The 230,686-nt window shown below is 53.0% G+C and carries 203 protein-coding genes, 2 pseudogenes and 1 riboswitch (2 of these 206 only partly in view); of the genes and pseudogenes, 110 read left to right on the top strand and 95 right to left on the bottom strand.

Annotation, left to right across the window (positions count from 1 at the left end; translation table 11 throughout):
- The 7 genes from ACX1CU_RS12065 to ACX1CU_RS12035 all read left to right on the top strand — a co-directional run.
- Positions 1-427, top strand: partial view of an arabinose ABC transporter substrate-binding protein gene (locus tag ACX1CU_RS12065; protein WP_459398560.1) — the end only. It extends 557 nt beyond the left edge of the window; 427 of the gene's 984 nt are visible here — the last part of the coding sequence; its start codon lies off the left edge, out of view; the stop codon is at positions 425-427.
- 58 nt (positions 428-485) lie between these two features.
- Positions 486-2,009, top strand: coding sequence for an L-arabinose ABC transporter ATP-binding protein AraG (gene araG, locus ACX1CU_RS12060; protein ID WP_459398559.1), 1,524 nt, complete (start codon positions 486-488; stop codon positions 2,007-2,009).
- 17 nt (positions 2,010-2,026) lie between these two features.
- Positions 2,027-3,010, top strand: coding sequence for an L-arabinose ABC transporter permease AraH (gene araH, locus ACX1CU_RS12055; protein ID WP_459398558.1), 984 nt, complete (start codon positions 2,027-2,029; stop codon positions 3,008-3,010).
- A gap of 161 nt (positions 3,011-3,171) precedes the next feature.
- Entirely contained in the window at positions 3,172-4,089 is a 918-nt protein-coding gene (gene araC, locus ACX1CU_RS12050; protein WP_459398557.1) for an arabinose operon transcriptional regulator AraC, read from the top strand.
- A gap of 79 nt (positions 4,090-4,168) precedes the next feature.
- Positions 4,169-5,209, top strand: a complete 1,041-nt coding sequence (locus ACX1CU_RS12045) for an oxidoreductase (protein WP_459398556.1) — start codon at positions 4,169-4,171, stop codon at positions 5,207-5,209.
- Between the two features lie 77 nt (positions 5,210-5,286).
- Positions 5,287-6,282 carry a bile acid:sodium symporter family protein gene (locus ACX1CU_RS12040; RefSeq protein ID WP_459398555.1) on the top strand — a complete coding sequence of 332 codons (996 nt, stop codon included), beginning with the start codon at positions 5,287-5,289 and terminating at the stop codon, positions 6,280-6,282.
- A gap of 16 nt (positions 6,283-6,298) precedes the next feature.
- Positions 6,299-6,607, top strand: a complete 309-nt coding sequence (locus ACX1CU_RS12035; RefSeq protein WP_459398554.1) for an NIPSNAP family protein — start codon at positions 6,299-6,301, stop codon at positions 6,605-6,607.
- Between the two features lie 20 nt (positions 6,608-6,627).
- Here the strand turns inward: ACX1CU_RS12035 and ACX1CU_RS12030 are convergent, their stop codons facing one another.
- Positions 6,628-7,368, bottom strand: a complete 741-nt coding sequence (locus ACX1CU_RS12030) for an SDR family oxidoreductase (protein WP_459398553.1) — start codon at positions 7,366-7,368, stop codon at positions 6,628-6,630.
- 110 nt (positions 7,369-7,478) lie between these two features.
- Here ACX1CU_RS12030 and ACX1CU_RS12025 point away from each other — a divergent pair, with 110 nt between their 5' ends.
- Positions 7,479-8,390 carry a LysR family transcriptional regulator gene (locus ACX1CU_RS12025; protein WP_459398552.1) on the top strand — a complete coding sequence of 304 codons (912 nt, stop codon included), beginning with the start codon at positions 7,479-7,481 and terminating at the stop codon, positions 8,388-8,390.
- A 41-nt stretch (positions 8,391-8,431) separates the two neighbouring features.
- On the opposite strand, the gene add is transcribed toward ACX1CU_RS12025, so the two are convergent.
- The 3 genes from add to malX all read right to left on the bottom strand — a co-directional run bounded on the left by add (position 8,432) and on the right by malX (position 12,412).
- Entirely contained in the window at positions 8,432-9,430 is a 999-nt protein-coding gene (gene add, locus ACX1CU_RS12020; protein WP_459398551.1) for an adenosine deaminase, read from the bottom strand.
- 170 nt (positions 9,431-9,600) lie between these two features.
- Positions 9,601-10,782 carry a MalY/PatB family protein gene (locus ACX1CU_RS12015; RefSeq protein WP_459398550.1) on the bottom strand — a complete coding sequence of 394 codons (1,182 nt, stop codon included), beginning with the start codon at positions 10,780-10,782 and terminating at the stop codon, positions 9,601-9,603.
- 46 nt (positions 10,783-10,828) lie between these two features.
- Positions 10,829-12,412 (bottom strand): maltose/glucose-specific PTS transporter subunit IIBC, encoded by a 1,584-nt coding sequence (malX, locus tag ACX1CU_RS12010; protein WP_459398549.1) that lies wholly within the window; start codon positions 12,410-12,412, stop codon positions 10,829-10,831.
- A 210-nt stretch (positions 12,413-12,622) separates the two neighbouring features.
- Between malX and ACX1CU_RS12005 the strand changes: the two genes are divergently transcribed.
- The 3 genes from ACX1CU_RS12005 (at position 12,623) to ACX1CU_RS11995 (ending at position 14,738) form a co-directional block, all read left to right on the top strand.
- Entirely contained in the window at positions 12,623-13,654 is a 1,032-nt protein-coding gene (locus tag ACX1CU_RS12005) for a Mal regulon transcriptional regulator MalI (protein WP_459398548.1), read from the top strand.
- Between the two features lie 161 nt (positions 13,655-13,815).
- Positions 13,816-14,094, top strand: coding sequence for an autorepressor SdpR family transcription factor (locus ACX1CU_RS12000; protein ID WP_459398547.1), 279 nt, complete (start codon positions 13,816-13,818; stop codon positions 14,092-14,094).
- Positions 14,091-14,738 carry an SdpI family protein gene (locus ACX1CU_RS11995; protein ID WP_459398546.1) on the top strand — a complete coding sequence of 216 codons (648 nt, stop codon included), beginning with the start codon at positions 14,091-14,093 and terminating at the stop codon, positions 14,736-14,738. Before ACX1CU_RS12000 ends, ACX1CU_RS11995 begins: the two co-directional genes overlap by 4 nt.
- Positions 14,739-14,779: 41 nt before the next feature.
- Here the strand turns inward: ACX1CU_RS11995 and ACX1CU_RS11990 are convergent, their stop codons facing one another.
- Positions 14,780-15,697 carry a LysR family transcriptional regulator gene (locus ACX1CU_RS11990; RefSeq protein WP_459398545.1) on the bottom strand — a complete coding sequence of 306 codons (918 nt, stop codon included), beginning with the start codon at positions 15,695-15,697 and terminating at the stop codon, positions 14,780-14,782.
- A 100-nt stretch (positions 15,698-15,797) separates the two neighbouring features.
- On the opposite strand from ACX1CU_RS11990, the gene ACX1CU_RS11985 reads away from it, so the two are divergent.
- A complete protein-coding gene (locus ACX1CU_RS11985) occupies positions 15,798-16,946 on the top strand; it encodes a serine hydrolase domain-containing protein (protein ID WP_459398544.1) in 1,149 nt (382 codons plus the stop codon).
- A gap of 43 nt (positions 16,947-16,989) precedes the next feature.
- Here ACX1CU_RS11985 and ACX1CU_RS11980 read toward each other — a convergent pair whose 3' ends face one another.
- Both ACX1CU_RS11980 and manA read right to left on the bottom strand, forming a co-directional pair.
- Entirely contained in the window at positions 16,990-18,525 is a 1,536-nt protein-coding gene (locus ACX1CU_RS11980) for a YdgA family protein (protein ID WP_459398543.1), read from the bottom strand.
- Between the two features lie 141 nt (positions 18,526-18,666).
- Entirely contained in the window at positions 18,667-19,845 is a 1,179-nt protein-coding gene (gene manA, locus ACX1CU_RS11975) for a mannose-6-phosphate isomerase (RefSeq protein WP_459402798.1), read from the bottom strand.
- 172 nt (positions 19,846-20,017) lie between these two features.
- Between manA and fumC the strand changes: the two genes are divergently transcribed.
- The 5 genes and pseudogenes from fumC (at position 20,018) to ACX1CU_RS11950 (ending at position 26,501) form a co-directional block, all read left to right on the top strand.
- Complete coding sequence (gene fumC, locus ACX1CU_RS11970; protein ID WP_459398542.1) at positions 20,018-21,415, top strand: class II fumarate hydratase; 1,398 nt, start codon at positions 20,018-20,020, stop codon at positions 21,413-21,415.
- A gap of 133 nt (positions 21,416-21,548) precedes the next feature.
- Positions 21,549-21,677 (top strand): annotated as a pseudogene (locus ACX1CU_RS11965) (LysR family transcriptional regulator); the annotation flags it as partial.
- 278 nt (positions 21,678-21,955) lie between these two features.
- Positions 21,956-25,255, top strand: a complete 3,300-nt coding sequence (locus ACX1CU_RS11960; protein ID WP_459398541.1) for a sialate O-acetylesterase — start codon at positions 21,956-21,958, stop codon at positions 25,253-25,255.
- Positions 25,256-25,355: 100 nt separating this feature from the next.
- A complete protein-coding gene (locus tag ACX1CU_RS11955; RefSeq protein WP_459398540.1) occupies positions 25,356-26,045 on the top strand; it encodes a helix-turn-helix transcriptional regulator in 690 nt (229 codons plus the stop codon).
- Positions 26,046-26,132: 87 nt separating this feature from the next.
- Positions 26,133-26,501 carry a VOC family protein gene (locus tag ACX1CU_RS11950; RefSeq protein WP_459398539.1) on the top strand — a complete coding sequence of 123 codons (369 nt, stop codon included), beginning with the start codon at positions 26,133-26,135 and terminating at the stop codon, positions 26,499-26,501.
- Here the strand turns inward: ACX1CU_RS11950 and tus are convergent.
- On the bottom strand, positions 26,498-27,433 hold the full coding sequence (tus, locus tag ACX1CU_RS11945) for a DNA replication terminus site-binding protein (RefSeq protein WP_459402797.1): 936 nt from the start codon (positions 27,431-27,433) through the stop codon (positions 26,498-26,500). The two genes, ACX1CU_RS11950 and tus, sit on opposite strands and share 4 nt — an antisense overlap.
- Positions 27,434-27,558: 125 nt before the next feature.
- A complete protein-coding gene (locus tag ACX1CU_RS11940; RefSeq protein ID WP_459398538.1) occupies positions 27,559-28,842 on the bottom strand; it encodes an MFS transporter in 1,284 nt (427 codons plus the stop codon).
- Positions 28,843-28,956: 114 nt separating this feature from the next.
- Here ACX1CU_RS11940 and ACX1CU_RS11935 point away from each other — a divergent pair, with 114 nt between their 5' ends.
- The 3 genes from ACX1CU_RS11935 to bioD all read left to right on the top strand — a co-directional run bounded on the left by ACX1CU_RS11935 (position 28,957) and on the right by bioD (position 32,057).
- Complete coding sequence (locus ACX1CU_RS11935) at positions 28,957-29,856, top strand: LysR family transcriptional regulator (protein WP_459398537.1); 900 nt, start codon at positions 28,957-28,959, stop codon at positions 29,854-29,856.
- 139 nt (positions 29,857-29,995) lie between these two features.
- Positions 29,996-31,213 (top strand): sugar metabolism global transcriptional regulator Mlc, encoded by a 1,218-nt coding sequence (gene mlc, locus ACX1CU_RS11930; RefSeq protein WP_459398536.1) that lies wholly within the window; start codon positions 29,996-29,998, stop codon positions 31,211-31,213.
- Positions 31,214-31,376: 163 nt separating this feature from the next.
- On the top strand, positions 31,377-32,057 hold the full coding sequence (bioD, locus tag ACX1CU_RS11925) for a dethiobiotin synthase (protein WP_459398535.1): 681 nt from the start codon (positions 31,377-31,379) through the stop codon (positions 32,055-32,057).
- On the opposite strand, the gene clcB is transcribed toward bioD, so the two are convergent.
- Complete coding sequence (gene clcB, locus ACX1CU_RS11920) at positions 32,045-33,325, bottom strand: voltage-gated ClC-type chloride channel ClcB (RefSeq protein WP_459398534.1); 1,281 nt, start codon at positions 33,323-33,325, stop codon at positions 32,045-32,047. The two genes, bioD and clcB, sit on opposite strands and share 13 nt — an antisense overlap.
- 109 nt (positions 33,326-33,434) lie before the next feature.
- Positions 33,435-34,805 carry a cytochrome c peroxidase gene (locus ACX1CU_RS11915; protein ID WP_459402796.1) on the bottom strand — a complete coding sequence of 457 codons (1,371 nt, stop codon included), beginning with the start codon at positions 34,803-34,805 and terminating at the stop codon, positions 33,435-33,437.
- A 468-nt stretch (positions 34,806-35,273) separates the two neighbouring features.
- Between ACX1CU_RS11915 and ACX1CU_RS11910 the strand changes: the two genes are divergently transcribed.
- Genes ACX1CU_RS11910 through ACX1CU_RS11895 form a run of 4 tightly spaced genes read left to right on the top strand, consistent with a single transcriptional unit; the run spans position 35,274 to position 43,600 of the window.
- Complete coding sequence (locus ACX1CU_RS11910) at positions 35,274-37,577, top strand: type VI secretion system Vgr family protein (protein ID WP_459398533.1); 2,304 nt, start codon at positions 35,274-35,276, stop codon at positions 37,575-37,577.
- A gap of 13 nt (positions 37,578-37,590) precedes the next feature.
- On the top strand, positions 37,591-38,880 hold the full coding sequence (locus ACX1CU_RS11905; protein WP_459398532.1) for a tetratricopeptide repeat protein: 1,290 nt from the start codon (positions 37,591-37,593) through the stop codon (positions 38,878-38,880).
- A 42-nt stretch (positions 38,881-38,922) separates the two neighbouring features.
- Positions 38,923-43,344: an RHS repeat-associated core domain-containing protein gene (locus tag ACX1CU_RS11900; RefSeq protein WP_459398531.1), complete on the top strand. Its 4,422-nt coding sequence runs from the start codon at positions 38,923-38,925 to the stop codon at positions 43,342-43,344.
- Between the two features lies 1 nt (position 43,345).
- Positions 43,346-43,600 carry a hypothetical protein gene (locus ACX1CU_RS11895; RefSeq protein WP_459398530.1) on the top strand — a complete coding sequence of 85 codons (255 nt, stop codon included), beginning with the start codon at positions 43,346-43,348 and terminating at the stop codon, positions 43,598-43,600.
- Between the two features lie 307 nt (positions 43,601-43,907).
- Here ACX1CU_RS11895 and ACX1CU_RS11890 read toward each other — a convergent pair whose 3' ends face one another.
- Together ACX1CU_RS11890 and ACX1CU_RS11885 are read right to left on the bottom strand one after the other, a co-directional pair.
- Positions 43,908-44,213 carry a DUF1161 domain-containing protein gene (locus ACX1CU_RS11890; RefSeq protein WP_459402795.1) on the bottom strand — a complete coding sequence of 102 codons (306 nt, stop codon included), beginning with the start codon at positions 44,211-44,213 and terminating at the stop codon, positions 43,908-43,910.
- A gap of 79 nt (positions 44,214-44,292) precedes the next feature.
- Positions 44,293-44,655 (bottom strand): DUF1283 family protein, encoded by a 363-nt coding sequence (locus ACX1CU_RS11885; protein WP_459398529.1) that lies wholly within the window; start codon positions 44,653-44,655, stop codon positions 44,293-44,295.
- Between the two features lie 136 nt (positions 44,656-44,791).
- On the opposite strand from ACX1CU_RS11885, the gene ACX1CU_RS11880 reads away from it, so the two are divergent.
- Positions 44,792-45,118 (top strand): YnfA family protein, encoded by a 327-nt coding sequence (locus ACX1CU_RS11880; protein ID WP_459402794.1) that lies wholly within the window; start codon positions 44,792-44,794, stop codon positions 45,116-45,118.
- Positions 45,119-45,157: 39 nt separating this feature from the next.
- Here the strand turns inward: ACX1CU_RS11880 and ydfG are convergent, their stop codons facing one another.
- From ydfG to ACX1CU_RS11860, 4 genes are all read right to left on the bottom strand, one after another.
- Positions 45,158-45,907 carry a bifunctional NADP-dependent 3-hydroxy acid dehydrogenase/3-hydroxypropionate dehydrogenase YdfG gene (ydfG, locus tag ACX1CU_RS11875; RefSeq protein ID WP_459398528.1) on the bottom strand — a complete coding sequence of 250 codons (750 nt, stop codon included), beginning with the start codon at positions 45,905-45,907 and terminating at the stop codon, positions 45,158-45,160.
- Positions 45,908-45,972: 65 nt separating this feature from the next.
- Positions 45,973-46,497, bottom strand: a complete 525-nt coding sequence (locus ACX1CU_RS11870) for a GNAT family N-acetyltransferase (RefSeq protein WP_459398527.1) — start codon at positions 46,495-46,497, stop codon at positions 45,973-45,975.
- A 98-nt stretch (positions 46,498-46,595) separates the two neighbouring features.
- A complete protein-coding gene (locus ACX1CU_RS11865) occupies positions 46,596-47,654 on the bottom strand; it encodes an aldo/keto reductase (RefSeq protein WP_459398526.1) in 1,059 nt (352 codons plus the stop codon).
- 3 nt (positions 47,655-47,657) lie between these two features.
- Positions 47,658-49,103, bottom strand: coding sequence for an MFS transporter (locus tag ACX1CU_RS11860; RefSeq protein ID WP_459398525.1), 1,446 nt, complete (start codon positions 49,101-49,103; stop codon positions 47,658-47,660).
- A gap of 269 nt (positions 49,104-49,372) precedes the next feature.
- Here ACX1CU_RS11860 and dcp point away from each other — a divergent pair, with 269 nt between their 5' ends.
- Positions 49,373-51,550, top strand: coding sequence for a peptidyl-dipeptidase Dcp (dcp, locus tag ACX1CU_RS11855; RefSeq protein ID WP_459398524.1), 2,178 nt, complete (start codon positions 49,373-49,375; stop codon positions 51,548-51,550).
- Positions 51,551-51,622: 72 nt separating this feature from the next.
- Here dcp and nudI read toward each other — a convergent pair whose 3' ends face one another.
- The 3 genes from nudI to ACX1CU_RS11840 form a co-directional block, all read right to left on the bottom strand.
- Positions 51,623-52,051, bottom strand: a complete 429-nt coding sequence (gene nudI, locus ACX1CU_RS11850) for a nucleoside triphosphatase NudI (protein ID WP_459402793.1) — start codon at positions 52,049-52,051, stop codon at positions 51,623-51,625.
- Positions 52,052-52,125: 74 nt separating this feature from the next.
- A complete protein-coding gene (locus tag ACX1CU_RS11845; protein WP_459398523.1) occupies positions 52,126-52,659 on the bottom strand; it encodes an SRPBCC family protein in 534 nt (177 codons plus the stop codon).
- A gap of 3 nt (positions 52,660-52,662) precedes the next feature.
- Positions 52,663-53,010 (bottom strand): ArsR/SmtB family transcription factor, encoded by a 348-nt coding sequence (locus ACX1CU_RS11840; protein ID WP_459398522.1) that lies wholly within the window; start codon positions 53,008-53,010, stop codon positions 52,663-52,665.
- Positions 53,011-53,213: 203 nt separating this feature from the next.
- Here ACX1CU_RS11840 and ACX1CU_RS11835 point away from each other — a divergent pair, with 203 nt between their 5' ends.
- The gene (locus tag ACX1CU_RS11835) at positions 53,214-54,179 is read left to right on the top strand and encodes a DMT family transporter (RefSeq protein ID WP_459398521.1); all 966 of its coding nucleotides are present in this window, start codon (positions 53,214-53,216) and stop codon (positions 54,177-54,179) included.
- Between the two features lie 30 nt (positions 54,180-54,209).
- On the opposite strand, the gene fusA is transcribed toward ACX1CU_RS11835, so the two are convergent.
- Positions 54,210-56,315, bottom strand: coding sequence for an elongation factor G (gene fusA, locus ACX1CU_RS11830; protein WP_459398520.1), 2,106 nt, complete (start codon positions 56,313-56,315; stop codon positions 54,210-54,212).
- 189 nt (positions 56,316-56,504) lie between these two features.
- On the opposite strand from fusA, the gene ACX1CU_RS11825 reads away from it, so the two are divergent.
- Positions 56,505-56,630: an alpha/beta hydrolase gene (locus ACX1CU_RS11825; RefSeq protein ID WP_459402792.1), complete on the top strand. Its 126-nt coding sequence runs from the start codon at positions 56,505-56,507 to the stop codon at positions 56,628-56,630.
- A gap of 30 nt (positions 56,631-56,660) precedes the next feature.
- Here the strand turns inward: ACX1CU_RS11825 and ACX1CU_RS11820 are convergent, their stop codons facing one another.
- The 3 genes from ACX1CU_RS11820 to ACX1CU_RS11810 are packed head-to-tail and all read right to left on the bottom strand — an operon-like array spanning position 56,661 to position 60,323.
- A complete protein-coding gene (locus ACX1CU_RS11820) occupies positions 56,661-57,698 on the bottom strand; it encodes an ABC transporter ATP-binding protein (protein WP_459398519.1) in 1,038 nt (345 codons plus the stop codon).
- A complete protein-coding gene (locus ACX1CU_RS11815) occupies positions 57,695-59,281 on the bottom strand; it encodes an ABC transporter permease (protein WP_459398518.1) in 1,587 nt (528 codons plus the stop codon). Before ACX1CU_RS11815 ends, ACX1CU_RS11820 begins: the two co-directional genes overlap by 4 nt.
- Positions 59,282-59,315: 34 nt before the next feature.
- Positions 59,316-60,323: an iron ABC transporter substrate-binding protein gene (locus tag ACX1CU_RS11810; protein ID WP_459398517.1), complete on the bottom strand. Its 1,008-nt coding sequence runs from the start codon at positions 60,321-60,323 to the stop codon at positions 59,316-59,318.
- A gap of 774 nt (positions 60,324-61,097) precedes the next feature.
- Positions 61,098-61,271, top strand: a riboswitch (M-box (ykoK) riboswitch).
- Between the two features lie 72 nt (positions 61,272-61,343).
- On the opposite strand from ACX1CU_RS11810, the gene ACX1CU_RS11805 reads away from it, so the two are divergent.
- From ACX1CU_RS11805 to ACX1CU_RS11775, 7 genes are all read left to right on the top strand, one after another.
- Positions 61,344-62,369, top strand: coding sequence for a magnesium transporter (locus tag ACX1CU_RS11805; RefSeq protein WP_459398516.1), 1,026 nt, complete (start codon positions 61,344-61,346; stop codon positions 62,367-62,369).
- A gap of 128 nt (positions 62,370-62,497) precedes the next feature.
- The gene (mgtS, locus tag ACX1CU_RS11800) at positions 62,498-62,590 is read left to right on the top strand and encodes a protein MgtS (protein ID WP_459398515.1); all 93 of its coding nucleotides are present in this window, start codon (positions 62,498-62,500) and stop codon (positions 62,588-62,590) included.
- Between the two features lie 305 nt (positions 62,591-62,895).
- On the top strand, positions 62,896-64,260 hold the full coding sequence (locus ACX1CU_RS11795; protein ID WP_459398514.1) for a cation diffusion facilitator family transporter: 1,365 nt from the start codon (positions 62,896-62,898) through the stop codon (positions 64,258-64,260).
- 220 nt (positions 64,261-64,480) lie between these two features.
- Positions 64,481-66,904, top strand: a complete 2,424-nt coding sequence (locus tag ACX1CU_RS11790) for a DUF3772 domain-containing protein (RefSeq protein ID WP_459398513.1) — start codon at positions 64,481-64,483, stop codon at positions 66,902-66,904.
- 68 nt (positions 66,905-66,972) lie between these two features.
- Positions 66,973-67,326, top strand: a complete 354-nt coding sequence (locus ACX1CU_RS11785) for a cupin domain-containing protein (protein ID WP_459398512.1) — start codon at positions 66,973-66,975, stop codon at positions 67,324-67,326.
- A gap of 214 nt (positions 67,327-67,540) precedes the next feature.
- Positions 67,541-67,783: a type II toxin-antitoxin system ParD family antitoxin gene (locus tag ACX1CU_RS11780; protein WP_459402791.1), complete on the top strand. Its 243-nt coding sequence runs from the start codon at positions 67,541-67,543 to the stop codon at positions 67,781-67,783.
- On the top strand, positions 67,776-68,069 hold the full coding sequence (locus ACX1CU_RS11775) for a type II toxin-antitoxin system RelE/ParE family toxin (protein WP_459398511.1): 294 nt from the start codon (positions 67,776-67,778) through the stop codon (positions 68,067-68,069). Before ACX1CU_RS11780 ends, ACX1CU_RS11775 begins: the two co-directional genes overlap by 8 nt.
- A gap of 224 nt (positions 68,070-68,293) precedes the next feature.
- Here ACX1CU_RS11775 and ACX1CU_RS11770 read toward each other — a convergent pair whose 3' ends face one another.
- Positions 68,294-68,620, bottom strand: a complete 327-nt coding sequence (locus ACX1CU_RS11770) for a hypothetical protein (protein WP_459398510.1) — start codon at positions 68,618-68,620, stop codon at positions 68,294-68,296.
- Positions 68,621-69,078: 458 nt separating this feature from the next.
- Between ACX1CU_RS11770 and ACX1CU_RS11765 the strand changes: the two genes are divergently transcribed.
- A complete protein-coding gene (locus ACX1CU_RS11765) occupies positions 69,079-69,348 on the top strand; it encodes a hypothetical protein (protein WP_459398509.1) in 270 nt (89 codons plus the stop codon).
- Positions 69,349-69,481: 133 nt separating this feature from the next.
- On the opposite strand, the gene betA is transcribed toward ACX1CU_RS11765, so the two are convergent.
- From betA to betI, 3 genes are read right to left on the bottom strand one after another with little or no spacing between them, the layout of a single operon-like run.
- A complete protein-coding gene (gene betA, locus ACX1CU_RS11760; protein WP_459398508.1) occupies positions 69,482-71,152 on the bottom strand; it encodes a choline dehydrogenase in 1,671 nt (556 codons plus the stop codon).
- Positions 71,153-71,172: 20 nt separating this feature from the next.
- A complete protein-coding gene (betB, locus tag ACX1CU_RS11755) occupies positions 71,173-72,645 on the bottom strand; it encodes a betaine-aldehyde dehydrogenase (RefSeq protein WP_459398507.1) in 1,473 nt (490 codons plus the stop codon).
- Positions 72,646-72,672: 27 nt separating this feature from the next.
- Positions 72,673-73,260, bottom strand: a complete 588-nt coding sequence (gene betI, locus ACX1CU_RS11750) for a transcriptional regulator BetI (RefSeq protein WP_459398506.1) — start codon at positions 73,258-73,260, stop codon at positions 72,673-72,675.
- A 178-nt stretch (positions 73,261-73,438) separates the two neighbouring features.
- On the opposite strand from betI, the gene ACX1CU_RS11745 reads away from it, so the two are divergent.
- Positions 73,439-74,995, top strand: a complete 1,557-nt coding sequence (locus ACX1CU_RS11745; RefSeq protein WP_459398505.1) for a BCCT family transporter — start codon at positions 73,439-73,441, stop codon at positions 74,993-74,995.
- 51 nt (positions 74,996-75,046) lie between these two features.
- Here the strand turns inward: ACX1CU_RS11745 and pfkB are convergent, their stop codons facing one another.
- The 5 genes from pfkB to yghX form a co-directional block, all read right to left on the bottom strand.
- Positions 75,047-75,985, bottom strand: coding sequence for a 6-phosphofructokinase II (gene pfkB, locus ACX1CU_RS11740; protein WP_459398504.1), 939 nt, complete (start codon positions 75,983-75,985; stop codon positions 75,047-75,049).
- Positions 75,986-76,366: 381 nt separating this feature from the next.
- Positions 76,367-77,056, bottom strand: a complete 690-nt coding sequence (locus ACX1CU_RS11735; protein ID WP_459398503.1) for a VIT1/CCC1 transporter family protein — start codon at positions 77,054-77,056, stop codon at positions 76,367-76,369.
- Between the two features lie 19 nt (positions 77,057-77,075).
- Positions 77,076-77,657 (bottom strand): flavin reductase family protein, encoded by a 582-nt coding sequence (locus ACX1CU_RS11730; protein WP_459398502.1) that lies wholly within the window; start codon positions 77,655-77,657, stop codon positions 77,076-77,078.
- A gap of 71 nt (positions 77,658-77,728) precedes the next feature.
- Entirely contained in the window at positions 77,729-78,826 is a 1,098-nt protein-coding gene (locus ACX1CU_RS11725) for a nickel/cobalt efflux protein RcnA (protein WP_459398501.1), read from the bottom strand.
- A gap of 167 nt (positions 78,827-78,993) precedes the next feature.
- Positions 78,994-79,881 (bottom strand): YghX family hydrolase, encoded by an 888-nt coding sequence (gene yghX / locus ACX1CU_RS11720; RefSeq protein ID WP_459398500.1) that lies wholly within the window; start codon positions 79,879-79,881, stop codon positions 78,994-78,996.
- A gap of 179 nt (positions 79,882-80,060) precedes the next feature.
- On the opposite strand from yghX, the gene ACX1CU_RS11715 reads away from it, so the two are divergent.
- Together ACX1CU_RS11715 and ACX1CU_RS11710 are read left to right on the top strand one after the other, a co-directional pair.
- Positions 80,061-80,630, top strand: a complete 570-nt coding sequence (locus ACX1CU_RS11715) for a DJ-1/PfpI family protein (protein ID WP_459398499.1) — start codon at positions 80,061-80,063, stop codon at positions 80,628-80,630.
- A 203-nt stretch (positions 80,631-80,833) separates the two neighbouring features.
- Positions 80,834-82,348 carry a Na+/H+ antiporter NhaC family protein gene (locus ACX1CU_RS11710; protein WP_459398498.1) on the top strand — a complete coding sequence of 505 codons (1,515 nt, stop codon included), beginning with the start codon at positions 80,834-80,836 and terminating at the stop codon, positions 82,346-82,348.
- Here the strand turns inward: ACX1CU_RS11710 and ACX1CU_RS11705 are convergent.
- Positions 82,307-83,275: an acyltransferase family protein gene (locus ACX1CU_RS11705; RefSeq protein WP_459398497.1), complete on the bottom strand. Its 969-nt coding sequence runs from the start codon at positions 83,273-83,275 to the stop codon at positions 82,307-82,309. The two genes, ACX1CU_RS11710 and ACX1CU_RS11705, sit on opposite strands and share 42 nt — an antisense overlap.
- Before the next feature lie 579 nt (positions 83,276-83,854).
- Between ACX1CU_RS11705 and ACX1CU_RS11700 the strand changes: the two genes are divergently transcribed.
- Positions 83,855-85,366: an amino acid permease gene (locus tag ACX1CU_RS11700; protein ID WP_459398496.1), complete on the top strand. Its 1,512-nt coding sequence runs from the start codon at positions 83,855-83,857 to the stop codon at positions 85,364-85,366.
- Positions 85,367-85,381: 15 nt separating this feature from the next.
- The gene (arcA, locus tag ACX1CU_RS11695; protein WP_459398495.1) at positions 85,382-86,653 is read left to right on the top strand and encodes an arginine deiminase; all 1,272 of its coding nucleotides are present in this window, start codon (positions 85,382-85,384) and stop codon (positions 86,651-86,653) included.
- Between the two features lie 133 nt (positions 86,654-86,786).
- Here the strand turns inward: arcA and ACX1CU_RS11690 are convergent, their stop codons facing one another.
- The 8 genes from ACX1CU_RS11690 to ACX1CU_RS11655 form a co-directional block, all read right to left on the bottom strand.
- On the bottom strand, positions 86,787-87,890 hold the full coding sequence (locus ACX1CU_RS11690; protein WP_459398494.1) for a baeRF11 domain-containing protein: 1,104 nt from the start codon (positions 87,888-87,890) through the stop codon (positions 86,787-86,789).
- Between the two features lie 269 nt (positions 87,891-88,159).
- Entirely contained in the window at positions 88,160-88,765 is a 606-nt protein-coding gene (locus ACX1CU_RS11685; RefSeq protein ID WP_459398493.1) for a nitroreductase family protein, read from the bottom strand.
- A 139-nt stretch (positions 88,766-88,904) separates the two neighbouring features.
- Entirely contained in the window at positions 88,905-89,036 is a 132-nt protein-coding gene (locus ACX1CU_RS11680; RefSeq protein ID WP_459402790.1) for a hypothetical protein, read from the bottom strand.
- A 236-nt stretch (positions 89,037-89,272) separates the two neighbouring features.
- A complete protein-coding gene (locus ACX1CU_RS11675; RefSeq protein ID WP_459398492.1) occupies positions 89,273-90,433 on the bottom strand; it encodes an MFS transporter in 1,161 nt (386 codons plus the stop codon).
- A gap of 23 nt (positions 90,434-90,456) precedes the next feature.
- The gene (locus ACX1CU_RS11670; RefSeq protein WP_459398491.1) at positions 90,457-91,524 is read right to left on the bottom strand and encodes a Gfo/Idh/MocA family oxidoreductase; all 1,068 of its coding nucleotides are present in this window, start codon (positions 91,522-91,524) and stop codon (positions 90,457-90,459) included.
- Between the two features lie 62 nt (positions 91,525-91,586).
- Positions 91,587-92,093, bottom strand: a complete 507-nt coding sequence (locus tag ACX1CU_RS11665) for a GNAT family N-acetyltransferase (protein WP_459398490.1) — start codon at positions 92,091-92,093, stop codon at positions 91,587-91,589.
- Between the two features lie 2 nt (positions 92,094-92,095).
- A complete protein-coding gene (hemA, locus tag ACX1CU_RS11660) occupies positions 92,096-93,322 on the bottom strand; it encodes a 5-aminolevulinate synthase (RefSeq protein ID WP_459398489.1) in 1,227 nt (408 codons plus the stop codon).
- A 578-nt stretch (positions 93,323-93,900) separates the two neighbouring features.
- Entirely contained in the window at positions 93,901-94,770 is an 870-nt protein-coding gene (locus tag ACX1CU_RS11655; protein WP_459398488.1) for a helix-turn-helix domain-containing protein, read from the bottom strand.
- A 182-nt stretch (positions 94,771-94,952) separates the two neighbouring features.
- Here ACX1CU_RS11655 and ACX1CU_RS11650 point away from each other — a divergent pair, with 182 nt between their 5' ends.
- The 5 genes from ACX1CU_RS11650 to benD all read left to right on the top strand — a co-directional run bounded on the left by ACX1CU_RS11650 (position 94,953) and on the right by benD (position 100,043).
- Positions 94,953-95,855, top strand: coding sequence for a DMT family transporter (locus ACX1CU_RS11650; RefSeq protein WP_459398487.1), 903 nt, complete (start codon positions 94,953-94,955; stop codon positions 95,853-95,855).
- Between the two features lie 520 nt (positions 95,856-96,375).
- Positions 96,376-97,737, top strand: coding sequence for a Rieske 2Fe-2S domain-containing protein (locus ACX1CU_RS11645; RefSeq protein ID WP_459402789.1), 1,362 nt, complete (start codon positions 96,376-96,378; stop codon positions 97,735-97,737).
- Complete coding sequence (gene benB, locus ACX1CU_RS11640) at positions 97,734-98,222, top strand: benzoate 1,2-dioxygenase small subunit (RefSeq protein ID WP_459398486.1); 489 nt, start codon at positions 97,734-97,736, stop codon at positions 98,220-98,222. The genes ACX1CU_RS11645 and benB overlap by 4 nt, the downstream gene beginning before the upstream one ends.
- A gap of 12 nt (positions 98,223-98,234) precedes the next feature.
- Positions 98,235-99,251, top strand: a complete 1,017-nt coding sequence (gene benC / locus ACX1CU_RS11635; RefSeq protein WP_459398485.1) for a benzoate 1,2-dioxygenase electron transfer component BenC — start codon at positions 98,235-98,237, stop codon at positions 99,249-99,251.
- An 18-nt stretch (positions 99,252-99,269) separates the two neighbouring features.
- Entirely contained in the window at positions 99,270-100,043 is a 774-nt protein-coding gene (benD, locus tag ACX1CU_RS11630) for a benzoate diol dehydrogenase BenD (RefSeq protein ID WP_459402788.1), read from the top strand.
- A gap of 250 nt (positions 100,044-100,293) precedes the next feature.
- Here benD and flhA read toward each other — a convergent pair whose 3' ends face one another.
- The 6 genes from flhA to hypA form a co-directional block, all read right to left on the bottom strand.
- Positions 100,294-102,357, bottom strand: a complete 2,064-nt coding sequence (gene flhA / locus ACX1CU_RS11625) for a formate hydrogenlyase transcriptional activator FlhA (protein WP_459398484.1) — start codon at positions 102,355-102,357, stop codon at positions 100,294-100,296.
- Between the two features lie 73 nt (positions 102,358-102,430).
- Positions 102,431-103,444 (bottom strand): hydrogenase expression/formation protein HypE, encoded by a 1,014-nt coding sequence (hypE, locus tag ACX1CU_RS11620; protein ID WP_459398483.1) that lies wholly within the window; start codon positions 103,442-103,444, stop codon positions 102,431-102,433.
- Positions 103,441-104,568, bottom strand: a complete 1,128-nt coding sequence (hypD, locus tag ACX1CU_RS11615; RefSeq protein WP_459398482.1) for a hydrogenase formation protein HypD — start codon at positions 104,566-104,568, stop codon at positions 103,441-103,443. Before hypD ends, hypE begins: the two co-directional genes overlap by 4 nt.
- A complete protein-coding gene (locus ACX1CU_RS11610; RefSeq protein ID WP_459398481.1) occupies positions 104,555-104,848 on the bottom strand; it encodes a HypC/HybG/HupF family hydrogenase formation chaperone in 294 nt (97 codons plus the stop codon). Before ACX1CU_RS11610 ends, hypD begins: the two co-directional genes overlap by 14 nt.
- Complete coding sequence (gene hypB / locus ACX1CU_RS11605) at positions 104,839-105,633, bottom strand: hydrogenase nickel incorporation protein HypB (RefSeq protein WP_459398480.1); 795 nt, start codon at positions 105,631-105,633, stop codon at positions 104,839-104,841. Before hypB ends, ACX1CU_RS11610 begins: the two co-directional genes overlap by 10 nt.
- Positions 105,634-105,650: 17 nt before the next feature.
- Positions 105,651-105,995 carry a hydrogenase maturation nickel metallochaperone HypA gene (hypA, locus tag ACX1CU_RS11600; protein ID WP_459402787.1) on the bottom strand — a complete coding sequence of 115 codons (345 nt, stop codon included), beginning with the start codon at positions 105,993-105,995 and terminating at the stop codon, positions 105,651-105,653.
- Positions 105,996-106,240: 245 nt separating this feature from the next.
- On the opposite strand from hypA, the gene hycA reads away from it, so the two are divergent.
- The 11 genes from hycA to fdhF all read left to right on the top strand — a co-directional run bounded on the left by hycA (position 106,241) and on the right by fdhF (position 117,005).
- Complete coding sequence (hycA, locus tag ACX1CU_RS11595) at positions 106,241-106,708, top strand: formate hydrogenlyase regulator HycA (protein WP_459398479.1); 468 nt, start codon at positions 106,241-106,243, stop codon at positions 106,706-106,708.
- Between the two features lie 60 nt (positions 106,709-106,768).
- Complete coding sequence (locus tag ACX1CU_RS11590; protein WP_459398478.1) at positions 106,769-107,374, top strand: 4Fe-4S dicluster domain-containing protein; 606 nt, start codon at positions 106,769-106,771, stop codon at positions 107,372-107,374.
- The gene (locus ACX1CU_RS11585; protein ID WP_459402693.1) at positions 107,371-109,245 is read left to right on the top strand and encodes a proton-conducting transporter transmembrane domain-containing protein; all 1,875 of its coding nucleotides are present in this window, start codon (positions 107,371-107,373) and stop codon (positions 109,243-109,245) included. Before ACX1CU_RS11590 ends, ACX1CU_RS11585 begins: the two co-directional genes overlap by 4 nt.
- Before the next feature lie 10 nt (positions 109,246-109,255).
- A complete protein-coding gene (locus ACX1CU_RS11580) occupies positions 109,256-110,191 on the top strand; it encodes a respiratory chain complex I subunit 1 family protein (protein ID WP_459402692.1) in 936 nt (311 codons plus the stop codon).
- Positions 110,192-110,209: 18 nt separating this feature from the next.
- Positions 110,210-111,913, top strand: a complete 1,704-nt coding sequence (locus ACX1CU_RS11575) for a hydrogenase large subunit (RefSeq protein WP_459402691.1) — start codon at positions 110,210-110,212, stop codon at positions 111,911-111,913.
- 12 nt (positions 111,914-111,925) lie between these two features.
- Positions 111,926-112,468, top strand: a complete 543-nt coding sequence (locus tag ACX1CU_RS11570) for a formate hydrogenlyase complex iron-sulfur subunit (protein WP_459402690.1) — start codon at positions 111,926-111,928, stop codon at positions 112,466-112,468.
- Complete coding sequence (locus ACX1CU_RS11565; RefSeq protein ID WP_459402689.1) at positions 112,468-113,265, top strand: NADH-quinone oxidoreductase subunit B family protein; 798 nt, start codon at positions 112,468-112,470, stop codon at positions 113,263-113,265. Before ACX1CU_RS11570 ends, ACX1CU_RS11565 begins: the two co-directional genes overlap by 1 nt.
- The gene (locus ACX1CU_RS11560) at positions 113,262-113,678 is read left to right on the top strand and encodes a formate hydrogenlyase maturation HycH family protein (RefSeq protein ID WP_459402688.1); all 417 of its coding nucleotides are present in this window, start codon (positions 113,262-113,264) and stop codon (positions 113,676-113,678) included. Before ACX1CU_RS11565 ends, ACX1CU_RS11560 begins: the two co-directional genes overlap by 4 nt.
- Positions 113,671-114,141 carry a hydrogenase maturation peptidase HycI gene (hycI, locus tag ACX1CU_RS11555; protein ID WP_459402687.1) on the top strand — a complete coding sequence of 157 codons (471 nt, stop codon included), beginning with the start codon at positions 113,671-113,673 and terminating at the stop codon, positions 114,139-114,141. Before ACX1CU_RS11560 ends, hycI begins: the two co-directional genes overlap by 8 nt.
- A gap of 153 nt (positions 114,142-114,294) precedes the next feature.
- Complete coding sequence (hydN, locus tag ACX1CU_RS11550) at positions 114,295-114,837, top strand: electron transport protein HydN (protein WP_459402686.1); 543 nt, start codon at positions 114,295-114,297, stop codon at positions 114,835-114,837.
- Positions 114,838-114,848: 11 nt separating this feature from the next.
- Positions 114,849-117,005, top strand: a complete 2,157-nt coding sequence (gene fdhF, locus ACX1CU_RS11545; protein WP_459402685.1) for a formate dehydrogenase subunit alpha — start codon at positions 114,849-114,851, stop codon at positions 117,003-117,005.
- A 15-nt stretch (positions 117,006-117,020) separates the two neighbouring features.
- Here the strand turns inward: fdhF and ACX1CU_RS11540 are convergent, their stop codons facing one another.
- Entirely contained in the window at positions 117,021-117,542 is a 522-nt protein-coding gene (locus tag ACX1CU_RS11540) for a chromate transporter (RefSeq protein WP_459402684.1), read from the bottom strand.
- Positions 117,539-118,105, bottom strand: coding sequence for a chromate transporter (locus ACX1CU_RS11535; RefSeq protein WP_459402683.1), 567 nt, complete (start codon positions 118,103-118,105; stop codon positions 117,539-117,541). Before ACX1CU_RS11535 ends, ACX1CU_RS11540 begins: the two co-directional genes overlap by 4 nt.
- A 200-nt stretch (positions 118,106-118,305) precedes the next feature.
- On the opposite strand from ACX1CU_RS11535, the gene ACX1CU_RS11530 reads away from it, so the two are divergent.
- Entirely contained in the window at positions 118,306-119,286 is a 981-nt protein-coding gene (locus tag ACX1CU_RS11530) for an MBL fold metallo-hydrolase (RefSeq protein ID WP_459402682.1), read from the top strand.
- A 64-nt stretch (positions 119,287-119,350) separates the two neighbouring features.
- Here ACX1CU_RS11530 and ACX1CU_RS11525 read toward each other — a convergent pair whose 3' ends face one another.
- Entirely contained in the window at positions 119,351-120,133 is a 783-nt protein-coding gene (locus ACX1CU_RS11525; protein ID WP_459402681.1) for an N-formylglutamate amidohydrolase, read from the bottom strand.
- Between the two features lie 71 nt (positions 120,134-120,204).
- A complete protein-coding gene (locus tag ACX1CU_RS11520) occupies positions 120,205-120,405 on the bottom strand; it encodes a hypothetical protein (protein ID WP_459402908.1) in 201 nt (66 codons plus the stop codon).
- Between the two features lie 37 nt (positions 120,406-120,442).
- Here ACX1CU_RS11520 and ogt point away from each other — a divergent pair, with 37 nt between their 5' ends.
- The gene (ogt, locus tag ACX1CU_RS11515; RefSeq protein ID WP_459402680.1) at positions 120,443-120,967 is read left to right on the top strand and encodes a methylated-DNA--[protein]-cysteine S-methyltransferase; all 525 of its coding nucleotides are present in this window, start codon (positions 120,443-120,445) and stop codon (positions 120,965-120,967) included.
- Here ogt and ACX1CU_RS11510 read toward each other — a convergent pair.
- Entirely contained in the window at positions 120,964-121,911 is a 948-nt protein-coding gene (locus tag ACX1CU_RS11510) for a sugar-binding transcriptional regulator (RefSeq protein WP_459402679.1), read from the bottom strand. The two genes, ogt and ACX1CU_RS11510, sit on opposite strands and share 4 nt — an antisense overlap.
- A 189-nt stretch (positions 121,912-122,100) precedes the next feature.
- Between ACX1CU_RS11510 and dalD the strand changes: the two genes are divergently transcribed.
- The 5 genes from dalD (at position 122,101) to uspE (ending at position 128,559) form a co-directional block, all read left to right on the top strand.
- Positions 122,101-123,486 carry a D-arabinitol 4-dehydrogenase gene (gene dalD, locus ACX1CU_RS11505; protein WP_459402678.1) on the top strand — a complete coding sequence of 462 codons (1,386 nt, stop codon included), beginning with the start codon at positions 122,101-122,103 and terminating at the stop codon, positions 123,484-123,486.
- 12 nt (positions 123,487-123,498) lie between these two features.
- Positions 123,499-124,962, top strand: coding sequence for a xylulokinase (gene xylB, locus ACX1CU_RS11500; protein ID WP_459402677.1), 1,464 nt, complete (start codon positions 123,499-123,501; stop codon positions 124,960-124,962).
- Positions 124,963-125,019: 57 nt separating this feature from the next.
- Positions 125,020-126,312, top strand: coding sequence for an MFS transporter (locus ACX1CU_RS11495; protein WP_459402676.1), 1,293 nt, complete (start codon positions 125,020-125,022; stop codon positions 126,310-126,312).
- A gap of 385 nt (positions 126,313-126,697) precedes the next feature.
- Entirely contained in the window at positions 126,698-127,468 is a 771-nt protein-coding gene (gene fnr / locus ACX1CU_RS11490) for a fumarate/nitrate reduction transcriptional regulator Fnr (RefSeq protein ID WP_459402675.1), read from the top strand.
- 128 nt (positions 127,469-127,596) lie between these two features.
- Positions 127,597-128,559, top strand: coding sequence for a universal stress protein UspE (gene uspE, locus ACX1CU_RS11485; protein ID WP_459402674.1), 963 nt, complete (start codon positions 127,597-127,599; stop codon positions 128,557-128,559).
- A gap of 247 nt (positions 128,560-128,806) precedes the next feature.
- Here uspE and fabV read toward each other — a convergent pair whose 3' ends face one another.
- Positions 128,807-130,000, bottom strand: coding sequence for an enoyl-ACP reductase FabV (gene fabV, locus ACX1CU_RS11480; protein WP_459402673.1), 1,194 nt, complete (start codon positions 129,998-130,000; stop codon positions 128,807-128,809).
- Positions 130,001-130,178: 178 nt separating this feature from the next.
- Positions 130,179-131,405, bottom strand: a complete 1,227-nt coding sequence (locus tag ACX1CU_RS11475) for a LysR family transcriptional regulator (protein WP_459402672.1) — start codon at positions 131,403-131,405, stop codon at positions 130,179-130,181.
- A gap of 134 nt (positions 131,406-131,539) precedes the next feature.
- Between ACX1CU_RS11475 and ACX1CU_RS11470 the strand changes: the two genes are divergently transcribed.
- From ACX1CU_RS11470 to ACX1CU_RS11455, 4 genes are all read left to right on the top strand, one after another.
- A complete protein-coding gene (locus ACX1CU_RS11470) occupies positions 131,540-132,277 on the top strand; it encodes a PIG-L deacetylase family protein (protein ID WP_459402671.1) in 738 nt (245 codons plus the stop codon).
- Complete coding sequence (locus ACX1CU_RS11465; RefSeq protein ID WP_459402670.1) at positions 132,274-132,987, top strand: 4-carboxy-4-hydroxy-2-oxoadipate aldolase/oxaloacetate decarboxylase; 714 nt, start codon at positions 132,274-132,276, stop codon at positions 132,985-132,987. Before ACX1CU_RS11470 ends, ACX1CU_RS11465 begins: the two co-directional genes overlap by 4 nt.
- A gap of 167 nt (positions 132,988-133,154) precedes the next feature.
- Complete coding sequence (locus ACX1CU_RS11460; protein WP_459402669.1) at positions 133,155-134,582, top strand: anion permease; 1,428 nt, start codon at positions 133,155-133,157, stop codon at positions 134,580-134,582.
- Between the two features lie 99 nt (positions 134,583-134,681).
- A complete protein-coding gene (locus tag ACX1CU_RS11455) occupies positions 134,682-135,458 on the top strand; it encodes a substrate-binding domain-containing protein (protein ID WP_459402668.1) in 777 nt (258 codons plus the stop codon).
- A 58-nt stretch (positions 135,459-135,516) separates the two neighbouring features.
- Here the strand turns inward: ACX1CU_RS11455 and pntB are convergent, their stop codons facing one another.
- Both pntB and pntA read right to left on the bottom strand, forming a co-directional pair.
- On the bottom strand, positions 135,517-136,905 hold the full coding sequence (gene pntB / locus ACX1CU_RS11450; RefSeq protein ID WP_459402667.1) for a Re/Si-specific NAD(P)(+) transhydrogenase subunit beta: 1,389 nt from the start codon (positions 136,903-136,905) through the stop codon (positions 135,517-135,519).
- 11 nt (positions 136,906-136,916) lie between these two features.
- Complete coding sequence (pntA, locus tag ACX1CU_RS11445) at positions 136,917-138,443, bottom strand: Re/Si-specific NAD(P)(+) transhydrogenase subunit alpha (protein ID WP_459402666.1); 1,527 nt, start codon at positions 138,441-138,443, stop codon at positions 136,917-136,919.
- A 526-nt stretch (positions 138,444-138,969) separates the two neighbouring features.
- Between pntA and ydgH the strand changes: the two genes are divergently transcribed.
- Positions 138,970-139,920 carry a DUF1471 family protein YdgH gene (ydgH, locus tag ACX1CU_RS11440; RefSeq protein WP_459402665.1) on the top strand — a complete coding sequence of 317 codons (951 nt, stop codon included), beginning with the start codon at positions 138,970-138,972 and terminating at the stop codon, positions 139,918-139,920.
- Positions 139,921-140,163: 243 nt separating this feature from the next.
- The gene (locus ACX1CU_RS11435) at positions 140,164-141,555 is read left to right on the top strand and encodes an amino acid permease (protein ID WP_459402664.1); all 1,392 of its coding nucleotides are present in this window, start codon (positions 140,164-140,166) and stop codon (positions 141,553-141,555) included.
- Between the two features lie 21 nt (positions 141,556-141,576).
- Here the strand turns inward: ACX1CU_RS11435 and ACX1CU_RS11430 are convergent, their stop codons facing one another.
- Positions 141,577-141,978, bottom strand: coding sequence for a hypothetical protein (locus tag ACX1CU_RS11430; protein ID WP_459402663.1), 402 nt, complete (start codon positions 141,976-141,978; stop codon positions 141,577-141,579).
- Between the two features lie 134 nt (positions 141,979-142,112).
- On the opposite strand from ACX1CU_RS11430, the gene folM reads away from it, so the two are divergent.
- The 8 genes from folM (at position 142,113) to ACX1CU_RS11390 (ending at position 150,464) form a co-directional block, all read left to right on the top strand.
- Positions 142,113-142,835 carry a dihydromonapterin reductase gene (gene folM, locus ACX1CU_RS11425; RefSeq protein WP_459402662.1) on the top strand — a complete coding sequence of 241 codons (723 nt, stop codon included), beginning with the start codon at positions 142,113-142,115 and terminating at the stop codon, positions 142,833-142,835.
- A 68-nt stretch (positions 142,836-142,903) separates the two neighbouring features.
- Complete coding sequence (gene rstA / locus ACX1CU_RS11420) at positions 142,904-143,629, top strand: two-component system response regulator RstA (RefSeq protein ID WP_459402661.1); 726 nt, start codon at positions 142,904-142,906, stop codon at positions 143,627-143,629.
- Entirely contained in the window at positions 143,626-144,909 is a 1,284-nt protein-coding gene (gene rstB / locus ACX1CU_RS11415) for a two-component system sensor histidine kinase RstB (RefSeq protein WP_459402660.1), read from the top strand. Before rstA ends, rstB begins: the two co-directional genes overlap by 4 nt.
- A gap of 303 nt (positions 144,910-145,212) precedes the next feature.
- Positions 145,213-147,060, top strand: a complete 1,848-nt coding sequence (gene nagZ, locus ACX1CU_RS11410; protein WP_459402659.1) for a beta-N-acetylhexosaminidase — start codon at positions 145,213-145,215, stop codon at positions 147,058-147,060.
- A gap of 235 nt (positions 147,061-147,295) precedes the next feature.
- The gene (locus tag ACX1CU_RS11405; protein WP_459402658.1) at positions 147,296-148,792 is read left to right on the top strand and encodes a carboxypeptidase M32; all 1,497 of its coding nucleotides are present in this window, start codon (positions 147,296-147,298) and stop codon (positions 148,790-148,792) included.
- Positions 148,793-149,073: 281 nt separating this feature from the next.
- Positions 149,074-149,352, top strand: coding sequence for an acid resistance repetitive basic protein Asr (gene asr / locus ACX1CU_RS11400; protein ID WP_459402657.1), 279 nt, complete (start codon positions 149,074-149,076; stop codon positions 149,350-149,352).
- Positions 149,353-149,444: 92 nt separating this feature from the next.
- Positions 149,445-149,525 carry a small membrane protein YdgU gene (ydgU, locus tag ACX1CU_RS11395; protein WP_459402786.1) on the top strand — a complete coding sequence of 27 codons (81 nt, stop codon included), beginning with the start codon at positions 149,445-149,447 and terminating at the stop codon, positions 149,523-149,525.
- Between the two features lie 117 nt (positions 149,526-149,642).
- On the top strand, positions 149,643-150,464 hold the full coding sequence (locus tag ACX1CU_RS11390; RefSeq protein WP_459402656.1) for a trypsin-like serine peptidase: 822 nt from the start codon (positions 149,643-149,645) through the stop codon (positions 150,462-150,464).
- 57 nt (positions 150,465-150,521) lie between these two features.
- Here the strand turns inward: ACX1CU_RS11390 and hrpA are convergent, their stop codons facing one another.
- Positions 150,522-154,409, bottom strand: a complete 3,888-nt coding sequence (hrpA, locus tag ACX1CU_RS11385) for an ATP-dependent RNA helicase HrpA (RefSeq protein WP_459402655.1) — start codon at positions 154,407-154,409, stop codon at positions 150,522-150,524.
- A 268-nt stretch (positions 154,410-154,677) separates the two neighbouring features.
- Between hrpA and azoR the strand changes: the two genes are divergently transcribed.
- Positions 154,678-155,283, top strand: a complete 606-nt coding sequence (gene azoR / locus ACX1CU_RS11380) for an FMN-dependent NADH-azoreductase (protein ID WP_459402654.1) — start codon at positions 154,678-154,680, stop codon at positions 155,281-155,283.
- Between the two features lie 100 nt (positions 155,284-155,383).
- Here azoR and ACX1CU_RS11375 read toward each other — a convergent pair whose 3' ends face one another.
- The 3 genes from ACX1CU_RS11375 to ACX1CU_RS11365 are packed head-to-tail and all read right to left on the bottom strand — an operon-like array spanning position 155,384 to position 158,522.
- A complete protein-coding gene (locus ACX1CU_RS11375; RefSeq protein WP_459402653.1) occupies positions 155,384-155,707 on the bottom strand; it encodes a YdbL family probable chaperone protein in 324 nt (107 codons plus the stop codon).
- 8 nt (positions 155,708-155,715) lie between these two features.
- Positions 155,716-155,913, bottom strand: a complete 198-nt coding sequence (locus ACX1CU_RS11370; RefSeq protein ID WP_459402652.1) for a YnbE family lipoprotein — start codon at positions 155,911-155,913, stop codon at positions 155,716-155,718.
- Complete coding sequence (locus ACX1CU_RS11365) at positions 155,910-158,522, bottom strand: YdbH family protein (RefSeq protein WP_459402651.1); 2,613 nt, start codon at positions 158,520-158,522, stop codon at positions 155,910-155,912. The genes ACX1CU_RS11370 and ACX1CU_RS11365 overlap by 4 nt, the downstream gene beginning before the upstream one ends.
- Before the next feature lie 275 nt (positions 158,523-158,797).
- Here ACX1CU_RS11365 and ACX1CU_RS11360 point away from each other — a divergent pair, with 275 nt between their 5' ends.
- Positions 158,798-159,784 carry a 2-hydroxyacid dehydrogenase gene (locus ACX1CU_RS11360; protein WP_459402650.1) on the top strand — a complete coding sequence of 329 codons (987 nt, stop codon included), beginning with the start codon at positions 158,798-158,800 and terminating at the stop codon, positions 159,782-159,784.
- A 44-nt stretch (positions 159,785-159,828) separates the two neighbouring features.
- Here the strand turns inward: ACX1CU_RS11360 and ACX1CU_RS11355 are convergent, their stop codons facing one another.
- Positions 159,829-160,086 carry a putative hemolysin gene (locus ACX1CU_RS11355; protein ID WP_459402649.1) on the bottom strand — a complete coding sequence of 86 codons (258 nt, stop codon included), beginning with the start codon at positions 160,084-160,086 and terminating at the stop codon, positions 159,829-159,831.
- A gap of 210 nt (positions 160,087-160,296) precedes the next feature.
- Positions 160,297-160,629, bottom strand: a complete 333-nt coding sequence (locus ACX1CU_RS11350) for an SMR family transporter (protein WP_459402648.1) — start codon at positions 160,627-160,629, stop codon at positions 160,297-160,299.
- Between the two features lie 236 nt (positions 160,630-160,865).
- Between ACX1CU_RS11350 and nifJ the strand changes: the two genes are divergently transcribed.
- The 3 genes from nifJ (at position 160,866) to ACX1CU_RS11335 (ending at position 165,993) form a co-directional block, all read left to right on the top strand.
- Entirely contained in the window at positions 160,866-164,399 is a 3,534-nt protein-coding gene (nifJ, locus tag ACX1CU_RS11345) for a pyruvate:ferredoxin (flavodoxin) oxidoreductase (RefSeq protein WP_459402647.1), read from the top strand.
- 112 nt (positions 164,400-164,511) lie between these two features.
- Positions 164,512-165,453 carry a tRNA 2-thiocytidine(32) synthetase TtcA gene (gene ttcA, locus ACX1CU_RS11340; RefSeq protein WP_459402646.1) on the top strand — a complete coding sequence of 314 codons (942 nt, stop codon included), beginning with the start codon at positions 164,512-164,514 and terminating at the stop codon, positions 165,451-165,453.
- Between the two features lie 141 nt (positions 165,454-165,594).
- A complete protein-coding gene (locus tag ACX1CU_RS11335; RefSeq protein ID WP_459402645.1) occupies positions 165,595-165,993 on the top strand; it encodes a VOC family protein in 399 nt (132 codons plus the stop codon).
- Positions 165,994-166,284: 291 nt separating this feature from the next.
- Here the strand turns inward: ACX1CU_RS11335 and zntB are convergent, their stop codons facing one another.
- From zntB to ACX1CU_RS11320, 3 genes are all read right to left on the bottom strand, one after another.
- Positions 166,285-167,268, bottom strand: a complete 984-nt coding sequence (gene zntB / locus ACX1CU_RS11330) for a zinc transporter ZntB (protein WP_459402644.1) — start codon at positions 167,266-167,268, stop codon at positions 166,285-166,287.
- A 157-nt stretch (positions 167,269-167,425) separates the two neighbouring features.
- Positions 167,426-169,060: a peptide ABC transporter substrate-binding protein gene (locus tag ACX1CU_RS11325; protein ID WP_459402643.1), complete on the bottom strand. Its 1,635-nt coding sequence runs from the start codon at positions 169,058-169,060 to the stop codon at positions 167,426-167,428.
- 162 nt (positions 169,061-169,222) lie between these two features.
- Positions 169,223-169,573: a hypothetical protein gene (locus tag ACX1CU_RS11320; protein WP_459402642.1), complete on the bottom strand. Its 351-nt coding sequence runs from the start codon at positions 169,571-169,573 to the stop codon at positions 169,223-169,225.
- A 195-nt stretch (positions 169,574-169,768) separates the two neighbouring features.
- Here ACX1CU_RS11320 and mpaA point away from each other — a divergent pair, with 195 nt between their 5' ends.
- Positions 169,769-170,476 carry a murein tripeptide amidase MpaA gene (gene mpaA, locus ACX1CU_RS11315; RefSeq protein WP_459402641.1) on the top strand — a complete coding sequence of 236 codons (708 nt, stop codon included), beginning with the start codon at positions 169,769-169,771 and terminating at the stop codon, positions 170,474-170,476.
- 17 nt (positions 170,477-170,493) lie between these two features.
- On the opposite strand, the gene ycjG is transcribed toward mpaA, so the two are convergent.
- Positions 170,494-171,459 (bottom strand): L-Ala-D/L-Glu epimerase, encoded by a 966-nt coding sequence (ycjG, locus tag ACX1CU_RS11310; protein WP_459402640.1) that lies wholly within the window; start codon positions 171,457-171,459, stop codon positions 170,494-170,496.
- A 187-nt stretch (positions 171,460-171,646) separates the two neighbouring features.
- On the opposite strand from ycjG, the gene tpx reads away from it, so the two are divergent.
- Entirely contained in the window at positions 171,647-172,147 is a 501-nt protein-coding gene (tpx, locus tag ACX1CU_RS11305) for a thiol peroxidase (RefSeq protein WP_459402639.1), read from the top strand.
- Positions 172,148-172,207: 60 nt separating this feature from the next.
- Here the strand turns inward: tpx and tyrR are convergent, their stop codons facing one another.
- The 6 genes from tyrR to pspA form a co-directional block, all read right to left on the bottom strand.
- Positions 172,208-173,779: a transcriptional regulator TyrR gene (gene tyrR, locus ACX1CU_RS11300; protein ID WP_459402638.1), complete on the bottom strand. Its 1,572-nt coding sequence runs from the start codon at positions 173,777-173,779 to the stop codon at positions 172,208-172,210.
- 317 nt (positions 173,780-174,096) lie between these two features.
- A complete protein-coding gene (locus ACX1CU_RS11295; RefSeq protein WP_459402637.1) occupies positions 174,097-175,158 on the bottom strand; it encodes a TIGR01620 family protein in 1,062 nt (353 codons plus the stop codon).
- Positions 175,155-176,552: a YcjX family GTP-binding protein gene (locus ACX1CU_RS11290; RefSeq protein WP_459402636.1), complete on the bottom strand. Its 1,398-nt coding sequence runs from the start codon at positions 176,550-176,552 to the stop codon at positions 175,155-175,157. Before ACX1CU_RS11290 ends, ACX1CU_RS11295 begins: the two co-directional genes overlap by 4 nt.
- A gap of 34 nt (positions 176,553-176,586) precedes the next feature.
- A complete protein-coding gene (gene pspC, locus ACX1CU_RS11285; RefSeq protein WP_459402635.1) occupies positions 176,587-176,946 on the bottom strand; it encodes an envelope stress response membrane protein PspC in 360 nt (119 codons plus the stop codon).
- Positions 176,946-177,173, bottom strand: a complete 228-nt coding sequence (gene pspB, locus ACX1CU_RS11280; protein WP_459402634.1) for an envelope stress response membrane protein PspB — start codon at positions 177,171-177,173, stop codon at positions 176,946-176,948. The genes pspC and pspB overlap by 1 nt, the downstream gene beginning before the upstream one ends.
- A gap of 57 nt (positions 177,174-177,230) precedes the next feature.
- A complete protein-coding gene (gene pspA, locus ACX1CU_RS11275; protein ID WP_459402633.1) occupies positions 177,231-177,896 on the bottom strand; it encodes a phage shock protein PspA in 666 nt (221 codons plus the stop codon).
- Positions 177,897-178,082: 186 nt separating this feature from the next.
- Between pspA and pspF the strand changes: the two genes are divergently transcribed.
- Positions 178,083-179,087 carry a phage shock protein operon transcriptional activator gene (pspF, locus tag ACX1CU_RS11270; protein ID WP_459402632.1) on the top strand — a complete coding sequence of 335 codons (1,005 nt, stop codon included), beginning with the start codon at positions 178,083-178,085 and terminating at the stop codon, positions 179,085-179,087.
- A gap of 3 nt (positions 179,088-179,090) precedes the next feature.
- Here pspF and ACX1CU_RS11265 read toward each other — a convergent pair whose 3' ends face one another.
- Positions 179,091-179,984, bottom strand: coding sequence for a LysR family transcriptional regulator (locus ACX1CU_RS11265; RefSeq protein WP_459402631.1), 894 nt, complete (start codon positions 179,982-179,984; stop codon positions 179,091-179,093).
- Positions 179,985-180,075: 91 nt separating this feature from the next.
- Here ACX1CU_RS11265 and ACX1CU_RS11260 point away from each other — a divergent pair, with 91 nt between their 5' ends.
- The 8 genes from ACX1CU_RS11260 (at position 180,076) to fabI (ending at position 188,967) form a co-directional block, all read left to right on the top strand.
- Positions 180,076-180,852 carry an NAD(P)H-dependent oxidoreductase gene (locus ACX1CU_RS11260; RefSeq protein ID WP_459402630.1) on the top strand — a complete coding sequence of 259 codons (777 nt, stop codon included), beginning with the start codon at positions 180,076-180,078 and terminating at the stop codon, positions 180,850-180,852.
- A gap of 477 nt (positions 180,853-181,329) precedes the next feature.
- Positions 181,330-182,694 carry a pectate lyase family protein gene (locus ACX1CU_RS11255; protein WP_459402629.1) on the top strand — a complete coding sequence of 455 codons (1,365 nt, stop codon included), beginning with the start codon at positions 181,330-181,332 and terminating at the stop codon, positions 182,692-182,694.
- A gap of 162 nt (positions 182,695-182,856) precedes the next feature.
- Complete coding sequence (gene sapA / locus ACX1CU_RS11250; protein ID WP_459402628.1) at positions 182,857-184,509, top strand: ABC transporter substrate-binding protein SapA; 1,653 nt, start codon at positions 182,857-182,859, stop codon at positions 184,507-184,509.
- Positions 184,506-185,471 (top strand): putrescine export ABC transporter permease SapB, encoded by a 966-nt coding sequence (gene sapB / locus ACX1CU_RS11245; RefSeq protein ID WP_459402627.1) that lies wholly within the window; start codon positions 184,506-184,508, stop codon positions 185,469-185,471. Before sapA ends, sapB begins: the two co-directional genes overlap by 4 nt.
- Positions 185,458-186,348: a putrescine export ABC transporter permease SapC gene (sapC, locus tag ACX1CU_RS11240; RefSeq protein WP_459402626.1), complete on the top strand. Its 891-nt coding sequence runs from the start codon at positions 185,458-185,460 to the stop codon at positions 186,346-186,348. Before sapB ends, sapC begins: the two co-directional genes overlap by 14 nt.
- Positions 186,348-187,340 (top strand): putrescine export ABC transporter ATP-binding protein SapD, encoded by a 993-nt coding sequence (gene sapD, locus ACX1CU_RS11235; RefSeq protein ID WP_459402625.1) that lies wholly within the window; start codon positions 186,348-186,350, stop codon positions 187,338-187,340. The genes sapC and sapD overlap by 1 nt, the downstream gene beginning before the upstream one ends.
- 1 nt (position 187,341) lies before the next feature.
- Positions 187,342-188,154, top strand: coding sequence for a putrescine export ABC transporter ATP-binding protein SapF (gene sapF, locus ACX1CU_RS11230; protein ID WP_459402624.1), 813 nt, complete (start codon positions 187,342-187,344; stop codon positions 188,152-188,154).
- A 24-nt stretch (positions 188,155-188,178) separates the two neighbouring features.
- A complete protein-coding gene (gene fabI / locus ACX1CU_RS11225; protein WP_459402623.1) occupies positions 188,179-188,967 on the top strand; it encodes an enoyl-ACP reductase FabI in 789 nt (262 codons plus the stop codon).
- Positions 188,968-189,055: 88 nt separating this feature from the next.
- Here the strand turns inward: fabI and ACX1CU_RS11220 are convergent, their stop codons facing one another.
- A complete protein-coding gene (locus ACX1CU_RS11220; protein WP_459402622.1) occupies positions 189,056-189,952 on the bottom strand; it encodes a LysR family transcriptional regulator in 897 nt (298 codons plus the stop codon).
- Positions 189,953-190,138: 186 nt separating this feature from the next.
- Here ACX1CU_RS11220 and ACX1CU_RS11215 point away from each other — a divergent pair, with 186 nt between their 5' ends.
- From ACX1CU_RS11215 to ACX1CU_RS11205, 3 genes are all read left to right on the top strand, one after another.
- Positions 190,139-192,445, top strand: coding sequence for an FdhF/YdeP family oxidoreductase (locus ACX1CU_RS11215; RefSeq protein ID WP_459402621.1), 2,307 nt, complete (start codon positions 190,139-190,141; stop codon positions 192,443-192,445).
- A 179-nt stretch (positions 192,446-192,624) separates the two neighbouring features.
- Positions 192,625-194,559 carry an exoribonuclease II gene (locus tag ACX1CU_RS11210; RefSeq protein ID WP_459402620.1) on the top strand — a complete coding sequence of 645 codons (1,935 nt, stop codon included), beginning with the start codon at positions 192,625-192,627 and terminating at the stop codon, positions 194,557-194,559.
- A 219-nt stretch (positions 194,560-194,778) separates the two neighbouring features.
- Positions 194,779-196,845 (top strand): carbon starvation CstA family protein, encoded by a 2,067-nt coding sequence (locus ACX1CU_RS11205; RefSeq protein ID WP_459402619.1) that lies wholly within the window; start codon positions 194,779-194,781, stop codon positions 196,843-196,845.
- A gap of 50 nt (positions 196,846-196,895) precedes the next feature.
- On the opposite strand, the gene fsa is transcribed toward ACX1CU_RS11205, so the two are convergent.
- Positions 196,896-197,561 carry a fructose-6-phosphate aldolase gene (gene fsa, locus ACX1CU_RS11200; RefSeq protein WP_459402618.1) on the bottom strand — a complete coding sequence of 222 codons (666 nt, stop codon included), beginning with the start codon at positions 197,559-197,561 and terminating at the stop codon, positions 196,896-196,898.
- Between the two features lie 148 nt (positions 197,562-197,709).
- On the opposite strand from fsa, the gene ACX1CU_RS11195 reads away from it, so the two are divergent.
- From ACX1CU_RS11195 to ACX1CU_RS11185, 3 genes are read left to right on the top strand one after another with little or no spacing between them, the layout of a single operon-like run.
- The gene (locus ACX1CU_RS11195) at positions 197,710-198,609 is read left to right on the top strand and encodes a glycyl-radical enzyme activating protein (RefSeq protein ID WP_459402617.1); all 900 of its coding nucleotides are present in this window, start codon (positions 197,710-197,712) and stop codon (positions 198,607-198,609) included.
- A gap of 4 nt (positions 198,610-198,613) precedes the next feature.
- Positions 198,614-201,046: a formate C-acetyltransferase/glycerol dehydratase family glycyl radical enzyme gene (locus ACX1CU_RS11190; RefSeq protein ID WP_459402616.1), complete on the top strand. Its 2,433-nt coding sequence runs from the start codon at positions 198,614-198,616 to the stop codon at positions 201,044-201,046.
- Positions 201,047-201,094: 48 nt separating this feature from the next.
- Entirely contained in the window at positions 201,095-201,841 is a 747-nt protein-coding gene (locus ACX1CU_RS11185; RefSeq protein ID WP_459402615.1) for a DeoR family transcriptional regulator, read from the top strand.
- Positions 201,842-201,872: 31 nt separating this feature from the next.
- Here ACX1CU_RS11185 and araD read toward each other — a convergent pair whose 3' ends face one another.
- From araD to ACX1CU_RS11170, 3 genes are all read right to left on the bottom strand, one after another.
- The gene (gene araD, locus ACX1CU_RS11180; RefSeq protein ID WP_459402614.1) at positions 201,873-202,568 is read right to left on the bottom strand and encodes an L-ribulose-5-phosphate 4-epimerase; all 696 of its coding nucleotides are present in this window, start codon (positions 202,566-202,568) and stop codon (positions 201,873-201,875) included.
- Positions 202,569-203,086: 518 nt separating this feature from the next.
- Positions 203,087-203,437 (bottom strand): hypothetical protein, encoded by a 351-nt coding sequence (locus tag ACX1CU_RS11175; protein ID WP_459402613.1) that lies wholly within the window; start codon positions 203,435-203,437, stop codon positions 203,087-203,089.
- Positions 203,438-203,515: 78 nt separating this feature from the next.
- Positions 203,516-203,893, bottom strand: a complete 378-nt coding sequence (locus ACX1CU_RS11170; protein WP_459402612.1) for a DUF4354 family protein — start codon at positions 203,891-203,893, stop codon at positions 203,516-203,518.
- Positions 203,894-204,171: 278 nt separating this feature from the next.
- On the opposite strand from ACX1CU_RS11170, the gene ACX1CU_RS11165 reads away from it, so the two are divergent.
- Positions 204,172-204,888: a hypothetical protein gene (locus tag ACX1CU_RS11165; protein ID WP_459402611.1), complete on the top strand. Its 717-nt coding sequence runs from the start codon at positions 204,172-204,174 to the stop codon at positions 204,886-204,888.
- 436 nt (positions 204,889-205,324) lie between these two features.
- A complete protein-coding gene (gene osmB, locus ACX1CU_RS11160) occupies positions 205,325-205,540 on the top strand; it encodes an osmotically-inducible lipoprotein OsmB (protein ID WP_459402610.1) in 216 nt (71 codons plus the stop codon).
- 96 nt (positions 205,541-205,636) lie between these two features.
- On the opposite strand, the gene yciH is transcribed toward osmB, so the two are convergent.
- Positions 205,637-205,963: a stress response translation initiation inhibitor YciH gene (gene yciH, locus ACX1CU_RS11155; protein ID WP_459402609.1), complete on the bottom strand. Its 327-nt coding sequence runs from the start codon at positions 205,961-205,963 to the stop codon at positions 205,637-205,639.
- Between the two features lie 10 nt (positions 205,964-205,973).
- Positions 205,974-206,702, bottom strand: a complete 729-nt coding sequence (gene pyrF, locus ACX1CU_RS11150; RefSeq protein ID WP_459402608.1) for an orotidine-5'-phosphate decarboxylase — start codon at positions 206,700-206,702, stop codon at positions 205,974-205,976.
- Positions 206,703-207,033: 331 nt separating this feature from the next.
- On the opposite strand from pyrF, the gene bhsA reads away from it, so the two are divergent.
- Both bhsA and ACX1CU_RS11140 read left to right on the top strand, forming a co-directional pair.
- On the top strand, positions 207,034-207,294 hold the full coding sequence (bhsA, locus tag ACX1CU_RS11145) for a multiple stress resistance protein BhsA (RefSeq protein ID WP_459402607.1): 261 nt from the start codon (positions 207,034-207,036) through the stop codon (positions 207,292-207,294).
- 155 nt (positions 207,295-207,449) lie between these two features.
- Positions 207,450-207,740, top strand: coding sequence for an Arc family DNA-binding protein (locus ACX1CU_RS11140; protein WP_459402606.1), 291 nt, complete (start codon positions 207,450-207,452; stop codon positions 207,738-207,740).
- Positions 207,741-207,781: 41 nt separating this feature from the next.
- Here ACX1CU_RS11140 and lapB read toward each other — a convergent pair whose 3' ends face one another.
- The 4 genes from lapB to ACX1CU_RS11120 all read right to left on the bottom strand — a co-directional run bounded on the left by lapB (position 207,782) and on the right by ACX1CU_RS11120 (position 211,007).
- Entirely contained in the window at positions 207,782-208,954 is a 1,173-nt protein-coding gene (gene lapB / locus ACX1CU_RS11135) for a lipopolysaccharide assembly protein LapB (protein ID WP_459402605.1), read from the bottom strand.
- 6 nt (positions 208,955-208,960) lie between these two features.
- The gene (locus tag ACX1CU_RS11130) at positions 208,961-209,266 is read right to left on the bottom strand and encodes a LapA family protein (protein WP_459402604.1); all 306 of its coding nucleotides are present in this window, start codon (positions 209,264-209,266) and stop codon (positions 208,961-208,963) included.
- A 247-nt stretch (positions 209,267-209,513) separates the two neighbouring features.
- Positions 209,514-210,278, bottom strand: coding sequence for a phosphatidylglycerophosphatase B (gene pgpB, locus ACX1CU_RS11125; RefSeq protein ID WP_459402603.1), 765 nt, complete (start codon positions 210,276-210,278; stop codon positions 209,514-209,516).
- Positions 210,279-210,479: 201 nt separating this feature from the next.
- Positions 210,480-211,007, bottom strand: a complete 528-nt coding sequence (locus ACX1CU_RS11120; protein ID WP_459402602.1) for a hypothetical protein — start codon at positions 211,005-211,007, stop codon at positions 210,480-210,482.
- A gap of 641 nt (positions 211,008-211,648) precedes the next feature.
- Between ACX1CU_RS11120 and ACX1CU_RS11115 the strand changes: the two genes are divergently transcribed.
- Both ACX1CU_RS11115 and ACX1CU_RS11110 read left to right on the top strand, forming a co-directional pair.
- Complete coding sequence (locus ACX1CU_RS11115; protein ID WP_459402601.1) at positions 211,649-211,954, top strand: hypothetical protein; 306 nt, start codon at positions 211,649-211,651, stop codon at positions 211,952-211,954.
- A gap of 631 nt (positions 211,955-212,585) precedes the next feature.
- Positions 212,586-212,822, top strand: a complete 237-nt coding sequence (locus tag ACX1CU_RS11110) for a hypothetical protein (protein ID WP_459402600.1) — start codon at positions 212,586-212,588, stop codon at positions 212,820-212,822.
- 771 nt (positions 212,823-213,593) lie between these two features.
- Here the strand turns inward: ACX1CU_RS11110 and ACX1CU_RS11105 are convergent.
- The 5 genes and pseudogenes from ACX1CU_RS11105 to ACX1CU_RS11085 all read right to left on the bottom strand — a co-directional run bounded on the left by ACX1CU_RS11105 (position 213,594) and on the right by ACX1CU_RS11085 (position 219,620).
- Positions 213,594-213,938, bottom strand: a complete 345-nt coding sequence (locus tag ACX1CU_RS11105) for a type II toxin-antitoxin system HicB family antitoxin (RefSeq protein WP_459402599.1) — start codon at positions 213,936-213,938, stop codon at positions 213,594-213,596.
- A gap of 475 nt (positions 213,939-214,413) precedes the next feature.
- Positions 214,414-215,446: pseudogene (locus ACX1CU_RS11100) on the bottom strand (IS630 family transposase).
- Between the two features lie 391 nt (positions 215,447-215,837).
- The gene (locus ACX1CU_RS11095; protein WP_459402598.1) at positions 215,838-218,006 is read right to left on the bottom strand and encodes an AAA family ATPase; all 2,169 of its coding nucleotides are present in this window, start codon (positions 218,004-218,006) and stop codon (positions 215,838-215,840) included.
- A gap of 709 nt (positions 218,007-218,715) precedes the next feature.
- A complete protein-coding gene (locus ACX1CU_RS11090; protein ID WP_459402597.1) occupies positions 218,716-219,084 on the bottom strand; it encodes a hypothetical protein in 369 nt (122 codons plus the stop codon).
- Between the two features lie 77 nt (positions 219,085-219,161).
- On the bottom strand, positions 219,162-219,620 hold the full coding sequence (locus ACX1CU_RS11085; protein WP_459402596.1) for a hypothetical protein: 459 nt from the start codon (positions 219,618-219,620) through the stop codon (positions 219,162-219,164).
- A 122-nt stretch (positions 219,621-219,742) separates the two neighbouring features.
- Between ACX1CU_RS11085 and ribA the strand changes: the two genes are divergently transcribed.
- Entirely contained in the window at positions 219,743-220,333 is a 591-nt protein-coding gene (ribA, locus tag ACX1CU_RS11080) for a GTP cyclohydrolase II (protein WP_459402595.1), read from the top strand.
- 53 nt (positions 220,334-220,386) lie between these two features.
- On the opposite strand, the gene acnA is transcribed toward ribA, so the two are convergent.
- The 3 genes from acnA to topA form a co-directional block, all read right to left on the bottom strand.
- Positions 220,387-223,059 (bottom strand): aconitate hydratase AcnA, encoded by a 2,673-nt coding sequence (acnA, locus tag ACX1CU_RS11075; RefSeq protein WP_459402594.1) that lies wholly within the window; start codon positions 223,057-223,059, stop codon positions 220,387-220,389.
- A 194-nt stretch (positions 223,060-223,253) separates the two neighbouring features.
- The gene (gene cysB, locus ACX1CU_RS11070; RefSeq protein WP_459402593.1) at positions 223,254-224,228 is read right to left on the bottom strand and encodes an HTH-type transcriptional regulator CysB; all 975 of its coding nucleotides are present in this window, start codon (positions 224,226-224,228) and stop codon (positions 223,254-223,256) included.
- A 763-nt stretch (positions 224,229-224,991) separates the two neighbouring features.
- The gene (gene topA / locus ACX1CU_RS11065; protein WP_459402592.1) at positions 224,992-227,589 is read right to left on the bottom strand and encodes a type I DNA topoisomerase; all 2,598 of its coding nucleotides are present in this window, start codon (positions 227,587-227,589) and stop codon (positions 224,992-224,994) included.
- A gap of 429 nt (positions 227,590-228,018) precedes the next feature.
- Between topA and ACX1CU_RS11060 the strand changes: the two genes are divergently transcribed.
- A complete protein-coding gene (locus ACX1CU_RS11060; protein WP_459402591.1) occupies positions 228,019-228,276 on the top strand; it encodes a YciN family protein in 258 nt (85 codons plus the stop codon).
- A gap of 43 nt (positions 228,277-228,319) precedes the next feature.
- On the opposite strand, the gene sohB is transcribed toward ACX1CU_RS11060, so the two are convergent.
- A complete protein-coding gene (gene sohB, locus ACX1CU_RS11055) occupies positions 228,320-229,366 on the bottom strand; it encodes a protease SohB (protein ID WP_459402590.1) in 1,047 nt (348 codons plus the stop codon).
- Between the two features lie 273 nt (positions 229,367-229,639).
- Here sohB and ACX1CU_RS11050 point away from each other — a divergent pair, with 273 nt between their 5' ends.
- Both ACX1CU_RS11050 and cobO read left to right on the top strand, forming a co-directional pair.
- Complete coding sequence (locus tag ACX1CU_RS11050) at positions 229,640-230,401, top strand: YciK family oxidoreductase (protein ID WP_459402589.1); 762 nt, start codon at positions 229,640-229,642, stop codon at positions 230,399-230,401.
- 13 nt (positions 230,402-230,414) lie between these two features.
- A protein-coding gene (gene cobO, locus ACX1CU_RS11045) for a cob(I)yrinic acid a,c-diamide adenosyltransferase (protein WP_459402588.1) crosses the window boundary here: on the top strand, positions 230,415-230,686 show its 5' portion. 319 nt of this gene lie beyond the right edge of the window; 272 of the gene's 591 nt are visible here — the first part of the coding sequence; it begins with the start codon at positions 230,415-230,417; its stop codon lies off the right edge, out of view.

Raw genomic sequence — 230,686 nt, 5'->3', positions numbered from 1 at the left:
TTTCCCAGAAAAGCAGATCTATAAAGTGCCTACCAAATCCAACGATATTCCAGGGGCATTCGATGCCGCCAACTCAATGCTGGTACAGCACCCTGAAGTGAAAAACTGGCTGATCGTCGGCATGAATGACAACACCGTGCTGGGCGGCGTGCGCGCCACCGAAGGCCAGGGCTTTAAAGCACCGAACGTAATCGGCATTGGCATTAACGGCGTTGATGCGGTCAGCGAACTTTCGAAAGCACAGGCGACCGGTTTCTACGGCTCCCTGTTACCAAGCCCGGATATCCACGGTTACAAGAGCATCCAGATGCTGCATAACTGGGTAGAAAAGGGCGTGGAACCTCAGAAATTTACCGAAGTCACCGACGTGGTGCTGATCACCCGCGACAACTTTAAAACCGAACTGCAGAAAAAAGGCCTGATGTAATTGTTGTGCCGCCTGCAACGTGCAGGCGGCTCTGTGTCAACACCATGAGGAAAGCATTATGACCGCCGTAACGCCCTATTTGGCTTTCAAAGGCATCGGTAAAAGCTTCCCCGGCGTAAAAGCACTGGATGACATCAGCTTCAGCTGTCAGGCCGGGCAGATCCACGCGCTGATGGGGGAAAACGGCGCGGGCAAATCCACGCTGCTGAAGATCCTCAGCGGCAATTACGCCCCGAGCCAGGGTGAAATCATTCTCAACGGCCAGCCGGTTCAGTTCAGCAACACCACCGAAGCGTTGAACGCCGGTGTGGCGATTATTTATCAGGAATTACATCTGGTGCCGGAAATGACGGTGGCCGAGAACATCTATCTTGGCCAACTGCCTACCAAGTTCGGGCTAGTGGATCGCAAACTGTTGCGCTACGAAGCCGGGCTGCAACTAGAGCATCTCGGCCTGGATATTGACCCGGATACGCCGCTGAAGTACCTGTCTATCGGCCAGTGGCAAATGGTGGAGATCGCCAAGGCGCTGGCGCGCAATGCCAAAGTCATTGCCTTTGACGAACCCACCAGTTCGCTGTCTGCCCGTGAGATTGAACAACTGTTCCGGGTGATCCGCGAACTGCGCGCCGAAGGGCGGGTGATCCTGTACGTCTCGCACCGCATGGAGGAGATTTTTGCCCTCAGCGATACGATTACCGTGTTTAAAGATGGCCGCTATGTGCGCACGTTCAGCGATATGCAGCAGGTAAACAACGCTCAACTGGTGCAAGCGATGGTGGGCCGCGATCTCGGCGACGTTTATGGCTATCAGCCGCGCGAATTGGGCGCTGTACGCTTGCAGCTCGAAGGTTTCAAAGCCATGGGGGTGAAAACGCCAATCGATCTTAGCGTGCGTGCCGGGGAAATTGTCGGCCTGTTTGGCCTGGTGGGGGCCGGGCGCAGCGAACTGATGAAGGGGATTTTTGGTGCCACAGCGGCCAGCGCTGGCCGTTTGACGCTGGATGGGAGTGCGCTGACGATCCGCTCACCGATCGATGCCATCCGTGCCGGGATCATGCTGTGCCCGGAGGACCGCAAGGTCGACGGTATCATTCCGGTGCATTCGGTGCGTGACAATATCAACATCAGCGCGCGCCGCAAAAGCATCAAGGCCGGTTGCCTAATCAATAACGCCTGGGAAACCAGCAACGCCGATCACCACATCCGTGCGCTCAATATTAAAACGCCGAGTGCCGAACAGCTGATTATGAATCTTTCCGGTGGCAACCAGCAGAAGGCGATCCTTGGCCGCTGGCTGTCGGAAGAGATGAAGGTGATCCTGCTGGATGAACCAACGCGCGGTATTGACGTTGGGGCAAAACATGAGATTTACCATGTGATCTATCAGTTGGCGCAGCAGGGGATTGCCGTGCTGTTTGCTTCCAGCGATTTGCCGGAAGTGCTGGGGCTGGCGGATCGCATCATCGTGATGCGTGAAGGGGCCATTTCCGGTGAGTTAAGTCATGAAAATGCCACTGAGGAACAAGCCCTCAGCCTGGCGATGCTGAGTACCCCTAATATCGCTGCGGCGGTGGCCTGATTGTGAAGGAGAAAGAGATGTCGACCATGACGACCGAATCTGTAAAAAACCGCAGCGGCCAAGGGCTGGTGCGGATCTGGGACAGCTACGGCATGCTGGTGGTGTTTGCGGTGCTGTTTATTGCCTGCGTGGTGTTTGTGCCGAACTTCGGCAGCTTTATCAATATGAAAGGCTTAGGTCTTGCGATCTCCATGTCCGGTATGGTGGCCTGTGGCATGTTGTTCTGCCTGGCTTCTGGCGACTTTGATCTGTCGGTTGCCTCGGTGATCGCCTGCGCCGGTGTAACCGCCGCGGTGGTGATCAATATGACCGAAAGCCTGTGGATCGGCGTCACGGCGGGGCTATTACTGGGCGTGCTTTCCGGGCTGATCAACGGTTTTGTGATCGCCCGGCTGAAAATCAACGCCCTGATCACCACGCTGGCCACCATGCAGATCTTCCGTGGGTTGGCCTATATCATTTCCGACGGTAAAGCGGTGGGGATCGAGGACGAGCGCTTCTTTATGCTGGGCAACACCAACTGGCTGGGGCTGCCTGCGCCAATCTGGCTCACCGTGGTCTGCCTGATCCTGTTTGGCTTTCTGCTGAACAAAACCACCTTTGGCCGCAATACGCTAGCGATTGGCGGCAACGAGGAAGCGGCTCGCTTGGCTGGGGTGCCGGTGGTGCGTACCAAGATCATTATCTTTGTGCTTTCTGGGCTGGTATCTGCCGCTGCGGGCATTATTCTGGCTTCGCGCATGACCAGCGGCCAACCGATGACCTCCATCGGCTATGAACTGATCGTGATTTCTGCCTGCGTGCTGGGCGGGGTATCGCTCAAAGGCGGTATCGGCAAAATTTCCTATGTGATCGCCGGGGTGCTGATCCTGGGAACGGTGGAAAACGCCATGAACCTGCTGAATATCTCGCCGTTCTCGCAATATGTGGTACGCGGCGTGATCCTGCTGGCGGCGGTGATTTTTGACCGCTACAAACAGAAAGCCAAAAGCACAGTGTGAAGGACGGCGCAGTTCGGTTATCGATCTGAGCAGTATTCACTCTGGCTGGTAAACTAGCATGTGGTTTGGTGCAGGAGTTATTTTGTAGCACGCTAAGTTCCCTCTCCCTGTGGGAGAGGGTCAGGGTGAGGGGATATAGGCACGATACTTTCGGAGGCCAGATGTACCATCGCATAGTTCAGGAACCTCAACCGAATCCGCTATTGCCGGGTTACACCTTCAACGCCTATCTGGTTGCCGGGCTGACGCCGATCATGGCCGATGGGCCGCTGGACTTCTTTATCGATCGCCCTGGCGGAATGAAAGGCTATATCCTTAATCTGACCATCAAAGGCCAAGGTAAAGTCTTTGACGGCGAAGATACGTTGTACTGCAATCCGGGCGATTTGCTGCTGTTTCCGCCCAAGGCAGCGCACTATTATGGCCGCTCGCCAGAAAGCGACTGCTGGTATCACCGCTGGGTCTATTTCCGCCCGCGCGCCTATTGGGCCGACTGGCTGGAGTGGCACAGCAAAACCCATGAAGTAGGCCGCCTGACGTTGCCCAACAACAACCTGCTGCTGGAGTTTGACCGGCTGTTTGCCAATATTGAACAAACTCAGCGTTCTGGCCGCCGCTTTGCCGAAGAAATGGGTATGAACCTGCTCGAGCGCCTGCTGCTGCGGGCAATGGAGGAAGATCCTCTCAGCCCGCAGAAAATCATGGATCCAAGGGTGATCGAGGCCTGCCAGTTTATTACCAGTAACCTGGCCGGTGAGCTGCGTATTGATGAAGTGGCGCGCCATGTTTGCCTGTCGCCTTCGCGCCTGGCGCACCTGTTCCGTGAGCAGGTGGGGATCAATATCCTGCGCTGGCGCGAAGATCAGCGGGTGATCCGCGCTAAACTGTTGTTGCAGACCACGCAGGAATCGATCGCCACCATCGGCCGTGTGGTGGGGTATGACGATCAGCTCTATTTCTCGCGGGTATTCCGCAAGCGCGTCGGCGTCAGCCCAAGCGATTTCCGCCGCCGCAGCCTGGAAATCAATTATCCGGCGAACGGCTTTGGCGATCGCGCTTTAGCAGCGGCATCGCGTTAACGCTAAATTTACTGCTTGTGACCGCCTGCGCCATGGTGTCAAATCGACCTTATCGATGTGTACGTAAAAGAGGAACACCATGGCTGAAAAAATCCGCGTTGGGCTGGTCGGTTACGGCTACGCCAGTAAAACATTCCACGCACCGCTGATCGTGGGGACGCTGGGTATGGAACTGGCTGCCGTTTCCAGCAGCGATGCCGCTAAAGTGCATGCCGACTGGCCGTTGATGCAGGTGGTGAACGACCCGCAGGCACTGTTTAACGATCCGTCCATTGATCTGATTGTGATCCCAACCCCGAACGATACGCACTTCCCCTTGGCACAGCAGGCAATGGCCGCAGGCAAACATGTGGTGGTCGACAAACCCTTTACCGTGACGTTGTCACAAGCGCAGCAACTGCAACAGCAGGCGGAACAGAGCGGCCTGCTGCTGTCAGTCTTCCATAATCGCCGCTGGGACAGCGACTTTCTGACGCTAAAAGCGTTATTAAAAGAAGGCTCGCTCGGGGAGGTGGTGTACTTCGAATCCCACTTCGATCGCTTCCGCCCAGAAATACGCCAGCGCTGGCGTGAACAAGCTGGAGCGGGCAGCGGTATCTGGTACGACTTGGGGCCACATCTGATCGACCAGACGTTGCAACTGTTCGGCAAGCCGGAAACGCTGTTTGTCGATCTCGGCGAGTTGCGCCCAGGTTCACAGTCAGTAGATTACTTCCATGCGGTGCTGAATTACGGCAAGCGCCGCGTGGTGCTGCACAGCACGGTACTGGCACCTGCCGCCACTGCGCGTTATATCGTGCACGGTACGCAAGGCAGTTTCGTCAAGTTTGGTCTGGATCCGCAGGAAGACCGCCTGAAGGCCGGGGAACGTTTGCCGCAGGAGGATTGGGGTTACGATATGCGCGACGGCGTGGTGACGTTGTCACGTGATGGAGCGCTGATTGAAAAACCTTTATTGACCATTCCGGGCAACTATCCGGCCTATTACGCCGCAATCCGTGATGCGATCAACGGCGAAGGTACCAACCCAGTACCGGCCAGCGAGGCGATTAGCGTGATGGAAATGATCGAGCTGGGCCTCGAATCCGCCAAACAGCAAAAAGCGCTGCCGGTCGTTTAACACCAGACGATGGGCGCAGCAGACTGCGCCCTCAACAAACAATGTGCTCAGCCCTATCTGCAAGGAATTTTGCTTACATGTCCTGGTTGCAACGTTTACGTATCGACAAGTTTTTACTGGTATTGGTGCTGGTGGTGCTTGTCGCTTCGATTTTTCCCTGTGAAGGGATATGGAAAACCTTTTTTGCCCGCCTGACCACCGCCGCGATCGCGTTGTTGTTCTTTATGCACGGTGCCAAGCTTTCACGCGAGGCGATTATTGCCGGTATGAGCCACTGGAAACTGCATCTGCTGGTGTTCCTCAGCACCTTTGCCCTGTTCCCGTTGCTGGGTTTGGCAATGAACCTGCTGGTGCCGGGCGTGATGACGCCAACCGTCTATCTGGGTTTCCTCTATTTGTGTGCGTTACCGGCGACGGTGCAATCGGCGATCGCCTTCACCTCTGCCGCTGGCGGCAATGTGGCGGCGGCGATTTGTAGCGCTTCGGCCTCCAGCATTCTCGGCGTGTTTCTTTCGCCGTTGCTGGTGGGGGCGCTGATGCATACTCAGGGCGGCGATACCGATGTGCTGCATGCTATTGGGGCGATCGTTCTGCAACTGATGGTGCCGTTTATTGTTGGTCACTTGGCCCGGCCATTGATTGGTAAATGGGTCGATCGCCACCGCAAGCTGATTAATATTACCGACCGTTCATCAATATTGCTGGTGGTGTATACCGCGTTCAGCGCGGCAGTGGTCGAAGGCATCTGGCACACCATCGATGGCTGGTCGCTGTTGACGATCCTGGTGATGTCGCTGGTGCTGCTGGCGGTGGTGTTGGTTATCAATACTTACACCGCGCGCGGGCTGGGTTTCAATACCGCCGATGAGATCACCATTGTATTTTGCGGTTCAAAAAAGAGCCTGGCTAACGGCATACCGATGGCCAACGTGCTGTTCCCGGTTGCCGCCGTTGGGGCGATGGTGTTGCCGCTGATGATCTTCCATCAGGTGCAATTGATGGTGTGTGCGGTGCTGGCGCAGCGCTATGCGCGTAAAATCGCGAAAGAACAGGCTGCTGTAACGGCTAAATAAACTGATGGAACAAGTCATGACTCAGGTAGTTGAAATTTTGCAATACCGGCTGAAAGCAGGCTCAGGCGAACGCTTTCATACCATCATGAAAGATCATAGCGTGCCATTGCATAAGCAATCTGGCCTGGTGGTGCTGGAGTACGGCATTTCACTGCATGCGCCAGACGCCTATTATCTGATGCGGCTGTTTGACGGAGTCGATGAAATGGAGCAGGTGTTGCACCATTTTTATCACAGCAACGCCTGGCTTGAAGGCCCACGGGCCGAGATTATCGCGTTGATTGAAGAAAGCCACCGCGTGGTGCTGCCTTGGCCGTACCGATAAGGAACGGCCAAGTTTGGAAGTTATAAGGTGGTCAGGCCACCGTCCAACAACAGATCGCCGCCGGTCATGTAGGTTGCTGAGCCTGCCAAGTAGAGTACCGCTTGGGCGATTTCTTCCGGCGCGGCAAAGCGCCCCATGGGGATTTGGGTGCGAATGCCATCCTGAACCGTAGCCCGTTCCTGTTCGGACATGCCTGGCCAATCAAGAATTGGGGTTTGTGTTACGCCAGGGGAAATTGTGTTAACGCGAATATGGCGTGGTGCCAGTTCTGCAGCAAAACTGCGGGCCAGCGAACGAACCGCCGCTTTGGTGGCCGAATAGACGCTGCATCCTGGCCAACCCGCATCGTGCATCATCGAGCTGGTGAGCACTACCGAAGCGCCCTCACGTAAATGGGGCAGGCAATGCTGGACGGAAAAATAGGTGCCCTTAACGTTGATATTGAAGTGCCAGTCAAAGAGATCTTCGTTGACTTCCGGCAGAAGTTTGCTTTGAAATACACCCGCATTAGCGAAAAGTAAGTCGAACTTACCAAGACGTTCCGCCACGGTATCAAAGAAGGCTTTCAGTTCCTGCGGCTGGCTGACGTCTGTCTGTATTGCCATAACGCCTAACTCACTCGCTGCCTGATCCAGCGTGCTTTTATTACGCCCGGCGATCGCAACCTGTGCCCCTTGTTGCCGCAACAGACGTGCCGTTGCCAAGCCAATACCGCTGTTCCCACCGGTGATTACCGCAACCTTGCCATCGAACTGATTCATGCTTTTATTCCCGTAAATAATTCAGGTGCCAAGTATTAGCCAGGATTAATGCCATGATAAGCTGGCAGAAAAGCATAATATTTATTCTTAAATGGCATTAATGAGGCGAAATGGATCAACTTTCAGCAATGCGAGTATTGGTGCGAGTGATTGAAAGCGGGAGTTTTACCGCCGTAGCGCGTGAGATGGGGGCTTCGCAGCCAACCATCAGCAAACAAATACGTGGGTTGGAAAAACGGCTTGGTACGACACTGCTGGCACGCAGTACACGCCATGTTGCACCCACTACCCAAGGCTTGCTGTATTATCAGGAATGCCGGGCCATTCTACAGGCGCTGGATGATGTAGAATTACGCATCGGCGCTGCTGAGGGGCAGTTGTCTGGGGTATTGCGTGTTGGCGTGCCGTCGGCTTTTGGCCGCATGGAAGTTATCCCTTATCTGGCTGCCTTTTTAGAGATGTATCCGGGATTAAAAATCGAAATATTATTGAGTGATGATATCGCCGATCTGTTGCAGTCGGGGATCGATGTCGCTTTCCGTTGTGGGCATTCGCTGCCTGAAGGGGCGGTGGCACGTAAGTTGGGCGAGATCCCCAGCAACTTGTTTGCCTCGAAGGAATACCTGGCGCGTTACGGTATCCCGCAAACGCCTGAGCAACTGACAGCTCACCATTGCATCACATATCAGAATGCCACTCTGTTACAACGTTACTGGCAACTGAAATTGCACGGTGAGGTATTTACCATACCGGTCAATGGGCAATTGAGCTGTAACAGTTCAGATGGTTTACGGGCGGCGGTGCTGAGTAATTTGGGGATCAGTTATGCCCAGCCATGGCTGTTTAAAACCGAAATTGCTGAGGGGCAAGTGGTAACTCTGCTTCCCGATTACCATTTATCGCCAAGACCGCTGTATGCCATTTATCTGCCTGAGCGGCGAGGTAATCTGCGCATCGGGGCGTTGATGGCTTATCTGGAACAATGCTGGCGGCGTAATGGTACCTTGCCGTTGTGCGATTAAACCAATAAGAGGTGGAGATCCACCTCTTGCCAGATCGATCTTTATCCCTGAACTTTTTTACATAACGCTTGTTTTTCTGCTTCGCTAAGGAACGCCATTTTCAGGCCGTTCTCTTGTGCGGTGCGGATTTCTTGCGGCGTTAGCCCGGCCTGTGGTGCTGCCACGCGGTATTCATGTTCGATCTCGATACCCTGAACCGCCGGATCGTCGGTGTTGATGGAGGCCAATACGCCGTGGCGCAGGAAGGTTGCCAGGGGGTGCTGAGGCAGCGCAGGCACGGTGCTGGTCTGGATATTTGAGGTCAGGCAGGATTCAATGCCGATACCCTGTTCTGCCAGGAAATCCATCAGGGCCGGATCCTGCACTGCTTTAACACCGTGGCCGATACGTTCCGCACCTAATTCACGGATCGCCTGCCAGATGCTTTCCGGCCCGGCGGCTTCGCCCGCATGGACGGTAATGCGCAGGCCTGCGTCACGAGCGCGCTTGAAGTGGCTGAGGAATAGGTTACCCGGAAAACTCAATTCATCGCCAGCCAGATCTAATGCCGTGACCGCGTCACGCTGAGCCAATAGGCTTTCTAGCTCTTGCAGGCAGGCGTCTGTGCCAAAAGTGCGGCTCAGGATGCCAATCAGGCGTACATCAATATCATGATCGCGACAGCCGGAGCGGATACCCTCGATCACTGCCTCCACCACGCCAGCCACCGGCAGGCGGTGTTTCCGCGCCATGTAATAGGGGGAGAAACGCAACTCTGCATAGTGCAGCCCAGCATTGGCCGCATCCTCGACGTTTTCATACGCCACACGGCGGCAGGCATCCAGATCGCCCAGCACCGCCACGCCCCAATCCAGTTTTTGCAGGAAGCTCATCAGATCTGGTTCGGCATGGGTGATTTGCACATGCGGACGCAGCGCTGCCAACTCATTAGCGGGGAGAGCGAGATTAAACTGGCGGCCAAGATCGAGGATGGTTTGCGCTCTGATGTTGCCATCAAGGTGGCGGTGAATGTCGGTAAGCGGCAGGTTGGGATCAATCATGGCGGGCACTCGTTATGTTGTTATCGATAAAGTGCGTATCAGTATAAAAACAAAACAATGAAAATTGCCATCATGTTGCATAAAAAAGAGATATAAATCACAAAAATAGGCTGTTTGTACCTCTTATATGAGTAATAAAAGGCAGGCTCAAGGGCCTGCCGTCTCGCCAATTATTGGTTTTCCAACACAAACGTCAGCCCGGCGATCAGCTTATCCATCCCGGCTTCTACCTTGCTGCGCGGGCAACCCACGTTCAAACGCAGGAAACCACGGCCTTCTTCGCCATAGGTAAAGCCTGGCATGATGGCGACTTTTTCGCGCTCGATCAGCACCTGCTGCAACTGACGATCGTCAATGCCCAGCGGGCGCAAATCGATCCACGCCAGATAAGTGGCCTGCGGAGGTTGCCAGTTCAGTTGCGGGAAGGCCTGATTGAGCCGCTCGGCAACGTAGGTGAGGTTATCTTGCAGATAGTCGCGCAACGCATCCAACCAGGGCTCACCATGACGATAGGCGGCAATGTGGGCGGCGACCGCCAGCACGGCCGGTGAAGAGAGCCCGTCGCGGCTTTTCAGCGCCTGGGTATAACTTTCTCGCGAGCTATCATCGCTGATAAAGCCATAAGCGCCGGTCAGCGCCGGAATGTTGAAGGTTTTAGAACCAGAGGTCAGCAACGCCCATGGTGAAGTTGCCACCTGGCTCCATGGCGTGTGGCGCTGTGCGCCCCAGGTCATATCCATATGGATTTCGTCGCTGATCACCTTCACGTCGTGGCGTTCGCACAGTTCGGCCATCTGTTCCAGTTCCTGCTGGCTCCACACTTTACCGGTCGGGTTCTGCGGGCTGCACAGCAACAGGATCTTGGTCTGCGGGCGTGCCAGCAAGGCTTCCAGATGCGCCATATCGCACTGCCAGTCGTTATCCACTTTATGCAGCGGGCATGGCAACAACTGGCGCTGATTACCCAGGATCACTTTGTAAAACGCATCGTAGGCGGGGGTGTGGGTGACCACGAATTCGCCCGGTGCCGACCAGAGGCGAATCAACTGCGCCACCATGTAAATTACCGAGGGGCCATAAACCGCCATCGAGGTATCGATAGGCGCGTTAAAACGTTGCAGATACCAGTGCCGCACCGCACCGAGAAAATCCTCGTGCTGCCAACGGCTGTAGCCCAGAACGCCATGCTGTAAGCGCTGTTGCAGGGCGTCGAGAATGCAGGGGGCGGTGGCGAAATCCATATCGGAGATGGTGAAAGGCAGCAGATCGGCTGAACCAAACCGGTCAGCAATGTAATCCCACTGGGTACACCAGGTACCGTGACGATCGACCGGGGTGGAAAAATCAAACATGTGTAGCTCCGGATTGGGGCGCAGCAGGCTGCGCCCGGAGAGGGAATTAAGCTGTGGCTATCAGTGAGTCTAATTCATCTTTCACCGATTGTACCTGCGGGCCAATCACCACCTGCAGATTATGCTCATTGAGATGAACCACGCCGATGGCACGGTTGGCTTTCAGCGCGGCATCATCCACTTTGCTCATATCGTTGACCGACATACGCAGGCGGGTAATGCAGTTATCCAGTGACACGATATTCTCTTTGCCGCCTAGCGCAGCCAGGATCGCCGGAACGTTATAACCAGATTTGCCGACTGCGCCAACGGGTGCGCTTTGGGTAGCGGTGGTTTCAGTTTCACGCCCTGGCGTTTTGATATTAAAGCGCTGGATGGAGAAGCGGAAAATGGCGTAGTAGGTGACAAACCAGATACTGGCCACTACCGGTACCCAGTACCACTTGGTGGCGGTACCGTGCAGGATGCCAAACACCACGAAATCAATGATGTTACCGTCGGTATTACCGATGGTGACGCCCAGCACAGCCATCATGGTGAAGCCCAGGCCGGTGAGAACGGCGTGGATCAGGTACAGGAACGGGGCGACGAACAGGAACAGGAATTCGATCGGCTCAGTCGTGCCGCCTACCACACAGGCCACTACGCCGGAAATCAGCAGCCCTTTAATTTTATGGCGGTTTTCTGGTTTGGCACAGTGGTACATCGCCAACGCAGCACCCGGCAGGCCACCGAGGAAGGCGGGCATTTTACCCTGCGACAGGAAGCGGGTAGCGCTTTCAGCAAAGCCTTGGGTGGTTGGGCAAGAGAGCTGTGCCTGGAAGATGGTCAGCGCACCGCTGACTTCGCGGCCACAGACATCCAGCGTACCGCCCGCTTCGGTAAAGCGGATCAGTGCCACCAGAATGTGGTGCAAACCGAACGGCAGCAGCAGGCGTTCGCCAGAGCCAAAAATCATCGGCCCGAACACACCAGCCCCGTTGATCATCCGGCCCAAGCCGTTGATACCGGCGGCAAACCACGGCCAGATCAGCGGGATCACCAGGCCGCACAGGCCCAGCACCACGGTAGTGACGATCGGCACAAAGCGGGTACCGCCGAAGAACGCCAGCGCATCCGGCAGGCGGATGGTGTTGTAACGCTCGTGCAGCAGATAAACGATGATACCAACGATCACTGCGCCGAGGATCCCGGTGTCGATCGACTGGATCCCCAGGATGTTCTGGATGTTATTGGCTTTCAGCACCAGCGGATCGCTGGAAGGCAGGATGCCAACGGTCGTCAGGTAGAAGTTGGTAGCCAGATTCAGTACCGCAAAGCCGACAAAACCAGAGAACGCGGCCACGCCTTTGTTCTCGCGCGCCATGCCCAGCGGGATGGCAATGGCGAACATCACCGGCAGGAAGCTGAAGGCAAACGAACCGATCTTGCTCATCCAGGTGAAGATCAACTGGAAGATGGGATGGCCGATAAACGGCAGCAGGGTGATGACGTCACGGCTGCTTAATGAACTGCCGATCCCCAGCATGATGCCGCAGAAGGAAAGTAGCGCGACGGGCAGCATAAATGTCTTGCCCAGGCTTTGGAAAAACTCCCAAAGCGTAATTTTTTGTTTTTTGGACGCTGGCATAACCGACGACTCCTGGCGAAAAAGCATGCAATGTTGTGTGTACCCAGTTTAGGTAAAAATAAGATAAAACGTTTTACCTAGCAAAAATGCGCCGCTAATCACAATTATGCACCATGCTTTGCGGTGACAATGGCAAGACCAGTAAAACGTTTTACCGAAGAAAACCATTCGGTATACCCTTGGTTGCCAAATAACTGTTTTGCAGAGGCTATGACTATCAAAAAGATCACCATCACCGACGTTGCACAATTGGCCGGTGTATCCGTGACCACCGTCTCCTTGGTGCTGAGCGGCAAGGGGCGTATTTCATCTGCGACCATGATCCGTGTGAATCAGGCGATCGAGCAGCTCGGCTATGTCCGTAACCGCCAGGCGGCCACGTTGCGCGGTGGGGAATCGGGGGTGATTGGCTTGATCCTGCGTGATATCTGTGAGCCGTTTTATGCCGAAATGACCGCCGGGCTGAGTGAAGTGCTGGAGGCCAACGGCAAAGTGCTGTTCCTGACGCAAAGCGGGCGCGAAGGTAAAGGGCTGATGCGCTGTTTCGATACCCTACTGGCACAAGGCGTTGACGGGATGGTGTTGGCAGGCGGCGTGCGTTCAGCCAGCGGCCTGAAAGAGAAGGCCGAAGAGCAGGGCGTGCCGTTGGTCTGTGCGGCGCGCTCTAACGGTCTGGAAGGCGTTGACGTGGTGCGGCCGGACAATATGCAGGCGGCGAAGATGGCCACCGAATTCTTGATCAAACGCGGCCACAGCCAGATCGCCTATCTTGGCGGGCAAAGCGATTCCTTGATGCGCGCCGAACGCTTGGGCGGTTTCTGTGCCACGCTGGTGCAATACGGCCTGCCGTTCCGTTCTGAGTGGATCGTCGAGTGCGATTGCCATCAGCGTTCGGCGGCGGAAGCAGCAGAGAATCTGCTGCGCCAATACCCCAATATCAGCGCGCTGGTGTGCCATAAAGCGTCGGTGGCTCTGGGGGCCTACTTCGGCATTGTGCGCAGCGGCCGCAGCATTGGTTCGGAAGGGATGGACAGTTTCTATGGTCAACAGGTGGCGCTGATCGGTTTTGGCGATGTGCCGGAAGCCGAGCTGACCGAACCGCCGCTCACTTTTATCTCCAGTTCCGCCCGTGAGGTCGGGCGCAGCGCCGCTGCACGCTTGCTGCAACGTATTGGTGATGACGGATTACCGTCACAGAGCGTGATCCTGCAACCCACGCTGATCAAACGCGGATCGGCATGATCTGCTGCGGTAAAACCTTAAACTGATTCCATTGACAGTCTTCTGGCTGTGCTGAGCCGACATATCCCTATGCCTATTATTTTACCGCATTGTCTATTTTCTTTACATTTCGATAGGCATATAATTAGATACATATCGAAATAAGATGGGCTATAAAATTTATGAACGACGTCTTTAAGGCCATTGCGGATCCTACGCGCCGGGAGATCTTACACCTGCTGCGTCACCAGGAGTTAACGGCCGGTGAATTAGCCCATCACTTCAATATGACCAAGTCAACGATGTCCCATCACTTTTCTGTGTTGGTGAATGCGGATCTAATCACGCGGAGGCGTGACGGGCAGACTATCTGGTACGGCCTTAATACGACGGTAGTACAAGATATGGTTGCATGGGCGATGGATCTAACATGCCGAACCAAAGATAAAGGAAACATATGAAAAAAATACATATCCTTGTTTGCCTGCTACTGATCGTAGCAGCCGCAATTGCCACACTGATGTACTACCCTGACCTGCCTGCATCGATCCCTGTGCACTGGAATTTTAATGGCATGCCCGACAAATATGGTCCGCGCGCTATGTTATATCTACTGGGGCCGGGGCTCATGGGTATGATGTTAATTCTTGGACTGTGCCTGCCTTGGTTCTCGCCCAGACGCTTTGGACTCGCCTCCTTCAAGGCGACGTATTCCTACTTTATCGTGGTGCTCGTCGGTATATTTGGTCTTTTATACGCCGTAGTGCTGCATGCAATATTGACGGACACGTTGGAAATACAACGCACGATCTATGTCGGCGTATTCCTGCTGTTAATCCTGCTGGGTAACCCAATGGGTAAAGTTAAACGTAATTTCTATATAGGGATTAGAACTCCGTGGACTTTGGCCAGCGAGCGAGTCTGGTACGCCACCCACCGTCTTTCTGCACGGGTGATGGTGGCCAGCGGTTTGCTTGGCCTTATCGCGGTATTTATCGGTGCCAGTGCATGGATCCTTCTTGTCCTGGCCAGCAGTTGGGTTGTTATTGTTACCGTATTTTCTCTGGTTTATTACAAACGACTGGATGCGTTAGATCAGAGCTAAGCGATTACCACCACAAAGCGTGATCCTGCCACCCACGCTGATCAAACGCGGATTGGCGTGATTTGCTGTGCGCGTTTTTCGCGCATGAAGTCAATAAATACCCGTAGCTTGAGCGGCATATGTCGCCCAGTGGGAAAGTAAATAAAGAAGCCGGGGAGATCACTGATATAGTCTTGCAGGATCTCCACCAGTCGCCCAGTTTCCAGTTCGGGCTGCACAGCGTTACGGAAGCGTTGGGTAATGCCTAATCCTGCTACTGCGGCATCTTTAATGAGCCGATCCTCGTTAAAAATCAACTGACCGTTTACTTCCAGCGCCAGATGTTCCCCCGTATAGCGGAAATACCAAGGCTCAAGTTTGCCACTGCCAGGAAAACGGTAACGCAGGCAGTTATGCTGGCATAGATCCTGTGGTGTGTGCGGCTCACCGTAGCGCGTGAGATAGTCGGGGGAAGCAAGAGATATCCGCTGCAGGCCGTTATCGATAGGCACGGCAACCATATCCTTTTGCAACATTTGATACATACGAATGCCTGCGTCAAAACTGTCCAACACCAGATCAGAAAAACGATCGTCAGTAAACAATTCTAACTGCACCTCCGGGTATCGCGCCTGAAACTCTGCCAGATGCGGCATCACCAGCATGGATGCGGCCAACTGTGGCAGGGTGATGCGCAATAGGCCCGCAGGCTTGCCATGCAGGGAGCGTGCGTCTTCTGCTGCTATGTCAATCTGGCTCATGGCAGGCACCACTTTTTCATAAAACGCCCGGCCTTCATCACTCAGTTTGACAGAACGACTGGTACGGTTGAACAGGCGTATCCCCAAGCGAGCCTCCAATGCCTGAATATTCTGTGAAACGGCAGGAGGAGTAACACCTAGATGATTGGCCGCCTGGGTAAAACTCCCCAATCTGGCGACAGCTTCAAAAAATGGGAGCAATTGCAGTAACGAACTCATCTATCAGTAATTCCTGCTTAATAATTCATTAAATTTTAGCTTGTTTTATTTAACAATGAAAACCTTAGACTGATTTCATTACCTTAAAAGGAGAACGGGAATGGATCAGGCGTTAGCACAACGGATAGAAGCAGTGAACCAACAGGCGATCGCCGAAGGCCGCATCGTGGGCAGTGTGGTGCTGGTGGCGCACCGAGGAGCGGTGATTTACGCCGGAGCCAGTGGTTATGCCGATCGGGAACAGCAGCGCCCGATGCGGCGTAGCAGCCAGTTTCGGCTGTCTTCGGTTTCCAAGCCTTATATCACGCTGGTAGCGATGCGCATGGTGGAGCAGCAACGGCTCAATCTTGATGATGCGGTAAGCCGCTGGCTGCCTTGGTTCACCCCCGCGTTGCCCGATGGGCGGCAGCCGGAGATCCGCATCCGCCATTTATTGACCCACACTGCTGGCTTGGATTATCGCTTTAAGCAGCCTGCGGACGGGCCTTATCACCGTTTGGGCATTCAGGACGGTATGGAAATGTCTGCATTGACGTTGGAGCAAAACCTGCGTCGGTTGGCCGATGCTCCGCTACAGGCGGCACCGGGGAGCACATTCAATTACTCACTGGCCATCGATGTGTTGGGGGCGGTGCTGGAGAAAGTGGCAGGAATGCCGCTGCCAGCGCTGTTCGCGCAATCGGTCAGTGAACCTTTGGAGCTGCGCAATACCGGTTTCTATGCGGAGGATCCCAGTAACCTGGCTATTGCCTATTACAACGCAGAACCGCACCCGCTACCGATGCATAACGGTATTCTGCTCAGCTTATCCGAACAGGGCATTGTTGATCTGGAACTGGCACCTTCCCGTGCTTTTGACCGCTATGTTTATCCTTCCGCAGGCGCTGGCATGGTTGGGGATGCTGATGATGTATTACGGCTGGTAGAGGTGTTGCGTCATGGTCGCGAGGGGGTCTTGCAGCCAGAAACGGCCAAGCTAATGCGTATGCCGCACGTCGGGGCCGACGCAGAGACTCAAGGGCCGGGCTGGGGGTTCGGTTTCGGTGGGGCAATATTGGTGGATGCTGCGCTGGCGGCGACGCCACAGCATAACGGCACTATGCAGTGGGGCGGCGTGTATGGGCATAGCTGGTTTTATGATCCGGTCGCTCAACTGAGCGTGGTAGCGTTGACCAATACTGCATTTGAAGGGATGTGCGGTTTATATCCGGTACAGATTCGTGATGCGGTTTATGGGAGAGGTGCTTAATTGATACGCCAGGGGCCAATACGGTTGGCCCCTGGCATGAGTATTATTTCTCCTGAGTCGGTTGATCCGGCGCGGCATCCTGCGCTGGCGCGCTCTCTTCTTCAGCCGGGCTGCCCATCATGCCGAACAGGCCAACGAAATCCTGTAGCGACATTTTGTTACCGTTCAGTTCAACCTGATTATCGGCGTAGCGGAAGGTACTGCCGATCACATCATCTTTCAGCGTGGTGAGCTTGAACATCTGGCCCATGGCCGCCAGGCTCTGTATCTGTTGTTGTGCTGCCTTTTGTGCTTCTTCGACAGCATGGCCCTGTAGTGTGATCGCTTGCGTAACCGTTTCTGTTGCCATCGCCACCGGGATAGTCAGCGCAGCGTCCAGTTTTTTCACGGATTGTGCCAGCAACTGATCGGGGGACACGGCGGTGGAACCGGCCTGAGTGGGATCGGTCAGATCCAGATTCAGCGTAAAGGTACTTTCACCTTTGCTGTTTTTCCAGCTCAGCGGCGCGATGCTGATGGTTGGGTTGCCTTTCAGCAACAGCGGCAGATTCTTGATCAGCATTTCGGTGGTTTGTTGCTGATAGGCTTGGGGATCCAGCGCTTCGGACTGTTGTAACAGGGCCATGGCTTCTTGATTGTAGCGAGTGGCGAACTCTTTCAGCCATTTACCATCCAGATTATCGATCTTCAGCAACAGCTTGCCGGAGCCGAAATCGTTACCCTGAATTTTGACGGCATCCAGCGTGTAATCGAACTGGCCGTTCAGCTTGGTGTCTTTCTCATCGAATTGGCTGGCCAGGTTTAGGCCTTCCATCGCTACGACATCTTTACCGTCAACGGCGACTTTCAGCTGTTTCAGCCCCAGTTTCTGGTCACCCAGGCTCAGATCGAACTGGCCTTTGTGGGTATTGCTGTTCAGCGTCAGGCCTTGCAGCGTGACCTGCTCAATCAGGCCCGATTGGCCTGGGCCGCTGATCACGGTGCTGTCACTGTTACCATCCAGTACGATGGTTTTCAGGTCACGACCCACGTCAGCATTGATGGTGGCACCGCTGAATTTCAGCGTAGATGTGTCTTTTTGAAACTCTACCGGGATCACGTCGATCGCCGAAGAGGTATCACCGCTGTAGGCAATGCGCGAATCAGCGGTAAACAGGGATTTGCCTTTGGTGATCTCAAACAGCGGTTTGACTGGCGGTGTGTTTTCCAGTTCGGTATGGATCGACGCCAGGCTTGGGATCAGGTTGAATCTTTTCAACTGGGCAATCGGGAACGGGCCATGGTCAACGGTTTCAAGCAGTGCCAACTCTTCACCCGCTTTCAAGAGCCCACTGTCGGTCTTAATCGTGCCATCGGAACGCAGTACGTAGCGCACATGGCTGGTGAAAATCCCGCGCTGATAATTTTCATAGCTCAGTTTAACCCCAGCATTCGGCAGATAAGCTTTCAACTGGCTGTTGGCGTTATCCACCATTTCACCCATCCGTTGCTCGATCAGCTTACCGGTGTACCAGGAGGCTCCGGTCCATGCCGCGCCAAGAACCACAATGACGCTGACAGCGACTAACGATTTTTTCATAGTTCTATTCATCCTTTCTTTAGCCACCTATTTCGCATAGATGGATGGGCAAATTGGACCTGCAAAAAAACGCCCGCAGGCGTTTAATTGTGGAGGTAACGGACTCATCTTAGCAACTAATTTGCTTAATTTTACAGGTGATTAAGCCAAGATATTATAAACACGGGCTACACGGCCGGTTCCGCTGACCTGAACCGGTGACTCAAAAGCGGCGATAAAGCAGGATTCACCCGGCTGCAATACCACCTGTTGCCCCTGTTTTTCTAAGGTCGCTTCACCTGCCACGCAGAACACAATGGCTGCGCTGTTTTGCGCCAGCGGCTGCGCTGAGGCGGTAAGATCGTGCAAAGAGAAGGCAAAATCCTCGACCGGGATCGGGAAAAACAGCTCGCTACCGCGTTTTTCTGGCTGAGTCAGCAGGCCGGACGCCGGTTGTGGGCGAAATTGCAGGTTGGCCAGCAATTCGGGAATATCGATGAATTTAGGCGTCAGCCCCGCGCGCAGTACGTTGTCCGAATTGGCCATCACCTCCAGCGCTGCGCCGTTCAGGTAGGCATGTGGGGTTTCGGCGTACAGGAACATGGCTTCGCCCGGTGCCAGTTTGACCACGTTGAGCAGCAGCGGTGAGAACAGGCCGTTGTCCTCCGGATAAAAACCGGCGATAAAGCGCAGGGTATCCCAAGGCTCACCTTGTTGGTTATTCAGTGCCGCTTTCAATACGCCCAAGGCTAATGTTTTCTGTTTGCCACTCATACCAAGCAGACTGGCAAACAGAGTTGCAAGGTGAGCGGTATCCGGCTGCTGTAGAAAGGTGGCGATATCGTGATGCGCACCGGCGATCGGCTGCAACAGGGAAACAATATCGTCAAGCTCACGGAAACCGTTCATGGCCAGGAACGGCGTCAGTGCAAACACCAGCTCGGGCTTGTGGTTGGGATCTTTGTAGTTACGCTCTGCGGCATCGAGCGCGATACCGGCCGCATTCTCTTTGGCAAAACCGGCTTCTGCGGCGCTCTTGCTCGGGTGAACCTGAATAGACAGTGGCTGATCGGCACACAGCACTTTAAACAGGAACGGCAGTTCGCCAAAGCGCTGTGCCACTTTGGCTCCCAGTTGCCCTGGCTGGTCTTCATCAATCACATCACGCAATGAGCGCAGGGCACCGTTGGCAGCGGTGATCTGGGAACTGCTCTTCGGGTGAGCCCCCATCCACAGCTCTGCCATCGGTTTGCCACTTGGATTGGCAATACCGTAAAGCTGGGTTAACGCATCAACGCTACCCCATGCGTAATTCTGTACCGCATTGGTCATTTTTTGCATCATTACTACCTGCTTTCTAAAGGAAATTGCCTAAGTAAACAATGTGGCCAAGGTGCATGCAAGCAGAGATAGCTAAAAATGCCCTATGGCCAAGTGCTTAATGCGAATAATTATTATCTCGCTATACTGATGATACCCCTTAACCTTTAGGGATTGTGCTAAGGAGACCGTAATGTCAGGCATTCGCATTGAGAAAGACTCTATGGGCCCGATCGAAGTACCGGCCAATCAACTTTGGGGCGCGCAAACCCAGCGCTCGCTGGAGCATTTCCGCATATCCTCAGAGAAAATGCCGCCAGCACTGATTCACGCGCTGGCCATGACCAAACGTGCCGCTGCCAGCGTCAATATGGATCTGGGGCTGCTGCCTGCCGATCGGGGCAACGCCATTCTCCAGGCGGCTGATGAAGTGCTGGCCGATCAACACGCAAACGAGTTTCCGTTGTCTGTCTGGCAAACCGGTTCCGGTACCCAGACCAACATGAACATCAACGAAGTGCTGGCCAATCGTGCCAGCGAGCTATTGGGTGGAGAGCGTGGCGAGGGGCGTCGGGTACACCCTAACGATGATGTGAATAAAAGCCAGAGTTCGAACGACGTTTTCCCCACCGCGATGCACGTGGCCGCGGTGATCGCGCTGCGTGAACATCTGATCCCTGAACTGAAGCTGCTGCACCAAACGTTGAACAGCAAGGCCGTAGCTTTCCACGATATCGTCAAAATCGGCCGGACCCATCTACAAGACGCTACGCCGCTGACGCTGGGGCAGGAGATCTCCGGCTGGGTGGCGATGCTGGAGCACAACCTTAAGCATATCGAAGCCAGCATCCCGCATATTTGTGAACTGGCTCTGGGGGGCACGGCGGTGGGCACCGGGCTGAACACGCATCCTGAGTATGCGGTGCGAGTGGCGAAAGCGTTGGCAGAGTTAACTGGGCAACCTTTTGTTACTGCGCCCAACAAGTTTGAAGCCTTGGCCGGCTGCGACGCATTGGTGCATGGGCACGGCGCGTTAAAAGGGCTGGCGGCGTCGCTGATGAAGATCGCCAACGACGTGCGTTGGCTGGCTTCTGGCCCGCGCTGCGGGATTGGCGAGCTCTCCATCCCGGAAAATGAGCCGGGCAGCTCGATCATGCCGGGCAAGGTCAATCCAACGCAGTGTGAAGCCATGACCATGCTGTGCGCGCAGGTGTTGGGTAACGATGTGGCGGTGAATATCGGCGGTGCTTCCGGTAACTTTGAACTGAACGTCTTCCGCCCGCTGGTGATCCACAATTATCTGCAATCTGTCCGCCTGTTGGCAGACGGCATGAGCAGTTTCAACGAGCATTGCGCGGTGGGGATCGAACCGAATCGCGATCGTATCAGCCAGTTGCTGAATGAATCGCTGATGCTGGTGACCGCGCTGAATCCCCACATCGGCTACGACAAGGCGGCAGAAATCGCCAAAAATGCCCACAAACAGGGGCTGACGCTGAAAGCCTCTGCGTTAAAACTGGGGTATCTCACTGAGCAACAGTTTGATGAATGGGTACGGCCAGAAGATATGGTGGGGAGTATGAAGAAATAACCTGCCTTAATATTTCAGGCGCAGCCGGTGCTGCGCCTGTTGTCTGTTTTACCTCAACCGTTCCAACTCCGGCAGTAACTCCAGTGGATCCGCGCGCTGAGTGTAATCAGGGCTAACCTGCGCATAGACAATGCAACCGGCAGTATCAAAAGCTATTGCCCGGTTGGAGCAGCAATTGCAGTCACGCTTATTGTTACGTTCTACCCATGGCCTGCAACCTACAGAGGCCGGGCAACAGTTTTATTTGCGGGTGAAACGTATTTTTTGCTGACTTTGTTCAACAGTTGATGCAACAGGAGTAGTGGCGATCTTGCTCACCTGCATTGTGCTATACGCTTTTATTGCTGAAAATCTGCGTAATTCTAATCAGTAATCCGCCCTTAATTAAGAAACTACTTATTTACCTCTAAGGCGGTGAAAAAACGCTCATCATCCTCTATATTCGCCAGTCTTATTTTGTATTGGCAATGTTCCAGCGCTTTTTCGGCCTGATGAATAGGCTGACACAAGGATGATATTAGCTGCAACCTAGAGGGAATTATGTCGTTAAACGTGATCTATGTGAGTGCCAATGGCACTAAAAATGCGCTGGGAACCGAGAATAATCCCATGGATCTGGCTACCGCTGTTTATGCTGGTGGCGAAAATAGCATTATTGTTCTGTTGAATTCCGCTGGGGCTATTCAAACGTCTGGCGTGGCGCTGTTCAAAAACCAGTATATTTTAGGTGAAGGGGCCAGTGCAGTGGTGTATCACACGGATGGTGTCACCACTGAGAACTACACTGCCCCTGGATCGGGCGGCGCGCTGCTAAACGGCATATCAAAATATAACGCCGTGGTCGGCACCAATATGCATACCGAAGGCCCTGCCGTGGTAGGGGTAACCGCCAGCGGTGGTGTAAACAACGCGGGGATTATTGCAGAAACACGCTATAACTTTGTGTTGTCTGGCCAGTCGAACATGGCGGGTTGGGAAGACGTGGCTGATTTTGATCCTGAACTGCGCGGCGTACAGGAACAGGTAAAAATCTGGACCGGTAACCAGTTTGAAAGCCTGACGCCGAATAAAAATACCCATCCGCTGGAGTTTGGTGCTGGGTCAGCTAAAACGTGGGCGGGCTCTGAACTGTCCCTCGGTGCCAACCTGACACAGGCATTAGGCTCCGAAGTTTATTTCACCAAGGTCACGGCTGGTGGTACTTCTATCGACCGTTGGCTGAACGGTGACATGCTCACCCGCATTTTTACCAACACCCTCAAGGCCTCACAGGCGATTGCCGATCAAGGATACGCGCCCTTTATCGGTGGCGTTGGCTGGACTCAAGGGGAAAGTGATTACGGCCGCCACAGTGACTACGATCAGAAACTGCTCACCTTGCTCGCTCGTATGCAGAACGAATTTGCGATGGAAGACCTCAAATTGGTGGCGAGTGGCACCTCTCCTTACCACGGGGGGCCTCAGATAGAAGCCGAGCTACAGCAGGCGGCTAATGCCTCTGATCGTATTGAGTTTTTCAGTATGCAGCACTTCCAAAAATCGTCTAACGGACTGGTACACTTTGATGCGGAAGGATATTCCTATATGGGATATCAGTTTGCGGTCAACTTCCTGAAAGATCTGATGGGTAGCCCGGTCTCACAGGAAGATATTACCGGCTATATCCCGCTATGGCTGCGGCCAGTAGCCCCGGAGGCCAATGACGATCGCGTGACCGTGATCCCAGGCCTCACTGAAGATATCGGCAACGTAATGCTCAATGACCGTGACTTTAACCCGCAGGTGATCCAGGTTTCTGCCGTTGACAACCGCACAGATGCTGTTGGCGAATGGATTACCCTGGAGCAAGGTGGGCGCATCAAGATCTCCGCCGATGGGCAATATATCTTTGAACATCAAGGTGCCTATGCCGACTTGGCCTTTGGGGAGTCAGTACGGATTGCTATCGACTATCAGATCAGTGATGAAACCGCGTTAACCGACCATGCTCAACTGCAGCTGGTGATCTACGGGCAAGGCCCTGCCGGAGGACATACCACTATTTATGGCAATCAATACAATAACGTACTGAACGGCAGTGAACAGAATGACATTATCTATGGTTATGACGGTAATGATGTCATTTATGGCAACAAGGGTAGCGAGATTATCTTTGCCGGTGCGGGTAATGACATTGTTTATGCTGCCAAAAACGGCAATACGGACGATGCCGATGCTCGTCACATCATCTACGCTGGCGAGGGCAACGATACGGTCTATGGTGCTAAAGGAGACGACTTTATCGATTTGGGTGAAGGCAATAATGTCGTGCGCAGTTACGGTGGTAATGATGAGATTATTGCTGGGGCTGGCAACGATACCATTTATGCCGCTTCTTATAACCGCCAGCAGGACAAAGGCTTCACCAAGCAGATCAACAGCGGTGCGGGCAATGACTACATCGAAACTTCGGACAGCGACGATACCATCGTGGGTGGCGATGGGGACAAGCGTATTTATGCCTACGGCGGCACAGACAGTATCAAGGTGGGTAATGGCAATAATACCATTGCGGCTTATGCCACTAACCGTAACGACGATATCAATGTCACCAAAACCATCATCAGCGGTAATGGCCGTGATGTGATCGATGCTTCCTACGGTAATGACAAAATCATGGTAGGCAACGGTAACAAAGTTATCCGTACCTACGGCGGTAATGACAGCATTATTACCGGTAATGGTAATAACTATATCGATACGGCCAGAAACCGCACTGAAGGCAGCGGCAATACCGTGAAGGTTATCACCGGCAGCGGTAATGATGTGATCAACACCGGTGCCAGCAACGATCTGATTGATGCCGGGGCGGGGAATAATACGATTCGCAGCTACGGTGGTAATGACATGATTATCACTGGGCACGGCAATAACTACATCGATACGGCGGCTAACAGAACTGCCGGTGGCAACACCTTGACCTCTATCAGTATCGGCAATGGCAATAGCACTCTGCTTACAGGGGCCAGCCATGACACTATTACCGCAGGCAACGGTAATTTGCAGATTTATACCTACGGTGGCAACGATGTTATCCGCGTCGGCAATGGCGATCACAATATTTATGCCTATGCCAGCAACCGTATCGACGATCGGGGAGCCACTAAGCAGGTGGTCACCGGTAATGGTCGAGATTCGATTTATACATCTTACAGTAGCGATCTGGTGATTACCGGCGACGGTGACAAACGCATCTATACCTACGGTGGCGCTAATGATGTCGTCCAGACCGGGAATGGTAATAACTATATCGATACGGCGGTAGATCGCCGCGCGGGTAGTGGCGATCAAACCATGATCAAAACCGGCAATGGCAATAATGTGATCCACACCAGCAGAGCAGATGACCATATCGTGACCGGGAACGGGAATGACACCATTTATGCGTACGGTGGGAATAACATCATTGAGTCCGGCGGGGGCAATGACATTATTTATGCCTATGATCTCGACCGCAGTAATGACAACGATAAAGTGAACTATATCGACGCCGGTGCGGGTAATGATACGGTCTACGGCACACAGGGAATTGACACCATTATCGGTGGGCTCGGCAATGATACCTTGTATGGCTACGCGGGCAGCGATCTGTTTATCTTCAGCGAGAGCGCGGGTAAGGACATTATTGGTGACTTCAATGTTAAAGAAGACAAGATCATGTTCACCGATTCTGCTCTGAGCTTTGACGATCTGCACTTCAAGGCGGTGAATAACGACACGGTGGTGTCTTATCTGGACAGCCAGATTACCCTGCGCGGAGTTGCAATCAGCAAGATTGAAGAAAGCCTGTTTATTTTCTGATCCCTTCATCCAATGACAACAGGGGCCTTCGCCCTTGTTGTCTGGCTTATTTTTGTTACCCTTGGCCACACATTTCAAACCCTACTAATGGGGATAAAACATGTCCCGAACCCAACGTCTGCTCGATCTGATGCAGATCCTGCGTCGCCACCGCTATCCGCTGGCGGGGCACGCTCTGGCGCAAGAACTTGGAATCAGTATGCGCACGTTGTATCGCGATATCGCTACCTTGCAGCAGCAGGGTGCGGATATTGCCGGTGAAACGGGAGTCGGCTATGTATTACGGCCAGGATTTATGCTGCCGCCGCTGATGTTTTCGCAGCAAGAGACCGAAGCACTGGTGCTGGGGATGCGTTGGGTCGAGCGCAGAGGCGACAGCCAGTTGGCAAAGGCCGCGACCAATGCGCTGGCAAAGATTGGCGCAGTCTTACCTAATGAATTGCGGGAAGAACTCGACGCCAACACCTTGTTGATCGGCCCGGTGGAGGAGGTGAAGGTGGCCGATGAAACCCGGGTGTTGATCCGTGAAGTGATCCGCCTTGAACGCAAAATCAGCGTGGAATATCAGGATCAGGCGGGCAATATCAGCGAACGTACTTTGTGGCCGTTTGCCATGGGCTACTTTGAACAGGTGCAGGTGCTGATAGCCTGGTGCGAACTGCGTGCTTCTTTCCGTCATTTCCGTCTCGATCGCATCCGCACGCTAACGCCGTTATCGCAACGCTATCCGCGCGGCCGCCGGGCATTGATGAAAGCGTGGCGCGAAACCGAAGGGATTTGCTCATCGTAATGGGGCTACTGCCAGAAACTGACAGTCGGGCAGCTTAGGCTTTGGTTCTCGGGAACATTGAGGTTCCTTTCATTACCAGGAGAGAACATGATAACGCCAAGCATGACCATCATTTATGTGGATAGCCCGGAAAAAAGCGCCGACTTCTATCAGCAACTGTTGGGGGTTGCACCCGTTGAAAAGTCACCCACCTTTGCGATGTTTGTCTTTAGTAACGGCTTCAAGCTGGCGATGTGGTCGAAGCACACCGTGGAGCCCGCCGCGAAGGCCGTTGGCGGTGGCACGGAGATCAGTTTCCTGTGTGAACAAGCGGAACAGGTGGATGCGCTCTGTCAGCAATGGCAGGCCAAAGGATTGACGATCGCGCAGCACCCGGTAGAGATGGATTTCGGTTATACCTTTGTAGCTGAAGACCTTGATGGGCATCGTCTGCGTGTTTATAAGTTTTATGGTTAATCCGGCACGTTTGTGTACAAATGCAGGCGTTTTACCAATAATCGCAGCGGTTGAGCATCCGGCTTGTACTTATGCTTCACCGTTGCCGCATCGTAATTAAGTAACTCACCCATTTTTGGTACTTTAGCCCCGGCTTCCAACTGGCATAGGGCTATCAGCGGCAGCGGGCAGGGGTGTTGCACCTGTTTTTGCTGCTGCTGATACCACACTCGAGCGATCGGCTGTACCTTCACCGGCCGTTTGATTTTCAACACTGCATTTTGCGGCAGGCGACTGACATCATCAATTTCGCGGCTGACCAATTCGGCCCACTGCTCGCGATCAAAAGGCGGCACCGCCCGCCCGGCCTTCAGGCTTTTTTCCAACTGCGCCACAATATCATCCCGCTTCACGTTCTTGATGATGTGCTTGTTGGCCCAGCCGAAACGCACAGAATCAGGATTAGTCAGTAATGTCAGCGAGCGATAGGCGCTGAGGGTGATTAAGCCGTGCAGGCGGGTGTGCACAAAGTCGAAGCGTTGTTCTGGAGATAAACCGGATTCAACGGTGATGATCTGCTCCAGTTCGGCTTTCAGGCGGTTGATCAGCGCAATTTGCTGCTGTAGGGCGAGGTATTCGACGTTATCAACCGCCAGGCAGATCACGCCGGGCAGGCGTACCGCAGCCTTGCTGCTGACGTGCGGCAGATTATGGTGGATAAATAACCGTTGGTAATGTTCCAGTGCCAGATCGCGGGCCACCTGGCCAACATGCTGTTCTACGCTGATTTGCTCTACCGCTGCATGTTCTTTACCTTTCTCGATTTCTGGCAGGCTGAATACTCTCGCTGCGACTAAATGCAGCGGCAGGATCTGCTGGTGGAGTGCCGCCAATGCCTGTTCCAATTCAGCAAAGCACATATTCATTCTGCCAATAAGGCTATATTTATCCATCATACCTCCGATTTTAGTTACAACATACATAGCAAGTTTATACAAAGAAAGGGGCAACTTCAGCCCCTTTCTAATTTTCAACTCTGAGTTGTTCAAGCCTGACAGGGAAGGTATGGATACTTTCGCTAAATACGAGCGGCTTCCGGCAGTTTTCTCAGGCGGAGGGCGACCAATAGGGCCAAAAGCAACATAGCACTGATAAAGGTTACCACACCACCCCAACCAAAACTGTGCCAGAACACGCCACCCAGGGTTCCGGCCACGCTGGAACCGACATAATAACAGAACAGATACAGTGACGAAGCCTGGCCCTTAGCGCGGCGTGCGCGGCGGCCGATCCAACTGCTGGCAACCGAGTGGGCGGCAAAGAATCCGGCGGTAAACAGCATCATACCGATAAAAATCGCCGTGAGCGGTGCCAGCGTGGTGATCAGGACCCCGGTCAGCATAATCAGGATTGAAACCAGCAACACCGGCCCGCGCCCAAAGCGGGTCGTCAGGGAGCCGGCCTTCGGTGAGCTGTACGAACCGGTGAGATAAACCACCGACAGCAACCCAACGGCGGCCTGGCTGAGATGATAGGGATCGTTCAACAGCCGATAGCCAATGTAATTGAATAGGGTGATAAAACTGCCCATCAGCAGGAAACCTTCGGCGAACAGCAGCGGCAACCCTTTATCATGCCAGTGCAGCCTAAAGTTGATCAGCAGGGTATGTGGGCGCAGCGAGCTGGCACGAAAATGTTTCGATGCAGGCAGAATGCGCCAGAACATGAAAGCTGCGGCCAGCGCGAACAGCCCAATGACCGCCAACGCAATTCGCCATGAGAAGAAATCGGTCAGCACCCCGGTCACTAAACGCCCGCTCATCCCGCCAATGGAGTTACCACTGATGTACAGCCCCATTGAAAAGGCGACAAAGCTGGGGTGAATCTCCTCACTCAGATAGGTCATGCCAACTGCGGCTACGCCACTCAGTGAAAGGCCAATCAGGGCGCGCATGATTAGAATACTGTGCCAACTGGTCATGAACGCGCAAATTAGCGTACAGATCGCCGCCAGTAACAAGGCCACTACCATCACCGGTTTGCGGCCAACGGCATCGGACAGTGGGCCGGTGAACATCAGGCCGATAGCCAATAGTCCGGTCGAAAAGGAAAGCGAAAGGCTGCTTTCGGCGGGGGAGATGCCAAAGTCCTGCGAAAGTACCGGCAAGATCGGTTGCACACAGTACAACAAGGCAAAAGTGGCCAATCCGGCAGAAAACAGTGCCAAGGTGACGCGCGTAAATTGCGAGGTGCCACGTTCAATAAAGGGGTGTTTATTCAGCGTTGAGCGCCTGGCTTTGGGCACTTCATCGGGGGGCAGCGCTTGCGATGTGGTGGCCGCAGAACGCACAGGGGTTGTCACAGCATTTCCTTACCGGGTTCGGAAGAACAAAAACACGTCTTGATTCACAAAATGATAGGGAGAGGGCAGTTTTTTGTCTAATATATTAATCATTGTAATTGAGACTTTAAAAATATGAATATCGAACTCAGACACCTGCGCTATTTTGTCGCCGTTGCAGAGGAATTGCACTTTGGCCGCGCGGCGGAGCGGCTGCGCATGTCCCAGCCACCGCTGAGCCAGCAGATCCAGGCGCTGGAAGAGATGGTCGGCGCACGCTTGTTGGCGCGTAATAACCGCAACGTCGGGCTGACTCAGGCCGGAGAGATGTTTCTCAAGGAGGCCTATCAGGTACTCGATCAGGTTAATCGTGCGGCGGAAAGGGCAGCTCGGCTTGAGCGCGGTGAGATCGGCGAGTTGACGATCGGCTTTACCTCTTCAGCGCCGTTTATCAGCGTGGTGTCACGCAGCCTGCGGGCGTTCCGTCAGTTGTCGCCGAATGTGCATATCAAAATGCGTGAGATCAATACTAAACAGCAGCTTGAGCCTTTGTTGAACGGTGCGTTGGATCTGGGGGTGATGCGCAACACCCGTTTGCCGGATGCGCTTCAGCATCAGTTGCTGCTGCGCGAACCGTTGTTGGCGGTGGTGCCGAATGGTCATCCGCTCACTCATGTGGCGCCTGGCAAGTTGCGTTTCACCGATCTGGCGCAGGAACCGTTTGTCTTCTTTTCCCGTGAGGTCGGTACGGCGCTGTACGACGAAATTCTGGCGCTGTTGGCCAATGCCGGAGTTGCTCCTTACATTACTCAGGAAGTGGGCGAGGCAATGACGATTATCGGTCTGGTAGCCGCTGGGTTAGGGATTTCTATCCTGCCGACGTCATTTGGCCGGGTTAAAATTGATGGCGTCACCTATCTGCCGCTGGCTGAACCGGAGGCGATGACCGAAGTCTGGCTGGTACATCATCGTAACCGCCCAGTCACGGTTGCGGCCCAAACCTTGATGGAGCTAATGCTGAATCTGTACAAATAAGACGCGCTTCCAGGCTAAATGTCGGTGAATTTGTGCTGTTAATCACATAACGAATCAAATAGTTGACGCTGTATTCCAAAAGCCCCACCATAGCCCTTAGTCTTTATTTAGAAGCGCGAAAAATAGTAGGAGCAGGTTTGTGATTGCGGATGGGCAGCCTGGGCATATTGATCAAATCAAGCAAACTAATGCAGGGGCAGTTTACCGGCTGATTGATCGGCTGGGGCCTATTTCGCGCATCGAATTATCCAAACGCGCCCAGCTTGCGCCTGCCAGTATCACCAAGATTGTGCGTGAGCTGCTTGAAGCGCATTTGGTTAAAGAAACCGAATATCAGGAAATCGGCAGCCGTGGCCGCCCTGCGGTCGGGTTGGTGTTGGACACCGAAGCCTGGCATTACCTTTCTGCTCGTATCAGCCGTGGAACCATTACGCTGGCGCTGCGCGATCTCAGCAGCAAAATGGTGGTAGAAGAACTGCTGCCGCTCGATGCTGAACACCCCGACCCCTTACTGCAACGCATTGTGGGTGAAATAGACCGCTTTTTCATTCGCCATCAAAGCAAACTGGAACGTTTAACGGCGATCGCCATCACCTTGCCCGGCATGATCGATACCGCGTCTGGCGTTGTTCACCGCATGCCGTTCTACGATGTGCAAGAAATGGCGCTCGGCCCGGCGTTAGCAACGCTCACTGGGCTGCCGGTCTACCTGCAACACGATATCTGTGCCTGGACCATGGCCGAGGCGCTGTACGGTGCTTCGCGCGGTAGCATGAATGTGATTCAGGTGGTAATTGATCATAACGTCGGTGCTGGGGTGATCACCAATGGCCGTGTGCTGCATGCCGGTAGCCGCAGCGTAGTGGAAATTGGCCATACCCAGGTCGATCCTTACGGTAAACGCTGCTACTGCGGTAATCACGGTTGCCTGGAAACGGTAGCCAGTATTGAAAACATGCTGGAAATCGCCCAACAGCGCTTGGGGGGCTCAATGACGTCATTGCTGCATGGCGCGCCCCTGACCGTCGAATCCCTGTGCGATGCGGCTCTGGCTGGGGATCAATTAGCCAAAGATATCATTCTCGGCGTTGGGCATAGCGTCGGGCGCATTGTGGCGATCATGGTCAATCTGTTTAATCCAGAAAAAATCCTGGTGGGTTCGCCGCTAAATCGAGCCGCTGAGATCCTTCATCCGGCGATTGCTTCCTGTATCCGACAGCAATCTTTGCCAGCATACAGTGAGCATGTGCAGGTTGAATCCACACAGTTTTTCAATAAAGGCACCATGCCGGGTGCTGCGCTGGTGAAAGATGCGCTATACAACGGTTCGCTGCTGGTGAAACTGTTACAGGGCTAATGTAAATTCCTCCTATCAGAATTTCTTAATGTTTACCGCAAAAATATTGAGCTACCTCAAGCCCCTGTAAGTTCGCATCCCCTAGACTTTTCCCTGTCAGGCTACTCGCGCCGCGATCGGCGGCGATCCTTTTGTTAACGGAGCATTTCAGGGCAATCCATTCATGTTAAAGCGCTTATTTGTTACAGGCACGGATACCGACGTAGGTAAAACCGTGGTTTCCCGCGGATTGTTGCAGGCATTTGCTGCACAGGGCCGCTCAGCGGCGGGGTATAAGCCCATTGCGGCACGTTGTCAGGAAACCAGCGAAGGCATTCGGAATAAAGACGCTTTGGTGCTGCAGGCTTCGTCCACTATGCCTTTGTCTTATGATGAAATTAACCCGATAACCTGTCTGGATGAAGTCTTCCACGCCCATGCCACACAGGATATTGATTACAGCGTGATGAGCCGTGGGTTGCAGCACCTTGCCACCAAGGCCGATACCGTGGTGGTAGAGGGCAGCGGGGGATGGCGCGTATTGATGAACGATCTGCGCTCTTATTCTGAATGGGTGGTGCAGGAACAGTTGCCGGTGATCCTGGTGGTTGGCATTAAGCTGGGCTGTGTCAGCCATGCGCTGCTGACCGCACAATCGATCCTTAACGATGGCTTACCATTGTTGGGTTGGGTCGCCAACCGTATCAACCCCGGTTTAGCGCACTATGCTGAAACCATCGATGCGTTGCAGCAACGCATTCCCGCACCGCTGTTGGGTGAGATCCCCTATTTGCCACGTGCCGAACAGCGCGAACTGGCGCAGTATCTGGATATCTCCGGCCTGATGGATCGCTACGCGCTGTGATAGACCGACTGTGCGCGTAACCCGCGCGCGATGGTCGTGGCGATCACACAAGCCAATAGAATGCCGGGGAGCAGGGTATATTCCCCGGTCATTTCAAACACCATCAGTGCCGCCATGATCGGGGCATGAGTGGTCGCGGCCAGCAGCGTCGCCATACCGGTCAACGCCATCAGTATTGGCACCGCGCTTCCCAGCTCCGGCCACAAGGCACAGAGTTGCCCTAACAGCGATCCCAGCGCGGCACCCACGAATAATGTCGGGGTAAATACGCCACCAGGAGCACCAGAACCACTGCTGGCCAGCACCGCCAGCAGCTTGCAAATCAAAATCGCGCCCACCAGCAATATGCCCGGCGGTGCGCTGAGCAATGACTGCACTATGCTATAACCATTCCCCCACACTTCAGGGAACAGCAAGGAAAGAAGCCCGACGATCAACCCACCCAACGCCAGTTGTAATGGCGGGTTGAGATTCAGCGATCTAAATGCCTGACCGCTGGCGGACATTGCCCACAGGAACAGCGGGCCACATATTCCTGCCAAAACGCCCAACAGTGCCATCAGCAGATATTGGACCGGTGAGGGGGCAGCCAGAGGCTCCACAAGGTATAACGGGGCTTGGCCACCGTTAAGCAGGTTGGTGACCAGCAGGGCGCTGACGGCGGCAATCACCACCGGCCCGAGAGAGGCCAGCATCAGCGTGCCGAACAGGATCTCGGCAATAAACAGGCTGCCCGCCAAGGGTGCATGATAGGCGCTGGCCATCCCCGCTGCCGCAGCGCAGGCTACCCATAGCTTCCATTCCCGCGCATGGGTAAAGCGCTGGGCGAAGATCGATCCGACCAGCGCTGCCAGCAAGATCATTGCCCCTTCACGGCCAATTGCGCTACCGCTGGAAACCACCAGTAACGATGCAAGGCTTTTGACCAGGCTGGCGGCAACGTCCAATCGCCCATCACCGGTTTCTATTGCTTCCATATAATCGGTAGGGGCCGCAGGGTGCTGATGCCGATAGCGTTGATAAATCCACAGCAGTAAGCCCGCCACCAAGCCACCCAACGCCGGAGTCAGTGCCCGGCGCCAGCCGGGAAGTGCCGCAGCGGCGGCCACCAGACTACCGCTATCATGCCCCAGCAACAGCCATTCCAGCCCAAGCATGCTGCGGTGGAATAGCCAAACGACCAGGGCAGCAGAAATGCCAAGAAAGATAGCGATAAACAAGCGGCGCAGCAGGGCGCGATAGTGGTGCAGGTGGACCAATCGTTTCATGCTTCGGGAAATCGTGAGAAAAATGAAAGGGTCAGGTGGGCATTGTGCTTGTCTGCCCACCTGAAAACCAGTGAATCTTTACCGAGTCACTGGTGTGGTGCTGAAAGTGTTAACTGGCAGGTGGTGTTGCAGGCTGATATTTGCCGCTCATGCTTTCCAGCAGGGCCACCAAGTCGTTGACGTCGTTCTCAGGCAGATTAACGCCGACCTGATATTTCAACATATCTTTCACCGCCTGGTTAAGAGAGTTGACGCTGCCGTCATGGAAATAAGGCGCCGTTTGGGCGATATTGCGCAGCGTTGGCGTTTTAAAGCGATTACGGTCCGCTTCATTTTTCGTGACGTTGTAACGCCCAAGATCAACCTCGGTGGGTTTACCACGCACGGCAAAGTAATCCGCTTTGACGCCCATAAGTTCGTAAGACTGGCCGCCCAGGTTAACCCCGGTATGGCAGGTGCCGCATTTGTTCTGCTGGAACAACTGATAGCCGTGTTTCTGCTGGGCGGTCAGGGCACTTTCATCCCCTTTCAGATAGCGGTCAAACGGGCTGTTTGGCGTGATCAGCGTTTTTTCAAACTCGGCAATGGCATCGGTAATGTTATCGCCGGTGAAACCGTTGGCATAGATCCGTTGGAAGTCAGCCTTCAACTGCGCATCTTTTTCCAGTTTACCGATAATATCGTCCCAGGATCCTGAGGCCATTTCGATCGGGTTCATTGGCGGGCCACCCGCCTGTGCTTGCAGGTCTTTTGCTCTGCCATCCCAGAATTGCGCGATGTTGAACGCGGCATTGAACACCGTTGGCGCATTGATTGGGCCTGGTTGGTTATTCACCCCAAGCGAAGACACGCGGCCATCGACACCCCCGGCACCCAGTTGATGGCAGTGCGCACAGGAGATGCTGTTATCTTTCGACAGCCGTGGATCGTGGAACAACCGGAAGCCCAACGCCACTTTCTGAGGGTCGGTCGGCAGCGATTCTGGCAGCGGCTGCAGTGCCGCACCGCGCAATGCAGTTGGAGTGTCTGGGTGAGTATAATGTTGCTCACGTTGTTGACGGATCCAACCGAGCAATTCCTGCCGGTCACCATCGCTTATATTGCCAGACCAGTGCATCACTTTGTAAAGCGCTGGCGGCATTGTTTGATTTTTCAGCACAAATTCCAGCTTGGCCAGATCGGCTTCTGGTACGGCGGTATTTTGCTGCAGGGCAGTGCGCGTGGCATCAAGAGTAAACTGCCTGCTGCCAGTCCGAATATCAGATTCCATGAGCTGTTTAGCGATAGGCAGCTCGGCATAGAAGGGCAATTCCGCCGAAGCCGTGTGGCAATAGTCACATCCGTAGCGGGTTAACAGAGTGTCTATTTTGTTGTCAGCAACCGCAGGCGCACGCTGCTGATCGTAATGATAGATATAACCGACGAACCCCAGGTAGCCGACAACAGCCACGACGGCACATCCTAGAATGACTTTTTTAATCATGATCTCGCTCCAATGAGTTTAGCTTCCAAATTACCCGACATCCGATCATGCTGATGAAAAAACGGGCATCCGAGGTTGCCACATCGAAGAGCATTACAGCTTGACCGAAATCAAATACTTCAATATTTCTTAACTATCGTTCGAATAGGTTTTAACGATGGGCCAGGCGTGGCGCGGCTCGCAGCTTGCTTCTAAGAAATCACTTAGCATTCAATATGCTGTATATAAAATCGCAACATAATGGCTCGACAATGATTTGTGACGCTGTCACAAGGCGTTCAAGGCTACCTTATTGAGATTTAGGCATTTTGACCATTTAGCGACGGGCGCTCAATCGCATTTACAATCAGACTATTCTGGATGATTTTCAATCATCCGAGGTGCATTGTAAAAAGATAGATTGATAGGGCTAATGATCTTAATCGGTTGCGTTTGACCTGACGAGAATTGAAAAGGATTTCGTCTATGCTGAGCAGAACGACGGCACATACTCCACTTCCATCGGATGAACTACTGTTTTGGTCATTGCAAGGAGAGGAACGCCTTTCATCGCCATACGCTTTTTGCGTTGAACTGCTCAGCAAAAACCCTCGGATTGATCGACAAGCATTACTTGGAAAATCCGTCACCTTGGCCATCCCTTCCCAATACAGTGTGGCATCGCGCTTTTTGAACGGCAAAGTCACCTCCGTTGCCATTCATAGTGAAACGATTAATGACGATCAATATGCTGTTTATAAGCTGCGTCTGGAGCCTGATGTTTGGCCGATGCTGCGCGATCGTAACTGCCGTATCTTCCAGCAACAGACTGTTCCGCAAATCATTACGGCTTTGCTGCGTGAAAATCAGGTGTCGGTTGAGAACCTGCTGACCCGCGACTATCGCTTGTGGGAGTATTGCGTTCAATATCAGGAAAGTAGCTTTAACTTTATCAGCCGCCTGATGGAGCTGGAGGGGATCTACTACTTTTTCCGTCACGAGATGAACAAAAACACTCTGGTGTTGATCGATGCGCCACAGCGGCATCAGCCATTCAGCGGCTATGAGCAGATTGACTATCATGCCACTCCGTCCGGCGGTATTGCGCAGGAAGAGGGGATCAACCAATGGTTGATCAGTGACGCTGTCACTCCGGGGATTTACAGCATTGATGACTATGACTTCCGTAAGCCAAATGCCTGGCTGTTTCAAGCTCGCCAGAATCCAGTTTCTCCCCAGCCCGGCCAAATTGATGTCTTCGACTGGCCTGGGCACTTCGTCGAACATCAGCAAGGCGAAGCTTACGCGCGGGTTCGCCAGGAGGCCTGGCAGGCGGAGCATCAGCAGATTAGCGGTAGTGGCACCGCCCTGGGGATCGTCCCTGGCTGCACGTTCGTACTGAATAATGCCCCTTATTCTTCAGACGCGAGCAATTATCTGGTCACCCGTGCAACCTATTTTCTGCGGGATAACCCTTATGCCAGCGGCGAGACAAAGAGTGAGCAACATTTTGATTTTACTGTAATCCCCGCAAATGTTCCTTTCCGCCCACCGCAGCAGGCGCCATGGCCGAAAACCAGCGGGCCGCAGACCGCAAAAGTGGTTGGCCCGCAGGGGAAATCCATCTGGACCGATAAATATGGCCGGGTGAAAGTGAAGTTTCATTGGGACCGTTTGTCTGCGGGAGATGACACCAGCTCCTGTTGGGTGCGTGTCTCCAGCGCCTGGGCCGGGCAAGGATTCGGTGGTATTCAGATCCCACGGGCCGGGGATGAGGTGATCGTAGACTTTATCAACGGCGATCCGGATCGCCCGATTATTACCGGCCGGGTGTTTAACGAAGCGAGCATGCCGCCTTGGGAATTACCCGCAGCGGCGACTCAGATGGGGTTTATGAGCCGTTCCGAAGACGGCACACCGGAAAACTCGAACGCGCTGCGCTTTGAAGATAAAGCCGGTTCGGAACAGGTGTTGCTGCATGCTGAGCGCAACATGGACACCGATATCGAAAATGAAGAAACACACTCGGTAGGCAGTAACCGAACCAAAACCGTTTCTGGCAACGAAACCAGCCATATCAAGCAGGATCGCACCAAGTCGGTCGATGGTAACGAAACCTCCACGATTAAAGGCAATGAAACGCTCTCCGTCAGCGGTAATCGTGCGAAAACAGTAACAGGCGATGAAACCGCCAGCGTTCAGGGAGCGCGAACGCAAACTGTCGATCAAAATGAATCCCTGACGGTGAAGGCGGATCGCAGCCTGACGGTACAGGGAGCGGATAGCCGTTCTATTACCGGAAATCATACTCAGACCGTTGGTGGCGCAAAAACGGAACAGATTGATCAAGCCGCCTCTATGACCATAGGCCAAAGCCTGACGGAAAGCGTTGGTACGGATCTGAGCTTATCCGTTGGCGGAGCGCGCAGCGTTGCCGTCACTGGCAACCAGGTTTCCACCATCGGCGGTGAAAATCAGATCAGCGTCACCGGCGGGCATTCAATGGATGCGCAATTTCAACAGGTGGTTGTCAAAACCGATGCGCTGCTCAGTGCTGGCGGTAACTCAACGATCGATGCCACCGGCGTACTGCTTAGCGCGAAAAACACCATTACGTTGCAGTGTGGTGCAGCCAGCATCTCACTGACCAGCGACGGAAAAATCATTCTCTCTGGCGTGGATATTACGTCAGCGGCATCCGGCGATCATCTTACCTCTGGCAGCAAAATAACCTCATCGGCGGCCGGTGATCACGTTGTGGAAGGCGCATTGCTGAAACTGAATCCTTAAGCGGAGATGGATCATGAGTGAATGGAGTCCCTCGAATTCCGTTGAGCGCCGGTTTTTACAAGCGCATGAAGACTGGATGCGTTTTGCTGGCAAAAAAGAAGCCCGTCTTTTGTACTGGCAGGCCGATGACGACGATCAGCAAATGGTTGATCTCTATTTGCAGATGCGCCAAGAGGCTGACTGTGCCGTTATCCGCTTTATGCATCCGTTCACTGATGCGCCTTATCTGGCCCAGGCCGCCCAGGCTCTGATCGCTTATTACCAGGAACGCCAGGCGGCTTCCCTGCAACAGGGGATTGTGGCGGATTGGTCCCCACCTGCGTTAAGCGGGCGCAGCGATGCACGGGATTTGTTCTCCGTTGCGTCCAGCCTGATGCGCCACCATCCCGATATCTTTCCCGGCTTGGTGTTTATCTTGCAGCCCGCACAAATCGCACATGCCCAGCAGTTTGAGAAAACACTGGAACAACTGTTGGAGGATCCATTCTGGACCACGCCCGAAGGTGAACGCATCCGGGTTATTGTGCCGCAAAAGCCGCATCTTCCACCGCTGAACCCGCTGCAACAGCGTCACCCCAAGCGGATGTTTACCTTATTCGGGCGCTACCAGATGCGGCAACTGCCGGGGGAAGTAGTGGCAGAATCTGGGGAACGAGGCCCATCGGGGGAGTTCCGTCGGCTGTTCGTGATGCTCGGGGATACGTTACGCAATGATGATTTTGCCCGGCTGGTGACGATAAAACAGGAGATGCTGGCGATTACCCATGCCCAGCAATGGTTCGATCAGGCCACGGTGGTGTTTCTGACCACTGGTGTGGCGTACCTGAAAGGGGGGAAAACTAAGCAGGCGCTGGAAGAGTATCAACAGGCGGTGCGGATGGCGGGCCAGGCGGAACGCACCGGGCATCCGGCTGGCAGGAAACTGGTCGTCAATGCGTTGTTTGGCGAAGCGAGCGTTTGGCTGAGTAAAAAGGCGTGGCTAGAGGCTGCGGCGTGCTACCGGTTAGCGGGTGAACAGGCGCAGGCGGGTGGTGACGGCATTCTGGCGGTGGAAGGGTGGCGCATGCAGGCCTGGTGTCTGGATAAAGCCGGGCAATACCCCGAGGCACTGGATGCGGCCATGACGGGATTGGATGCAGGTATGTTGATTGAGCCGGAGATCCGTGCGCACTGCGGGTTGAGCCTGCTGGCGGATTGGTTGATTCGGCACCCTGGGTTGATTTCTCACCGCCTGTCGGGAAGCCAGTTGCAGCAGAAATTCTTTCAACTGTTTGGGGAGCGCTGGCATGAAGCGCAAAGTTAGCGGCAGAGTCCGTCGATTGAGGTGGACAGAGAGGCAGAAAATATGGCATTGCCGGCAACGAAACATATCGATCCCGTTATCGGAGTTGATGTCCACAAAGTAATTGTTCCACCGGCCACCGTAGCGACGCCAGTGCCGCACCCGCATGTGGGGATGATTTTTGACCCACGGGAATACGTTAACGCCGCCAAGGCAGTGATAGGCTGCATGGCGATGAGTTTTGTCACCGCTAGGGCCTGTGAGTTGGCGGAAGCCAATCCTGCATTGGCCGCTAAAGCGATGGCGGTTGCGGGCCAAGCCGGGGGCGTGATGGCCAACGCTATGGCTAATCCCTTGGTTGCCACGGCTCTGGCTGCCAGTGAAAAAAAAGATGCGCTAATGGGGGCCTTGGGTGCCAACATTGGCTCTGGCGGCGGTTCCGGCCGCCCGGTGATGATCAATGGCATGATGCGCGCGACCGTCGGCACCTATACCCATCATTTACCAGGGCTGCATTTCCCGCTGGGTGCTTCTTTCGGTGATACGGATATCAATCCGTCCCGGGATGCCGAGTCGTACATGGGCAGCAAAACGGTGATGGCAAACAGCGATCCGCTCTCTTTTGCCGCGCTGCCCGCCCTGAGTTGCTGGATGACCGGGTTGCAACCGAGCGATCACGACAAGGCCCATACGACACGCAGCTACACCTCGTTGCCGACCGCTACGATGCTGCCTATCCCGATGGGGCGGCCGGTGCTGGTTGGTGGTATGCCGGTGCTGAACCTGCTGGCGCTGACGAAATCGCTCTGGAAAGCCTTTCGGGGTTCGGCCTTGGCAAAGAAACTGGCGGATAAGCTGGGGCTGGAGTCGGGTTTTTTACGCTGCACGGTACTGGATGCCGAGCCGGTTCACTCCATTACCGGCGAAGTGGTCGTAGAACAGCAGGATTTTCATTTGCCAGGTCGGCTGCCGTTCAGTTGGGAACGCTATTACCGCGGGCATTATGTTGAGCGCAGTAGCCTGGGGCATGCCTGGCAAACGCTGGCGGACTGTCGGCTGGAGATTGTTCGCCACGGTCTGCTGATCGGCGTGGTGGCACGCTTCCCCGATCGGGCAACGGCGTTTGACTATTTCCCCGTGCTGGAAGGCGATGAAGGGCGGGTTGATGACGGGCATTACGGCGACAGCCTGTGGCGGCAGGGGGATACCTTGCTGCTGCAAACCAAACCGGGGGTTATTTATCATTTCCACCTGCCGCCCGGGTGGCCGCAGAAGCTGGAGAAATTGCCGGATTGTGATGAAGCCTTTTTGGCCGGTAACTGGCGGCCCTCCGTCCATGACTCGTTGACTCTGTACCTGCAACGGTTTAACGATCGAAATCAAAATGCCTGGCACTTCCGTTATGACGATCAGAACAGACTGCGCGCGTTTACCGAGTATTGCGGCGATGAAGCCACCGGGCGGGAAATCCGCCTGGAGTATGACGGCGAGTTTTCTTGGGCGATAGGCAGCCTGACGCTGTGGATTTCCGGCAAGGCCACACGGACGTTGGCCCGTTATCGTTATGACCAACGTGGCGATATGGTGGCGGTGGAAGATGCCGCTGGCGAGCCTTACTCGTTCGGCTATGAAGATGAGCACCGCATGGTGCGCCATACCAACCGCAACAGACTCTCTTTCTATTATGCCTGGCAACGTCATGACGATGGCGTGATACGCGTGGTACATGCCTGGGGTGATGGCGGGCTGTTCGACTACCGTTTTGACTGGCACCCAGAAGGTGGGGAAACGCTGATCACCGATTCGCTGGGGCATACCACTCGCTTGCAGTATAACGAACGCCAGTTTCCGCTCAGCCGAACTAATGCTTTGGGCGAAACCTTCAGCTATCGGTATGACAGCAGTGGCCGCACGTCGCAGCAAACGGATCCGCAGGGTAACGTCACGGCCTGGCAGTATGACGCGCAGGGGAATGAAATCAGTCAAACCCGGCCGGATCAAAGCAAAACGACGGTGGAGTATGACGCACAGAGTCACCCTATCTGCGTGACCGACCCGACCGGCGCTAAATGGCTGCAAGAGTTTGATGAGCGTGGCAACCTGACGCAGCAACAGACGCCGACGGGCGAAACCACCCGCTACGGGTACGACAACCGGGGGTTGCTGCTTAAGGTAGAGCGATCTGGCGGCGGCGTGACGCATCTGGGTTATGACCAATACGGCTTCCTGAACACCTTGACCGACCCGGCTGGCAATAGGGTCACTTTTGAACATGATTGTTACGGCAATCTGATTTGTCGTACCGATGCTGACGGAGCGGTGACGCATTATCGCTACGACATTTGTAACCACCTGATCCATGCCCAACTGCCGGGTGGGAAAACCTTGGATTGCAGCTATGACCCTGAAGGTAATCTGCTCCGCTACCACGACGATCACCGCCGGGTAACCCAATTCAGTTATTTCGGGCAAGGGCGGCTGAAAAAGCGCATTGAACCGGACGGCAGCACCGTACGTTACCGTTACGATACTGAAGAACAGCTGATTGGCGTAGAAAACCAGTTGGGCGAGCGTTGGGGGTTGAAGCGGGATGCGGCCGGGCGTTTAACCGAAGAGGTGGATTACCACGGGCGGGTGCGCCGCTACGATTACAATGCTGCGGGGCATCTGACCAAAACCTGTGATCCGCTGGGCCACATGTTGGCCATCACCTGCGATCGCATGGGGCGCATCGTTAGCAAAACGCTGTTGGGCGATAAGCAGGCGGCGAATGCCGAGCGTTTCCGCTACGATGCCGCTGGCCGGTTGACGGAAGCCGTTAACGCTGCTGCAACCGTGAAACGGCGTTACGGAGCGGATGGTTTGCTGGCAGAGGAACGGCAGAAACAGCAGGGCGTTGAGGCGTTGCTGGAGTATGACTATCGTGACGGCCTCCTGCATCATCAGCGCCAGCGAGTTTACCGCGAAAATGGGCGGGAGCTGTTATCGTCGCAGCACCAGACCTTCGGCTATGACGTTGCCGGGCGTGTATCAACGCTGGCCGTGGATGATAATCAACCGCTCAGTTTCAGCTACGACGAACAGCACCGTTTAAGCGAACTGACGCTGAGCTCCACCTTGAGCCAACACTTCAGCTATAACCAGCGTGGATTGCTGGTCCGTAATCAAGCTCTGGTGCGGGGTGAAACGGCGGGGCAGACTGAATATTTTTATGATGAACACGATAATCTGGTTCAGCGCCGCGACAGCCTGACGGGAACGGACAGTTACCGTTATGACCCCCTAGGGCAAATTATTGAGCACACCAATCCAGAGGGGGGGCTTAAGCGCTTTAGCTATGATTCGTTGGGGAATCGCTTCCGCGCCGTGCGGCAAAATGAACAGGAACAAGTGTGGCAGCATGATGGCGGTGTTGAATGGCGTCTGGATGGTGCCGGTCAGCTACGCGTGCGCCGCGAAGGGAATAATGAGCAGCGTTTGGGGTGGGATTGTCACGGCAGGCTGCGGGCGTTAGCCACCAAGGCGGGGCGATGGCGTTATGACTATGATGCGCTGGGGCGGCGGGTATGCAAGCGGCAATATGATGCTGCGGGTGCAACCGAGCAACGTACAACCTGGTTTGTCTGGGATGGCGATCGGTTGGTGCAAGAAGTCAGCCATTGGTGTACAGAACCGAAGGTAGACACACAACCGCGCACGGTATTGACCGCTGGGGAACCAAGCTGGACAGCGCAGAGCTATGTGTATCATCCCGGCACCTTCGAACCTTTGCTGATGCAAACCTATCAGGCAGAGGTTAATGCAATGCCTCTGCGTATGGCCGGTGAGCGGATTGTTGATGCCCACGAAGAGCAAAAAGCGCGGCTGAAGGCCGATAATCTCTGCTTCTATCAAAATGATCCGAATGGTATGCCGCTGCGGTTACGCACCGGTTCTGGCCAGGTCGTTTGGTCTGCGCACTATGAGGTATTCGGTAAAACCACCGTAAGCAGCGAGATGGGGATCTGGCAGCCGATTCGTTTTCAGGGGCAATACTTTGATGCTGAAAGTGGGTTGCATTATAACCGCTATCGCTACTATGATCCCTTGTGCGGGGTGTTTGTTAGTTGTGACCCGATAGGGCTGGCGGGGGGGCTGAATGTTTATGCTTATGGGACGAATACTCTCAGTTATATTGATCCATTGGGGCTTTATTCTTTATTTCGAGCTGTTTTTGAAGCTGAATATCAAGATGTTTTATCTTCTGGGGTTATTAAAAACATTCCTGGTCAATACGAAACTGGAAAATTATTTGCAACTACAGCGGAGGATGCGACTAGATTTGGTGATTTATTAAAAAGATGGGAGGTTAATCCAGATTTTAAAATATTAGAAGTTGAAGTGCCTGATGGGATAAAAGTAACGGAATTTCATGCTGATGGGATGAAGGCTGTATCTGTAGATAATGCTGATCTAGATAAGTTGAAAATTAAAGCGTGTGGTTGATATGATTAAAGCAAAGCTAACATTATATGATATTAGAAAAAAACCAATAAATTCAGGCTATAGGCCGTTGTTTTTTATTGACGATGAGTACTATTCAGGAGCTGTTTTTTTTGATGTGGGTGAAATACTTCCGCAAGAATCCTACGAGGTTTGTATCGATTTTGCCAGTTTTAAAGGAAAGTTACCGCATGGACGAATTATAAAAATATTAGAATCTCCTGGTAATGAAATTGGTGAGGTTTTAATTATAAAATGAAAACAATTAACACTGGAGAGATCTTTTCAGACGAGCCTGTACATAAATTTATGTAATTGCCTGATTTTGATATGTTCAAACCAACATCAAAAGCAGGTTACTTTATGGACGAAAAACAGTTACAGGCTCTGGCTAACGAATTGGCCAAAAATCTCAAAACTCCTGAAGATCTCAGCCAGTTCGATCGCCTGCGTTACACAGAATGGTGTGCAGGCTCCAGGAACACTCTATCTTTCCTGCTAGATCTATCTGTTGTTATGCCAGTTGTTACTTTACTGGGTATCAGACTAGACCTACGCCCTAAAAATCACTGCCCAGCTTTAGCATCCTGGCTGGTGCCAGCCTGTGCCGCGTCACTGCTTTCGTCGCCATTATGCAGGCGAGTGTAGACGATTTTTTGCGTATCGAACCCACAGTGGCCAACCACCAGCCCACCGGCCTGACTCACCTGATCGTTAGGCACAATCTCCAGTTTGAAACCGGATTCAGGTACGCCGTTGTTCACGATCTTCTGCGCGATATCCGCTTTTATGGTTTCGCATGAGTCGGCGGCAAGGGCGGCTAATGGCGCGCCAGCCAACAGTAACGTGCAGAGTACGAGTGCTTTTTTCATCATTCAATCCTTATGTGAGAATGAATTTCCTCTGACAGGATAACAGCATTCAGCAAGACGGCTTAACGCTATCGGCTGATTAAGGTCTAATCGGCCGACCGGTTTGGCGATCCAGGCACTTACGGGTGGTAGATTCCCAATAGGCATTGACGTTGTAACTGTTGTTGCAGCTATCTTCATCATCAATGGCGCGTTCGACCTTATCAAACTCTTTTTCGACGCGATTGTTCACCTTGCGGCGCAGGGAGCGGGTATCGTCCCACTGCTCTTTGCTTTCGCGAGCCTGTTCATTGCTCATGGTACTATCGCCGTTGACGGTGACGCAGGTACTGCCTTGGGTGCAGCTTGCCGCCAGAGCAGGAGCCTGCCAACTGCCAACCAGTATCAACATCGCGACTGGCAGCATCCCGCACATCAGCCGTTGAACAGAAAGTAATTTCATCGCTTAATCCTTATAAGTTAGTGTTGCGTCATTCGGCAGCACCCGGTGTAACATTTGGCTAAATATATCATCGTGTTCTTGCATTACACCAGCCTACCGCCGTATTCGTTTAATTTTTAGAGAGAATATGCCACTGATGTTAAAAACCACTTTATTGTTCTTCATGACTGCTCTGGCAGAAATCATCGGTTGCTTCCTGCCGTATCTGTGGTTGAAAAAAGGCGCTAGCGCCTGGCTGCTGCTACCTGCGGCTGCCAGCCTGATGCTATTTGTCTGGTTGCTGACCCTGCATCCGGCCGCCAGCGGGCGTGTATATGCGGCTTATGGCGGCGTCTATGTGGCAACTGCGCTGCTGTGGCTGCGGGTTGTGGATGGCGTAAAGCTGTCGGCAATGGATTGGCTGGGTGCGGGGGTAGCATTGGTTGGGATGTTGATCATCGTTGCCGGTTGGCGTGCGGCATGAACGAAAAATGGCAGGGTGCGTTTACCCTGCCACTTGGCATTACGCCTCGCGGTGGATGCTCAAACCCGCAAAGGACTGGCAGACCGGCATCATTTCCAGCGTGTTGATGTTGACGCGTTCAGGTAAGGTTGCCACCCAGAATACCGATTCGGCGATATCTTCCGGCGTTAAAGCATTGGCTCCGTCATAGGTTTTGTTTACCTTGCCGTCATCGCCCTTGAAGCGCACGTTAGAGAATTCGGTGCCGCCCACCATGCCCGGCTCAATATCCGTAACGCGGATATGGGTGCCGTGCAGATCGGCGCGCAGGCCCAGGCTGAACTGCCGCACAAACGCCTTGGTTGCGCCATACACGTTGCCACCCGCATAAGGCCAGTTGGCGGCGGTAGAGCCGATGTTGATCACATGCCCGATATTGCGCTCCACCATGGCGGGCAACAATGCGCGCGTCATGTTCACCAACCCTTTGGTATTGGTGTCGATCATGGTTTCCCAATCATCGGCATTGGCTTTGTGCGCGGGCTCCAGGCCCAACGCTAATCCGGCGTTATTGACCAGAACGTCGATCTGGCGCAGCGCGGCCGGTAATTCCTCGATCGCCTGCTGAATTGCGGCGCGATTGCGGACATCCAGGCGCACGATGTGCAGTGCTTCACCCAATTCAGTTTGCAGTTCTTCCAGGCGCTCCATGCGACGGCCAGCGGCAATCACCTGATGGCCTTCACGCACAAATTTGCGGGCAATGGCTGCGCCAAACCCGGATGTGGCACCCGTAACAAAAATGATCATCTCACTGTTCCTCAACTGTTTTTACCCGGCACCCACTCTAGCGCGGCGCTATCATCCCGGCAAATTTAACCGACGATCGTCGGCAGGTGATAGACCACACAGTCATATTTGATATTCTCGCGCCGCCCTTTGGCTACGCCACCCAGGGATTCGGCAATATGGCGGCTCGGGGTATTCTGCTCGGCAACCGGGTAGACAAAGTATTGTGGGTGATAACGCTCGCTGGCCCAGGCCGCGATGGCCAAGGTAATTTCGCGGCCATAGCCTTGGCCGTGCAGGTTTTCTTTCACCCAGATACCCAGTTCCGGGGTTGGAGTGTGCAGGCTGTGCACGCCGCCCATGCCGACGAATTGTTTGTTGTCGCGCAAACGGGCAACGAAGATGGCTTCTTCACCTTCGCGGATCAACGGCAGCCAACTTTCCCAGACGCGAGTAAAAGCCTCTGGGGATTCTTCGGGTTCAAAGTTCATAAAACGCGTCAGCGTCGGGGTTATCGCCTGGTAAACATCATCAGCATCTGCTGCGGTAAAAGGGGCAATCAACAACCGATCGGTGTTCACTCGGCACTGAGAAAGGTCACTGTGATTCATTATTATTACCTCGCTTTTCAGGCCAAAAACGGCAAAAATCCGCCCCCGAAAAAGCAGGGCGGATCATCGATAATACGTTGATTGGTGCCAGATGCGACTTATTTCTGTTGCAGGTAGGGGGCGAGCAACAACCGATCGGCGGCGGAGAGGCGATCCGGTGCGGTTTGGGCCTGATGCCAGTAAGGGTAAATCAACGGCGGTTGGCTCACCGCCTGCAACCGCTGTAACTCTTCTTCGTTCAAAATCAGGTTGGCGGCATGCAGGTTGTCTTTCAACTGCTCGCTGTTGCGTGCGCCGATCACTACCGAGGTTACCGTCGGGCGGGTTAGCAACCAGGCCAGTGCGATTTGTGCGGCAGACAGCCCGCGAGAATGTGCGATATCAACTAAAACCTCAACGATATCAAACAGCGCTTCCTGATCGCGCACTGGCGGCTCGCCCCAGTTGGCCAAATGGCGAGTGCCCGCAGGCGTTGGGTGATTGCGGCGATACTTGCCAGACAGCAGGCCACCGGCCAGCGGCCCCCAGACCAATACACCTAGCCCCCGATCCTGGGCGATCGGCAGCAGTTCATATTCCGCTTCGCGAGCCTGCAAGGTGTAATGGATCTGTTGGCTGACCGGGCGCACTAATCCCTGCCGTTCCGCGCTGCCGAGGTGCTTCATCAGGTGCCAACCGGAGAAATTGGACAGCCCGGTGTAGCGCACTTTGCCACTGCTCACCAAATGCTCTAACGCCCGCAGGGTTTCTTCCACCGGCGTGATGCCGTCCCACTCATGCAGTTGATAGAGATCGAGATAATCGGTGTTCAGGCGCTTCAGGCTGGCTTCGCAGGCACGGATCAGATGATGGCGCGATAGCCCGGCATTATTGGGCCCGCTGCCCATCGGAAAACGGGCTTTACTGGCGATCAGCACCTCATGGCGTTTGCTGCCCAATGCCTGACCGAGGATTTCTTCAGACTTACCGGCAGAATAAACATCGGCGGTATCGAACAGATTGATACCTGCATCGAGGCACATAGCAATCTGATTACGGGCTTCGTTAACATCGGTATCACCGGTTTTGGCGAACTTGCCTTGTCCTCCAAAGGTCATGGTGCCCAGACTTAGCACCGAAACTTTCAGGCCGGAATGGCCAAGCTGACGGTATTCCATCGTTTAACTCCTTACTTTGGTTGCCATTGATTTTTCAGAGATTGCCGGGTGGGATTTTTTCTGACGGATTGCATTGCCCGCTTCGCCACCCAACGTAAAGCTATCCAACACCGCCAGCAAGGCGATGGCACCGATAACCATAAAAGCCAGATGAAAGTCGGCGAGCGGTACGCCGCCGTTTGGGCGTGGCATCAGCATTTCCGCCAAACGCAGCGCCAGCGCGCCGATGGCGATCCCAAGGCCGCTCCCCATCTGCTGAGCCATATTGAACAGAGTATTGGCACCGCTCATGCGCGGCTGCGGCACTTCGGAAAATGCCAGCGTATTCAAGGCAGTAAACTGCATTGAACGCGTCAACCCGCTGACAAACAGCAGCGCCACAATCAGCCAGGTTGGCGTTTGCGGCGTCAGCCAGGCGCAGGCGAAAATGGTGGCGGCATTCAGCATGCCATTGACCACTAGCGTAGTGCGAAAGCGGAAGCGATAAAGAATGGCGGAAGTAAACGGCTTCATCATCAGGTTACCGGCAAACACCGCCAGCACCAGCAGCCCGGCATCAAAAGCGCTCAGTCCAAAGCCAATCTGGAACAGCAGTGGTAGCAGGAAAGGCACCGCACCGATGGCCATGCGGAACAGCGTGCCGCCACCGATAGTGACAGCGTAACTTTTTATCCGCATGGCCCACAGATCTACCAGCGGATAAGCGTAACGCTTGGCGTGACGTATCGCCAACGCCCCCAGCGCCAAACTGCCCGCTAGGCACAATGCCGGTACCAACCAGGAAAGCTGTGGGCTGTTGATCAGATCCAGCCCAAACATTAAACCGAAGCAGGCGACTCCGGTCAGCACAAAACCCAGTCCATCAAACGGCACTCCTTTTTTCGCCTCTTCATGCGGGATTAAGCGCCAGGCGAAGAACAGGGCAATGATACCCAAGGGCACGTTAAGGATAAAAATCCAGTGCCATGAGGCATAGGTGGTGATGAAGCCGCCGATCGGTGGCCCGAGGATCGGTGCTGCCAGCCCTGGCCAGGTAATGGTGGCGATAGCCTTAATCAGGTCAGCTTTGGCGGTATTGCGCAAAACTACCAGGCGGCCAACTGGCACCATCAACGCACCGGCAAAACCTTGCAGAATGCGGGCGGAGGTAAAAAATGGCAGGCTAGTGCTCAATGCGCACAGTACCGATGCCAGGGTGAACAGCACGATTGCCGCTGCGAAAATATTACGCGCGCCAAAACGGTTGGCGATCCAACCACTGGCGGGAATAAACACCGTCAGGGTCAGGATATAAGCTGAAACACCGATGCTCATGTCCACCGGTTGTACGCCGAATGACGCCGCCATCTGCGGCATGGCGGTAACGATCACCGTGCCATCGAGATTCTCCATAAAGAACGCCCCGGCCACCAACAACGGCAGCGCACTGGCGCGGAAAAAACCACTCATAGGCTACCCCTGGCGGAGCACAGCAACAGCGCAGACATAATAGAAATCCCGTTTCAGAAATCTTGGCCTCAGCCGAATTTTTGAGCATAGCGCATCAAGAGGAGGTTAAAAAGAGATTGGGTGAGTGATTATTAGCGGACACAGTAAATTCTGGCCGCTAAGGGCAGTTGGATAAACGGCAAGTAATCACTTGTTTTTGCTGAAACTGTTAACTGCGCCTAAGCTAGGCGTGAACCCTTGTTTCCTAGACATGGAGGAGTTTTAATTTGATGCGTTTAACAACCCTGGTACTTTCGATCGGTATGGCGCTGAGCGCGCAGGTTCAGGCAGAAGAGAGCAAGTTGCCGTCAGATAACACCGCCGTGCCAAGCGGCCAGATGAAAGAGACGAATATGACTGAAAAACAAGCCGAGAACCCGTTCTTCTCTGCCAGCATCCTACCTTTTGAGGCACCTCGTTTTGATGTGATCAACACGAGTGACTACGCGCCAGCCATTGCGGCAGGCATCCAGCAGAAGCTGGAAGAAATCGAGAAGATCGCCAACAACCCGGCAGCACCTACCTTCGACAACACCTTGGTGGCGCTGGAAAAAGCGGGAGCCTTGCTAGCGCGCACGATTAACGTATTTAGCGCCATGACTGCCGCCAACACCAGCGATGCGCTGCAAAAACTGGATGAAGAAACCTCGCCAAAGCTGGCAGCTCTGAACGATGCCATCATGCTGAACAGCAAGCTGTTTGCACGAATTCACACCATTTATGAGCAACGAGATGCGCTGAAGCTGGATGCGGAATCTCGTCGGCTGCTGGAGGTCACCCATCAAAATTACCTGCTGGCAGGGGCCAATCTTTCTGATGTGAATAAAAACCAGCTGAAGGCGTTGAATCAGGAAGCGGCGACGTTGAGCACCCAATTCACCAATAAACTGCTGGCCGCGGGCAAAAACGGAGCGTTGGCCGTCACTGACAAAGCCTGGCTGGCTGGGCTTAGCGAAGGTGAACTGGCCGCAGCAGCGCAAGCCGCCAGCGAACGCAAACTGGATAAACAGTGGCTGTTAGTGTTGCAAAACACCACGCAACAGCCCGCTTTGCAAAGCCTGCACGTGCGGGATGCTCGTAAAGCCTTGTTTGACGCCTCATGGCAGCGGGCAGAGCAAGATGATGCCAACGACACTCGCCAGACCATTGCCAGATTAGCGAAAGTGCGTGCCGATCAGGCTCGTTTGTTGGGGTTCCCGAACTATGCCGCTTGGAAACTGCAAAATCAGATGGCAAAAACCCCGGATGCCGCGCTGACGTTTATGCGTAATATTGTGCCAGCCGCAACGGCCCGTGCAGAACGTGAGGCGAAAGACATTCAGGCGGTGATCGATCAGCAAGAAGGGGGCTTTAAGGCCGAAGCCTGGGACTGGCAGTTCTACGCAGAACAGGTGCGTAAAGCGAAGTATGATCTGGATGAATCACAGATCAGACCTTACTTCGAATTGAACAATGTGCTGAATAATGGCGTATTTTACGCGGCAAACCTGCTGTACGGCATCAGTTTCAAAGAGCGTAAAGATATTCCGGTTTATCAGCCGGATGTCCGTGTGTATGAGGTGTTTGATAAAGACGGTCAACCGCTGGCCTTGTTCTATACCGACCTGTTTAAGCGAGATAATAAGGGCGGTGGTGCCTGGATGGGCAACTTCGTTGAGCAGTCGAAACTCAATGGTGCCAAGCCGGTCATTTATAACGTGACTAATTTCACCAAACCGGCTCCGGGTCAACCGGCGCTGCTGTCTTATGATGATGTTATCACTCTGTTCCATGAGTTTGGCCATGCCCTGCACGGTATGTTTGCCGATCAGCAGTACCCCAGCCTGTCCGGCACCAACACCGCACGCGATTTTGTCGAGTTCCCTTCGCAGTTCAACGAGCATTGGGTTAAAGATCCCAAGGTGTTTGCCCATTTTGCCAAGCATTATCAAACCGGTGAGGCCATGCCGCAGGCGCTAGTCAGCAAAATCGAGCAGGCCGATAAATTCAACAAAGGCTATGACATGACCGAGCTGTTGTCTGCGGCCTTGCTGGATATGCACTGGCATATGCTGGTCGCCGGTCAACCCCAGCAGGACGTGGATAACTTCGAGACGGCAGCGCTGCAAAAAGATCACATCGCTCTCAGCGCAGTACCGCCGCGCTATCGCTCCAGCTATTTCCAGCATATCTGGGGTAACGGTTATGCTGCCGGTTATTACGCCTATTTATGGACTCAAATGCTGGCGGATGATGCCTTCCAGTGGTTTACCGAACACGGCGGGCTGACGGCAGAGAATGGCCAGCGCTTCCGCGATCAGGTGTTATCACGGGGCAATAGCCAGGATCTGGAAAAACTGTATGTTGAGTGGCGCGGTAAGGAACCGATCATTGAACCAATGCTGCTTAATCGTGGTTTGAAAGATTAGTAACGAATTTAACGAGCTCATCTGAAGTAGAGTGAGCTCGTTTTTTATTACTGGATAGGCTCATCTCAGTGCTTAATCCAGCAATCCCCGCTGTTGCAGTGTATATTTTGTGGCTTCGTTCAGATCGTAACTGGCGAGACCCTCTTTCTTCACCCAGGCGTAATCGGCAAACTCATCGTTGATGGTGATCTCACGATTGGCAGCGTGGCAATCAAAAATCAGGTAAATCATGTAGATCTGCTCTTTGCTACCGTCTTCATAGGTTTTTATGCGTACATCGTCGCGGAAGGTCCAGGGCTGAATGCGATCCAACACCAAAGCCTCGCCCAGTTCTTCACGCACTTCGCGGCGCAACGCTTCCTCGATGGTTTCCCCCGGTTCCGTGCCGCCGCCAGAAAGTGCCCACTGGCCGGGGAATACGCCTTTATGCGCGGCCATTTTGCATAATAGATAAGCGTTGTCATTCTCAATTAGCGGGCAAACAATAATGCGTTGGCGCATAGCGGCTCCATTTTCAATTGCGGTCAAGTGGGTTTCCTGCAAAGTTGCCTCGTATTATACCCTTTCTTGATGAATTACAATTTTGCCCGGTACTCATCTTCCATCTGGGTAAAGGTGGCCCAGAACGGACGCGGAGGGCGCTTCTGCAAGCGATCGCGCAGAATATCCAGATGAGTATGCCAGCCGCCAGCGACGGTGAGCATAGTATCGCGATCGGGCAGGCGGCGGTGGATCACCGTCAGCAGCACGTTATCGCCTTGCTCGGCTAACTCAAAGGTGACTTCGGAAGGGCGGCCTTCGCCTTTTTCTGCCCAGGTAAAACTCAGCAGGCGCGGAGGGAAAATACAGGTAATATGGCCAACGTTAGCTACTTTGCCGCCATATTGCTTATATTTGGCCGGGGGTTTCTCATGTTCGCCAGCCAACTCTGAATTGCAGAACACCAATTCAACTTTAGCACCTTTCTGTAACGGCATTTCACCCGTAGCCAGCCAGGTGGCACGTTGGTCGGACTCGGTCAGGTAGGCCCAGACGCGATCGAGCGGGCCAGGCAGCAACCGCTGAATGCGCAGCGTTCCCGGTTCAATGATCATACCGTAATCGTTCATGGTTCACTCCGTTGGAGGATGAGAGTCGGCCTGCCGCAAAACGAGTTCCAGTGCGTCCAACCGCTCATTCCAGAAATGTTCATAAGTTTGCAGCCAATGCATGGCCTGCGCCATCGGCTCAGGAGCGAGCCGGCAAATATGGTTTCTTCCTTGCACAGTTCGCTGCACCAGTCCAGCTTGTTCGAGTGCTTTGATATGCTTGGACGCACCGGCAAACGACATCTCGAAAGGCGCCGCCAGTTCACCAATGCTATGTTCGCCTTCGGCTAGCGTATGCAGGATGGCGCGTCTTGTCGGATCGGCCAATGCATGGAAGATAGCGTCCAGTCGTGACGAGGATAATTTAACCATAAGGTTAAATATAGAACAGGGCGGATAATGCTCAACCACATTGTTGAATATTTTTTATGGGGCCGAAGGCCTAGCGCAGTAGAGGAATGATAAATCTGTTTTTGTTATACACTATTCTTTTTCTATGACTATCTGCCTAGCGATCAGGTGGTTGAAATCAGCCGCCGCGTACCGGCTTAAGCCGTTCTGATCATGGAGTGATTATGTTTTTTGGTGTGTTATTTGCCTTGGCCGCTGGGTTGATGTGGGGGCTGATTTTTGTCGGCCCGGTGTTGGTGCCGGATTATCCGGCGGCGTTGCAATCGACCGGGCGCTATCTGGCTTTTGGTTTGATCGCTTTGCCGCTGGCGTGGTTCGATCGCCGCCGTTTACGGCAGTTATCGCCCAAGGATTGGCTGGAGGCGTTAAAGCTCACGGCCATCGGCAATCTGCTTTATTACCTGTGCCTAGCCAATGCGATTCAGCGTACCGGCGCACCGGTCTCTACCATGATTATCGGCACCTTGCCGGTGGTGATTTCCGTGAGTGCTAATCTGCTTTACGGCCATCACGATGGCCAGCTTTCCTGGCGTAAATTGACGCCAGCGCTAGTGCTGATCGCCGGTGGGCTGGTGTTGGTCAATATTGCGGAACTGACGGGCAACAGTGTGCCAATGGATGTTTGGCGCTATACCAGCGGGCTGCTGTTGGCGTTACTGGCCGTAGCTTGCTGGACCTGGTTCCCGCTGCGTAATGCCCGCTGGTTGCGTGCAAACCCGCACAAACGCCCTATGACCTGGGCCACTGCGCAAGGCGTGGTGACATTGCCGCTGGCACTGCTGGGTTATCTGTTAGCGTGTGGGCAGTTGGCGTTAACGCAGCCACAGTTCGCGTTGCCGTTCGGCCCAAGGCCGGAAGTCTTCCTCCCGCTGATGCTCACCATTGGCATACTGTGTTCATGGATTGGTGCTTTGTGCTGGAATGAGGCGAGCCAACGTTTGCCAACGGTGCTGGTTGGGCCTTTGATCGTGTTCGAGATTTTGGCCGGGCTGGCCTATACCTTTATGCTGCGCCAAAGCTGGCCGCCATTGTTGACGTTGGGCGGCATTGCTTGCCTGATGATTGGGGTGATTCACGCTATGCGCATCAAGCCGGAACCGGTGGTGGTCGCGCTGGCGGTGAAAGAATAACGCCTGCCGTAACAACGGCAGGCGTGACGATCAGCGTTTACTGTGTTGAATAATCTCTTCGGCCACATTGCGCGGGGCTTCCGCGTAGTGGCTGAACTCCATGGTGTAGGTGGCGCGGCCTTGCGACATCGATCGCAACGTTGTGGAGTAGCCGAACATCTCCGACAGCGGCACTTTGGCGTGAATCTCTTTGCCACCCCCGCCCGGAATATCCTCCATACCTTGCACCATACCGCGCCGTGATGACAAATCGCCCATCACGTTACCGGCATACTCTTCCGGCGTTTCCACTTCAACCGACATAATCGGCTCCAGGATCGCCGGGCTGGCCTGGCGGCAAGCCTCTTTGAAGCCGAAGATCGCCGCCATGCGGAACGCCTGCTCCGAGGAGTCCACATCGTGGTAAGAACCAAAGGTCAGATGCACTTTAACATCGACCATCTGATACCCCGCCAGTACGCCGTTGCTCAGCGCTTCCAGGATGCCTTTTTTCACCGCCGGAATGTATTCACCGGGGATCACGCCGCCTTTGATCTCATCGAAGAACTCAAAGCCTTTACCGGCCTCATTAGGTTCAACCGTCAGCACCACGTGGCCATACTGGCCTTTACCGCCCGATTGACGCACGAATTTGCCTTCCACATCGGTAACTTTACGGCGGATAGTTTCGCGGTAAGACACCTGCGGTTTACCGGTGTTGGTCTCTACGCCAAATTCACGCCGCATACGGTCGACGATGATCTCCAGATGCAGTTCACCCATGCCGTAAATAATGGTCTGGCCGGAGTCTTCGTCGGTACGCACGCGGAACGACGGATCTTCGGAGGTCAAACGCTGTAGTGCAATGCCCATTCTTTCCTGATCGGCCTGGGTTTTCGGCTCAATGGCCTGTGCGATTACCGGTTCCGGGAACACCATACGTTCCAGGGTAATGATGGCGTTAGGGTCGCACAGGGTATCGCCAGTGGTCACGTCTTTCAGGCCGACACAGGCAGCGATATCCCCGGCGTGCAGTTCATCCACCTCTTTACGGTCGTTGGCGTGCATTTGCACGATGCGGCCAATACGCTCTTTCTTCCCTTTAACCGGGTTATATACGCTGTCACCTTTGGCCAAAATGCCGGAATAGACGCGCACAAAGGTCAATTGGCCGACAAACGGATCGGTCATCAGTTTGAATGCCAGCGCCGAGAACTTCTCGTTATCATCGGCCTTGCGGATAATGATGTTATCGCGCTCGTCATGGCCTTCCATCGGTGGCACATCCAACGGTGAAGGCATCAGTTCGATCACCGCGTCCAGCATGCGCTGGATGCCTTTGTTGCGAAATGCCGAGCCGCACAGCATCGGCTGGATTTCACCGGCAATGGTGCGAGTACGCAGGCCGTGGACGATTTCCTCATTGGTCAGTTCAACCTGATTGAGGTATTTGTCCATCAGTTCTTCAGAGGCCTCTGCGGCGGCTTCGATCATCTTGGCTCGCCATTCGTTAGCGGATTCCAGCATATCGGCCGGGATCGCCTCAAAGCTGAAGCTCATGCCTTGTGAGGCCTGATCCCAGCGGATCGCCTGCATGCGAACCAAATCCACCACGCCGGCGAAATGGTCTTCCGCCCCAATCGGGATCACGATAGGCACCGGATTGGCTTTCAAGCGCTCGATCATCATTTTACGCACGCGGAAAAAATCCGCGCCGGTGCGATCCATCTTGTTGACGAAGGCCAGACGCGGCACTTTGTATTTATTGGCCTGACGCCACACGGTTTCCGATTGCGGCTGCACGCCACCGACCGAGTCATACACCATGACGGCACCATCCAGAACGCGCATCGAACGTTCCACTTCGATGGTGAAATCCACGTGCCCTGGTGTGTCGATGATATTGATGCGGTGCTGAGGATAATTATGCTCCATGCCGTTCCAGAAGCAGGTGGTCGCCGCTGAGGTAATGGTGATCCCGCGTTCCTGTTCCTGCGCCATCCAATCCATGGTGGCGGCACCGTCGTGGACTTCGCCCAGCTTGTGACTGACCCCGGTATAAAACAGAATCCGCTCGGTCGTGGTGGTTTTTCCGGCATCAATGTGCGCCGAGATGCCGATATTGCGGTAGCGTTCGATGGGGGTAGTGCGTGCCATAATCAACCTTTCTTAGCCGTGTGGCATGAGGCTTAAACAGTTTAAACTACAATGATATCCCTCAATGGGTTATCAACCGGCCGTGTGCAAGACGTCTGCAACAGCATCAGACTAATCGTAGTTGATGGTAGTGGTTTTATTAAGCAATGGCTGTGATAGGTAAAAGATATATAACAAAAAACAGGCCCGCTGATTACCCGTGAAGGCGATGGCCATACGCTCGCGCTGACGGGAGCCGATAGCTGCGTGGATGAGGCGGTAGTGGATTATCTGCTGATGCCGAAGAAAATGCGGCACGACAAGAGCTGCCGTTAAGCAGGCCGGGCAGGGAGCCCGGCCATTGAGTCAATCGGCAAAGATATGCGCCTGGCCGAGAATGCTCAGGCTGACGTTTGATCCGATTCGAATGCCTTCACGGCTGATGGTTTTAATCTCCACGGTTTCACGGCTGTCGGTCATCAACAGACTGAGCGTGGAAACGAAACCGGCGAAGTCGATATGGGTGACCACCGCCTGCCGCTGAGCGGGCTGTGGCGAAAGGCCAATCTGGAGTTGCTCTGGGCGCAGCATGATGCGGGCGTGCCCACTGCGCAGGCGATCGTCCACCGCAATGCGGCCTAATACGCAGTCTGCCCAACCTTGATCCAAGTGAGCTGACAGGACCAGCGTTTCCCCTAGGAACGTGGCGGTGGGTTCATCCACCGGCCGCAGATAAAGCTCTTGTGGTTGCCCAACCTGAGCTAAGTGCCCATTACGCATCACGGCTACCTGATCGGCAAAAGAGAGGGCTTCTGCCTGATCGTGAGTGACCAGGATCGAAGCAACCTTGGCTTCTGCTAACAGTTCCGCCACTGCTTTGCGGGTTGCGGCACGCAGGCCGGTGTCCAGTGCGGAGAAGGGTTCGTCCAGCAGCATCAGCTTAGGCTGTTGCGACAGGGCTCTGGCCAGCGCTACCCGCTGCTGCTGCCCGCCGGATAATTCATGCGGCCATAAGTTTGCCAGGCGCCGATCCAGCGCAACCATATCCATCAGCCTATCAATATGATGCTGTTTTTCCCGCTTACTGCCGCTCAGCCCAAAACCGATATTGCCAGCCACGCTGAAGTGGGGAAACAGAGCACCGTCTTGCGGTACAAACCCGATACCGCGCTGATGTGCCGGAACCCATACTCCGTTGTCGGCCAGCGGTTTGCCTTGCAATCGCACCTGACCACGATCCGGTACTTCGAAACCGGCAATAATACGCAGTAACGTGGTTTTACCTGAACCAGAAGGGCCGACAATCGCGGTACGGCTACCGGCGGCCACCCGAAGATTAACGCCCTCAAGCACCGTCACACCGTTATAGGATTTACCAATATCATGTAGTTCAAGCGTGCTCATAATCCTGCCGTGCGTTTAGATTGAGAATAAAGAAGCCAGGTTAGCGGTAATGACAACAAAACCATGATTAAGGCATAGGGCGCGGCCGCCACGTAGTCAATTTCGCTGGTCAGCGCCCAAAATCCGGTGGCCAACGTGCGGGTGCCGTTAGGCGCAAGCAGCAGGGTGGCGGTAAGTTCATTGGTAATCGCCAGGAACACTAATGCTGCGCCCGCCGCAGCCCCCGGAGCGGCCAAACGTAACGTGGTGCTGCACAAGGCCTGCAACGGTGTGCGCCCAAGGCTGCGCGCCACATTTTCCAGCTCAACCGGTGCCTGAGCAATACCAGCACGCAGGTTAATCAGCGCTCTGGGCATAAACATCAGCAAGTAGGCCAGCAGCAGCGTGATTTCAGTCTGATAGATGGGCCGGAACGAATGGATGGTGATCGTCACCAGCGCCAGGGCCACCACGATGCCGGGTAGCGAACTGGTGACGTAGTTACAACCTTCCAGCACCCGATAGAGCCGTGCCGGATAGCGCACCGAAAGCCAGGCCATCGGGATGGCACACAGGGTGATAATGACTGCACCACTGGCAGCCAACGTCAGGGTTTGCCGAACGGCTGGCCACAGGTCGCTATTATCCCAGACGGCAAAACCGCCCAGATATAGCCAACGAGCCAGCGTAATGAAAGGAACCCCTAAGGCCAGGGCGGTGAGCGTAATCGGCAGCAGTTGGCACAGCAGGCCAATAGCCGGGCTGAGTGGATACGGATTCTGGCTACGCGCACTGCCAGAGCCAACGCGCGCATAGCGGGCCCGGCCACGGCTGGCTGCTTCAACCACCAACAGCCCCAAGCAGCACAAAACCAATACACCCGCCAGCATATTGGCCGCCGGGCCGTTAAAGGTGGATTGGAACTGATCGAAAATGGCGGTTGTAAAGGTATCGAAGCGAATCATGGCATACAGCCCATACTCGGCCAGCAGGTGCAGCGCAATCAGCAGTGAACCGCCCCAGATAGCCAGCTTGAGCTGTGGCAGGATCACCCGGAAGAAAACCGCCAGCGGCCGTTTGCCGAGTGAAGTGGCAACGTCTTCAATCCCCGGATCAAGGCGGCGCAAAACCGCCGAAACCGGCAGATAGATAAACGGGAAATAGGCAATGACCGAGATAAACACGCCCGCGCCTAGGCCATGCATGCCCGGCACCAGGCTGATCCAGGCATAGCTTTGAACAAAGGCGGGTACGGCCAACGGTGCAATGGCCAGAATAGACCAGATACGCCGCCCCGGCAGCCGGGTGCGCTCCGTCAACCAGGCCAGCGCCACACCGAGCAGCGCGCAGGTCGGCAGGGTGAAAATGACCAGTAACAGAGTATTGAGCAGCAGTTCTCCAACCCTAGGCCGGAAAACCAGTGTTTTAACCGTTTGCCAACCGGTGTCGATAGCGACACCAATGACAAATCCCAGCGGCAGCAGGGCCAACAACGAAAGCAGTACCGCAGAAACCACCATCCACAGCCCTGGCCGCTGCTGATAACGCCGCGCCACTGAACCACTCGGTAATACTGGCGCGGCATTGATAGAAATATTCGACATAACGGTTAAAACACTCTGTATCGATGGATCTGCCTTACAGCAGGCCTGCCTCGGTCATCAGTTCGACGACTTTCTTACTGTTCAGTTTGGACGGTTCCACTTTTGGCGCTTCCAGATCGTTCAGCGGCACCAGTTTAGAATTGGAAGCAGCACCCACGCCAACGGCGTATTCAAAGGCGTTGTGGGTGCGCAGGATCTCTTGGCCCTGCTTGCCAGTGATCCATTGCACGAATTCCTGTGCCTGTTGCGGATGCTTGCTTGAAGCCAGAACACCTGCGCCAGAGGTGCTGACGAAAGCACCGGGATCCTGATGTTTGAAATAGTGCAACTTGACGTTTTTGCTGTTTTCACCCGTTTTTGCACCATCAACAAACGGATAGTAATGATAGATAACACCGCTGTCGATCTGGCCTGCGTTAACGGCTTTCATCACGGTGCTGTTGCCTTTATAGGCGGTGAAGTTGGTTTTCATCGCTTTCAGCCATTCACGAGTGGCTTCTTCACCTTTCAACTCCAGCAGGGCACTGACGATGGCCTGGAAGTCTGCCCCTGATGGCGAAGCAGCCCAACGGCCTTTCCATTCTGGTTTAGCCAGATCCAGCAGGGACTTTGGCAACTGCGCTTCACTGAGCTTGGCCGGATTGTAAACGAATACCGTCGAGCGAGCGGCAATGCCGGTCCAGCGGCCATGTTCCGGGCGATACTGCGGTTCTACCTGCGCCAGCGTGCTGGCATTTAACGGAGCAAACAGCTTGGCGTTGTCTACCAAAACCATCGCTGGGGAGTTTTCAGTAAGAAAAACGTCCGCCGGGGAAGCGTTGCCTTCCTGTACCAGTTGGTTACCCAGTTCGCTGTCACCGCCGTTACGCAAAGTGACTTTAATGCCGGTGTCTTTGGTAAAACCATCAACCCAGGATTTCACCAGGTTTTCGTGTTGGGCATTATAAACCACGATCCCTTGATCGCTGGAGGCTGCGCTGGCTGAGAAGGCCAGCATCATGGATGAAGCCAGCAGGGCAATAGAGGTGAAACGCAACTTCATACGGTTATCCTTTTGATGAACGAGGAAGATAAGTTAAGCAACGCCGGGGAAGCGTGAGCTGCTCAATTGTATCCAAGAACATCAAGAATGATAGTGAAAACGATTCGTATTAGAATATTTTTAGTTTTTGCTCACTAATCATCTTTCCCTAAGGAAAAACTAAGCTTGAACTTTAGGAGGGGGGAGTTGCTTGTGCTGTGACCGGTGCAGGGAGGGAAGATACGTTCTCGGGCACAAGCAAAACTTGCTTGGCCCGATGGCTAAGATCGGTGAATAACGCGGGATCTAGCTTGCATTTCATACAGAATGCTTGGTTGGAATACAGATTTTTCCATTAATAATATGTGCATCACGACGTATCCAATCGTGAACTTTATAAACGCTGGTTTTGTGCAATTGCGCGAAGAATTTTATGTCCCCATCATATTTTCTATATATGAGGTCTTCAACTCTGGTGAATATGCGATTTTCCATTTGGTGTTATTTCCATTTTTTAACTTGATGTAAAGTATAGATTTTTTATTTATTATGTGGGTAAGCACAGACTAAAAGTGGTTATAGGGAATAGCGTAACATAAAGTGTTAAATACGGAAATCGTCTTTTCTATGCTAAGAATTTTCGCTGGGATATATCTCATTAGGCAATCTTAAGCGAGTTATCCAAATTAAAATCAAATTCAGACATACAGATATTTCTTAAATATAACCTCAACGAGAGGCGAGTTATCGAGCGCAATCAAGCCTAACAGGCCTATAATCGCCCTGTAGTTTAATGCAGTATCTCGTTTGGCGAGGCTCCTATACAAACACAGGTTACTGATCTGACGACATCGAGAGATGCCCAAGGTTAAGACAGGCTTTATCGGATTAAGGTTTAGCCCAAAGTAACTTCTGAAAATTTTTTCAGATACGTTGTATAGTGCTAAAACCTGGACGCGGAGATAGGCTGTCTGCACTCCCTCTTTGGTTAACGCCCCTATGCGATTCACTGTTGAAGTTTAAACAGAAATAGGGACTAACATGATTAAATCACTTCCATATTCTTCAGCAATGGTGACAGCCGCACCGGCAATAGTTCACAAAGAATCTTCTGTTGCCTGCTACATGAGCTCAGATTTCATCACCGTTTCTGGCACGATGACCGTGAATGAGGCAAAAGACTATTTTTTGTCGCAATTGCAAACCGATGAAATACCCACACAACTGTTCATTACCGCCGATGATTACCATTTGCGTGGCATGCTGTCAGTGAAGAAACTGCTGCAATGCCGTGAAGGCGAGCGAACGCTGGGTTCAATGATGAACCATACCTACTTCCATGTTTCGCCGGATGATGACAGGAATAATGTCGCTCATTTGCTGGGTAAGGGCGGGCTGGATGTCGTGCCGGTGGTGGTCAATAAGACGCTGGTTGGTGTCTTGGGTGAAAAAGAGATTGCTCGTCTGATTGAAGATGAAAATACCGAAGATGCGCAGCGTCAGGGCGCCAGTTTGCCGCTGGATAAACCTTATCTGGAAACCAGCCCCTGGTCGCTGTGGCGTAAGCGTTCTGCCTGGTTACTGCTGCTGTTTGTGGCAGAAGCCTATACCGGTAACGTGCTGAAGGCGTTCGAAGAGCAACTGGAAGCGGCCATCGCGCTGGCATTCTTTATTCCGTTGCTGATCGGAACCGGCGGTAACAGTGGCACCCAGATCACTTCAACCCTGGTACGGGCCATGGCGCTGGGGGAAGTCAGCCTGCGCAATTTGGGCGCCGTCATCAGCAAAGAGGTGAGCACTTCGTTGCTGATCGCCATCACCATCGGGGTGGCGGCCTGGATCCGTGCCTGGATCATGGGGGTCGGCATGGATGTGACGTTGGTGGTCAGTCTGTCTCTGGTGGCAATCACTGTCTGGAGCGCGATTGTTGCCTCTATTATTCCGATGCTGCTGAAAAAAGGGGGGATCGATCCTGCTGTGGTCTCTGCTCCGTTTATTGCCACCTTTATTGATGGCACCGGTCTGATTATTTATTTCAAAATTGCTCAGGTTGTTCTGGGGATTTAACACGATTTATCGGCTCCTGCCGATGCGGGAGCCATAACCATGGAGGTACATCAACGCAATGAGCACTTTTTCAAGTGTACTTTTAATCAACGAGGTCGTTATCGATTATATTTAAAGAGGATTAAGTTATGGGAAACATGATGATGTTTATGGGTTTTTTGGGTTTGGTCAGCGTACTGGGGCTGGCAGCAGCCTACATGAGCACGAGATGGGATGACTAATGAACGAAAAAGAACCGCCTAGAAGCATCCTTCCCGTAATTGCATCATGGATTATGGGGAGGATTTTATACTGACAATATAATCCGTGAGTGATAATGATGGTTATTCTTATTATGGGTCTGCTTTACGCTATTTTAATGATCTCTGTAGGTATTAATGAGATTTATTTCTATTCAACCGGTAAGTCTGAATTTATTTCCAGTTTGATGTTAACCTTTTCAGGGAGTATTCTGCTCATCGCTTTTGTCTGGCAATTTTCGGCAAAAACAAAAAATTAATTTCTTACTCCGAACATGAGTTGTGTTATGCAAAATGAAAAGCAAGCCGTTGCCAGAAACTCAATGATTGCCAGCGGTCTACTGGCATTGGGCAAATTTATTGCCGGTATTTTCACCGGCAGTATTGGCCTTATCTCCGAAGGTATTCATTCCTTCACCGATTTTATCGCTACCTCTATTACTTGGTGGGCGGTGCGTGTCAGTGATAAACCGGCCGACGACGAACACCACTTTGGCCATGGCAAGGTCGAAAACCTGGCGGCACTGTTCGAGGTGCTATTACTGTTGGCCGCAGCAGGTTGGATCATTTACGAAGCGGTGAACAGCTTGCTGGGTGAGGCGCATCAGATTGTTGCTGCGCCCTTTGTCATTGCGGTGCTGCTGGTATCGATCGTGGTCGACTATTTCCGCGTGAAAGCGCTGAATCGTGTGGCAAAAGCGACCGACAGTGCGGCACTGGAGGCCGATGCGCTGCATTTCTTCTCCGATATGCTGTCATCTGGTGTGGTGTTGTTGGGCATGGTCTTTGTGCTGTTCGGTTTTGCCCGTGCGGATGCGCTGGCGGCACTGGTGGTGGCTTGCTTCATCCTGTTTGCGGCATTGAAGCTGGGCAAGCGCTCGTTTGATTCCCTGATCGACACCGCGCCAGCCGGTAGCCGGGAAGATATCGCTGCATTGCTCAACGATTTCCCGGCGATCCTCTCTACGGAAAACATTCGTTTGCGCAGTGCCGGGGCAACGCTGTTTATTGAGGTGAGCGTCGGAGTATGCCGGACCCTGTCGCTGGAGCGGATCAACACGCTGAAAACCGAGATTGCCGCACAAATTACGCAACAATATACCAAGGCGGAGGTGAGGGTGATTGCCATCCCTCAGGCCAGAAGCGATGAAGATATGGCGACCCGTATCCGTATGCTGGCGGCCAATCACGGTGCCGTGGTGCAAAATCTCACGCTACAACAGTTGGCAGATCATATGTCGATCAGTATGGATTTGGCGGTACCGGCCAGTGCCAGCGTGGAGCAGGCGCATGATATCGCCTGTGAAGTGGAGCATGTTCTGCGCCAGGCGCTCGGGGAAAATACCGAGATAGAAACACATTTGGAACCGCAGACAGCGCATTGCCTGACCAGCCAGGATGTGGAACACGGTGAGTTGGCGCAGATCCAGCAAGCACTGGCGCTATCAGCTGAAAACGGCGGGCTGGTGAAGGATGTACATAATATCCGCGCCCGTAAAACGTCACAGGGTGTGATTGTGAATTTCCATTGCCGGGTTTTGCCTGCGCTGTCGATTAGCGCGGCGCACGATGCTGTCGACTTTATTGAAAGGCAACTGAGAATGCAGTTTCCGGCCGTATCGCGGGTTATCGGGCACGTCGAACCGCTGTGATTGACTAACGCCCCTTGCCATCAGGAAAGGGGCGTTTTACCGTTTAACCATTGTTGCCTTCCTGCACGCCAACCTAGCCTTGATTTACAACTTCTGATCTGATTCTCGGATGAATACGCTTTTGCGCGGAATAGGTTATTACTATAATCAGCTCCTATTATTCAGGCGAAATCGGTTCATCGCTTCGTCTGTCGCCAACTCATCCTGAGTATTCACGGTTATGATGAAGCCTTTACAGATATTCCTGTTCACCTGTTTGTTGTTTGGCCTGCAACTGGCCCCGTTGACACATGCCGCAGTTCCGGCGACCACTGCGGCAAGCAGCCAGCCAGATACCGCTACGGTACTGAAGAATTATCAAAAACAACTGGATGCGATTAAGCAGCAGGTCTCTAAAGCCCACACAGATAATCAGTTAAGCAAACTGTTTATTGCTACGCAGACCTTGGCGACAAGCTTAGAGAAATTGGTGACCGACCTGCAACCAGAGCAGGAAAAATTGCAGGCGCAGCTGGACGTACTTGGGCCAGAACCTGCGCCAGGTTCGATGGCAGAAACGGCCGCTGTTGCCAAGCAACGCAATATGCTCAACAGCAGTAAAGGGCAGTTGGATGATGCGGTAAAACGTTCTCAAGCGATTAGAGCCAATGCCATCGCGCTGGGGCAACAGATCAACGATCTGCGCCGCGTCGCATTCAAAACACAGCTAGCGTTAAACACTGGCAGTATTTTGACTTCTGACTTCTGGGGGGCAGAGGAACAGCCGCCCGAAGAAGACCTAAACCAGTTCAGCGATTTTAATCAGCAGATGCTGCAGATTTGGGATACCAGTTGGCAAGAGGAATGGCGTTACGGCACGTCGGGATTATTGGGATTGGTCGTTGTCATTTGGTCGTTGGGTCGTTATGCCGTTGAGCGTTTTTTGGCCTGGCTGAGTATTCGTTACTTACCGGATGGCAGGTTGCGCCGTAGCTTTATGGCGCTGGCGACGGCGATGATTACCCTGCTTGCAGCCACAGTTGCGCTAAATCTGATTGAGTTCACCTTTTCACGCATTCAAGAATTCAGCCCTGTAGTGCAAGACTTTGCTAATGGTTTCAAACAATTGGGGATTTTCTGTGCGTTGATCGCAGGGTTAGGGCGGGCTTATCTTTCACTTAACCGCCCATCCTGGCGTTTGGCGCACATGGAGGATGCTATTGCTTCCGGAATGCGCTATTTCCCACCATTGCTTGCCGCCTTGGCATTGGCTTTTGGTTCGATAGAACAGATTAACAACGTAACGGGTGCCAGCCTTAAAACAACGGTATTGGGCAACGGACTGGTCTCTACTTTGATGGCGTTGGTACTCTTGGCCATACCTTTACGCGCTCGCCATATTCGCCATCAATTGGTGCGTAATGGTGAACATGTTGAGAAACGCTCCACGCTTGATGGGATAGCTAATATCCTGATTTTGCTATCTTCCATAGTGATACTGTTATCACTGTTAATAGGCTACGTCGCCTTTGCTCGTTTTTTGGTCTACCAGCTAATCTGGATTGCGCTGGTTCTGATGGCGTTTTATTTCCTGGTGCTGTTCACCACCGATCTCTGTGCCGCTGTTTTCTCGCCGCAAACCACCAGTGGCCGTGCATTGAAGAAGTCACTTAACTTCAAAGATCGCCATCTTGAGCAATTGACGATTATTTTCACCGCTATCGGCAAATGTTCATTATTGCTCCTGATGCTTGTTGCATTACTTAATGGCTCATTCGGTACTACAACACCCAATTCGCTGATTGAGAAAATTATCGCCATTTTGAGCGGCGATGGACTGAAACGGCTGAATATCGTCCCGAGCAATCTGCTCAATGCGGTAATTATCCTGGTGATCGGTATCTATGTCCTGCGGGTGACCCAGCGCTGGTTAAGCCATGAGTTATTGCCAAAAACCATCAGCGATATTGGTATCCGGGCATCATTAGTGACGCTGTTCAGCAACGTTGGTTATGTGTTGATCATTTTGATCACCTTGGCCACGTTGGGTATTCAATGGAACAATCTGGCCTGGATTGTCAGTGCATTATCGGTCGGTATCGGTTTTGGCTTACAGGAGATTGTGAAGAACTTTATTTCCGGCCTGATCCTGCTCACCGAACGCCCGGTAAAAGTAGGGGACATGATTGGTATTGGCGGTGTAGAAGGTGATGTGCGTCGTATTAACGTACGCGCCACGGAAATCCAGCTGAGCGATCGTTCGACCATGATTGTGCCTAATTCCCAGCTTATTTCGCAGAACGTGCGTAATGCCACCATGGGCAATGCACAGGGTGTGGTGACGATTGCGCTGACGTTCCCCATTGATATCGATCCTGAACTGGTGCGCAATATTTTGCTGAGCGCATATCGGGAATATGAATCCATCCTTGAAACGCCTGCGCCTTATGTACGCTTTAGCCAACTTGGCCCAGATGGCATCATCCTCAGCGTGACGGGCTATGTTGCCAGCCCGCGCATGGTCGGCGCCACTAAGAGCGATCTGCTGTTTAATATCCTCAAGTTGTTGCGTGAACAGCGGGTAAATCTTTCCAATCCGAAAGAAATAGTATTTATGAAGCAAAACGCCAAAGAGCTTATCGACGAAGAAGAGCATTCATCCTGAGCATTCATTTATAATGGCTTACAAAAATCAGGGTGATTAAGTTTTGTTGATAATGGAGAAACGTGCAGATGATAACGAATATGCTGAAACATTTTCCTGACGCCGCGCTCAAGGCAGAAGCGGAAACTTTCGAGGAATTGATATCTCAGCCTGGAGTGTTAATTGAGCGCATCATTTCTACCGGGCAATCGAGCCCGCCGGGATTCTGGTATTGCCAACCCCAAAGTGAATGGGTCATGGTGTTACAGGGTTCCGCAGGCGTACGGTTCGAAAATGAAGCAGAAGTACGAGAGATGCACGTGGGTGACTTCATTAACATCCCGGCACAATGTCGACACCGGGTCGAATGGACAGATCCAGATGGCCCGACCGTGTGGTTAGCCGTTCATTACGGTTTAGAGGTGTCAGAAAAAAGTCTGTAGTTTGAACGCCGCCCGCGAAAATCAGTCCAGCTGGTGACTCACTACTGCAAAATTTTGCATGCGTTTTGGTGAAATCTGTAGGGCAATGTAGCGATTGTTTCTCAGATTTCGCGTAGCGCAACCATGACGGAAGGCATATTTGCCGATGCGCTGGCAGTCATTACAACACTTTGCTATTGTTGTATTACTGAGTAATACAACAATAGGAAAATTTATGGCACGAGTAACCAGCGTTACCCTCGGTGAGCATTTCAACGGATTCGTTGGCGATATGATCCAATCTGGTCGTTATGGCAATACATCCGAAGTTGTCCGCGACGCTTTACGCCTGATGGAAGCTCGCGAACAGCGTATGCAAAATGTCCGTGAAATGGTACTGGCAGGTCTGAATTCCCCAGCCAGCAAAAACAGTATGGATGACATTTTTGCAAGGGCTGCAAAGGACTTAAATGTATAAGCTTTCCGAGCTGGCTGATGAAGATATCTTTCAGATTGCCCGTTACACAATACAGCAGTTTGGTCAAAACCAGGCCCGGCGTTATCACGATGAACTGAAAAGAGCTTTTGAGCTACTGGCCACATCTCCTTGGATTGGCAGGGAATGTGATTGGGTATGCGCAGGGATGCGTCGCTTCGAATTCAAGAAACACTCCATCTATTACATGTTGCAGGATAACGACATCTTCATTTTACGCGTTATTCACCAATCTATGGACGTTGATATACTCGACTTTCCTGAATGAGTCTTTAGGTGTCAGAAAGAAGTCTGTAGATTTGAACGCCGCCCGCGAAAGTCAGTCCAGCAGGTGGCTCACTGCTGCAAAATTTTGCAGGCGTTTTGGTGAAATCTGTAAGGGCGATGTAGCTATTGTTTCTCAGATTTCGCGTAGCGCAACCAAGTAGTAGCCCATACACACCATAAGCCGCATGGGCTATTTAACTCCCGACGTCACTCAGTTAACACCAGTTACAAGAATTTGTGTTGTTTCAGCACGCCTTTGTCGTCAAAAGTAAATAAAATCGACTGTCCAAGGCCATTTTGGCATAGGATTCCATCAGTGTTGATATCGTCCGTAATCCCTTGGCAGGCCATATTGCTGACATAAGGACGAATTTGGCATTTCATCGTTTTGCCATCTTTAATGATCAGCTGGTTTGATTCGTCAATTTCATTTGCTGCTGGTGTCGGACAGGAGCCTTGCCCCCAACTAACGCCATGATGTTTATCAAATGCCGAACACCCCTGAAGCAGGAGTGCACTGGTAAGGATCGCCATGAGGTATTTCTTTTTCATTATCCAATACTCCTGAAGAGTTTGAAAAAGTATTACTGCAATAAAATCCAACCCTGAACGTTTTGATTCTGCGGTAGAAATGCTTGAGAATGTCATCAAGAAAGAAAGCCCGCATCATCATAATCAACAGCATTATATGATGGTGATCTACCTGAAAGCGGTGATGCATGTCAGTAATTTAGCAGCGTGAGCCACTGATCTATGACGATATCCAGATTCTACGCGCAGCATCATTGGTGCGCATAATGTATATTATGTTAAATTGCGTGCATGGGTTCATTAGTTCATGGCTGTCCTCTACATGACAACAAATCAAGCTGTTACCTTCTACACCCTCTTTTATGAGATTGACGCCGAACGCATATTCTTGGTGTAAATATGCCCTCAATTTGTCCACGCCACCGAGATGATGCTATACAAGACACTGAGTTACTGCTTGCGATATCTCAAGGGGAAAAATGTCTAATACAATGTCACAACGCGCGGCCAGAGAAGGTCTGGGTTCACCGGAGCTCTTTGAAGGTGGTGTGTATATTACGAAAAATGGTGTTGCTGAACTGTTCGTTCAAACTGCTGCTGAACGTGAAGCTGAAATTCGGGCACAGGAATTAGAGCGGCAGGCCAATGCCCTGCTTAAATTCGCCATGCTGGCAAAGCAAGACATCCATCATGGGCACGGACTGAGCGTTGAGGAGACCCGGCAGAAATTGCGAGAAGCTCGTAAATAGAAGGCTTACAGATGTTTAACGTCGTTAATGGCCAGTCAGGCAAAACCATCACTAACCCGTGCTTAGCCGATGGATTTACTTGCCTTCCTTATCAATTATGAAACCTGCCCTTTTCTACACCCTGCCCCAACCACTAGCGCCGAACAGGGTCACCATTGGCAACATAATAAGGCACCTCAATACGCGCCAACGGCTGGCGGCCACGGATTGCGTCGGCGATTTTCTCGGCAATCATAATGGTAGGTGCATTCAGGTTCCCGGTGGTGATCTGCGGCATAATTGAGGCATCAACAACGCGCAGCCGATCGATGCCGTGCACTTTGCCATCATTTCCAACTACCGCCATATTGTGGTAACCCATGGCGTTTGAGCAGGATGGATGGTAAGCCGTTTCTGCATGATTACGCACGAAGTCATCCAGCTCGGCATCGCTTTGCCTATTAATACCCGGCGAAATCTCTTTGCCGCGGAATGGCTCCAGAGCACGTTGCTGCATAATTTCACGCGTAATGCGGATCCCGGCGCGGAACTCCCGCCAGTCCTGCTCGTGTGCCATATAGTTGAACAGAATACTCGGATGCTCATTAGGATCTTTTGAACGAACCTGGATGCGCCCGCGGCTTGGCGAACGCATCGAGCCCACATGCGCCTGGAAGCTATGGACTTTTATCGGGTTAGACCCGTTATAGTTAACGGCGACCGGCAGGAAATGGTATTGAATGTTCGGCCATTCAAACTCTTCATGGCTGCGAATAAAGCCACCGGCCTCAAAGTGGTTACTGGCGCCAACGCCGCTTCCCATCAGCAACCATTCCGCCCCGATCGCTGGGCGATTGTGCAGTTTCATCGCCGGGGATAAAGAGACGGGCTGTTTACACTCATACTGCAGATACATCTCCAGGTGATCCTGCAGGTTGGCCCCTACCCCTGGCAGATCGAGAACGATCGGGATATCTAAGCCTTTCAGCAGTTCGCCTGGGCCGACGCCGGAGCGCTGCAGGATTTGTGGTGAAGCGATAGCACCGGCACAAAGCAGCACTTCACGCCGCGCGCGTGCATGGCGTTTTTCTCCTTTTTGCAGCCAGGCTACGCCGGTGGCGCACTGGTTATCAAAAAGAATGCGATCGGTGACCGCATGCACTTCAATAGTCAGATTCTGGCGTGGACGTGCCTGATCAAGGTAACCACGCGCGGTGCTGGAGCGGCGGCCGCGCGGTGTGACGGTTCTGTCCATCGGGCCAAAACCTTCCTGCTGATAACCATTAAGGTCGTCGGTGCGTGGATAACCGGCTTGCACCGCCGCTTCGACCATCGCGTGGAACAGCACGTTGTTATCCGGTTTTGGCGTTGTGACGCTGACGGGGCCGTTGTCACCATGATAGTCATTGCCGCCGATATCACGGCGTTCCGCGGCTTTAAAGTAAGGTAAACAATCCAGATAGCTCCAGTTTTCCAGCCCTTTCTCTTTCGCCCAGCTATCGTAATCCAGAGCGTTGCCACGGATATAACACATCCCATTAATCAGCGAGGATCCGCCTAAGCCCTTACCCCGCCCACACTCCATGCGGCGGTTATTCATAAAGGGTTCAGGATCGGTAAGATAAGCCCAGTTATAGCGGCGGCCCTGTAACGGGAAAGCCAATGCCGCGGGCATCTGGGTGCGGAAATCCTGGCGATAGTCCGGGCCCCCGGCTTCCAGAAGTAACACTGTCACATCAGCATCTTCGGTCAGGCGCGTTGCCAACACATTGCCTGCCGAGCCAGCACCGATAATGATGTAGTCATACTCCCTGATATTACTCATAAATACTCCAATAGATGCGGTTAAAATATCGAGCTGAAAGTACCGAGTTCAACCTGAACTGACTTGATGCGCGTGTAGTGCGCCAGTGAGCTGATGCCATTTTCACGCCCGACGCCGGACTGCTTATAGCCGCCAACCGGCATTTGTGCGGGCGACTCACCCCAGGCGTTGATCCAGCAAATACCGGCTTCCAGCTGATGAATGGTACGGTGCGCTTTCGCCAGATCGCGGGTCACCACGCCAGCCGCCAAACCAAATTGGGTGTTGTTTGCTCGGGCGATGGCTTCTTGTTCATCGTCGTAGGTCAGAATACTCATCACCGGGCCAAAGATTTCCTCTTTGACGATGGTGTGATGATCTTCACAGTCGGTAAAAATGGTCGGTTGTACATACGCCCCTTGTGCGAAAGCCCCCGAGGTTTCGCGAGCACCGCCGCAAAGCAGGCGTGCACCTTCAGCCTTGCCGCTTTCGATGTGGCTCAACACGTTTTCCATATGTTGGAAGCTGACTAGTGGGCCAAAGTTGGTGAGAGGATCCATCGGATCGCCAAGGCGAATACGCTTAACTCGCGTGATTAACGCCTGTTCCAACGCAGCCTGTTGTGAACGATGAACAAACACGCGGGTTCCGTTAGTACAAACCTGACCAGAACTATAGAAGTTGGCCATCATGGCGATATCTGCTGCCAGTTCGATATCGGCATCTGGCAGGATCAGGAGCGGTGATTTACCCCCCAGTTCCATGGTGACTTCTTTCAGTGAGGAAGCGGCGGCGCTGGCCATCACTTTCTTGCCGGTTTCAACGCCGCCGGTGAAGGAGATTTTTTCAATACGTGGATGCTCGCTCAGCAATTGGCCGACGTAACGCCCCGCGCCCTGGAGAACATTAAACACGCCATCGGGCAGACCGGCTTCGGTATAAATTTCCGCCAGCTTCAGCGCACTCAAAGGGGTCACTTCGCTTGGCTTAAAGATCATGGCATTACCGGCAGCCAGAGCAGGTGCCGATTTCCACAGCGCAATTTGAATCGGGTAATTCCAAGCCCCAATCCCGGCGGTTACGCCTAATGGTTCACGGCGTGTATAGAAGAAGCTGGTATCGCGTAACGGGTATTGCCCCCCTTCGAAGGCGTCGGCAAGGCCAGCATAATATTCCAGCACATCGGCACCGGTAACGATATCCACAACTGATGTTTCAGAGTAAGCCTTGCCGGTGTCTAACGTTTCAAGCTGCGCCAACTCATCGTTACGTTGACGCAGGATCTCAACGGCGCGTAGCAAAACGCGTGAACGTTCGGTCCCGGTCATGGCCGCCCAGATTTTTTGACCACGCTCGGCACTCACCACCGCACGTTCCACATCGGCTTCGGTAGCACGTTGTACCTCTGCGAGTATTTCGCCGTTCGCGGGGTTGATGGTGTGAAACGTTTCAGAACCGCTGGCATCGGTCAATTGACCATCAATATAAAGCCGTTGTACCGGAAATCTTGCCATTAACATGTTCCTTCTATTTAGAGGTGATTAAGTGCTTGAAGATAAAATGCTTTCAACATAGTCATAAGCAATTTCACTGGCCTTGCTGGCGTTGAAAGCCGCTCCTGTCAGGCTTCCGCGTAGCCACAAGCCATCAATCATTGCAGCGAGCCCACGAGCCGCCTTGCGTGCCTGTTCCTTTGGCATGACTTTTTGAAATTGATAGCAAATATTTGAAAACAGGCGCTGATCGTTAACGCGCTGCAAGCGGCTCAGCGCTGGCTGATGCATGCTCGCGGCCCAAAAGTTGAGCCAGATGCGCATTGACAGAGAATTGGTCTGGCTAGGGTGAAAGTTGCCGTCGATGATGGCAAAAAGTTGTGCTTTCACTGAGCTATCCGCATTTTTACGGCACTCAGCAATGGCGTCATGGAGATCGCGCAACATCTTACGCATCGTCGCGTTGAGAAAGGCCTCTTTATCGCCGAAGTAGTGGCTGACGAGCCCGCCGGACATCCCTGCCAAGCTGGCTACCTGGGAGATGGTCACCCCCGCCAAACCTACGTCTCCGATAACTTTACAAGCCGCGTTAATCAACTGCTCTTTTCTCTGATCTGGAATGTCTTTGCGGTACATCTGGCCTCCGAAAGTGATGTGGATTCACCCCATAGTACATAAAAAATTCATTGATTGAACGCTCAATCAACATACTATATGCTGCAAAAATGTAAAACAAACGGTTTCTTTTTGTTAAAAATCGCTTGCTATTTGCGGGCGACGCCGTTCAACAACCTTTGCATCATGGAACTGACAAATGACAGTGATGAATCCAAAACCCGTCGATGAAGAATCGATACGGCTTAATGCCCCCGTTTTTTTCACTTCAGCAACGGTTATTCTGCTGCTGGGTCTGTTGGTGGCATTCTTTCCTACCGGTAGTCAGAAATGGTTAAGTGAAGCGCAAATATGGATGTCGGACGTTTTTGGCTGGTACTACATGCTGCTGATGGTGGTTTGCATGATATTTGTGTTCTGGCTGGCACTGTCACGTTTTGGGCAGATCAAGTTAGGCAAAGAGGACGAAGCACCCGAGTTTAATTATCTCTCCTGGATCTCGATGTTATTCTCCGCCGGGATTGGCATCGCGTTGGTTTATTACGGTGCTTACGAACCTCTCGATCACTTCCTACAGCCACCGGAAGGAACAGGCGGAACGCCGCAGGCTGCCCGTGAAGCGATGGTGATCACCTTCCTCCATTGGGGGCTGCACGGTTGGGCGCTGTATGCGCTGATTGCTACCGCACTAGCCTATTTTGCCTATCGCCGTGGATTACCACTGGCGTTACGTTCGGCCTTGTACCCGATGTTTGGTGAGCGGATCCACGGTTGGATTGGTCATCTGGTAGACAGTTTTGGAATTCTGGTGACCGTTATTTCGATGGTCACTAATCTGGGGATTGCCGCATTGCTGCTAAATTCTGGCTTGAACTACCTGTTTGATATTCCCCAAGCCCCGTACGTGTTGCTGATGCTGATCGTCGTGATGATGATCGTGGCCACGCTTGCTGCGGTGACTGGCGTGGAGAAAGGCATTGCCATATTGTCGAATATCAATATCGGCTTTTTGAGTCTGCTGTTGCTGTTTGTCTTTCTGAATGGGCCAACGCTCAATCTGGTCAACGGGTTATTACAAAATACCGGGGATTATCTCTCTTCGCTGGTGGGTAAGAGTTTTGATGTTTATCTCTATGGTAAAGCCCGCCAATGGCAAGGAGCATGGACGCTGTTCTATTGGGCATGGTGGGTTGCCTGGGCTCCGTTTGTCGGGATGTTTATCGCCAGGATTTCTAAAGGCCGAACCATTCGTGAACTGATCCTTGGCGTAATGTTAATCCCTTTGGGTTTTACGCTGGCATGGCTGTCGATCTTCGGTAATACCGCTATCAGCTTAGTCTTGGAGCAAGGCAATGCTCTGCTCGGCAAAGTGGCAATCTCCGATCCGCCAATGGCGGTGTTTCAACTGCTTGAATATTTGCCCTATACGCAAATTACCACCGGTTTCACGATATTGATCAGCTTTGTCCTGTTCCTGACGCCGGTTGATTCAGGAACGCTGATGATTGCCAATCTCTCCAGTATCGGGGGAACCAGCAGTGATGATGCCCCCGCTTGGCTGCGGATTTTCTGGGCATCAGTCACCACGCTGGTGTGTGCTGGTTTACTGTATGCGGGGAGCTTCGGGGCAATGCAAACGGCGGTGGTGTTATGCGGGTTGCCATTCTCGATCGTCATCATGCTATATATGGTTAACCTGTACAAAGAGCTCCACCACGTTGAAAGCAGAATCACCCTACCGGCCCATAAGATTTAGTATCGGCTTGCTGGCTGCCCACATCGGCAGCCAGCCTAGTGACGGGATACGCTAATGCGAATTTTTGCAGATGTAGTGATACAGCCGCTGAGTATCCTCTAATGAACAAAGACGCGTGCCCAGATTAAGCGTAGCCGCACTGCCTGCTGCCACGCCAAAGCGCACGGTATCGATCAGATCGGCGCCGTGCGCCAGCTTCAATGTCATCGCACCTACCATGCTGTCACCTGCCCCGACGGTACTCATTTTCTTCACCGGCGGCGGCACTATCTGCACACAGTGATCCCGATCGATCGCCAATGCCCCCTGTGGCCCAAGCGACACCACCACCCGTTCGGCGGCACCGCACTGAACCAATTCCTGAGCGGCACTGCGCACATCATCAGGGTGTTCCAACGATCGGCCGATCAGCGCTGAGAGCTCATTCTGATTGGGTTTTACCAACGCAAGCCCGCCCAAATCCAGGCAAGCCTTTAACGCATCGCCAGAGCTATCAACGATACATTGCAAGCCCATTGCCTGTGCCTGTTGCACCAGATAAGTTAATTTTTCAATGGCGGTACCTGGCGGCAAACTGCCGCTGATCACCAGAATTGAACCGGAAGGAATGTTGTGTACGCGCTCCACAAGCTGATCAAACTCTGCCTCATTCAAGCGCGCACCCGGCATAACAAAACGAAACTGCTCGCCGCTATTGTCTGCATGAACGTGCAGGTTTTGCCGCGTCCAGTCCTGGGTTCTCAAGGTTTCCGTATGAATACCTTCCCGATCGAGCAGCTCTTTCAAGTGTTCGCCCGTCGGGCCACCGATAGGGAAAATCGCGGTAGCTTGCCCACCAAGATACACAACGGCGCGGGCTACGTTGATCCCTCCGCCGCCGGGTTCAAATATCGGCGTAGTACAGCGTAGCTTCCCTTCAGGGTAGATTTTGGCGGTGGTTGTTGCACTGTCTAGCGATGGGGACAATGTTAAAGTGAAAATCTGAGTCATGATAATACAACCTTCTTTTTTTGGGTTTTACTTCGTGACAAGACGGTGAGAAAGTTCAGAAATAAGTAACTCCCCTAAGTAAAGCACATAACGCCACGTTGATGAGATTGCATCGAGAGTGTGAAAATAAAGCCCTTAGCGGATATAACACCGGGCTGTCGATTGAGGCTGTGCAAGAGAGGTATGGCGTTCTGCGAGTTGCGAAACTTGGTAGCAATGAAAATCCATTGGGAGTTTCGCCAAAACTATTTACCTGTTTGGTATTCTTGGCTAAAGATGACTTTTTATGCGCGTTCCGATTTTCTTACGGACGTTTTTCACCCCTTAGGAATAAGGAACTCGCTGAGGCGGAAACATTGCCGCAGCGAGCCACTACCGTCGTCAACCTGCTACCAAACCAAATAATGCCCCGACGCCGGATGATACCCCCATGGCGAGCGCACTCCAGAATGTGATGCGGATAATGCCTGGGCCGATAGGGGCTCCCCCGGCTTTAGCCGCAATGCCGCCCAGGATCGCCAGCGACAACAAAGCCGATAGCGCGATGGCTGGGATCGCCCACTGCGCAGCCACAATCAGCGCGACACAAAGCGGCAGTATCGCGCCGACGGCAAAGCTCGTTGCCGAAGCCAGCGCCGCCTGCAATGGGCGCGCGGTAGTGATTTCTGAAATACCCAGTTCATCGCGGGCGTGAGCCCCCAGAGCATCATGCTGCATCAGCTTTTCTGCCACTTGCTTGGCTAACGCCAAATCCAGCCCGCGATGCACATAAATAGAGGTTAACTCGCGGTGTTCGCCTGGATAATCAGCGTGCAGTTCAGCCTGTTCTTCTGCCAGCGCGGCACTCTCCGTATCGGCCTGGGAGGAAACCGAGACATATTCCCCGGTCGCCATCGACATCGCCCCTGCTACCAAGCCTGCAATTCCCGTCAGCAAAATGCTGCTGTGGGTGGCGTTGGCTGAAGCAACGCCCAATAACAGGCTGGCGGTAGAAACAATGCCGTCATTGGCACCTAAAACGGCGGCTCGCAGCCAGCCGATCTTTTCTATGCTGTGGCGTTCTCTGTGCATCAGGGCTTTCCTTTTCTTATCACTTCTGTTTGCTGGCCGTCAGTGTCTCACCAATGGCATAGAATTGCCCGCCGGCAATGTAGTGCAAACTGCGCAGTGATGGATCTGCGGTTTCATAGTGCCAATGCCCCTGCTTGAACACGCGCGTATCTGCCCATGCACCGTTCACTTCGCCAATGAACAGGTCGTGGGTTTGCTGATTGTGCGGCTCCGGGATTAAGCGGCATGCGAGCCAGGCAGCACACCCGGTCACAAAAGGCAGATCGTAGCCGTCGATGCTAAACAGTGTCACCCCGCAACGCGCCAGTTTATCCGGCTCTGTGAACAGACTGCGGTTACCCACTTCATAGGTCAATTGCAGTTGCGCCACCGTAGGCACCTGTACCACAAAAGTGCCACTGCCTTCGATCAGTTCGCGAGTTTTAGTCGATTTATCCAGCACCACGCTTAACTTCGGCGGTGAGAAATCCAGCGCACAGGCCCAGGCGGCGGCCATCACATTATCAACCTGCTCATGGCGAGCAGAGACCAGGATCGTCGGGCCGTGGTTGATCAAGCGATAGGCTTTTTCGAGTGCAACGGGGGCAATGTATTTATCCATAAAATCTCTTAAAGTTGGTTGATGTTCAGCGAGTTAACCCTACTTCGCTCGGCACATTTGGGGGCATTGAATTATTTCATCAACCCCGCCCAACCATGGTATCCCATGTAGATACCGACAACGGCGATCAACACGCTTGAAAAATAAGGTGCTCTACGCGCCAGCGTGTTGAAACCGCTCCAACGCTGTGTCGCTCGCTGGACGCTATAGGCTGCGGCAACACCGACGGCCACCAAAGTGATTGCCAGCCCGATACTGAAGCACAACACCAGTGCGGCACCCAAGGTGAATGCTTTCACTTGGATGCACAACAAAAGTACCGTGATAGCGGCCGGGCATGGGATCAAGCCACCGGTCAGGCCAAAAAGGACGATTTGACCGGTGGTGACGTTACGATTGGCAAAACGCCGTTTGATATCGCTGGCATGTGCTTTTTCATGAGCATCCTGATATTCCTGAGAAGAGACATCCAGCCCTGTCAGTTCCGCGTGATCGTGCTCCTGGAACATGACCTCGTAATCATGTGAGTGCCCGCCATGTGTCAACGATAAACGCGCGGTGAAATGGTGAGGTTCAGGGATCGGGTGCACTGACTGTAAAAAGTCCCCGTGTTCTTCAAACTCAAAAAGCTGCGGAGCCTCGTTTTCCCTCAACGTGGTGACGGTAACCTTTTGGGCTCCCCAATGTTGTCCTGATAGATTTTTTAAACGCCAGTGAGGAGGCATGCCTTGTTCAAAAATCGATAACTCAACCTGCCCGTGCCCCGTATCAATCAGCTGTGATTCATCATGTTCATGCGGCTCATGCCCGGCCTTCCATTGCTGCTCTCCGCGCCAGGTACGCCAAAACATCCATAAGGCCGTGGCCAAAATAATCACCGCAGAGATAAGTTGGAAATAAGGTTCACTGGCTTCTGCGGTGAATTGGCGGCTCAGGTACATCCCGCCAAAGGCGATCAACCACACAACGGTCGTATGTGACAGCGTGGCAGCCAACCCCAACAGGACCGCCTGTTTTATGGTGCCCCGGACGGCAACGATAAACGCAGCCATCATCGTTTTGGAATGCCCGGGTTCCAGGCCGTGCAGTGCGCCAAGCAAAATGGCACTGGGGATAAATAGCCAGGCGTTGCCTATGCCTTGCTGTAATAAGGCGGAAAAGTCCGTCATAGATAAGTTCTCTAAAAAATTCTGTGGATTGCATACAATCCAGCAAGTTAGCCTGCTGGCTGGTCTGAAATACTATACCTCCAGAGTAAAATAAAGTATGAAAACCTGCGGTGCGCTCTGAGCCAATTTCATGGCGGCTAAAGCGAGTCTAGCCGCCAGCTTGGGCATCATGCCAAATAGTGTCGGAACCAGGCCAGGGTTCTGTCCCAGGCGAGTTTGGCGGCGGCTTCGTCATAACGTGGCGTAGAGTCGTTATGGAAGCCGTGATTTACGCCCGGATAGATATAGGCTTCATAGGTTTTGCCCGCCGCTTTGAGTGCGGCCTCGTAAGCTGGCCACCCTTCATTGATGCGGGTATCCAAGGCGGCATAGTGAAGCAGCAGCGGTGCTTTGATGCGTGACACATCTTCTGCTTTGGGCTGGCGGCCATAGAACGGCACTGCGGCACCCAGTTCTGGATAAGCGACGGCAGCCGCATTGGCCACACCGCCGCCATAGCAAAAACCGGTGATCCCTACTTTGCCGGTGGTCGCCTTGTGCTGGATCAGGAACTCGATGGCGGCGAAAAAGTCATTCATCAGCTTTTCAGGATTGACCAAGAGCTGCAACTCCCTGCCTTTGTCGTCGTTGCCGGGGTAACCGCCCACGGAACTCAACCCATCCGGCGCGAGCGCAACGAACCCGGCTTTCGCCAAGCGGCGCGCGACGTCTTCGATATACGGGTTCAGCCCGCGGTTCTCATGCACTACCACCACGCCGGGAACCGGCCCTTGTGCTTTGGCCGGGAGCACCAGATAGCCACGCACCTGACCGTGGCCGTTGGGGGATGGATAATTAATGTATTGCGGGATGATATCAGGGTCGGTGAACTCAACCTGCTGAGCGAGGGTATAGTTAGGAAGCAGTGAGCCGATAAGCGTGGCGGCGGCGATCCCGCCCACCGCAAAGCGGGCCGCGCGATCAAAAAACTCACGGCGGGAAATCAGTCCGTGGGCATAGTAGTCATAAAGTTCGAGCAGTTCTGGGGGAAAATCCTTTGCAGTAAGACGACTCATTTGTTCCTCCTGTCATTTATAGCATTACCCCAGCACCAAACAGCTTCAGGCGCTTGGCGTACTTTCATACAGCATGCCAAGCAGCGTTGCGGTGATCCAGGTTTTTATTATTACCTTCCCCATCTCTCTGCTGATGGACTATAACTAACAGTGTTTTTCCTCCACCTGAGATGCTCACAATGTCCAAGAAAAAGATACTGATGCTGGTTGGTGATTACGCCGAAGATTATGAAACCATGGTGCCTTTCCAGGCTTTGCAAATGCTAGGCTATACCGTTGATGCCGTGTGCCCGGACAAAAGCAAAGGCGACTACATTATGACCGCCATTCATGATTTTGATGGTGCGCAGACCTACAGTGAAAAACCGGGCCACCGGTTTGTGCTGAATGCTGATTTTGCCACAACACGCTCTGAAGATTATGACGCTTTGCTGATCCCCGGCGGCCGAGCACCCGAATATCTGCGCCTTAATCCGCGGGTGATTGAATTAGTGCAAGAGTTTGACGCCGCCCGCAAACCGATTGCCGCCGTTTGTCACGGCCCGCAGTTATTAGCTGCGGCTGGCGTGCTCAAAGGGCGTACCTGCAGCGCTTACCCTGCCTGCGCCCCAGAGGTGCGTTTGAGTGGCGGAGAATATGCTGATATCGGTATCGATCAGGCACATGTTGATGGCAATTTGGTTACCGCTCCGGCCTGGCCAGCACACCCGCAATGGTTAGCTAAATTTGTCGACGTATTGGAGAAGTAGACGCTTCTCGCATAGCGCTCTCCGATTTCAGCAAGAGAGCGCCATATTCATCAGCCAGCCAGACAAGCGACATAATTGTGCAAATAATCATTGCGATATATCGCTGCAAGCTATACTTAGCGCAGTAGTTACCCTGGTTATAGCAGTGCAACGATCTTAAAAACTTCCGCAATCCCATTGTCTTATTTGTCTTTGGAGCGCATATGGCTATTGATTCCAAAACCCCCCGCACGGTGAAAGCGCCAAGTTATCTTGATGCACTGATCCCGATATTTACCCTGATCGTTTTGGTGGGTTCTTCCGTTGCTCTGTTTGGCTTGGATGCAGTCAATGGCCCGTTACAGGTAGCGATCATTATTAGTACCATGCTCACCGCGGTGATCGTTTTAAAGAATGGTCACACTTGGGATGAAGTCTCTGAGTCTGGGCGTAAAGGCATCTCAACCGTTGTGGGTGCAATTTTTATCCTGTTTGCCGTAGGGGCGCTGATTGGCACCTGGAATATGTCTGGCACCATTCCGACTATGGTGTATTACGGCATCCAGATGATCACGCCAAACTGGTTCTTCCCCATCGCTTTCCTGGTTTGTGTTGCTGTGTCTATGAGTATCGGCAGTTCCTGGACGACGGCCGGTACGCTGGGCGTCGGGTTAGTGGGTCTGGCCAACATGCTGGGGCTATCGCCAGAGGTCACTGCCGGGGCGGTGATCTCCGGGGCTTACGTGGGTGACAAAATCTCACCGCTGTCAGAAAGTACCGTGCTGGCAGCGCAATTGAACGGCGTACCGTTGTACACACACATTCGTGCGCAACTGTGGACCACCCTTCCTGCGGGCGTTATTGCTCTGATCGCTTTTATCGCTTTGGGCATCAATAAAAGTGGTTTTGATGTGACGGTCACCAATAACGAACTCACTCGTTTTGGTGAGCTTTTCCACATCACTCCGTGGAACTTGCTGCCGCTGGTATTCCTGTTGGGATTATCGGTATGTAAGGTACCGGCCTCACTGGCCATTATGTGTTCGGCATTGTTGGCCGGTGTGATGGCCGCCTTTATGCAGCCGCAGGTTATCGTGCGGTTTATAGCAGAACCTGATTTAGCCGCGCCGTTGCAGGCGATTAAAGCCATTTGGTTGGCAATGGCCAACGGTTTTCAGGAAAACTCGGGGATAGCGCAGATCGATGCCCTGCTTTCTCGCGGCGGTATGGACAGCATGTTGCTGACCATTTGGTTGATCATCGGGGCGGTCACCTTCGGGATTATGGTGGATGACTTTGGTTTGCTCAATAAGCTGGTCACCCCACTGCTGCTGCGCGCCAAAGGCGTTGTCCGCCTGTTTGCCTCTGTGGTAGCAACCGCCATTGGGCTCAACATCGCCGCTGGCGATCAGTATATTGCCCTGCTGCTGCCAACCCGCCTGTTCCGTGGCGAATTCGCCAAACGTGGGCTGGCACCTGAGAACCTGTCGCGTATTGTGTCTGACGCCGGTATTGTTACTTCACCATTGGTGCCATGGAACTCATGCGGTGCTTATATGGCCGCCGTGTTAGGCGTTTCGACCATGGGATATATGCCGTTTGCCGTGTTTAATATTGTTGCACCGTTAATGACGTTAGCATTAGCCATTACTGGCATTAATATTCGCCGGATACCCATTGCCGCTTCGACGGAAGATTCAAAAGGAAATGATTCTGGCTGTGAACCTGTTCAGAAGTAGCAAACGGCAAATAATCACCGAGGCGATAAACACCAGCACCAACAGTGTGAACTTTAATGTAACATCGTCGAAATGATACAGCGTGGTAATGAAGTAAAACACGCTGTAGTGAACGATATACACTCCTACCATCGCCGGGCTGATAAACTCGACCACATTGGTTATCAGCCTGCTTTTGATATTGATATTATCGAACAGAATAAACAGTACCAGACTCATGGCCAACAGATGAATGTGTTCTAACACAAACCAGCCAGCAACGCTCGGTTGAATATGGGTTGATAAATAACGTTCATAAAAATACATTGAGATGCCAATGGGAATAAGCATTATTTTTGCCAGCCCAAGCACGCGCACTCTTTTGGTAAACAAACGCCCCTGTTCAGAACCAAGCATGTGGCCAAAAATGTAGTACCCACCCCAGACCCAGATAAATGAATAACTGGAAATAAACAGCGGATCATCTTGGGTATCCAGCGGGCTGAAGATATCAAGCAGTGCAATAACACCCACCAGACTGGCGAAGAAAAACGCTGTCACTCTCAGATGCTTAATGCCTTTAAGGATGATCGGGTAAATTAAATAGATGATACCCATATTCAGCAGTATGCCATTCTGTAAGAGATAGCCTTGCTGTATATATGTTGTCTTGATCAGTGATAAAACGATATTCCAAAACAACATAATCAAAATGATGGATTTTATTTTTACCGCAATATCTTTCTTGGTCAGATCCTCCACTTCATCCATATAGCCTATAATGATAAAAAACAAAGGCTTAGATATAATAGATAAAAAGTACAGTATGCTCATGGCATTAGCGTTGAGAAAACACTCATAGGCACACATTTGGCTTGTTGAGAAGAAAGTGACTGCGGCAAAACAGCTCAAGCTTTTTAAAGCGTGCTGGCTTACGTTTTTAATCATTATGCTACCACCAATTACTCAGTGCGATCAGATGCACCCTACTGTTTTTTATAAAAATAATTTTAGTACAATAACGTTATCTGCACAACGCATAATTGTCAGTGAACGTGGCGCACACAGCCTTATTCCCTGGTCAAATTAACCGCTATCGAAGGGTTAAGGTTTTACCAATTAACCCGCTTGATGATTTGCGCGCTTGAGTACCATCATCGTGTGACAACATCATGACAGAATAGCGTTATGTCAATTTTTAATTAAAAGATAAATAGGAATAACGTTATCTTTCTATGCGGTAATAACTCAGCCAGCTACCCACGTATCTCAAGGGTAAAAATAAAATAATATTTTTATTTTCACTTGCAGAAAGCACCATTAACCAATAAATAATTAATTTACAGCATTTTATTCTGATTAACAGAGCGGATCCCATTGATTAAGAGCAACTATGCTGCCAATGATTGTAAAGGATTTTCTCTTGGCAGGAAAAATTGGCGGTTATGGCTATGATTTAAATCGTGAGTACGTAACGTTAGCCTTTAATAACACATAACTTATGACTTGGTGTCAGTAAGGAAAACCATGACAAGTTCATCAACGAATAAACTGTCCCTATGGTCTCTCACCGCTTTGGTGGTGGGTTCCATGATAGGTGCCGGGATATTTTCTTTACCGGCGACCTTTGGGCGCGCAACGGGTGGGTTTGGTGCCATCATCGCTTGGTGTATTGCGGGCGGTGGTATGCTAATGCTGGCCTTTGTTTTCCAAACCTTGGCTCAACGTAAACCCGAACTTGATTCCGGCGTATTCATTTATGCCAAAGAAGGGTTCGGTGACTACCTTGGATTTGCAGCGGCACTTGGATTCTGGGCCGGTACCTGTATTGGTAACGTCTCCTACTTTGTGCTGATTAAATCAACCTTGGGGGCATTCTTCCCCATATTTGGTGACGGTAATACCATCCCTGCCGTAATAGTGGCTTCGGTCATTCTGTGGGGCTTTCATATTCTGTTACTCCGTGGGGTGAAAAGCGCGGCGGCTATCAATACCATTGCCACTATCGCCAAAATCCTGCCTATCATCTTGTTTGTTATTGTCCTGATCTTTGCTTTCAAAGGTGACATGTTTGCGCTCAACTTCTGGGGTGCACCGCAAGTTGCTGCAAACGTTGGCGATTTGTCTCACCTTAATGACTACGGTTATGTCGGTCATGCGGCGGCGGCGATTGTACCTACGGTTGAACCTGAATCCCTGTTCAGCCAGGTACGCAGCACCATGCTGGTCACGGTGTTTGTGTTCCTGGGCATTGAGGGTGCCAGCGTCTACTCCCGTTATGCCAAAGAGCGCAGCCATGTGGGCATCGCAACGGTGATGGGGTTTATCGGCGTACTGTGCCTGCTGGTGCTGATCACCATGCTGTCTTACGGTGTGATGTTGCGTCCTGATTTGGCTGCCTTACGTCAACCTTCCATGGCGGGTGTGCTGGAAGCCATCGTGGGGCGCTGGGGTGCCATCTTCATCAGCGTGGGCCTGATTGTTTCTGTGCTCGGTGCTTATCTCTCCTGGTCACTGCTGGCGGCAGAAGTGCTGTTCTCTGCTGCAAAAAGTCAGAGCATGCCAAAAGTATTTGCCACAGAAAACAGTAATGCGGTCCCGTCTTCCGCCGTCTGGTTAACCAACGTCACCATTCAGGTGTTCTTGATCCTGACCCTGTTCAGCCAATATGCATTCCAACTGGCGCTTGAACTGACCAGTTCACTGACCCTGATCCCTTACCTGCTGGTTGGAGCATATGGGTTGAAACTGGCCTGGACGGGTGAAACCTACGAAACTGATAAAAGAGACCACAAAAAAGACCTGATTATTGCGGTGGTCGCCACTTTCTACTCACTGTTAATGCTGTATGCCGGAGGTATGAAATATCTGCTGCTGTCAGCCATTATCTATGGCCCAGGCACACTGTTGTACATCATGGCCAAACGTGAACAGCATGCAAAACTGTTTACTCCGGCTGAAATGGTGCTCTTCGTTATCGTTATGGTCGCCGCAGTGGTTGCAATCTATAACATTGCAACGGGCGTTATTACTATCTGATTGAGGCAAGTCATTATGTCGACTAAAAAAAAGACACAGACAAAGTTTGGTGTGCATTCAGAAGTTGGTAAATTACATAAAGTGATGGTCTGTGCGCCTGGCAAGGCGCACAACCGGCTGACGCCAAGCAATTGTGATGAACTGCTGTTTGATGATGTGCTGTGGGTTGAACGCGCCAAGCGTGACCATTTTGACTTTATGACCAAAATGCGCGAACACGGCGTTGATGTGGTTGAGATGCACAACCTGCTGGCGGAAACGCTGGCGCTGCCGGAAGCCAGAAAGTGGATCCTGGATCAGCAGATTGTGCCGAATGAAGTGTCGCTGGGCATCCTCAATGAAACCCGCAGCTTCCTGGATGGCCTGGCACCACGTGCTCTGGCAGAAGTGCTGATTGGCGGCCTCTCCACCACCGAGCTGGCAAAAGAAGGCTATGCCGATCACGAAGAGCTGAAACTGATCCGCGAAGCGGTAGGTATTACTGAATACCTGCTGCCACCGCTGCCAAACACCTTATATACCCGCGATACCACCTGCTGGATCTATGGTGGGGTTACGTTGAACCCGCTGTACTGGCCTGCCCGCCACGAGGAAACCATCCTGACGACGGCCATCTACAAATTCCATCCAGATTTTGCAGGTAACGTTAATGTCTGGTGGGGGGATCCAACCGTGCATCACGGTACCGCAACCCTGGAAGGGGGCGACGTGATGCCGATCGGTAATAAAACCGTGCTGATCGGCATGAGCGAACGTACTTCGCATCAGGCGATCACCCAGTTGGCGGCCGCACTGTTCGCTAACAAGCACTCCGGTGTTGAACGGGTAATGATTGCTGCAATGCCGAAACTGCGTGCCGCTATGCACCTGGATACGGTATTCACCTTCTGTGATCGTGATGTGGTCACGCTCTACCCTGCGATCGTCGATCAGATCAAGACCTTCTCCTTGCGCCCAGATGACGGCCCAACCGGCATGAAACTGAGCCGTGATAAAGGCACCTTTGTTGAAGCGATCGCCGGGGCTCTGAACCTGAAGAAACTGCGCGTCGTAGAGACCGAAGGCAACGACTACGATACCGAACGCCAGCAATGGGACAGCGGTAACAACATGGTGGCTCTGTCTCCTGGCGTGGTGCTGGCTTATGACCGTAACACCAAAACCAATACCCAACTGCGTAAAGAAGGGATTGAGGTAATTGAGATTGTGGGCAGTGAACTGGGCCGTGGGCGCGGCGGCGGCCACTGTATGACCTGCCCGATTATCCGTGATGCCATTGACTATTAATCATCAGTAGCATTTCGTTGAACCAAAGCCGGATAGCCTGTCTATCCGGCTTTTCTTTTGCCTGTAGTCAGTGGAACAGCAGGTACAAAAAAGCCCCATATCGGGGCTTCGCTTTAGACTCGCGATTTTTGTTTTACAGCGGATAACGTAATATCGCGTTGAGATCGGCACCGGATGGCAGATCTTCGCTACGCACTGCCAGCACCCTGGCCCCGGTAGCAATCGCCCGTTTAGCAATCTCATCGATAATCCCGTAGCTGGCCTCATCATCGCTGCCGCTGAAAGAGATCAAGCCTTGGTCATCAATGGTTCCGCTCACACTGCTGTCGATATTAATCAGCAGCAGATCGATGGCACCAAAGGTGGCCGCACGGGCCGCGTCGGACAGATCCTGCGTCACCCGCCGCTCGCCGGAGCGGGCTTCAAAACGTGACTTCAGGGCATTTAACTGCGCCTGATAATAGTTTTCCAACACTGGGCGAACCTGTGTCACCAGCTCAGAGGCCCCCAAATGCTCGGCATTGGTGAAAAGCGTTTCATCGGTAAGGTTCGGTAACGAGTTGGTGGCACGATAAATAGAAGCCAAGGGTTCGGTAGTGACCAAAATAAGCGGGTAGTCATGGTTGGCAAATATTGGGCGCAAAGCTTGGTCTATTTTACGGGTGTATTGTGCCAGCCGTACTTTATGGTGAACCGCGCCATGATGATGATCGTTTAATGCAGCATCCCCCATTGCGTCACGCTTGTGAGATGGCATATTCGGCACCGCAACCTCCACCGGCGGCACATCGGCAAAAAACTCGATCAGGCGCGTCTGATTCTCGGACAAGGCCAGAACATAAGCTGAGTGCGGGAATGTTAGTGCCCGCAGCAAAGGTTTAAGGTAGAAACGCCCGCTCACTTCAAGCTGGTTGGGCAGTTCATTCGCCAAACGGTAAGTGGTAATGCTGTCCGGCGTAGCCAGAATGGCCAGGCTGCGCGCATGCAGATCCCAAAAATCCTCATCTTCCAGCACCGAATAAAGCTCTTCCTCCAACAGGGCTAAGCGGCGTTTATCCAAACCTTTTTCAGCAACCTGCTGCAATGCCTCTTTAATAAAGTTACCCAGTTGAATTTTGCTGGCTTCTAATTTTTGGCGCAGCGGAGAAGTTTCAAGGTAGATGGAAATGCAGGCATCAGAGCGGACATCGGATAAACGGGAGAACTCTTCACGGCTTGGAATATCAACGTATAGCATGGAGCACCTCGCGAACTTACAGTTTAGTTGGGTTGTGTGATGTTATTCAGTTCGTACCCATTGAACGACTATTAATCTTGTCGATTAGAACTCTGTCACACACACTGTGTGAGCTTTTAGTATAGTCGCTATTTCAACTGTCACCGGTAAATGGGCGTGATATTCCAGCTTTTAATCAGGCAATTACCCTGCCCTGAGTGGGTTTCGATACGGGGAAGTCAGGGCGTTCTCTTTCCCAACGGGGAAAGAGAACGGTGAAGCGAATGCAATTAAAAACGATCGAACTTCACAATTTCATCCAGCGGTAATTTACCAATGCGTGGATAAGGCTGGCCGATACCTTTACCAATCGCCACCATCAGGGCGATCTGGTAATGCTCTGGTTTGTTGATGATCTTGCCAACGGCGTCAAAATCAAAGCCGTCCATTGGGCAAGAATCATAACCCTGAGCTTTGGCGGCCAGCATCAGCGTCTGAGCGAAGATCCCGCTGCTGCGCATGATCTCGTCGCGCTGTACCTGCGCTCTGCCACGGTAATACTGATCGATAGCCGGGAACATAAACTGCTGAACGGGTTCGGCAGCGTCTCCCCAGATAGTTTTCACCTGTGATTCCCAACTCAGCAGATCGCCGCACAACACGACCAGCATTGAAGCGTCCGTCACCTGTGCCTGACCCCAGGCGGATTCACGGATTTTTTCACGCTGCGCACGATCTTCAATCAGCAACGGACGCCAGTGTTGCAGGTTAAACGCGCTGGGCGCATTTTGCAGCGCAATATTGAGCAGTGCTTTTTTCTCTTCCAGCGTCATCACATGCTGGGTATCGAACTGTTTGGTGGCACGGCGTTGTTGAATGGCGTCAAGAGTATGCATGGCTATCCTTATGTTAAGTAATGATGTTTCGTGACTATTGTCACGATCTCATCGCCACTGTCCAGACTAATTCGTGCGTTTGCGTTTTAGCTTTTCACCGTTGATACCACCTTCAATGGTTGAGCATCCGGCAGAATATTCATATGTTCGAGTACCTGCCTTCTAACCCCTGGTTATCCTGCCCGACAATACCGATCAACCCGGCCGCATCCTGACCCATCGGATAAAAGCGGCTGAAATCCTGCTCGGTGCTGACGCCGGTGAGGTGCAGTTTGTTGATATAATTGGCGTTGTCGTCTTCGACTTTGCGCGCCAGATAGACAAAATGCGGCCTGGATCAGGTGCTGAATATCGCTGAGCGGTATTTTCAGCACGTTGGCCAGGCTCTGCCAGCGCTCGTTGCTGATATCGGTTTCCAGTAGATTGCAGTTTGTAAGAAAGTAAAAACAAACGCGTTTCAATGGTGGGCGAATACCCCCTAAGCAAGGGGGCCCTATTATCGATTGATTATTCCGTGCCAATAACCCTCTTACGACGTGTGAGAACAAGAGCTAGTTGCCCTAACAATGCAACGATACCGATCACCCCCGCATAATATGGCAGGGCGTCAGGCTCTATCCCGACAGTGATCAGTAAACCACCTAATATCACGCCAACCGCCCCACCCATATAATTACTCGAACTATTCAGCGCGACGACGGCGGCACCATGCTGAGGCTGCAACTCCAGTAAAGTGTGTTGCTGTGGGGCGAGTGATGACCAACCGGTTGCACCCCAAATTAAAAACGGGATAAAGGCCAGCAATGCGCCAGAAGCAACGGCCGCAGGAATGCTAAACAACGCTATGGACATGATAAAGAGTATGGCTATCAGCAGCCAACCAGGACGCTGCGTCCAGTCAATTAAATGACCAATCGCAAAACTCCCGATCATACCGCCAATCCCCCAAGCCCAAAGATAGGGCACCACGTCGGTTACAGCAGCCATTTTTGCGAGCATGGGCGCTATAAAGGTGTACAGCCCCAAGCTTGCCAAAGCCGTTAAAAAGGTTATCCCCACGGTTGCCGCTACGCGTTTATTGGTCATTACAGACAGGCGGGCTTTTAGAGAAGGCGGTGTTGATACTGCAATATCAGGGAAACCTGCAAGTATACCGGCCAATCCAACCAGGCCTATGATGGTTACCAGCCAGAGGGTACTCTGCCAGCCGAAGTGGTTGGCGAGTAATAAGCCAAGGGGAACGCCAATAACGGTCCCTGTGCTCATACCGCCAAGGATAAGGCTTAACGCACGTCCTTTGCGCTCAGGAGCAACGAGAGCGACTGCCGCTGCCGCAGCAATCGGTGAAAAGAGGCCAGCTCCGATACCCGCAAATGCGCGGCTGATTAACAATATATTAAGGCTAGGGCTCAGGGCGCTTGCGATATTGGCCAGGGAGAACACCAAAAGCGCGACGATAAGCACTTTTTTGACCGGTTTTTTTACCAATAACGTGGCGAAAACCGGAGCCGCAATGGCATAACACAAGGTGAAAACAGTGACGGTTTGTGCATTTATTGCATCACTGGTCCCAAAGCTTTTACCGATTTCGGGTAGAATTCCCGCGATAACGTACGCGTCCAATCCTAAAGCGAACATCCCGATCGCTAAGAAAAATATTCTTTGCATGGGTTAACCTTATTAAATAATTTTCAGCCTAGTTTTTCCAGATTGCCATCTTCTGTAAAAAACTCCCTTTCATCACTAAGTTCATATTTGGCCGGGCCAACGCATTGCACTTTTAATTCAATATCATTAAGTAGATGTTGAAGCCTTATCGATGTCGCCAAATCAGCAAACGGATGTTCCGGTTCTATATTATTTTCAACAAAACACAGGACTTCGCTCACTAACCTTCTGAGTTTCTGTATGGTTGCCAACTCAGGGGAGTTTCGGGGAAATATTGTAGTGAATTGTTTAATAATGTGCTCACCAGCGCGATTTTGTTCCCATAACTTAAGATGGTCGATATCCCAATTTGGGGTGTCGAAGGTGATCTGCGCATATATCAACTTATTGTCAGGTGAGGCAAAGGTAAAATCTACCGTTCTCTGACGTACAATATTGACAAAACTGCTATACCCCGTGACAACTGAAGTACCTAGCGTTGCGGCGATCGCAACGCTATCCAAAACCTTATCGCCCGAGATAGAAAAATCAGAAACGCTTCCGATTGCCGAATGAAGATTCAAATGCAGTGACTCATTAGCTACCCATTCAATTAAATCCAGTGCGTGAATAATTTCACTAACGGCTCCACAGGTTGTCCGGTGGTCTTTTAAGCGGTTTTTTCCCCAAATAAAATGAGCCCGAATCAGACGTAATTGATGCTCAGCGACATAATTTTTGAGGTAATCCGTAGCCGCCGAATATCTTTCAACCATGTCCATGCAAAATCCAGAGATGTTACCCAATGCCTGGGACATTAAATAAAGGTCATCAGCAGCATTAACGAGTGGTTTTTCACAGATCACAAATCCGTCATACCCAACCAGTTGCTCAAGAATATTGGCATGTTCCCCATCCGAGACTGAAACTACAACAATTTTAGGTTTGAATGAGTCTAACGCTGTTTTTACATCGCTATAGTAGGCAATATTGTCTGTTTTCTGGCGCCGATTAACATAGGCAAATTGAAGATTTGACCGGTTTTCAAGGCTGCGAAATGAGTTCAAGAAGCGATGACCCGCATAACCTAACCCGATAATAAGTATATTCATTGAGCCATCCTGGCCGTGTTTCGCCATTGTGCGCGGGCAATACGTACAATGGCGGGACACGACTAATTGTCCAAGTGCTTTATAAGGGACTCTTCGCCAGTAGATTCAAAGCCAAGACGCTTGTAAATCGACTGTGCTACTGGTGTGGTTTGAAGAGAGATGGTTTTCACGTTTAGCGAACCAAACCAATGAAAAAGATGTTGCGTCAGTAATGTTGCAAAGCCTTTGCCACAGTGCTGTGGAGCAACCACGACTGATTGGATCCAGCCACTCAGCCCATTAAGCGCATCCACCATCGGAGCTCGTTGGTCAACAATACCGATGGCGCACCCGATTAGGCATTTTTCAGTATCGCGTATGACCGCGAGCCTAATATTTTTTGAACGAGCAGAAATACACTGGTTCAGCCATTCTCGGTAACTCTCCTGCCAGGCTAAATCCTCCGTTAAAGAGGATGCCGCATAGTGAGCGCTGCCGTTGCTGAGCAATATCTTTCTCAATGCCACAAGCCCTTCAATATCTTCAAGGATTGCTGGCGTACAGCTAATATTTAACGGAGTATCAATCATAATTAATGCTCAGCCGACGATAGCATATTTATCTCAAACTTATTGAACGTATCCAAAAGTCCATCGGCTAATGCGGCAATCTGTTGATCGGTATGCCCTGGTGTAACATTGACACGAAAACGCTCAGTGCCAATAGGTACGCTTGGCGAGTTAATGGGCTGTAAGTAAATTCCATGATGCTCCAAAAGATACGCTGCTGCCTTTTGAGTTTTTACTGCGTTGCCAATGAATACGGGCAAGACATGCGTCGTGCTGGCTGACATGACCGGGATTTTTTTTTGCTCAAGTAACTTACGTAATAAGGCCGTTTTGGCTTGTAGTTTCTCCCGCTCTACTTCGGAGCTTTTAAGGTGTTCAATACTGGCATGGCAAGCCGCCGCAATAGCCGGAGGAAGTGAGGTTGTGAAAATAAATCCTGAAGAAAAGGAGCGTATGGCATCAATGAGAATGGTGCTGGCGGTAATATATCCACCGATCACCCCAATTGCTTTTGCCATCGTGCCTTGAATGATATCGATCTGATCGGCGATACCGAGACCAGCAGCGAGCCCTGCCCCACGTGGCCCATACATGCCAATAGCATGAACTTCATCGATAAAAGTTAACGCATTGTATCTTTTTGCCACTTTAACGATATTCTCAATGGGAGCAACATCGCCATCCATTGAGTAAATAGATTCAAACACAATAACCTTAGGGCGATCCAGCGGCTGTTCTGCTAACAGTCTTTCAAGATCATTGACGTTATTATGCTTAAATACTTTACACTCTATTTTTGTACTGCGGACACCGTTAATGATGGATGCATGATTTTTTTCATCAGAAAAAACGATGCAATTATCAAACAGACGCAGTAAACACTGAAGAGTAGCGTCATTTGAACTATACCCCGTAGGGAATACAAGCGCAGCCTCTTTCCCATGCCAATCAGCAATGCTGTCTTCTAGCTTCTTGAAAAAAGAGTGACTGCCGCCAATATTCCGTGAACCACCAGAACCCGCACCATAATCATCGATCGCTTGGTGCATGGCAGAAATTACGCAAGGGTGCTGAGACATGTTAAGGTAATCATTGCTGCACCAGACTACCACCTTCTTTTCTTTCTTCTCATCGGTGTAAGCCTCAGGATATGCCCCTTTTATCCTATTAATTGTCTGAAATGTTCTGTATTGACCATTTTTTTTCAACGTGTCTAACTTTTCTTCGGCTAATTTATTGTAAATCATCATATTCCCTTCTTTTGGTATGTTCATAGAATTCATTTGCAGGAGTGTTGGCGACGTTTGATTGCCATCCCCTCTCGATATTAAGGACTTAAGGTATAGGCTAACCCTTGCTGAAATATATAACTGCTATCGGGTTAATAAGAAGTTAGCGTTATTAATAGCAGGCTTTTATAGTGAGTGTAACCGAATAGATGTGATTGGATATTAATAGCCCGCTTATTTTGTTAAAATAAATCCATCAACCACCTGTTTTTTATGCCAAATATATTTCTATGATTGTTTTCACGGAGTGGGTTTTATTTTCATTTTTTATGCTAAATTTAATTTTAAGGTGAAATAATCAAGTGACAAAGATGATCTGGCTTCTTTATTGATATAATTAATTAAGAGCATTCTCATGTGATAATATAAAAAAGCTTCTGACGATTGCAGTAAGCCGGATGGATCTATATGTCACCCTAATATTTCCACAGGCGGAAATTAAAATACTGGACTAGCTTGCGCCAGTGCTCTGTGTGATGGGGCCAAACCGGCCAGCAAGAGAACCGCTATATTGCAGAAAGATTTTCTCAATAAGAAATTCAACGTGCCTGCTGCCGCAGTTGCAGAGGGGCGCAGCCATAGGCCGCTTTGAATCGGTTGCTGAAATGGCTGGATGAACTGAAGCCGCACTCCAGCGCGATTTGCGTCAATGGAATCAACGTATGGCGCAGCAGTTTCTCCGCCTGCTGCAAGCGTATGCGCATCACGTACTGATGCGGTGCCTGGCCGGTACTGTGCTTAAACATGCGGGCAAAATGGAATTCGCTCAACCCGGCCTGGGCGGCCAAGTCTGCCAGCAGCAGTGGCCGATCGAGATGGCTTTCCACATATTCACGCACGCGTCTCAGCACCATTGGGGCCAAACCACCGCGCACCGCAGGCAAACGCCATTGCAACTGGGTGTAATGCTGCAACAGATGCGACATCAGCAAGGTGGAAACGCTGCTCAGCGCCAGTTGGTTGGCACTGTCCTGCCAATCACAATTCAGCAGAAATTGGCGATAAAGCAGCGTAATTTGTGCGTCTTCCCCAAACGCCCGCTGTTCCATATTGATCGACGCCGGGCTGCGATCCCACGTCTGCTCTAACAGATGGCGCAAATGCTGGTCGGTACAATAAAGATGCACAAAAGACAGATCGCTGCGGATATCCCAGGTGGATTCATACTGGCGCGGCATGATGCAGAAACGATCGGGCCCGCCGCCGTTCTGCCAGCCGCCCGGCACTTTTTGGTAGCACTCGTAACCGTCTGCCACATACAGGCTGAGAGTATGGTGATCGGCGCTTTCCTGCGTAATACGGTCGTTACGGTTGGACCAGGCCGCCAACTGCACGCCAGACCCCAATTGCACGCTATTGTGCAGCTGTGCCTTGTGCTGTTGCAGTGTTTCAAATGCCTGATAAACCATGATCGCTCCGTTCTAATAAGAAAACGGTTTCAGTGTAAAGAGTCACGCCCCCTCCTGCCAACCATCGGCCGATGCTTTTGCGAAAAAAAGCGCAAGAATATGCAACTGTGCGCAAAGCGCTGAAAGCACCAAAACTCTAAACGCTGAATACTCCGGCCCAGGATAATTAACCGGAGTTAACAATGAATACGCTGCTGTATCTTGCTGTGGTACTGATTTGGGGCACCACCTGGATTGCGATTACGATGCAACAGGAAGGATCGGTCGCCATTCCGGTCTCGATCGCTTACCGCTTTCTGCTTTCCGCTGCTGTCATGTTCCTGATCTTGCTGGCGCTGCGCCGCCTGCGCGCTATCAGCCCACGCGATCACCTGTTTTGCCTGCTGCAAGGCTGCTGCGTGTTTGGCTTCAACTTCTACTGTTTCTACCATGCGGCCGCCTATATCAGCAGCGGGCTGGAGTCGGTGATCTTCTCCATGGCCGTGCTGTTTAACGCAGTCAACAGCATGATCTTTTTCCGCCAGCGCCCCAGCCCAAACCTGCTGCCAGCGGCGCTGTTAGGCTTGATCGGCATTGTGGCGCTGTTCTGGCAGGATCTGGTGGCCACGCAGATGGCACCGGAGTTGCTTAAAGGGATTGGCCTGAGCGCGTTGGGCACCTACGGTTTTTCGCTGGGCAACATGCTCAGCGCACGGCATCAGCGCCGTGGGTTAGATATCCTCTCCACCAATACCTACGCCATGAGTTATGGCGCGCTGTTGATGATGGGGATTGCGCTGGCACAAGGGGCTTCGTTCCACATCGAATTCACCGCCCGCTACCTGGGTTCGCTGTTCTATCTGGCCATCTTTGGCTCAGTGATCGCCTTCGCGGCCTATTTCAGCCTGCTCGGGCGCATCGGTGCTGGCGCCGCTGCCTACAGCACCCTGTTGTTCCCGCTGGTCGCGCTGACTATTTCGACCCTTTACGAAGGTTACCAGTGGCATCTGAATGCGGTAATCGGCCTGTGCCTGATCCTGCTGGGTAATCTGGTGATGTTCTCTAAACCGGGCATGTTCACCCCGCGCTGGCGCCGCACGGTATAAACGCAAACACTGCATCATGGGGCAGTTATCCGTTCACCATGATGCAGTGCTGGGTACTACAAGACACCGCCACGCTTATTTTAAATTACTCGTTCGCTATTTTATCTCCATGCTTTTGCCCTTCTCACAGCTAAACAAGAATAATCCCCAACTCGTGCTAAATAACCAATTAGCTACCTGCATCACATAATTAACACAAAAATAACAAATGAACTGATAATCGCACAAACATCCTATATTCGCCCTTGTCGGTGAAATTTACATCCCCTAAGTTAAACAACAGGCCAACCAGCTTAATGCCGAAATCATCCACATACTCAGGAGAAGAAATGATCGATAAAAACAGCTAACCTGCCAACACAGTGTGACGGGTATAACGCCACGGCCAGCGGCCTTAAGCCTGTCCGTCCGTAACAGCATTAATTAATACGGTGACAATTGGAGTGATATTGCCTACTGCGGGCAATGGCTTGCTATTACCGCAGCCTTTTAACGGACCTATTTAAAACGAGGTTTCATGATGAACTCATCCTCCACTACGCTATTTTCCACACTGGAAGAAAAAATAAATAACGCCTTAGTAATAGATAAAGAAAAAGGCATCTATCGATGCAATCGCGCCATATTTACCGATGAATCTTTATTTGAACTGGAAATGAAAGCCATCTTTGAAGGTAATTGGATTTATTTGGCCCATGAAAGCCAAATTGCCGAGCCGGGCGATTATTACACGCTAACCATGGGCCGCCAGCCCATCATCATCACCCGTGACCAAAAAATGCAATTACATGGGATGATCAATAGCTGTTCACATCGTGGCGCCATGCTGGCCAGCCGCAAGTCCGGTAACAAAACCTCGTTCACCTGCCCCTTCCATGGTTGGACCTTCAACAACACCGGCAATTTGCTGAAAGCCAAAGACGAAAAGAGCGGTGCTTACCCCGCTTGTTTTAAACAGGCAGGTTCACACGATCTCAAGCATTTGCCCCATTTTGCCTCTTACCGCGGCTTCCTGTTTGGCAGCCTGAATGCCGATGTGCTGCCGCTGGAGGAGTACCTGGGCGACACCCGCCAGGTGATAGACCTGATCGTCGATCAGGCTCCGGACGGGCTGGAAGTGCTGAAAGGTGCCTCCACGTATACCTATGACGGCAACTGGAAGATGCAAATGGAGAACGGTGCCGATGGCTACCACGTCAGCGTCGTCCATTGGAACTATGCCTCCACCATGTCACGCCGCAACTATGAGGCCAACGGCACTCCTACCGTGGACGCCAATGGCTGGTCAAAAAGCACCGGCGGCGTCTATGGCTTTAAACATGGCCATATGCTGCTGTGGACCCGAGCGCTGAACCCGGAAGTTCGCCCGGTGTTCAAGCATTTTGAGCGTCTCAGTGAGCGCTTTGGCGCGACGCGCGCTGGTTTGATGGTCAACGAAACGCGCAATCTGTGCCTGTATCCCAACGTCTACCTGATGGATCAATTTTCGACGCAGATCCGCGTCGTTCGGCCGCTGGCGGTCGATAAAACCGAAGTCACTATCTTCTGCTTCGCCCCCAAAGGGGAAAACACCGAGGATCGTGCGCTACGTATTCGCCAATATGAGGATTTCTTCAACGTCAGCGGCATGGGGACGCCGGACGATCTGGAAGAGTTCCGCGCCTGCCAGCAAGGCTATAACGCCACTAACCTGCCCTGGAGCGATATGAGCCGGGGAGCGACCCGCTGGCTGGAAGGTGCCGATGAAAATGCACAGGCAATGGGCATCAACCCGCTGTTGAGTGCACCGCGTTCCGAAGATGAAGCGCTGTATATCAGCCACCACCACCACTGGCAACAGACTCTGCTGCGCAGCCTGAATAACCGCGAGATAACGCTATGAGCAACTTACAGCATGAGATCGAACAATTCCTGTATCGCGAAGCCCGCCTGCTGGATGAACGCAACTGGGATGAGTGGTTGGCTTGCTACAGCCCGGCGGTGGAGTACTGGATGCCCGCCTGGGGGGATGACGATCGCTTAACCCGCGATCCCCAGCAAGAGATTTCGCTGATCTACTATCCAAACCGTGAAGGGCTGGAAGATCGCATCTATCGCATCAAAACCGAACGCTCTGCGGCCAGCACGCCAGAGCCGCGCACCAGCCATCAGATCAGCAACGTTGAGCTGTTGGAAGCCACCGACCTGTACGTTGAGGTGCGTTACAACTGGGTGACGTTCAGCCATCGCTATCAAAAGACCGACCTGTTTTTCGGCAACACCCGTTGCCGTATTGCCCTCAACGGCGGGCAGCCGCTGATCGAGCGCAAAACGGTTCAGCTCAACAACGACTACATCAGTCAGGTCATAGATATTTATCATATTTAATGCGAGGTGATTATGGCCTTTACCATTGCGCTTAATTTTGAAGATGGCGTCAGCCGCTTTATTCAATGCAATCCCAACGAGAAAGTGCTGGATGCCGCTTACCGGCAAAAAATCAATCTACCGATGGACTGCTCCGACGGTGTCTGCGGCACCTGCAAATGCCACTGCGAACAGGGCGAGTACAGCCTGGGTGACGATTATCTGGCAGAAGCGCTGTCCGAACAGGAAGCGCAGCGGCGATTAGTGCTCACCTGCCAGATGGTGCCGGAATCAGACTGTGTGATCGACGTGCCGATGGCATCGACCCTGTGTAAAACCGGCTGTGAAGAGTTTTCCGCCAGCGTGGTGGCCGCAACGCCGCTGTCTGACAGCGCCATCGAATTCAGCCTGCAACTCGAAGGCCGTGATGGCATTGCCTTCCTGCCCGGTCAATACGTCAACATCGAGGTGCCCGGCAGCGATGCCAGCCGGGCTTACTCGTTCAGCTCTCTGCCTGGTAAACAACAGGTTTCGTTCCTGCTGCGTAATGTCCCTGGCGGGTTGATGAGCAGCTATCTGACCGGCAAAGCGCAGCCAGGGGATCAAGTACGGCTGCGTGGGCCACAGGGCAGTTTCTATCTGCGTGCGGTATCGCGCCCACTGCTGTTTCTGGCGGGGGGAACCGGGCTGGCACCGTTCCTTTCCATGCTCGAGCAGTTGGCGCAAAACGGCAGTTCACAACCGGTGCATTTGGTGTATGGCGTCACCCACGACCACGATCTGGTGAAACTGGAACAGCTGGAACAATACCGCGCACGCTTGCCCAACTTCAGCTATCTCACCTGCGTGGCCAGTGAAGCCTCACAGTCACCGCGCAAAGGCTATGTTACGCAGCATCTTGATGCCAGCGTATTGAACGATGGCGATCTGGACGTGTACCTGTGCGGCCCACCGCCAATGGTGGAAGCGGTATTGAACGATTTCCAGCGCCGCGCCTTTACCCCGGCCAGCTTCCATTATGAAAAATTCGCCGCCAGTCAACCGGCCTAAGGAATGACCATGCAGAGAATGCGATTTGAAAACAAGGTGATGGTGATCACCGGGGCCGCACAGGGCATCGGTAAAGCGGTTGCTGAACAAGCCGCTCGCGAAGGTGCAAGACTGGCGCTGATCGACCGAGCGCCTTACCTGAAAGAGCTGGCCGCCACGTTGAGCGAACGGGGGAGCGATGTGTTGGCCATCAGTGCCGATCTGGAACGCTGGGAAGAGACCGAGAGCGCCATGCTTCAGGCTCAGGGGTATTTTGGCCGGTTGGATATTCTGGTCAATAACGTCGGGGGGACTATCTGGGCGCGCCCCTTCGCCGATTATTCCCCGGAACAGATTTCCGCCGAGATCCAACGTTCGCTGTTCCCCACGCTCTGGGGCTGTCGTGCCGTGTTGCCATATATGCTGCAACAAGGGGCTGGGGTGATTGTCAACGTTTCGTCCGTGGCCACGCGCGGGATAAACCGCGTGCCCTATTCTGCGGCCAAAGGCGGTGTCAACGCCCTCACCCAATCACTGGCTTTTGAATATGCCCAAGCCGGTATTCGCATCAACGCCACCGCACCGGGGGGCACAGAAGCCCCGCCGCGCCTGACGCCACGCAATCAGGAAATACCCACGGCGCAGGAAAAAAGCTGGTACCAGCAAGTGGTCGATCAAACCCTCAATACCAGCTTGATGCACCGTTATGGCACCGTAAACGAGCAAGCCAATGCGATTTTATTCCTCGCCAGCGATGAAGCCAGTTACATCAACGGCACCGTCCTGCCGGTGGCGGGCGGGGATCCTGGCTGATCCCTCAACTGAAGCGAACTGACTCCCCTGGAGCAGATTGTCTTAGTGCTCCAGGGCCAACCTTGATCACCTCACCGAAATGCCTAATGCCGGTCAGTTAAGCGCAAAACTGCATAATCATGCGCAATGGCTAAAGGAGCGCCCCCTTTCCCTGTGGGAGAGGGCCGGGGTGAGGGGCTTGTAGTGCGGTGTTCGTCCCCTCACCAGTTCCCTCTCCCCAAGGGAACTGGTGAGCCTTAACTGACAAGCATTACACCGAAATGCCCCACTTTTTCATCCGCGAAAGTAGCGTGGTACGTTTTAGCCCCAAACGCTGCGCGGCTCCGCGCGGGCCCGCCACTACGCCGTTGGTCTCTTTCAGCACGCGGGTAATGCGCTGGTATTCATCCTCACCCAGTTGAGCGGGTTCAGTTATGGGCGCTGGGATCGGCAGCGCCATTGATGGCAGCGGATACTGCAACTCGGGCAATTGCAGGTTGAGCACCGTACCGCGCGTCAGCAACACCGCCCGCTCAATCACATTCTCCAGTTCGCGCACGTTGCCCGGCCAGGGCATCTGGCTCAGCAAGCGCAAGGTTTCTGCCGGAATGCTATCGATCGTGCGTTTCATGCGGCGGGCAATCTTGTAGGTGAGGAACTTCACCAGTTGCGGGATATCTTCCGGCCGTTCGCGCAGCGGCGGAATGACGATCGGGAACACGTTCAAGCGGTAAAACAGATCGCTACGGAATTCGCGATCGGCCACCATTTGCTGCAAGTCTCGGTTGGTGGCGGCAATTAGCCGCACATCGACCGAAATCAGCTTATTGCCCCCCACCCGCTCAAACTCGCGCTCCTGCAACACCCGCAGCAGTTTGGGCTGCAACTCGACGGGGATTTCACCCACTTCGTCAAGGAACAGCGAGCCTTTGTCTGCCAGTTCAAAACGCCCCATCCGCTGCGCCGTGGCGCCGGTGAAGGAGCCTTTTTCGTGGCCGAACAGATCGCTTTCCAGCAAACCGGCGGGCATCACCGCGCAGTTCATCTTCACCATGCGCTGATCGCGCCGTTCGCTCAGGTTGTGGATCGCCCTGGCAATCAGCTCTTTGCCGGTGCCAGTCTCGCCGAGGATCAGCACCGAGCAGTCACTTTTTGCTACCATCTCGACCTGTTTCAACACCGCAGACATCACCACGCTGCGCCCGACAATCTCACTGAAATCCGGGTTGTTGCCGTTGATCTGCTCGGTCAGATACAGGTTTTCATGCACCAGGCTCTCTTTCAGCCGGTTAATTTCCTGATAGGCCAACGCGTTGTCCACCGCAATGGCGATGCGCTCGGCGATCTGCTGCAACACCCGCAGATTGGCGGCATTGAAGTTGTCCGGCTGGCACTGTGCCAACTTCAGCACGCCGAGGGTTTTCTTGCCGAAAATCAGCGGTAGCACGCACAGCGTTTGGATCTGATCGTGCCAAAGATCGAACAGTTGGCGTTCATAGGCCGCCAGTTGATCGGAGTGTTTCAGGTTCAACAGCAGCATTTCGCCGCTTTGCATCACCTTTTCAGACAGGGTACCCGCCAGTGCGACGCTGTATTGCTGGCGCTCCGCAGCGTTGCCTTGCAGATAATGGGTGGAATAAATGGTGACCTGATCCTCACGGTTGCCGCACAGCACGATGCTGATCGCGTCGATCTTGAAAAAACGGTGGATCTCGGTAGAGATTTCCCCTATCAAATCATCCAGATCGAGCTTCGACAGCACCGCATTGGTCACATCCACCAGAACGCGATAATCATCCCGCTCGTGGCGCAACCGGCGCTGTTGCTTTTCTGCCTCTTCCCGCAGTGCGATCTGCTCGGCGGCCAGCGCCACCAGTTCCATCAGCGTTTGTAACTGCACCAGGCTGGCATCGCTGAACGGCTGCTGGCGGCTGCGTAACAGTTCACAGCCGCCCAGCAGGCGCCCGCCCGCATGCAGCGGCATCAGGCAATAGTGGTTAAACGGCGGATACAGCGCCAGCGCGCTGATTTGCGGGTAACGTTCGTGCAGTTCGTTGGCCTGCCAGCGCTGGGGCAACGGGCTGTGCCGCAGCCCGCGTACTGGCCCATTGGCCAACAGCGTTTCATCCTGATAGTTCACCGGTTGCTGCTGCGGATCCAGCCCGTGGAAGCTTACCCGCTCACCGAGCGGATCAAACAGCACCAGTGCGGCATTGTCCGCCAGTTGCCAGCGCTGTAGCACCTGGCGCAGTTGCAGCAACAAACCGTTAAAACTGTGCTGGCTGAGCAGCATGCGGGTGATTTCGAGCAGTTCCTGCTTTTCTAATTTCGACATGGTTAATCACTTGCCTGATTGAGCAATATCGCTAAAGTGTAACGCCGTGCGCTGCCAGCCTACCCCGACCGGATCAACAAATGCGTGGCAAAGGTTCAGCATGGGGCAAATCCAGCAACCGGCTGATGCCGTAAGCCCCCTGCAAACGCACCTGCTTGCCACCGTTAACGTGGCCAATCACTGCGGCGTCACGGCCCAGCGGATGGGCACGCAAGGCCGCCAGCACCGCCGCTTCAGCCTGTGGCGTAACCACGATCACCAGCTTGCCTTCATTAGCAAAATTAATGGCATCCAGCCCCAGCAGTTCGCAAATGCCGCGCACCGCCGGTTTTACCGGCAAACAGTTCTCTTCGACCTCAATACCTACCTTAGCCGCACGGGCAAACTCATGCAGAATGGCGTTCACCCCGCCGCGCGTGGCATCGCGCAGCGCCCGTACGCCAGTAATCGAACGTAATGGAGCGATCAGCGGCGCGAGCACCGCACAATCGCTGATCACGTCCATTGCCATGCCCAGATTTTCCCGCAGGTTGAGGATGGTTGCGCCATGATCGCCCAGCGTACCGCTGACGATCACCACGTCCCCGGCCTGAATATTCTGCGCCGCCCAGTTTAGCCGCGTTGGGATCGCGCCGATCCCGGCGGTATTGATAAACAGCTTATCGGCCGCCCCGCGCTGCACCACCTTGGTATCCCCAGTGACGATGCGGATCCCGGCCTGCTGCGCCGTGGCCGCCATTGAGGCAACCACCCGCTGCAAATCCGCCAGCGGTAACCCTTCTTCAAGGATAAAACCGCAGGAAAGATAGCGCGGTAGCGCACCGCTCACCGCCAGATCGTTAGCGGTGCCGCACACCGCCAGTTTGCCAATATCGCCACCGGGGAAGAAGATTGGGTCAATCACATAGCTGTCGGTAGTAAAGGCCAGCCGATCGCCCTGCTGCGCCAGCTCCTGTAGGCTCAGCCGCGCCTGATCCTCCCGCTGATCCAACTGCGGGTTGGCGAATGCCGGTAAGAACAGCTCGTCTAATAATTGCTGCATCGCAACGCCACCGCTGCCGTGTGCCATGGTAATCACGCTGTTCATATCAGGCTTTCCTCCGTTTCGCGCCGGTACTGATACCAGGCGGCGCAGGCCCCTTCTGAGGACACCATCAGCGCCCCAAATGCGTTTTGCGGCGTACAGCCCCGGCCAAACAGCGGGCAGTCGCGCGGTTTGCAGCGCCCGGTCAGCACCGCACCACAGCACGCCTGTGGATCGTCCGCCATCCGTTGCCGCTGCGGGCAGAAAATCCGTTCCGCATCAAATGCGGCATAGGCTTTGGTTAAAGTAATCGCCGAATCGGCAATGGTGCCCAACCCGCGCCATTCGCTGCCGCCGCCGAGGGTAAACACCTCGCGTATCGCCTGCTGCGCCAGTGGGTTACCCGCTTCCGGCACTACCCGCCGATACTGGTTCTGTGTCTGGCTTTGCTGCTGGCAAAACTGTTCAACCAGCATCATCACACCCTGCAAAATATCCAGCGGTTCAAAACCGGTCACCACCAGAGGTTTGTGATATTGCTGGCTGATAAAGTGATACGGCGTGGTGCCGATCACCATGCTGACATGGCCGGGGGCCAGAAAGCCGTCGATGCGCACATCCGGCTGCTGCAACAGGCTGCGCAAGGTGGGGATCAGGCTGATATGCTGGCAAAATACGCTGAAGTTTGCCGTACCTTCCAGCTTCGCCTGCTGTAGCGTCACCGCCGTGACCGGCGTGGTGGTCTCAAAACCCAGAGCGAAAAACACCACCTGCCGCTGCGGGTTTTGCCGCGCCAGTTGCAAGGCGTCCAGCGGTGAGTACACCACCCGCACATCGGCCCCGCGCTCTCTGGCCTGCAACAGCGAACCCTGCCTGCCCGGCACGCGCAGCGCGTCACCAAAGGTGCAGAAAATCACCTCAGGATGCGCGGCAATCTCGCAGCAGGCATCAATGCGCCCCATCGGCAACACGCACACCGGGCAGCCAGGGCCATGGATAAATTCAATCTGCGGCGGCAACAGCTTATCCAGCCCAAAGCGGAAAATGGCATGGGTATGCCCACCACAGACTTCCATGATCTGCAATGGCCGCTCGGCGGTCGCCGGTAGCTGCTCCGCGCGGCGGAAAATACGCTGCAACAGCAGTTTTACCAGGCGCGGATCGCGGAATTCATCAACGTAATCCATGGTTACCTTCCCCGGCCAGAAACAGCGCCACGTCCTGTTCCACTTCCCCCATCGCCTGCAAGGCCGCCAGCATCTCCTGAGCTTCTTGCTGGTCAAGGCGGCTCATGGCAAAGCCTACGTGGATCAACACCCAGCAGCCGATCAGCGCTTCGCGGGGTTCATCGGCCTGGCACACCAGGGCAATATTGACCTCGCGCTGTACTCCGCATACATCAGCCCAGGCGTGCTGCGGCTGGATCTTATCCAATGCTACGATCTGGCCGGGAATGCCTATGCACATAGCTGCGCCTCCAGCCAGGCCAGCCACTGATCCATGCCCTCACCGCTGCTGGCAGACAGAGCGATCACCTCGATCGCTGGGTTAACCAAGCGGGCATTGGCAATGCAGGCCGCCAGATCAAAGTCCAGATAGGGCAGCAGATCGATCTTGTTCAGCAGCATCAGGCTGGCGGCGGCAAACATATGTGGATATTTCAGCGGTTTGTCTTCCCCTTCGGTTACCGACAGCACCGCCACCTTGTGCCGCTCGCCGAGATCGAAACTGGCCGGGCACACCAGATTGCCCACGTTCTCGATAAACAGCAGGCTGTGCGGCTTCAGCGCCAGCCGCTGAGCGGCATCCTGCACCATCTGAGCATCCAGATGGCAGCCTTTGCCGGTATTAACCTGGATCGCCGCCACCCCGGTAGCGCGAATGCGTTCGGCATCGTTGGTGGTTTGCTGATCGCCTTCGACCACCGCGCACTCCTGCTTGCCGCGCAGCCGCAACAGGGTGTTGGTCAGCAGCGTGGTTTTACCCGAACCGGGGCTGGAAACCAGATTCAGCGCCAGAATATGCTGCGCGGCGAAATACTGCCGGTTGTGTTCCGCCAGCCGATCGTTTTTATCCAGCACGCGGGTTTCAATCTCCAGCATCCGGCGCTGGCTGATGCCCGGCGCATGGGTGCCTGCCACGCCAAAGCCGTAATGCAGATCGCCCTGCAGGCTCCGTTGCGGGCGGAATGGCACTTTTACTTCGCCTTCAATCGTTACTTCACCTTGGGCACAACCGCAGGTACTGCACATATTCATTCCCCTTTGCGTTATTCAATTTCCAGGCGCTTGATTTGCAGGCCATCGTCCGCCTGCACCCGCAGATTGCGCCCGGCACACTGCGGGCAGAGCAACACCTGCGGCATGAGCAGCCGAACATCCGCTTGGCAGTCATGGCACCAGCACTGCGCCTGCTGCTCGATCACATGCAGTTCGCACCCTTCTGCCAGCGTGCCGCGGCACACCATGTCGAAACAGAACCTCAGCGATTCCGCCTCTACACAGGAAAATGCCCCCACTTCAAACCACACCGCAGTAATGCGCCGCGCCTGATGTTGCCGGGCATGCTGCTGCATGATCTCCACCGCGTGCTGGCACAAGGTTATTTCGTGCATTGAACCTCCGTACACCGAGTCATGGATCTCTCTTTGCAAATACGGTGCCAAATCGCGAGTGACATATTTGTCGAACGACATGTCATCGACACCCTAATGAAGTTGAACGTTTACCCGGTAGTGAATGATTACCGATTGAATCTAAAGGGAATAGTGAGCGAATAGCGGTTTTGGCACGCTTTATGCCATAGCAAGCTGACCAACAACTATTTCGACAGTCGTGATTTCAATATTGGGTGACGAGCATGAGCACAATCAGTGAAGTAACCAGCCAGGCTGACTATATCGCCAGTAAAAACAACCGCTTGATGGCGCAGTGGCAAACCTATCACAGCACGCTGATCAAGGCGGTGACTACCACGAAAAAGAAGATTAATCATGAATTTACCTACAGCCAGGAAAATGACCTGCGCTTTATTTTATTCAATCACTTTCTTGTCCGCGTTCAGTTAACCGATGGTTTTTACAGCCGCGATATTTGCTACAGCATTAATCTGGCCAGCCCCCAGGAAGCAGAGCACTTTGCGCCCTTCGCCCACGCCACGCTGGGTGAAGACGGCAATATCGACGGCGTGGTGAATAACCGCGATATGCCAGCGGTCTTCGATCACTACCTGAATAAGATCGCCGTCATCTATCAATGCCTGTTTGATTCATTGCATGACGGCCATGCCATTCATGACGCGCTGATAAAAATTACCCAGCCTGCATAACTGTCGAAACGTCATTTTTTACTGTCGATTTCGTCAAAAATGACGAAACAAGGAGCGTGCATGAACCGCTTTATCATTGCGGACCCCAAACTCTGTATTGGCTGCAACACCTGCATGGCGAGTTGTTCTGAGGAACACCGGCTACAGGGGTTGCAGGCACTGCCTCGGTTACAGGTTAAACGCAGCGCTTACGACTCGGCACCGGTGATGTGCCACCAATGCGAAGACGCGCCCTGCGCGCAGGTGTGCCCGGTGAATGCCATTCGGCATCAGGATAGCGCCATCGTGCTGAACGAAAGCCTGTGCGTCAGTTGCAAGCTGTGCGGCATTGCCTGCCCGTTCGGTGCCATCGGTTTCGCTGGCAGCAGGCCGCTGGCTATCCCAGCCGATTGTAATACCCCATTGGCGCTGCCTGCCGAACGCGCACCGCGCCCAATCAGTGCCTTTCTCGATTGCCTGCCGGGCGTGCGCGCGGTGGCGGTGAAGTGCGATCTGTGTGCCTTCAGCCCCGCAGGCCCGGCCTGTATCCGCACCTGTCCTACCCAAGCCATCCGGCTAGTGACCGATAGCGACGTGCGCCACGCCAGCAAACAGAAGCGGCGCAACGCCATGCAGGCGCTCTGCGCCGATCTGCCGTTCGTCACCCGCAAGGAGCCACACTCATGATGAATGCCACACTACCCGATCCGCTGTTGCTACTTGCGCTGGCACTGGCGGGGCATCTGCTGTTCGCCCTGCTGAGTTGGCTGCTGGCATCCTGGCCGCGCCTGGGAGCTCTGTTCAGCGGCGGCGGCCTTATTCTCTGTGCGCTCACCGCCTTGCTGGCCGCGGGGAAAATGCTGTTCAGCCCGCTGCACAGCGCCGTTTTACCCTGGCTGCACTATGCCGTTGAGGTCAGTGGCCTGAATGCCCTGCTGCTGTTGGTGATTGCCCTGAGCGCTTTGTGCGCTGGGCTGTATCACGCCGGTTGGTTGCACACTCTTAGCGCCCAGCAACGCGGCCGCATCGGCGGGTTAACCCATCTGCTGCTGGCGGCCCTCAGTGCGGCGGTGATGGCCGATAACGCCATCGCGCTAGTGTTGCTGCTGGAGTTGGCGGCGCTGTGCGGTTACTTCCTGATCGGCAAGCCGCAGGATGGTAAAAGCCTGCGTGCCGGGCATAACCAGTTCCTGCTGGCGCGCCTTGGTACGCTGCTGCTGATCGTGGCTTTTGCGCTGGTTGCTACCCACAGCCACAGCCTGCAATTTAGCGCGATCCGCGCCACGCCGTTGCCCGATACGTTACGCAGCGGCGTGTTTCTGCTGGCGCTGGCGGGCTTCGGCATTTTTGCCGGGGTGATGCCGCTGCATGCCTGGGTGCCGCAATCTCACAGCAGCGCACCCGCCTCGGCGGCGATGCTGTTCTCTGCGGCACTGATGAAAGTTGGCCTGCTTGGCGTGCTGAAAATCGGCCTGGATCTACTGGGCACGCCGCCGCTGTGGTGGGGCCTGCTGGTATTGCTGCTGGCGGCCGGTACCGCATTCTTCGGTGGGCTGTACGCGCTGATGGAGCACGATCTGCGCCGCCTGCTGGCTTATCACACGCTGGAAAATATCGGCATCATCCTGCTGGGCATTGGTGGCGCGATGGTCGGTATGGCGCTGCAACTGCCGTTGCTGACGGCATTCTCTTTAGTGGGCGGGCTGTTTCACCTGCTCAATCACAGCCTGTTCAAGAGCGCGCTATTTTTGGCGGCAGGCACCATCGAACAGCAAACCGGCCTGAAAGACATGGAAAAAATGGGCGGACTGGCGCGCCTGATGCCCTGGACCGCCATCGCCATGCTGATTGGCCTGGTTTCCATGGCGGCACTGCCGCCGCTGAACGGCTTTGCCAGCGAATGGCTGATCTATCAGGGCCTGTTCCAGTTCAGCGCTGGCCCAGCCTTTATTGGCCGGTTGTTCGGCCCGCTGCTGGCGGTGGCGTTAGCCATTACCGGCGCGCTGGCGGTGATGTGCGTCAGTAAAGTGTTTGGCGTCGCCTGCCTAGGCGCACCACGCTGTGAGGCTGCGGCCAATGCACGCCCGGCTAACGGTTGGTTGACCTGTAGCCATCTGCTGCCTGCGTTACTGTGCCTGCTGTGCGGTATCGGCGCGCCTTGGCTGATCCCGCTGTTTGCCCAGTTGGCTTCTGGCTGGCTGCATCAGCCACCGCTCGCTACCACCACAATGGTTTCCCCACCGCTGATCGCCATTCTGCTGCTGGCTATGCCGCTGCTGCCGTTGCTGATCGCCGCCCGTTACCAGGCCCACCGCCCGCCAAACCGGCAACAGGGCAGCGCCTGGGCCTGTGGCTATGGGCATGAAGCAGAGATGGTGATCACAGCTACCGGCTTTGCCCAGCCGTTGCGGGTGATGTTCGCCCCAATGTATCGGCTGCGGCGCTGGCTGCTGCCCGTTCGTTTAAGTGAACAGTTACACCGTAACGGATTTGCCACTTTCTGCCGTGGCTTGGCCGCCGCTGAGTTGGCGGTGCTGTTGGTGGTGGTTTTTGCCTGAGGAGATGTAAATGACTTATTCCACGCTATTACTGGGCCTGTTGCAGGCGGCGATCTTGCTGGCCGTGGCCCCGCTGTTTGCCGGGGTCAGCCGGATGTTGCGCGCCCGTATTCACAGCCGCCGTGGCCCCGGCGTGTTACAGGAATACCGCGATATCGCCAAGCTGCTGAAGCGCCAGAGCCTAGCCCCGGCGGCTTCTGGCCTGGTATTCCGCGCGATGCCCTATTTGCTCACCGGTACGCTGTTGGCGATCGCCTGCGCCTTGCCGATGCTGAGTACCGCCTCGCCATTGCCCGCTATCGGCGATGTCATCACGCTGATCTACCTGTTTGCCGTGGTGCGCTTTCTGTTCGCCATTGCCGGGCTGGATACCGGCAGCACCTTTACCGCCATCGGTGCCAGCCGCGAAGCGGTGCTCGGCATTCTGGTTGAGCCAATCCTGCTGCTCGGCCTGTGGGTAGCGGCGCTGGTTGCCGGTTCTACCCAACTGAGCGCTATCGTTCAGCGCGTGCTCGAACTGCCCCATACCGCCGGGTTGCCGCTGCTGCTGGCCGGGCTGGCCTGTGCTTTCGCCACCTTTATCGAGATGGGCAAACTGCCGTTCGACATGGCCGAAGCGGAGCAAGAGCTGCAAGAAGGCCCGCTGACTGAATATTCCGGTGCCGCACTCGGCATTCTGAAATGGGGACTTAGTTTGAAGCAACTGGTGGTGCTGCAATTGTTCCTTGGCGTGTTTCTGCCCTGGGGCCAAGCGGCTTCATTGACCCTGCCTGCGCTGTTGGTGGCCCTGTTTTTTGCCCTGCTCAAGCTGCTTTGCGCCGTGGGGCTGATCGCGGCGATCGAAAACAGCGTAGCGCGGCTGCGTTTCCTGAAAACCGCCCGCACCACCTGGGCCGGTTTTGGGCTGGCTTTTCTGGCGCTGGTTTCCTGGCTGATCGTCGGCTGAATAATCACAGAGGCAATAATGACTAACGAACATCAAGGCCAGCACTATCTGGCAGCGCTGCAACTGCAGTTTCCCGCCGCCGTACTGGCTGCAGAATGGCAAACCGCCGATCAGCTTACCGTAACGGTAAAGCTCAATGCGCTGCCGGAAGTGGTGGAATGGCTGTATTACTCGCAAGGAGGTTGGCTGTCGGTGCTGTTTGGCAATGACGAGCGCACCCTGTGCGGCCATTACGCGCTGTATTACGTGCTGTCGATGGAACAAGGCAGCAAGTGCTGGATCACCGTGCGCGCCGAAGTGGATGCCCAGACGCTGGAATTCCCTTCTGTCACCTCGCGCGTACCGGCCGCCGTCTGGGGCGAGCGCGAAGTGCGCGACATGTACGGCCTGCGCCCGGTCGGCCTGCCGGATGAGCGGCGCTTGGTGCTGCCCGATGATTGGCCGGACGATCTCCATCCGCTGCGCAAAGATGCAATGGACTACCGTCAGCGCCCGGCCCCCACTACCGATGTGGAGACCTATCCGTTTATCAGCGAAGCCGGAGCCAATGCCAACGTGGTGCCGATCGGCCCGTTGCATATCACCTCGGACGAACCGGGGCATTTCCGCCTGTTTGTTGACGGTGAAGACATTATCGACGCCGACTACCGCCTGTTTTACGTGCATCGCGGCATGGAAAAGCTGGCCGAAACCCGCATGGGCTACAACGAAGTGACCTTTCTTTCCGACCGGGTGTGCGGCATTTGCGGCTTCACCCACAGCGTGGCCTATACCAGTTCGGTGGAAAATGCCATGGGGATCCAGGTGCCGGAACGCGCCCAGATGATCCGCTCGATCCTGCTGGAGGTGGAACGGCTGCACAGCCATCTGCTGAATCTGGGGCTGGCCTGCCACTTTGTTGGTTTTGACTCTGGCTTTATGCAGTTTTTCCGCGTGCGTGAACAGTCGATGAAGATGGCCGAAGTGCTGACCGGCGCGCGCAAGACCTATGGTATGAACCTGATCGGCGGCATCCGCCGCGATATGCTGAAAGACGACATGTTGCAAACCCTGCGGCTGGCGGCACAGATGCGCGGCGAACTGACCGATTTAGTGGAGATCCTGCTCAGTACGCCAAATACCGAACAGCGCAGCGTAGGGATTGGGCGGCTTGATCCGCAGGTGGCACGCGATTACAGCAACGTTGGCCCGATGATCCGTGGCAGCGGCCACCGCCGCGATACCCGCATCGATCACCCGTTCGCGGGCTACGCCAAGCTGCCGGTGGAGCTGTGCGTGGAAGATGGCTGCGACGTTTATTCCCGCCTCAAGGTGCGTATTCACGAAGTGTTCAACTCGCTCAACATCATCGAATTTGGTTTACAGAGCCTGCCCAGCGGGCCGCTGGCGGTAGAAGGTTTCAGCTACATTCCGCACCGCTTTGCGCTGGGCTTTGCCGAAGCACCGCGCGGCGATGACATCCATTGGAGCATGACCGGCGACAACCAGAAGCTGTTCCGCTGGCGCTGCCGGGCGGCCACCTACGCCAATTGGCCGACGCTGCGTTACATGCTGCGCGGCAACACCGTGTCGGACGCGCCGTTGATCATCGGCAGCCTCGATCCCTGCTATTCCTGCACCGATCGCATGACCATCGTCGACGTGCGCAAACGCCAGTCGATCGTGGTGCCGTACAAAGAGATCGAACGTTATGGCATCGAACGGAAAAACAAGCCGTTTTAACCGGAGCCCATCATGCTGAAATTGATCAAAAAAGTGCTGAAAACCGGTCACGTCACCGTGGCCTATCCGGCACAGCCGCTGGAGGTTGATCCGAACTTCCGCGGCAAACCCGAATATCATCCGCAACAGTGCATTGCCTGCGGTGCCTGTGCCAACGCCTGCCCCTCTAATGCGTTGACCATGACCACCGATATCACCAGCGGCACTCTGCGTTGGCAACTGTTCCTTGGTCGCTGCATCTTTTGCGCCCGTTGCGAGGAAGTCTGCCCAACCGCAGCCATCCGGCTTTCACAGCAGTTTGAACTGGCGGTGTGGCGCAAAGAGGACCTGTACGAACAGGCCGATTTTGCCATCTGCCATTGCCGCCAGTGCGCTAAGCCTTACGCGCCACAAAAAGAAATTGATTACGCCATCGCGCTATTAGGGCTGAGCAGCGCCGAAACGGCTTCCCGCCGCGTGCAGTTTGAAACCTGCCCGGCCTGCAAGCAGCAACAGAGCCTGACCCAGACCAACCGCATCGACGTTGGCCGCCATCTGGTGCGGGAGGCGAACTGATGAACCAGACAGTGATTGGCCTACGTGATGAAAATGGCCTGCCGATACCGATCGCGCTGGATGACGGCATCAAGCAACTGAAAACTACATTGCTACAGGATATCCGCCGTTCGGCCTACGTTTATCGGGTGGACTGCGGCGGCTGCAACGGCTGTGAGATTGAGATTTTTGCCGCTATTTCGCCGCTGTTCGACGCCGAACGCTTCGGCATCAAAGTGGTGCCCTCACCGCGCCACGCCGACATTCTGCTGTTTACCGGCGCGGTGACGCGGGCGATGCGCATTCCGGCAATCCGCGCCTGGCAGGCGGCACCCGATCCGAAAATCTGTATCTCTTACGGTGCCTGCGGCAACAGCGGCGGCATTTTCCACGATCTGTACTGCGTTTGGGGCGGCACCGACAGCATCGTGCCGGTAGACGTGTATATCCCCGGCTGCCCGCCCACGCCGGCGGCGACGATCTACGGTTTTGCCATGGCGCTTGGCCTGCTGGATCAGAAAATCAAAGGCCAGCAGCACGACGAAACCCAGGGCGAAGCCACCGCGTTACTGCACCCAGGTGTACCACAGCCGCTGCGGGTGTTGCTGGATCGCGAAGCGCGGCGCATGGCGGGCTATCGCTATGGCCGCCAGATCGCCGATCGGTTCATGCAGTTGCTGACCGCCAATAGCCCGCTCCCGGTTGAACAACGCATTAGCGGCTATTTGCAACAGCAGGACGACCTGCGGTTGAGCGAGATTGTCGGTAATTTGCAGCTGATCTATCAGCGCGTACAGCGTGGGGAGCTGCGTTTATGAACCAAGCAACCGCACAGGTGGTGTTCTATTCGCTGAGCCGCAAGTTTGTGCAGGAGAAGAAAGCCCCACCCAAAGCCCAGGAGGTGATCTATTACAGCCTGGCGATCGGCCACCATTTGGGAGTGATCGACTGCCTGGAAGCCAAGCTGCGCTGCCCGCTTAACGGTTTTCACGCCTGGGTGACGCAACTGCCAGCGGGCGGCGCTGCTCGCTGCAAACTGGAGGGGGTCGATCGCTTTGGCGAAATCTGCATCGACAGCAGCCACACCCATCTGCTGGCCACGGCGCTGAGCAAGGCGATGCCGCAGATGAACCTCGAGCAGCAAAGCTGGAGCAAGCAGCTGATCGCCCTGCTGCAATCGATTGAAAACGAACCCGCTATTTATCTGATGGTCAGGAGGCACGATGGTTAACGTATTGCTGTGCGTCGGCAACTGCATGATGGGCGACGACGGCGCCGGGCCACTGCTGGCGGAGCTTTGTACCAAAGCGCCACCGGCCGGTTGGACGGTGGTTGACGGCGGTGCCGCTCCGGAAAACGACATTGGTTTTATCCGCGAACTGCGGCCCGACCGGCTGGTGATTGTCGATGCTACCGATATGGGGCTAGCCGCCGGGGAAACCCGCGCGATCGACGAAAATGACATTGCCGAGCTGTTCATCATGACCACTCACAACCTGCCGCTCAGCTTCCTGATCGATCAACTGCGCCCGGACGTGGCAGAAATTACCTTTATCGGCATTCAGCCGGAGGTGGTGGCGTTTTACTACCCGATCGGCCCTGCGGTGCAACAGGCGGTGGAAACCCTGCACCAACGTTTACATCACTGGCAGCCTGACGGCGGTTACCCACGATTGGTAGTGACGACCGCCTGACGCCGTATCGTCATTTATGTCGAACCGCTGTCGACAGCATCGTCATGAAATGCATAACGCCTTGTTTTTATAAATTTTATCGACTTGGCATGTTTTATGTATAGCCAACAGCAGAATTCAGCTATTCCCTGAAGGGTTAACCAGGAGTTATTGATGAACCGGTTTATTATCGCCGATCCGAAAAAGTGTATCGGCTGCCGCACCTGTGAAATCGCCTGCGTGGTGGCACACAGCGAAAACCAGGATGTTGCGGCACTCAACGCTGCCAATTTTGCACCGCGCCTGCATGTGATCAACGGCGTCAACGTCACCACCGCCGTGCTGTGCCGCCAGTGTGAAGACGCCCCCTGTGCCAACGTCTGCCCGAACGGGGCCATCAGCCGCACCAATGGCCTGGTGCTGGTGATGCAAGAACGCTGCATCGGCTGCAAAACCTGCGTGGTGGCCTGCCCGTATGGTGCGATGGAGGTGATCACCCGCCCGGTGATCCGCCAGAACGGCGCAGCAATGAATGCCATCAGCGAGAAAGCAGAAGCACATAAATGCGATCTCTGCATCGGGCGTGAGAACGGCCCGGCCTGTATGGAAACCTGCCCAACCAACGCGCTGCACTGTGTGGATCGCAACATGTTGCAGGAAATGAACGCCGAGAAACGCCGCCGCGCCGCGCTCGACACCCTGTCATCACTGTTTTAGGACCCGAACTGATGAAAAAAATCACAACCGTCTGCCCTTACTGCGGTGCAGGCTGCAAAATGAAACTGGTGGTGGATAACGGCAAAATCATCCGCGCCGAAGCCGCTGATGGCGCAACCAATCAGGGCGAACTGTGCCTGAAAGGCTATTACGGCTGGGACTTCCTCAACGATACCAAACTGCTGACGCCGCGCCTGACGCAGCCGCTGATCCGCCGTGAGAAAGGCGGCAAGTTTGAAGCCGTCAGTTGGGATGAAGCCATCCGCTACACCGCGCAGCGCCTGAAAGCCATCAAGCAGCAGCACGGCGCACGCGCCATTATGCATACCGGCTCCTCACGCGGTACCGGTAATGAAACCAACTACGTGATGCAGAAATTTGCCCGTGCGGTGATCGGCAATAACAACGTCGACTGCTGTGCCCGCGTGTGCCACGGGCCGTCGGTGGCCGGTCTGCAAGCCACGTTGGGTAACGGCGCGATGAGCAACTCGATTGGCGATATCGAAAACTCCAAATGCCTGCTGATCATCGGCTACAACTGCGCCGATTCGCACCCGATCGTCGCCCGCCGGGTGCTGAAAGCCAAAGAGAAAGGCGCGCAGATTATAGTGTGCGATCCGCGTCGCATCGAAACCGCCCGCATTGCCGATCAACACCTGCAAATCAAGAACGGCTGCAATATGGCGCTGATCAATGCCTTCGCGCACGTGCTGATCGAAGAGAATCTGTATGACCGCGATTACGTTGCCAAATACACCGAAGGGTTCGACGCCTATCGCCAGCAGGTGGCCGATTACGCGCCGGAAGCGGTGGAACACCTGACCGGCGTCAGCGCCCAGCAGATCCGCCAGGCGATGCGTACCTACGCCAGCGCCCCTTCCGCCACTGTGATGTGGGGCATGGGCGTGACCCAGTTTGGCCAGGCGGTAGACGTAGTGAAAGGCATTGCCAGCCTGGCATTGCTGACCGGTAATCTGGGGCGCGCTAACGTGGGCGTCGGGCCGGTGCGTGGGCAGAACAACGTGCAGGGTGCCTGCGATATGGGCGTATTGCCCAATGAATTCCCAGGCTATCAGGCTGTGACCGATGCCGCCGTGCGCGCCAAGTTCGCCGCCGCCTGGGGCATTGATGCCGCACAGATGGATCCGGAGATCGGCTATCGCATTACCGAAATCCCGCATCTGGTGCATGAAGGCAAGGTAAAGGCCTATTACATCATGGGGGAAGATCCGCTACAGACCGAAGCCGATCTCAGCCTGGTGCGCAGCGCGTTTGCAGAGCTGGAGTTTGTGGTGGTGCAGGACATCTTTATGACCAAGACCGCCGAGCAAGCCGATGTGATCCTGCCCGCCACCTCCTGGGGTGAGCACGGCGGCGTGTTCTCTTGCGCCGATCGCGGTTTCCAGCGTTTCGAAAAGGCCATTGAGCCGCAATATAACGTTAAACGTGACTGGGAGATCATCAGCCTTTTAGCCACCGAACTGGGCTATCCGATGCATTACGACGATAACCAGCAGATCTGGGACGAAATGCGCGAGCTATGCCCGCTGTTTTACGGCGCCACCTACGAAAAAATGGGCGAACTCGGCCACGTGCAGTGGCCATGCACCACGCTGGATAGCACCGGTACGCCCTATTTGTATCAAGGCAACCAGTTCACCACGCCATCCGGCAAGGGCCAGCTATTTGCCACCGCCTGGCGCGCCCCGGCAGAGATCCCGGATGCCAGCTATCCGCTGGTGTTGTGTACCGTGCGTGAAGTGGGCCACTACTCCTGCCGTTCGATGACGGGTAACTGTGCAGCGCTGCAAACGCTGGCAGACGAACCGGGCTTTGTGCAGATCAACCCGCAGGATGCCGCCGCGCTGGGGATCGCCGATCAGCAGTTGGTGTGGGTCAGTTCGCGCCGTGGCAAGGTAATTAGCCGCGCCAACTATAACGAGCGCATCAATCTGGGCGCGGTGTATATGACCTATCAGTGGTGGATTGGTGCTTGCAACGAGCTGACGCAAGAAAACCTCGATCCGATATCCAAAACGCCAGAAACCAAATACTGTGCGGTGAAACTGGAAGCAATCGCCGATCAGAACTGGGCAGAAAACTACGCCCAGCAAAGCTACAGCGATATGAAAGCCCGGCTGCGCAGCGCGGTGGAAGATGTGATGTAACCCTCGCTGAGACCATCAAGCCACCAATAACCCCAACAGCGCCCCGCCCGCCAGGATCCACAGCGGGTGGAGGCGTTTTTTCATTCCCAGTACGGTGGCCAGCAGGGTCAACAGCGCCAGCCGCCAGTTGGTGACCGACGCCTCGGTGATCAAAATGCCGCTGGCGACAACCAGCCCAACCGTGACCGGTACCAACCCGGCCTGCACAATGCGCCGCCACGGTTTGTCTTTGAAGCGTTTCCAGGCTTTCATCACCAGCACCGTCAACACGGAAGAAGGGACAAAATTAGCAACTGATACAACCAGCAGCCCGGCCCCGCCCGCCACGTGCCAGCCAATCAGCGGCACGATCATCATATTTGGCCCCGGTGCCGCCTGCGCCATGGCGAACAAGGCACTGAATTCCTGCGCACTCATCCATTGATGCACTTCTACCACCTGCCGCTGCATTTCCGGCAAGATAGTAAAGCCTCCGCCCAGTGCCATCAGCGAAAGCTGGCTAAAAATGATCGCCAACGAGATTAATACCGCCATCATAAAAGCTTCCTCCACGCCAACACCATACTCAGCGCAGCCAGCCCCAGCATGGTGGGCAATAGCGGCAAATGCAGCCAGGCGATCGCCACCAGGCAAATGGCGACCACCGATAACGCCAGCCATTTCCCCCACAGCGGTAGCAGCATTTTTATCCCGGTAGAAAGCAGCAACCCTGCGGCGGCCGCAGCCAATCCGGCAAAAATATGCTGCACATGGGGTTCGTTCTGGAAACGCGCATACATCACGCCTAAGCCGATGACGATCGCAGTAGGGGCGCAGATCAGGCCCAGCAAGGCGCAGAGTGCGCCACGTAAACCGCGAAACTCCATGCCGACCGCCACGGAAAGATTGATCACGTTCCCGCCAGGCAGGAATTGGCACAGGCCTAATAGCTCGGTGAATTGTGCTCCGGTCAGCCAGCGCTTCTTCTCAACCAACATGCTGCGTGCCAGTGGCAGAACTCCGCCAAAACCGGTCAAACCGAGCATTAAAAAACCGAGAAACAGTTGGGTGTTATCCGGTGCCACACTGACTGCATCGTTGGCTGATTTAGGGGCCGTCATAAGATTTCCTATCTCACTTATTTGATTATTTGCATGATGCGCGCAGCTACGCCGGGATGTCTAATGGATTAACGGCATAGGCTCCCTTCCCATTGATATCTCTGGTGGATAAGCGCATTTGTTGATATAAAATTTGCACTCACCGCAATGTATTATCACTCATAGCAATTTCTTTTCTCATCCACTTAAAAGGGATCTTTATGCCTCAGTCATTTCGCCGCACGTTATTAGCCATCGCCCTGGCCTGCGCCAGCGTGGTGCCATCGGTCAACGCTGCCAGTGTGCCCGCACAGCAACAAACCCAGGTTCCCGGTTACTACCGTATGATGCTGGGTAATATGGAAGTCACGGCGCTGTACGATGGCAACACAATGTTAAAGACCAGCCTATTCCACAACATCAGCGAACCCGATATGCAGAAGCTGCTGGCGCGCATGTTTGTCGACAGCACTTCAGGGATTCAAACCACGGTTAACGCTTTCTTAGTGAATACCGGAACGAATCTGATCCTGGTGGATGCGGGCACGGCACAATGCTTCGGCCCAACGTTAGGAAAGATTCAGAGCAATCTGCGGGCTGCCGGTTATCAACCTGAGCAGGTCGACAGCGTACTACTGACCCACTTGCACCCGGATCATGCCTGCGGCATCAACGATCAGGGCAAAGCCGCCTTCCCTAACGCAACTGTGTATGTCGCCAAGGCAGAAGCCGACTACTGGTTGAGCAAGGAGATCGCACAGAAGGCACCAGAAGCGGCACAGCCGATGTTCAAACTGTCGCAAGAGGCGGTGGCCCCTTATGAAGCACAGGGGCGGCTGAAGCGCTATGCGCCGGGCGACACGTTGTTCCCCGGTGTAGAAGCAGTATCAACGCCGGGCCATACGCCGGGGCACACCGCGTACCTGTTCAGTTCCGAAGGGCAAAACCTGTTGCTGTGGGGCGATATTGTGCATAGTCATTCGCTGCAGTTTGCCAAACCCAAAGTATCGCTGGAGTTTGATACCGACAGCAAACAAGCGATTGCCACGCGCCTGAAAGTTTTTGCTGACGCCGCCAAAAAACAGCTTTGGGTCGGTGGTGCGCACTTGCCATTCCCAGGCTTGGGGCATGTTCGTGCCGAGAAATCGGGTTATGCCTGGGTGCCAATTGAATATGCCCCGGTAGCCAGTAAAAAGCCGTGATGTAGCGTGCCAGCACATGCATGATGATGTATGTGCTGGCTGCAAAGTCAAAAATAGCCTTAAGTTATATCCCCCAACGTTGCCACGCCTGAGGTAACAGCCGAGCAAAACGTGCCGCCCAGGCCTTTTGACCGTCAACATCGGCGATCAAATCCTGACGAATCTCAATGCCGACGTAAGGCAATGCCTTGCGTTCTGCATGCACTGGCAGCGTATAGTCCGTGGCATCGGTCATGGCATAAGGCTGGTTAATCCCCACTTGCAGATCCCCTTCTTCGCGCAGTAACTCTGCCAATAACCGGGCAAATTTCGGATAACGGTTAAACAGTAGACCAACCTGCCACGGGCGTGATTCTCCTTTAAAAACCGGTGTGAAACTGTGTATGGCAATCACCGCGCAGGGCTGGCCATTAGCTTGGCGGGCGATCAATGTGCGATCGATAGCCTGATGGTAAGGGTGAAAGATTTCATGCTCACGTGCTCCGGCTTCAGCCACTGTAATCCCCTGGTTACCGGGAATGGATGTCAGTTCAGATATCAACGGAATTGAAGTTATTCCACCGGGGGTGCGATTGCAGTCAATCACCAGACGTGAGTAGTGCTGATGAATCAACGTAGCATCCAGATGCTGAGCCAACAGTTGTGAAACACTCAGTGCACCAATGTCCCAACCGATATGGCGGTCAATATCGCCGCTAGCCAGGCCGAGATCGCCCAAACATTGGGGAATCGCCTGACCAGCATGGTCGCACAATAACAGGAATGGAGAAGTACCCTGCGGTCTCTCAACGGTTACCGCCGCGGGCTCATGAGCCGCCAACAAGTTAGGAGTATAGGGGGGAAACATCGTTCGCTCCGGCGAAAGAAAACCCCAATCCTAGGCGATACCCGCGCCGAGTAGCAATAAAATACCGTCGCTTACACCAATCGGCTTTCCTGTACCTGATGAACCGCAATATAGCGCTGATAGCGAGCAGGTTTCAGCCGGGTTAAGTCGACCAGTACCAGCCCGTCGATACAGTTGTTGAACGAACGATGGGTTGGTATCAGGGGGCTTTTACGTATAAATTGCGTTTCACCTTTATGTCCGAAATCCGCCATCGTTCTGCGTTTTTTCATGTCATAATCTGCACCTCAACCCTGAGGAGTGAACAACATGCAGACTTTTTTTATTGACCGTATGCCGACGCCGGTCGGTGAACTGGTGTTGATCGGTGACGAGCAAGGCCGCATGCGCGCCCTGGATTGGACCGATCATGAAGCACGTCTGATGAAGCTGCTGAACACCCACTATCGTGCCGATCGCTTCACGTTGCAGGAGCAAGCTAACCCCGGCGGCCTGACCGATCTGATGCAGCGTTATTTTGCCGGTGAGTTGGCGGTAATTGACCGTGTGCCGGTGATGACCGCCGGGACCGAATTCCAGCGCACCGTGTGGCAGCAACTGCGCCAGATCCCCTGCGGCGAGATTATTACCTATGGCGAACTGGCAAAACGCATCGGCCGCCCAACCGCTTCACGCGCAGTGGGCATGGCCAATGGTTCTAACCCGATCAGTATTGTGGTGCCCTGCCACCGGGTGATTGGCGCGCAGGGTGCGCTCACCGGCTATGCGGGCGGCGTGCAGCGCAAACAGTGGCTGCTCAGGCATGAAGGTTATCTGCAAAACGATCTGATTTAATCGCCCAACAGAGCCTGCGCACTCTCTTCGTCGGTAACCAGGCCGTTGATCCAGCGGCCCAACAGCGCTGCGCGGATGGCACGATGTTTTTCCGCACCACCGGCTAACGCGATCACCGGTTTCTCCGGCTGCTGGCGCAGGTTAACGCTGGTCAAGCGCTGATCGAGCTCACTGGCCACCCGCCGCCCTTCGCTGTCAATAAAATGCCCCAGCATTTCGGCTACCGCATTGGCTGCGGCTAAACGCTCAACCTCCTCCGCCGAGATAAACCCATCCTGGTGCAACGGGCACTGATATCCGATGGTGCCAATGCCGAGAAAGGTCACATCGGCCTGGCTGGCCTTCTCGTTTACCGTGCGATAAATGCGGTGGTTGCACCACAGGGTGCGATCCTGCTCGCTGTCGGCGAACAGCGGCGCGGGCAGAATAAAATAACGGCCCTGAGTTTTTTCCGCCATCCACAGCGGTACGTCATAGCGCGTACAGGAACCGTCGGCAGCAATCGCCCCGATCAGTGACACGCAGCTGTGCTGTGGCCGTTCAAAATCGGGCAGTTCATCAATGGCCGCTTTCAGGCTGCGGCCAGAACCGACGCCGATGATCAGCGGCTGTTCATCACGGATAAACTGCGCCATCACTTCGGCACCGGCTACCGCCACCGCCCGGTTCAGCCCTGCGCTCGCCATGCCTTGGCTTGGCACCACCTGGCACAGACTCAACCCATAGCGCTCGCTCAGGCGCGCGGACAGTTCCATGCAGCGGCCCACCGGGTGCGAGATATTGACGCTGATCAGGCCGCTATCGATCGCCAGCGCCACCAAACGTTGCGCTACCTGGCGTGACACGCCGAGTGCATCGGCAATCTCATGCTGGGTCTGCCCAGCCACGTAGTACATCCAAGCGGCGCGTGCCGCCTGATCCAGTTTCTTATCGTGTCGACTCATTTCGCCCTTCTGCCTTTTAACGCTGATGCCCCATTTTACTGGCATTCCTGATACGTCGGGCCATCGATTCGCACTTTTGTGAGCTAAAGCCCATTTAAAGGGCAAAAGTTTAATTAGTCTATCGCCAGCAAAAGAGCAAATGCCCAATTTAAGGGCCGATGCTCAAATATAACTTTGACGGAGAACATTATGAGCAACCCCTTGAACGCTTCCCCCGCCGTTTGGCTGCATATTGGTGCCGGTTCTTTTCATCGTGCTCATCAGGCATGGTATCTGCATCGCCTGATTGCCAACGGTGATACGCGCTGGTCGATTGCATTAGCCAATATTCGTGACGACGCAACGCCGCTGCTTAACGCGCTGGCAGAGCAAAACGGTCAGTACGTGTTAGAAACCGTGACTCCGCAAGGAGAGCGCCAGTACGAAACCATCACTTCCATCCGTAAGGTTGTCCCTTGGGATAACGAACTCGCGGCGTTGATTGCGCAAGGAGCACGCGCGGAAACCCGCGTCATCTCCTTCACCGTCACCGAAGGGGGTTACTATCTGGATAACCAGTTCAACCTGGATCAGAACAACGCCGATATTCAGGCGGATCTGCTGGGCGGTTGTCGCACCATTTATGGCACCATCGCCCAACTGCTGGCGCACAGAAAGCAAATTAATAGTGACCCTGTCACGTTGTTGAGCTGTGATAACCTGCGCCATAACGGTGAGCGTTTCCGCCATGGGTTGATGCAGTTCCTGCAACTGCGCCAGGAAACGACGCTGATCGGCTGGATTGAAAGCCATACCCGCTGCCCGAATACCATGGTTGACCGCATCACGCCGCGCCCTTCTCCAGACGTTGCCCAACGCGTAGCGCAGGCCACCGGCTTTCAGGACCGTGCACCGGTAATGGGCGAAGCCTTTATCCAGTGGGTGATCGAAGATGATTTCATTGCCGGGCGTCCGGCGCTGGAAGACGTGGGCGTTGAGCTGGTTGAATCGGTATTGCCGTATGAAGAAGCCAAAATCCGCATTCTCAATGCCAGCCACAGCTGCATTGCCTGGGCGGGCACGTTGATCGGCCAAAGCTTTATCCATGAAAGCACCGGAACGCCAGCGATCTGCCAGTTGGCTTACGACTACGTGACGCAGGACGTGATCCCATCGCTGACCCCAAGCCCGCTCGACTTGGCCGCTTACCGTGACGTGGTGTTGGAGCGATTCAGTAACCCTTACATCCGCGATACCAACCAGCGCGTTGCCGCCGATGGTTTCTCCAAAATCCCCGGTTTTATCACCCCCACCTTGCAGGAATGCTATCAGCGCGGCCAGGTGCCAGCTGCTACCGCCATGTTGCCGGCGCTGTTCTTTGTCTTTATGCAGCGCTGGCACCAGAACGGCCTGCCTTATGACTATCAGGACGGCATTTTGGACGCCACCGCCGTACACCAGATGTTCAATAGCGCCGATCCGGTGGCCGTTTTTGCCGCCGATGAAAAGCTGTTCAGCACCTTGGCCCACAGCGAGCCGTTTGCCCAGTTGCTGCGCCAATCGATCGACAAGGTTAACCACTGGCTGGCGCAATAACGGGAGCGGATCATGTATTTAGGACTCGATTTAGGCACTTCAGAAATCAAAGCCGTGGTGATTGATGACAGCGGCAGCATTGTCGCCAGCGCCGGTGAGGCGCTGGACGTGCAGCGCCCGCATCCACACTGGGCAGAGCAGGATCCCGCCGACTGGTGGCGGGCCACGCAGACGGTGGTTGCCCGCCTGCGCAGTAAAATACCGCAGCAATGGCCGCTGATCCGCTCGCTGGGCCTGTCTGGCCAGATGCACGGTGCGGTGCTGCTCAACCGCGATAATCAGGTTTTACGCCCGGCCATTTTGTGGAATGACACTCGTAGCGCCGAGCAGTGCCAACAGCTGACGCAAAGCGCGCCGGAACTGCATCAGATCGCCGGTAATCTGGCCATGCCGGGCTTCACTGCGCCAAAGTTACTGTGGGTGGCCCGCCATGAGCCGGAGATTTTCGCGCAAACGGCCACCGTGCTGCTGCCGAAAGATTTTCTGCGCTGGATGATGAGCGGTGACAAAGTCTCTGATATGTCGGACGCCGCCGGGACTCTGTGGCTCGATGTGGCGAAACGGGATTGGTCAGATAGCCTGCTCGCCGCCTGCGGCCTGACGCGCGACCATATGCCGCGCCTGGTCGAAGGCAGTGAAGCCTCCGGCCAATTGAAAGGCGATATCGCCCGCGCCTGGGGATTAGGTGACAATGTCACTATCGCCGGTGGCGGTGGCGATAATGCCGCCAGCGCGGTGGGTATCGGCGCGGTTAATCCCGGCGATGCTTTCATCTCTTTAGGCACCTCCGGCGTGCTGTTTGCGGTTAACGATCGTTTCCGCCCGAATCCGCAATCGGCCGTTCATGCCTTCTGCCATGCCCTGCCCGATCGCTGGCATCAGATGAGCGTGATGCTCACCGCTGCCAGTGCATTGCGCTGGTTCTGCCAACTGGTGGGCAGCAATGAAACCACGCTGTTGGCCGAGATCGCCCAGATGAATCAGGCGGAACAGCGGCTGGCACCGGTATTTCTGCCCTATCTTTCCGGCGAACGTACCCCGCATAACGATCCTCTGGCCCAAGGGGCTTTCCATGGTTTGACTCATGCCCATCAGCGGGCAGCGATGGGATACGCGGTATTGGAAGGCGTGGCGTTTGGCATGGCCGACGGGCTGGAAGTGCTGCTGCAGGCGGGAACACGGCTGCAACAATGTTCGCTGATCGGCGGTGGCGCCCGCAGTGAGCATTGGGCGCAGTTGATGGCCGATGTGCTCGATCTGCCGGTGGTTACCCATCAGGGGGGCGAAGCCGGTGGCGCATTGGGTGCTGCGCGCTTGGGCTGGTTGGCCGACGGTGGCAGCGTGGCACAGGTTTGCCATAAACCGGCTATTGAGCGCAGTTTCCTGCCCAACGGTGAACGCCAACCGATACTGACCGAGCGGCTGGCGGTTTATCGCCAACTGTATCAACAACAGCTAGCACTGCGCCGGGCATAAACCGGCGTAATAAATAATAAAAAAACCTGTTCCCTTACACCTACGTTGGAGTTTGCTATGCAAGAGACGCACAAGCATTGGTTTGGGCTGCCGATGAACCTGTTCTGGGGCTATATCGCCATTGCCGTTTTCATGAGCGGCGATGGTTTTGAGATGGCCTTTCTGTCGAAACACATCACCGATATGGGATTTTCACCGGCGGAGTCGGCGCTGGTGTTTACCGTCTATGGCCTGGCGGCAGCGCTAGCCGCCTGGAGTTCTGGCGTGGTGGCAGAGATTATCACCCCGCAGAAAGCGATGCGCATCGGCTTTATCCTGTGGGTGGTGATGCACGTGCTGTTTATGCTGTTCGGCCTGGGGATGAAAAATTACCCGCTGATGCTGCTGTTCTACGGCATTCGCGGCCTGGCCTATCCGTTGTTCATCTATTCCTTTGTGATGCTGGTGGTGCAGAACGTACCGAAGCAGCAGCTCTCTTCGGCGATGGGCTGGTTCTGGGCGATGTATTCCATCGGCATCGGCTGTGTGGGTAGCTATCTGCCCAGTTTCACCATTCCGCTGATCGGTGAAACCGGTACGCTGTGGTTTGCTATCGCTTGGGTCACCGCCGGGGGCGTGATGGCGCTGCTACTGCTGCGCAACGTGGGTCAACCCAGCAGCAAAGCCGATTTAACGCCGAAAGAGAAGCTGAAAGAGCTTTCCCGTGCGGTGACCATTCTGTTCACCAACCGCAATATCTTTCTCGCCAGCCTGATCCGCATCATCAATACGCTGTCACTGTTTGGTTTTGCGGTGATCATGCCGATGCTGTTTGTCGGGCGTTTAGGCTTCAGCATGTCCGAATGGCTGCAAATCTGGGCGGTGTTCTTCTTCGTCACCATTTTCACCAACATCATGTGGGGCATTCTGGGGGAAAAAATCGGCTGGATGCGCCAGGTGCGCTGGTTTGGCTGCATTGGTTGCGCTATTTCCAGCTTGGCGTTCTATTATCTGCCGGTCTATTTCGGCCACAACTTCTGGGCGGCGCTGATCCCGGCGGTGATGCTGGGGATCACCGTGGCAGCCTTTGTGCCGATGACGGCGGTGTTCCCAGTCTTGGAGCCGGAGCACAAAGGTGCGGCCATTTCTATCTATAACCTGTCCGCTGGCCTGAGTAATTTTGCCGCCCCGGCCATTGCTTCCATCATCCTGCCGTTCTTCGATATTGTTGGCGTGGTCTGGGTATATACCGGATTGTATCTGGTGGCGGCAGTGCTAACGCTGGTGGTTAAAGTCGAACAGCCGGGCCACAACTCGGTGCCACACTATCGGTTAGGTAACGAGGTATTGGCTAAAAATACCGCACAGTAAGCCGGAACATCATTTGCCGCCGCTGCGTACTGCCTTTTACCGGGTTTTGCGCATCGCGGCGGCAGTGGGTTATGTTGAAATATTGATTTGTTGATCAAGGCGATCATCACCTTTTGTGATTATCGCGAGAAACTCACCATATGTAGGACGGGAAAATTTTGGCGATGTGGCCGGATTACTTCTTTATTTATCAATCGATAGCGGAAACCGGCTGGCTAGGCGATTTGGCAATAAACCAAGTAACTTCAGTAAGCTATAGAATAATCGGCGGAACCAGCGTTTAAAATTCGCACACAATACCCCTATTCTTGTTATTGCTGCTCTTATCACCTGCCGCAAAAGATGTTAAAATTGACTCATATCAATTATTGCATGAGCGTAATCTATGATCCCGGAAAAACGCGTGATTCGTCGTATCCAGTCTGGTGGCTGTGCGATCCATTGCCAAGACTGCAGCATCAGCCAGCTGTGTATCCCTTTTACCCTGAATACGCACGAGTTAGACCAACTCGACAACATAATCGAAAGGAAAAAGCCGATCCAGAAAGGCCAGACGCTGTTCAAGGCAGGCGATGAGTTGAAATCCCTGTACGCGATCCGCTCCGGAACCATCAAGAGTTACACCATCACCGAGCAAGGTGATGAACAGATTACCGGCTTCCATCTGGCAGGCGACTTAGTGGGCTTTGACGCCATTGGCGGCATGAAGCACCCGAGCTTTGCCCAGGCGCTGGAAACTTCCATGGTGTGTGAAATCCCCTTCGAAACGCTGGACGATCTCTCCGGCAAAATGCCTAACCTGCGCCAGCAAATCATGCGGCTGATGAGCGGTGAAATCAAAGGCGATCAGGATATGATCCTGCTGCTGTCGAAGAAAAACGCGGAAGAACGTCTGGCCGCTTTCGTTTATAACCTGTCACGCCGCTTTGCCGAACGTGGTTTCTCACCGCGTGAATTCCGCCTGACCATGACGCGTGGTGATATCGGTAACTATCTTGGCCTGACGGTGGAAACTATCAGCCGTCTGCTGGGGCGTTTCCAGAAAAGCGAAATCCTCAGCGTGAAAGGCAAGTACATCACCATCGAAAATGCCGACGCGCTGTCACAACTGGCCGGCACCGGTACGTCGCAAATTAACGTATCCGTCAGCGCATGATCCCCATCAGGCCAATAATTCGCTGAAATTATTGGCCTGACACTTCTCTGCCGCTGTCCTGTTTCCCAATGTTGAGTTACTCTGTAATTGCACAGACTGTTGATCTACAGCTGTAAGACGGAGGCCCTATGGCGAAGTATCAGAATCTTCTGGTGGCTATTGACCCCAATCAGGACGATCAACCGGCGCTTCGCCGGGCGGTTTACCTGGTAAAGCGGAATGGCGGGCGTATCAAAGCCTTCCTTCCTATCTATGACTTCTCTTACGAAATGACCACCCTGCTTTCACCGGACGAACGTACTGCCATGCGGCGAGGGGTGATCAACCAACGCGCAGCGTGGATTAAAGAGCAGTGCCGTTTTTACCTTGAAGACGGCGTCCCGATTGAAATCAAAGTGGTATGGCACAATCGCCCTTACGAAGCCATTATTCAGGAAGTGTTGAGTAGCAATCACGATTTGCTGCTGAAAATGGCGCACCAGCACGATCGGTTAGAATCGCTGATTTTTACCCCAACCGACTGGCATCTGCTGCGAAAATGCCCTTGCCCGGTATGGATGGTGAAAGATCAACCTTGGCCGGAAGGCGGTAAAGCGTTGGTTGCCGTCAACCTTTCCAGCGAGGAACCGTATCACGATCCACTGAATATCCGCTTGGTGCAGCAAACCCTTGAGCTGGCAGAAAACGTCAACCAAACCGAAGTCCACCTGGTGGGGGCCTACCCGGTTACCCCGATCAATATCGCCATCGAACTGCCGGATTTTGACCCCAGCGTTTATAACGACGCAATTCGTGGGCAGCATCTGATCGCCATGAAGGCGCTAAGACAAAAATTCCATATCAAAGAAGAGTTCACGCACGTTGAGAAAGGCTTGCCGGAAGAGGTGATCCCGGATTTGGCCGAACATCTGCAAGCCGGTGTGGTGGTATTAGGTACGCTCGGGCGCACTGGGATATCTGCCGCTTTTATCGGCAATACCGCAGAACATGTGATCGACCAACTGAAATGCGATCTGCTGGTGCTGAAGCCAGATGACTTCAACTGCCCGATCGAGGTGGATGAAGATGATGAGCATGACGACGAAGATTAAAACACAACGTCTTTGAGATATAAAAACAGGGCCGAAAGGCCTAATGCTTGTCAGTTGAGGCTAACCCTAACCCTTGGGGAGAGGGTTAGGGTGAGGGGATGAACACCGCACTACAAGCCCCTCACCCCGGCCCTCTCCCACGGGGAGAGGGGGCGACGCCTCTAGCAATTGCGCATAATTATGCAGTTTTGCGCTTAACTGACCGACATTAGGCCGCAAGGCCCTGTTTTTTATGCAGGTGCAGAACTTACAGTTCAACCACGTCGAAACGCACATCTGGGTTGACGTCAGCGTCGTAATCCACTTCTTCCAGGCCAAAACCGAACAGGCGCAGGAATTCCTGCTTGTAACCGGTGTAATCGGTCAGCTCGCTCAGGTTTTCCGACGTGATTGACGGCCACAGATCGCGGCACGCCTGCTGCACATCGTCACGCAGTTCCCAGTCATCCATGCGGATACGGGCATGATCGTCCAGCGGCAGATCGTCACCGTACAGGCGCGTATGCATCAGGCGCGAAACCTGCTCGATACAGCCTTCATGAATACCCTTCTCTTTCATGATCTTGAAGGCCATGGAGATATACAGCGGCATCACTGGGATCGCAGAAGACGCCTGGGTCACCACCGACTTCAGCACCGCCACGTGAGCAGTACCGCCTTTGCCAGACAGATCGCCGCGAATAGCGGTGGCTGCACGATCCAAATCTTCTTTAGCGCGGCCCAGCGTGCCATGCCAGTAGATTGGCCAAGTCAGATCGGTACCGATATAGGAGTAAGCGACTGATTTAGCGCCTTCAGCCAGAACCCCGGCCTCTTCCAGCGCAGACATCCACAGTTCCCAATCCTGCCCACCCATCACGGTGATAGTGTTCTGGATCTCTTCTTCCGTCGCCGGTTCAACGGTGGCGGTGATGATCTGATCTTTATTGGTGTCGATTGCGGTGGTGGTATACACCTCGCCGATCGGTTTCAACGCGGAGCGCACGACTTCACCAGTATCTGGCATTTTACGCACTGGCGAAGCCAGTGAGTAAACCACCAGATCGATTTGGCCCAGGTCGGCTTTGATCAGCTCAATCACTTTGGCACGGCATTCGTTGGAGAAGGCGTCACCGTTAATGCTCTTGGCGTATAGCCCCTCTTCTTTGGCGGCTTTGTCAAAGGCGGCCGAGTTATACCAGCCAGCGGTCGCCGTTTTGCTTTCCGTACCTGCTTTTTCAAAAAACACGCCGATGGTAGCGGCACCGCTGCCAAACGCGGTAGCAATGCGGGAAGCCAGACCATAACCGGTGGAGGCACCGATCACCAACACGCGCTTAGGACCATTAGCAATAGTGCCTTGCGCTTTGGTGTAGGCTATCTGACGACGAACATTGGCTTCACAACCCACCGGATGAGTGGTGGTACAGATAAAGCCGCGAACCTTAGGTTTGATAATCATAGTGGGTCTAGGATCCGTTAAATGGATGAAATCGGGATATAAGATACCTCATTGCGCCCCTTTAGGGTGATCTGATGTGTTGAATTGCATAAACGTTGTACTGATTTTATTAAATTAAGCACAAAAATCACGTTCAACAGTAAGAATTTATCATTATGAACTCATTTATCAACGTGGTTTATTTATGATAAATAACTTCGCGAATACAGTTGATCAAAGCATCAGTAGCAGGCGAATTCAAGGCCCCTTGGCGGGTCATCAGGCCGATCTCGCGTCGGGTACCAGCAAGGTTGATATGCAGCGGTATAAGAATACCTTCTGAAACTTCATAATCTAGTTGATGCGAGGAAACTGCTGCCACCATATCAGAACCCAGTAGTAACGCACGTACCACTGCGGGATCACCACTTTCGACTACTGGTTTGGGCGATGTCAGCCCCATGTTGTCGAATGCGACTTCCAGCAGATGGCGCGATGGCGCATGATTACGCGGTAAAACCCATTTAATATCAGTGAGCTTTTCGTTCTCTATCGCACGACCAGATAAAGGGTGATTAGGCCGTGCCAATAAAATAAGCTCTTCTTCAAATAACACTTCGCTATGGATATCTAACAGCGTTTCCTCAGTGCGCAATGCACCGATAATGAAATCTATATCACCTGCACGCAATTCGGCCACCAGAGCAGTAAACCCACTCTCGTTAGTGACTATTTTTATGCCAGGATGGCGGGAAATCAGCCTAATCATAGCTTGCGGCAGCAGTCGTGCACGACTGAGTGGCAAGGCACCCACGCGTACCGTGCCGGTCAGCGCCCCGCTATGTGCAGTGATCTCTTCAGGAATATGATGGATCGCATTCAATGCCCGGCTGATACAGGGCGCGATTTCATGGCCAGCAGGCGTAGGAACCATGCCTTTTGGCGTTCGATGGAACAAATGCATACCAGCCCCTTTCTCCAATACCTTCAATGCTGCGCTTACCGCCGACTGGGTGATATCCAGAACCTGAGCGACATGCAGCGTGTGATGCTGGCGATAAAGAGAGAGGAAGATCTGTAACCGGCGTTCGTTGAATAGCCATATGGGCTCAATCTCTTCACCCACTTGGTCGTCGCGTTGCTGCAACCGACGCAGAAGTACTGGGATCTGTGTCAATTCCTCCATGGCAGAACGGGCACGTAGGAGAATGACTTGACCCAAATCGGTTAACAGCATGCCTTTGGCGTGACGTTCAAATAACGAGATGGCTAAAGTGTGTTCAAGATCACGAATAGAACGCGTTATGGCTGACTGAGTGCGAAATAAATTGAGCGCCGCCAAGGAAGCTGATCCCTGTTCGGCTGTCATGCAAAATGCCCTTATTTGCATGATTTTTATTGAGTTATGCTCATTCTTTTTTCGCATATTTTGTCACATTTTTTTATTTTACTTTTTAAGCTTAAATAAAATTTGTTGCTTGGACAATAAAACTCACTATTTGCCATTAATTATGCCATGCCAGAATCCCAGACAGTTAAAGCAAAAAAAAGGAAAATGATATGGTAATTATTCCACAAAAAACGGCCTTGGTGGTCAGCGCCCATTCGGCTGATTTTGTCTGGCGTGCAGGTGGAGCTATCGCTTTGCATGTCGAACAAGGGTATCGGGTTCATATTGTCTGCCTCTCTTACGGCGAACGTGGTGAATCCGCCAAATTATGGCGTAAAGGCAACATGACGGAAGAAATAGTAAAAGCCAGTCGCCACACGGAAGCAGAAGCGGCGGCGAATGTGCTTGGTGCCAGCATTGAGTTTTTCGATATGGGTGACTACCCGCTACGAGCGGATAAAGAACATCTGTTCCGTCTGGCAGACGTATTCCGCCGCGTGCAACCCCATTTTGTCCTCACCCATTCAGTGGCAGATCCCTACAACTACGATCACCCTTTAGCGGCCAGCTTGACGCAAGAAGCTCGCATTATCGCTCAGGCGGAAGGATATCGACCGGGTGAAACCATCATTGGTGCCCCACCGGTATACTGCTTCGAACCGCATCAACCGGAACAATGTGGCTGGAAACCCGACGTATTGCTGGATATCACGTCTGTATGGGAGAAAAAATACGCGGCCATTCAGTGCATGGCCGGTCAGGAGCATTTGTGGGAATACTACACCCGTGTAGCGTTACAGCGTGGGGTACAAGCGAAGCGTAATATCGGTATTGCCAGTAGCCAGACCATCACCCATGGGGAAGGCTATCAAAGCCTCTTTCCTCGCGTAACGGAGGATCTGTCATGAACCTGATCAATATGAACGGCGTTGTGGTCACTCACATTAAACGCGCGGAGCACGCCTTGCTACGACGCTTTGCTGAATATGGAGTTGCGACAGTGCATGAAGCGCAACTGCGTCAGGGATTATTGGATGTGCGGATTAAACCTATTCAGCAAGGGCGTTGTATTGCGGGCAATGCGGTGACGGTATTGGTTACGCCAGGAGATAACTGGATGTTTCATGTGGCCGTAGAGCAATGCCAACCTGGCGATGTGCTGCTAGTGACGCCGACGTCCAGATGCCACGATGGTTTTTTCGGCGATCTGTTGGCTACCTCATTACAAGCACGCGGTGTGGTGGCATTGGTTGGCGATATCGGCATCCGCGATAGCCAGACCCTGCGTGAAATGAATTTCCCGGTGTGGTCGAGTGCGGTTTGGGCACAAGGCACGGTGAAAGCCACGCTTGGCTCGGTCAATGTGCCGGTGATCTGCGCGGACCAATTAGTTAATCCCGGCGATATTGTTGTGGCAGACGATGACGGTGTAGTGATTGTGCCCGGTGAACAGGCCATTGCGATTGCTGATGCCGCGCAGGCACGGGTAGCTCTCGAAACAGGCAAACGTCAGCGCTTGGCTAACGGTGAGCTCGGGCTGGATATTTATCAAATGCGTGAGCCGTTGGCGAAAAAGGGGCTACGTTACGTTAATAGCCTTAACGATTTAAAGTCATAATCATAAATATGTTTTGCATCAGTAACTGGCTGGCTTATCTATCCGAGATCTCTAACTCTGGGGAGAACTGCACAGCGTATTAAGGCAGCGCCAAAAAAAGATATTTACGTTTATCGAATGCCAGTAAGTTTCAGTATTATAACACCTCGGAAAGGGGAAACTACAGCATGAAAAATAAGATATGGAAGTTGTGTATTTTAGTCATGATACCGCTTGTCATCTGGTTTATTCCACCACCTGAAGGATTGACAGAGTCATCATGGCGCCTGTCTGGGTTTTATCTGGCAGCTATTTGTGGCCTTATTTTAAAACCATTTTCTGAAGCAGTTGTTTTGTTAGGCGTCGTAGGTTTTGCAGGGTTCTTCCTTAATAACACCAGTCAAATCCTGGTAGGGTATGCAACATCAACGGTTTGGCTAGTGTTTGCGGCATTCGGCATTAGTATCTCTTTTGTTAAAACTGGGTTAGGACGACGCATTGCATTTCACATGATCCGTATCTGTGGCGGTACCACGCTGAGGCTTGGGTATGTGACCGCATTTTTAGAGTTTGTTATTTCTCCTGTAACACCGTCGAATACGGCACGAAGCGGAGGAATTATATTTCCTATCATCCTTTCGGTAGTAAAAGCTCTGGGATCAGAACCCGGAGATACGGCAAAGAAAGCGGGCTCTTATTTGATGTCCAATATTTACTTTGTCATGAAGGTCAGCAGTTTTATGTTTATTACTGCGATGGCCCCCAATTTATTGGCTGCTGATTTTGCTGCAAAAATACTGGATATTCATCTTGATTGGGGCATTTGGGCTCTGGCTATGATAGTTCCAGGTTTGCTATTACTGCTTATTGTTCCCGCTGTGGGTTATTATCTTGACAAACCAGAATTAACCAAAGTGGATAACAAAAAAATTGCGGATGAAGGTTTGGCCGAATTGGGGTCAATAACGCGCAATGAAAAGCTGTTAGTGGGTATCTTTATTTCAGCACTTCTTGGTTGGGTATTGCCTTCCCTTTTTGGGCAATTTTTTGGTATCACGCTCAAAATTGATGCGACCGCGGTTGCCATCATGGCGATGGCACTGTGTATATTGCTCGGAGTTATCAAGTGGGATGACGTTCTGCAAAACAAGGGTGCTTGGAATACGTTGCTTTGGTTTGGCGGAATCATCGGCCTGGCTAGCGCGCTGAGTAAAGAGAAAGTGTTTGAGTGGCTGGCAGATTTGATACAAAAGAATGTCGACTTTGGGCATAACCCATTCATTGCGTTAACCATTATCGGCTTCCTAAGTATTATAATTCGTTATTTCTTTGCTTCTGCCAGTTCATACGCCATTGCCATGCTTCCAGTGTTCTTTACCGTAGGTAAAGTTGCGGGTGCCGACCCCATGGCTCTGGCACTAGTCTTGGCGGCAACGAACTCTTACGGTGGTGCGTTGACGCATTATGGCGGCGGCTCAGCTCCGATCATCTTTGGTGCCGGTTATAGCAATGTAAAACAGTGGTGGGTGTCAGGGGCGGTTATTGCGACAGTGTGCTTTATTATTACTATGTCCATTGGGTATGTTTGGTGGGAATTACTGGGTCTTGTTAAGTAATTTATTTAGCTCATTTAAACGCGTTCAGCCACTGGAAATAGAGTCATTCTGTTTTTGGTGGCATGCCTTTTTGGGCAATTTAGGTTCTGGGACATATTAATGAAATCTTATAACGTAATGGTATCTGGCCTCTGTATGAGTGTGGCCAGGCTGATAACTGCGGCATCCACCGAAATTTTGTCCAAAAAATCAGTGGATCTTCGGGTTATTTCTTCGATGGCAACTCGTCAGTTGTTGACCGAACTTATAGTTCAGTTTGAACAACAATCAGCCTATAAGGTCAAGCTTGAGTCAATGGGTGGCGTGGATGCAGCCAAACGCGTAGAGGCGGGTGAAGCTTTTGACGTAGTGATCTTGGCTGCCAATGCAATCGATAAGCTGATTGATTCAGGCACGCTTTTATCCCATAGCCGCGTTGACTTGGTTAAGTCAGGAGTGGCTATTGCGGTAAGAAAAGGCGCACCAATTATTGATATCAACAACGAAGCTGCGGTAAAAAAAGCCGTTTTGGCCGCCAACACCATCGGTTACTCAACAGGCCCGAGCGGTGTGTATCTGACTGAGCTTTTTGAACGTTGGGACATTGCCGAACAAATCCAAGATCGCATTGTAAAGGCTCCTCCTGGGATCCCTATCGGTTCTCTGATCGCTAAAGGTGAAGTGGAACTTGGATTCCAGCAACTCAGCGAACTGCTTCATCTAAAAGGGATTGTCGTACTTGGGCCTATGCCTGCAGATATCCAGATGATGACGCGTTTTTCAGCCGGTGTTCCTTTTGAGAGCAATCAGCAAGAAGCGGCTAAGGTATTGTTGAACTTCCTTACATCACCTGCAGTGAAAGAGGCTAAAATCAAGAACGGCATGGAGCCGATCTAAACCCCCATAACGAAAAAAGCACGGATTTTCGCCCGTGCTTTTACCTTACGGCTCTCGATTACAGCGCGCGCAGGATCGCTTCCACGCTGGCTTTGGCATCGCCAAACAGCATCTGGGTGTTCTCTTTAAAGAACAGCGGGTTCTGCACACCGGCGTAACCGGTATTCATCGAGCGTTTGAACGCAATCACGTTTTGCGCTTTCCACACTTCCAGCACTGGCATACCGGCGATTGGGCTGCGTGGATCTTCCAACGCTGCCGGGTTCACCGTATCGTTAGCGCCGATCACCAGCACGGTGTCGGTATCTGGGAAATCATCGTTGATTTCGTCCATCTCCAGCACCACGTCGTACGGCACTTTAGCTTCCGCCAGCAGTACGTTCATGTGGCCCGGTAAACGGCCCGCAACCGGGTGAATACCGAAACGTACTTTGATACCGCGAGCGCGCAATTTCTCGGTGATCTCTGCCACCGGATACTGCGCCTGAGCTACCGCCATACCATAACCTGGGGTGATGATTACTGACGTTGAGTTCTTCAACTGTTCAGCAACCTCTTCCGCCGTGGTTTCACGGTATTCGCCCATCTCTTCTGCGTTGCCGGTAGAGGAACCATCGGTGCCGAAACCGCCAGCGATCACGCTGATAAACGAACGGTTCATCGCCTTACACATGATGTAAGACAGGATCGCACCGGAAGAACCGACCAGCGCACCGGTCACGATCAGCAGATCGTTGCTCAGCATGAAACCTGCCGCTGCCGCTGCCCACCCGGAATAGGAGTTGAGCATCGACACCACCACCGGCATATCGGCACCGCCGATCGAGGCCACCAAGTGCCAGCCGAAGCCAAGCGCGATAACCGTCATGATCAACAGGGCAAACACTTCCCAACCTACGCTGTTGGTACGCACGAACAGCACCATCAGCAGGAAGGAAACCACGATCGCCGCCAGATTCAGCTTGTGACGATGAGGCAGCGTCAACGGCTTGGAAGAGATAATGCCGCGCAGCTTGCCGAATGCCACGATAGAACCGGTAAAGGTGACCGCACCGATGAAGATGCCGAGGAACACTTCGGTAAGATGGATATTCTCCATCACCGGCTCCATTGGCGCACCGTGGTCCAGATAGCTGTTGAAGCCCACCAGAACCGCCGCCAGACCCACGAAGCTGTGCAGCACTGCCACCAGTTCTGGCATTTCGGTCATTTCGACCTTCTTCGCCAGATAGATACCGATCGAACCACCGATGATCATCGCGATAATGATCCAACCCACGTTGCCGGAGTGCGGCCCGAGGATGGTGGCAATCAGCGCGATCGCCATCCCGGCGACGCCAAACAGGTTGCCCTGCTTCGACGTTTCATGGCGTGAAAGACCGGCCAGGCTGAAGATAAACAAAATAGCGGCAACAATGTATGCAGCTGTAACTAATCCACCAGACATTTGCTACCCCTTTAGTTTTTGCGGAACATTTTCAGCATGCGCTGAGTCACGGTGAAACCACCGAAAATGTTGATGCTGGCAATCAGCACGGCAATAAAGGAGAGGAAACTCACCCAACCGCCATGGCCAATCTGTAATAACGCACCGACCACAATAATCCCTGAGATCGCGTTAGTGACCGACATCAACGGGGTATGCAACGCATGGCTGACGTTCCAGACCACGTAGTAACCCACCACGCAGGCCAGTGCAAACACGGTAAAGTGTGACAGGAACTCTTGCGGTGCCGAGTTGGCGAACCAGCCAAACAGCACGATCGCCAGCGCGATCAGACCGTATTTCACCCAAGGTGAAGTCGGTTTCTTCTCTATTTTTTCCAGCGGAGCCGCCTGAGCCTGTTTCGGCTGAGCGGAAACCTGAATTGGCGGTGCAGGCCAGGTCACTTCACCGTCACGTACCACGGTCACGCCACGGATTACAGTGTCTTCGAAATCGATATCGATCTCGCCGTTCTTCTCTTTCGCCAACAGCTTCAACAGGTTAACCAGGTTGGTACCGTAAAGCTGTGAAGATTGCGTCGGCAAACGGCTTGGCAGATCGGTGTAACCGATGATCTTCACGCCGTTGTCGGTCATGGTCACTTGGTCGGCAACGGTCAGTTCGCAGTTACCACCGGTTTGCGCTGCCAGATCGACAATTACACTGCCCGGCTTCATCGAAGCGACCATCTCTTTGGTGATCAGCTTCGGAGCGGGTTTACCCGGGATCAGCGCGGTGGTGACGATAATGTCGACTTCCTCCGCCTGGGCGGCAAACAGTGCCATCTCGGCCTTGATAAAGGCTTCTGACATCACTTTGGCATAGCCATCGCCGCTGCCCGCTTCTTCCTCAAAGTCCAGCTCGAGGAATTCCGCGCCCATACTCTGCACTTGCTCTTTCACTTCCGGGCGAGTATCGAAGGCACGCACAATGGCACCCATACTGCCTGCGGCGCCAATGGCAGCCAAACCCGCCACGCCAGCACCGATAATCATCACTTTGGCCGGTGGAACCTTGCCGGCTGCGGTGATCTGGCCGGTGAAGAAACGCCCGAACTCGTGTGCAGCTTCAACGATAGCGCGATAGCCTGCGATGTTGGCCATCGAACTCAACGCATCCAGAGACTGCGCACGGGAAATACGCGGCACGGAATCCATGGCCATGGCGGTGACATTACGCGCCGCAAGTTTTGCCATCAATTCCGGGTTTTGCGCAGGCCAGATAAAGCTGACCAACGTGCTCCCTTCACGCATTAACGCGATTTCGTCCTCTTGTGGCGCGTTAACTTTCAGAATCAGATCCGACTGCCACACGTCCGTGGTATCGGTAATTGTCGCTCCTGCTGTTTCATAAGCGACATCCTCAAAGCTTGCCAACTTGCCCGCCCCGCTTTCGATCGCGACGGTAAAGCCCAGTTTCAGCAATTGTTCTACCGTTTTCGGCGTTGCTGCAACACGGGCTTCATTGGCCAACCGTTCTCTTGGTACACCAATACGCATAATGTTCCCTTCTCACCTGTCTTTGATGATGTTTATTATCTTTCTACCCATAGCAATAGCACCAGCCAGACAAGGCTTTTTCTGTCCTTGTCTGCATGCAGATTAAGGTGCCATCTATAACCTACTGAAAATAGGGTCGATGATCCATAATTGCTTACGTTTACCGGTCAGTTTTTACATAAAAATTCACTTAAGGATATGACGAATCGCAATTTTGCGTGAAAAAGAGGCTGCAATAGCTCTTTTCATCACAGGTTTGTACTAATACTGCTCCCAGCCACTTCCAGTCGGCGGCGGCTGTAAGAGCATAAAAGTTATAAAATTGTGAATAATTAACATTAATGAGATGAAACGCTTTATTATTGAAACTTATATCGAATTGACGGCGTAACCGCTAAAGGAGTCTGACACGGATTTGTCTCATATCATCAGATAAAATGCTGAGACATTTGCCGAGATGACATGTCATAATCTGCGGCTGAATGACACTTTATAAACGTTAATGCGCTAGGCGAAAGGATTTTTTATGAAGCTGAAGACCACGATCATCGCATCAGCCTTGTTATCACTCACCGCGCTATCTGTGCATGCCGCGCAAGAGCTAACACCGGAAAAAGCAGCGGCGATTAAGCCGTTTGATCGCATCACTATTACCGGCCGTTTTAATGCTATCTATGAAGCTGCCGATGCCGTATCACGCCGTGCAGATAAACTGGGCGCCGACTCTTTCTACATTCAAGACCTTAACAGCAGCAACAACGGCGGCAACTGGCGAGTCACTGCAGACCTTTACCACAAAGATGCGCCAGAAGTGAGCAAAGAGAAAAAATACCGCGCTTTTGATGGTGTAAACGAACTGCCAAAAGACGAAGCTTTCCTGCTGGAACCTTACGATACCGTTAGCGTCAGCGGTTTCTACCGCAGCCAGCCAGACATTAACGACGCGATCGCTAAAGAAGCCAAGAAAAAAGGCGCGGCCTCATTCTTTATTGTGCGCCAGGTTGATACCAACCAGGGCGGCAACCAGTTTATTACCGCCTATGTTTATAAAGCCGATGCTCCGAAACGTGTAGTGCAGAGCCCGGATGTCATTCCTGCCGATTCTGATGCTGGCCGAGCTGCGCTGGCAGCCGGTGGCGCAGAGGCAGCTAAAGTCGAAATTCCTGGCGTCGCCTCTTCTGCCTCACCAAGCCGTGATATTGGCCGTTTCTTCGAAACCCAATCCTCTACCGGCCAGCGTTACACCGTCACACTGGCGAATGGCACCAAGATTCAGGAACTGAACAATGCTGCCGCCGCGCAGATGGTGCCGTTTGATTCTGTCACCTTCAACGGCCACTTCAGCAGCATGACCGAGGTTTCCAGCGAAGTGGCGAAACGTGCCGCAGAGAAAGGCGCCAAGTATTACCACGTTACGCGCCAGTGGCAGAACAATAGCGGCGGCAACCTGACCGTCAGCGCCGACTTGTTCAAATAATTGTCACATTATGGTTTACCATCGGGCAGCGATTGAGCTGCCCTTTTTTATGATGCTTAGTATCCGCATAGGATGAATAAGTTTTTATCAAACCCGCATATCCAATCATTGCATCTGCCAGTATCCCCCCGTAAAATCCGCGTCAATTTTTAGGCTTATTGCCTGTTCATGCAGTGATTCTCATTACGTTATTGCAACCCAGCCGCGCCTATACAGTTGTTTATTCTGCTTCAGGATCTGTCATTGGAAAAGAAACTAGGTCTTACCGCGTTAACCGCTTTAGTACTCAGCTCTATGCTGGGGGCCGGGGTATTCAGCCTGCCGCAGAATATGGCCGCGGTGGCCAGCCCCGCCGCATTGCTGCTTGGCTGGGCAATCACCGGTGTCGGCATACTGTTCCTGGCGTTTGCCATGCTGTTGCTGACCCGCTTGCGCCCCGATCTTGACGGCGGGATTTTCACCTATGCCAAAGAAGGCTTTGGCGAACTGGTCGGTTTTTGTTCCGCCTGGGGATACTGGCTCTGTGCGGTAATCGCCAACGTTTCTTATCTGGTGATCGTGTTTGCGGCACTGAGTATTTTTACCGATCGCAGCGGGTCGGTGATTCTGGGGGATGGTAATACCTGGCAGGCGTTGATTGCCGAATCCGTGCTGCTGTGGATCGTGCATGCATTGGTGCTGCGCGGCGTGCAAACGGCCGCCAGCATCAATCTGGCCGCGACGCTGGCTAAGCTGATTCCTCTCGGTTTATTTGCCGTGCTCGCCGCCATCGCGTTCAGAATGGAGGTATTCACGCTGGATTTCCACGGCATTGCACTCGGTACGCCGGTTTGGCAGCAGGTTAAAGACACCATGCTGATCACGCTGTGGGTGTTTATCGGTGTTGAAGGTGCGGTTGTCGTTTCAGCTCGGGCACGCAATAAGAAGGACGTTGGCCGGGCCACTATGCTGGCGGTGCTTTCCGCGTTGGCGGTTTATCTGCTGGTCACCTTACTCTCATTGGGCGTGGTACCGCGCAGCGAACTGGCTGAAATGCGCAACCCCTCCATGGCGGTATTGATGGTGGATCTCATCGGCCCGTGGGGAAATGTGATCATCGCCACCGGTCTGATCGTTTCGGTTTGCGGTGCCTATTTGAGTTGGACCATTATGGCGGCAGAAGTACCGCTGCTGGCTGCCCAGCATGGAGCCTTCCCCAAACTGTTCCGCAGGCAAAACAGGAATCATGCCCCTTCCGCTTCTTTATGGCTGACCAACGGCGCGGTGCAAGTCGCCTTGGTGATCATTTGGCTAACCGGCAGCAACTATGACTCGCTGCTGACTATTGCCTCGGAAATGATTCTGGTGCCCTATTTCCTGGTGGGTGCCTTTCTGTTCAAGGTGGCACGTCAGCGCCAGGATAAACGGCTGATCGTTGCCGCCACCGGCGCCTGCTTGTATGGGATTTGGTTACTGTATGCCGCGGGCCTGATGCATCTGCTAATGTCAGTGCTGCTGTATGCGCCGGGGTTGCTGGTATTTATCTACGCGCGCCGTGGGCATGAGAATGTGAAATTGCTGAACAAGCTGGAGAAAGGCAGTATTTTTCTGCTGTTGGCGGCCACGGTGCCAGCTGGCTGGTTTATGTTGCAGTAAGTAAAACGAAACCGGGTGGTTTCACCCGGTCAGTTGTTGTGCCGTGACGGTAATACGTTCATCGATTTGGGTCACCACCACGCGATTGGCGCACTTTTTTTCGATTACTGCCAACTGCTCAGCCTTCAGTGCATAAGGCAGCTGAATATCAAACACCGCAAGTTGCTGCTGCTGGGCCAGGTCGATCAGGCGGATAATGTTGATTTCATCGCTAAGCTGGGTGGAGACCACCTGTAAGGCCAGCGCTTTCAATTGTTCGTTGCGCGTTTGCGAACCGGCCGCGCCTGACTTCAATACCATGCCAAAAATCGGCATCACACCATAAATGGCATCAATAAAACGCCACTGCTTCTTGCAGGATGTGGACAGAAAATCCATATAGTCAAAACAGACTCTCTCACTGCGTGCGTGATGATTCCTCATCCCCCTATTCCTCTTTACTTATAGCCAGTTGGGTAATGCAGCTGAAATGGATAATCGAAGGGAAGCTTTAACTGCCTAACGTATAATGGCATGATTCCCTCATTGTTTGCCAGCTTGCCCAGGAGCTTTACTTGATGGTACCTCACAACTCAGCCCCGGTGCTGATTACCGGCGGAGCACGCCGGATTGGACTGGCACTGGCCAAGTCATTTTTGCAGCGTAACATTCCGGTGATCATTGCCTATCGCAGCGATTATCCGGCATTGGCCGAGTTGAAACAGCTAGGGGCAATTTGCCTGCAAAGTGATTTTTCGGCACATGCGGGCATTTACCGATTTGCGGAGCAGGTTACTGAGATCGCACCAAAGCTGCGTGCGGTGATCCACAACGCCAGCGCCTGGCTGGCAGAGTCAGCCTCGATGCCGCCGGAGCAGGTCATGGCCTCAATGTTGCAAATCCATGTTTATACGCCGTACCTGTTAAATCAACTGCTGGAACCCTGCCTGCGCGGTCAAGGGCAAGCCGGTGCCGATATTATCCATCTGACCGATTACGTAGTGGAAAAAGGCAGTGACAAACACATTGCCTACGCCGCCAGTAAAGCCGCACTGGATAACATGACGCGTTCTTTTGCGCGCAAGCTGGCGCCCGAAGTGAAAGTGAATGCCATCGCTCCGGCGCTGATTATGTTTAATCCTGACGATGACGAAGCCTATCGCCGCCAGGCACTGGAAAAATCACTGATGAAAATCGCTCCTGGCGAAGATGAGGTGGTCAATCTGGTGGATTATCTGATGAGTAGCCGTTACGTTACCGGGCGGACTCATGGTGTCGACGGCGGACGGCCGCTGCGCTGAATGTGGCATAGCGCAATGCCGAATGGCGCGCTATGCTGAATGCCGTTTTTCTTATAAAAGCACGCAAAATGCCTAAAATTGTTTTTGTAGAAGACGACCCGGAAGTGGGCAAACTGATTGCCGCCTATCTGGGCAAGCACGATATTGACGTTATTATCGAACCGCGTGGCGACACAGCACAGGCCTGCATTGAGCGGGAACAGCCGGACCTGGTGCTTTTAGATATCATGCTACCCGGCAAAGATGGCATGACGCTGTGCCGCGATCTGCGCCCGGTTTATCCTGGCCCGATTGTTTTGCTCACCTCTCTCGACAGCGATATGAACCATATTCTGTCGTTGGAAATGGGTGCCCATGACTACATTCTGAAGACCACGCCGCCAGCGGTGCTGCTGGCTCGCCTGCGTTTACACCTGCGCCAGCACGGCAGCCAGCCGAAAGAAGAACAAACGCAGACGATCACCCAGCACAATGCGCTGCATTTCGGCTTGCTGTGTATCGATCCGGTCAACCGACAGGTCACGCTGGGCGAAGAGATGATCACCCTATCCACTTCAGATTTCGATCTGCTGTGGGAGTTGGCAACTCACGCCGGGCAGATCATGGATCGCGAAGCTCTGTTGCAAAACCTGCGCGGCGTCAGTTATGACGGTATGGATCGCAGCATCGACGTGGCGATCTCACGCCTGCGCCGCAAACTGTATGACAATGCGCTGGAACCGTTCCGCATCAAAACCGTGCGTAACAAAGGTTACCTGTTCGCACCCAACGCCTGGGCATCGGTGCAGCAATGAGAAAGCTTTTTGTTCAGTTCTTTTTACTGCTGTTTGTCTGCTTTCTGGTGATGACCATGCTGGTCGGCCTGGTTTACAAATTCACCGCCGAGCGCGCTGGCCGCCAGTCAATGGACGATCTGATGAAAAGTTCGCTGTATCTGATGCGCAGCGAACTGCGGGATACCCCGCTCAAAGACTGGAACAAAACCATCGCTACGCTGGATTTAAACCTGTCCTTCCAACTGCATATCGAGCCCCTTGGCAAGCAGAACCTGAGCGAAGAACTGACCAAACGGCTGCGCCTGGGGGAGATCATCGCCCTGGACGATCGCTATACCTTTATGCAGCGTATTCCACGCAGCCACTATGTGTTAGTGGTGGGCCCGATCCCTTACCTGTTCTATCTGCATCAAATGCGGATACTGGATCTGGCCTTGCTGATCTTTATCGGGATGTCGTTAGCTCTGCCGGTGTTCCTGTGGATGCGCCCGCACTGGCGGGATTTGCTGAAGCTGGAAAACGCCGCTCAACGCTTGGGGGCTGGGCATCTCGATGAACGTACCTACTTTGAACCCACCTCCAGCCTCAGTCGGCTCGGCGTGGCGTTCAACCAGATGGCGGATAACATCAGCACGCTGATTGCCAGCAAGAAACAGCTGATTGATGGGATCGCCCATGAACTGCGCACCCCGCTGGTTCGCCTGCGTTATCGCTTGGCGATGAGCGAAAATCTTTCCGAAAGCGAACAGCAGGCGCTAAACCGTGATATCGGTCAGTTGGAATCACTGATCGACGAACTGCTGACCTATGCACGCCTTGATCGCCCGCAGGTGGCGCTGAATATCGAACCGATCGATTTACCTGGCTGGCTGAAAGATAAAGTGGCAGACATGCAGTTGGTTCATCCCGAACGGCAGATTGAGCTGAATATCCCGCACGTCGGTGATTTTGGCGGTGTCGATTTGCGGCTGATGGAGCGAGTGCTGGATAACCTGGTCAACAATGCGCTGCGTTACTCGGAGCAGAACCTGCGCGTCGGCCTGTGGTTTGATGGCGATGGTGCCTGCCTGCAAGTGGAAGATGACGGCCCAGGCATTCCACCGGACGAACGTGAGCGCGTCTTCGAACCTTTTGTACGCCTTGATCCGAGCCGCGATCGCGCAACCGGGGGCTGCGGGCTGGGGCTGGCGATTGTTCATTCCATTGCGGTGGCCTATCAGGGGCATGTCTATGTTGAAGCCAGTTCTCTGGGCGGTGCCAGTTTCCGTTTCTGCTGGCCGGTCAAACAGACTTTTTAACCTTGATCGTCATCCTTCAAGTAAAAACTATCAGAGCGCCTAGAGGAAGTGATAGCGAAATATAGCTATCACTATGGTGGCTAATATCAACTGCTTATTTTATTTACCATAGCGACACATTGCGCGCCTTGAATCTACAAAAGCGCGGTACACATACTCATTTTCCAAGTGAGAAGTGTGATACAAGCCATGAATACTAAATTCTAATCTATTATTATTTTAAGAATTTATTATTCTCTGTGATGGATTTTTTATTCATCATGAGGGAATGCAATGAAAATACCAGGAGTAACAACTGTTGCTGTGCTTATTTCCAGTCTGACAATGGTGGGGTGCGATAACACTCAGCTTTCCAACAGCCAGGAAGAGCCGCAAACCAGTGCTGAACAGATAGTCACTCAGATGAGCCCACGAGAAAAGATTGGCCAGGTGCTCATGTTGGATGTGCGTAACTGGGGCAAAAATGCTGCTGGGGAACCGGAAGGTGTCACCGTACTCCCTACCGAGCTGGCTAAAGCCATCAATGACTACCGGCTGGGTTCGGTGATCCTGTTTCGGGAAAACTTTATTAATACGCCACAAAGTTATCAGCTGATTCAGGATTTACAGAAGGCCAGTTATCAGTTGCCTTTACTGATCAGTACCGATCAGGAAGGCGGATATGTCACGCGTCTGCGCGAAGGCACAGAAATGCCGGGTAATATGGCGCTGGCAGCAACACGCGATGCCAATATGGCACAACATGTGGGTGAAGTTCACGGCTCGGAACTCAACGCACTGGGAGTGAATATTAACTTTGCTCCGGTGGTGGATATCAATACTAACCAGAATAACCCGGTTATCGGCGTGCGTTCGTTCAGCAGCGATATTGCGCTGGTTAATGAGATGTCGGGTGCCTATATCAAGGGATTGCAGCAGAACTCTGTTCTGGCCACCGCAAAGCACTTCCCTGGCCACGGTAACGTGGAAACCGACTCGCACTTTGGGCTGCCACTGGTTCCTTATACTGAAAGCGAATGGCGGCAAAACGATTTGTTACCATTCAAATATGTTATCGAACAGGGCATTGATGCCGTAATAACGGCACATATCATCGTTCCTGCCCTCGACGATACCAAAGTAGTTTCTAAAAAAGATGGTACTGAAATTGGTTTGCCAGCCACATTATCCAAAAAAATCATCACCGGTATTCTTCGTGATGAGCTCAAATTCCAAGGTCTGATATTTACTGACGCAATGGATATGGGTGCTATCACCGAGAACTTTGGTGCTAATGAAGCCGTGGAAATGGCGTTGATGGCAGGCAGTGATGTCATCGTGATGCCAGTCCATATCTGGGATCAACAGGGGATTGAACAACTCGAAGAGCTTTACCACTATCTGGAGACTCAGCACTATAAAAACCCAGAGTTTGCGTCACGCCTACAAGAAGCGGCGACCCGGGTTGTGCAAACTAAATTGGCAAAAAAGATCGCGGCCACCAACAATGCCCATACTTTGGAGTTCGCTCAATCAGTGGTTGCTTCACCAGCGCATAAACGCGATGAACAGAAAGTGGCAGAACGCGCCGTTACGCTTATCAAGAATGACAACCTGTTGCCCTATTCCCTTAATGCACAGAATAACGTGCTGATCATCTCTGATGAAAATACGCGCAATGATATTATCCGAAGTGAATTGCAAAACATTGCCAGCCAGCTTGAAAACCAGGAAATCACCGTTTCCAGCCTGGCCTATAAGCTGGAACAGCAAACTGTGCCAGCCACTCTGGAAGAGAGTATTCAAGCCAGCGATCTGGTTATTCTGGTCACTTACAACCTAAAAACCAAAGGGCGTGCTGCACAACAGACCATTGATAAAGCAAGAGAGCTGGGGATACCCCTGGTTGTTATCTCATCACGCAATCCCTACGACATTGCTTATTTGGATAATGTGACAGCCAACCTGGCTATTTATGGTATCACCGGGTTTGATGTCACCAATAACAATCGTAACTCTCTTGAAGCCAATATTCGGGCAGGCATCAGAACATTGTTTAAAAATGATGCTGACACCCTCCTCTTTAATGTTCCTAGCGGTAAATTGCCTGTTGATATCAAATCTCCTGAAGGCGAAATCATTTACCCCTTCGGGCATGGCTTGACTTACTGATCCCGGTAAAAATTGCCCTCAGTTACAAAAAGTAAAAATCCGCCTTCCTAGAAGGCGGTATTACTTTTGCACTTAATAAGGGTATTAATCTCGAACAATTTTTTGTGCTGTGGTAACCAAACACCCAGTATTAGTGCGTTATGGCTAACCAGGTTCGATTTTTTTCTCGTGCGTGGCAACCTATAGTACATTGTGGGCAACAACCGCTACACGGGATATTATAGGAAGCTAATTCATGACATCTGCACATTCCTCATCAGCTTACCAAGAGCTACGCGCGTTATTCACCCGCCTTTCGCGGTTTGATCACCTATCCGCCATCAGCGGCTGGGACATGCAGACCATGATGCCACCGGGCGGTAACAAGGCCCGCTCTGAAGCTCTGGCAGAATTGAGCGTGCTGAAGCACCAGATCCTGACGGCCCCCAAAACCGGTACCCTGCTGGAACACGCGCAGCAAGAATCTCTGAGCGGCATTGATAGCGCCAATCTGCTGGAAATGCGCCGCCAATATGATAACGCCGTGCTGGTACCAGAATCCCTGGTTGAAGCAAAGTCATTGGCTGGCGCACGCTGTGAACACGCCTGGCGCGCGCAACGCCCGGCCAATGACTGGGATGGCTTTAGCGATAACCTGCGTGAAGTGGTCAAACTGACCCGTGAAGAAGCGCAAATCCGTGCGCAAGCGGCCGGTGTCAGCCGTTATGACGCTTTGCTCAACCTGTATGAACCCGGTATGCGCAGCCGCGATCTGGATCGGATTTTCGGCGATCTGAAAACCTGGTTACCAGATTTGCTGCAAAAAGTGGTCGCCAAACAGGCAACAGAACCTTGCCTGATCCCACAGGGCCCGTTTGATGTTGAACTGCAACGTAAACTCGGCCTGAGCGTCATGAAACTGCTCGGTTTCAACTTTGACGGCGGCCGTGTTGACGTGAGTGTGCATCCGTTCTGCGGCGGCGTGCCGGAAGATGTACGCATTACCACCCGCTATAATGAGAATGAGTTCCTTACCGCGTTACTCGGCATCGTGCACGAAACTGGCCATGCCCGTTACGAGCAGAACCTGCCGCGTGAGTGGCTTGGCCAACCCGTTGCTCTGGCTCGTTCTACTGCCATTCATGAATCGCAAAGCCTGCTGTTTGAAATGCAACTGGCACGTGGCAGCGATTTCCTGAAGATCCTGCGCCCTTTGGTTACCGCCCAGTTTGGTGAGCAGGCAGCCTTGGAAGAAAGCAATTTCATCCGTTTAAATCAGCGCGTAAAACCCGGCCTGATCCGCGTTGATGCCGACGAGGTCAGCTATCCAGCCCATGTGATTCTGCGTTATGAAATCGAACAGGCGTTGGTTGAAGGCGAGATTGAAGTAGAGGATATCCCGGCGTTGTGGAACGAGAAAATGCACAGCTATCTCGGGTTAGATACGGTGAGCAATTATCGTAATGGCTGCATGCAGGACATTCACTGGACCGATGGTGCTTTTGGCTACTTCCCTACCTATACCCTTGGTGCAATGTACGCCGCGCAGCTATTCCAGCACGCACGTAAAGCGCTGCCCAATTTGAGCGATGATATTGCCGCGGGCGACTTAAGCGCCCTGTTCCACTGGTTGCAGCAAAATATCTGGCGTCACGGCAGCCAATACTCGACCGATACCCTGATCGCCAATGCGACCGGTGAGACGCTAAATCCACGCTATTTCCGCCAGCACTTGGAAAACCGCTATCTGTAATTGTAATCACCTTCCGGCACGTGGTATTCCGTGCCTTTTCCCGCTGTAAAGCTTTAAGAAATATCAGAGAGCGCGATGTTACTCGATGTACTGTAGCCGCAGAAGTTTGGGGTTAATATCAATTAATGTATGTTTTAACTAAAATAACAAATAAAGGCCCTGTACATTGAGTTACAAGCCGAAACCAATCACTCACGGAAAGTATTCCAGACTTTACATAAGATTGTTTCAACGGCCCCGCAGTGGGGTTGAAACATAAACCGTAATTTGAGGGATTCACCATGAAAAAAGTATTAGCTCTGATGGTTGCCGCAGTAATGGGTCTGTCTTCTGCTGCTTTCGCTGCTGATACCATGGCTCCTGCGCTATCTGGCGCAACCTCGACTGAGTCCGCTCCGGCTAAAGCAACGCATGCGAAAAAACATCACGCGAAGAAAACCACTGAGCAAAAAGCTCAAGCCGCCAAGAAGCACCACAAGAAAGCAGCCGTTCAGAAAGCCCAGGCAGCTAAAAAGCATCACAAAAAAGCCAGTAAACAAGCAGCAACTCCGGCGGCTTGATAGCCACCTGGCGTGAGGCACCCCTCACCTGTTCTGGCAAATGTTGCTCAACACCCGGTTCGCCGGGTGTTTTATCATCGGGGGTTGTCACTATGCTGCGTCGCTACTTGTTTGAGATCATCTTTGGCACCCTGATCGTTTGCGGATTAATCGCCGCCTTCTTTTATCTTTAATTTCCCGTCAGTTTTGTCAGGAAATCAATGACAGAGCATCCACACGATAGCTAAATCGGTCTATAGTTAGCATTCATTGTATTTATGGGGAATTCGTACTTGTCAGGCAAGAAACCTATGCGCATACCCGTTTTGCTGCTGCTGTGTTCATTTCCATTGGTTTTATCCTTTTCCGCCCGCGCTGACAGCCCTTCTGATGCGTCTGAGGCAGAACTAACCCGCCTGTTTTTCGGCAAAGATGAGCGCACCAAAGTAACAGAAACCAGCGAATCGCCCTGGCAGGCCATTGGTCAGGTAGAAACTGCCAGCGGTAATCTGTGTACCGCCACGCTGATCTCGCCTCATTTGGCGCTCACTGCGGGCCATTGCGTACTGGCACCACCGGGTCATCTTGATAAGGCAGTGACTCTGCGTTTTATTTCCAATACCAACGGCTGGCAATACCAGACGGAGAATATCGAAACGCTGGTTGACCCGAAGTTAGGCAAAAAGCTTAAACCCGATGGCGACGGTTGGATCGTACCTCCTGCCGCTGCCGCTTACGATTTTGCGCTGATTCGGCTGAAAGAGCAGCACCCCTTGCCGATCAAACCGCTACCACTGTGGCAGGGTGACAGTAAAGCATTAAGCCAAGCATTGAAGAAGACGAAGCGCCTGATTACTCAGGCCGGTTATCCGGAAGATCATCTGAACAATCTCTATGGCCATCAAGGCTGCAAAGTCACCGGTTGGGCACAAAAAGGCGTGCTGTCGCATCAATGCGATACGCTGCCGGGCGACAGTGGTTCCCCGCTGTTGCTGAAAACCGATGATGGCTGGCGGCTGATCGCCATCCAGAGTTCAGCACCGGCAGCGGAAGATCGTTACCGGGCTGACAACAGAGCGCTTTCCGTTACCGCTATTCGCGATGCCCTGAATGCATTGGCGGCTGGTAAATAGCCGTAACCCTTTACTGAAGAGACCGCACCAGGCTGGCAACGACCGGTGCGGTATTATCTACGCCGAAAGCTGATCGATAGTTTGCAGAATACGCTTATCAGAAATGGGATAAGGCGTGCCCAATTGCTGCGCAAACAGGCTAACGCGCAGTTCTTCGATCATCCAGCGCACGGCTTTCACCTCATCGTCCTGCTGACGCTTCGGCGGTAGTTTGTTCAGCCACTGCTGCCACGCCTGTTGCACCTGCTCCACTCGCCACATCTGCGCGCGATCGCGTTGCGGATCGACGGCCAACTTCTCTAACCGGCGTTCGATTGCCTGCAAATAGCGCAGGGTATCCGACAAACGATGAAAACCGTTGTTAGTGACAAATCCACGGTAAATCAGGCCACCAAGCTGGCTTTTAATATCCGAAAGCGCCAGCGCCAACGAGATATCCACCCGGCCCTTCAGGCGCTTATTGATGTTAAACACCGTGGTCAGGATCTGTTCGACCTGCTTGGCCACCTCTACCACCGTTTCGTTCAACTCCGCACGCACCAATTCCTGCAACCGGGCAAAGTTTTCTTCCTGCCAGACCGGCCCGCCATGTTCGGCAATCAGCTTGTCGATACCACATGAAATACAGTCATCGATCAGATCCAACACTTTGCCATAGGGGTTGAAATACAGCCCCAGTTTGGCTTTGTTCGGCAGCTTTTCATGCAGATATTTGATTGGGGATGGAATGTTCAGCAGCAGCAGGCGGCGCGTTCCCTGCCACATGGCCTGCTGCTGTTCCTGCTCACTGTCGAACAGGCGGATCGCTACGCTGTCTTTTTCATCCACCAACGCTGGATAAGCTTTGACCGAGTAACCACCGCGTTTCTGTTCGTAAAACTCGGGCAGCTTGCCAAAGCTCCAGATATGCAGATCGCTCTGCTCAATACCATCGTCCGCCACCGCCGACAGCGTTTCCTGCACCTGCTCTTTCAGTTGCAGTTTCAGCGCCAGCAGGTCTTTGCCTTCACGCAGCGTTTTGTGTTTTTCACCCACCACGCGGAAAGTCATTTTAAGATGATCGGGCACCTGATCCCATTGCCAATCTTCACGTGACACCGTCACGCCCGTCATGCGGCGCAACTCACGTTCCAATGAATCCAGCAGCGGCATTTCCAGCGCCGTAGCGCGGCCAAGAAAAGCCTCCGCGTAGTTGGGTGCTGGCACAAAGTTACGTCGCACTGGCTTCGGCAGCGATTTGATCAAAGCGATAATCAGTTCGCGGCGGATACCGGGGATCTGCCACTCAAAACCGGCCGCTTCCACCTGATTGAGGATCGGCAGCGGGATATGCACCGTCACCCCATCCGCACCAGTGCCGGGCTCAAACTGGTAAGTCAGGCGCAGCTTGAGATCGCCCTGATACCAGGTGTTGGGATAATCCAGTGCGCTAACCTTGTTGGCACCGTCCTTGATCAGCATCGCTTTTTCGAAGCTGAGTAAATCAGGTTTCTGCTTAGCGGCCGCTTTCCACCAGTTATCGAAATGTCGCCCGGACACCACGTCGCTAGGAATGCGCTGATCGTAGAAACTGAACAGCGTTTCATCATCCACCAGAATATCGCGGCGGCGAGATTTGTGTTCCAGCTCTTCCACTTCAGCGCGCAGCTTCAGGTTGGCAGCAAAGAAAGCGTGGCGCGTCTGCCAATCCCCTTCCACCAGCGCATGGCGGATAAACAGCTCACGGCACAGCAGCGGATCAATAGTGCTGTAATTCACCGCGCGGGCGGCCACAATCGGCAAACCGAACAGCGTGACCTTTTCGCTGGCCATCACGGCACCCTGGGATTTAGACCAGTGCGGTTCGCTGTAATGGTGTTTTACCAGGTGCTGCGCCAGCGGTTCGATCCACTCCGGCTCAATCCGCGCGGCAATGCGCCCCCACAGACGGCTGGTTTCCACCAGTTCGGCCACTATCGCCCACTTCGGCGGCTTCTTGAATAAACCAGAACCGGGGAAAATAGAGAAACGCGCGTTGCGCGCACCGGTAAACTCTTGCTTGTCGGCATCTTTTTGCCCAACGTGCGACAGCAAACCGGTCAGCAGAGAGGTGTGTATGCTGCGGTAGTCCGAAGGCACGCTGTTAACCGGCAGGCCCAGCTCTTTGACCACTTGGCGCAGTTGGGTGTAGATATCCTGCCATTCACGCACGCGTAGATAGTTAAGGAAATCGTTGCGGCACAGGCGGCGGAACTGGCTGGAGGAATGCTCTTTCTGCTGCTCTTTCAGGTAATCCCACAGGTTAACGAACGCCATAAAATCGGAGTCTTTGTCGGCAAAACGGCGGTGTTTTTCATCTGAAGCCTGCTGTTTATCCATCGGCCGCTCGCGCGGATCCTGGATCGACAGCGCGGACGTAATGATCATCATCTCACGTACGCTGCCGCTCTTCTGCGCTTCCAGCACCATGCGCGCCAGGCGCGGGTCGATCGGCAACTGGGCCAGTTGGCGGCCTTGCGGCGTTAGCTGGAAATGGCCATTGGCGGCGGTTTTAAGCGCCCCCAACTCCTCCAGCAGCCGTACGCCATCCTGAATATTGCGTTTATCTGGCGCTTCGACAAACGGGAAGGCGGCAATATCCCCCAGCCCCAACGAGGTCATCTGCAAAATGACCGAAGCCAAGTTGGTACGCAGAATTTCCGGATCGGTAAACTCCGGGCGCGACAGGAAATCCTGCTCCGAATACAGGCGGATACAGATCCCATCAGAAACACGCCCGCAGCGGCCTTTACGCTGGTTGGCCGAAGCCTGGGAAACCGGTTCGATAGGCAAGCGCTGTACTTTGGTGCGGAAACTGTAACGGCTGATACGCGCCGTTCCCGGATCAATCACATATTTGATGCCTGGCACGGTGAGCGAGGTTTCCGCCACGTTGGTCGCCAGCACGATGCGGCGGCCATGATGAGACTGGAACACCCGGTTCTGTTCACTGTTCGACAGGCGCGCATACAGCGGCAGCACTTCGGTATGCGGCAGATTCAGCTTGTTCAGCGCATCGGCGGTGTCGCGGATTTCGCGCTCGCCGCTCATAAAGATCAAAATATCGCCCGGCCCTTCACGGCCCAGTTCGTCGACCGCGTCAAAGATCGCCTGCAACTGATCGCGTTCGGTATCGTCGGCGTCATCCACCACCGGCCGGTAACGCACTTCTACTGGATAGGTACGGCCAGAAACTTCGATAATCGGCGCATGATTGAAATGGCGCGAGAAACGCTGCGGATCGATGGTGGCCGAGGTGATGATCACTTTCAGATCCGGGCGCTTGGGCAACAGTTCCCGCAGGTAACCCAGAATGAAGTCGATGTTCAGGCTGCGTTCGTGTGCCTCATCGATGATCAGGGTGTCGTACTGCATCAATAGCCGATCCTGCTGGATCTCGGCCAGCAGGATGCCGTCGGTCATCAGTTTGACCAGCGTGTTTTCACCCACCTGATCGTTAAAGCGCACTTTATAGCCCACGCTGCCGCCCAGCGGGGTTTCCAGCTCATCGGCAATGCGGTTGGCGACGGTACGTGCGGCCAGGCGGCGCGGCTGGGTATGGCCGATCAACCCTTTTACCCCGCGCCCAAGCTCCAGGCAGATTTTCGGCAACTGGGTGGTTTTACCCGAGCCGGTTTCACCGGCCACGATCACCACCTGATGATCACGAATGGCGTTCAGGATGTCCTGTTTCTTCTGGCTAACCGGCAGGCTTTCCGGGTAAGAGATTTTCGGGCATGACGCCGCGCGCGACTGCGCTTTCTGCAACGCCTGAGCGATGTCACCGGTTATCTCAGTAATAACCGCCTGTTGAGCATCGGGATTTTTGACTTTATGCGCGCCCTGCAATCGGCGTTGCAAGCGCTGTTGATCACGGAGCATCAAGTCAGACAATTGCGCTGACAGTGCCGCGAGCGGAGATTTCACGTTCGGTATTCCTTGTTTCTTCGCTGCGTTATCACTGCACAGCAACGATTCTAAATAGGGGTAACCATCATTTGGTTTCAGGGCGACAGAATATCACAAGGAAGTTTCTCGCCATAATCCATCCGCTTAGCCGCTTTTACTTCGTTCAATAAAATCGAACAAAGGTCTCGAAATATTCCGCTATCTCTGTTGAATAAAGATGAATAGAGTGTATTCCATGCAAAGGACGCCATGTCCTGATGTCACTGTCATAACCAAGGAACTACCGATGAGCAAAGTTTTGGTTCTTAAATCAAGCATTCTGGCAACCTACTCCCAGTCCAACCAATTAGCCGATTTTTTCGTTGAACAATGGGCCACGGCTCACAGCAACGATACCATCACCGTGCGCGATCTGGCTGCACAGCCAATTCCGGTGCTGGATGGTGAACTGGTGGGTGCGCTGCGTCCTTCAGATGCGCCGTTGACGCCACGTCAGAAAGAAGCGCTGGCACTGTCTGATGAGCTGATTGCCGAACTGCAGGCCAATGACACCATCGTGATCGCTGCACCAATGTATAACTTCAACATCCCAACCCAGTTGAAGAACTATTTTGACCTGATTGCCCGTGCTGGCGTAACGTTCCGTTATACCGAGAGTGGCCCAGAAGGCCTGGTAAAAGGCAAGCGCGCTATTATTCTGACCAGCCGTGGTGGCATCCATAAAGGCACCGCAACCGATCTGATCGAGCCTTACCTGCGCTTGTTCCTGGGCTTTATCGGCATCACCGAGGTGGAATTCGTGTTTGCTGAAGGTATCGCCTATGGTCCAGACGTTGCCACCAAGGCGCAGGCCGATGCCAAAGCGGCACTGGCTGACGTGATCGCGGCATAATCACCACAAGCGAATCGAGTAAGACAAGCCCTGCAAAACTCGTATTACCCCACAATAATAAATAACTGCATTTCTGTTGCGCGCCTAAGGGCGCGCTTTTTTATTTCTTCAGCCACTGGCCGTTGATTCCGCGAACATACTCACCGGCAGATGCGCGGGTGACCAGTTTCTGCCCCGCCAGGCGCGCCACTTGGTCGATCGCAATGTGATTGCTGTCTGCCACTTCCTGGTATTTTTCGGCTCGGCCGGTGTTAATACGCTGTACCAAGGCATCAGTCTCTGCATCTTTCTTAATAGGGGCGATATAGCCACTCAAGGTTTCACCCACCCGCCCCTGTTGTTTGGCTTCGTCCAGCGTCAGCGCCTGAACCATTCCACTGAACAGCCACCCAGCGCCTATCAACCATAGATAACGTTTTTTCATCTCGGCTCCTAGAATAAATCGCTTTGGTTTTTCAGCAGATTTTCAACGTCTTTATCCACCTTGATGCGGATCTCATGTTCAATTTTGACGTTCATGTTGATGGTGATCGGATCTTTCGGCGTCGCCAGCTCAATGCGCGGAATGCAACCGCTCAGTAAGCCAGTACCTAGCACGGCAGCCAACAACGCCCCGGTCGTGTTATTCATGGTTGTTCCCCAGGTTGTGAGAGGGCCTGCTCCAGCCACTCCTGTAAATTGTCACCGAAACGCAAACTGCGCCACAGATGAAACACGTTTTCCTGATGGCTGTAATTGAGGATAATCTCACGTTTGGCATTTTTCTGCGGGTTTGCGCCATTTATTTGCGCCTTCAGCGTCAGTTCACCCAGATTATCGAGCTCAACCTGCGCCTTTGAACGGCTGATCTCGATATAGCGCAGCCAGTCGATAGCAAAGCCAGTTGCCAGATTATTGCTGCCAATCGCATCAGCCATGTCTTTATCCAACCGCAGCGTCAGCAAGCCATCATTAGCGATCCAACCATCGCGTACCAACCATTTAGGATGATTGAGATACAGCGGTAATTCACCGTTCACGCGCCCGGACATAGCAAACTGCTTCGGATTCAGGGCGGTAAACAGCGCGCTGAGATCGATCTTATCCAGTTTCAATACCGCCGCATCGTGCTGTGGCAACCGCAAGGCCGACAGGCTGATATGACCATCAAGGATATCGACACCCACGTTGCTCAGCGTCAGCGGTTGTGCCTCGCTGTAAGGATATGTGCCCTGCAAATCGGCGGTAATATTCTGCATGGCAAACAAATTGCTGATCAGCTTGATGCGCAGCATCACCGGCCGTTTGGCACCAAACAGCCATTGGTGGTTTGTCAGCCGGTAGGGCAGCACAAAATCTACCCCGCTCACTTCACCGTCGCTCAGCCACAGGCCACCGTTTCTCACCACCCAGTGGCCACCGGCTTCAAAGCCTTGTTGGCGTGCGGCGGAGAACGCCGATTGCGCATAAAACTGGCCGTCGCGCAGTTTGAAATTCAGCTCCGGCGAAATCAGCGGCTGGAATACCGTCAGTGACTGTTTCGGCCACCAGCCTTCGCCGCGCAGGCGCTCGCCGTCCCAACGGCCACGCAGGGCGATCGGCCCGATCTGTTGGGCCTGTAGCGTGCCCTGCCATTGGAAATTGTCAGGTTGCTTACCGGTGAGTTGCAAGTTCAGTACCGAAGGCGGCAGATGAGCACCATTGCTGAAGTTGGCCCGCTCAGCTACCAGTTGCAGATTGCCATTAAAGCGTGGCGTAGTGGCATCACGCTGCCACACCAGGGGTTGGCTGAGCGTCAGCCGTGGAGCCACCACGGTCACCATGCCATATTTGAGCTGATTGAATCCGGTCGACAGTTGGCTGAGCGTAATTGTGGAATCCTGCCAACGGCCGCTGCCCGCCACATCCCAGGCCGCCTGTAGCGGAGGCAACTGACCATTCCCCCAATAGTGCCATTGCCAATCACCGCTGTCTGGCCAGAACGTCTGTGCCTGTCCATCCAGATGCAGCCGGAAACGGCCCCAATAGCGATCGCTGGCGCTAACAATCGCCTGCAACCGCCCGGTGATCCCTGCAGCGGTCACTTTCACCCCGGCCAGCGGCAGCCGGGCCTCTTCCAGCCTCATATCAGGTGTGGCTTGCCCCCAGGCGCGCAGCAGCGAACCGGGTTGCAGGGCCAATGTAGGGTTGAGAATGGTGCCACCGATCACGCCTGGGATCGACGCAGTGAACGAAAAGTCGGCCAGATTGGCTTGGCCGGTCAGTTGGAAGCTGAGATCGCTATTGGTCAACCCGACTTTGCCCGGCCCCAGCGTCAGCACCGCGTTACCTTTGCCGTTATGCCCGGCGGTGATCACGTTCAGCCGTGCGCTGATCTGGGTTTCATCGAGCCCTTTACTCCAGTCATGCAACGCCATGCTCAATCCGCCGCTAAGCGGTTGTTCAACGTAAGGCCAGCGCCATTCACCCTGGTTAATGCGGATCTGCTGGGGCGTCACTTCCCATGGCAACGTCGCCAAGGGTTGGTCGCTACCTTTTTCCGTTAATGTCAGCACCCCTTGCTGCTGTTGCCAGCGCAGATCCAGCAGCAACGGATTTTCCAGATAAACGGTTTGCACTTCCCCTTGCAGCGCCCCTTGAGCTGGCAGGCTGCTCAAATCCAGCGGCACGGTCATTTTACCGCTCAGTTGAACCGGCGGCGCAGCGTTGGGCGGTGTGATGCTCAGGCGATTGAACGTCAGTTGTTGACGATCGTCCAGTACCGCTTCAGCGGTAAGATTTTCCCCCTGATAATGCAGGTGCTGGCCATCGGCCGAAGATAGCAACTGCAATTTACCGGCATAGAATTGCCACGGAGCGAGAGTGAACAGATTGATGTTCAGGTCAAACGGCGGTAGCTGGCTTTGCAGCCGATCCAGCGTCAGCGGTGCCTGGTTGGCATCACCGGCGGGTAATTTGGGCAGACAGGCGGTGTCCACCGTCAGACGATCGCCATTCAGCAGCCAGCGACCATGCTGATAAGCCAGGCTCAAGCTGCTGACATCAGCGATGGCACAGCCCTGCGCGCTAAAACGCACGCCATCAATACGCAGAGCACCCTGTTGCCAGCGCAACGGCCCTTGCAATACCAGTTGGCTACCCTGCGGCAACCAAGGGGTAATGGCGCGTGGCAACCAGCGTGGCAGCGTCTGCCACAGCGTGACTAACAGGAGGAGGATACCCGCCACTATCCCAATGGATATTTTTAATCTCTTCGTCATTACGCGCTGATTTCATTCCCGATAAACACTGATAAAACAGAGCCATTGCCGTTAAATCGCGGCCAATGATGGCATGAATCCCCTACCAGGTGAAGGTGATACATTCCCATTAGTAATATATAGGTTTCTATCCCCCTCGGCGCGGTAAAAACCACTAATGCTCTGATTTCTAGCACTAAACCCTAGTTCACCACCAGCGCACGGGTAAGCTAACTCATTGTCGAATTTAGTAAAATAGACTAAATTAAACAGATGATTACGCGGGAGAAACCACGATGAAAATGGCGATTTACAGTACCAAACAGTATGACCGCAAGTACCTTGAGCTGGTAAATCAGCAGTTTGGTTATGAGCTGGAGTTTTTTGATTTTCTTCTCAGCAAGAAAACCGCCAAGACTGCCCACGGCTGCAAAGCGGTGTGTATTTTTGTGAATGACGATGGTTGCCGCGAAGTGTTGGAGGAATTGGCTGCAATGGGGATCGAGATCCTGGCCCTGCGTTGTGCCGGGTTCAATAACGTTGATCTGGATGCCGCCAAAGAGCTGGGTATCAAAGTGGTGCGCGTTCCGGCCTATTCACCGGAAGCCGTTGCAGAACATGCGGTAGGCATGATGATGTGCCTGAACCGCCGTATTCATCGCGCTTATCAACGCACCCGCGACGCCAACTTCTCGCTGGAAGGGCTGATTGGTTTCAATATGCACAACCGTACCGCAGGGGTGATCGGTACCGGCAAGATCGGTATTGCCACCATGCGCATTCTTAAAGGGTTTGGCATGAAACTGTTGGCTTACGATCCTTACCCGAGCGAACAGGCGCTGGAACTGGGAGCGGAGTATGTCGATCTGAAAACCCTGTATGGCAAATCTGACGTAATCACCCTGCACTGCCCAATGACGCCGGAAAACCATCACCTGCTGAATGCCGATGCTTTCGCGCTAATGAAAGACGGGGTGATGGTGATTAACACCAGCCGTGGCGGGTTGATTGACTCATCAGCGGCCATTGACGCGCTGAAACAGCAGAAAATTGGTGCTCTGGGGATGGACGTATACGAAAACGAGCGCGATCTGTTCTTTGAGGATAAATCCAACGACGTGATCCAGGATGACGTTTTCCGTCGTCTGTCGGCCTGCCATAACGTGCTGTTCACCGGTCACCAGGCGTTCCTGACCGAAGAGGCGCTGACCAGCATTTCGGAAACCACGCTGAGAAATATCGAACAGCTTTCCAAGGGGGAAAGCTGCCCGAACCAGCTCTAGGCCGAGTATGTTAACCGGGCCAGCAGCGTGGCCCGGCTACTGCATCAGCCTGCGCAGGCTCCCTGCCCCAACGCTGACTCTTCACACTGCTTGCCGTTTGGCATTTGGCACATCCTCAACGTATCACCGTTCAGATTGTGCGCGATGGTGGTCACGCCACCCACGCTGGCGCAGTGAGCGCTGGTCGGTATCATACCAATATTGGCGCTGGTGCCTTTCTGCGGTGGTTCTTCGTTGTTATTGCTGCTGCAAGCAGCCAAAACCAGTACGACGCTGGCAAGCAGCCATTTTGCTGTAGTCATTATTTTACCTCTGAACCCGTTACGACTTTGCTGTGTAAAATCGCCATTGCTATAAACGGTATACTCAAAGCCCCACCGAGGGCTGAGAGCCTATCTCTGGTACAAGCCTATTTAATCTAGCCTGATAATTAAATAATGAGAATATCGCAGCGCGTTTATTTGTCTTTTTTTTGACCTGAAAGGAATACTGAGCGCAACCATCACTAATAATCAGTGCACCGACGATTTTGAAAATAAATTAATCACCAGCACCCCGGCAATAATTAAGCTCATGCCAAGAACCGCTGGCAGATCCAATTTCTGTTGATAAATAAACACCGCCGCGACTGAAACCAGCACGATGCCCATACCCGACCAGATTGCATACACAATCCCCAACGGCATGGTTTTTACCACCATCGACAGCCCCCAAAATGCGACGGCATAGCCGACGATCACCACTACCGAAGGCCATAAGCGGGTAAAGCCTTCAGAGGCTTTCAACATGGTCGTAGCAATAACTTCAGCGATAATTGCCATGGTTAAATACATAAATCCGGTCATTACTTTTTCTTCTGTCTAAGTGGAGTTTTATTAGTATGAAACACAGCGATTAAATTAGTGTTAAACCGCAGCCACTATATCGTAGCTGAGCCTGGACGTGGAGAAATATCGCGTTACATCAACGCTATCCGAGCCACACAAATGCGATAAAGCGTGAATAAATCCCTCTGTTAGACTTTAAGCATTACTGCAAAAGATCGCTTTTGCAGCGTTGTGAGCACAGAAAGGTACCTGAAATGATAACTACCGATGGTAATAACGCTGTCGCCTCCGTGGCCTATCGCACCAGTGAAGTGATTGCCATTTATCCCATTACCCCCAGTTCAACCATGGCGGAACAGGCTGATTCCTGGTCCGGCGACGGTAGAAAAAATATCTGGGGAGACGTGCCACGCGTCGTGGAAATGCAGTCCGAAGGCGGCGCGATTGCCACTGTGCACGGTGCGCTGCAAACCGGGGCGCTGTCGACCTCGTTCACCTCGTCCCAGGGGTTGCTGCTGATGATCCCTTCCCTGTACAAACTGGCCGGGGAACTGACGCCCTTCGTACTGCACGTGGCGGCGCGCACCGTTGCTACCCATGCGCTCTCGATCTTCGGCGATCATTCCGACGTGATGGCCGTGCGCCAAACCGGTTGTGCCATGCTGTGCGCCAGCAACGTGCAGGAAGCGCAGGATTTTGCGCTGATCGCCCAAACAGCCACGCTCAACAGCCGTATACCCTTCATCCATTTCTTTGACGGTTTCCGTACCTCGCACGAAATCAATAAGATCGTCCCACTGAGCGATGACACGCTGCTGCAAATGCTGCCGCAAGAAGCGATTGATGCGCACCGTAGCCGCGCGCTTTCGCCAGATCGTCCGGTAGTGCGTGGTACCTCTGCCAACCCGGATACCTATTTCCAATCGCGCGAGGCCACCAACCCGTGGTACGACCATACCTACCGCCACGTCAGCGAGGCGATGGAGAAATTTGCCCAGTTGACCGGCCGCCGCTATCAGCCGTTTGAGTATTACGGCCATCCGCAGGCCGAACGCGTGGTGATCCTGATGGGATCGGCCATCGGCACCTGCGAAGAAGTGATTGATACGCTGCTGACGCGTGGGGAGAAAGTCGGCGTGCTGAAAGTGCGCCTGTTCCGCCCCTTCTCCGCCCAACACCTGCTCGCCGCGCTGCCGGAAAGCGTGCAAAAAGTTGCCGTGCTTGATCGCACCAAAGAACCCGGCGCGCTGGCTGAACCGCTGTATCTGGACGTGATGACCGCGCTGGCGGAAGCCTTCAGCCGCGGCGAGCGCGCCACTTTGCCACGGGTGATTGGCGGGCGCTACGGGCTATCTTCCAAAGAGTTCGGTCCAGACTGCGCACTGGCAGTATTCAAAGAATTGATGTTGGACCAGCCTCGCCCGCGCTTTACCGTGGGGATTTTCGACGATGTGACCGGTCTTTCCCTGCCGCTGAGCACGGAAGCTCTGCCGCCGCGCGCCTCGCTGGAAGCTTTGTTCTACGGCCTGGGCAGCGACGGTTCGGTGTCTGCCACCAAAAACAACATCAAAATCATCGGCAACAGCACCGCGCTGTACGCGCAAGGCTATTTTGTCTATGACTCGAAAAAGGCCGGTGGTTTAACCGTGTCACACCTGCGGATCAGCGAGAAACCGATCAATTCAGCCTATCTGGTCACTCAGGCCGATTTTGTCGGTTGCCACCAGTGGCAGTTCATCGACAAATACCAAATGGTGGAACGCCTTAAGCCGGGCGGCACTTTCCTGCTGAATACGCCGTATAGCGCCGAAGAAGTCTGGTTACGTTTGCCGCAGGAGGTTCAGGCCCTGCTGAACCAACGCCAGGCGAAGCTCTACATTATCAACGCCGCCAAACTGGCGCGGGAATGCCAACTGGGTGCCCGTATCAACACCGTCATGCAGATGGCGTTTTTCCATCTGACGCAGATCTTGCCCAGCGATGTGGCGCTGCAACAGTTGCAGGATGCGATTGCCCGCAGCTATAGCAATAAAGGCCCGGAGATTGTCGAACGTAACTGGCAGGCGCTGAGCGCCACTTTAAATGCGTTGACGGCGATCCCGCTGCACCCCATCGACAGCCACAGCCCGCTGCGCCCGCCGGTGGTTGCCGATGCTGCGCCAGATTTTGTCAAAACCGTTACCGCCGCGATGCTGGCCGGGCTCGGCGATGCTTTGCCGGTGTCGGCTTTCCCGCCGGACGGCACCTGGCCGGTCGGCACCACACAATGGGAAAAACGCAATATTGCCGAAGAGATCCCGATCTGGCAGCCGGATTTGTGTACTCAGTGCAACCACTGCGTTGCCGCCTGCCCGCATTCCGCCATTCGCGCCAAAGTGGTTCAGCCACAGGCCATGGAGCATGCCCCCGCCACGCTGCAATCCTTGGATGTGAAAGCGCGCGACATGCGCGGCCAAAAATATGTGTTGCAGGTCGCCCCAGAGGATTGCACCGGCTGCAATCTGTGCGTGGAGGTCTGCCCGGCGAAAGATCGCCAGAACCCAGAAATCAAAGCGATCAATATGGCTTCACGCTTAGCGCATTTAGAGGAAGAAAAAGCCCATTACGACTTCTTCCTGCAACTGCCGGAAATCGATCCTGCCCAGATAGAACGTATCGATATCCGGACTTCACAATTGATTTCGCCGCTGTTCGAATACTCCGGCGCCTGCTCCGGCTGTGGCGAAACGCCGTATATCAAGTTGCTGACCCAGCTTTATGGCGATCGGCTGCTGATCGCCAACGCCACCGGTTGTTCTTCCATCTATGGCGGCAACCTGCCCACCACGCCTTACACCACCAACGCGGCTGGGCGCGGCCCGGCTTGGGCTAATTCACTGTTTGAGGACAACGCCGAGTTTGGCCTGGGCTTCCGCTTAACGGTGGATCAGCATCGCAGCCGCGTGCTGCGCTTGCTGGAAACCCTGGCACCGCAGCTGCCAGCGGAACTGGTAAGCGCCTTGCAGGCTGAAGATATTGCGCCAGAACCGCGCCGCCAGCAGATTGCCGAATTGCGCAGCCTGTTAGCGACTATGACCGGCAACGATGCCAAACAACTGGCCACCGATGCCGATTATCTGGTGGATAAATCCATCTGGCTGATTGGCGGTGACGGCTGGGCTTACGATATCGGCTTTGGTGGGCTGGATCACGTGCTGAGCCTGACGGAAAACGTCAACGTGCTGGTGCTGGATACGCAATGCTATTCCAATACCGGTGGGCAGCAATCCAAAGCCACGCCTCTGGGGGCGGTCACCAAGTTTGGTGAGCACGGCAAACGCAAGGCACGTAAGGATCTCGGCGTCAGCATGATGATGTACGGCCATGTGTATGTAGCGCAAATCTCGCTGGGGGCACAGCTTAACCAAACGGTGAAAGCGATTCAGGAAGCGGAAGCCTATCCGGGCCCATCGTTGATCATCGCCTACAGCCCGTGTGAGGAGCATGGTTACGATCTGGCACTCAGTCACGAGCAGATGAAGCAACTGACCGCCACAGGCTTCTGGCCGTTATACCGCTTCGATCCACGCCGGGCCGATGAGGGCAAACTGCCGTTGGTGCTGGACTCGCGCTCACCCAATAGCGATCTGGCCGCAACATTGAATAAAGAACAGCGTTTCCTCCGCCTCAATACGCAGCAGCCCGAGGTTGCCGCCGCGCTTTATCAAGCAGCAGAAAAAGAGTTGAAGCAAAAATACGACTTCCTCAGCCTGCTGGCGGGCAAAGCAGAGAAATCGTCATCAGAGTAAGCTTTAAGGGCGTGACAGGTTCGCGCCCTTTTTTTCGGTTATGACGTAAAACGCTCTGGCATTCAGCGCTGCAATAAGTACCATACAGCGCATAGCGATTAATGCCCTTAACATGCAAGAGAAACACGTGGTAAACCAAAAAGAGCAGTACAACCTCAACAAATTGCAAAAACGCCTGCGCCGTAACGTGGGTGAAGCAATCGCGGACTTCAATATGATTGAAGAAGGTGACCGCATCATGGTGTGCCTGTCTGGTGGTAAAGACAGTTACACCATGCTGGAAATCCTGCGCAATCTGCAACAGAGCGCCCCGGTAAACTTCTCTCTGATTGCTGTGAATCTCGATCAGAAGCAACCCGGCTTCCCGGAGCATATTCTGCCGGAATATCTGGAAAAGCTGGGGGTGGAATACAAGATCGTCGAAGAAAATACCTACGGCATCGTCAAAGAGAAGATCCCTGAAGGTAAAACCACCTGCTCCCTGTGCTCACGCCTGCGCCGCGGCATTCTCTACCGCACCGCCACTGAGCTGGGTGCAACTAAAATTGCTCTGGGCCATCATCGCGACGACATCCTGCAAACGCTGTTCCTCAATATGTTTTACGGCGGCAAGCTGAAAGGGATGCCACCAAAGCTGATGAGTGACGATGGCAAGCACGTGGTGATCCGCCCGCTGGCCTACTGCCGCGAGAAAGATATCGAGCGTTTCGCTATAGCCAAAGAATACCCCATCATCCCGTGCAATTTGTGTGGTTCACAGCCGAACCTGCAACGTCAGGTGATTGGCGATATGCTGCGCGACTGGGACAAACGCTATCCAGGCCGGATTGAAACCATGTTCAGTGCGATGCAAAACGTGGTGCCTTCTCACCTGTGCGATACCGATTTGTTTGACTTCAAAGGTATTCACCACGGCAGCGAAGTGGTAGACGGCGGCGATCTGGCGTTTGATCGCGAAGACATTCCGCTGCAACCCGTTGGCTGGCAGCCCGAAGAGACTGATGAACAGAGCGCGCCTACGCTTGAGCGCCTGAACGTGCTGGAAATTAAATAACCCCGCCTTTCCGCCTGCAACCGCAGGCGGACCGTTTTCCCCATACGGTTTTCGACCCTGCTCACATTTCACGCATAAAGTACCTGACAGTGGCGGCTTTATTCATTACTGTTTATTTATACAGTTAAATGGAGATTGCCGATGAACATTACCCCCTGCCTGTCCCACGTCTCGTTGGGAACCAACAATTTTGATGCTGCGGCGCGATTTTACGACCAGGTGCTTGGTGCCTTAGGCTGCCGACGAGTGATGGAACACCCCGGAGCCATCGGCTATGGCCGTGACTATCCCGAGTTTTGGCTGCAAATACCGATAGACGGTAAGCCTGCCGGAACCGCCAACGGCGTACATATAGGATTTTTTGCTACCAGCAAGAAGCAGGTTGATGAGTTCTATCAGCAGGCGGTGGCGGCGGGAGCTAAAGAAGAAGGCGCTCCAGGTTCGCGACCACACTATGGCGCAGCCTATTACGGTTGTTTTGTTCGCGATCTGGACGGGCACAAAATAGAAGCCAGTTTCTGGGATGAAAGCGCAGCGTAAAGGAAATACCTTGGCCGATGAAAACCAGGCTAAGGTAAAAAAAGATGAAAAAAATGCCGGTGATTAAACCGGCATTGTATGAATCAAATGTGCTATGCAGTAATTCTAAAAATAAGAAAGTAAGACAATTATGGAGCGCAACGCCCATCGCTTGACGTTGCATTCACCTGCGAGATGGATCATGCCGTAGTTCGCACTAGCAAATATTGATATCGCTCAACTTTAACTGCGTTTTATCCCCCTCTCTTCTCACGCAGGTGGGGATTTACTCTCTACATTTTGAAATTGTCACTATAACCATCGACTGCGCTTCAACCACCAGGCCACACCGACAACCAGTGTCATCAGCATGAAACAAAAAGAGGCAAAGGCCAGCGGGCTGCCGCTGCCGGGGATCCCTCCCAGGTTCACACCAAACAGCCCGGTCAGAAATGTAGTGGGCAGGAATACCATCGCCATTAGAGACATAGTGTAAGTGCGGCGGTTCATGGCATCGGCCATCACGGTGGTGATCTCGTCAGACAGTATCGCCGTGCGGGCAATGCTGCCATCCAGATCGTCCAATCCGCGCCCCAAACGGTCGGCGATGTCTTGCATTCTGCGACGATCGTCATCACTCATCCACGGCAGGCGCTCGCTGGCTAAACGTGAGAACACATCGCGCTGCGGGGCCATGTAGCGGCGCAGCACAATCAGTTGTTTGCGCATTAACGCCAACTGCCCGCGTTCCGGGATCTGCTGTTCCAGCAACGCATCTTCCAGATCGATAATTTTGTCGTGCAGGTCTTCAATAAACTCACTGGTGTGATCGGTCAAAGCATCGGCAATCTCCACCAGCCAATCACCGCTGTTGGCCGGCCCAGAACCGTTTTGCAGTTCGTTGACCACGGCATCGATGGAGTACACTTTGCGATGTCGGGTAGAGATGATCAGCTTATCGGTCATATACACGCGGAATGTGACCAACTGATCGGGCCTTGAGTCAGCATTAAAATTAATACCGCGCAGCGTGATCATGGTGCCATCACCCAAGCGACTGACGCGCGGACGCGTACTTTCGCCAGAAAGTGCCTCCCTCACCGCATCCGGCAGCAGCGACGTTGTCGCCAACCATTCAGCGCTTGCCGCATGGGCATAATCGAGATGTAGCCAGCAAGGTTCATCACGGGTGACTTTATCTTCATAGTCAATCGGCGTCGTTCCGCCTTTGCCGTCGAGTTGATACGCGTATACCGCGTCGGGCACCTGCAGATCGCGCCCCTCAATGACATCCATTCAATACCCTCTCTATTCGGCTATTTAACAAAAATCTGGCAACCGCCTGTCGCCAGGCCAGCGCTTCCTCAAGCTTCAACTTTAACAATATTTTTTATGCTTAGACAAAAAAGCCCCACATTTTAGCGGGGCCTTGAAAACAATAAGAACCTGAGGATCAGTGCTTCAGGATATACATTTCCTGGCTATATGCCACGTCTTCCGGGTTCGTGATCGGGTAACCTTTCACCCAGGGTTTGATCAGGCGGCCATTTGTGTACTGATAAATGGGCGCAATCGGTGCCTGCGCAGCAATCATCTGTTCGGCCTTGTTGTAATCATCGGTCAGCGCCGCCGGGTTTGTCTCACGACTGGCTTCGGCCAACAGGTTATCGTATTCCGGGCTGTTAAATTTGGCGATGTTGCCACTGTGGGCGGAGGTCAACAACGAGAGGAAGGTTGAAGCCTCGTTGTAATCCCCAACCCAGGAAGCACGCACCACGTCGAAATTACCGGTATTGCGGCTGTCAATATAGGTTTTCCATTCCTGATTCTGCAGTTTGACATCCACGCCCAGCTTTTTCTTCCACATCGATGCCACGGCAATGGCGATCTTCTGATGGCTTTCCGACGTGTTATACAACAGCGTCAACGTCAGTGGTTTGTTCGGGCCATAGCCTGCCGCCTGCATCAGCGCCTTGGCTTGCGCATCCAATTCTTCCTGTGGCTGCTGCTGCAACAGACTGGTTTCCGGTTGGAAGCCAGCGGTAACATCCGGCGTGAAGTGATAAGCCGGTTTTTCGCCGGTGCCTAACACTTTCTCGGCAATAATCTTGCGATCGATGGCATACGACAGCGCCTTGCGCACGCGCACATCATTGGTTGGCGCACGTTGGGTATTAAAAGCGTAATAATAGGTGCCGAGCTGATCCGGGGTATATACCTGGCCCGGAATATCCTTCAGCAATTTCTGGTACATGTTTTTCGGGAAGGATTCGGTGATGTCGATATCCCCCGCCAGATAACGCTTAGTGGCGTTAGATTCCTGATTAATCGGCACAAAAGTGACTTTGGTCAGCACGGTACGGGCGTGATCCCAATAATGTTCGTTCGGCACCAAAACCAGTTTCTCGTTGACTACCCGATCTTGCAGCTTGAATGCGCCGTTACCGACCAGATTACCCACTTTGGTCCAATCATTACCAAATTTCTCCACGGTGGTCTGAGGCACCGGGAACAGGCTGAAGTTGGCGGTCAAGCTGACAAAATACGGCACCGGCTTATTCAACTGTACTTTCAGCGTATGGGCATCTACCGCCGTCACGCCCAGCTTATCGACAGGCAATTTACCTGCGATGATTTCATCCGCATTTTGGATCCCGGCTAACTGGGCAAACCAGGCAAATGGCGACAGGTTTTTCGGATCAACCAGCCGCTGCCAGCTATAAACGAAGTCTTTAGCCGTGACAGGGTCACCGTTTGACCAACGCGCATCTTTGCGTAGCGTAAACAGATAAATTTGGTTATCGGATGTCTGCCAACGGCTCGCAACACCGGGGATCACTTTGCCATCGGCACCTTGATTCACCAAGCCTTCAAACAGATCGCGCGCCACCTGGGCTTCCGGCAACCCTACCGCTTTAATCGGATCCAGAGAGGCCGGTTCATCTTTGATATGGCGAACAATCTCCTGTTTCTCCGCCAACACGGTGCCTGGGGGAACCTGAGCCGCTATTGCACCGCTGAACCCTGCGCCGATTGCCGCTGCGCAAAGCGCCAACCGGAAACTCTGCTGAATCTTGCTTATCGCCATCTTGATCTACCCCAGTTAACCATCTGAATTATCTATCATATAGCACAAGATGCGCTTCACCCCTAGCCCAGCACAGACAAGATTACAAAAACTGGGCGTCAGACGATAAAAAAACGCCCGTATTACGGCAGGCGCAATACGGGCGTTATTCATTAGCGAGGATCAATCGTAGAGATGAATACTCACGATCTGATAGCTAAACTCTTCACCCTCTTCCTCGTCAAAAATGGTGAAATAACTCTTTTCCACTAACGGGTTGAGCTGAATGTCAGTTTTCTGTAGCTGGCGCGAGTCGACATCGTCATAACCATAGTCGAGGTAGAACTCGCCTTTCTGATGATCAACGTGCAAGGTAAACGGATAGTTGGATTCATCCCCACGCCCGTCGTCGTTTTTCACCACACCAAACCACTCACCCTGACGGATCTGGTTTTCCGCATCCACGCCGCACAGCAGCGTGATGGTATCCTTGGCGTTTTCGCTATAGCGAGCAACTATTCTGGCAACTGGCATGTTAAATCCTCTTTATGATTAACTTCTGCCGATAGTATAACAACAGCCGTGGTTTTATTCGCATAGACACTGGGAAAGATAAGTTAAAACGTAATACACTGAATAAATTAGCAATCACGTCTTACTCGATGTTGCAGGAATGCACCGCTGCAATCTCCGGTACGAAGGAATACCTTGGCATGAAGGGACTACACCATGATCCAACACAAACCGCGCAGTGAGCGTGGCCAACTGGCCATTGCCGGTGAAAGTTACGGTAAGTCGTTATTAGGCGCTCCATTGCTCTACTTCCCGGCCGCGCACCGTAGCCCGGAAACTGGGTTGGTGATTGCTGGCACCCACGGCGATGAAACTGCTGCGGTTGTGACGCTGTCGTGCGCATTACGCAGCATCGCGCCTTCTCAATTGCGCCACCACGTGATCCTGGCGGTCAACCCGGATGGTTGCCAACTCGGGTTACGTTCCAATGCCAACGGTGTCGATCTCAATCGTAATTTCCCAGCCGCCAACTGGCGCTCTGGCGACACGGTTTACCGTTGGAACAGCGCCGCACAGGCACGCGATGTGCGTCTTTCCACCGGCGGCAGGCCGGGTTCCGAACCGGAAACACAGGCGCTGTGTCGCCTTATCCACAGCCTGAAGCCGCGTTGGGTAGTGTCATTCCATGAGCCGCTGGCCTGTATTGAAGATCCGGAAAGCACCAAGCTGGGCGTTTGGCTGGCGCATCAGTTTACTCTGCCGCTGGTAACCAGCGTGGGTTACGAAACGCCCGGCTCATTCGGCAGTTGGTGCGCCGATCTCTCACTGCCCTGCATCACTGCCGAACTCCCACCGATTTCTGCTGACGCGGCCAGCGAAACCTATCTGGAAGCGATGGTGGAATTGCTGACGTACCAGAACTAAAGCAGTCTGCGGCGCGGTTAAAGGTCGATTGCGCCGCATTCAAAGGCCAAACCAGGTTCCACATCCTTAGCCAACCAGGTGGGGCCATCGAGATCGACAAAGCGCGCACCGGGTACCAGCGGCAATGCGGCAGCGATCGCTCTTGAAGTACACAGCATACAGCCCAGCATAATAGCGAAACCTTGCGCCCGCGCCTGTGCGGCCAATTTCAGCCCTTCGGTCAGGCCACCGGTTTTATCCAGCTTGATATTGACCATTTGATAGCGCCCGGCCAACTGCGCCAAATCGGCGCTGGTGTGGCAACTTTCATCGGCACAAATCGGCAACGGATGGATGAAGTTTTCCAGAGCGCTATCGTCGGCCGCCGGTAGCGGTTGCTCAAGCATCGCTACCCGCAAGTCGGCCAACAGTTGGCAACGCGCAGCCAGCCCTTCCGCCTGCCAGGATTCGTTGGCATCGACGATCAGCGTTATTTCCGGCACAGCGGACCGGATCGCCACCAGCCTTTCGCTGATAAAATGATCGTCGAGCTTGATTTTCAGCAGCGTGGCGCCTTGTTGTTCCAACTCTTTGGCCGCAAACGCCATCGCTTCCGGTGTACCGATACTGACGGTTTGCGCCATCGCAATACGCTGTGGTGCTTCAACGCCGCAGCGCTGCCACAGATCCTGGCCACTAATTTTGCACTCCAGATCCCAAAGGGCCGAATCAATAGCATTGCGCGCCGCGCCAGCAGGCATCAGCCGCTGCAAATCTTCCCGCGAGATGCGTTGCTCCACCGCGGCCATTAGGTTAGCGAGTTGTTCCATAACCGAGGCTTCGCTCTCGCCATAACGGGGATAAGGTGTGCATTCCCCTATGCCGCACACCCCTTGCTGTTCAATTTCAACTACCACGACTTTGGCTTCCGTACGGCTGCCACGGGCAATCACAAACGCCGTATGCAGTGGCCAGGTTTCCGGGTAAAAACGCATGCTTCTCATAACGGCTCCTGAACAAAAAAAGCGCATAAAGTCAGTCCACTGCGCAGGGGTATTCTAATATATACAATTATTTAGCAAACTTTATATATCTAAGTCGCAACCGTTGCCTTAAACTGATCATAGGGTGTGAATCTAATGTTAATTAGATTTGAATCTTTGTATAAACTTCGTTGAAAGGAATAAATCAATGACTCAGACCGTACATTTTCAAGGCAATCCTGTCACTGTAGCAGGCAAATTGCCACAACAGGGCGAACAGGCTAAAGGTTTCACACTGGTTGCCAAAGACCTGTCAGACGTCACGCTGAGCAGCTTTGCAGGTAAACGCAAAGTTCTGAATATTTTCCCAAGTATTGATACCGGCGTCTGCGCTGCTTCAGTACGCAAATTCAACCAACTGGCCAGCAGCCTGGAAAATACCGTGGTGCTGTGCATTTCTTCCGATCTGCCATTCGCCCAGTCCCGATTCTGCGGTGCAGAAGGCCTGAATAACGTAGTGATGCTATCGACCCTGCGCGGCGGCGAATTCAAATCCGCTTACGGCGTGGAAATCACCGATGGTCCGCTGACTGGCCTGGCTGCCCGTGCCGTGGTGGTGCTGGATGGTCAAGACAAGGTGCTGTACAGCGAACTGGTGAATGAGATCACCACTGAGCCCGACTACGATGCGGCACTCGCTGCGCTGTAATCAGTCTGCTGATGTGAAAAAGCCCGGTGTGTGAACCGGGCTTTTTTTATGAGCTAAAAACTACTCCTCGCTCTCATCCGCTGGCTTACGACTGCTGAGGCCATATTCGCGCAGTTTGTTGGCGATCGCGGTATGAGAAACGCCTAAACGCTTGGCCAGTTTGCGCGTGCTGGGATAAGTGCGGTAAAGGCGAGTCAGCACCGAGCGTTCAAAGCGCTTGCTGATATCATCCAGCGAACCGTCCAGCACTTCATCCCCCAGCGATATCTCCACTTCAAACTCCGGCAAAATGATGTCCTGCGGGCGCAGTTCATAGCCATCGGTCTGTGTTAACGCGCGGTAGATGGCATTCTTCAGTTGACGCACGTTGCCCGGCCAGCCGTATTTGCTGAGGAAACTGTTGAGATCGTTGGCCAGTTTCGGCCGCGCCACGCCCTGCTCGTCGGCAAAGCGTGCCACAAACAGTTCGGTCAGCGGCATGATATCTTGCGTGCGTTCACGCAGCGGTGGAATGGTGATGGTCAGTACGTTGAGCCGATAATAGAGGTCTTCGCGGAATTCACCGCGCTGAACCAGCTCGGTCAGGTTTTTCTGCGTGGCACAGATCACCCGCACATCCACATGCACCTCATGCTCTTCCCCCACGCGGCGGAAAGTGCCGTCATTGAGGAAACGCAGCAGCTTGGTTTGCATACGTGGCGACATCTCGCCGATCTCATCCAGCAATACCGAGCCGCCATTGGCCTGCTCGAAGAAGCCTTTTTTGCCTTCCAGCGCATTCGGGTAAGCGCCCGGCGCGTGGCCGAACAGTTCACTCTCCACCACGTCGTCTGGCAAGGCGGCACAGTTAAGCGCCAGGAACGGCTGTTTGCCGCGCGGGCTGCGCAGGTGGCAGGCACGCGCCAGAATATCTTTACCGGTGCCGGTATCACCAACAATCAGCAACGGCGCATCCAACATCGCCAGCTTGCGTGCTTGTTCCAACACATGGCGCATTTTCGGGCTGACGGCCACGATATGGTTAAATTCGGTATCATCATTCACCGACAAATCTTGCAACTGACGGCCCATACGCGCGGTGGATTTGAGCATCACCACGGCACCCACTGTAGAACTTTGCTGATTCTCATCTTCAAGATAGATCGGCGTGATATCCATCAGGAAATCCTGGCTGCGGATCACCACCCGCTCAGAGTGCGGCGCGGTATTCTCGCTTTCCAGCCAGCGGCCAAAGTTATAGCCACCGATCAGCTGCGTCACCGTCTGGTTGCGGATCTTGTCTTCGCTGAAGTTAAACAGCGCAAGCGCCGCCGGGTTGGCGAGTTCCACTTTGCCTTTCATATCGATGGAGAACACCGGCTCAGGCATCGACGCCAGCAACGCGCGCAATGCGCGATGCTCACGCTCCGAAGGCATAAAGCTGACGGTACGCACATCAGTCACGCCGCTAATGCGGCGGATCTCGGCCATCAGGGCGCGAAACGTATCAAAGTCCAACTGGGAAAAATTCAGGTAAATACGGCCGATAGGATCAATTTCGATGCCGCGCAAATCGATGCTGCGCAACACCAGGAGATCGAGTAACTCTCGAGTGAGACCGAGACGGTCTTCGCAAAATACTTCCAAACGCATCAGTATTGGCCTTATCTCTGCAAGTGCGGGGATGACTGGCGATGATGATACCCTCTCCCCCCGAACGGAAGAAGCGATCTGTCAGTAAAAGTTGACAGATCTCTGATTTATCGCTGTCGCTGCTGATTTTAAACGCAACCCAATAACACCATCGGCGTAATTTTAGCTTATTGTCAGAGAGTTATCATAACCGTGGGTGATTTTTCAGGGAAATATAATGCAGATGCAGGAAGATCGTCTTTCGTCAATTGAGGGTTACAAACTCATACTATCGACAGCCAATGGGAAGACTGCGCCATCTGACGCAGTCTATAAGGTTATTTGGCCTTGCTTTCACTTTTCTTCATGGTGTCTTTCAACTGCGCGATTAACTGGCCGCGAAAATCCCCCAGCTTCGGTTTGTCGCCCTCCAGCCAAGGTAACGGGCGGCACAACTCCATCGCCTTGATGCCCAAGCGCGCCGTCAATAGGCCAGCACCGATCCCCTGAGCCGCACGGGCAGACAGCCGCGCCGCAATATCCTGCGACATCCAGTCCATCCCCACTTCCCTCACCAGTTCAGACGCACCGGCGAAGGCAATGTTCAACAGCACCAGCCGGAACAGGCGAATGCGGCTGAAATAGCCCAACTCAATGCCATACAGCGCCGCAATGCGGTTAATCAGGCGAATATTGCGCCAGGCGATAAACGCCATGTCCACGAGAGCCAATGGGCTGACGGCGATCATCAGCGCCGACTCCGCCGCCGAACGGCTGATCTCACGCCGCGCCTGGTTATCCAACACCGGTTGCACCAGCTTGGCATACAGCGCCACCACTTCACGATCGTTTTGGGTTTCATGCAGCGAAGCCTGCCAGCGTTGCAACGCCGGGTGGCCTTGATCCAAACCGGCCTGCCGCGCCAGCTTTTCGCAGAATTCACGCCCTTTGCCCAAGCCATGGCTGTGCAACAGCTCACGCGCTTCATCACGTTCTTCCGCACGCTGGCGCAGGCGATACAGCCGCCGCCATTCGCCCACCACCGAGCCAATACCGGCGAACACAATCAAACCACCGGCCACGCCGCCGCCAAGGGCGATCCAATCCTGTTGCACCCAAGAGGTATGCAGCCACTGAACGCCCTGCGCCACCACGCTGACGCCAAACAGCAGCAACCCGGTGTTGACCATTTTGCGCCACAGGCTGCGTTTGGGCTTCAATGCCGCATTGATGATCCCTTCGGCGCGCCCTTCTTCCTCTTCCTGCTCCCATTCAGGGGCCGCAGGATAAAATTTTTCGGCCTGCAGCTCGTCAAACGCCACTCCGGCACGCAGCACCGGTTCCTGTGGCGGTTGCAACGGCTCGGCAAAATCGATACGCGGTTTTAACGGCTCGCTCATCGCAATTTATCTCCCAATAAAAACTCCATTACCGCATCCAGCCGGATGTGCGGTAACGGGCTGTCAACGCTCATCGCCCGTGGGCGGAATTCGTCAAAATGGAACCCTTGCTGCTGCCAGAACGCCGGGCCTGGCAAACGGGCTGGCACTTCACCAGGGAAAACGGTCAGCGGCGTATCATCATCCAGGCGATGGCCCTTCAAGGCCGGAATACGCTGCCCATGGTGATCCACAATACCGCTTTCGGTGGCCTGCACCGACGCCAGCCCAACGCAGTCCATGCTGATCCCTTCAAATGCAGCATTTTGCCAGGCTTCCTGCACCAGTTGCTGTAACAGCGAAACCAGGTTGGCGTGCTGATCGGCGGTAATATGATCCGCTTTGGTGGCGGCAAACATCAGCTTGTCGATGGTGGGCGAGAACAGGCGGCGGAACAGCGTGCGTTTACCGTAATGGAAGCTCTGCATCAGCTGCGTCAGCGCCAGCCGCATGTCGTTGAACGCCTGTGGCCCACTGTTGAGCGGCTGCAAACAATCCACCAGCACAATCTGGCGATCGAAGCGGACAAAGTGTTCTCTATAAAAGTTTTTGACGATCGACTGGCAATAATAGTTAAAACGCGCGCGCAGCATACCGGCGTTACTGTGCTTATCCGCCTGCGCCAGCCGTGATTCACCGGCGGCATCAACGTTCGGCCACGGGAAAAACTGCAACGCCGGAGCACCGGCCATATCGCCCGGCAATACAAAGCGGCCCGGCTGGATAAAGTGCAGCCCTTCCGCTTTGCAGCGCAACAGATAATCCGTATAAGCCTGCGCAACTGCGGCCAGCTTGTTTTCATCGGCCGCCGCCAGCGGATCGAGATCCTTGCACAACGCCAGCCAAGGTTTGGCCCATTCGGCGCGCTGCCCCTGCAATAGCCCGCTCATCTGGCGCGACCAGGCCAGGTAATCCTGTTCCAGCATCGGCAAATCGAGCAGCCACTCGCCGGGATAGTCGACAATTTCCAGGTACAGCGTGGAGGTTTCTTTGAAATGACGCAGCAGCGAGTCATTAGAGCGGTAACGCAGCGCCAGCCGGATCTCGCTGACGCCGCGCGTCGGCGTCGGCCAGCTCGGCGGAGTGCCATAAAGCTGTGCCAAGCCTTCGTCATAGGTAAAACGCGAGATACCGAGATCGCGCTGCGGAATGCGCTTCACGCCCAGCAGGCGCTCTTCCCGCACCGCTGAAAACAGCGGCATACGTGCGCCGCTGTGAACATGAAGCAACTGATTAACGAAAGCGGTGATAAACGCCGTTTTGCCGCTGCGGCTCAGGCCGGTCACCGCCAACCGCAAATGGCGATCCATGCCACGGTTGACCAGCGAGGTTAATTCATTTTGTAGTCGTTTCATTGTTCTCCTTGGCAAATGCCCTTAACCAGACAGGTTACAGCTTACGGAAACGGCTCTGCACACCAAAGGTATCAGACGTGACGTAACGTTCAACCTGGCGTAACTGCTGCTCACCGCTGCCCAGTTCATACTCCAGTTGATCCAGCAGCTGGCGCGGGGTATGCGGATGTTCATTTTCGTAGCGGCTGGCGGGCACTTCGTCCAGCATAAAGGTCAGTACGATGTAGGCCACTATAGTGAAGAAAAACAGCCCGAAAAACATCGACAGCACGACCATCACGCGAATTAACCGCACCGGTACGTCAAAATAGTGCGCCAAACCGGCACAAACTCCCTTCAGCATGCCTTCTTCAGGAACGCGATAAAGCTTTTTACTGCCCAGAGTGTTCGCCATTAAGACTGTCTCCAATTCTGATGTTCTGCATCAAGGATTTCTTCCAGCGCCTGAATACGTTCACGCATGCGCTTGGCATCTTCCGCCAACTGTGCAAGCCGTTGCATCTCCTGATGACTCAGTTGAATGCCGCTCTGTTGCCGGTTGCTGTAATGCAGCCAAAGCCAAATCGGCGCGACAAACAACACAAAGATTGTCAACGGGATGGCAAGTAATAGAGCACTCATTTCGATTCCTTCTTATCAGTTTTAGTAGGCGGCCACGGAGCGGTGGCCGCTGAAACATTACTCTGAGCGATTCATTTTGGCCTTCAGGGCCGCCAGTTGCTCGCTGATGGCATCATCCACCTTCAGTTCGGCAAACTCCTGCTCCAGGCTTTTCTTTTTACCGATACCGATGCTTTCCGCTTCGGCTTCCATATGGTCAATCCGGCGTTCGAACTGCTCAAAACGCGCCATGGCTTCATCCAGTTTACCGCTGTCTAACTGGCGGCGCACATCGCGTGAAGAAGAGGCCGCCTGATGGCGCAGGGTTAACGCCTGCTGGCGCGCCCGCGTTTCGGTCAGCTTGTTTTCCAACTCGCCAATTTCGCTCTTCATGCGGGCCAGCGTTTCTTCCACCGTTGCCGCTTCATGGCGCAGTGTGGCGATCAGATCGGCCACTTTCTGCTTTTCGATCAGCGCAGCACGTGCCAGATCCTCTTTATCTTTACGCAGGGCCAGTTCGGCTTTGTCCTGCCAGTCGTTGAGCTGGTTTTCACCCTGCTCAATACGGCGCAGCAGCTGTTTTTTCTCCGCCAGCGCACGCGCCGAGGTGGAGCGCACTTCTACCAGCGTGTCTTCCATTTCCTGGATCATCAAACGCACCAGTTTTTGCGGATCTTCTGCTTTATCCAGCAGAGTGTTGATGTTGGCATTCACGATGTCGGCAAAACGAGAAAAAATACCCATAATTCACTTCCTCTTGGTTATAGGTCGGCGTCTGAAACGCCGCGTTGAATCATACTGTTCGTCCCAATACCTTATCAAAACTCGTGCCAACTTTTATTTGATTGAAATTAAAGGAATATTTATTTTTGACACTCGCCATGCTTGCTGTAGAGTGAGTATTCTCACCAAACATTGGCGAATTTCATCATGAGTGAACCGTTAGAAAACCTGCTGGGCGAGGCAAACGCCTTTGTTGAAGTGCTGGAGCAAGTCTCGCAACTGGCGAAGCTGAACAAGCCAGTGCTGGTGATTGGTGAACGCGGCACCGGTAAGGAGCTGATTGCCCACCGTTTGCACTATCTTTCCAACCGTTGGCAAGGGCCGTTTATTTCGCTCAACTGCGCGGCACTGAATGAAAACCTGCTGGATTCGGAACTGTTCGGCCACGAAGCAGGTGCCTTTACCGGTGCGCAGAAGCGCCATCTTGGCCGTTTTGAACGTGCAGACGGCGGCACGTTATTCTTGGATGAACTGGCTACCGCGCCAATGTTGGTGCAGGAAAAACTGCTGCGGGTGATTGAATATGGTCACCTGGAGCGCGTCGGTGGCAGCCAGCCGCTGCGGGTGGATGTCCGCTTGGTGTGCGCCACCAATGACGATCTGCCAGCGCTTGCCGCCGCCGGTAAGTTCCGCGCCGATCTGTTGGATCGTCTGGCTTTCGATGTAGTGCAGTTGCCAGCGTTGCGCCAACGCCAGCAGGACATCATGTTGCTGGCTGAACATTTTGCCATTCAGATGTGCCGCGAGCTGTCTTTGCCGCTGTTTCCTGGCTTTAGCAAACATGCGCGGCTCACCCTGCTCAACTACAACTGGCCGGGTAACGTGCGTGAGCTAAAAAATGTGGTAGAGCGTTCGGTGTATCGCCACGGTTCAAGCAGCAGCGAACTGGATGAGATCATTATTAACCCGTTTGCCCAACGCTCAACACCGGTTGCCGTTGCGCCACAGCAGGATAGCTGCCTGCCCACGCTACCGCTGGATTTGAAAGCCTGGCAGCATCAACAGGAAAAAGATCTGCTGGAAATGGCGCTGCAACAGGGCCATTTCAACCAGCGCAAAGCGGCAGATCTGCTGAGGCTGACCTACCATCAGTTGCGCGGCATGCTGAAAAAACACGCCTTGCTGCAAAACGGCGAGCCAGAGGATGAATAGGTTTCACAGCGATTGCACAATGTGTTCCCGTAACCACTGATGAGCAGGGTCGCGCTGAGAACGTTCATCCCACAGCATCGCCATCTCATAACCTGGCACTTCTACCGGCGGTTCGACGATCTGCAACGTTGTGCTGTCACGTACCAGCCGTTCAGGCAGCATGGCTACCAGATCCGTTGTCGCCAGCGCTGACATCACGAAGAGAAAGTGCGGCACGGAAAGCACAACCCGGCGCGAAAGCCCCACCTGCTCAAGCGCTTGATCCGTGATGCCGCTGAACCCACCGCCATTCGGTGAAACCACTACATGCTCCAGTTGGCCGAATTGCGCCAGCGTTGGCGGATTTTTCAACTGCGGATGCCCCTTGCGGCCAACCAGAACATAGCGTTCCTTGAACAGGATCCGCTGGCGCATGCCGGGGGGTGAACAATCACGCGTGTGAAAAACCAGATCGATTTCCCCAAGTTCCGCCTGCTTGGCAATCCGCGCTGGAGCCAACTCAAATACGGCTAATCTGCTCCCCGGCACCAAACGGCGTAATCCGGCCAATGCTGGCAGCAAGATGGTTGACTCAGCATAATCGGCAGCTGCCACACGCCAGGTAAGGCTGGCCGTAGCGGGATCAAACGGGCTGGCGGGTGCAACCGCCATTTCCAGCACTTCCAGCGCCTGCCGCAAAGGTTCACGCAACGCTTCTGCCCTGGCCGTTGGCCGCATGCCTCTCTGCCCCGGTAACAACAGCGGATCGGCAAAAAACTCTCGCAACTTGGCCAAATGAATACTTACGGAAGGTTGAGACAGACAGAGACGTTCCGCAGTACGAGTCACATTATGTTCCGCCAGTAAGACATCGAGCGTCACCAGCAGATTGAGATCCAACTTGCCGAAATTACTCATAACAATACCTGTAATTATAGAAATCAATTTTAACTATACCTGACGGCAAACTACTCTGTTCCTCTCTTTTCAGCAATGGAACAACTCAATCATGAATATTCTGCTTGTCTATGCTCACCCCGAAGCCAAATCGCTCAATGGCTCGCTTAAGAATTTTACGGTCAAACATTTGAAGGATGCGGGGCACCAAGTGCAGGTATCCGACCTGTATGCCATGAAATGGAAAGCCTCACTGGATGGCGATGACCGTACAGACCGGCAGGTAGATGCCCGGTTTAATCCCTCGCAGGATTCCAAATTGGCCTTTGAAAATGGTACGCAGAGCGAAGATATCGCCCGCGAGCAGGAAAAACTACGCTGGGCAGATACCGTCATTTTACAGTTCCCACTGTGGTGGTTTTCGATGCCAGCCATCCTTAAAGGTTGGGTAGAACGCGTGTATGCCTATGGTTTTGCCTATGGCGTGGGTGAGCACTCTGATTCGCACTGGGGCGATCGCTACGGTGAAGGTTCCATGGCAGGGAAACGGGCAATGTTGATAGTGACTACCGGCGGATGGGAACCGCATTACAGCCCACGTGGGATCAATGGCCCGCTAGAGGATATCTTGTTCCCAATCCATCATGGCATTCTCTATTACCCTGGTTTTGACGTATTGCCACCGTTCGTCATGTATCGCACCGACCGTATGGACGAAGCCCGGTTCTCAGACCTGTGTGCAGAACTCGGGCAACGGCTGGAAAATCTGGCACAGACAGCGCCAATCGCCTTTCGTCGGCAAAATGCCGGGGATTACGACATTCCACAACTCACGCTGCGCGCCGATATCGCCCCGGATCGTTACGGCTTTGCTGCCCATCTGAAATAAGTTACTGCTAAAAACAGCGATCGCAATCGCTCAGACTGCTGACAAAGCCCGTTATTAGGGAGAGCGTGCCGAAGGGGTCGTAGCGGCGTAAGCCGCCGGAGCGCCCCTCGGTGCGCTAGGCCCGAGTATCTCGGGCTTAAAAACTACGTTGTCATCAACCTCAGCAATCACAGTTACTTTATTACCCTACCTAAAATATTTCTCTCAAGTCTCAGCGCTATTCAAAACATGATCAACAGCACAAATGAAACTTAATTTCTTATTTAATAAAATCATGTTCTACATTTTATTGATCACCGTTAAAACTACTCTGGCGGTGAGAGGAAAAACCATAGCAAAGGAGTCATGCACGGCAGGATCACGCTGTGCACCTTATCAACATTCGCCTGCCAGAAAGGAGGTCGTGAACACTTTTCGCAGCATTCTGGCATGCAACATGTTGATTATTCATGCAAACCTATTATGGCAGGAGTCACTATGCATCAATCCGTTATATTGCGACGTGCAACCCTTTCCACCGCGCTGAAACTGGTGCTTGCCGGTGGTTTGGCCTGTTCTACGCTGGCTACCGCAGCCGATCTGGGCCGCGAGGTCTTGGCGACAGGAGATGGCTGGGGTTCGTATGGCCCCGGCGTAACCGGCGGCAGTGCTGCCAACAGCAGTCATATCTACGAAGTCAGTACCTGGCAGGAGTTGCGTGCTGCACTCGGCGGCACCAGTGCACAAAACCAGACCATACCGCGCATTATCTATGTTAAAGGTAAGATCAATGCCATGGAGAGGGCTGAAGGCGGCGGCCTGCTGACCTGCGACGACATTGCCGAGCAGGTGCAAGTGCCGGGCACCGCACAAACATTCAGCATGGAGGATTTCATCGCGCATTTTGATCCCAAAGGTTCTTGGGGCATGGTCACTCCTGAGGGGCCACTCGAAGAAGCGCGAGTTGCCGCCACCAAATTGCAAACCAAGCAGATACAGCAGCGTTTCGGCTCTAACGTCACCCTGATTGGGGTGGGGAACAATGCCCGGATCATTGGGGCTCACCTGTTGGTGAAAGAGGTCAGTAACGTGATCATCCGCAACCTGCACATATCCGATGCCTATGATTGCTTCCCGGAATGGGATCCCACCGACGGCAGCGCGGGCAACTGGAACAGCCTGTATGACAACATCTCGCTGATGACGGTAGAACATGCCTGGGTTGACCATGTCACACTGGACGATGGCGATAACCCACGCCAAACGCTGCCAAAAGTCTATGGCCGAACCTTCCAGGTGCATGATGGTCTGTTGGATGTCACCCACAGCAGCAACTACGTTACCGCCTCCTTCAATATCTTTGGCGATCACGACAAAGTTAACCTGATTGGTTCTTCAGATTCACGCCTGGTTGATCGCGATAAGCTCAAGGTCACCATGCACCATAACCACTGGGTTAATCCTGGCCAGCGGGCACCGCGCGTGCGCTTCGGGCAGGTTGACGTTTACAACAACTATACCCAGATCTTGGCAGCAGCAGACTTTACCAGCCTGTGGGGCGTAGGGTTTGAATCAGCAATCTATGCGGAAAAAAACGTGATCGAACTGGCTAGCGGCATCGCACCAAGCAAAGTGATCAAACGCTATGGCGGTCAGCATATCTTCACCGAAGGCAATCTGGTTAACGGTAGCCCGGTCGATCTGCTGGCAGTCTATAACGCGTCAGTCTCTGCAGCAGACCAGCTCACAAGCAATGTCGGTTGGACACCAACCCTGCGGCTGCAGGTGAACAACGTCAACGAGGTGAAGGGGATTGTCACCAGCCAGTCTGGCTCTGGCAAACTCGACAGCGACCTGCCCTGATTAACCTCGGGTAGCGCTCACTGGCAGGCACTGGGTGCCTGCCAGCATGATGCTGAAAACTCGACCAACCAGTAGAAAGTTCAACCGTTTTACGCAAGGAATTGGGCAGATTGCCAGAGTGCGATACACTAACGTTATTGCTCATTAACTTATGAAGCGTCTATGCGTGGTTTACCCCTTTGGATAATGTCGCTGAGCGGTCTGGCAACCTCAGTGCTGGCCTCAACGCCACCAGTGCCCGGCGCAGTGCCACCGCCAGCGGATATCCGCCAGAGCGGTTTCGTGTATTGCGTCAGCGGCATCCTGAATACCTTCAATCCTCAGATGGCCAGCAGTGGCCTGACGGTCGATACGCTGGCGGCCCAGCTGTACGATCGTCTGCTGGATGTTGACCCTTATACTTATCGGCTGATCCCGCAGCTGGCGCAAAACTGGGAAGTGCTGGATAACGGTGCAACTTATCGTTTCCATCTGCGCCGCGACGTGCCTTTCCAGACCACCGCCTGGTTCCAACCCACGCGTAAAATGAATGCCGATGACGTGGTTTTCAGCTTCGAGCGGGTATTCAATCACAAGCATCCGTTCCACGGCGTGAACGGCGGTGAATACCCCTACTTCGACAGTTTACAGTTTGCCGACTCCGTACAGAGCGTGAAGAAGCGGGACAACTATACCGTCGAGATCCGACTGCAAGCGCCAGATGCCTCTTTCCTATGGCATCTGGCCACCCACTACGCCCCGATACTGTCGGCAGAATATGCCGCTAATCTGACGCTGGCGGGTACGCAAGAGATGATCGACCGTGAACCGGTAGGCACTGGCCCCTTCCTGCTGAACGAATACCGTTCCGGGCAATATATCCGGCTGGCGCGTAATGACGTTTACTGGAAAGGTAAACCACGGATGTCACAGGTGGTGATCGATCTGGGTGCAGGGGGCACCGGCAGGCTGTCCAAACTGCTGACCGGTGAATGCGATGTGTTGGCCTACCCGGCCGCCAGTCAGCTTTCGATTCTGCGCGACGATCCCCGTTTGCGCCTTACCCTGCGGCCCGGCATGAATATCGCCTATCTGGCCTTCAACACCCGCAAACCGCCGCTGGATAATCTGAAAGTGCGCCAAGCCATTTCGTTGGCCATCAACAATCAGCGCCTGATGCAGTCAATCTATTACGGCACGGCAGAAACCGCCGCGTCACTGCTGCCGCGCGCCTCCTGGGCGTATGACAGCGAAGCCCACGTGACGGAATACGATCCGGCCAAAGCTCGGGAGATGCTGCGTGAGGCCGGGGTTGGCCCGCTGGATATGAAACTGTGGGTGCCTACCGCATCGCAGTCCTATAACCCGAGCCCGTTGAAAACCGCCGAACTGATCCAGGCGGACTTAGCCCAGATCGGTATTAATGTCACTATCGTGCCGGTAGAAGGCCGTTTCCAGGAAGCCAGATTGATGGAGATGAACCACGATCTCACCCTCAGCGGTTGGGCCACCGACAGTAACGACCCGGACAGTTTCTTCCGCCCGCTGCTGAGCTGCGCGGCGATCCGCTCGCAAACCAACTATGCCCACTGGTGTGATCCCGGCTTCGACGAAGTGCTACAAGATGCGCTGTTATCACAACAGTTGGCGCAGCGTATCGATAAGTATCAGCAGGCGCAGAAGATACTCGCACAGCAGTTGCCGATCTTACCATTGGCTTCCTCCCTCCGCCTGCAAGCCTACCGCTATGACATCAAAGGCTTGGTGTTAAGCCCATTCGGTAACGCGTCGTTTGCCGGGGTGTATCGCGAGCCAGCGGAGGAGGTGAAAAAATGATTATCTTTACCTTGCGCCGTATTCTGCTGCTGCTGATTACGCTGTTCTTTCTGACGCTGGTCAGCTTCAGCCTGAGCTACTTCACCCCGCGCGCGCCGCTCAACGGTGCTGTGCTGTTGGATGCCTATCGCTTCTATTTCGTCAGCCTGCTACAGGGGGATTTTGGCGTTTCAAGCATTAATGGTCAGGCGATCAGCGCACAACTGCGCGAAGTGTTCCCGGCCACCATGGAGCTGTGCATTCTGGCGTTTGTACTGGCGCTGTGCATCGGCATCCCGCTGGGGATCATTGCCGGAGTGATGCGCGGCAAATGGCAAGACACCGCCATCAGCACCTTTGCTCTGCTGGGTTTTTCCATGCCGGTATTCTGGCTGGCTTTGCTGCTGATGCTGTACTTCTCTTTGCATCTGGGCTGGTTGCCGGTTTCAGGCCGTTTCGATCTGCTGTATCAGGTTAAACCGGTAACCGGCTTGGCGCTGATTGACGCCTGGCTTTCTGACTCGCCTTATCGCACCGAGATGATCGCCAGCGCACTGCGCCATATGGCACTGCCGATTATCGCCGTGGCGATAGCGCCTATCACCGAGGTGATCCGCCTGATGCGCATCAGCACCGACGACGTACTCGGCCAGAACTACATCAAGGCGGCGGCCACCCGTGGCCTTTCGCGCTTTACCATCATCCGCCGTCACGTGCTGCATAATGCGCTGCCGCCGATTATCCCCAAACTCGGGCTACAGTTTTCTACCATGCTCACGCTGGCGATGATCACCGAAGTGGTCTTCAGTTGGCCAGGGCTCGGCCGCTGGCTGGTGAACGCCATCCGCCAACAGGACTATGCGGCAATCTCAGCCGGCGTGATGGTCGTGGGCTCGCTGGTGATCACCATTAACGTATTGGCCGATATTCTGGGTGCTGCCACCAACCCGCTGAAACATAAGGAATGGTATGCCCTTCGATAACGTCTACGGCGAAAAGAAAATGCCAAGCCCGCTGCGTTACACCTGGCGGATTTTTTATGGTGATACATTGGCCATGGTTGGCTTTTACGGCGTGCTTGCCCTGCTGCTGCTGTCCATTTTTGGCAGCCTGCTGGCACCTTATGCGTTGGATCAGCAGTTCCTCGGTTATCAGCTGTTGCCACCCTCCTGGTCGCGTTACGGCAATGTGTCGTTCTTTCTCGGCACGGACGATCTGGGGCGCGATATTCTAAGCCGCCTGTTGACGGGCACTGCCGCCACCTTCGGTTCAGCGCTGATCGTGACCATTGCCTCCGCCTTCTTTGGCGTGATCCTCGGCGTGTTTGCCGGGGTGACCCGTGGCCTGATCTCGGCGGTGCTGAACCATGTGCTCGACACCCTGTTGTCCATCCCTTCGCTGTTGCTGGCGATCATCGTGGTGGCCTTTCTCGGGCCGAAGCTGGAGCACGCCATGCTGGCGGTGTGGCTGGCGCTGCTGCCGCGCATGGTGCGTACCATCTACAGCGCGGTGCATGACGAACTGGAAAAAGAGTATGTGGTCGCCGCGCGCTTAGACGGTGCCTCAACGCCGCAGATCCTGTGGTATGCGGTAATGCCGAACATTGCGGCGGTGCTGGTGACCGAATTCACCCGTGCGCTGTCGATGGCCATTCTCGATATCGCCGCGCTGGGCTTCCTCGATCTGGGCGCTCAGCTACCCTCTCCTGAATGGGGAGCGATGCTCGGTGACTCACTGGAGCTGATGTATGTCGCCCCTTGGGCGGTCATGCTGCCAGGCGCTGCCATTCTGGTCAGCGTGCTGTTGGTTAACCTGTTGGGCGATGGCGTGCGCCGCGCGATTAATGCGGGAGTGGAATAATGCCGTTACTCGATATCCGCAATCTGACGATTGAATTTATGACCGCCGAAGGGCCGATCAAGGCCGTCGATCGCGTCAGCATGACGCTGACCGAAGGCGAAGTGCGTGGCCTGGTGGGGGAATCCGGTTCAGGAAAAAGCCTGATCGCCAAAGCGATTTGCGGCGTCACCAAAGACAACTGGCGCGTTACCGCAGATCGCTTCCGCTTCAACGATATCGATCTGCTGCAACTGACGCCACGCGAACGGCGCAAACTGGTGGGCCATAACGTTTCAATGATCTTCCAGGAGCCGCAGTCCTGTTTGGATCCTTCCGAAAACATTGGCCGCCAATTGGCGCAGGCTATTCCCGGCTGGACCTATAAAGGCCGCTGGTGGCAAAGGTTCAACTGGCGCAAACGCCGCGCCATCGAGCTGTTGCACCGGGTGGGCATCAAGGATCATAAGGACATCATGGGCAGTTTCCCCTATGAGTTGACCGAGGGGGAATGTCAGAAGGTGATGATCGCCATTGCGCTGGCCAATCAGCCACGCTTGCTGATCGCCGATGAACCCACCAACGCCATGGAACCCACCACTCAGGCGCAGATTTTCCGCCTGCTGGCGCGCCTCAACCAGAACAACAACACCACGATCCTGTTGATCAGCCACGATTTGCAGATGATGAGCAAATGGGCCGATCGGATAAACGTGCTGTACTGCGGCCAAACGGTGGAGAGCGCACAGTGCGAGGAGTTGCTCGCCGCCCCGCACCACCCTTATACCCAGGCGCTGATCCGCTCGATGCCAGATTTCGGCCGTTCGCTGCCGCATAAAAGCCGCCTGAATACGCTGCCAGGGGCGATCCCTTCGCTGGAACACCTGCCGATCGGCTGCCGCTTGGGGCCACGTTGCCCCTATGCACAGAAAAAATGCATTGAAACCCCGCGCCTGCGCTCGGTGAAAAATCACCTGTTTGCCTGCCACTTCCCGTTAAATATGGAGGAGCAATAACATGGATTCGTTGTTGGAAGTGCGCAATCTGACCAAAACTTACCGTTATCGCACCGGGCTGTTCCGCAACCAGCATGTAGAGGCGGTGAAGTCCGTCAGCTTTACCCTGCGCGAACGCCAGACGCTGGCAATCATCGGTGAGAACGGCTCTGGCAAATCAACTTTGGCGAAAATGCTTTCCGGCATGATCGAACCCTCTTCCGGTGAGGTATTGATTGGCAATCACCCGCTGGAATTTGGCGATTATCGCTACCGCAGCCAGCGTATTCGGATGATCTTCCAAGATCCCAGCACCTCGCTCAATCCACGCCAGCGTATAGGCCAGTTGCTCGATGCACCGCTGCGGTTGAATACCGATCTGCAAGCCGCCGATCGCGAAGTGCGCATCAACCAGACTCTGCGCCAAGTGGGTATGCTGCCGGACCACGCCTATTATTATCCGCATATGCTCGCCTCCGGTCAGAAACAGCGCGTCGCCCTGGCGCGTGCGCTGATCCTGCAACCCCAGGTGATCATCGCCGATGAAGCGCTGGCATCGCTGGATATGTCGATGCGTTCACAAATCATTAACCTGATGCTGGAATTACAGGAAAAGCACGGTATATCATATATTTATGTCACTCAGCATCTGGGTATGATGAAGCATATCAGCGATCAGGTGATGGTGATGCATGAGGGTGAAATCGTTGAGCGTGGCAGCACGGCCGAGGTGCTGGCGGCTCCGCTGCACGAACTCACCAAGCGCCTGATCGCCAGCCATTTTGGTGAAGCACTGACCGCCGATGCCTGGCGGCGTGACGGCGGCAGGTTCTGAAATAAACCTAAAGGATAACGGTATATGGGCTTTTTAACCGGCAAACGTATTCTGATCACCGGCGTTGCCAGCAAACTTTCCATCGCTTTTGGTATTGCGCAGGCCATGCATCGTGAAGGTGCCGAACTGGCTTTCACCTACCAGAATGACAAACTCCAACCGCGCGTGGCAGAATTCGCTGCGGCATTGGGCTCTGACCTGATACTGGAATGCGACGTGGCGCAGGATGCAAGCATCAGCGCCATGTTTGCTGAGTTAGGGCAACGCTGGCCAACGTTTGATGGTTTCGTCCACTCGATCGGTTACGCCCCGGCGGATCAGTTGGATGGCGATTACGTTAACGCCGTGACGCGCGAAGGTTTTGCCATCGCCCACGACATCAGTTCCTACAGTTTTGTGGCAATGGCCAAGGCCTGCCGCACCATGCTCAACGCTAATTCGGCATTGTTGACGCTGTCTTATCTCGGGGCAGAACGTGCAATTCCCAACTATAACGTGATGGGCTTGGCGAAAGCCTCATTGGAAGCCAACGTGCGCTATATGGCTAATGCCATGGGGCCTGAAGGGGTACGGGTTAACGGCATCTCCGCCGGGCCGATCCGCACGCTGGCCGCATCCGGCATCAAAGACTTCCGCAAGATGTTGGCCCATTGCGAGACCGTGACGCCGATTCGCCGTACCGTCACCACCGAGGACGTGGGTAACACCGCCGCCTTCTTGTGTTCCAACCTGGCGGCCGGTATATCCGGTGAGATCGTGCACGTTGACGGCGGTTTCAGCATTGCTGCGATGAATGAGCTGGAGCTGAAATAATTCAACAGGGCTGAACAGTTTCAGCCCTGCTTTGTTTGCCCCCACGATTTCTTCGCCACAATAAAAGTGACATTGTCACCTTAAAAACTTATTGCAGCAGCCACTCCTGCGCCGCATCAAAGAAATGCTGCGCCAGCGGGGTTGCGCGGCCCGGTTCGGCAATCACCAACGCGGCATGACGCGCCATCGGTGGCATAGCAACCGCCCGCCGTTGCAGCTGTGGCGTCATGTCCTGCAACAGGCTGCCGCTGGGGAACAGCCCGCAGCCCAATCCGACAAAAATCCCCTGCAACAGTTGGAAAATTGACGTACTTTCCAGACGAACGTGCGCCGCAAGACCGGCATCGCGAAAGTGTTGATCAAGATGACGGCGGAAATAGCGTGTCGGCTCAGCCAGGCACAGCGGCAATGCCGCCACGGCGTCCAGCACCAGCGGAATATCGCCAGCCAGTTCAGGAAAATGCTGCGGATGAAACACCAGTTCCACCCCGCTATCTGCCAGCGGTTGTGACTGGAAATGCAGTTCCTTGAGGGTGGAAACCTCAAAGAAGCCAATACCGATATCCACCGTGTGGGCGGTCAGCTCTTCCAGCAGTTGATCGGCACTCATCACCGCCACCCGATAATCCAGCTGTGGATAACGCTCATTGACCGCTTTCAGCAATTGCGCCAGTGAAATACTGCACTGCGGCACGGTCCCCAGGCGCAACGTGCCGTTCAGGCCGTGCTTGAGCGATTCCACCTCCAGTTTCAGCCCCTGATAAACCGAAACAATTTCCCGTGCCCACACCAGCACGCGTTCACCTTCAGCGGTAAATCCTTCGAAATTGTTACCCCGATTGATCAACGCCACACCCAGCTCTTTTTCCAGGTTTTTCAGCCGCATGGATAACGTTGGCTGGCTAACGAAGCTGGCCTCTGCCGCGCGGCCAAAGTGGCGTTCTCGCTCAAGATTACACAGGTAAATCAGTTGCTTAATATCCATGTAGTGGCCTAGAAGAAAAGTTCTGCGTTGAAGTATATCATTCTGGCGATAAATGCCCTCTATGCCGTCATTGCTTCATTCGATTAGACGCCCCGCCTACGCCCTCCTAAGCTTGTGACATAAACACTCAAAGCGTTTAAAAAGGCGCTTACTTTTTAATAACAATGATCACCTGCGAAGAAAACCATGAAATTCAAACCGTCAATCAAGCCTTATCGCGGCGCGGCGGGTGGCTGGGGCTCGTTGGAAGCCACCACCCGCTATGTGTTCGACAGTAAACAACCGCTGCAAAACCTGCGTAACCTGATGCGCATTAACAAAGCTCGCGGTTTCGATTGCCCTGGCTGCGCCTGGGGCGACGATAACCACAGCACTTTCAGTTTCTGTGAAAATGGGGCCAAAGCGGTCAGTTGGGAAGCCACGCGCAATGCGGTTGAACCGGCCTTTTTCGCTACCCACAGCGTCAGTAAACTGTTGCAACAGAGCGACTATTTTCTGGAGTATCAGGGACGCCTTACCCACCCGATGCGTTATGACTCGATCAGCGATCGCTATCAGCCCATCAGTTGGCCAGCGGCTTTTGCCTTGATTGCTCAGCATATCCACCAAATGGATAACCCTAATCAGATCGAACTTTATACCTCCGGCCGCACCAGCAACGAGGCGTCTTATCTTTATCAACTGTTTGGCCGCATGCTGGGCACCAGCAACTTCCCCGACTGTTCCAATATGTGTCACGAAGCCAGCGGCGTCGGCCTCAAGCAAAGCATTGGCGTCGGTAAAGGCACCATCCGCATGGAGGATTTCGAGCAGGCCGATGCCATTTTTGTGTTTGGTCAGAATCCGGGCACCAATCACCCACGCATGCTGCACAGCCTGAAGCAGGCAGCCGTCCGCGGTGCGCGCATCGTCAGCTTTAATACGCTGCGCGAACGTGGGCTGGAGCGTTTTGCCGATCCGCAGAACCCATTGCAGATGCTGACGCCGAAATCTTCTCCTATCAGCTCGGCCTATTTCCAGCCCAACCTCGGTGGAGATCTGGCTGCGGTGCGCGGCATAGTGAAAGCCTTGTTGGAGACACATCGCCAGCGGCTGGCAGAAGGTAAAACCGGGCTATTCGACCAGGACTTTATCGAGCAGCACTGCGTCGGCGTTGAAGAGTATCTGGCACAGGTGGATGCAACCAATTGGCCGCACATTACCCAGCAATCTGGCCTGAGCGAGAGCCAATTGCGCCAGGCGGCGGCCATTTATCAGAGTGCTAAGCGCGTGATCTGTACCTGGGCGATGGGGATCACCCAGCATAAACACTCGGTGGCAACGGTACGCGAAATCACCAATCTGCAACTGCTGTTCGGCCAACTGGGCAAGCCGGGGGCAGGATTGTGCCCGGTGCGCGGCCATAGCAATGTGCAAGGCAATCGCACCATGGGCATCGATGAAAAAGCGCCCAAAGCGCTGCTCGACAGCCTGGAACAGCATTTCGGCTTCACCCCGCGCCGCGAGGCCGGGAATAACACGGTAGAAGCGATCGAGGCCATGCTGCGTGGTGAGGTCAAAGTACTGCTGGCGCTCGGCGGTAACCTGGCGGCAGCGGCGCCGGATACCAAGCGCACCGCACAGGCCCTGCGCAACTGCGATCTGACGGTGCATATCAGCACCAAGCTGAACCGCAGCCATCTGATCACCGGAAAAGAAGCGTTGATTCTGCCCGCCTTGGGGCGCACCGAACTGGATCTGCAAGCCAGCGGCCCACAGTTCATTACGGTTGAGGACTCTTTCAGTATGGTGCATGCCTCGGAAGGCATCGGCAGACCGTTAGCAGAGACGCAACGTTCGGAAACCGCCATTGTCTGCGGTATTGCCGATGCGGTGCTGGGCAGCGAAAAGCTGGACTGGCTGGAATTGGCTAATGACTATTCGCTGATCCGCGATCATATTCAGGCCACCCTCCCCGGCTTTGACCATTTCAACCAGCGTTGCGAACAGCCCGGTGGTTTCTATCTGGGCAATGCCGCTGCGGAGCTACGTTTTGCCACGCCAAGCGGCAAGGCACAGTTCAGCGCCGCGGCGTTGCCGGAGACGCTGTTCTCACATCAGGGCACAGAACGGGCACCTTTTACGCTACAGACCCTGCGTTCACACGATCAGTACAACACCACCATTTATGGGCTGGATGACCGCTATCGCGGGGTCTATGGTCAGCGGGAAGTGTTGTTTATCCACCCGGAAGACCTGGCAGAACTCGGCCTGAACGATGGCGAGTTGGTGGAAATTGAAACCCTGTGGCATGACGGCGTGGTGAGGAAAGTCAGCGGCTTCAAGCTGGTCAGCTACGCTATCCCCCGGGGTAATCTGGCGGCCTATTATCCGGAAACCAATCCGTTGGTCCCCTTGGATAGCTTTGGTGATGGCACCGGTACGCCGACCTCTAAATCCATTCCGGTAACGATCCGCCGCTGTGCCAGCGCACCTGCATGGCGCATCGCCTGACCTTGATGGCAAACCATGGCTGAAAACCATGGTTTGCCAATGACTTGTTCTTGGTCGATCCGGCAAATTATCCCACATCAACGCGGTGAAATCGTGACGTTAGGCTTGCCCACAGCAGGTGATTCGCGTAAAACTGTCTGCCGCAAATCTTGCCACTCACAACCCATTCACTGGACGATATGTTTCAAGATAACCCGCTGCTGGCGCAGCTTAAACAGCAACTTCACTCTCAAACCCCGCGTGTTGAAGGCGTAGTAAAAGGGACTGAGAAAGGTTTTGGCTTTTTAGAAGTCGACGGTCAGAAGAGTTATTTTATTCCGCCGCCGTACATGAAAAAAGTCATGCATGGGGATCGTATCGTCGCCACCCTGCATACCGAAAAAGATCGCGAGATCGCTGAGCCAGAAACCCTGGTTGAGCCATTCCTGTCGCGCTTTGTCGGCCGCGTGCAGAAGAAAGACGATCGTCTGTCCATCGTGCCCGACCATCCATTGCTGAAAGACGCGATTCAGTGTCGTCCAGTGCATGACGTCACTCATGCCTTCAAGGCCGGTGACTGGGCGGTGGCAGAAATGCGCCGCCATCCTTTGAAGGGCGATCGCGGTTTTTATGCCGATCTGACCCAGTTCATTACCGACGCTGAAGACCATTTCGCCCCTTGGTGGGTGACGCTGGCGCGCCATAATCTGGAAAAAGAAGCACCAGACATGGTCGCCATCAGCGAGCATGACGCCGCTCTGCCGCGTGAAGATCTGACCGCGCTGGATTTTGTCACCATCGACAGCGCCAGCACCGAAGATATGGACGATGCGCTGCACGTGCAGGATAACGGCGACGGCACATTGCAGTTGACCATCGCCATTGCCGATCCGACCGCTTACGTCGAGCAAGGCAGTAATCTGGATGATATCGCCCGCAAGCGCGCTTTCACCAACTACCTGCCGGGCTTCAATATTCCGATGCTGCCGCGCGATCTGTCCGACAACCTGTGTTCGCTGCGCCCGAATGAGCGCCGCCCGGTGTTGGCTTGCCGCGTGACGATCGCCGCAGACGGTGCTTTGAGCAATGATATCCACTTCTTTGCCGCCGAGATCGAGTCCAAAGCCAAGCTGGTTTATGACGAAGTCTCTGACTGGCTGGACGGCATTGCCGGTTGGCAGCCGCCAAGCGAAGTCATCGCGCAGCAGATCACCTTGCTCAAAAAAGTGTGCGATAACCGTAATGCCTGGCGCCACCAGCACGCGCTGGTGTTTAAAGATCGCCCGGACTACCGCTTTGTGCTCGGTGAAAAAGGTGAAGTGCTGGACATCATCACCGAACAGCGCCGCACCGCTAACCGTATTGTTGAAGAGTGCATGATTGCCGCCAACGTTTGTGCCGCGATTGTGCTGCGCGATCGCCTTGGCTTTGGCATCTACAACGTGCATACCGGTTTCGACCCGGCGCTGGTTGAGCAGGCGGTTAGCGTGTTACAGACCAACGCCGTTGAAGCCGAAGCGGAAAAACTGCTGACGCTGGACGGGTTCTGCGAACTGCGCCGTCATCTCGATGCGCAGCCCACTCAGTTCTTGGACAGCCGCATTCGTCGCTTCCAGACTTTTGCTGAGATCAGCACCGCTCCTGGCCCGCACTTTGGCCTGGGGCTGGAAGCCTATGCCACCTGGACGTCGCCAATCCGTAAATACGGCGATATGGTCAACCATCGCCTGCTGAAAGCCATTATCAGCGAGCAAGCGGCCAGTAAGCCGCAGGACGAAGTGACTGTGCAACTGGCTGAACGCCGCCGCCTGAACCGCATGGCCGAACGCGATGTTGGCGACTGGCTGTATGCTCGCTTCCTGAAAGACAAGGCAGGCACCGATGAACGCTTCACGGCGGAAATCATCGACGTGACCCGCGGCGGCCTGCGTGTGCGCCTGCTGGAAAACGGCGCGGTGGCCTTTATCCCTGCCCCGTTCATTCATGCAGTGCGTGATGAACTGGTGTGTAGCCAGGAAACCGGCATGGTGCAGGTGAAAGGCGAAATGGTTTATCGCCAAAGCGATACTCTACAGGTCAACATCGCCGAAGTGCGTATGGAAACCCGCAGCGTGATTGCCAAACCGGTAGCCTGACGGTACGAATAGCCATCAGGGCGATACTGCGGTATCGCCCTTTTTTATTGCCCGCATTGCCCCATTTCTTGATGTTTGTTGCTAAACCCCCGCTGAGTTCACACTTTTCATCTGATCGACTTCTCTTCACGTTTAAAATCCCTATTTTTAACCTACCGCTCACTTTCACTTAAAAAACATGACCTTTACCTACCTCTGCATAACAAGGAGTTGTTAAACATGAAAAACGTCAAGTCCGGCATTATCTGGCTTGCGGTGGCGTTGCTCGGTGCCTTCGCTTTCGCCATGCTGGCACTTAGCCGTGGAGAGCCCGTCAACGCGGTCTGGTTAGTGATCGCCGCCGTCTCCTGCTACAGCATTGCTTATCGCTTCTACAGCCTGTTTATTGCCAAAAATGTGTTTGAACTGGACGATCGCCGGTTGACCCCGGCGGAACGCCATAACGATGGTCTGGACTATGTTCCCACCAACAAATGGGTGCTGTTCGGCCACCACTTTGCCGCCATTGCCGGTGCTGGCCCGCTGGTTGGGCCGATCCTGGCCGCGCAGATGGGTTTCTTGCCGGGTACTATCTGGATCCTGGTCGGCGTAATGATGGCCGGTGCGGTGCAGGACTTTTTGATCCTGTTTATCTCCACCCGCCGCGACGGGCGCTCTCTTGGTGAAATGGCCAAGCAGGAGCTGGGGACCTTTGCCGGGGTGATCACCATGCTCGGTGCGTTAGGGGTGATGATCATCATTCTGTCTGCGCTGGCTCTGGTGGTGGTGAAAGCGCTGGCAGATAGCCCGTGGGGCCTGTTTACCATTGCCGCTACCATTCCTATCGCGCTGTTTATGGGCGTTTACATGCGCTTTATCCGCCCAGGTAAAATTGCCGAAGTCTCGCTGTTTGGTTTTGTGCTGATGATGGCGGCGATTATCTACGGCGGTAATGTGGCGCAGCATCCCTATTGGGGCCCGTTCTTTACCCTGCACGGTACCACTCTGACCTGGGTGCTGGTGATTTATGGCTTTATCGCTTCGGTGCTGCCGGTGTGGCTGCTGCTGGCACCGCGTGATTATCTGTCTACTTTCCTGAAGATCGGCGTGATCGTCGGGCTGGCGGTGGGTATTGTGTTCGCCATGCCGGAAATGAAAATGCCGGCGGTGTCGCGCTTTATCGATGGTAGCGGCCCGGTATTTGCCGGTTCACTGTTCCCGTTCCTGTTTATCACCATTGCCTGTGGGGCCATTTCCGGCTTCCACGCCCTGGTTTCCAGCGGCACCACGCCGAAACTGATCGAGCGTGAGAGCCATATCCGTTTTATCGGCTATGGCGCAATGCTGATGGAGTCATTCGTTGCCATCATGGCGCTGATCTGTGCCTCGGTGATCGACCCAGGCGTTTACTTCGCCATGAACTCCCCGGCGGCGCTGATCGGCACCACGGCAGAAAGTGCCGCTCAGGTGATCAACGGTTGGGGCTTTATGGTGACCCCCGAAATGCTGACGCAGATCGCCAAAGATGTAGGTGAGAACTCAGTCCTGTCGCGCGCCGGTGGTGCCCCTACCTTCGCCGTTGGGATGGCGCATATCATCACCGAAGTGTTTAACAGCCGGGCCATGATGGCCTTCTGGTATCACTTCGCCATTCTGTTTGAAGCGCTGTTTATTCTGACCGCCGTCGATGCCGGTACCCGCGCCTGCCGCTTTATGGTGCAGGATCTGGTGGGCATCGCCATTCCACGCTTGGCTAATAACCGTTCATGGATCGGCAACCTGGCAGGAACCACCGTTGCGGTCTCCGGTTGGGGCTTCTTCGTTTATCAAGGGGTGGTTGATCCGTTGGGGGGCATTAACACCCTGTGGCCGCTGTTCGGCATCGGTAACCAGATGCTGGCCTCAATGGCGCTGATCCTAGGTACCGTGGTGCTGTTCAAAATGAAGAAGCAGCGCTACGCCTGGGTGACCATTCTGCCGACCATCTGGCTGTTCATTACCTCAATGACCGCTGGCTGGCAGAAAATCTTCCACGAAAAACCGAGCATTGGCTTCCTGGCGCAGGCGAAGAAATTCTCTGCCGGGATTGAGCAAGGTACGCTGATCGCCCCGGCGAAATCGCTGAAAGACATGGAAACCATCGTGTTCAGCAACCAGATTAACGCCGCGCTGTGTGCCTTCTTTATGCTGGTTGCGGTCACCATGCTGGTTTCCGCTTTCTTGGTGATCCGCCGCGCAATGAATTCGAGCACGCCGACGGTACGGGAAAGTGAGATCGTACTGCGTGAGGAGACTGGACGTATCTGAAGGTAGTAGATGTGAAGATGATGGGCGGCTTAGCGCCGCCCATTACCCACTCAGCTTAACAGCGTAGTACCAAAAGCACCCTGCCAATCCTGTTCAAACTTCTCTACCGCCGCCTGCACCGCCGGTGTGCCAATAAACTGCTCAGCCACGTCTACCGGTAAAGTAATCGACTGACAACCCGCCAGCAGGCACTCCAGCGCCTGACGCGGCGTTTTGAAGCTGGCTGCCAGCACTTTGGCGTGCGGGGCATGCAAATTGAGCAACTGTTGCAGCTCATGCACCATTGCAATGCCGTCACCGCCCTGCGCATCGAGACGGTTAACGTAAGGTGCGACATATTCCGACCCCGCCAGCGCCGCCAGCAATCCTTGACCTGCGCCGTAAACCGCCGTTCCTAGCGTGGGGATCGACATCGCCTTCAGCTTCTTGATAGCCGCTAGGCCTTCTGCGGTAACCGGGATCTTCACTACCAGCCCCGGCACTCGCTGATTCAACAGAACCGCTTCTGCCACCATGCGCTCCGCGTCGCTGGCCATCACCTGCGCAAACAGCTTGCCGGTGCCGCCAAGGGCATCGCGCAGAGCGGGCAGCACTTCCCAAATCGGTTTACGTTCTTTAGCCACAATGCTGGGGTTGGTGGTCACACCGTGCAGCGGCAGCACCCGCGCCAGACGTTTCACTGCGGTGACATCGGCGGTATCGAGATAAAGCTCCATGTCGGTCTCCTGATTATTTTGCGAACAAATTCAAACTCTCATCATAATAAGGCAAAAAGGCCTTCGCTATTTGATTAAAATCAATACAAGCTTCATTCGAAAGATATTTAATTTACGTAAGAAGATAACCTAACTTCACAGGTGAACAATGCTTTTCAATCTGCAGCGCTATTCTACACATGACGGCCCAGGCATCCGCAGCGTGGTGTTCCTTAAGGGGTGCTCCCTGGGTTGCCGCTGGTGCCAGAACCCGGAAAGCCGCTCACGCCAGCAGGAATTGCTGTTCGATGAACGCCTGTGCCTGGCAGGCTGCACCCTGTGCAGCGAACGTTGCCCGCACGCTATTACGCGCACGCCAGAGTCCCTGACCATTCAACGTACACTGCTCAGCGCCGCCGACTATGATGCTTTGAACGGCTGTTGCCCTACCGGCGCTCTGAGCGTTTGCGGCAGCGCGCTCGATCTCGACGCCGTGATGGCCGAAGTGCTGCGCGATAAACCCTATTATTTGCGTACCGGCGGTGGCCTGACGCTTTCTGGCGGTGAACCCTTTATGCAACCGGAGATCGCCGCAGCCCTGCTCAAACGCGGCCGCGAAGCCGGTATTCATACGGCGGTGGAATCCTGCCTGCATACCCCCTGGTCGTACATTGCGCCGTCGCTGCCCTGGCTCGATCTGATGCTGGCCGACCTCAAGCACGTTGACGAAGTGCGTTTTAAGCAATGGACCGACGGTTCCGCCAAGCGGGTGATGGATAACTTCCGCCGTTTAGCCGCAGCAGGCACCGAGATCACCGTGCGGGTGCCGCTGATCCCTGAGTTTAACGCCGACCGTGCTTCGATCCGCGCCATTACCGACTTTGCCGCCGACGAAGTTGGTGTGAAAGAGATTCATTTTTTACCGTACCACACGCTGGGCATCAATAAATACCACCTGCTCGGTGCGCCTTATCACGCTTCCCGTACCCCACTAGACGATCCTGAACTGCTGGCCTATGCCGAAGATTACGCCAGCGCCAAAGGCTTGACCGCCATTTTACGAGGATAACATTATGACAACGCTGGATCTGACTACCCTGACCGAACGTACCCGGGCGCACAAGAATGCGCTGATCCATATTGTTAAACCGCCGGTCTGCACCGAACGCGCACAGCATTACACCGAAAGCTACCAGCAGCACCAGGATAAACCGCTGCCGGTACGGCGCGCATTGGCGCTGGCCAACCACCTGGCAAAACGCACCATCTGGATCAAAAACGATGAGCTGATTATCGGCAACCAGGCCAGCGAGCTGCGTGCTGCGCCAATCTTCCCGGAATACACCGTCAGTTGGATCGAAAGCGAAATTGACGAACTGGCCGATCGCCCCGGCGCGGGTTTTTCCGTCAGCGAAGAGAACAAGGCGATCTTACACAAGCTGTGCCCGTGGTGGCGCGGCCAAACGGTGCAGGATCGCTGCTACGGCATATTTACCGATGAGCAAAAAGCGCTGCTGGCGACCGGGATCATCAAGGCGGAAGGCAACATGACCTCCGGCGATGCGCATCTGGCGGTCAACTTCCCGCTGTTGCTGGAAAAAGGCCTGGACGGCCTGCGTGACAAGGTCACCGAACGCCGTAGCCGCCTGCATCTGACCGACTGGGACGATCTGCATAAAGAGCAGTTCCTGAAAGCCATCGATATTTCCTTGGCTGCGCTGAGCGAACATATTCTGCGCTTCGCCCTGCTGGCCCGCGAGATGGCACAGGAAGAGAGCCCCATCTGGCGCCGTGAAGAGTTGTTGACCATGGCCGCCAACTGCGAGCTGATCGCCCATCAGCCACCGCAGACCTTCTGGCAGGCGCTACAGCTGTGCTACTTCATCCAGTTGATGTTGCAGATTGAATCCAACGGCCACTCGGTGTCCTTTGGCCGTCTCGATCAGTACCTCTACCCGTGGTATCGCCGCGATGTCGAACTGGAACAAAGCCTGCCGCGCGAAAAAGCTATTGAGATGTTGCACAGCTGCTGGCTGAAGCTGCTGGAAGTGAACAAGATCCGTTCCGGTTCGCACTCCAAAGCCTCGGCCGGTAGCCCGCTGTATCAGAACGTCACCATCGGTGGCCAGAAACTGGTAAACGGCAAGCCAACGGATGCGGTCAACCCGCTGTCTTACACCATTCTGGAGTCCTGTGGCCGCCTGCGATCCACCCAGCCCAACCTCAGCGTGCGTTACCACGCCGGGATCAGCAATGACTTCCTTGATGCCTGTGTGCAGGTGATCCGCTGTGGTTTTGGTATGCCGGCGTTCAACAACGATGAAATCGTTATCCCGGAATTTATCAAACTGGGGGTAGAACCGCAGGATGCCTACGATTACGCCGCTATCGGCTGCATCGAAACCGCCGTTGGTGGCAAGTGGGGTTATCGCTGCACCGGCATGAGCTTTATCAACTTCGCCCGCGTGATGCTGGCGGCGCTGGAGCAAGGGCGTGATGCCACCTCTGGCAAAACTTTCCTGCCGCAAGAATTGGCGCTTTCACAGGGTAATTTCAGCCAATTTGATCAGGTGCTGGAGGCTTGGGATACGCAAATCCGCTACTACACCCGTAAGTCGATCGAGATTGAATGCGTGGTGGATACCGTGCTGGAAGAAAATGCCCACGATATCGTCTGCTCCGCGTTGGTGGATGACTGCATTGAGCGCGGCAAGAGCATCAAGCAAGGCGGCGCGAAATATGACTGGGTTTCCGGTTTGCAGGTAGGGATTGCCAACCTCGGCAACAGCCTGGCGGCGGTACGCAAGCTGGTGTTTGAACAAGGGATCATCGGCCAGCAGCAGTTGGCACAGGCGTTGGCCAACGACTTCGACGGGCTGGACGGTGAGCAACTGCGTCAACGGCTGATCAACGCCGCACCGAAATATGGTAACGATGTGGATGATGTTGACCAGTTGCTGGTGCGCGCTTATCAGACCTACATCGACGAACTGAAGCAGTACCACAACACCCGTTTCGGCCGGGGCCCGATCGGCGGTACCTACTATGCCGGAACCTCTTCAATCTCCGCCAACGTGCCGTTTGGCGCGGCGACGATGGCGACACCAGACGGCCGTAAAGCCCACACGCCATTGGCGGAAGGGGCCAGCCCAGCGTCAGGCACCGACCATTTGGGGCCAACGGCGGTGTTCAACTCGCTGTCTAAACTACCGACCGCCTCGATTCTTGGCGGTGTGCTGCTCAACCAGAAGCTGAACCCGTCCACGCTGGAAAACCCGCGTGACCGCGAGAAACTGATGCTGATGCTGCGTACCTTCTTCGAGAGCTATCACGGTTGGCACGTGCAGTACAATATTGTCTCCAGGGAAACGCTGCTGGCCGCGAAGCAACATCCTGACCAATATCGTGATTTAGTGGTGCGAGTGGCTGGATATTCTGCCTTCTTTACCGCATTATCCCCAGACGCACAGGATGATATTATCGCGCGCACCGAACATACTCTTTAATCCGTGAATATTGGCGGCTGCCTCTCGGCAGCCGCACATCAGGCCTCTATGAATTCAAGACAACAAACCATATTGCAGTTAGTTAACGATCGTCGGCGCATCAGCGTCAGTGAACTGGCACGCGCTACCGACGTTTCTGAGGTGACGATCCGTCAGGATCTCAATCTGTTGGAAAAACGCAGCTATCTGAAACGCGTGCATGGCTCGGCGGTGGCGCTGGAGAGTGATGACGTCGATGCCCGCATGATGTCCAATTTCATCCTCAAGCAGAAGCTGGCGCGCTATGCCGCTTCGCTGGTCAATGACGGTGAAACCATCTTTATCGAAAGCGGCAGCACCAACGCCCTGCTGGCCCGCTATCTTGCCGAACGCAAACACATCACGCTGATTACCGTCAGCCATTACATCTCTCATCTGCTGAAAGAGACCGATTGCGAGGTGATCGTGCTGGGTGGGATGTACCAAAAGAAAAGCGAAACCGTGGTCGGCCCACTGACGCGGATGTGCATCCAGCAGGTGCATTTCAGTAAGGCCTTTATCGGGGTTGATGGCTACCACGCCGAAACCGGCTTCACCGGCCGCGATATGATGCGTGCCGACGTGGTCAATGCGGTACTGGCCAAAGGGGTGGAAAACATCGTGCTGTCTGACTCGTCAAAATTCGGCCAGATCCAACCCAATCCGCTGGATCCTATGAGCCAGATCGGCCGGGTGATTACCGATGCGCGGCTGGATCTCGACTATCAGCACTTGCTCAAGCGCCAGGGCATTCAGTTAGACCTGGTCGACGAATAAGACCGCCAAACGGGGCCAGTCGGCCCCCGCATTATTGACCGTAATAGGCATGTTTACCGTGCTTGCGCAGGTAGTGTTTATCCAACAGCGTCTGTTGCATATTGGCTAACGCCGGTGCCAACTGGCGTGAAAAAATCCCCATATAGGCCACTTCTTCCAGCACCACGGCATTATGCACCGCGCTGTCGGCATCTTTACCCCAGGCAAACGGGCCGTGCGAATGCACAAGCACTGCCGGGATCGCTGCCGTATCCAAACCGCGCTCAGCGAAGGTCTCAACGATCACTCGCCCGGTTTCCCATTCGTAGCGGCCATTGATTTCCACCTCATGCATTGGGCGGGTGCAGGGAATATCACCGTAGAAATAATCCGCGTGCGTTGTTCCCCAGGCGGGAATATCCAGCCCGGCCTGCGCCCAGATGGTGGCATGGCGCGAATGGGTATGTACAATCCCACCCGCTGCGGCAAAATTCAGGTAGAGCACCCGGTGGGTATCGCTATCGGACGACGGTTTTTTACTGCCCTCCACCACTTTGCCGCTTTCCAACTCCACCACCACCATATCGTCACGGCGCATTACGTCATACTCAACGCCGGAGGGTTTGATCACCATCAGCCCCTGTTGCCGATCTACCGCACTGACGTTGCCCCAGGTAAAAGTGACCAGATGGTGGCGCGGCAGCGCCAGATTGGCTTCCAGCACCTGCTGTTTGAGTTCGTTGAGCATCGGTTTGTCCTTGTTGCTTGGCCTATGACTATTGTCGGCAGGCAAGCAGCAGGCAGGTATGGCATAAATCGCTGAAGACCACGTAGGGTTCTGCTGGATGAGCAAGGATGTGCTGCTGGTAATGGGAAAGTACGCATAAGCCAGTTTGCTGGTTAATGCCTGTACTGGGGTTGTACGCCCAAACTTGCGGAACTTGTTCAACATGCTAAATAGGAAGCCTTACTCCCAGTCAATTCCCGCTAAAATAGTTTCCAAATCAATCACGAAGCGTTTATTCCTGAATGCATAATGCCCAAGAAACTGCAAATGCGGCCAGCCAGATCTTGCCGCCAGCACTGCTGCTGGCGAAGTCCAAGCCAATGGCCGAATGTTTTTTGTGCAAAATCCGCTTTGCTTGATTTGGTGTTAAGGCGAATTTTTATTAATTGACATTCTCCGTAGTACCTAATCATTAGCTACGCATTAAAAAAATAACCCCTGTAGACTGGAGGGATCTATATTTGAACATCAAATCCGACTTATAGCCAGTTTGTATTTTCCCATCCATTTTTTTCCATACAGGACAAAAACGTTTTTTTTCTGCTGTTTATATTAACGTCTAAGGAATAACTCTCGACACCTAATTTTTTTTCATACTTATAGCCACTACTATTACAATCCACGCTCCCCTTATTACATTTTAAGGAGATTTGCTTCTCTACGCTTCTTGTAGCGACTTCATTTTTGACAGGATATTGAGATAATGCCTTATCATTACAAATACTCTTCGCATCTTGAAGTGAAACCGTTGGGGTTCCTACTGGTTCCCATGTGGCTGAGCAGCCAGATAGTAAAATTGCAGAGAAAATAGAAATTGATAATTTTTTCATAGAAACTTACTTTATTAATATTAAGGGGGCTATTTAAAAAACAAGCACCCCTAACATTTCGTGGTGTGAGAAATTTTATTAGCACTTGTCGCTTACTTTTACTAACGAGGCTTTATAAACACTTTCGTCTGAGGAAGCAAACACCGCTACGCCCTTCACCATAGCTTTTGGTGTTAAGCCCCCTGAAGTAAGCTTTTCATCTACAGTGTCAAGTTTAAAAATCTTACCATCAGAGGAAAATGCCTGTAAGCATAATTTACTAAGGTCAAGATTTTTATCTGACATGTTAGCTACGGAAACAATGAAACTTTTAGTATGGAAAACCTTACTGCCAATAGCCGCGGAACCTTGATTTTGCTGTGTGGAATAGACAGCGACGCTCTCTGCATTCCCAGCTAATGCTGGCAGGCTAAAAATACCAAATCCCATGGCTAAAGTCAGGTGAAGTGCTTTCATGGATGAACCTTCTAATTTAACTGTTATTGGAGAGATGAATGATAGCTAACATCATTTAAACGGTAGGTTAACGATTCTGTCGCATTAAGGCGTTGTCAGGTAAAATTCTGTTTTTTGATATTGCTTTCCCATGGCTCTGCTCCGAAAAAATTTTTGTGGTTAATTAAAGCCTTCATATCTGTCTAAACAAATTCGAAACAAAAAGAAGTCAATTGTTGAATTGACATGAGGTTGCAGGTAAATGTAGACGCCTCAAAATCCTTAAAGGAGATAACGTTGTGAAGAGAGTAAATTCATTACCCATTATAACCACAGTACTTATAGTGTTGTTATCGGCGTGCAATGATAAAAACGCAGTCATTGAGAGTGAAGATAAAGCCAAAGTATTTTCCTCAGGCGATAAAATTTACTACTCTGGTGATATAAGTCAATCTGGATATGAAAAAGTTAAAAAATTAATAAGTGATAATACAACTACTCTTGTTATCAATAGCCGCGGAGGCGATATTGTTCCAGGAATGAAGTTGGGTGAATTTGTTTTCGACAAACAGTTGAACGTACAGGTGGAAAATTATTGTTTTTCCTCCTGTGCAAACTACATCTTTCCTGCTGGAAAAACAAAATATCTTTCTAAAGGTAGTCAACTGGGATGGCATGGTGGTGCTACACAAAGTTTTAGTGATGAAATAGTACCTAAAAAGGTAGAGGATAGGGAAAGATTTATCCAGCTACTAACCGGTTTGATTCAACAAGAAAATGATTTTTTCAAAAAGATAAAGGTAAATCAGCTTTCAACGACGTATGGGCAAGTCGCGGAAAGACATTTAGAAATACTTAAAACGCATAATTTAAATTGTAAAGGTTGGAGCTATTCCGTTGACGCTCTCTCAGCATTTGGCATTAATAATGTCGTGTTTAAAGATGATGAGTGGGAACCTGGCACTTCTTATAAAAATAGCTGTATTCATCGTTTTAATACGGTTATAACCTCATAGTATCAATACCGATATCGGCACAGATTAAATATTTTGCAATTTCCTCCGTTGTTCTCCTTTCTTACCATTTTTATCTGGAACGATCACCACAGGATTCTCAGTCACAATAGTGACTGCGTTTTCTGCGCCTATCCGCCCAATCCACATAATCTGAGTGAATTTTCATCAGATTGCACTACGTAAAAATAAAAGTCTCCTGACCATGGCTTTCGATATTGATGACTGATAATCCGTTCCACCGACAGGTCGGTGCCTGTATTTTTGCAACCATCTAAGCCTTAGGCTGCTCTTCCCTATGCTGCCTATCGTAAGAACCCCTATACTAGAAGAGTGTTACGCCAGTAAGGTACTTCCGTCATCCCTTTCGATCTTGCCGCTGCTGAATGGTTAGCTACGGTAAGTTGTTTGGGAGTAGCCATGCTAAGGAGAAGTTACTATGAACATTGATAAACGTTTTGCCACTGCCGCTCTGGCAATTACCCTGGCGATTTCCCTGAGTTCCTGCGCAGATATGTCCAAACGCGACCGTAATACGGCGATCGGTGCCGGGGCCGGTGCCGTAGGTGGAGCCGTGCTGACAAATGGCAGTGCGGTAGGTACCGTCGGTGGGGCCGCTGTAGGGGGGTTGATTGGCCGCCAGGTGGGCAAGTAATTTAAGGTTTTTCATCCAGTTACTGCTTGAGCAATCGCTCTGGCAGCACCCATTCTCACCATGCCGCAGCCGCTATGCTGCGGCATGGTCATCCACTTAACCCCCGGCCAGTTTCACCTTCATACCTTTGGCTTCCAGCAGTTGTTTCAGCAGATCGCGTTTATCCCCCTGGATCTCAATCACGCCGTCTTTAACCGCGCCGCCACAGCCGCATTTCTTCTTAAGCTCTGCGGCCAGTTTTTCCAGCGCAGCATCATCCTGATCGATACCGCTAATCAGGCAGACGCCTTTACCTTTACGCCCGCTGGTCTGGCGTTGGATACGGACAATTCCATCCCCTTTGGCACGCTGTGGTTTAGCTTCTTCCTGTTTGATGCGCCCGCTGTCGGTGGAATATACCAAGCGGCTGTTATCATCATTCATATACTCCCCCTTAAGCCAGTGACGCACGAATAGCGCTGAGTGTGGCGGCTGGATCGGCCGATTGCGTAATCGGGCGGCCGATCACCATATAATCCACCCCAACCGCCTGCGCCTGCTGTGGTGTCATTACGCGCCGCTGATCGCCTGCGGCACTGCCTTCTGGGCGAATACCCGGCGTCACCAGTTGGAACTGGCTGCCACAGGCGGCCTTCAGGCGCTGTGCTTCCTGCGCGGAACAGACTACGCCATCCAGACCACAGTCACGGGTCAGGCGCGCCAGGCGCTCCGCCTGCTCCGCTGGGCTGATATCAATACCGATGGCCTGTAGATCGCCCGCTTCCATGCTGGTCAGCACGGTGACCGCAATCAGCAGTGGCGCATCCGCTCCATAAGGCTGTAACGCCTCTTTGGCCGCCATCATCATGCGCGCACCGCCGCTGGCATGCACATTGACCATCCACACGCCCAATTCCGCTGCGGCAGCCACCGCATGCGCCGTGGTGTTGGGAATATCGTGGAATTTCAGATCAAGGAAAACATCAAACCCACGCTGGTGCAGATCGCGCACAATCTCTGGCCCGAACAGGGTGAACATTTCTTTGCCCACTTTTAACCGGCAATCTTGCGGATCAATACGATCGGCAAACGCCAGTGCGGCATTTCTGTCGGCATAATCCAGCGCAACGATGATTGGAGATGATTTTAAGTCATTGTTATTAATGTTATTTTCAGACTTCATTTCTTCTACCTTCTGTAAAGTGGACATGAATTGTTAACCAACCGGCCAAAACTGACCGCCGCATTCTACATGCCAGACATTTGAAATCCCAGCCGCAACGCCGTTTACCCTTAAGTAAGGTTCACCCCGGGTTGGTCATGCAACGTCAATCAACGTTTCTTTCCTTAGCGTAGCTTAAGTAAAGCGTCGTAAAGATGCGTAAATTGTTAATCAAAAATTTTGATTAACTCCCTCAGCATTATCAGATTTTAAAGCCTGCCAATGGGTATATCATTCAATACATCGAAAGCAAACACGCTTTCAAGTCTAATAAAATAAACTGGAGTCACCTATGAAAACCATCAAATACTTTGCAATTTCAGCCGCCATCGCACTGACCTCTTTTACCTCATTCGCCGCTGAGTCGCTCAACCAGCAACAGGCTCAGAGCCTAACTGAAATCGGTGTGATTTCTGCCAGCCATGCCAGCACGCTGAGCAGCCTGGAAGCCAAACTGGCCGCCCAAGCAGAAGCTCAAGGTGCTAGCGGTTACCGCATCATTGCCACCACGGGTAATAATCTGCTGCACGGCACTGCGGTTATCTACAAGTAAGCATTAATTAAGGGTTCGAATCTTCGGGCCCTTATTGTTTCCCCCCCTCTGCTAGCTCCTCGATGTTACAAATACATTAAATTTTCATTACAGACTGGACAGACCTGCGTCGCTGACTTAGTTTGAAAGCATCTTCCCGCATAAAAGGCAGCGAAATGAGCGAGATATCAACACTGACGATAAAAATCCCTCTTGAACTTAAAGAGAAGATCAAAGCTATCGCCCTGGAGAACGAACTTTCCCTAAGTGCCGAGGTTTGCAAGCGGCTGGAAAACAGCTTCCAGCTACCGGTTAAATCCAGCAAAAAACAGGCCGCATTGCATCAGGATGAGGTTGATAATCAAGGTACTGAAGAAGAAAGTGAGCAGCCTCTCAGCCAGAAAGAACTGAAGAAACTACGCCAACTCTTGAAGGGCGGAGTGAAAAGCAGCAACAAGAAGAAGTGATTAATCGAAGAGAGAACGGGATGATAATATCGTCCCGTTTTTTATTGCCCATCCAACCCGCGGATCGGTTTTACCGAAGCCCAGGTGCGGCACGAAGGGCAGTGCCAATACAGTGAGTGTGCGGTAAAACCACACTTATGGCAGCGGTAACGAGGCTTGGTACGGATCTGCTCGCCCACCATATCGCGCAACAGCAGCAAACTCTCTTTGGCCCGCCCATCTTCCGCATCCGCCAGGTGGTAATCCATCAGGCGATAAAACACGCGCATGGTGGGATGGCGTTGCAACTGGCGATTGATATACACCTGAACAACGTCACGCCCTTCCTGCTGTTCAATCACCTCGGCCAGCATCAGCTCTGCCGTCGCGCCGGTATTTTCTTCTACGCAGCGCTTAAGAAAGTCGGCCCAGTCATTCTGTTGTTGCGGTAAATGCGGGTAACACTCATGCAGCATGGGCAGTGCTTCGCTGATCAGTTCTTTGTCCTGATCCAGCACGCGTTTCAGCACCTCCACCGCTTTGGAGTAATCCTCTTGCGCCATAAAGATGCGCCCCACCATGATCGACACTCGCGCACACTGCTTATCGGCCGCCGCCGCGCGTTTCAACAGGCTCATCGCTTTGTCCAGATCGTCACTGCCCATCGCCTGCAATGCCAATTCGCAATAGAAATGAGCGATCTCAATACGCTGCGCCTCTTTACCCAGCTTGACCAGCTTTTCCGCCACGTCGATGGCTTTCTGCCAGTCGCTGGTTGCCTGGTGGATCACCAGCAATTGTTGCAGTGCGAAAACACGGAAGTCCTCTTCGTTAACTAACTGGTTGAACATGTCCTCGGCACGGTCATACAACCCGGCAGCCATATAGTCTCGCCCCAGTTGTTGTACCGCCAGAAGACGTTGTTCGAAGGTTAGAGAGGCGCTTTCCATCAGCGCCTGATGGATGCGGATAGCGCGATCGACTTCACCACGTGAACGAAACAGATTACCCAGCGTCAGGTGGGCCTCAACGGTGTTACTGTCCTCTTTCAGCATATCCAGGAACAGATCGACCGCTTTATCCTGCTGGTTGGAAAGCAGGAAGTTAACCCCGGCCACGTATTCCCGCGACAGGCGATTAGCATCCTGCTGTTTATCCTGCTGAGCACTTCTGCGGCCCATATACCAACCGTACGCGGCAGCTACAGGCAGCAACAGAAACAGCAGCTCTAACATAAAGGATTATTCCTTGCTGACGACAACAGACTGAGACGTCGGCTCGGCAGGCGTTGCCAGCTCCAACTCCAGCCTTTTGACTTTACGTTCAGCACGGCCTAGCGCGATGCGCGCACGCAGGTAGAATAATCCGCAGATGATCCAGCCGAGCACAAAACCCGCGCCGAACAAGGTGGCCAACAAGGTCGAAACGCGATATTCGCCTTGAGCAAGCAGATAGTTAAAAGTCACTACCTGATCGTTATGTGCGCCCAACGTGACTGAAGTCACGAATATCACCAGAACTAACAAAAAAATTAGCAAATATTTCACATTCTTTCCCGCAATGCCGAGTGAATCGGATGAACACTACCCCATAGATTTCAAGTTGCGCCAAACGGAAACTTGAAAGATGGAAAGTATATGCCATTAAGTGGCGTCCCTGGCCTCTAAGTTAGCATTTCCCACCGTGACAGGGAAACCCTACAACATGATAAAAGCACCTATCTGCTGGCATATTCAGCAGGAAATGGAGCACCTGCGCGAATTAATAAGAAAACCGCCCAACAGGCTCGGCGGGTTATTTTGACTGCTCGCGATCGGCGATCTCCTGCTGTTCCTGCAACGGGATCGTCAGTGGGCCAAACCAGCGCTGAGCCAACCAGCACGCGATAGTCACCAACAGCCAACCGATAACAACCGCCATGGCGAGATCCCGAGGCCAGTGCATACCCAGCATCAGCCGGCTCGCCATCACGCCCATCGCCCACACCATCAGCACCGCTACGGTTTTATAATGACGGCGTGGCCACAATAATCCTACGCCCAACAGCGCCCAGGTGGCGGCAAATACCGTATGCCCAGAAGGGAAAGCAAACCCGGTTTCAAACTGCCAGTGTTTGCTTAACCATTTCGGCACCAGTGTCTGATCCTGCAATTGCTCTTTCACCAGCGCCCGGCGCTCTTTCCTGTTCAGTGAATAAAAGTACTTTTCATCAACCTGATGAGCAGACTCCAACCACACCACAAACGGCCGCGGTTCCTGTACCCGATCTTTGATCACCGACTTAACACCTTGCCCAATGGCAATTGAGGCTAATAACAGCATAAACACGCCGATTGCCGGTTTCAGGCGAAAACGCAGGCACCACAAGAACCAACTGGAAAAAATCAGGCTGGTGAGAACGCCCCAGGGCGCTGTGACCGTTTCCGTTACCCAGAACAATCCCTTTAACAGGCCATTATTACCACCTGGCTGCCATTGCCAGCCAGAAAACCAGATTACCAACGGCATGAGTAAAAGTACCAATGCCCCACTTGCCGTTCGTTTTGCTATTTCTAACATTCGATTGCCCTCAACTGGCTACAGTCGAGTAGTGTAACAATCTTGTAATCCCAACAAAACACGCAGAATTAAACAGATAGCAAATCTGTCGCAATAGAGATTGGGTGTAACAGGTTTTCTTGGAAAATTAGGGGAGATACGTTTGAAAGGGGGAAAGATACGGTACTAAGATAACAATCACTCAGTACCGTGTTGAAGATATTATTTATTTACTTTAACGGAAAGCAGTGACTCGCGCCCAACTTCTAACCACTGCGGAGCTTGTTCTTTAGTGGTATTAAATGTGGTTAACAGCAAGCGGCCGTTAACAGACATTGCCAACATCAGATTGTGGATTTCGGTGTCTGCCGCAGGAGTGACAAAGTCAAACAGCACCGCTTTTTGGCCATTAACATCCACCTTGCTTATCTTTGGTGAGAAGTTCGCCAGCATGCTTTTCATTTGTTGAGAAAAAGCATCAAGCTGATTATCCGCGATTTTATTGACCGTATAGTTAAACGCAAAATTAACGGTGGTTTCAGGGTTAGTATAAACCTGCGTTGGCCGGTTATTGGCGGGATACTTAACTTTCATCACATCTTTGCTCATCTCACTGAAGGTTGTTGGCATATTCAGTGAAACTCGCTTTTCTAATACATCTATTCTTTCCACTTTTACGGCTTCGGCCATGGCAGAGGCGGTAAAAATCAAAACAAAAACACTTAATATAATACTTTTAACATTTCTCATTGTTTTTAATCCCTTAACCCTATGTGTTGTAACATAACGGCATCCAGTCCAAATGAGTTATCCATGCGTTGATTTATAGCCATTTGGATTGATGTCTTACTACTCTCAACGAAGAGAGAAATAATTTTAAAATGAAAACTATATCTTTACCAGTTAAATTAATTAATAAAGGAAAGCCGATAAAATAGGAAAGTTACATAAAAATGTTAACCCAGACAATATGGATTTATCAGTTTTTTTACATTTAATTATCATTGAAATATGCAAAAATAAAGGTGGATGAATTAATCCATTAGATAATATTGAAATTTTACTTATCTATTTTTTACATTATTGACATAAGACACCTAAGAAGAGTTATGAAACGTTATCCTGTACTATCACGGGTAAATTACCTATAACCATTAATTCAAAGTGCTCGTAGTGAGTTAAACCAACTACCTACCCAAGCTTATAATAACTGACGTTACTATTAATGAGGTATCAATCCGGCATGTACGCTATCAATTCTCATCTTCCCCCGCTTGCTTTAAATTTTTATCGCCGTCTATTGCCATTATAAAAAAGGCCAACTAGATTTGTTAATGAGTACCCGCAATTTTGTTACATGGATGTGTCTTCTCTACTTATAGAGGTGTCACATGAACGCTAAAAAGTTTGCTTGCATTTCAGCCTCAATCAGCCTTCTCTTACTCACCAGCATCCCACTCGCCAATAGCGCCACAGGTGGGGTCATCAATTTCAGAGGAGCGATTGTCGAAGGCGGTTGCACCATTAACAACTCGCAACGCATTGTTGATATAGGGTGTTACAATAATGGGAAAATGATGCATACAACAGCATCAATCAATTCATCGAATATCAAATTCCCTTCAGGGAAAGTGTCGAGCATCAAGTGGCTCAATGAGAAACACACCCTTGGAATTATGAATGTCACCTATTTATAGTTTGAAATTTTCTGATACAACGCCAGGGAATTAAATGTTTTGAATCAAAGCGCCCTGAAATTTCATTTATTTCAGGGCGCTTTCTCAAGCAATACATCGCCATTACGCCTTTAAAGCTCCAGTCAGCACACCAATACCGCGTTGTGTATTGTCAGTAATGAACTGTGGCAGGTTAATAGCCATGTCGATGCAGTTTGAAGCACTCTCTTCCGTAAATCCCCCCAATGCGCTAAATCAGACCACTTTGTAGAACAGTTGCCAGGCCTGAAGAACACGCCTGTCAGCATTTTTTTGGATGCCTTTTGTTTATGACATTTACAGTATCACTTTATGAAACCGTCTTATAAAACCATCGTAATTATTTATTTTTTATCAAAAAAATCGCAAAGTCACTATGACGGAGAAAACAATTACATTATCATAATCGCTCATTTGACAGGATTAATCATTGATTAAAATAAGAAAAAACCTATACATAAATAGGTTTTTTTATATCTATTTACCATATACAGGGGTATTTGTGATGGCTGTGGCATTATCCGAAAATGTATTCCAACGAACCCAATTGAGATGGCTACACTAAGTAGCACTCATGAAAACTCCATCATGAGAATTTAAAAAAGGAATTGTTATGAAAAAATTATTATCATTATCTCTGGGTACAGCATTAGGGTTGTCGGTATTACTGTCTGCTCCGGTTAAAGCAGCTCCTAACGACGTTTATGGGCAGTGGGTCCAAAACGCAAGCTCTGTTAGCGGGCTAGTTGTCACCTGCGCTTGGGTAAGGCTAAACTATATTAATTACGCGTTTGTTTATCAGTTTGCCCATACTGTTGGATACTTCCAATGCCCACTGCCAAAATACTGATGGTAGAGTCTCGTCAGGAATAAGCACATAACGGGTGGTTCCCACCCGTTAACATTAACTATCGAATAACTCTGATATTAAATAACCATTAACTTACTTTTTCAGAGCCGATTTTTAATTTTCAGGGTATGGATACTTTAAACTCATGCCCTTTTTAAGTGATAGCCTTTTATCGAGTTTCTCAGCATCTTGTCTTGGCGACGTTTGGCTCATTTCAGCTAATTTTCCTCGATTAACTTTATCCCCCTTTTGATGTGCTCAGGCAGCGTAACCTCCGCTTGATCAAGAAGGGCATAAACACTACGCTCTCCGCATTACAATTTTACCTCTTATGCTAATGTCGTTACTACAGTGGTCAATATTGTTGATTGAAAGGAGATTCCTATGAAAAAGATTTCGAAAGTAGTTTTGCTTGTTCTGGTCTGCTTTGTGGTAGTGGCATGTTCAACTTGGTTTACAGCAGGGAAGTAAGTGTAATTTTTTATAAATTCAATAAGTTGAACATTCCCACCTCGGCAGTGCAGGCGGGCTATAGCCCTGTCTGCCTACTGTTTTGATTCCAGCTCCGTTGTTGAACTCTACCAATACGACTGGATGAGTATGTTATCGCTGCAGTTCCCGTATTGCCGGCATGCAAGTTTTAATAAGAAATCCCGCATTGACGGGGGGCAAAATCAGCGGGGAGTGACATAAATCACACTTTATCAATATGAAATAAAAGTATTTATTTCTCAGCGCGTCCACGCATTGACCATATTTATTTGCGCGGGATTAAGAGTGCTTTTCGATAACCAGATCAACGCCTTCATTAAGCAATTCATTGATGGATTTCCCGGTCGCCTGTGCCGCTACTGCTAACGCCTGATGGCGTTCTGGCGAGAGGCGGGTGGTCACTTTGCCGCTGTAGGTTTTATACGGCGCAATACCGTCTTTCCGGCACTCATCCAGGAAGATCGCCAGTGAGGTGGCCCCTTCTTTTTTGAGATCTTCCACGCTGTAGGCGTAAAAGTCTGCCCCACCATTCAGCCCAATAAACTCACCCCGAAACATTTCGATCTCCGGGTCAAAGCTGATCACGGCAATATGGTCGTCGATTTTCAGTGTGTTATTCATCATGGTTTAATTCCTAAACTGTCCAACCAGATCCTGATGGCGTTACCAGGATGATGAGGGGCAACATAAGCCGATCACTCTGCCAGGCTCTGAGAGCGTCTCTATCGCGTCACATCACTGAGGTCACGTAATGATCTAGATTCGATGATAAATTACCGTTACGAGCCCCTGACGGCGATTTTTAAATGACGTAAAACACCGCCTGCGCGCAATGCTATCCCCGCCACGCCTGCCCGCTTCATGGGTCGGTTTTAATGCAGTTGCAAGAACCAACATAAACTATGGGTATATCCCGTAACTGTTTTTTGTACAAATTAGCATTGTTATAACTGTGCAAAAAACACTCTTAAGCGATAAAAGACGTCCTGAAAACGCTCAATAATCAACCACTAATCACATTTTTGAAATGATTCCTAAAGCACATTCTGGCGTGTAGGGAGGTTAAGGGACACAGCCTAAATAGCTGATCCTAATACCGCTACACTTTTGCCTGACCGTGCTTCCTACCAGGGAATGGGCTTACCGTTTTCATAAAGTGGCGTACCTTTTTCAGTAATTGCCACATCGAACGGCAGCTATGATTCCGGGTTACCGTGTCATGTAATGCCTGCCATAACCGTTCTACGTGGTTCACCCATGGCGAGTAGACGGGTTGATAAATAACAGTAAATTTAGGGTTCTTCTTCAGCCACTGAAGCGTTTCTCGACTTTTATGGATAACGTAGTTATCAACGATCAGGGTGATGCTTTTTGCCCGCCGATACGTCCCCTTGAGGCGTTTCAACAAGTCGATAAATAACCCCGAGTTTTTGCTGCTGCCACCGACGTAACTGACTTTTCCCGTGTTGCTGTGTAATGCACCGGCCAGATAATATTTTTCGTTTTGCCCCGGCGTAACAACGCGTTTTTGTTGACCACGAAGTTGCCAGTCAGCACCTATTTTGGGGTTGAGGTGGATATCCACTTCATCCTCGTAAAATACGGGATGTTCAGCGCTACACTGGGCAAGAGCCTCGGCGATAACGGCCATTTTTTCTTCTTTATGTGGATCGCGAATACGCAGTGTTGGTGCCGCTCTTCGCCAGACCAATCCAGCAGAGGGAAGCCAGCGACGAACCGTCGAAGCATGCAAGCTGCAGCCTGTTATCTCATTGATTTTTATTGTTAACAGCTCTGTGCTCCAGCGAGAACGCTGATAACCGAAAATCGCTTGGTGAATGCTTAATCAGTTGACGTAACAGCGCACAGATATGCTCAAATGGCCAGCGTCGTCCACGCCCTGGAGATAAGGATTGCAACCCTTCCAGACCGTAAAGCGTGAACCAATTAACCCAGCGTCCCAACGATGAGCGCGCGCAGCAAAGCGTTTTGGCAACATCACTGAGCGTGTCGCCACGGTGAAGCATCAGCATAGCCGTGAGTCTTCGAGCATGGTTCTTATCGTCTGTTTTATGGATGGTTTTTTGCATCAGAGACCTTTCGGCATCGGATATTGGTGCTATGATCGGCATAACTCAGTCCGGTTGGTGGTTTGGGATATTCAGCGATTGATCAGATCGCTTAAATCGGACTGAGTTCCCTCTTGGTGATCTACTATTTGGAACAGCTATTTAGTGCCGCGCTAGCATCATAGAGGGAATTTATTATTTTATAGATCATGCAGAATCATGCAGCAAGGGTATAGATATTCATCACAGAGCCTTATCAAGCAATCATATTGCAAATACTTTAAAACGACAGTTTATGCATACTTTATAATTCAAAGAAATAAGGCCTCCATCAAGATGAATAAAAAGCCACTAAAAATGGCTTTTTATTGATTATATAACCTGAAAGTCAAGTCACTCTCTGGCCTGATTCTACATAATTCCTCCAGAACATCAACTTTTCAGTGTCAAAGCTCTATGCACCTATCGTCGACATCTTTTGATAGTGTTCAGCATAGCCTGTATGTTCAAACACCAACTTCAATCCAGTTTTAAAATTGTCGTAATCGAACTCTTTAAAATCGAATATATTTTGCCCTAGAGAGTGAGACTCTCTATTGATATACCTTATAAATGCCTGAAACTTCTCATCTTGCAACTCTGGTTTTTGCATAACATTACTTAGATCTGCTTTTTGCACGAAATTGAAAAAGTATTCAACTATATTTCTCATGCAGTTTGCAATTAACGCAGGCGGCTGCTTGTCATCATTAATAACAGACCAATAAGATTGATAATCATTTTGTATTTCCTCATACTTCATTTTTTCTATTAAAGTACCGCCTGAGTTCTTTGATATGCGAAATAAATTCTGATTATCCTTCCTCCTATTATGATTGGAATCTGTCAACTCGTAGAAGAAATAAAGGCTATGGGTAAGAACAAAGACTTGCTCAACATTATCTGAATTGAAAAAATCACTTTTTAACAATTGCCCTATATTGTAAACAAAAATATGAGACAAACTTGAAACCGGATCATCGATAATAGCGATCTTTTTATTATTCATTTCACCAGCACTCTGCTTTCCTCTAAAAAGCTCTCTAAAATACAGGAAGCTGATAATCATTTTCTCACCCTCACTTAATGATGAAAAAACATCAGATGTAGCTCCGCTTCGTATTATTTTATATAATTCATTTTCATGACTTTCAATATAAAAATCAGTAATACCCAAATCAGAAAGACCTTGATTAATGTGTAATATTGCCTCTTTAATATTTACTGTTGATTTTTGATATTCTATCACCTCCGTTTGCTTTCTTATTTCCTCTTCGGCTTTTTCTTTCACCAGGGCCATATTTAACTCAATGATTTTTTGTGAGGATTTATTTTGCAAATCAAAAGCAGAAATGGTCTGATCATATTCATATCTTAGAACATCCCAAAACTCAACTTTGATTCTTTCAAGCTCTTTATCTGAGTTGTCAATTCTAGCATTATGCTCCGCTATCAGTTTATTTATTGAGCACACTATAAAATTAAATTCATTTATCGATTTTGATAAATCATTTAACTCCACTTTCAGGCTGGGAGTGTTTATTTTATCTTTGATTAAGTTAACATTTAGTGAAATTAATCTTTCTATTTCCGCATGACTACGGGTTAACTCAGCAAGATAGTTTTTTGCATAAGTAGATTTATTATAACCTTCAAGGGATGGGAAACTTTCAATTATTTCAATGTAGGTGGCTTGTATTGCCTTTAACTGTTCAACGCTACGCTGATACGTTTCATCAAAGTAACTTCTAATTTCTCCAACCAAAACGGCCGTAATTGTGTTTGACTGACAAAACGGACATCTATTATCATCAATTAATTCTATGTATTTCAGGCCATCATTAACCCAATCAGAGTTTCTTAATTTATCTATTAGTCCTGCTACAGGACTATCCTCATTACCAACAATGACTGTATTTAAGAGCTCTTTACTATCTACTGATAACTCACTCAAACTGATTTGGCTACATAATGTCTGTTTAAGAGCTGTCGAACCACTAATAGCACTAGCCTCATCTCTGAGTTCAGCTATTGTTTTACTTGGCTTATTTACTGGTAATGGAATATCGCTAATATGGTTATAAAGAGAAGAAGAGCTACCCATTAAACGTTTTAAGCAAAACTCCAATACCCTATCACCACCTGAATAGTCTTGTTTTATTTTCCACGTGGAGTCTTGCGCAACTCTCCTAGCGCCAGAGATTTTCTCCTCCTCCTGTTTTATAATCCCTTCAAGTTTTTGTTTATCAACTTTTATGACTTCAAGCTCTTCTGTGGCCAACTCTGTTTTTTCTTTAGCCTCTTTATTTTCTTTAGATAGACTAAATATACCCTTCAGATTCCCCACCTCATAAAAGTTATCTCTAATAAACTGCTGATTATATACAAGTATATTTTCATTAGAATAACTGCAAGAGCACTTACTGTACTGTTTATCATCATCTTTTAATTTATATAAATAATTAGAAAAGGTACTTTTACCTGAACCATTAAGACCATAAATAATGTTAACCTTTTTATCTGTTTTCAAGCCAACCTTCGTTTTATAACTTGCCACATCATCTAAAACAATTTCAGTAATCACAAGCCTCTCCTTTTTAAATTGCACAAAAACAATACATCCTATTTTTTGTACCATAAACAAAGGGTTAGAAATGTGAGTAAGCGCTGATTCTATAAATGTAAGAAATTACATTGCAAACATTTTAAACCACTTAAATTCCAAGCAAATAAACATATTGGCAACATGGTAAAAAAAACAGGTATGCAATACTGTTTTAATCAACAGCTTTCATCTAAAAATCCTTATATTTCAAATTATTACAAATTGGTTTATAGATGTGATAATGTTGATATGTTACAGATAAAACATACTGACAGCTATAATAGAAAAAAACCACGCTATCATTCTTGCTAGCAATTTAATCACACTTACCAGGCTTAATATCGCTTCCAGAATAGAGAAAAACCGTACCACTGCTGATTCGGTAAAGATTAACTGGTTTTGCTTCCCTATATTCAGATTAATGAGAGCCTTTCAACGTATGGATGTTTTAACTTAATCCTCGACTAAATAGCTGCGTCTAATACCGCTACACTTGCCATTTATTGACATGTAGCAGTTATGCAAGAGCAACAGATAGCAAGCCCAACGTGGTGCCACTTAGCGGGGAGAACAGCCCTAATCCACTGTCCCGCAAGGGTTGGCAAAAAGTGTAGCATTATTCCACGCACCTATTTAGCTCAACAATTTTGCCGAACCGAATAGTGTAATTTATGCATAACTTACCCCTTTACACTTTGCAACTAAATCCCCGCCACTCATCAAGTGGTGGGTAAGAAAACTGTTTACCATTGAAACTGACCGTAGCCCCGCGTGCCAGAGCCTTGAGTGCCCAACGCTCGGCAGTGATCCCCTCCTGCGCCAGTTCAAGCCGGATTTTAGGAATGCGATCACGTTCCGCCGGTATCAAGCGCGCTGATGGCGCATCATTTCGCGATTTATTGTGGTTTTTAGGGCGTTCCTGGTTATTACCCTTCGACGACTGCCCCCTTATCACCTCTCTCAGCGTCTTGGCGACGTCTGGATCATCCCAGCTAACTTTCCCACTCTCAATCAACCTCATCACCGCCGTGACGTACTCAGGCGGCGTAACAGTCAATACTTGCTCCGATTCTTGCTCAACCTCCCCACAGTTATTGACAGGACTCCGAGGCGCGCCAGAGGCGCTTTTTAACGTCAAAGGCTCAACGTCAACGGCCTTACGGATAATGTGCCATTCTTTTTACGGGTTTCAAATATGTGACCGGAACCAAGATGCGGCGCGAAGAGACCGACCACCTTCAACACCTCTTCGTCATAGGCGTTCGGCTCATCGGCCACCTTACGCGCAACACGTACCGTCTGAACGTCACGCGGGACGTTTGCACCACCCTGCCCGGCAATGTACGCCGCAAAGTCACCGGCAGAAGCTGCCGCGCGAACCGCTTCGACTCGCTCGTCAAAAGTTTTGGCCAAGCTAATCCGGCGTAAGCAATCAGCATGGCACTCGCGGTAAGCGCCCATGGTTGGCACACCGAGAGATTTAAACTGCGGAATACGCCACGTAGACGCCCAGGAAGTGACAGCGGCGGCCATATCCCGCAGCGGCTTACCCATATCCTGCCAGACAAGTTGCGAATGTGCGCCAGCACACATTCGCAACGCATTTTATGCAGAATGAGGGTAATATCATTGCCCTACAGCCAAGCCTGGGTCATGCAAGTTTTAAATAAAAAATCCCCCGCATTGACGGGGGTGCAAAGTCAGTGGAGAGTAACATGCAGCTTAAACGAGTGGCAGAAGCCAAACTGCCAACGCCATGGGGTGATTTCCTGATGGTGGGATTCGAAGAACTGGCAACCGGGCAAGATCATCTGGCGCTGGTGTTCGGTGATATTTCCGGCGAAATACCGGTACTCTCACGCGTCCATTCCGAGTGTTTAACCGGCGACGCGTTGTTCAGCCTGCGCTGTGACTGTGGTTTTCAACTGGAAGCGGCGCTGGAGCGCATCGCGGAAGAAGGGCGTGGCATTCTGCTCTATCACCGCCAGGAAGGCCGTAACATCGGTCTGCTAAATAAGATCCGTGCCTATGCCCTCCAAGATAAAGGGGCGGATACGGTAGAAGCCAACCATCAGCTCGGTTTCGCTGCGGATGAGCGTGACTTCACCCTGTGTTCCGACATGTTCAAACTGTTGGGTGTGAATGCCGTGCGCCTGCTGACCAACAATCCGAAAAAGGTTGAGATCCTGACCGAAGCGGGTATTAACATCACCGAACGCGTGCCGTTGATCGTTGGCCGTAACCCGAAAAATGAACGCTACCTGTCCACCAAGGCCGCTAAAATGGGCCATTTGCTGGATAAGTAATTGCTGGTGATGAAACATTCATTCAGGGCGCCATCGCGGCGCCCTGAATGTTTCTACAGCATCTTGCGGATCACATAGTGCAGAATGCCATCGTTTTGGTAGTAGGTTAACTCATTACCCGTATCAATACGGCAGCGGGTATTTACCACCTCATGCCGACCATCGGCATAGGTGATATGCACCGGCACCGTCTGGCCCGGCGTCAGGGCCTGCAAACCACTGATGCTGATCTGCTCTTCTCCCGTCAACCCCAGCATTTTACGCGTCATCCCCTGCGGGAACTCCAGCGGCAGAATGCCCATACCAATCAGGTTAGAACGGTGAATGCGCTCGAAGGATTCAGCGATCACCACGCGCACGCCCAGCAAACGCGGGCCTTTGGCCGCCCAGTCGCGGCTGGAGCCGGAGCCGTATTCTTTACCGGCAATCACCGCCAGCGGCACCTGCTCTTGCTGATACTGCATGGCGGCATCATAGATCGACATCTGATTTTGCGACGGAAGATGGCGGGTATAGCCCCCTTCTACGCCTGGCACCATTTCGTTGCGGATACGAATATTGGCGAAAGTCCCGCGCATCATCACTTCGTGGTTGCCACGGCGTGAACCGTAAGAGTTGAAGTCATTCACCTCAACGCCGCGCTCGCTCAGGTAACGCCCTGCCGGGCTGTCGCGCTTGATGTTACCCGCAGGCGAGATATGGTCAGTGGTGACTGAATCTGCCAGGATCGCCAGAATACGGGCGTTTTTGATGTCCTGCACCGGGTCCGGTTGCGCTTTCATGGTGCTGAAAAATGGCGGGTGGCGAATATAGGTAGAATCCGCTTGCCACTGATAGGTCGCCGAACCGGTAACCTGGATCGACTGCCAGCTCGCATCACCATTAAACACTTCGCTATATTCCTTGTGGAACATCTCAGTGCGGACCTCTTCCACCGCCTGAGCAATTTCTTTACCGGTTGGCCAGATATCCTTCAGATAGACCGGTTTGCCGTCATGCCCTTCCCCCAGCGGCTCTTTGGTCAGATCCATCTTCATGTTACCCGCCAGCGCATAAGCCACCACCAGCGGCGGTGAGGCCAGCCAGTTGGTTTTCACCAGCGGATGGATTCGCCCTTCGAAGTTGCGGTTGCCGGACAGCACGGCACCAACGGTAAGATCACCCGCTTTGATCGCCTGTTCAATCGGCTCAGGCAACGGCCCGGAGTTGCCAATACAGGTAGTGCAACCGTAGCCCACCAGATTAAAACCCAATGCCTCCAGATAAGGCGTCAGATTGGCGCTGTTGAAATATTCGGTCACTACCTTGGAACCAGGAGCCAGCGAGGTTTTCACCCAAGGCTTGGTTTTTAAGCCCTTCTCTACCGCTTTTTTCGCCAGTAAACCAGCGGCCATCATCACGCTTGGGTTGGAGGTGTTGGTACAGGAAGTGATTGCCGCAATCACCACCGCACCGGTATGCAGCTCGTGCTGCTGGCCGTTCAGCGCGAAGCTCTTGGTTTGCAGCTTATCTTTCTGGCTGCCTAACTCCAGTTCAGTGGCCGCATTAAACGCTTGTGGCACCCGAGGCAAGGCAACGCGATCCTGCGGGCGCTTAGGCCCTGCCAGGCTGGCTTCGACCGTCGACATATCCAAGGCCAGAGTGCTGGTGAAGACCGGTTCGTCGCCAGGATTACGCCACATCCCTTGCGCTTTGGCATAGGCTTCTACCAGAGCGATTTGCTCGGCGCTGCGGCCACTTAACTTCAAATAACCCAGGGTGACGTCGTCCACAGGGAAGAAACCACAGGTCGCACCGAATTCCGGTGACATATTGGCGATAGTGGCACGATCCGCCAGCGGTAAATCTGCCAACCCGTCACCGTAAAACTCAACAAACTTGCCCACCACCCCGTGCTTACGCAGCATTTGGGTGACGGTCAACACCAGATCGGTAGCAGTGATCCCTTCGCTCAATTTGCCGGTCAGTTTAAAACCGACGACGTCGGGGATCAGCATCGACACCGGCTGGCCCAGCATCGCAGCTTCCGCTTCGATCCCCCCCACGCCCCAGCCAAGAATGCCCAGGCCGTTAATCATGGTAGTGTGAGAATCGGTGCCAACTAAGGTATCCGGGTATGCAATGCGCTGGCCATTCTCTTCGGTATGCCAGACCGTTTGCCCCAGATACTCCAGGTTAACCTGGTGACAAATGCCGGTGCCCGGCGGCACTACGCGAAAGCGGTTGAAGGCTTTCTGCCCCCAGCGTAAGAAAGTGTAACGTTCGTGGTTGCGCTCCATTTCAATGCGCACGTTCTCGGTAAAGGCACCGTCATCGCCAAACTCATCGACGGTAACCGAGTGATCGATCACCAGATCCACCGGTGATAGCGGGTTTACCTGATCGACGTTACCCCCCAGGCGCAGCACCGCCTCGCGCATCGCTGCCAGATCCACCACCGCCGGTACGCCGGTAAAATCCTGCATCAGCACGCGCGCCGGGCGGTAGGCAATTTCACGATCGGCATGGCCGGTTTGCAGCCAACCCACGATCGCCTGCAAATCGCCCTCCTGCACCGTGTCGCCATCCACATGGCGCAGCAGGTTTTCCAACAGCACCTTCATTGATTTCGGCAGCCGGTCAATATCCCCTAACTGTCTGGCCGCCAGTGGCAGGCTGTAGTAGTGATACTCACTATTCAGCACCACCAGCTTATCCATACTTGTCTCACGAAGATTGGGTGACATAGCTCCTCCATTTTTATTATGTCAAAACAGGGTAATTACTGAGGTCTGGTTTAAAGATAACACAGACTGGGTTTTAACATTTTCATAACAACAGAATTGAATCGAGTGATAGGCAAACGCGCGGGTATTACGGGGCAAAAGGAAACGGGGATGGGTGAAAAACGGGCCGGTAAGATACCGGCCCACAGGAGAGATTATTTCACTGGCAGCTTGATGTCCTGGAACATAGCTTCGATGTCTTCATTCGAACGCAGCGCCACGGCAGTATCCACCACGTCACGGGTCAGGTGCGGTGCAAAACGCAGAATAAAATCATACATATAACTGCGCAGGAAAGTACTGCGGCGGAAACCGATCTTGGTCGTGCTGTAGGTAAAGATATCGCTGGCATTCAGGGTGACCAGATCGGGATCCTGTACCGGGTCCACCGCCATGCTGGCAATCACCCCAACGCCTAACCCCAAACGCACGTAGGTTTTTATCACATCAGCGTCGGTAGCGGTAAACACGATGCGCGGCGTCAGCCCGGCACGGTTAAAAGCGGTATCCAGCTCAGAACGGCCGGTAAAACCAAAGGTATAGGTAACGATCGGGTAAGCCGCTAACTCTTCAATGGTGATGTGACTCTTTCCAGCTAAAGGATGATCGGGCTTCACAACTACCGCGCGGTTCCAGTGGTAGCACGGCAGCATGATTAAGTCGTCGTACAGGTGCAATGCTTCGGTGGCGATGGCAAAGTCGGCGGAACCTTTAGACACCGCTTCGGCGATCTGCGTTGGTGAACCCTGATGCATGTGCAACGACACGCGCGGATAACGCTCGATAAAGCCTTTAATCACGTTAGGTAGCGCATAGCGTGCTTGAGTGTGCGTGGTGGCAACGTATAGCGAACCTTTATCAGGATAGGTATGCTCGCCAGCAACGGCTTTAATCGCATCAACTTTGGACAATACTTCGCGAGCAATACGAATGATTTCCAAGCCAGCGGGCGTCACCTGAGTAAGGTGCTTACCGCTACGGGCAAAAATCTGGATGCCGAGCTCATCTTCCAGCATTCTCACCTGCTTACTGATACCCGGTTGAGAGGTATAAAGGCCTTCTGCCGTAGAAGAGACGTTCAGGTTATGATTCACCACTTCTACGATGTAACGCAGTTGCTGCAATTTCATATCTTATACCATCCTAGGTTAAACACTGCGGCTTGCCGCAGCCAGGTATCTCGGTATCGATCCAATATGCTGAATAGTCACAAGCCCTAAACACAGTGATTTCGCCCAGATGCTGAAGAAAACGCCGTTATTGATAAGCTTTGGTCATAAGAAAAAATTTTATATAACTACTATATCATGTTGCTGCATCAAGTATAGATCCAGGCCGCTGTGAAATAACGATTATTTCGCATGAGTACCTGCTCTTCAAGATGTGCAAAAGTAGCAAAAAACCGGCCTGCTAGATTCTTAAGCCAATAAATATCCTCCGGCATAGCCGGAGGTTTTTCATATGCGCCTATAAGGCTCTCTTACCTGCCGCGCCCTAACAGGCGCATTACTACCTCACATTTGCATAACTTCTGTTACTTACTGCCCGTAAACGGGCTGCATCAATGTAAAGGTGGCACTATTCTCCCTCACATCGTTCCATACACATATCTTCATTAGCGCATATTACCGTTACCTTTGTCCTTATCCCCCCAAGACGTTGAGCAAGGTGTTGGCATTTTTGTCATCCATCGGGTATCCGCTCCCCCTATCAGGTGCTTGTCTATTTCCGGGGACGCTTTGTTGCCGCCTGGCCACAAGGATTACTGGGCCATTAAAAGATCCGACTCAAAGCTGAAAGCTTTACTGAACCCCCAGCCTAGCTGGGGGTTTTCTGCATACAAAAAAAACCAGCCACATTGGGCTGGTTTCTGATTTTGCCAAAATGGCCGGTTTACTTCTTACCTTCAACCCATTTGCCATCCACATAGAAAGCGGTCCAGCCCGTGGCTTTACCCTCTTTCTCTGAAGAGACATATTGCTGCTTGGTTTTACGGCTAAAACGCACCATGGCTTTGTTACCTTCGGCATCAGCGACCGGCGCATCAGCCAGATAGCGCAGTTTTTCCGGCAAACGATCCTTGAAGCGTTGCAGCTCTTCCACCAGTGGCGCACGGGTTTCGCGCGATTTCGGGAAAGTATTGGCCGCCAGGAACACGCCCGCTGCACCGTCACGCAGTACAAAGTAGGCGTCTGATTTCTCACACGGCAACTCTGGCAGCGGAACCGGATCTTCCTTAGGTGGTGCGACATCACCATTACGCAGGATTTTACGGGTGTTCTTACAGGTGTCGTTGGTGCAGCCCATGTACTTACCGAAACGCCCCATTTTCAGGTGCATTTCAGAACCACATTTCTCGCACTCAACGATCGGGCCATCGTAGCCTTTCAGGCGGAACTCGCCTTCTTCGATCTCATAACCGTCACAGGCTGGGTTATTACCGCAGACATGCAGCTTACGCTGGTTATCGATCAGATAGCTGTCCATCGCGGTGCCGCATTTCTGGCAGCGGCTACGGGCACGCAGGGCGTTGGTTTCCGCATCATCCCCTTCGAGGATGTTCAGCACTTCTGCTTCCGGCACCAGGTTGATGGTGGTTTTGCAACGCTCTTTCGGCGTTAACGCATAGCCGGAACAACCGAGGAATACGCCGGTGCTGGCGGTGCGGATGCCCATCTTGCGGCCACAGGTCGGGCAATCAATGCTGGTCATCACCATCTGGTTCGGGCGCATACCGCCCTCTTCCGGATCTTTTTCCGCCGTTTCCAGTTGCTCGCTGAATTCAGCGAAGAACTCATCAAGCACCGCTTTCCATTCAGCCTGGTTGTTGGCAACCTGATCCAGACCGCTCTCCATGCGCGCGGTGAAGTCATAGTTCATCAGTTCGCGGAAGTTTTCTTCCAGGCGATCGGTGACGATTTCACCCATTTTTTCTGCGTAGAAACGGCGGCTTTCAACCCGCACATAGCCACGATCCTGAATGGTTGAGATGATCGACGCATAGGTTGAAGGGCGACCAATGCCGCGTTTTTCCAGTTCTTTGACCAACGACGCTTCGCTGTAACGCGCAGGTGGCTTGGTAAAGTGCTGGCTTGGGATCAGTTTTTGCAGATCCAAATCAGTGCCAACTTCAACAAACGGCAAGGTACGATCTTCATCGCCTTTGCGCAGCGCTGGCATGACTTTGGTCCAGCCATCAAAACGCAGCGTACGGCCCTTGGCGCGCAGTTGGAAGTCACCGGCTTTCACCGTCAAGGTAGTAGAGTCGTACTGCGCTGGCGTCATCTGGCAGGCGACAAACTGGCGCCAGATCAGTTGATACAGTTTCTGCGCATCCGCTTCCATATCTTTTAGCTGTTCAGCCAGCACGCTGACATCAGAAGGACGAATCGCTTCGTGCGCTTCCTGCGAGTTTTCTTTGCTGCTGTACTGGTTAGCGGCCGGCGGCAAATATTTATCACCGAAATTGTCGCCGATATAACCACGCACCATGCTGAGCGCATCCTGGCTCAGGTTGGTGGAGTCGGTACGCATGTAGGTAATGTGACCCGCTTCATACAGACGTTGCGCCATCATCATGGTTTTCTTCACGCCAAAGCTCAGGCGGGTGCTGGCAGCCTGTTGCAGCGTGGAGGTAATGAAGGGTGCGCCCGGCTTGCTGCTGGTCGGTTTGTCTTCACGATCCTGCACCTGGTAGCGGGCTTTTTCCAGCAGCTTAAGCGCCGCATGGGTTTGCTCACGGTTAACCGGTTTGAACGGTTTATCGTGGGCATGGGTCACTTCCATCTGCAGTGCAACATTATTCTTCGCCAGCAGATCGGCATGCAATTCCCAGTATTCTTCCGGCACGAACGCCTTGATGTCGCGCTCGCGCTCCACCACCAGACGCACCGCCACCGATTGCACACGCCCTGCCGACAACCCACGTGCGATTTTTTTCCACAGCAATGGCGATACCATGTAACCCACCACGCGGTCCATAAAGCGACGCGCCTGCTGTGCGTTAACACGGTCAATATTCAGTTCACCTGGGGCCTTGAAGGCCTGTTGGATAGCGTTTTTGGTGATTTCGTTAAACACCACGCGGCTAAAGCGTTTGTCGTCCCCACCGATCACTTCCCGCAGGTGCCAGGCAATGGCTTCCCCTTCGCGGTCAAGGTCGGTTGCGAGATAAATATGGTCGGCATTTTCTGCTAACGATTTTAACTCGGCGACAACTTTTTCTTTACCCGGCAGAATTTCGTAATGCGCCTTCCAGCCATGATAAGGATCGACGCCCATACGATTGACCAGCGCCGTCTTCTCATCTTTCTTAACTTTCTTTTTGGCTTTGTCTTCGGTTGATTCAGCGCTCTTTTTACTGGCTGATCCACTGGTCGGCAAATCACGGATGTGACCGACGCTGGACTTCACCACGTAATCACTTCCTAAATATTTATTAATAGTTTTGGCTTTTGCCGGGGACTCAACTATTACGAGAGCTTTGCCCATATTTACCTTTACCTAATTTTATTCTTCTAAAAAGAAGCCATTTATCTCGCCGTACCGCGGCAATTCGTATCTCTTTTTTATATTGCGGCACTTTGGCAAGAGGTCAACCTGTTTTTTCTAATGGTTGCACGATTGCTTAACTTGACCGCAAGCAAGTTGCCAATTTTGTCTGTTTTACACCCGCGCCCAGAAGCTAGGCCACACGTGGCCCCCGCAAAGCGTAAACAAATCCTTCCACCAGAAGCTACAAAATCCCACACTCTACCTGATAAAAAGCGGCACGCAACTTAATTAGCACGGAAAGCGATATTTCGCCAATGACCACCTGCCACTGGCTCCATCCAGACGGCAATTAAACCTTAGTCGGTTTGCGGATAAACGCGAACCGGCGTTAGAATACCGGCAGAATTTTTGTTTGGAGTGTAATAAATGCGAGCGACAACTCAGCCTATTGAACGGGAAGCCCTGTTGGCAGAAGCCAATAACATCATCCGCCAACACGAAGATTATCTGCACGGAATGGTAGCCACCGACGTTGAACAAAAAAGTAACGTTCTGGTTTTCCGTGGTGAATTCTTTTTAGACTCAGACGGCTTACCCACCGCAAAAACCACCGCGGTATTTAATATGTTTAAACATTTAGCCCACGTGCTTTCCGAGAAATATCATCTGGTCGGTCAGGCATAAAAAACGGGGGCCAAAGCCCCCGTGACGTTAACTCTACCGATATTCAGAGTAACGGTTTTTCACCGCGCTGCCACCAACGCAGCAGCAGGCGATCGACACTTTCTGCCGCGCTGCCGGTAAAGCGATCGAGCAGACGTTTACGGCGGGTATAACGCACACCGATCACCTCATGATTTTCCATCTCGGCAATCAGCAGATCATCGCTGGTCCCCACCGCGTCAATCAGCCCTTTGTCTTTCGACTGGGTACCAAACCAGTGTTCACCGGTTGCCACGCTGTCGATATCCAATGAAGGGCGTTGCTGATGGACAAACTGTTTAAACAGTTCATGGGTTTCATTCAGCTCTTCACGGAATTTTTCACGACCTTGCTCGGTATTCTCACCAAACAGCGTCAAAGTACGTTTAAATTGCCCGGCGGTATGCAGCTCAACATCGATCTCATTTTTCTGTAACAAGCGATGGAAGTTGGGGATCTGGGCCACAACGCCGATCGAACCGATAATGGCAAAAGGGGCCGCAACAATGCGATCGGCCACGCAGGCCATCATATAGCCCCCGCTGGCGGCGACTTTATCCACCGCGACCGTCAGGCGGATACCACCTTTGCGCAAACGCTCCAACTGCGAAGCCGCCAGGCCATAGCCGTGCACCACGCCGCCAGGGCTTTCCAACCGCAGCAGTACTTCATCCTGAGCCGTTGCTACGGCCAGCACGGCAGAAATCTCTTCACGCAGAGAAGTGACTTCATGAGCATCCATGCTGCCTTTAAAATCGAGCACATACAGGCAAGGTTTGCTGGCTTCTACCGCGCCGGATTTGGCTCGGCTCTTTTTCAGTTTTTCATCAGCCTTGATTTGTTTCTTGAACTGCTTGCTCCAGGCTTTTTGTTCCGCAGCCCCCATACGGGCCAAGCGCATTTCACGCTGCATTTCACGATACTGTTCACCCAGATCGGTAAGCTGTAACTCCCCTTTCTGCTGACTTTTGCGATGCCCTAAACTCACCGCCAACAATGCCAGCGCAGCAATGGCAATCACCACCGTGGCAACTTTGGCCAGAAAAAGGCCGTAAATAGATATAAACTCCACAGATTCCGCCTTTATTTACAGTTTGTTAGTATGACTTGGTTCATTTTAACCAATTGCTGCTACGGCTGTCGCGGCCAAATGAAAATTCCTTGTGCTTGCACCTTCACTATGGTTTTTTCATAGAGACAGGCAAGCCTCTTTTGTTACAAAAGAATGCCGATTCTGCGGGCTAATCATTGAAAATGCGATCCATTTCAGGCATATAACACGCATTATTCATCAAACTGATGATCCCCTACACAACCATCGGCACTCCCTGCGCGAGGAGCTATTGTGCATTACCAACCGAAACATGACCTACTCGAACAACGCATTATCCTAGTGACTGGCGCGGGTGACGGCATTGGTCGTGAAGCAGCATTGACCTACGCACGTTTTGGCGCGCAGCTGATATTGCTGGGGCGTACTGAGAGTAAGCTGCGGGCGGTACAGGCGGAAATTGCCGCTGGCGGCGGCGCACCAGCCCAGATTATTACGCTCGACTTACTGCATCTCACTCCCGAGCAATGCCAGCAGGTAGCCAACGAATTAGCAGCCAAAGTGCCACGCCTCGACGGTGTGTTGCACAATGCCGGGTTGCTGGGCGATATCGCCCCCATGGCCGAGCTTTCGATGACAATGTGGAACGAGGTGATGCAAGTCAACGTCAACGCCACTTTCATGCTCACTCAGGCGTTGCTGCCGTTGCTGCTGAAATCCAGCTCAGGCTCTCTGATTTTTACCAGTTCCAGCGTGGGCCGTATGGGGCGTGCCAATTGGGGCGCTTATGCGGTTTCCAAATTCGCCACCGAGGGGATGATGCAGGTACTGGCAGATGAGTATAAAACGCATAACTTGCGGGTAAATTGCATCAATCCAGGTGGAACACGCACGCAAATGCGCGCATCTGCTTTTCCTGATGAAGACAAAAGCAAGCTGAAAACCCCGGCCGAGCTCATGCCGTTATACCTGTATCTGATGGGCGATGACAGCCGCCGTAAAACCGGCATCAGCTTTGATGCCCAACCTAACCGCAAACCCGGCGCAGCCGAATAAGGAGCCTATTTAAATGGCTGAAGAACGTCACCAGCAGCGTCAGCAACGTTTGAAACAACAGGTGGATGCACGCATTGCCGCCGCTCAGGACGTGCGCGGTTTATTAATGGTATTTACCGGCAACGGTAAAGGCAAAACCACGGCAGCGTTCGGCACGGTTACGCGCGCGGTGGGCCACGGTATGAACGCTGGCGTGATCCAGTTTATCAAAGGCCAATGGCCAAACGGTGAGAAAAACCTGCTACAACAACATGGTGTGGAATTTCAGGTCATGGCGACCGGCTT

The organism is Serratia sp. D1N4, assembly GCF_054552755.1.
The sequence above is the reverse complement of the archived record's forward strand: the minus strand, read 5'-3'. Positions and strand labels throughout refer to the sequence as shown.

Coding starts and splice junctions, on each gene's coding strand:
- pspF (WP_459402632.1), top strand. CDS start 178,083: ATGAGTGAACCGTTAGAAAACCTGCTGGGCGAGGCAAACGCCTTTGTT.
- ACX1CU_RS11355 (WP_459402649.1), bottom strand. CDS start 160,086: ATGACTACAGCAAAATGGCTGCTTGCCAGCGTCGTACTGGTTTTGGCT.
- manA (WP_459402798.1), bottom strand. CDS start 19,845: ATGCAAAAAATGACCAATGCGGTACAGAATTACGCATGGGGTAGCGTT.
- fnr (WP_459402675.1), top strand. CDS start 126,698: ATGATCCCGGAAAAACGCGTGATTCGTCGTATCCAGTCTGGTGGCTGT.
- ACX1CU_RS11470 (WP_459402671.1), top strand. CDS start 131,540: ATGGTAATTATTCCACAAAAAACGGCCTTGGTGGTCAGCGCCCATTCG.
- hycA (WP_459398479.1), top strand. CDS start 106,241: ATGAGCACAATCAGTGAAGTAACCAGCCAGGCTGACTATATCGCCAGT.
- ACX1CU_RS11900 (WP_459398531.1), top strand. CDS start 38,923: ATGGCATTGCCGGCAACGAAACATATCGATCCCGTTATCGGAGTTGAT.
- sapB (WP_459402627.1), top strand. CDS start 184,506: ATGATTATCTTTACCTTGCGCCGTATTCTGCTGCTGCTGATTACGCTG.
- ACX1CU_RS11495 (WP_459402676.1), top strand. CDS start 125,020: ATGCAAGAGACGCACAAGCATTGGTTTGGGCTGCCGATGAACCTGTTC.
- ACX1CU_RS11980 (WP_459398543.1), bottom strand. CDS start 18,525: ATGAAAAAATCGTTAGTCGCTGTCAGCGTCATTGTGGTTCTTGGCGCG.
- ACX1CU_RS11950 (WP_459398539.1), top strand. CDS start 26,133: ATGATAACGCCAAGCATGACCATCATTTATGTGGATAGCCCGGAAAAA.
- ACX1CU_RS11675 (WP_459398492.1), bottom strand. CDS start 90,433: ATGCAAAGAATATTTTTCTTAGCGATCGGGATGTTCGCTTTAGGATTG.
- ACX1CU_RS11785 (WP_459398512.1), top strand. CDS start 66,973: ATGATAACGAATATGCTGAAACATTTTCCTGACGCCGCGCTCAAGGCA.
- ACX1CU_RS12035 (WP_459398554.1), top strand. CDS start 6,299: ATGACTCAGGTAGTTGAAATTTTGCAATACCGGCTGAAAGCAGGCTCA.
- ACX1CU_RS11645 (WP_459402789.1), top strand. CDS start 96,376: ATGAACTCATCCTCCACTACGCTATTTTCCACACTGGAAGAAAAAATA.
- ACX1CU_RS11985 (WP_459398544.1), top strand. CDS start 15,798: ATGGATCAGGCGTTAGCACAACGGATAGAAGCAGTGAACCAACAGGCG.
- dcp (WP_459398524.1), top strand. CDS start 49,373: ATGCGTTTAACAACCCTGGTACTTTCGATCGGTATGGCGCTGAGCGCG.
- ACX1CU_RS11710 (WP_459398498.1), top strand. CDS start 80,834: ATGGCTATTGATTCCAAAACCCCCCGCACGGTGAAAGCGCCAAGTTAT.
- pgpB (WP_459402603.1), bottom strand. CDS start 210,278: ATGTTAGAAATAGCAAAACGAACGGCAAGTGGGGCATTGGTACTTTTA.
- ACX1CU_RS11215 (WP_459402621.1), top strand. CDS start 190,139: ATGAAATTCAAACCGTCAATCAAGCCTTATCGCGGCGCGGCGGGTGGC.
- ACX1CU_RS11105 (WP_459402599.1), bottom strand. CDS start 213,938: ATGATGAATAACACACTGAAAATCGACGACCATATTGCCGTGATCAGC.
- ACX1CU_RS11190 (WP_459402616.1), top strand. CDS start 198,614: ATGACAACGCTGGATCTGACTACCCTGACCGAACGTACCCGGGCGCAC.
- ACX1CU_RS11610 (WP_459398481.1), bottom strand. CDS start 104,848: ATGTGCATAGGCATTCCCGGCCAGATCGTAGCATTGGATAAGATCCAG.
- ACX1CU_RS11460 (WP_459402669.1), top strand. CDS start 133,155: ATGAAAAATAAGATATGGAAGTTGTGTATTTTAGTCATGATACCGCTT.
- araH (WP_459398558.1), top strand. CDS start 2,027: ATGTCGACCATGACGACCGAATCTGTAAAAAACCGCAGCGGCCAAGGG.
- ACX1CU_RS11265 (WP_459402631.1), bottom strand. CDS start 179,984: ATGAGTAATTTCGGCAAGTTGGATCTCAATCTGCTGGTGACGCTCGAT.
- mgtS (WP_459398515.1), top strand. CDS start 62,498: ATGGGAAACATGATGATGTTTATGGGTTTTTTGGGTTTGGTCAGCGTA.
- ACX1CU_RS11140 (WP_459402606.1), top strand. CDS start 207,450: ATGAGCGAGATATCAACACTGACGATAAAAATCCCTCTTGAACTTAAA.
- hydN (WP_459402686.1), top strand. CDS start 114,295: ATGAACCGGTTTATTATCGCCGATCCGAAAAAGTGTATCGGCTGCCGC.
- ACX1CU_RS11295 (WP_459402637.1), bottom strand. CDS start 175,158: ATGAGCGAGCCGTTAAAACCGCGTATCGATTTTGCCGAGCCGTTGCAA.
- fabV (WP_459402673.1), bottom strand. CDS start 130,000: ATGATTATCAAACCTAAGGTTCGCGGCTTTATCTGTACCACCACTCAT.
- hycI (WP_459402687.1), top strand. CDS start 113,671: ATGGTTAACGTATTGCTGTGCGTCGGCAACTGCATGATGGGCGACGAC.
- ACX1CU_RS11790 (WP_459398513.1), top strand. CDS start 64,481: ATGATGAAGCCTTTACAGATATTCCTGTTCACCTGTTTGTTGTTTGGC.
- fabI (WP_459402623.1), top strand. CDS start 188,179: ATGGGCTTTTTAACCGGCAAACGTATTCTGATCACCGGCGTTGCCAGC.
- ACX1CU_RS11335 (WP_459402645.1), top strand. CDS start 165,595: ATGAACATTACCCCCTGCCTGTCCCACGTCTCGTTGGGAACCAACAAT.
- add (WP_459398551.1), bottom strand. CDS start 9,430: ATGATTGATCCCAACCTGCCGCTTACCGACATTCACCGCCACCTTGAT.
- ACX1CU_RS11685 (WP_459398493.1), bottom strand. CDS start 88,765: ATGCATACTCTTGACGCCATTCAACAACGCCGTGCCACCAAACAGTTC.
- betI (WP_459398506.1), bottom strand. CDS start 73,260: ATGTACCGCAAAGACATTCCAGATCAGAGAAAAGAGCAGTTGATTAAC.
- sapC (WP_459402626.1), top strand. CDS start 185,458: ATGCCCTTCGATAACGTCTACGGCGAAAAGAAAATGCCAAGCCCGCTG.
- ACX1CU_RS11320 (WP_459402642.1), bottom strand. CDS start 169,573: ATGCCAGTTGCCAGAATAGTTGCTCGCTATAGCGAAAACGCCAAGGAT.
- ACX1CU_RS11205 (WP_459402619.1), top strand. CDS start 194,779: ATGAAAAACGTCAAGTCCGGCATTATCTGGCTTGCGGTGGCGTTGCTC.
- rstA (WP_459402661.1), top strand. CDS start 142,904: ATGCCTAAAATTGTTTTTGTAGAAGACGACCCGGAAGTGGGCAAACTG.
- ACX1CU_RS11730 (WP_459398502.1), bottom strand. CDS start 77,657: ATGGATAAATACATTGCCCCCGTTGCACTCGAAAAAGCCTATCGCTTG.
- ACX1CU_RS11520 (WP_459402908.1), bottom strand. CDS start 120,405: ATGAAAAAACGCAGAACGATGGCGGATTTCGGACATAAAGGTGAAACG.
- yghX (WP_459398500.1), bottom strand. CDS start 79,881: ATGAGTCGTCTTACTGCAAAGGATTTTCCCCCAGAACTGCTCGAACTT.
- dalD (WP_459402678.1), top strand. CDS start 122,101: ATGAGCAACCCCTTGAACGCTTCCCCCGCCGTTTGGCTGCATATTGGT.
- ACX1CU_RS11735 (WP_459398503.1), bottom strand. CDS start 77,056: ATGCACAGAGAACGCCACAGCATAGAAAAGATCGGCTGGCTGCGAGCC.
- ACX1CU_RS12045 (WP_459398556.1), top strand. CDS start 4,169: ATGGCTGAAAAAATCCGCGTTGGGCTGGTCGGTTACGGCTACGCCAGT.
- ACX1CU_RS11715 (WP_459398499.1), top strand. CDS start 80,061: ATGTCCAAGAAAAAGATACTGATGCTGGTTGGTGATTACGCCGAAGAT.
- ACX1CU_RS11935 (WP_459398537.1), top strand. CDS start 28,957: ATGAATATCGAACTCAGACACCTGCGCTATTTTGTCGCCGTTGCAGAG.
- hypA (WP_459402787.1), bottom strand. CDS start 105,995: ATGCACGAAATAACCTTGTGCCAGCACGCGGTGGAGATCATGCAGCAG.
- ACX1CU_RS11110 (WP_459402600.1), top strand. CDS start 212,586: ATGAAAAAATTATTATCATTATCTCTGGGTACAGCATTAGGGTTGTCG.
- ACX1CU_RS12000 (WP_459398547.1), top strand. CDS start 13,816: ATGAACGACGTCTTTAAGGCCATTGCGGATCCTACGCGCCGGGAGATC.
- ycjG (WP_459402640.1), bottom strand. CDS start 171,459: ATGAGAAGCATGCGTTTTTACCCGGAAACCTGGCCACTGCATACGGCG.
- ACX1CU_RS12015 (WP_459398550.1), bottom strand. CDS start 10,782: ATGTTTGATTTTTCCACCCCGGTCGATCGTCACGGTACCTGGTGTACC.
- ACX1CU_RS11510 (WP_459402679.1), bottom strand. CDS start 121,911: ATGAGTCGACACGATAAGAAACTGGATCAGGCGGCACGCGCCGCTTGG.
- ACX1CU_RS11890 (WP_459402795.1), bottom strand. CDS start 44,213: ATGAAAAAAGCACTCGTACTCTGCACGTTACTGTTGGCTGGCGCGCCA.
- ACX1CU_RS11475 (WP_459402672.1), bottom strand. CDS start 131,405: ATGCGAAAAAAGAATGAGCATAACTCAATAAAAATCATGCAAATAAGG.
- ACX1CU_RS11960 (WP_459398541.1), top strand. CDS start 21,956: ATGTCGTTAAACGTGATCTATGTGAGTGCCAATGGCACTAAAAATGCG.
- araG (WP_459398559.1), top strand. CDS start 486: ATGACCGCCGTAACGCCCTATTTGGCTTTCAAAGGCATCGGTAAAAGC.
- ydgH (WP_459402665.1), top strand. CDS start 138,970: ATGAAGCTGAAGACCACGATCATCGCATCAGCCTTGTTATCACTCACC.
- benB (WP_459398486.1), top strand. CDS start 97,734: ATGAGCAACTTACAGCATGAGATCGAACAATTCCTGTATCGCGAAGCC.
- ACX1CU_RS11390 (WP_459402656.1), top strand. CDS start 149,643: ATGCGCATACCCGTTTTGCTGCTGCTGTGTTCATTTCCATTGGTTTTA.
- ACX1CU_RS11590 (WP_459398478.1), top strand. CDS start 106,769: ATGAACCGCTTTATCATTGCGGACCCCAAACTCTGTATTGGCTGCAAC.
- hypE (WP_459398483.1), bottom strand. CDS start 103,444: ATGAACAGCGTGATTACCATGGCACACGGCAGCGGTGGCGTTGCGATG.
- ACX1CU_RS11845 (WP_459398523.1), bottom strand. CDS start 52,659: ATGAACGATTACGGTATGATCATTGAACCGGGAACGCTGCGCATTCAG.
- ACX1CU_RS12025 (WP_459398552.1), top strand. CDS start 7,479: ATGGATCAACTTTCAGCAATGCGAGTATTGGTGCGAGTGATTGAAAGC.
- fdhF (WP_459402685.1), top strand. CDS start 114,849: ATGAAAAAAATCACAACCGTCTGCCCTTACTGCGGTGCAGGCTGCAAA.
- zntB (WP_459402644.1), bottom strand. CDS start 167,268: ATGGATGTCATTGAGGGGCGCGATCTGCAGGTGCCCGACGCGGTATAC.
- ttcA (WP_459402646.1), top strand. CDS start 164,512: ATGCAAGAGAAACACGTGGTAAACCAAAAAGAGCAGTACAACCTCAAC.
- osmB (WP_459402610.1), top strand. CDS start 205,325: ATGAACATTGATAAACGTTTTGCCACTGCCGCTCTGGCAATTACCCTG.
- ACX1CU_RS11560 (WP_459402688.1), top strand. CDS start 113,262: ATGAACCAAGCAACCGCACAGGTGGTGTTCTATTCGCTGAGCCGCAAG.
- fumC (WP_459398542.1), top strand. CDS start 20,018: ATGTCAGGCATTCGCATTGAGAAAGACTCTATGGGCCCGATCGAAGTA.
- tpx (WP_459402639.1), top strand. CDS start 171,647: ATGACTCAGACCGTACATTTTCAAGGCAATCCTGTCACTGTAGCAGGC.
- ACX1CU_RS11780 (WP_459402791.1), top strand. CDS start 67,541: ATGGCACGAGTAACCAGCGTTACCCTCGGTGAGCATTTCAACGGATTC.
- ydgU (WP_459402786.1), top strand. CDS start 149,445: ATGCTGCGTCGCTACTTGTTTGAGATCATCTTTGGCACCCTGATCGTT.
- pspA (WP_459402633.1), bottom strand. CDS start 177,896: ATGGGTATTTTTTCTCGTTTTGCCGACATCGTGAATGCCAACATCAAC.
- ACX1CU_RS11260 (WP_459402630.1), top strand. CDS start 180,076: ATGAATATTCTGCTTGTCTATGCTCACCCCGAAGCCAAATCGCTCAAT.
- bioD (WP_459398535.1), top strand. CDS start 31,377: ATGTTAAAGCGCTTATTTGTTACAGGCACGGATACCGACGTAGGTAAA.
- ACX1CU_RS11835 (WP_459398521.1), top strand. CDS start 53,214: ATGTTTTTTGGTGTGTTATTTGCCTTGGCCGCTGGGTTGATGTGGGGG.
- pntA (WP_459402666.1), bottom strand. CDS start 138,443: ATGCGTATTGGTGTACCAAGAGAACGGTTGGCCAATGAAGCCCGTGTT.
- pspC (WP_459402635.1), bottom strand. CDS start 176,946: ATGGCGAACACTCTGGGCAGTAAAAAGCTTTATCGCGTTCCTGAAGAA.
- ACX1CU_RS12030 (WP_459398553.1), bottom strand. CDS start 7,368: ATGAATCAGTTCGATGGCAAGGTTGCGGTAATCACCGGTGGGAACAGC.
- bhsA (WP_459402607.1), top strand. CDS start 207,034: ATGAAAACCATCAAATACTTTGCAATTTCAGCCGCCATCGCACTGACC.
- benC (WP_459398485.1), top strand. CDS start 98,235: ATGGCCTTTACCATTGCGCTTAATTTTGAAGATGGCGTCAGCCGCTTT.
- ACX1CU_RS11840 (WP_459398522.1), bottom strand. CDS start 53,010: ATGGTTAAATTATCCTCGTCACGACTGGACGCTATCTTCCATGCATTG.
- ACX1CU_RS11585 (WP_459402693.1), top strand. CDS start 107,371: ATGATGAATGCCACACTACCCGATCCGCTGTTGCTACTTGCGCTGGCA.
- benD (WP_459402788.1), top strand. CDS start 99,270: ATGCGATTTGAAAACAAGGTGATGGTGATCACCGGGGCCGCACAGGGC.
- ACX1CU_RS11360 (WP_459402650.1), top strand. CDS start 158,798: ATGAAAATGGCGATTTACAGTACCAAACAGTATGACCGCAAGTACCTT.
- araD (WP_459402614.1), bottom strand. CDS start 202,568: ATGCTCAACGAACTCAAACAGCAGGTGCTGGAAGCCAATCTGGCGCTG.
- ACX1CU_RS12005 (WP_459398548.1), top strand. CDS start 12,623: ATGACTATCAAAAAGATCACCATCACCGACGTTGCACAATTGGCCGGT.
- ydfG (WP_459398528.1), bottom strand. CDS start 45,907: ATGATCATTTTTGTTACGGGTGCCACATCCGGGTTTGGCGCAGCCATT.
- ACX1CU_RS11535 (WP_459402683.1), bottom strand. CDS start 118,105: ATGACGGCCCCTAAATCAGCCAACGATGCAGTCAGTGTGGCACCGGAT.
- rstB (WP_459402660.1), top strand. CDS start 143,626: ATGAGAAAGCTTTTTGTTCAGTTCTTTTTACTGCTGTTTGTCTGCTTT.
- ACX1CU_RS11290 (WP_459402636.1), bottom strand. CDS start 176,552: ATGAAACGACTACAAAATGAATTAACCTCGCTGGTCAACCGTGGCATG.
- ACX1CU_RS11725 (WP_459398501.1), bottom strand. CDS start 78,826: ATGACGGACTTTTCCGCCTTATTACAGCAAGGCATAGGCAACGCCTGG.
- sapD (WP_459402625.1), top strand. CDS start 186,348: ATGCCGTTACTCGATATCCGCAATCTGACGATTGAATTTATGACCGCC.
- nudI (WP_459402793.1), bottom strand. CDS start 52,051: ATGCGCCAACGCATTATTGTTTGCCCGCTAATTGAGAATGACAACGCT.
- pfkB (WP_459398504.1), bottom strand. CDS start 75,985: ATGACTCAGATTTTCACTTTAACATTGTCCCCATCGCTAGACAGTGCA.
- topA (WP_459402592.1), bottom strand. CDS start 227,589: ATGGGCAAAGCTCTCGTAATAGTTGAGTCCCCGGCAAAAGCCAAAACT.
- uspE (WP_459402674.1), top strand. CDS start 127,597: ATGGCGAAGTATCAGAATCTTCTGGTGGCTATTGACCCCAATCAGGAC.
- ACX1CU_RS11540 (WP_459402684.1), bottom strand. CDS start 117,542: ATGATGGCGGTATTAATCTCGTTGGCGATCATTTTTAGCCAGCTTTCG.
- betB (WP_459398507.1), bottom strand. CDS start 72,645: ATGGCAAGATTTCCGGTACAACGGCTTTATATTGATGGTCAATTGACC.
- ACX1CU_RS11745 (WP_459398505.1), top strand. CDS start 73,439: ATGACAGTGATGAATCCAAAACCCGTCGATGAAGAATCGATACGGCTT.
- betA (WP_459398508.1), bottom strand. CDS start 71,152: ATGAGTAATATCAGGGAGTATGACTACATCATTATCGGTGCTGGCTCG.
- ACX1CU_RS11895 (WP_459398530.1), top strand. CDS start 43,346: ATGATTAAAGCAAAGCTAACATTATATGATATTAGAAAAAAACCAATA.
- ACX1CU_RS11690 (WP_459398494.1), bottom strand. CDS start 87,890: ATGCTATACGTTGATATTCCAAGCCGTGAAGAGTTCTCCCGTTTATCC.
- hemA (WP_459398489.1), bottom strand. CDS start 93,322: ATGATGATTTACAATAAATTAGCCGAAGAAAAGTTAGACACGTTGAAA.
- lapB (WP_459402605.1), bottom strand. CDS start 208,954: ATGTTAGAGCTGCTGTTTCTGTTGCTGCCTGTAGCTGCCGCGTACGGT.
- ACX1CU_RS11805 (WP_459398516.1), top strand. CDS start 61,344: ATGATTAAATCACTTCCATATTCTTCAGCAATGGTGACAGCCGCACCG.
- ACX1CU_RS11990 (WP_459398545.1), bottom strand. CDS start 15,697: ATGAGTTCGTTACTGCAATTGCTCCCATTTTTTGAAGCTGTCGCCAGA.
- ACX1CU_RS11765 (WP_459398509.1), top strand. CDS start 69,079: ATGTCTAATACAATGTCACAACGCGCGGCCAGAGAAGGTCTGGGTTCA.
- ACX1CU_RS11325 (WP_459402643.1), bottom strand. CDS start 169,060: ATGGCGATAAGCAAGATTCAGCAGAGTTTCCGGTTGGCGCTTTGCGCA.
- ribA (WP_459402595.1), top strand. CDS start 219,743: ATGCAGCTTAAACGAGTGGCAGAAGCCAAACTGCCAACGCCATGGGGT.
- ACX1CU_RS11060 (WP_459402591.1), top strand. CDS start 228,019: ATGCGAGCGACAACTCAGCCTATTGAACGGGAAGCCCTGTTGGCAGAA.
- ACX1CU_RS11350 (WP_459402648.1), bottom strand. CDS start 160,629: ATGACCGGATTTATGTATTTAACCATGGCAATTATCGCTGAAGTTATT.
- ACX1CU_RS11120 (WP_459402602.1), bottom strand. CDS start 211,007: ATGAGAAATGTTAAAAGTATTATATTAAGTGTTTTTGTTTTGATTTTT.
- fsa (WP_459402618.1), bottom strand. CDS start 197,561: ATGGAGCTTTATCTCGATACCGCCGATGTCACCGCAGTGAAACGTCTG.
- tus (WP_459402797.1), bottom strand. CDS start 27,433: ATGGATAAATATAGCCTTATTGGCAGAATGAATATGTGCTTTGCTGAA.
- ACX1CU_RS11170 (WP_459402612.1), bottom strand. CDS start 203,893: ATGAAAGCACTTCACCTGACTTTAGCCATGGGATTTGGTATTTTTAGC.
- ACX1CU_RS11770 (WP_459398510.1), bottom strand. CDS start 68,620: ATGAAAAAGAAATACCTCATGGCGATCCTTACCAGTGCACTCCTGCTT.
- ACX1CU_RS11905 (WP_459398532.1), top strand. CDS start 37,591: ATGAGTGAATGGAGTCCCTCGAATTCCGTTGAGCGCCGGTTTTTACAA.
- ACX1CU_RS11860 (WP_459398525.1), bottom strand. CDS start 49,103: ATGAGTGGTTTTTTCCGCGCCAGTGCGCTGCCGTTGTTGGTGGCCGGG.
- azoR (WP_459402654.1), top strand. CDS start 154,678: ATGAGCAAAGTTTTGGTTCTTAAATCAAGCATTCTGGCAACCTACTCC.
- ACX1CU_RS11700 (WP_459398496.1), top strand. CDS start 83,855: ATGACAAGTTCATCAACGAATAAACTGTCCCTATGGTCTCTCACCGCT.
- pntB (WP_459402667.1), bottom strand. CDS start 136,905: ATGTCTGGTGGATTAGTTACAGCTGCATACATTGTTGCCGCTATTTTG.
- cysB (WP_459402593.1), bottom strand. CDS start 224,228: ATGAAATTGCAGCAACTGCGTTACATCGTAGAAGTGGTGAATCATAAC.
- ACX1CU_RS11430 (WP_459402663.1), bottom strand. CDS start 141,978: ATGAGGAATCATCACGCACGCAGTGAGAGAGTCTGTTTTGACTATATG.
- ACX1CU_RS11210 (WP_459402620.1), top strand. CDS start 192,625: ATGTTTCAAGATAACCCGCTGCTGGCGCAGCTTAAACAGCAACTTCAC.
- ACX1CU_RS11530 (WP_459402682.1), top strand. CDS start 118,306: ATGCCTCAGTCATTTCGCCGCACGTTATTAGCCATCGCCCTGGCCTGC.
- ACX1CU_RS11955 (WP_459398540.1), top strand. CDS start 25,356: ATGTCCCGAACCCAACGTCTGCTCGATCTGATGCAGATCCTGCGTCGC.
- ACX1CU_RS11865 (WP_459398526.1), bottom strand. CDS start 47,654: ATGGAATACCGTCAGCTTGGCCATTCCGGCCTGAAAGTTTCGGTGCTA.
- malX (WP_459398549.1), bottom strand. CDS start 12,412: ATGCCAGCGTCCAAAAAACAAAAAATTACGCTTTGGGAGTTTTTCCAA.
- ACX1CU_RS11085 (WP_459402596.1), bottom strand. CDS start 219,620: ATGTGTGCTGGCGCACATTCGCAACTTGTCTGGCAGGATATGGGTAAG.
- ACX1CU_RS11870 (WP_459398527.1), bottom strand. CDS start 46,497: ATGAATCACAGTGACCTTTCTCAGTGCCGAGTGAACACCGATCGGTTG.
- ACX1CU_RS11995 (WP_459398546.1), top strand. CDS start 14,091: ATGAAAAAAATACATATCCTTGTTTGCCTGCTACTGATCGTAGCAGCC.
- ACX1CU_RS11185 (WP_459402615.1), top strand. CDS start 201,095: ATGAATTCAAGACAACAAACCATATTGCAGTTAGTTAACGATCGTCGG.
- ACX1CU_RS11455 (WP_459402668.1), top strand. CDS start 134,682: ATGAAATCTTATAACGTAATGGTATCTGGCCTCTGTATGAGTGTGGCC.
- ACX1CU_RS11580 (WP_459402692.1), top strand. CDS start 109,256: ATGACTTATTCCACGCTATTACTGGGCCTGTTGCAGGCGGCGATCTTG.
- ACX1CU_RS11195 (WP_459402617.1), top strand. CDS start 197,710: ATGCTTTTCAATCTGCAGCGCTATTCTACACATGACGGCCCAGGCATC.
- ACX1CU_RS11815 (WP_459398518.1), bottom strand. CDS start 59,281: ATGTCGAATATTTCTATCAATGCCGCGCCAGTATTACCGAGTGGTTCA.
- nifJ (WP_459402647.1), top strand. CDS start 160,866: ATGATAACTACCGATGGTAATAACGCTGTCGCCTCCGTGGCCTATCGC.
- ogt (WP_459402680.1), top strand. CDS start 120,443: ATGCAGACTTTTTTTATTGACCGTATGCCGACGCCGGTCGGTGAACTG.
- ACX1CU_RS11665 (WP_459398490.1), bottom strand. CDS start 92,093: ATGATTGATACTCCGTTAAATATTAGCTGTACGCCAGCAATCCTTGAA.
- fusA (WP_459398520.1), bottom strand. CDS start 56,315: ATGGCACGCACTACCCCCATCGAACGCTACCGCAATATCGGCATCTCG.
- ACX1CU_RS11405 (WP_459402658.1), top strand. CDS start 147,296: ATGACATCTGCACATTCCTCATCAGCTTACCAAGAGCTACGCGCGTTA.
- ACX1CU_RS11575 (WP_459402691.1), top strand. CDS start 110,210: ATGACTAACGAACATCAAGGCCAGCACTATCTGGCAGCGCTGCAACTG.
- ACX1CU_RS11220 (WP_459402622.1), bottom strand. CDS start 189,952: ATGGATATTAAGCAACTGATTTACCTGTGTAATCTTGAGCGAGAACGC.
- xylB (WP_459402677.1), top strand. CDS start 123,499: ATGTATTTAGGACTCGATTTAGGCACTTCAGAAATCAAAGCCGTGGTG.
- ACX1CU_RS11795 (WP_459398514.1), top strand. CDS start 62,896: ATGCAAAATGAAAAGCAAGCCGTTGCCAGAAACTCAATGATTGCCAGC.
- yciH (WP_459402609.1), bottom strand. CDS start 205,963: ATGAATGATGATAACAGCCGCTTGGTATATTCCACCGACAGCGGGCGC.
- ACX1CU_RS11465 (WP_459402670.1), top strand. CDS start 132,274: ATGAACCTGATCAATATGAACGGCGTTGTGGTCACTCACATTAAACGC.
- ACX1CU_RS11655 (WP_459398488.1), bottom strand. CDS start 94,770: ATGGTTTATCAGGCATTTGAAACACTGCAACAGCACAAGGCACAGCTG.
- hypB (WP_459398480.1), bottom strand. CDS start 105,633: ATGTGCAGTACCTGCGGTTGTGCCCAAGGTGAAGTAACGATTGAAGGC.
- ACX1CU_RS11775 (WP_459398511.1), top strand. CDS start 67,776: ATGTATAAGCTTTCCGAGCTGGCTGATGAAGATATCTTTCAGATTGCC.
- ACX1CU_RS11880 (WP_459402794.1), top strand. CDS start 44,792: ATGTTAAAAACCACTTTATTGTTCTTCATGACTGCTCTGGCAGAAATC.
- ACX1CU_RS11115 (WP_459402601.1), top strand. CDS start 211,649: ATGAACGCTAAAAAGTTTGCTTGCATTTCAGCCTCAATCAGCCTTCTC.
- ACX1CU_RS11885 (WP_459398529.1), bottom strand. CDS start 44,655: ATGAAATTACTTTCTGTTCAACGGCTGATGTGCGGGATGCTGCCAGTC.
- tyrR (WP_459402638.1), bottom strand. CDS start 173,779: ATGCGTTTGGAAGTATTTTGCGAAGACCGTCTCGGTCTCACTCGAGAG.
- acnA (WP_459402594.1), bottom strand. CDS start 223,059: ATGTCACCCAATCTTCGTGAGACAAGTATGGATAAGCTGGTGGTGCTG.
- sapA (WP_459402628.1), top strand. CDS start 182,857: ATGCGTGGTTTACCCCTTTGGATAATGTCGCTGAGCGGTCTGGCAACC.
- ACX1CU_RS11810 (WP_459398517.1), bottom strand. CDS start 60,323: ATGAAGTTGCGTTTCACCTCTATTGCCCTGCTGGCTTCATCCATGATG.
- ACX1CU_RS11525 (WP_459402681.1), bottom strand. CDS start 120,133: ATGTTTCCCCCCTATACTCCTAACTTGTTGGCGGCTCATGAGCCCGCG.
- ACX1CU_RS12040 (WP_459398555.1), top strand. CDS start 5,287: ATGTCCTGGTTGCAACGTTTACGTATCGACAAGTTTTTACTGGTATTG.
- clcB (WP_459398534.1), bottom strand. CDS start 33,325: ATGAAACGATTGGTCCACCTGCACCACTATCGCGCCCTGCTGCGCCGC.
- ACX1CU_RS11705 (WP_459398497.1), bottom strand. CDS start 83,275: ATGATTAAAAACGTAAGCCAGCACGCTTTAAAAAGCTTGAGCTGTTTT.
- folM (WP_459402662.1), top strand. CDS start 142,113: ATGGTACCTCACAACTCAGCCCCGGTGCTGATTACCGGCGGAGCACGC.
- hypD (WP_459398482.1), bottom strand. CDS start 104,568: ATGGATTACGTTGATGAATTCCGCGATCCGCGCCTGGTAAAACTGCTG.
- ACX1CU_RS11570 (WP_459402690.1), top strand. CDS start 111,926: ATGCTGAAATTGATCAAAAAAGTGCTGAAAACCGGTCACGTCACCGTG.
- ACX1CU_RS11255 (WP_459402629.1), top strand. CDS start 181,330: ATGCATCAATCCGTTATATTGCGACGTGCAACCCTTTCCACCGCGCTG.
- flhA (WP_459398484.1), bottom strand. CDS start 102,357: ATGTCGAAATTAGAAAAGCAGGAACTGCTCGAAATCACCCGCATGCTG.
- ACX1CU_RS11910 (WP_459398533.1), top strand. CDS start 35,274: ATGCTGAGCAGAACGACGGCACATACTCCACTTCCATCGGATGAACTA.
- ACX1CU_RS11370 (WP_459402652.1), bottom strand. CDS start 155,913: ATGAATAACACGACCGGGGCGTTGTTGGCTGCCGTGCTAGGTACTGGC.
- ACX1CU_RS11820 (WP_459398519.1), bottom strand. CDS start 57,698: ATGAGCACGCTTGAACTACATGATATTGGTAAATCCTATAACGGTGTG.
- ACX1CU_RS11365 (WP_459402651.1), bottom strand. CDS start 158,522: ATGACGAAGAGATTAAAAATATCCATTGGGATAGTGGCGGGTATCCTC.
- araC (WP_459398557.1), top strand. CDS start 3,172: ATGTACCATCGCATAGTTCAGGAACCTCAACCGAATCCGCTATTGCCG.
- ACX1CU_RS11375 (WP_459402653.1), bottom strand. CDS start 155,707: ATGAAAAAACGTTATCTATGGTTGATAGGCGCTGGGTGGCTGTTCAGT.
- ACX1CU_RS11175 (WP_459402613.1), bottom strand. CDS start 203,437: ATGAAAAAATTATCAATTTCTATTTTCTCTGCAATTTTACTATCTGGC.
- asr (WP_459402657.1), top strand. CDS start 149,074: ATGAAAAAAGTATTAGCTCTGATGGTTGCCGCAGTAATGGGTCTGTCT.
- ACX1CU_RS11650 (WP_459398487.1), top strand. CDS start 94,953: ATGAATACGCTGCTGTATCTTGCTGTGGTACTGATTTGGGGCACCACC.
- pyrF (WP_459402608.1), bottom strand. CDS start 206,702: ATGAAGTCTGAAAATAACATTAATAACAATGACTTAAAATCATCTCCA.
- mpaA (WP_459402641.1), top strand. CDS start 169,769: ATGATCCAACACAAACCGCGCAGTGAGCGTGGCCAACTGGCCATTGCC.
- ACX1CU_RS11565 (WP_459402689.1), top strand. CDS start 112,468: ATGAACCAGACAGTGATTGGCCTACGTGATGAAAATGGCCTGCCGATA.
- pspB (WP_459402634.1), bottom strand. CDS start 177,173: ATGAGTGCTCTATTACTTGCCATCCCGTTGACAATCTTTGTGTTGTTT.
- arcA (WP_459398495.1), top strand. CDS start 85,382: ATGTCGACTAAAAAAAAGACACAGACAAAGTTTGGTGTGCATTCAGAA.
- ACX1CU_RS11670 (WP_459398491.1), bottom strand. CDS start 91,524: ATGAATATACTTATTATCGGGTTAGGTTATGCGGGTCATCGCTTCTTG.
- sapF (WP_459402624.1), top strand. CDS start 187,342: ATGGATTCGTTGTTGGAAGTGCGCAATCTGACCAAAACTTACCGTTAT.